Below are 223,828 nucleotides of genomic sequence, written 5' to 3' on the forward strand. Positions count from 1 at the left end.
CGCGGTCGGCGAGGCCGAGGAGGGTTCCGAGGGTGGACAGCGACTTCTGCAGGTCGTTGATCCAGATGTTGCGGCCGTTGACGACACCGGCGACCAGGCGCTTGCCGTGCAGCCCGCCGACGGCCGCGAGGGCGTCCAGGTTGGCGGCCGCGACGTCGGTGAAGTCGAGCGCGAGTCCCTCGACCGGGGCCTGCGCCAGGATCGGCAGTGCGTCCCCGAGCCGGTCGAAGTAGGAGGCCACGAGCAGCTTGGGCCGGTCGGTGAGAGCACCGAGGTCGCGGTAGGCGCGCTCGGCGGCGTTCAGCTCGGCCGGGGTGCGGTCCTGCACGAGGCCGGGTTCATCGAGTTGCACCCACTCTGCGCCGGCCGCGCGCAGGTCGGCGAGCACTTCCGCGTAGACGGGCAGCAGCCGGTCCAGGAGGGTCAGCGGCTCGAAGTCGGCGGGTACGCCCGGGGCGGGCTTGGCCAGCAGAAGATACGTCACGGGGCCGACCAGCACGGGCCGGGCGGTGAGTCCCTGGGCGAGAGCTTCCTTCAGCTCGCCGACCTGCTTGCCGGAGTCGGCCGTGAAGACGGTGTCGGGACCCAGCTCGGGGACCAGGTAGTGGTAGTTGGTGTCGAACCACTTGGTCATCTCCAGCGGAGCGACATCTTGGGTACCGCGCGCCATCGCGAAGTAGCCGTCCGTCGCGTCGGCCTCGACCGCGGCGCGATGCCGCTCGGGGATCGCGCCGACCATGACGGTGGTGTCGAGGACGTGGTCGTAGTACGAGAAGTCACCGGTGGGCACCTCGTGGACGCCGGCGTCGGCGAGCCGCTGCCGGTTGTTCCGGCGGAGTTCGGCGGCGGTGGCGTGGAGGGCGTCGGCGGTGACGCGGCCCTTCCAGTAGCCTTCGATCGCCTTCTTCAGTTCCCGGTTCGGGCCCTGGCGGGGGTAGCCGTACACGGTGGCCCGTGCTGCCGCGGCTGCGGACTTCGCTGTCACGGAGATCTCCTTCGCGAGATGAATCCCTGAGATCCCGGAGACGGGACGAGAGCGCGAAGGGTGTGACGGACCGGACGGACCCGACCCCGCGCGGCACTGGCGCGGTCGTTCCGTCTGGTGTGTTCGCCGACCCGCCCTCGAGGTCACCGGGATGTCCGCGCACGGATCGGTCCGCGCGCGGGCAGTTGGCAGGTCTTCGGACTCGCGGGCACGTTCTCCTGCCGGAGGACACCTACTGGCCGTCGCTTCCCAGGTCCGGTACGTCGGACCCAGTGCGTGTGACGGCGGTCGTTCCCGCTCACCGCTGCGGGGCAGTCCCGGATTCCCACCGGGTTCCCTCTTGCGACTCCCCGCCTGGCGGGCGGGGCGAACCAGCTGCTGCCGTCAGCTTACGGGGTGGCCCCGCGAAGGGAAGAGCGCCGTCCACCATGCGGGAGGCGGCGCGAGGCGTGCGGAGGGTGGCGACGGCGAGGGGCGGTGAGCGCCGCACTCGCGCTCACCGCACCTTCCCGTCGTGCCGCAGGGACCCTCACCCCTGTGGCGCCGCGGGCCCCTCGGCCCACGTCGTACCAGGCCCTCAGCCCTGGTCGTAGGTGTGGAACCCCCGGCCGGTCTTGCGGCCCAGCAGTCCCGCCTCCACCATCCGCTGGAGCAGCGGAGGCGGAGCGTAGAGGGGTTCGCGGAACTCGTCGTAGAGGGACTCGGCGATGGACGCCACGGTGTCCAGACCGATGAGGTCGGCCAGTTTCAGTGGGCCCATCGGGTGGGCGCAGCCCAGTTCCATGCCCGCGTCGATGTCGGCGGCGGTGGCGAAGCCGGACTCCGCCATCCGCACGGCCGAGAGCAGGTAGGGGACGAGCAGCGCGTTCACGACGAAGCCGGCCCGGTCCTTCGAGCGGACGACCGTCTTGCCGAGCGTGCGGGCCGCGAAGTCCTCCACCAGGGCGGTCGTCCCGGCCGACGTGTGCAGCGAGGTGACCACCTCGACCAGGGGCAGGACGGGAGCGGGGTTGAAGAAGTGCAGGCCGACGACCCGGTCCGCCCGGGAGGTGGCCATACCGAGCCGCATGACGGGCAGGGATGAGGTGTTGGTGGCGAGGACGGCTGCGGGGTCTTCGACGATCTTGTCCAGGGCGGCGAAGACCTCGGTCTTGACGTCCGGGTTCTCGACGACGGCCTCGACGACGAGCTGCCGGTCGGCGAGATCCTCCAGGTTACCGGTGAAGACGAGCCGGGCACGGGCGTCGTCGGCGGCCTCGCGGCTCAGCTTGGAGCGTCGTACGGCACGGTCCAGGGAGGCGGCGATCCGGTCCCGTGCCGCGCGGGCTGCGACCGCGTCCACCTCGCAGACCACGGTGTCCAGCCCCGCTCGCGCGCAGACCTCGGCGATCCCCGCGCCCATCTGGCCGCCACCGACCACGCCGACGCGCGTGACGCTCGCGCTCACGCCTGCACCTCCGTGCGGCGCACGAGGTGGCGGGTGTAGGCGCCTGGGGTGAAGAACAGCGGCAACTCGTGTCGCAACGCCGTCTGCTCGAAGAGCGCGCGCACGTCTTCGACGGACGTGTACGGGTACTCGGCGCCGAGCGCCGTGATCTCGTCGTCGAGGATCTGTTCCACGGTCTCGCGGTCGACGACCCGGTGCCGCAGCCACTGCCAGATCTGCACCCGGGCGATCTCGGCGGTGGCCGCGTCCTCCATCAGCCCGTCGAGGGCGACCGCGCCCTGCCCGCGCAGCCAGGCTGCGTAGTAGCGCAGCGCGACGGCGATGTTGGTGCGCACGCCGTCCATGGTGGGCGGGCCGCTGATCCGGCGCACGGACAGCAGGTCGGCCGGGGTCACCTCGACCTCGTCGCGGGTGCGGTCGAGCTGGTGGGGCCGCGCCCCCAGGACACCGTCGAACACCTCGCGGCAGACGGGGACGAGTGCCGGATGCGCGACCCAGGAGCCGTCGAAGCCGTCCTCGGCCTCGCGCTCCTTGTCCAGGCGCACCTTGGCGAGCGCCGCCTCGTTCGCGGAGGCGTCCTTGACGGGGACCTGAGCGGCCATGCCGCCGATGGCGTGGGCGCCGCGCCGGTGGCAGGTGCGGACGAGAAGCTCGGTGTACGCCCGCATGAAGGGGGCTGTCATCGTCACCTTGGCGCGGTCGGGCAGGAGGAAGTCGGTGCGGTGGCCGAAGGTCTTGATGACGCTGAACAGATAGTCCCACCGGCCCGCGTTCAGTCCCGCGCTGTGCTCGCGGAGTTCGTGGAGGATCTCCTCCATCTCGAACGCGGCGGTGATCGTCTCGATGAGCACGGTGGCGCGGATCGTGCCGCGCGGGATGTCGAGCAGGTCCTGGGCGAGGAGGAAGACGTCGTTCCACAGCCGGGCCTCGTACCTGTTCTCCAGCTTCGGCAGGTAGAAGTACGGGCCGTGTCCGGCGTCGATCTGCCGCTGGGCGCAGTGGAAGAAGTACAGCCCGAAGTCGACGAGCGCGGCGGGGACCGGGCGGCCCTCGTACTCCAGGTGTTCCTCGTCCAGGTGCCAGCCGCGCGGCCGGACCATGATGGTGGCGAGCCGGTCGCCGAGCCGGTACTCCTTGCCCTCGGGCGTGGTGAAGTCGAGCCGGCGTTCGACGGCGTCCAGGAGGGTGAGCTGCCCGCCGACGACGTTGTCCCACAGCGGTGCGGTGGCGTCCTCGAAGTCCGCCATCCAGACCTGGGCGCCGGAGTTGAGCGCGTTGACGGCCATACGGCGCTCCGGAGGCCCGGTGATCTCCACCCGCCGGTCGGTCAGGCCGGGCGCGGGCGACGCGACCTGCCAGCCGTCGTCCGCCCTGACCGCGGCGGTGACCATCGGGAAGTCGAGGGGCGAGCCCGACGCCAGTCGCAGCGCCTGCCGGCGGCGTTCCTTCATCAGGTCCCGCCGACGCGGCGCGAACGCCTCGACGAGCCTGCCGACGAAGTCCAGGGCGGCGGGGGTGAGGATCTCGTCGTGCCGGTGGCCGGGCGCGGCGAGGACACGGAGCTGCTGGGTGGGTGCGGTGACGGTCATTGGGCTCTCCTGAGAGGTGGGGCGGAGGGGGACGGGGACGGTTCGTCCCCCTCCGCCGGCGGGGCCGGCCGGACGCGTGGTGTCCGGCTCGGTGGCCTAGTGGAACTGCTCTTCCTCCGTGGACCCGGCCAACGCGGTCGTGGAGGAGGCCGGGTTGACGGCGGTGGAGACAAGATCGAAGTAGCCGGTGCCGACCTCGCGCTGGTGCTTGACGGCGGTGAAGCCCTGGGCCTGCGCGGCGAACTCCTTCTCCTGGAGATCCACGTAGGCTGTCATGCCGTGCTCGGCGTAACCACGCGCCAGGTCGAACATGCCGTGGTTGAGGGAGTGGAAGCCGGCCAGGGTGATGAACTGGAACTTGTAGCCCATGGCTCCGAGTTCACGCTGGAACTTGGCGATCTGGTCGTCGTCCAGCGCAGCCTTCCAGTTGAAGGACGGCGAGCAGTTGTACGCGAGCATCTGGTCCGGGTACCGCGCGTGGATCGCCTCGGCGAACTCGCGTGCCTGCGCGAGGTCCGGGGTGCCGGTCTCCACCCAGATCAGGTCGGCGTACGGGGCGTAGGCCAGACCGCGGGCGATGACCGGGGCCATCCCGTTCCGCACTCGGTAGAAGCCCTCCGCCGTGCGCTCGCCGGTGACGAACTCGGCGTCGCGCTCGTCGACGTCACTGGTGAGGAGATTGGCGGCGAGGGCGTCGGTGCGGGCGATGACGACGGTCGGTGTGTCGGCGATGTCGGCGGCCAGGCGGGCCGCGTTGAGGGTGCGGATGTGCTGCGAGGTCGGCACCAGAACCTTGCCGCCGAGGTGGCCGCACTTCTTCTCGGAGGCGAGCTGGTCCTCGTAGTGGATGCCGGCCGCGCCCGCCGCGATCATCGCCTTGGTCAGCTCGAAGGCGTTCAGCGGGCCACCGAACCCGGCCTCCGCGTCGGCCACGATCGGCGCGAGCCAGTCCGTGGTGTCCCCGGCGTCCTCGGCGGTGGCGATCTGGTCGGCGCGCAGCAGCGCGTTGTTGATGCGGCGCACCACCTGCGGCACCGAGTTGGCGGGGTAGAGGCTCTGGTCGGGGTAGGTGTGCCCGGCCTGGTTGGCGTCGGCGGCGACCTGCCAGCCGGACAGGTAGATCGCCTGGAGCCCGGCCTTCACCTGCTGCACCGCCTGGCCGCCGGTCAGAGCGCCGAGCGCGTGGACGTAGTCGAGCTCGTGCAGCTGCCGCCACAGCCGCTCGGCACCGCGTCGGGCCAGGGTGGCCTCCTCGCGGACGCTGCCGGACAGCCGGACCACGTCCTCCGCGCTGTAGGTGCGCTCGATGCCCTGCCAGCGCGGGTCGGTGGCCCAACGCCGTGCCAGTTCCTCGGCCGCCTGCGTGCTCGTCCTCGCGTCCGCCATGACTGTCTCCGTCTCCTTGGTCTGTACTGGTTGCCAATCCCGCCCCGTCCGGATGAACAGAGTTGGCACTGCGTGTCGTCTACTGGGATGCGGCCCGTCGGCACCTGGGAGGTGGAGCTGAGCAATGTCGCCGGTGCAGGTCGCCGCCACTACCGGGGTCTCCGACGTCAGGGCAGAAATCGTGCCCCGGTTCCGGGTTGTACCTGCCCGGTCCGGCGGGCCGCACTACGACTCTGGCACTGGCACTGAGTGCCATCAAGTTGGGACGCCTGCCAATCTTTGCGAATCTTCTCGCCGGTTTTTGCCAACCTTGCGAAGACCCGGAGAGCGGACCTCTCCCTTACGCTGACCGCAACGGAGTCCCAGCTGCCAGAGGAGCGGTTCGGTGAGCAAGACGTACGCGGGAGCGCGGCTGCGACGACTGCGCGAGGAACGCCGGATGAGCCAGGCGGACCTCGCCCGCGTACTCGCCATCTCCCCGAGCTACCTCAACCAGATGGAACACGACTCCCGTCCCCTCACCGTGCCCGTCCTGCTGCGGCTGACCGAGGCGTTCGGCGTGGACCCGGGCTTCTTCTCCGAGCGGGACACCACGCGCCTGCTGGCCGACCTCCGTGAGGCGCTCGCCGGCGAGATCGCCGAGTCCCGGGTGTCCGCGGCCGACCTCGGTGACCTCGCCGCCCGGCTGCCCGGCGTCGCGAAGGTCCTGCTCGACCTCGGACGCCGCAACCAGGAGCTGTCCGAGCGGCTGGCCGGGGCGGCGGACAGCCGGGGCCACGATCGGGGAACCGCCTCCACGCCCCACGAGGAGATCCGCGACTTCTTCTACCGCCGCCAGAACTACCTCCACGACACAGACCTCGCCGCCGAGCGCCTTGCCCAGGAGATCGGCGTCCGCCCCGGCGAGGTGATCGGGGCACTCACCGGGCGCCTCGCCGACGCCCATGGTGTCCATCTCGCCGCGGAGCCCGGCGAGCGGCTGCACCACTACGACCGGCGCAGCCGCGCCCTTCACCTGTCCCCGCGGCTGCGACCCGGCCAGCGTGCCTTCCGCATGGCCACGCAGCTCGCTCTGCTGGAGTACGACGAGAACCTGGACCGGCTGGCCGCGGAGGACTTCGAACCCGGTTCACCGGCCCACGCGCTGGCCCGCATCGGCGTCGCCAACTACTTCGCCGCCGCGCTCATCCTGCCGTACACCGCCTTCCACGCCGCGGCCGAGGAGTTCCGGTACGACATCGAGCGCCTCACCGACCGCTACGGCCTGGGCTACGAGACCGTCTGCCACCGTCTGAGTACCCTGCAGCGCCCCCGCCTGCGCGGCGTGCCCTTCTCCTTCGTCCGGGTCGACCGGGCCGGCAACATGTCCAAACGCCAGTCCGCAACCGGGTTCCACTTCAGCCGGGCCGGCGGCACCTGCCCGCTCTGGAACGTGTACGAGGCGTTCACCGCCCCCGGCCGTATCCACGTCCAGGTGGCCGAGATGCCGGACGGGCAGCGGTACTTGTGGACGGCCCGCGCGGTCACCCGGCACCGCGGCGGCTGGGGCGAGCCGGGCAAGACGTACGCCATCGGCCTGGGCTGCGAGATCCGCCACTCCCCTCGCCTCGTCTACTCCGACGGCCTCGACCTCGACAACGCCTCGGCCGCCACGCCCATCGGCATGGGCTGCCGGGTCTGCGAACGCCTCGACTGCCCCCAGCGCGCCGCGCCCCCGCTCGGCCGGGCCCTGCGGATCGACCAGGACAGCAGCACGTTCGTCCCGTACCCGGTCACCGGCTCCGACGCCCGGCCGGAGCGTGGGGCGGGCCCAGCGTAGGGGCGCGCCGCGGTCGGGAGCGACGGGGAGGGGCTTCCCGCCCGTCGACCGTCAGGCGACTCAGGGCTCTCCCAGGGGACGGTGCGGGTGGTGGCCTGCCGTCAGTTGCCGGTCACCGTGCCCAGGAAACGGATGTGGGGCCGGTCGCCGGGACCGGAGCGGGTGACCTCGGCGCGCACGCCGTACACGTCGGCGATCAAGGGCTCGGTCAGCGTGTCGCCCGGGTGGCCGGCGGCGACCACCAGGCCGTCCCGGAGTACGACGACCTGGTCGCAGTACATGGCTGCCAGGTTGAGGTCGTGCAGGGCGACGACGCTGGTGACGGGGAGCCCGGCGATCAGGTCCATCAGGTCGAGCTGGTGCTGGATGTCGAGGTGGTTGGTGGGTTCGTCCAGGAGCAGCTCGCGCGATTCCTGGGCCAGGGCGCGGGCGATCTGCACGCGTTGGCGTTCGCCGCCGGAGAGCGTGTGCCAGGGCTGGTCCGCGCGGTCGGTGAGGCCGGTGCGCTCGAGGGCGGTGTGGACGGCTTCCTCGTCGGCCGTGGTGGCGGGGGTCCAGGCGCGTCGGTGCGGGATGCGGCCGAGGCGCACGACGTCGAGAACGGTCAGCTCGACGAGGGTGTCGGCGTGCTGTTCGACGACGGCCACGCGTCGGGCCACGGCGCGGCGGCCCCAGTCGCCGAGTGGATGCCCGTCGAGAGTCACGACTCCGGAGGTGGGGGCGAGGACGCCGGACAGCAGCCGCAGCAGTGTCGACTTCCCCGAGCCGTTGGGGCCGAGCAGCCCGGTCACGGAGCCGGGGCGGGGGGCGAGGCTCATGCCGTCGAGGATCAGCCGCCCGCCGAGGGTGCGGCTCACGCGGTCGGCGGCGAGGGTGGGCGGCTCGGCGGACGACGTCGCGTCGGGTGCCTGCCCGGAGCGGGGCGGCCGGGCGCCGTTGTCCCGCCGCTCGGTGCCGGTCGTCATCGCGTCCTCCTCGTGCGGTACAGGATCAGGACGAAGGCCGGAACGCCGACCAGCGAGGTCACCACGCCCACCGGCACCTCCTGGGGATCGAGGACGGTACGGGCCAGGGTGTCGGCCCAGACCAGGAACACCGCCCCGGCGAGCGCGGTGACCGGCAGCAGCCGGGCATGCCCCGGGCCGACGAGGGCGCGTGCGGCGTGCGGAAGCACCAGGCCGACGAAGCCGATCGCCCCCGCCGAGCTGACCAGCGCGGCGGTCAGCAGCGCGGTCACGCACAGCAGCACCAGCCGGGTCCGGGCGACCACGACCCCGAGTGACGCGGCGGCGTCCTGGCCGAAGGCAAACGCGTCCAGGGTGCGCGCGTATCCCAGACACACCACGAGGGCGAGCGCCAGGACGGCCGTGCACAGTCCCACCTCGGTCCAGCCGGCCCCGCTGAGAGAGCCGAGCAGCCAGAACAGCACGCCCCGGGTGGTCTCCGCGTCGGCCGTCGTCGTCACGACGAACGAGGTCAGGGCGGAGAACAACTGCATCGCGGCCACTCCGGAGAGCACCACGCGGTCCGTCGTCCCGCCGAGCGTATGGCTGAGGAGCAGCACCAGCGCGAACGAGCCCAGGGCGCCCACGAAGGCGCCACCGGAAACGGACAGGAGACCGCCGCCGGCGCCGAGCACGATGACGGCCACCGCGCCGGTCGACGCCCCGGAGGAGACGCCCAGGACGAAGGGGTCGGCGAGCGGATTGCGCAGCAGGGACTGCATCACCGCGCCGCACACGGCGAGTCCGGCGCCGCACACCGCGGCGAGCAGGGTGCGCGGCAGCCGCAGGTTCCAGACGATGCCCTCCCGGATCGGGGTCAGCTCCGTCGTGCCCCAGCCCAGGCGGGAGGCGACCACCGACCAGGCGTCGCCCACACCGATGTCCGCCGGGCCGATGGTGATGGCCACGGCGACGGAAGCGGCGAGCACTGCCGGCCCGCCGCCCAGGCCGGCCACGACGCGCAGCACCCGGACGGCGCCCCGCGTCGGGCGGACGGGGGAGGACCGCAGGGCGGTGGTCATCCGGCGAGTCCGTACGCCCGCAGCGCCGCGGCCACCTTCTCCACGCCCTCGACGGTGCGGATCGTCGGGTTCATGGCCTGCCCGCTGAGCAGCACGTACCGCTTCTCCTTCACCGCCTTCATGTTCTTCGTCACCGGGTTCGACTCAAGGAAAGCGATCTTCTTCGCGGCCGACTCGGCGGTCTGCGACTTGCGGGTGAGGTCGCCGATGACGAGCACGTCGGGGTCGCGGTCGGCGACCGTCTCCCAGTTGATCTGCGGCCATTCCTGTGTGCTGTCGTCGAAGACGTTCTTCGCGCCGAGCACGTTGCTGATGATGCCGGGCGCGCCGCAACAGCCCGCCATGTAGGGGGACTCCTGGTTCGCGAACCAGTACAGGACGGTGGTGCTCCCGGCCCGGATCCCGGACGTCGCCTTCGTCACCCGGCTCTTCAGCCGGTCGACCAACTGCTCGCCCCGTTCCTCCACCCCGAAGACCCGCGCCAGTTCCCGCACTTCGCGATAGACCGTTTCCATGTCCAGGGACTTCGTCCGTGAGCCGTCGCCGTCGCCGCTGTTGTCCTTGCCCTCGCAGTCGGCGGGCGACAGATACGTCGGCACGCCGAGTTCCTCGAACTTCTCGCGGGGAGCCACCCCGCCCTTGTCCAGGGTTGAGGTGAAGGAAGAGGCGACGAAGTCCGGTTCAGTGGCCAGGACCTTCTCGAACGACGGCTGGTTGTCGGCGAGCCGGGGCACCTCGGCGTTGGCCTTCTCCAGTCCCTTCATGACCGGGTCGGTCCAGGTGGCGGTTCCCGCCATACGGTCGGCCAGGCCGAGGGAGAGCAGGATCTCGGTGGTGCCCTGGTTCAGGGACACGGCCCGCTTCGGCGGAGCTGCGACCGTCACCTTCTGCCCGCAGTTGTCGAAGGTGACGGCTCCGGCACCGGAGCCGCCGGACTTCGCGGACGAGCCGGAGTCGGAACCGCACGCGGCGAGCAGCAGGGACCCGGTCAGGAGCAGGACGGAACAACGGGCGGGACGTGACACGTGCACGGTGGCGGCTTCCTAGGCGTGAGGACCCATACGCGGGGCCCGTGCGGACGATCGGTCGCCAGCAGGTCTTCGGACTCGGGATCACCCCGGCGGAACGCCTTCCCGGACCCGGCCGTGACCGTCGTCCAGTGGCTTGCTGCCCCGCCCGTCACCCTCACCGCTGCGCGTCAGTTCCGGACTCTCACCGGATTCCCCGACCCGTGCACGCGTACGACCACACTCACGAGTTCGACTGGCGTCCGGAAGCTACCACAGCCCCACTCACGTGGTCCGACATGCCCGGTGCGCCGGGATCGATGGGGCGTTTGCGCGATGTTGCGCCCGACGGGGTCTGACTCTTGAGATCTTTGACCACAGTGTCCAGTCACGGGCCGTCGACTGCCGTTGCGCGGCCGTATGACGCCCCGCTCGTGCTCGTCCTGTCGACCTTGATCTGCAGGCGGTGCAAGCCTCCGGCCGTGACGACCTGGCCGGAGGCCATTCCGGCGTGTCCGTGTTCCGCCCCTGCTTGCAAGTCCTGGACGCGCTCGGACCGGTAGGCACTTACGGCGCCGTGATTTCCGCACCCGGCCACTGCGGGCCGAACGCGCGGCGGCCTGCCCGGGAGGTCAAGTCCGCTGCCGTCGCAGCTTCTTCGCCCCGCCCGGGAACCGACTGCCTCTCCCGTCCGACTGCTGTGAGGAGGCAGGGAGGTGGCATGGAAGGGCTGGATGTCCGGATGTCGGGCGTCGTGTGCCGGCACGGCCGGGTCGAGGCCGTGCGCGACGTCGATCTCGACATCGTGCGCGGGCAGCGAGTGGCGCTCACCGGCACCAACGGGTCGGGCAAGACCACTCTTCTGCGCGCCGTTCTGGGGCTGCACCGGCATGTCGCGGGCCGGATCCTGGTGGGTGGCCGGGACACCGGGAGCGCCGCCGAGTGGGCGTGGCGGCGACGGGCGTGCGCGTGGATCCCGCAGAAACCGGCGACCGGCCGTTTTCCCTTGCTGGCAGGCGAGTTGCTGGCCAGCGGCGGTGCGCGTGCCGAGGCGGCGGGGGCGGCCGACAAGCTCGAGGTCGGGCATCTTGCCGACCGGCCGTTGCACACATTGTCCGGTGGTCAGCTTCAGCGCATGTACCTGGCGCGGGCGGTCGGCTGTGTGGCGGCCGGGGCGGGCGTCCTGCTCGCCGACGAGCCCACCGCCGCCCTCGACTTCTCCGGTCAGGAGGAGGCGGCCGACGTACTGCTCTCCCTGCCGGTGACCGTCGTGGTCGTCACCCACGACCGGGCTCTGGCCGAGCGCTGCGACCGGGTGCTGGAGATGGCCGCGGGACGTCTGCGGGAGGTCCGGTGAGCGCCCTGGCCGCGGCCGACGTCGGTCAGCTCCTGCAGCTCGTGCCCGTCCAACGGGCCGGTGTCGCCCTGCTGGTGGCAGCGGTCGGACTGCCGGTGATCGGTGTCGTCATCGTCGGCCTCGACATCATGCCGGTGCGGTTCGCGATGATGCACGTCGCACTCCTGGGCATCGCCGTCGCTCTGCTGACCGGGCTCGATCCCATGCTGTGCGCGCTGGTGGCCTGCGCCCTCGCCGGTGCCGGCGTCACTCCACTGGCCCGTACCCCGGACGGTCTGTCAGGTGCCATGGGCCTGCTGATGAGTCTGGCGATCGCCGCAGCCCTGCTCGTGCTGGCCGTCTCCGGTGTCAACGCGGCGGGCGCCTTCTCCCTGCTCTGGGGGTCCATCCTCTCGGTCGGTACCGCCGACCTGTGGCTGCTCGTCGTGCTGGCCGTCGTCGTACCGGCCCTCTTCTGGTGGCGTCGCAGAGACATCGCGCTCCTCCTCTACGACCGTGAACTCGCCCTGGCCGCGGGCGTGCGGGTCGACCGGCTCACCCTCGTGCTGCTGGTCCTGGTCGCGGTGTCCGTCGCCGGAGCCATCAAGCTCACCGGTGCTCTCCTCGTCGACGCGCTGACGCTTCTTCCGGCCCTCGCCGCCCGGCGGCTGGGCCGCTCCCTGCTGTCCATCACCGTGTGGGCGGTCGGCATCGGCGTGGTCGTGAACCTGACCGGGTTCCTGGTCGCACTCCGGTTCGACTGGCCGCCCGGTCCCGTCCTCGTCCTCACGGCCGGCGTGGTCGTCCTCGCCGTCCATCTCGTACCCGAACGGAGAATCAGCTCATGGCGCGCACCCGCGTCCGCATCACTCCCCTCCTCGCACTGAGTTGCAGCGCGGCCCTCCTGCTGACGGCCACCGGCTGCGGTGGGGAAAGCGACACGTCGTCCTCCTCGTCCGACGCGGACGCGGCGGGGAAGGGCACCGGCCCGGTCGTGGTCGCCACGACCAGTTGGGAAGGGGCATTCGCCAAGGCCGCCGGCGCCGAGGACGTCAAGGTCATCGTGCCGGAGTCGGTGCAGCACGCCCCCGACTACGACCCGAAACCCTCCGACCTCGCGGCCGTGGCGGACGCCGACTTCGTGCTGTACGCGCCCTTCGAGCCGTACGCCGAGAAGTTCAAGGAGGCCGCCGGAGGCGACGCCGAACTGGTCGAGGTCAATCTCGACAACGACGCGGACAAGGCCAAGGCCGAGGTGACCCGGCTGGGCAAGATCTTCGGTACCGCGGGCACCGCCGCCGAGTGGATCACCTCGTTCGACACCGAGTACGGCAAGCTGCAGAAGGACCTCAAGAGCGCCTGGCCGGACGGCAAGGCGCCCACCGTCGTCGCCCAGGTCTTCTCCGCCTGGTCGGCGAAGCTGGCCGGGGCCGAGGTGGTCGGCACGTACGGACCCGAGGCCGTGACGGCCGAGCAGTTGTCCGACCTGTCCAGGAAGAAGCCCCAACTGGTGCTCGACAACGTGCACATGACGGCCGGCACCGTGCTGCCCGACTCGGGCGCGCGCCAGGTGGGGATCGTCAACTACCCGGACAAGGGCATGGATCTGCTGACCGTCTACAAGAACGCGGCGACGACGCTTCAGGAGGCGATGAACGCCTCCTGAGCCGTCGCGCCGTACGTGGGAAGGGCCGCCCGGGGTGTCCCCCGGGCGGCCCTTGTCGTCCGGTGGGTCAGCCGGTCGAAGCCAAGGGCTGCTGCTGTCGCTCCGCCTCGGGCGTGCACCGTTCCCGCAGCACCGCCCGGTCCGGCTTGCCGGCCGGCGTCAAGGGCAGCTCACTGAGCACCAGCAGGCGCTCGGGGTGTTTGCGTCGTTCCAGACCTCGCGTGTCCAGGTGGGCGCACAGATCCTCCAGCGTGGGCGCCGCCTCGTCCCTGGGCACGACGCAGGCCGCGAGCCGCTCGCCCATCAGCAGGTCGGGCACGCCGACGCAGACCACGTCCCGTACCGCCGGGTGCGTGGCCAGTTCGACCTCGACCTCGGCGGGGCTGATGTTCGCACCGCCGCGGATCACCACGTCCTTCAGCCGGCCGACGACCCGGAGCGTGCCGTCGTCGTCGATGAGCCCGAGGTCCCCGGTGCGCACCCAGCCGTCCTCGGTGCGGTAGCGGGTGTCGAGGTCGGGGGCGGCGACGTAGCACAGCGGTGTCATCGGTCCCCGGGCGACGATCTCACCGACCGTGCCCCCGCCGACCTCCCGCAGCTCACGGGTGCCGGGTACGGCGATCCGTATGTCGGCGACCCGGGGGTCGGGTTGTCCCGCGGCGATGCCGGGCCGTCCGTCGCCGTCGGGGGAGCCGTGCGTCAGCCCGGTGTGGCAGTTGACGCCGTCGGCGGAGCCGTAGAGGTTGACGACCGGGCAGCCGAAGGCCAGGCGGGCCTCGGTCGCGGTGGCCTCGTCCAGTGGTGAGCCGCCGACGACCACGGCCGTCGGCGGAGTGAACGTCCGGTGCCCGCCCTCCGCGATCCGGTCGAGCATCATGCGGATCATGGTCGGTACGCCCAGGACATGGGTCGGTTCGTGTTCGGCGAGTGCCTCCAGGGCGGCCTCGGGGGTGAAGTGGTCGAGCAGGACCAGGGTTCCGCCGTGCCGGGCGAGGGTGACCGGGGTGCCGTTGCTGCCGAAGGCGGAGGCCAGCGGGACCAGGAAGAGGCAGCGGGGCGGGCGCCCGTCCGGGATGAGGGAGCCGAGGAAGTTGCCCCGGCCGCCGGCCAGGGCGTTGTGCGAGTAGGCCACCATCTTCGGCTCGGACTCCGACCCGGAGGACACGAGGATGCGGGCGGCGGTGTCGGGGTGGGGGCGGGCCGGTACGAACGTCTTCGGGTCGGTCCGCATCAAGGCCGACAGCGGGACGGCTCCCTCCGGTGCGGCACCCGCCGGCCCCGCGGCGACGACCGTCCGCAGGGCGGGCAGTTCATCCGTCAGCGCCAGCAGGTCGGCCGCATGGTGGTTGCCCCGGTGCTCGGCTGCCGCGATCACCGCGACCGCCTCCGATCTGCGCAGCAGTGAGGCCGCCTCGCGCCCGCCCCGTCCGACCGGGAAGGGCAGCGCGACCGCGCCCAGGGCGGCGAGCGCGAGGTCCGCGATGACGGCGTCGCGGCCGCCCGGCAGCTGGACGCCGACGACGTCACCGGCGTGTATGCCGAGGCCGGAGAGCCCGGCGGCCAGACATCGGGCCTTGCGGTCCAGAGCGGTGTAACAGAGTTTCCCCTTGCCGTCGAGGACCGCCGTACGGTGCGGGTCGGCGATCTGACGGGCGCGGTAGAGGCTGTAGAGGTCCAGGTCGGGGCAGGTCCCCTCCACGGCCCAGGTACGGCGCAGCGTGGCGGGCAGCAGGTCGTGCAGGGCGACGGTCATGCGAACCTCCAGGGGGCGGGAACGGCGGGGGAGCCGTGGGCGTCGCGGTTGATCGGGCCGGAGGAGAGCAGGTCGGCGAGGTCGGTGACGACCGGGACGGCGGCCGTGCCGTGCTTGTGCAGCCGCTCCAGCGCCCGGGCCGTGGACAGGTGACGCACGTCGTGCGGGTGCGCCGCGTGGTCGGGCAGGGCGATCCAGCCGTCGGCCGTGGGCACGGGCCGGCGGAATCCGGCCGGCCGACGCGGGCCGAGGCCCTGGGCCGCACGGGTCCGGGCCGGCGTGGTCAGTACGTCGGCCGCCCCCAGCAGGGACGAGTCCACCCGCACACCGGCTCCCGTGCGCCGGCGCAGCAGCAGCCCCGCGAGGACGGCCTCGGCCCCGAGGAGCCCTCCGAGTACGTCGAGCAGTGTCATCAGGGACGGCACGGGCGGTTCGTCGGCGGGCCGCACCGCCTCCCCCACTCCGGTGCGGGCCTGCACCATGAAGTCGGTGCCCACCGGCGCCCCGGGCAGCCGGTCGGCCCAGCCGCTGGTGTACGCGTAGACGAGCGCGGGGTTGCCGGCGGACAGGTCCTCGTGGTCCAGGCCGAGCGCGGCGGCCTTGCCCGGCGCCCAGTTGTGCAGGAACACATCGGCGTCCGCCGCCATCGCGCGCAGCCGCTCGCGGTCCGCGGCGGACTTGATGTCCACCTCGACGGCCTTCTTGCCCCGGTTGAGTGCCAGCCAGCGGGCCGAGACCCCCGAGCAGGTCGGCGGCATGCCGCGCAGCGGATCACCGCCCGGCGGCTCGATCCGCACCACTTCGGCGCCGAGCAGTCCCAGCAGGTGCGCGGTGAGCGGCGCCTGGATCCGGCGCCCGGCCTCCAGGACGGTCAGCCCGGCCAGCGGGGCGTCGACGGGCGGTGGTGCACCGGATCCGGAGTACGACGCCTCGTGCGCCGTCAGCTTCCAGGGCGGAGCCCCGTCGTACTCGGCGGCCCGTTCGGTGAGCGTGTGCAGGGCGCACACCTCGGCTCCGGAGGACCGGGCCGCTTCCCGGACGCGCTCCCAGCCGTGGCCGCCGGCCGAGGTGTGCAGCTCCTGCGGAAAGGGCGCGCAGGCCGTGGCGTACCGGAACTGGAAGGGCCGCCAGCCGTGCCGTACCGCGTCCGCCGGTGCGCCGAGGGTGCGCCAGAAAGCGGCCCACGCGCCCGGATCGAGCGTCTCCAGCTCGAAGACGACGCCGTCGGCGGAGGTGAACGGCGGACCGCCCGGTGCGGTCTCCGCGGCCTCGGCCTCCTCCGCCCCGGCCGCGGCGAGGTACTGCGAGACGGCGAGCAGCCCGGCCCGCTCGACGCTCACCTCGGTGCTCGTCACCCGTGAGCCGCGGGCCTGGGCGAGAAGCCCGGCCAGCAGGCCCTGCACGGTCAGAACACCGGCTGCGGTGGCGGCGTAGTCGGCGGCGAGCCCGCGAGGCGCCCCGTCCCGGCGGCCGTGCACGGCCATGATGCCCGTCGCCGCCTGTGTGGTCGCCTCGTCGACGGCCAGGTCGCCCCACGTCACGTGGGCGGTGATGCCGCCGCCCTCCGGGCCGACGAGTGTCATGCGTTCGCCGGAGCGTCCGGTCTCCTCCGCGCCGAGCAGCCGTAGGTGCTCCGTGACGAGTCCGTCCACCGGCCCTGCAGGGCCCGAGGCTTCCAGACGCAGTCCGTCGAGGGGCCGGGACGTCTGCGCGATGGCCGGTGTGGCTGGTGGTGCCATGCCTCTCCTTTCCTGACGCGCGGGAACCCGGGGGCGATCACCCCCGACCGGTTCCACGAACAGACAGTCGGACCGGCGAGAGCTGGAGTTCCCTGAAAGGTGGGGGAGACGTGCTGGACGAGACGCTCGGTGACCCGCAGTGCCCGCCGGAGGTGCGGGAGTTGAAGGACCGGGTGGCGGACTTCGTCCGCGCCCGGGTCCTGCCCTGCGAACGGGTCCTGGACAGCGGTGGCCCGGACGCGGCCCGGACGCTGCACCGGCTGCGCCGGGAGGCGAAGGAACAGGGCCTGTGGGCACTGCCCCTTCCGGTCGAACTGGGCGGTCAGGGGCTCGGACTGCGCTCGTACGCCCATGTCGCGGAGGCGGAGGGCGCCAGCGATCACGGACCGGCGGCCCTCGGCTCGGCTTCCCTGCTGGACGCGCTCATGCTGGCGCGACACGGCAGCCCGCACGTACGCGAGCGATACCTCGTGCCGCTGGTCGCGGGGGAGTTGCGGGCCGGTTATGCGATGACCGAGCAGGACGCCCCCGGCACCGACCCGTTCCTCACCGCCACCCGCGCCGCCGAGACCGAGGACGGCTGGCGGCTGACGGGAGGCAAGTGGTTCGTCAGCGGGGGCGACACCGCGGACCTCGTCACCGTCCTCGCGCGCACGGACGGGCGGCCCCCGGAGCGGGACGGCCTGTCCCTGCTGTTGGTCCCGACCGCCGCTCCCGGCTTCCGGGTGGTGCGCGAACTGCCCGTGCTCGGCGCCGCCGGGCAGGCGGAGATCGCACTCGACGGGGTCGCGGTGGACGCCGACCACCTGATCGGCGAACGCGGCAAGGCCCTCGCCGTCGCCGCCGAACGGCTCCAGCTCGGCCGGACCCTGCGCTGTCTGCGCTGGCTCGGCCAGGCCGGCCGTGCCTTCGATCTCATGCGGGAACGTGCCGTCACCCGCTCCCGCTCCCGTGGTCCGCTCGGTGACCTGCAACTCGTCCAGCGTCACGTCTTCGAGTCGCTGCTCGCCCTGCGGACGACCCGGCCGTTGGTCCACGAGGCCGTGTCCCGGCTGGACGCGGGACTCGACGCCCATGTGGAAGTGGGGCTGGCCAAGGTCGCCGCGGCCCGCACGCTCCAACAGGTGGCCGATGCGGCGATACAGGTCCACGGCGCGGCGGGACTCGGCCCGGACACCGCGCTCCCCGCGCTGTTCCGTACGGGGCGTGCGGCTCGCATCCTCGACGGCCCCGACGAACTGCACATCACCTCCGTGGCGCGGCGTGTGCTGCGTACGGAGCGGGCCTAGCCGGTGCCACCGGCCGCCCGGCCGGTGAGTTCCGCGAGGGCGTACGCCAGGAAGAAGTCGCCCCAGATCAGCTCGTGGCGGACGGCTGTTCCGGACTCCAGGTCGTAACAGCCGTCCAGGAGGCGCCCGTCGGCGGTCAGATATCGGTCGACCAGCACTTCGAGGACACCGACGGCCTGGTCCCGACGTCCCAGTCGCAGCAGAGCCAGCGCGGTGATGGCGGCGGCGGAGGTGTCGAGAGGACCACCGGGGTGAGCGGTGTCGGCGAGCGGCACGGGAGAGGCCGGCGTCAACGTGTCGGCGAGTGCGGCGAACGAGTCGCCGTCCGGCAGACAGGCGCCTTCGGCCAGGGCGAGCAGCAGCCACGCCGGACCACGGCTCCAGCCCGGTGACGGGTCGGCACAGGCGGTCCAGCCGGTCGCCTCGGCGTGCAGCCACGACCAGGAGGACGGTTGGCTCCCGAGGCACAGGTCGAGGTGCCGGCGCAGATGGGAGCGGGCGGCCTCCACGTCCACCGTGGCCAGCAACGGCACCATGCCGGGTACACCGTCCACACGGGCCATCAGCCGCGGCCCGCCGAACGCCGAACCCCACGGAACGAGACCCAGTTCCGGATCGAAGGCGTCCCGGCAGGCACGCGCGCCCTGGTTCCGGATCCGCTCCCCGTCGTCGGCGAGGACGGTGCCGTACCAGAGGATCAGCCCCCGGGTGGAGGTGTCCGCCCTGGCCCAGTCGGCCAGACGCGCCGTGCACGCCCGCGCGGCCTTTTGGTCCGAGGGATCGCCGGTGTGCCGGGCGCGCAGCCACAGCAGCCCCGCCCAGAAGCCGCCGGTCCAGGAGCCGCGCGCCGTCGTCCTCCACGCCCCGGTGCCCGGGTTCGCGTAGAGGGGGAACCGGTCGCCGACTTCGGCGCGGGTGACGGCGACCCTGGCGAGGACGGAGCCGAGCCCCGGAGCGGCCCAGCCGGGTGCCGAGCCCGGTTTCACGCGGCCCGCCCGCCGGTCCTCGGACGGGAAAGCGTCCCCGTCCGGGCGTGCCTTCATGACAGGACGTCCGACCGGCTTTCCCGCACGGACCACAGCAACGCCACCACACCGGCGCCCGCGAACTCGGCCGCCACGAGAAGCCACCCGCTTCCGTACCGGCCCGCCTCGGCCAGTGCTCCGAACAGCGGCGGACCGACCGCGAACCCGGCGAAGAAGCCTGCGGAGACCAGCGCGGAGTCCTGGCCCGCCCGGCCTGGCGCGGCGCGCTGCATGATCAGGACCATCGACACCGCGTTCGCCGCCACGGCGAAGACGCCGACGGCCAGGGCAGCCACCCACACCAGCGGGCGAGCCGATGACGAGCCTGCCAGCAGCAGGGCCGCCGCCAGCGCTCCGACGGCGAGCGCGCCCGGCAGCCAGACCGCCCGGTCGGGCCGCCCCGCCACCTTCGACCAGCCCAGCCGGCCCGCGATCCCGGAGACGCCGAGCACGGCCACCAGCGCCCCCGCCGCCGTGGGGCCGAGCCCCAGACGTTCGGTGCCGTACAGCGACAGGTAGGTGTTGACCGAGGCGATGCCGCAGCCGAGCAGCAGCGAGAACACCATCAGCCACGCGGTCATCCCGCGCGGTACCCAGATGGCCGGGGTGGACTTCGCGGGCGGGTCGGCGGGCAATGCGCGTGCCGCCCACACGGCGGCCACCGCCGCGGCGCCCGCCGCGGTCCAGACGGCGCCCCGCCATCCGGTGAGACCGGCCAGCGCCGCGAGCGGCAGTCCGGCCGCGAACGCCCCCAGCTGCACCCCCGACTGCTTCATGCCGGTCACCGAGCCGCGCCGGGCAGGTGGTACGGCGGCGAGGATCGCCTTGTTCGTGGCGGGGTTGGCCAGCGCCTGCGGCAGTCCGCCGAGCGCGACGGCGGCCAACAGGAACCCGGAGCCCGGAGCCGTTCCGATCAGCGCCAGCGCGACCGCGGCCACGGCAAGCAGGGCCACCAGGCAGCGCCGGGGCCCCACCCGGTCCACCACCCGGCCGCCGGCCGGGGAGAGCACGGCCGCCGTGGCGAACCCGACGGTGGTCGTCAGCCCGAGCACCGTCGGTGAGACGCCGAGGTCCGCCACGAGCCGCGGGCCGAGCGCCCCGAGCAGGAACAACTGCATCATCGAGAAGGCCATGGCACACGTCAGCAGCACGGTCAGAGCCCTTGTCGCTCCTTCCCCGGTCGCCGAACCCGCCCCGTTCCGCCCGGCCTGTTCTGTCCGTCCCGTCGTCACAGACGCACCTCCTTAGGGGAGGCAGTCGAGTGCAACTCTCCTTGGGTTCCCGCGGGTTGGCGTGACATGAATCACCGGGGACGGGTTGAGTCGCAGGTCCGGGAACTTCTCGTACTCGCTCAAGACGGAGCGCCGGAAATGCAAGGATGAGCCGCCATGGGTGCTGGGGGAGGTCTCCGCACGACACGGGCCGCGGTGTTCGCGGCCGTCTGCGTGCTGCTCGCCGCCCTGGGGCACGTCATGATGTCGGGCGCATCCGTGCCCTGGTGGGCCCTCGCCGTCGCGGTGGTCGCGTGCGGTGGGACGGCGTGGTGCCTGGCCGGCCGGGAACGCGGGCTCCTCCTCGTCTCCTCCGTCGTGGTGGCCGCTCAGTCGGCACTGCACGAGTGGTTCTCCTACGCGCAGGAACTGTCGACGTCGTCGATGTCCGCGGGCGGTACGGCTCACGGCACGCCGTCCACGCATCACATGGCCTCCACGGCGCACACCGGTCACGCCATGCACTTCATGACCCATGACGGATCCGCCGTGGAGCCGACGGGTGCCATGGACCCGGTGACGGGAATCGGCCACATCATGGGCGGCGAAATGTCCTCCCCGGGCATGCTCGCCGCCCACTTGCTGGCCGCGCTGCTGAGCGGCCTGTGGCTCGCGCACGGCGAACGCGCGGCCTTCCGTATCCTGCGGGCCGTCGCCGGATGGCTGGCCGCCCCGCTGCGGCTGCTTCTCGCCCTCCCGGCACCTCCGCGCCGCCCAGGCGTCGTCCTGCGCCGTGGCCGCACGGACCGCAGTCCATGCCGGCTGCTCCTGGTGTACGCGATCACTTCTCGGGGTCCGCCCGTGGGAACCGCTGTCCTCTGAGACAGCCGGTTCCCCGACACCGTCCCGGGCCTCTCACGCCCGAACGGCTTCGGGCACCAGGAGTGCGCCGCAGTACAGGCGTACTCCTGCCACCCCCTGCCCACACCGGATCCGCCGTGTGCCCCGAGCCGCCCGGTCCGGTCTCCGGATGTCCGCGTGCCGGTCCTCCGGATCCCCGAAAAGGACACCAGGTGATCAGTCCCGCTCTTCCTGCCGCATGCGACAGGACTCCGCACCCCACGAGAACACCTGAGGAACGCAAGTCGGCCGACGAGCTGATAACGGCCTGGGCGCTCACCGCCCGCGGTGGTGACCCGGAAGCCGTCGAGAAGTTCGTTCGCGCCCTCCAAAGAGACGTCCGGCACTTCGTCGGGTATCTCGGCGCAGACCCCCAGGCCGCCGACGACCTGGCTCAGGACACCTTCCTGCGGGCCCTGGGCAGCCTGCACCGTTTCGAGGGCCGCTCCTCCGCCCGCGTCTGGCTGCTGTCCATCGCCCGACGCGCGGTGATCGACAGTTACCGGCACGCGTCCGCCCGGCCGCGTCTCGCCGACACCGACGACTGGCAGGCCGCCGCCGAACACGCCCAGGAGCGCGGTCTGCCCGGCTTCGACGACGGCATCGCTCTCGCCGAACTGCTGGATGCGCTGCCCGCCGAACGCCGTGAGGCGTTCGTCCTCACCCAACTCCTCGGCCTTCCCTACGCGGAGGCGGCCGAGTTCAGCGGCTGCCCGATCGGTACGGTCCGCTCCCGGGTCGCCCGGGCCCGTGCCGCGCTGACGCAGTTACTGCACGAGGCGGAACGAGCCGACCCGGTGGGGGCTCCGGACTGACCGGGTGTCCTGAGCGGCTCGGGCCGACCGCCGGGAGCCTCGCAACCGGGCCGTGCGGGACTCGCTCCGGGCCGCGGTCCGGTCGGGTGGGTATCCCTGGTGTCAGCGGTTCGTCCGCCGGGTGCCAGGATGGGGCGCCATGTCCGCCGGTGGGTTTCTGCGTGTGCTGCGGGCCGCGGTGTTCGCGGCCGTCTGCGTGGTGCTCGCCGCCCTCGGCCACGTGCTGATGTCGGGGGAGGGGCTGCCCTGGTGGGTGCTCCTCTCCGGCACCTTCGCGGTCGGTGCCGTCGGCTGGGCCTTCGGGGCCCACGAGCGCCGCCGCCGTACGGTGGCCGGCCTGACGGTCGTCGTCCAGACCTGCCTGCACATCGCCTTCACGCTCGCGCAGTCCGGCAACCGGCCGGTTATGGCGACGGCCCCGGGGGACGCGCAGTCCCTTCGGCAATGGGCCGACCGCTTTCTCTGCGGTGCGGCCCCCACGCCCGAGCGGGTTGCCCGGGCCTATGACATCGCTGTGGCGGCGGGGCTGCACCCCACGGATCACCTGGCCCCTCACGGCGCCCACAGCATGGCGTCGACGGGCCACGACATGACGCACCTGGCCGGCTCGTCCTCCTGGGGCATGTTGGCCGCCCACGTGCTGGCCGCCGTCCTGTGCGGACTCTGGTTGGCCCAGGGTGAAACCGCGGTCTTCAAGATGCTCCGCGCCTGCGCGGACCGCGCGTTCGTACCGCTGCGGCTGGTACTGGCCGTGCTCTGCCCACCCTCCTCCACCCGGCCCTCCTTCCGGCCGGCTCCGCGGCCGAGGCGGCGCCTGCGGCAGCTCCTGCTCGTCCAAGCCCTCACCACCCGGGGGCCTCCCGGGGAGACCGCTGTCGTCTGACAGCCGGATCACCGCCACCGCCTTCCACACGGCGGCGGTCTCCCGTCCGCGCTTCCCCGCGGCCGGATCTCCCCAACACCCGTGCGACCGCCGACGGCACCTGTGCCGTGCCCGGCCCGTCCGCGCGGGACTGAAGGAAGGACCACAGGACCATGACCCCTGCCCTGCCCACCGTGACCGACGAGACGGTCACCGCCTGGGCGCTCGCCGCCGCCGACGGCGACAGCGAAGCGGTCGACCGTTTCGTCCGGGCACTGCAACGCGACGTACGCCGCTACGTGACGTACCTCGCCGACGACGCGCAGGCGGCGGACGACCTGACCCAGGACACGTTCCTGCGCGCCCTGACGGCACTGCCCCGGTTCGAGGGGCGTTCCTCGGCGCGGACCTGGCTGCTGTCGATCGCCCGCCGGACCGTCATCGACAGCCTGCGCCACGCCGCCTGCCGTCCCCGTACGGCCTGGACCGACGACTGGCAGGCCGCGGCCGAACGCGCCCAGCCGACGGGACTCCCGGGCTTCGACGAGGGCGTCGCCCTCATGGAGCTGGTCGACTCCCTGCCAGGCGACCGCCGTGAGGCGTTCGTGCTGACCCAGCTCCTCGGACTGCCGTACGCCGGAGAAGAAGCTGGCCAGGCTGGACGGCGTCACCGCGAGCGTGAACCTGGCCACCGGGCGGGCCCGCGTGCACCATCCGCCCGAGGTGCTCCCGGAGCAGCTCGTCGCCGCCGTCGAGCAGGCCGGATACACCGCCGCGCTGCCCGAACCGCCCGAAGCGCGGCGCCGAGAGGACGGCGACGACGAGGATACGGAGACGGAGCAGGAACGCCACCGGCTGACGGTCACCGTCCTGCTCGCCGTCCCCGTGCTCGTTCTGTCGATGGTGCCCGCCTGGCAGTTCCGCAACTGGCAATGGCTGTGCTTCGTACTCGCCGCGCCCGTCGTGGTCTGGGGTGCCTGGCCCTTCCACCAGCGGGCGGCGCGGGCACTGCGGCACTCCACCTCGACCATGGACACCCTGGTGTCGCTGGGCGTCGTGGCCTCCTTCGCCTGGTCCTCCTACGCCCTGTTCCGCGGCGGCGCCGGCGACCCGGACATGCGGATGCCCTTCAGCCTGGTGCCGACGGCATCGGACGGCGTCGCCCACATCTACCTGGAGGCCGCCGTCGGCGTCCCCCTGTTCGTCCTGGCGGGCCGGTACCTGGAAGCGAGGGCCCGGCGCGGTACCGGAGCGGCCCTGCGCTCACTGGCGCAGCTGGCCGCCAAGGAGGTCGCCGTACGTGACGACACGGGCGAGCGCCTCATCGCCAGAGAGGACCTCCGGGTCGGCCAGATCTTCGTCGTACGGCCCGGAGAACGCGTAGCCACCGACGGCACCGTCGTCGAAGGCAGTTCGGCCGTCGACCTCTCCCTGGTCACCGGGGAGAGCGAACCGGCCGAGGTCGCTCCCGGCACGGCCGTGATCGGCGGCTCCCTGAACGTCGGCGGCCTGCTGGCGGTGCGGGCCACCGCGGTCGGCGCCGACACCCGACTGGCCCGCATCACCCACCTGGTCACCGAGGCGCAGGCAGGCAAGGCGCGGGCACAGCGCCTCGCCGACAAGGTCGCCGGAGTCTTCGTACCGGTCGTGCTCACCCTGGCCGCCACCGTCCTCGGCTTCTGGCTCGGCGCGGGCGCCGACCCGCAGGCCGCGATCACCGCCTCCGTGGCCGTCCTGGTCGTCGCCTGCCCCTGCGCCCTCGGCCTCGCCACCCCGACCGCTCTGATGGCCGCCACCGGCCGTGGCGCCCAACTGGGCGTCCTGGTCAGCGGCCCACAGGCCCTGGAAGGGCTGCAGCACATCGACGCCGTGGTCCTCGACAAGACCGGCACCCTGACCTCCGGGCACATGAGCGTCGCCCGGGTCACGGCCGCACCCGGCGGCATCGGCGAGGAACAGGCGATCAGGCTCGCGGGCGCGGTCGAACAGGGCTCCGAGCACCCGCTGGGCCAGGCCGTCACGGCCTACGCCCGACGCGCCACACTGGGCGGGACGCTGCCGGACGTGACCGGCTTCGCGGCACTGCCGGGACGCGGCGTGCGCGGGAACGTCGAAGGACTACTCGTGGAGGTACTGGCCCCGGACGACGAGCTGCCCGCACCCCTGGACGACGCACTGTCCGCAGCCGAGACGGCCGCCCACACGCCCGTCGTGGTCCGCGTCGACGGTGTGACCGAGGCGCTCGTCGAGGTCGGAGACGTACTGCGGCCGGGCAGCTACCGGGCGGTGGACCGGCTGCGGCGTCTGGGTGTACGGCCGGTGCTGGCCACCGGAGACCGTGAGGCACCCGCCCGCGCCGTCGCCACCGCCCTGCGCATCGACGACGTACACGCCCGCCGCACCCCCGAGGACAAGGCCCGGCTCGTCCGCGAACTACGGGAAGACGGCTACCGGGTCGCGGTCGTCGGCGACGGAGTCAACGACGCCGCCGCCCTGGCCGGGGCCGACCTCGGCATCGCCATGGGCACCGGCACCGACGTGGCGATCGGTGCCGCCGACGTCACCCTGGTCCGCGGAGACATCGACGCCCTCGCGGACGCCGTCCGCCTCTCCCGCAGCACGCTGGCCACGATCCGCGTCAACCTGCTGTGGGCCTTCGGGTACAACGTCGTGACGGTGCCCCTGGCCATGGTCGGCCTGCTCAACCCGATGCCGGCCGCCGCCGCGATGTCCGTCAGCTCACTCCTCGTGGTCGGCAACAGCCTGCGGCTGCGCGCCTGGCGGCCGTCACCGGCCCGCAGCCGTCCGTCCGCGTCGCCTGCCCGTGGGAGGAGCCTTCGATGACACCCTCCGTCTGGATGCCCACCCGGCGACGACTCGCGGACACCGCCCTGGCCGCTCTGGCACCGGTATGCGCCTGTGTGCTGGCCCTGGGCGGTCTCGCAGTCTGGACCGCCCTGGGCAACGCCGGCACCCCCGCACGCATCGGTGTCACCGACGCGCGGCTCTTCCTCCCGTCGCGGGGAGTGCCGGAGACAGCAGCATTCTTCAAGATCATTAACGCCGGTGGCGCCCAGGACCGGCTGGTGGGGGTGACTTCGTCCGACGTCACCGAGGGCATCTCCCTCAGCAGCCACCGGATGACCGCCGGCGGCGCCGCGTACCGCTGGCCCACGGAGTCACTGTCCATCCCCGCCGGGGGCGCCCTCGACATGTCTCCGCACGGCAGCGATGTGACTGTCCCGGCCGCGGCACGCTGGGCGGAGGGCGACCTGGTGCCCTTCACCCTTCACTTCGAGCACAGCGGGCGAATGGAGGTCCTGGCGGTGGTCGTCCGGCCCGGGTCCTGATGACGCCGCCGCGCGGCGGAGCACGGTGGGGCGTACGGCGCTCCGCCACGCGCTGTCAGTCGGTGACCGCATAGGCCACCTCGTACCCGGCTTCGGTGATGGCCGCGCGGACCAGGGCGTCGCGGGCCTGGCGCATCGTCAGGTAAGTCAGCATCTGGTCAGCATGAGTCCGCACGCATTCCGGGACAGGGGTTCGGGTCGGTGGCTGGTCGGCCATGGTGCGACAGTCCGGATCGGACGGAAGCGCAGGCGAGGAGCCTTCTTACCCGAGTGGGGTCGATGTTCTCCTGAATCTCGAGTGCGACGAGTGCCGGTGTACAGTGAAGGACGCCCCTGACCTGCAGAAAGCTGGCGGGGAGCCGTCTTCTAGGAGTCCAAAGTGCTGCGTACTCTGTTCAAGTCCAAGATCCACCGTGCCACCGTCACCCAGGCCGACCTGCACTACGTCGGCTCCGTGACCATCGACGCCGACCTGCTGGACGCTGCCGACCTGTTGCCCGGTGAGCTCGTGCACATCGTGGACATCACCAACGGCGCCCGGCTGGAGACGTACGTCATCGAGGGCGAGCGGGGGTCCGGAGTCGTCGGGATCAACGGGGCCGCCGCTCATCTCGTCCACCCCGGCGACCTGGTGATCATCATCAGCTATGCACAGGTCACCGACGCCGAGGCGCGGTCGCTGCGGCCCCGGGTCGTGCATGTGGACGGCGACAACCGTATCGTCGCCCTGGGCGGCGACCCGTCCGAGCCGGTGCCGGGCTCGGACCAGGAACGCAGCCCGCAGGCCGTGTCGGCCTGACGTACTGACCTGCTGATCCGTGGGGACGAGGAGCGTGGCCGTGAGCGACATCGAGATCCGTGACGACCGGACGGCAGGCCGGCTGGAGGCGATCGGTGCCGGCGAGGTCGTCGGTCGTATCGAGTACTTCGTGCTGGACACCCCCGAGCGTGCCCTCGTCCCCGTGCACACCATCGTCGAGCCCGCCCACGAGGGCAAGGGCATCGCGGGCTCGCTGGCGCGTGAGCTGTACGCCGTCGCGCGGCGCGAGGGCGTCGTCGTCGCCCCGCTGTGCCCGTACGTCGTCAAGTGGGCCGAGCGTCATCCGGACGAGGCGCCCGCGGCCGGTCCCGAGCTGCTGCGTGCGGCGAAGGAGTGGCTCGTGGCGCATCCCGAGCGGTTCTGACGACGAAGAGACGACGAAGAGACGACGAAGAGGGAAGGGGCGCGCGTGCTCGCGCTGTTGCACACCTCGCCCGTCCACGTCCCGGTCTTCGACGCCCTGCGCGACGAGGCGCACCCCGGTCTGGAGTTGCGGCACCACGTCGACGCCGGGCTGCTGGAGCGGGCGCGGCTCGAGGGGCCGGAGGCGGTGACGGACCAGGTCCGGGAGGTGTTGCGACAGGCCGTCGCCGACGGGGCGCGGGCCGTGCTGTGCACCTGCTCGACCATCGGCGGTGTCGCCGAGGCGGCCTCCGACGGGGTCGGGGTGCCGGTGTTGCGGGTCGACCGGCCGATGGCCGCCGCCGCGGTGGCCGCCGGACCGCGCGTCGTCGTCCTCGCCGCCCTGGAGAGCACGCTCGCGCCGACGGCGGCACTGATCGGCGAGGAGGCCCGGCGCGCCGGACGCCCCGTGGAGGTACGGACCCGCCTCGTCGACGGAGCCTGGCCGCGGTTCGAGGCCGGCGACACGGAGGGCTATCTGCGGCTGGTGGCCGCCGCGGCACGTGCCGTCAGTGATGCCGACGCGATCGTTCTCGCCCAGGCCTCCATGGCGCCGGCCCGGGAGCTGGCCGACGGCCCCGTCCCCGTGCTGGCCAGCCCCGCGCCGGGACTGGCCGCCGGGGCGGACGCAGCGCGCCTCGGGTAGCGGCTCGGTCGGCGGGCGGGTGTCGTTGCGCCGCCCGGCGGGTGCCGTTCGTCCTCCCGGCTGGTGTCCCGCCAGGCCCGGCGTGTGCCGCTCGTTCCGAGGGCTCCGCTCGCTCCGCTCGCTCCGGCGGCTCCGGCGGCTCCGGCGGCTCCGGGGGCTCCGGGGACTACGAGAGTTCCGGAGGCTCGGTGGCCCCGGCGGCTGCGAGGGCTCCGACGGCTCGGTGGCTGTGACGGCTCGGCGGCTCCGGCGGGGCCACCCGGTCCCCGCGCCTTCCTCACCCACCCGGACCCCGCAGTTCATGCTCGGGGGTGACTGGAGACGCGGCCGTCGGGTAGGCGGGGGACAAGTCCAGAGCCGATGTCGACCGACTGGCCGGAGGACACCGCCATGACGAACCCGTATCCGGATCCCGTACCGCCCGGGCCCACCCCGGGACCCACCCCCGGCCCGGACCCGGAGCCCCCTCAGCCGCACCCGGACCCGGTCCCGCCGCCGGCGCCGCCTCCCGGTCCGGGCCCCACACCGCCACCTCCGCCCCCGGGCCCCGGTCCGGAACCCACACCGCAGCCACCGGGCCCCGGCCCGATCCCGGCACCACCCCCGCACCCGGGTCCTCCCGAGCCCTCCCCGTCGCCGATCCCGCCGGGGCCGGAGCCGGTACCCAACCCGGAACCGGGGCCGCCGCTCACCTGAGCTACGCGGTGACCTCCGACCGGTCCCCGCCCCACAGCGTGTGGAACGCCCCGTCCCGGTCGGTCCGCCGGTACGTGTGCGCCCCGAAGAAGTCCCGCTGCCCCTGCGTCAGCGCGGCCGGCAGCCGCTCGGCGCGCAGGGCGTCGTAGTAGGCGAGGGCCGCGGCGAAGCCGGGCGTCGGTACGCCCTGCCGGGTCGCGGCGACCAGGACCTCGCGCCAGTCGTCCTGGGCGTCGGCGATCTCCTGCGCGAACGTCTCGTCCGACAGCAGACTCGGCAGATCGGCCCGGGCGTCGTACGCGGCACGAATGCGGTCGAGGAAGGCGGCGCGGATGATGCAGCCGCCGCGCCAGATCGAGGAGACCGCACCCAGGTCGATGTCCCAGCCGTACTCCTCGCTGCCCGCCGCGATCTCGTGGAAGCCCTGCGTGTACGAGACGATCTTCGACGCGTACAGCGCCTGCTCCACCCGGTCGGCGAAGGCGCCCGCATCCGCCTCGCCCAGCGGTGACGCCTTGGGCCCCGCCAGCCCGCGCGAGGCGTCCCGCAGCGCCGCGTGTCCGGACAGGGAACGGGCGAAGACGGCCTCCGCGATGCCGGACACCGGCACGCCCAGGTCCAGCGCGATCTGCACCGTCCAGCGGCCCGTGCCCTTCTGTTCCGCCTGGTCGACCACCACGTCCACGAACGGCTTGTCCGTCGCCCCGTCCACGTGCGACAGCACCTCCGCCGTGATCTCGATCAGGTACGAGTCCAGGCGGCCGGTGTTCCAGGTGCGGAAGATGTCCGCGATCTGCGCGGGGGAGTACCCGGCGACATCGCGCAGCAGCTGGTACGCCTCGCCGATCAGCTGCATGTCGGCGTACTCGATGCCGTTGTGCACCATCTTCACGAAATGACCGGCGCCGTCGGGGCCGACATGGGTCACACACGGTGCGCCGTCCGCCGCCTTCGCGGCGATCTTCTCCAGCATCGGGCCGAGCGAGTCGTACGACTCCTTCGAGCCGCCCGGCATGATGCTCGGGCCGTGCAAAGCGCCCTCCTCGCCGCCGGAGATGCCGGTACCCACGAAGTGGATGCCCTGCTCGCGCAGTTCGCGCTCCCGGCGTCGGGTGTCCGCGAAGTGGGCGTTGCCCCCGTCGATGATCATGTCGCCGGGCTCCAGCAGCGGGGCGAACTCCTGGATCACCGCGTCGGTGGGGTCACCGGCCTTGACCATGATCACCAGTCGCCGCGGCCGTTCCAGCGCCGCCACGAACTCCTTGGCGGTCTCGGTCGCGACGAAGTCGCCCTCGCTCCCGAACTCCTCCACCAGCGCGTGCGTTCGCGACGCGGTCCGGTTGTGCACCGCGACCGTGTAGCCGTTCCGGGCGAAGTTGCGGGCGAGGTTGCGGCCCATGACCGCGAGACCCGTGACGCCGATCTGCGCTGCAGTGCTCATTGGGTTGGCTCCTAGTGACCTTGGTGTCGGTGGTGCCCTGTGCCGGTGAGTGCCGGTGCTGCTGCCCGCCAGTATTGCCGCTCGACCATCGTGACGTGCTGGTACGCCGGTCGCATGTCCTGACCCGGCGCACCCCCATACGCACGGAAGGGGCTCGGCGCCTCAGCGTGCGGTCGCGGGCTTCCGGCCAACGGGCGGACGGTATGCGCCACTTGGGGTGACCAACCGACCGATAGCCGTCTTGTCATGGCCTGTTCGCAGCGCTTACTTTTGCCCCTCCTGACGCAATGTCGAGGGGGATTTCATGGCCGTACGCGGCCGGCACCGCCGGTATCAGCCGAACAGGATCAACCGCGCCTCACTCACCGTCACCGCGGGGGGCGCCGGACTGGCCCTCCCGCTCGTCGGCACCGGCACCGCCCAGGCGGCCGACGTGGAGACCTGGGACAAGGTCGCCGCCTGCGAGTCCACGAACGACTGGGACATCAACACCGGCAACGGCTACTACGGCGGGTTGCAGTTCACCCGGTCGACCTGGGAGGCGTTCGGCGGCACCGAGTACGCGCCGCGTGCGGACCTGGCCACCAAGGACCAGCAGATCGCCGTCGCGGAGAAGGTGCTCGACGAGCAGGGTCCGGGCGCCTGGCCCGTGTGTTCCGAACGGGCCGGACTGACCCGGGGCGGCGCCGCCCCCGACGTACATCCGGCAGGGGGCGCGGAGAAGACGGCTGGGGGGAAGACCCGGAAGTCCGCCGACAAGCCGTCCGCGAAGTCCGACAGGTCGACCGCGAAGTCCGGCAGGGCGTCCGGCTCGGTGCAGGACGTCCAGCCCCAGACCACGCCGCAGTCCCGGGCCGGGCAGGCCCGGATGTACACGGTGGTCACCGGTGACACCCTGTCCGGCATCGCCGACAGCCAGCAGGTGCGGGGCGGCTGGCAGGGGCTGTACGACGCCAACCGCACCCGGATCGGAGCGGACCCCGACCTGATCCTGCCGGGCCAGCGGCTGTCACTGCGCGGCGAGACCGCCGACGCGAGCCCCCGCGCCGGGACGAAGCAGTCCGGGAAGGCCAGGACGGCGACGCCGAAGAAGCCGTCTCCGGACCGCGACAGGAGCAAGGCCAAGACCGACGACGCCGGCAAGGACGACAAGGCCACGACCGGCAAGACCAAGTCCGGCAAGGCCACGACCGGCAAGACCAAGGCCGACAAGACCACCAAGACCGCCAAGACGCAGAAGGCCACGACAGGCCAGGCCGTCACCGCCCCCGTCGACGCCCCCACCGGCACGCCGTACCACCAGGCGGGCTCCTCCTGGTCGAAGGGCTACCACACCGGCGTCGACTTCCCCGTCCCCACCGGCACCTCGGTCAAGTCGGTCGCGGCGGGCCGGGTCGTCAGCGCCGGCTGGGGCGACTCGTACGGGTACGAGGTGGTGGTCCGGCACGACGACGGCCGCTACTCCCAGTACGCGCACCTCTCGGCGATCTCCGTGAAGGACGGCCAGTCGGTGAGCGCCGGACAGCGCATCGGCCGCTCGGGTTCCACCGGAAACAGTACGGGCCCGCATCTGCACTTCGAGGTGCGGACGGGGCCCGGTTTCGGCTCGGACGTCGACCCGCTGGCGTATCTGCGGGCCGGCGGGGTCAGGATCTGATCCGCACCCGGTGCCGGTCGAGCAGGGGCGGTGCGGCGAACGGGCCGCCGAAGAGCGGATCGTAGGGCAGCGTGGCGCAGGGGAGCGCCCCCGTCACGCACCCCACCGGTGTACAGGCCTCGTACCTCTCGTCGACCCCGTCCTCGGCGGGTACGGTGCCCAGGGCAGCAGGGGGCGAGCCGACCGGTGAGACGGACGGCGAGGCGGACGCCGGGGACGGCACGAAGACCTTGCCGGACGGCTGGGGCGTCCGCGGCTCGACCGCCTCGGCGGACTCCCGTGCGATCCGCTCCGTCGTCAGCAGGATCAGCCCGCCCGCGGCCACCACGCCGCAGCCCAGGGCGAGGACGGTGCCGGTCGTGCCGTAGCGGAAGGATTCGCCGAACATCGTGATGCCGACCACGGCGGCCACCACCGGGTTCACCACCGTCAGCGTGGCCAGCGGGGCGGCGAGACCGGCGCCCCGGTAGGAGGCCTGGGACAGCAGCATGCCGGCCGTGGCCAGTACGCCGATCACGGCGAGGGAGGGCACGTCGGCGGCCGACACACCGCCGGCCCAGTCGACCGCGACCGTCTTCGTGAACACCGAGGACATGCCGAAGGCGATGCCGGAGGCGGTCGCCAGCAGGATGCTGCGCACCGCCGGGTGCCGGTGCGCGGCCCGGCCGGCGATCATCAGCGCCACGACCACACCACCCGTGACGGCGGCCGCCCCGACCCGCTGCGCCGTGTCCAGCGACTGCGCGTCGGACGCGCCGACCAGGGACAGCAGACCCGCGAGACCGACCGTCGCCATCAGCGCGCCCCGCCAGGCCGTCGCACCGGCCCTGCGGCCCACGAACAGCGCCGCCATGGGCAGCGCGAACACGATGGTCAGCGCGCCCAGCGGCTGCACCAGGCTCAGCGGGCCGAGGGCGAGGGCCACGACGTGCAGCAGGCCACCGAGACCGTTGAGCCCGACCGCCGCCCACCAGCCCGGCCGGCGCAGCGGAGCGTACTGAGCACCCGGGGAGGACGCCGCCACCTGTTCCTGCACGATCGCCCCGCCGGCGTACGCCACGGCGGAGACGAGCGAGAGGAGCACGGACAACGCGAGGGCGCTCATCGGCTGCTCCTCTGCGTGAGGCGGGGGCCCTCGGGCCGACGCGGCGAACGGTCGTCTTCCATGAAGAACACGATGCCGTCCCGGGGGCTTCCCGTCGTCGTCCCTGAGCACTCATTGGGTCCTACTACCGATGGAGTACGACGGCGGCGCCGTCCTCCCCAGGGTGGGCTACTTCGGTACTCGACCCCCGACCCGCGGCCCCTAGGGGACTTGATACTACTGCTCTCCGTGGACCTCGACCGTGCCCTCGCCGCCCTCCGCCCGCTCGGCGGCTTCTTCGTCCTGCACGCGTCGCAGCCCCCGCCCCGACCGCTGCCCACCCTCGCACACGTGCACGCCGCCGGACACCGGGACGCGGGGCACGAGGCCGGGGCACCGGATGTTCACGAGGACCCCCTCGCCTTCCGCGTCCGGAAGGTCGGCGCCGCCCTCCGCACCCCCGAGACCCGTGTCGCCGCCTCCGTGGCCCACCAGGGACTCGCGGCCCGCCTCTGGTCGGTGACGCTCGGCTGCGCCGTCCTGTACGGCCGCGTCCCCGACCTCGCACCGCGCCTGCTGCACTGGGACCCCGACGCCGGTGCTCCCGACGACCTGTGGCTCACCGAGGTGCATCCCCTGCCCGCGGACGCGCCCACGATCGCCGACGTCGTGCTCCGCGCCCATCTCACCCCGCTGACGGCGACGCTCCACGCCCGGCACCGCGTCGCAACCGGGCTGCTGTGGGGCAACGCGGCCTCCGCGCTGGCCGGTGCCGGCCGGCAACTGGAGGGCTGGGCCCACGGACACGGTCGTACGGACACCGCCGCCCGTGCGCGATCCCTCACCGCGGAGCTGCTCGACCACCCCCTCCTCGCCGGAACCGGCACGGTCACAACACCCGCGCCCGCACCCGGATCCGCAACCGGCACCGCCTTCCGCCGCCGCAGCTGCTGCCTGTACTACCGGGCGCCCGGCGCGGGCGTCTGCGGCGACTGCTGCTTCACCCGGCCGCCTCGGTCTCCGCGCACCCCGTGGACTCCTCCCTCTCCGCGCCCCCCGCGCTCTTCCCCGGGCGCCCCGTCTAGGTGACCATGAAAGGACCAGCCGCCGAGCACGGGAGGTTCCGGGTGCGTGTGGGACTGCTGACCCGCGAGTACCCGCCGGACGTGTACGGCGGCGCGGGCGTCCACGTCGAGTTCCTCGCCCGGGAACTCGCCCGCCTCGTCGACCTCGACGTGCACTGCTGGGGCGAGGGCCGCGCGGACGGCGTACTGCGCCACCGCCCCTGGCCCGCGCTCGACGGCGCCAACGACGCGCTGCGCACCCTCTCCGTCGACCTCGCCATGACCGCCGCCCTCGAAGGCCGCGAACTGGTCCACTCGCACACCTGGTACGCCAATCTCGGCGGCCACCTCGCCAAGCTGCTCCACGGCATCCCGCACGTCGTGACCGCCCACTCCCTGGAGCCGCTGCGCCCCTGGAAGGCCGAGCAGCTCGGCGGCGGCTACGCCCTCTCCGGCTGGGCCGAGCGAACCGCCGTCGAGGCCGCCGACGCGGTGATCGCCGTGTCCGGCGCGATGCGGGAGGACATCCTCACCTGCTACCCGGCGCTGGACGCCGCCAGGGTGCACGTCGTGCACAACGGCATCGACACCACGCTCTACCGCCCCGACCCCGGCACCGACGCCCTCGACCGCATCGGCCTGGACCGCTCCCGGCCGTACGTCCTGTTCGTCGGCCGCATCACCCGCCAGAAGGGCGTGCCCCACCTGCTGCGCGCGGTGCGGGACATCGACCCGGCCGCGCAGGTCGTGCTGTGCGCCGGCGCCCCGGACACCCCCGAGATCGACCAGGAGTTCCGCGACCTCTTCGCCGAGCTGAGCCGCGTCCGCGCGGGCGTGCACTGGATCCCGAGCATGCTGCCGCGCCCGGAGGTGATCCAGTTGCTGACCCACGCCGCCGTCTTCGTCTGCCCCTCCGTGTACGAGCCCCTCGGCATCGTCAACCTGGAGGCGATGGCCTGCGGTACGCCCGTCGTCGCCTCCCGGGTCGGCGGCATCCCGGAGGTCGTGGCGGACGGCGAAACGGGGGTACTCGTCCCCAGGAACGCCAGCGGGACCGACCACGGGGTCCACGGCGGCCACGAGGATCACGAGGACCGCGATTTCGAGGCGGGCCTCACCCGGGCGCTGGACGCGGTCCTCGGCGACCCGGAGGCCGCCCGGCGGATGGGCGAGGCGGGCCGGGAGCGCGCGATGGACGAGTTCGGGTGGGACGCGGTGGCCCGCCGTACGGTCCGGCTCTACGAGGAGATCCTCAAACAGGCTTAGACCGTCCCGCCCAGGGGCGGCCGAGGGTGAACGAGGGTGAGGGGAGCGGCCATGCGTCGTGGAGGTCCTTCGGTGCTCGGCATCGTGCTGGCGGGCGGAGAGGGCAAGCGCCTGATGCCCCTGACCGCGGACCGCGCCAAACCCGCGGTCACGTTCGGCGGCACCTACCGGCTCGTCGATTTCGTACTGTCCAACCTGGTCAACGGCGACATCCTGCGGATCTGCGTCCTCACCCAGTACAAGTCGCACTCGTTGGACCGGCACATCACCACCACCTGGCGGATGTCCAGCCTGCTCGGCAACTACGTCACCCCCGTCCCCGCCCAGCAGCGGCTCGGTCCCCGCTGGTACCTCGGCAGCGCCGACGCGATCCTGCAGTCCCTGAACCTGGTGCACGACGAGCAGCCCGAGTACGTCGCGGTGTTCGGCGCCGACCACGTGTACCGCATGGACCCGCGCCAGATGCTCACCCAGCACATCGAGTCCGGCGCGGGCGTGACCGTGGCCGGGATACGCGTGCCGCGCGCCGAGTCGTCGTCGTTCGGTGTGATCACCCCGGGGTCCGACGGCCAGACCGTCAGCGGGTTCCTGGAGAAGCCCGCCGACCCGCCAGGACTGGCCGACGACCCCGGGTGCGTCTTCGCCTCGATGGGCAACTACCTCTTCACCACCAAGTCCCTCGTGGAGGCCCTGCACCGGGACGCCGAGGACCGGAACTCGGTGCACGACATGGGCGGCTCGATCCTGCCCCAGCTCACCGACCGGGGCGAGGCCGCGCTGTACGACTTCAGCGCCAACCACGTGCCGGGGGAGACCAGCCGGGACCAGGGCTACTGGCGGGACGTCGGCACCCTCGACGCCTACTACGACGCCCACATGGACCTCATCGCAGAGCGCCCCGCGTTCAACCTGTACAACCGGGACTGGCCCGTCTACACCCACTCCACCCAGCTGTCCCCGGCCCGTTTCAACGCCGGCGGCATGGCCAGTGAGTCGATCATCAGCGCGGGCTGCCTGATCCGCGGGCAGGTCACGCGGTCCGTGCTCTCGCCGGGGGTGGTGGTGGACCCGGGCGCGGTCGTCCAGGGCTCGGTGCTGCACGACAACGTGCACATCGGCCGGGGCGCGGTCGTGCGCGGGGCGGTGCTGGACAAGAACGTCGACGTGCCGCCGGGCGCGACGATCGGCGTCAACCCGGAGCGGGACGCCGAGTTGTACACCGTCTCCAAGGGCGGCGTGATCGCGCTGGGCAAGGGGCAGCGGGTGCCGTGACGGACGGGTGGCGGTCCCGGGACGCGCGGTGCGCCCGGGGCCGTTGTCATGTCCCTGGACGCCAAGCGGAATCCGTGTTGTCATGCCTCTGCACCGCTGCGTTACATCGATGTATGACATCGATGTCCTGAGCAACCAGAGCCACCACCCGTTCTCGAGGAGAGGGTCAGTGCGCACCAAACGACTCAGAGACCGACTGGCATTACTGCTCGCCGCCGCACTCGGCGTCGCCGGACTCGCCGCCGTGCCGAACGCGAGCGCGGCCGACGACGACGGCGCGGAGATCCACGGCCTGAAGGGCGAGTACTACACCCAGTCCGCCCCCGGCGCCTTCGACTTCCACGAACTGAAGGCCACCGGCTTCGATCCGCAGCTCGACTTCAACACCCTGGAGCCGCGGCTGAACTTCGCCACCGGACAGTCCGACGACGTCAGCGTCCGCTGGACCGGCAAGCTGGTGCCGGAGAAGACCGGCGCCCACACCTTCTCGATCATCGGCGACAACGGCTTCCGCCTCTGGATCGACGGCCGGCTCGCCATCGACCACTGGGTCGACGACTGGGACCGCGAACAGACCGCCCAGCCCATCGAGCTGACGGCCGGCCAGTCCTACGACATCAAGCTCGAGTACTTCGAGCACTACGGGGGCTCCAACCTCCACCTGCGCTGGACCGAGCCGGGCGGCAGCAAGGAGCCCGTCCCGCAGTCGGCGTTCCGCCTGCCCGACGGCTTCGACTACGACGGCGCGACGGCGACCACCGTGGAGGCCACCGGCCGCACCCTCAGGCTGGACTTCGCGAACCCGCTCGCCGCGGCCCCCGCCGGCCTCACCGACCACCTCGAAGCGGTGATCGGCGGCGCCGAATGGCCGCTGGGCGAGGCCACGGTCGACCCCGCCGACCCCACCGCCCTCCTCGTCGCCCTCGACGAACCCGTCGTCGGCAACAAGAACGGCGACGCCCCCGGCACCGCCGACGTCCGCTACGACGGTGAAGGCGGCCTCACCGACGCCGAGGGCAACGTTGTCAACCCCTTCTGGAGCAGCGGCGGCAACAAGTCCACCTACGAGCTCAGCACCCCGTGGGCCGACGAGGTGGGCCCGGACAACGCCCTCCCGGAGTACCCGCGCCCGCAGTTGACGCGCGACGACTGGCAGAACCTCAACGGTCGCTGGCAGTTCGCCGCCGCCGAGGCCGGCGAGCAGCCGCCGGTCGGCAAGAACCTGAAGGAGCGCATCCTCGTCCCGTACCCGGTGGAGTCCCAGCTCTCCGGCATCCAGCGGCACGAGGACCGCATGTGGTACCGCCGCACCTTCACCGTGCCCCGCGACTGGCACATCGGCTCCGGACAGCGCCTCAAGCTCAACTTCGGCGCCGTCGACTGGCAGTCCGAGGTGTACGTCAACGGCACCAAGGTCGCCGAACACAAGGGCGGTTACGACAGGTTCAGCGCCGACATCACCGACGCGCTGAAGCCGGGCCGCACCCAGGAGCTGATCGTCGGCGTCTACGACCCGACCGACGCGGCGAACGGTGAGAACCCGCCGATCGGCAAGCAGCGCCTGGACCCGAGCGGCATCTGGTACACGCCCAGCTCCGGCATCTGGCAGACCGTCTGGATGGAGCCGGTCGCCCGGGACCACGTCGACTCCCTCAAGCTGACCCCGGACGTCGATGCGAGCGCGCTGACCGTCGAGCCGAAGGGCGTGCGCGACGGCGTACGGATCAGCGCGACGGCCTACGCCGGTGACCGCAAGGTCGCCTCGGTGAGCGGACGCACCGGGCAGCCGCTGACCCTGAGGATCCACAACCCGCGCCTGTGGTCGCCCGACGACCCCTTCCTGTACGACCTCAGGGTCACCGTCGGACACGACCGCGTCGAGAGCTACTTCGGGATGCGTTCCATCGCCGTCGAGAAGGTCGACGGCGTGCCGCGCACGGTCCTCAACGGCGAACCGGTCTTCCTGATGGCCACCCTCGACCAGGGCTTCTGGCCGGACGGTCTGCACACCGCGCCCACCGACGAGGCCCTCGCCCACGACCTGAAGCTGCACAAGCAGCTCGGCTTCAACTCCGTGCGCAAGCACATCAAGGTCGAGCCCGACCGCTGGTTCTACTGGGCCGACAGGCTGGGCCTGCTGGTGTGGCAGGACATGCCCGCGATGACCGCCGGGAAGAACCCGAGCGCCGCCGCCCGCGCCGAGTACGAGCGGGAGATGAAGGAGATGATCGACGAGCACATCAGCAGCCCGTCGATCATCATGTGGGTCACCTTCAACGAGGGCTGGGGCCAGTACGACATCAAGCGCGTCGCCGAACAGGCCCAGGCCTGGGACCCGACCCGCCTCGTCAACAACCAGTCGGGCCTGAACCTCGGGGCCGACGGCGGCGCCGGCGACATCATGGACGAGCACGGCTACCCGAGCCCCGCCCTGCCGCCCGCCCCGGACGGCGAACGCGCCCTGGTCACGGGCGAGTACGGCGGGCTCGGCCTCGCGGTGCCCGGACACGCCTGGTCCGTGCAGCAGTCGTACGTCGACGTCGACCCCCAGACGTACACGGACGACTACCTCACCAAGCTCGACGAGGTGCGCGCGCTGGTCTGCCGGGGCAGCAACGGCGCCGTCTACACCCAGATCTCGGACGTCGAGGGCGAGCTGAACGGCCTGACGACCTACGACCGCAAGGTCCTCAAGCCGGACGTCGAGCGGGTGAAGGCCGCCCACGAGGCCCTGATCCGCGACGCGTCCCTGCCCACCCCGGCGGGGTGCCCGGCCGCCTGAGCACCCGGGTGACGCGGCGGTCCTGCTCCATCCGGTCGTAAGGACCCACGGTCGGCCCGCAGCCGTCCGGGTGGGGCAGCCCGGCGCCGTCGGCGCCGCCGCCGCCGACATCACCACAGGTGCCCCATGAGTCCCGCCCCTTTCGCAGGGGCGGGACTTTAATCTGCTGTTAACTGTCCGTAGCTTGATCGTACTTGACCGTAATCGTCGGAGGGCGATTGACTGCTTGTCCACCCGTCGTCCTTGCGAGGCAAGCCGTTGACTTCCGATCCGCTCGCTCCCCTCGACCTGGCGTTCTGGAACATCGAGTCCGCCGAGCACCCCATGCACCTCGCCGCGCTCGGGGTCTTCTCGGCGCGCTCGCCCACCGCGGGCGCCCACGCCGCTGACCTGCTGGCGGCCCGTGCCCCCGCGGTGCCGGGACTGCGGATGCGGATCCGCGACGTCTGGCAGCCACCGTTCGACCTGCGGCGGCCGTTCGCGTTCGGCGGCGCGACCCGCGAGCCCGATCCCCACTTCGACCCGCTCGACCACGTCCGGCTGCACGCCCCGACGACGGACTTCCACGCCCGCGCGGGCCGGCTCATGGAACGCCCGCTGGAGCGCGGCCGGCCGCCGTGGGAGGCGCACGTGCTGCCGGGCGCCGAGGGCGACTCCTTCGCCGTGCTGTTCAAGTTCCACCACGCGCTGGCCGACGGCCTGCGGGCGCTGACCCTCGCCGCGGGCGTCCTCGACCCGATGGACCTGCCCGCACCCCGGCCCCGCCCCGAGGTGCCGCGGCGCGGGCTCGTCCCGGACGTGCGCGGACTGCCGGCCAGGCTGCGCGGAGCCCTGTCCGACGCGGGCCGGGCCCTCGACATCGGCGCCGCCGCGGCCCTGTCCACCCTCGACGTACGCTCCTCCGCCGCGCTCACCGCCGCGTCCTCCGGTACCCGCCGCACCGCGGGCGTGGCCGTCGACCTCGACGACGTCCACCGCGTGCGCAAGTCGGTCGGCGGCACCGTCAACGACGTCCTGATCGCGGTCGTCGCCGGCGCCCTGCGCCACTGGCTGGACGAGCGCGGCGACGGCAGCGAGGGCGTCGCACCCCGCGCGCTGATCCCCGTCTCCAAGCGCCGACCGCGCACCGCCCACCCACAGGGCAACCGGCTCTCCGGCTACCTGATACGGCTTCCGGTCGGCGACCCCGACCCGCTCTCCCGCCTCGGCACGGTCCGCGCCGCCATGGACCGCAACAAGGACGCCGGGCCCGGCCGCGGCGCCGGTGCCGTCGCCCTGCTCGCCGACCACGTGCCGGCCCTCGGCCACCGGCTCGGCGGTCCGCTGGTCGGTCAGGCCGCCCGGCTCTGGTTCGACATCCTGGTCACCAGCGTGCCCCTGCCCAGCCTCGGCCTGCGGCTCGGCGGCCACCCGCTCACCGAGGTCTACCCGCTGGCGCCGCTGGCCCGCGGCCACTCCCTGGCGGTGGCCGTCTCGACCTACCGCGGGCAGGTCCACTACGGCCTGGTCGCCGACGCGGAGGCGGTGCCGGACCTCGACCGGTTCGCCCAGGCCCTGTCCGAGGAGGTGGAGACATTGCTCACCGCCTGCGGTCCCTGACCCCGTCGGGTTTGGCGACCCGGCCCGCCGCTGAAGTAAAATCCGCTGTTCGAAAGCGGTCGCGTCCCGGAGCGCCGCGCGGGTGAATTAGGGAACGGCAGCGGCGATGACGGTGACACAGGACGGCTCGGCGACCACGGACGAGGTGACCGCCTCCGCGTTCGGCCCCGGCATCGACCCGGAGCGGCTCGCGGTCTGCCTCGGCGTGCTCGAGGAGCTCGACGAGCTGGACGTCGACCACCCCGACGCGATCGCGGTCCGCCGGGCCACCTCGCACATCTACCGCATGGTCAAGCAGCGCCGCCGCCAGGAGCGCCGGGCCGCCAAGACCGCCCACGACAAGGCGGTCACCGAGGCCACCGCCACCGGGTCCGCCGAGCGCATCGACGACGAGACCGAGGGCATCCTGCCCTCCTCCCGCACGGAGGAGGGCACGATCGCGGGGATACTCCAGCGCCCCCGCTCCTGCTACGTCTGCAAGCAGCGGTACGTCGAGGTCGACTACTTCTACCACCAGCTCTGCCAGGACTGCGCCGCCGAGAACCGGGCCCGCCGCGACGCCCGCGCCGACCTCACCGGCAAGCGGGCGCTGCTGACCGGCGGCCGGGCCAAGATCGGCATGTACATCGCGCTCAGGCTGCTGCGCGACGGCGCCCACACCACGATCACCACTCGCTTCCCCAAGGACGCCATCCGCCGCTTCAAGGCCATGGACGACTCCGCCGAGTGGATCCACCGCCTGGAGGTCGTCGGCATCGACCTGCGCGACCCGGCCCAGGCCGTGGCCCTCGCCGACCAGGTCACCGAGCAGGGCCCGCTGGACATCCTGATCAACAACGCCACCCAGACCGTACGCCGACTGCCCTCCGCGTACGCCGCGCTCGTCGAGGGCGAGAGCGCCCCGCTGCCGGCCGGCGAACTGCCCGCCCACCACGTCATCGGCGCCTTCAACTCCGGCGCGGTCGACGGCCTCGCCGCGCTGCCCGTCGGCACCTCGGGGCTCGACGCGCAGAAGGTGGCGGACCTCGCCCTGGTCGCCGGCAACGCCAGTGTGGTCCGCCACCGCGAGGGCACCGCGATCGATGCGGGCGGCCTGGTCCCCGACGTCGTCGACACCAACACCTGGGTCCAGACCATCGAGCAGATCTCCCCGGTCGAGCTGCTCGAGACCCAGCTGTGCAACTACACCTCGCCCTTCATCCTCATCAGCAAGCTGCGCCCGGCGATGGCTCAGGCCGCGCGCCGGGCCGCCTCGGGGCGGGCCTACGTCGTCAACGTCTCGGCGATGGAGGGCGTGTTCGCCCGCGGCTACAAGGGCGCGGGCCACCCGAACACCAACGCGGCCAAGGCCGCGATGAACATGGTGACGCGGACCAGTGCCCAGGAGATGTTCGACACCGACCGCATCCTGATGACCTCCGTCGACACCGGCTGGATCACCGACGAGCGTCCCCACTACGACAAGCTGCGCCTGGCCGAGGCCGGCTTCCACGCCCCGCTCGACCTGGTCGACGGCGCCGCCCGCGTCTACGACCCGGTCGTGCGCGGCGAGGCGGGCGAGGACCTGTACGGCGTCTTCCTCAAGGACTACGCGCCCGGCAAGTGGTGACGGGGACACCGGGCGGGCGGCGGTAGTCACGAGGCACGCACGACCGGCGCACCGGGGCCCACCGCGCCCGGAGCGTCTCAGTCGACGGCGCCCAGCCGTGAGTTACGCGCCGCCGTCAGCTCCAGTACCGTGCGCCAGTCCTCCAGGACCCCCGCGTCGAAGTCCGTCGTGCGGGCCTCGTCGTACGCCTGTCGCAGGCTGAGCAGGTCGTTGTCGAAGGCCCGTGCCTCCGGGTCGGCGTGGTGGCGCACCAGGTGGGCGACGCGCGCGCCGAGCAGGGGCCGCACCACCGCGCCGGTGCGGCCCGCCGGGTCGCCGGGCCACAGGAGCCGGCCCACGGGCGAGACGAGTCCGGCCACCTGGAGCTCCTTGTCGGCCGGGCGGCGCCGGCGCAGCAGCGCCGCGGTCCGCAGCGCGTGCCCGTGCGGATCGACGGGCCCGTCGCCGCGCCCCGCGGCCGGTCCCGCGTTCGGCCGCGCGCCCCGGCAGGCGTACAGCAGGTCCATCAGCTCCTCGACGCTGCGCAGTTCCATGCCTCGGTCCTCCCACGAGACAGCCGTTGTGACGGGCAGCAGACCATGGCCGGCTTGCGTCGCGGCCAACGGCAACTTAACTGCGCAACCCATTGCCGCCGTTATTCGAAGGTGTGCTCGAACGTGTGGGCCGAACGGGTGGTCGGCCGCGATGCGAAACCCGGCATACCTGCGCAGACTGGGATTAATTGTGCACGGAGTGAAGGGCAATGGTTACCCCATGTTTTGAGCCCCATAGAGCGCACCCCCGCTCATTTGGTTAATCTGGAGCGGACGGACGACAGCACAGGGCACTACCCGCACCCAAGGTCCGTCATGGGACAAGCCGGTTCACAACGGCCTGCTCTCGCACGAGTTGCCGGCGCCACCGCGTCCGAACTGCATTCGACTCACACCCGAGCGGGCGCCGGGTGCCGGACAGGAGACTGGCCGACAGGCCCCGAGGGTGACCCGACACATAAGGAGTGCGCGGTGACACCGGAGACGACGACGAACCCCGAACAACGGCCCAGGGAACGCGCCGAGCGTACGCGGCGCCGACCCGGAGAGATCGGCAGCCTCGACGTGTGGGCCCGGTCCGCTCCCATCCGCCTCGCGGGCTACGAGGACGACCTCGCCGAGCCCCACATCCTGCCCAGCGTGGACTGACCCGCCGGGCCGCCCCCTCCCGTCCGCCGGACGCATGGGCGTGCGAGACTCACGCCCATGCTGATCAGGGAAGCGACGGCCGACGACTGGCCGCAGATCTGGCCCTTCTGGCACCGCATCGTCGCCGCCGGCGAGACCTACGCCTGGGACCCGGACACCTCCGAGGAAGACGCGCGGGCCCTGTGGATGAACCCCGCCAAGCGGGTCTACGTCGTCCAGGACGACACCGGGGCCGTCGTCGCCTCCGCGTACGTCACCCCCAACTACGGTGGTCCCGCCGCCGGTATCGCCAACGCCGGCTTCATGGTCGACCCGGAGCGGGCGGGCCGCGGCACCGGCCGGGCGCTCGCCGAGCACGTGCTGGCCGCCGCCAGGGCCGACGGATACCGGGGCATGGTCTTCAACGCCGTCGTCGAGACCAACCCGGCGGTGAAGCTCTGGACCTCCCTCGGCTTCACCGTCCTGGGCACCGTGCCCGACGCCTACGAGCACCCGCGGCACGGGCGGGTGGGCCTGCACATCATGTACCGCGCGCTTTAGGGGTGTTGCTCACGCCGGCGGAGGCGCCGTCCGCCGCCACGGGCGCAGCGCCTCGATCCGCTCCGCCAGCTCCAGCAGCGCCGCCTCCGACCCCGGGCGCCCGACGAGTTGTACGGCACTGGGGGCGCCCGAGGGCAGCGTGCCGAACGGCACCGCCATCGCGGGCCAGCCGGTGAGGTTCCACGGCGGGGTGAAGGGCGAGTACGCCGAGTTGGCCGCCACGTTGCGCAGCCAGCCGCGCTCGTGCCAGGGCCCCGCCTCGGGGGAGCGGCGGGCCAGCGCCGGGGTGAGCAGGACGTCGTACTCCGTGAAGAACGGCTCCAGGCGCCGGCGCAGCCGCTCCCGGCCCGTGCCGGCGGCCACCGTGCGCACGAACGGCCGCCCGAGGGCCGCGTGCACCCGGGTGCGCCTGGCCAGCCGCCGCCGGTCCAGGTCCCGTGCGTCCACGTGCGTACCGGCCGTCCAGTGGGTCAGGGCGGTCAGGCTCAGCGACGCCGGGTAGGGCGGGTCGGCCCGCCGCACCTGGTGCCCCGCCTTCATCAGCACCCCGGCCGCCTCGCGGACGGCGTTCGCGTAGGGGCGGGACACGGGGACACCGGCCAGGGGACTGCGCAGGGAGACGGCGACGCGGAGCGCGCCGAGGCTGCGCCGACGCCGCGGCACCCCGGCAGCGAGAACGGCCGTGCGGCCGCCCGCGAGGCCGCCGGCGAGATCGGCGGTGCGGTCGCCCGGGAGGCCGCCCGTGCGACCGCCAGTAGGTCCGCCGGAGAGGACGCCGGTGCGGTCGCCCGTGTGATCGGTCGTGCGGCCGCCCGCGAGGCCGCCCGGGAGTTCGGTGGTGCGGTCGCCCGCGAGGCCGCCGGCGAGATCGGCGGTGCGGTCGCCCGGGAGGCCGCCCGTGCGACCGCCAGTAGGTCCGCCGGAGAGGACGCCGGCGCGGTCGCCCGTGTGATCGGTCGTACGGTCGCCCGCGAGGCCGCCCGGGAGTTCGGTGGTGCGGTCGCCGGGGAGGCCGCCCGTGCGACCGCCAGTAGGTCCGCCGGAGAGGACGCCGGTGCGGTCGTCCGTGAGGTTCGCCGTGCGGTCGCCCGGGAGGCCGCCGGCGCGACCGCCCGTGGGGTCGCCCGCCAGGACCGCGAGCATCAGGCGGGCGTCGGCGACCGTCGTGGCCAGGGGGCCGTTCTCCGACATGCCGAACCAGTCGCCCTCGCCGATGCCCGCCGGGACCACGCCGTGGCCCGGCTTGACGGTGACCACACCGCAGTTGGCCGCCGGTATGCGCAGCGAGCCCATGCCGTCGTTGCCCAGCGCGATCGGCACCAGGCCGGCGGCGACCGCGGCGGCGCTGCCCCCCGACGAACCGCCCGCCGTCCGGGCCGGGTCCCACGGATTGCGGGCGGTGCCGTGCACGCCCTCGGTGGTGCCGAACACGCACAGCTCGGGCACGTTCGTCAGCCCCACCACCACCGCGCCGGCCGCCCGCAGCCGGGCCACGGTGACGTGGTCCGCGTCGGCGGGCGTGTCCGGCGTCGCGTCGGAGCCGCACCGGACGGACTCGCCGCGCACCGCGAGATTGTCCTTGACCGCCACCGGCACGCCCGCCAGTGGCAGTTCGGCCAGATCACCCCGGGCGCCCACCTCGTCGGCCTCGGCGAGCGCCGCCTCGGCCCGCACCGTCCGGAAGGCGCCGACGCGGCCGTCGAGCCGCTCTATCAGGGCGAGATGCTCTGCCACCACCTCGCGGGGCGTGGCCCGCTTCTCGCGTACGGCGGCGGCGATCTCGGTGGCGGTCCGGCCGGCCCAGTCGGTCACGGAGAACTCCTCGGGATGCGCGAGACGGGATTACTGGCGAGTACGTAGGGGGAACTGTGCCTGCCCGGACGCCCCCGCGTCGAGATGCCGGCCGAGGCCGTCCCCCGGTCCCGTGTCGTACGGGGGACCCGCACGCGAGACGTGCGCCGCGCGGCCGGCTCACCCCCGGCGCGCCGGCCCCGTGCTGTCCCGTTCGATCAGCCGCGGCACCGGCACCCGCACCGTGCGGGCCGGGCCGCCGTCCAGCAGGGCGGTCAGTTCCGTCGCCGCCGTGCGGCCGAACTCCACGCTGTCCCGGGACAGGGCCGACAGCCACGGCTTGACCATGCGGCACAGCGCCGAGTCCTCCCAGGCCACCACGGACACGTCCGCCGGTACGGAGAAGCCCAGTTCGGACGCGGCGGCGACCCCGGCGACGGCCATCACGTCGTTGTCGTAGATCAGCGCGGTCGGCGGAGCGGGAGCCTCCAGGACCCGCCGGGTGACGGCGGCACCCTCCGCGTCGGAGTAGTCGGTGGTCACCGACTCCACCTCGGCCAGGCCCCGCCGCGCCGCCTCGGCGCGCAGCGCGCGGATCCGGCGCTCGGTGTGCGCGAGGCCCGGCAGTCCGGCGATGTGCGCGATCCGCCGGTGGCCGAGCGCGTGCAGCCCGTCCACCAGCGCGGCCATGGCGCCCGCGTCGTCCGCCCACACCGTCGACAGCCCCGGGTGCCGTTCGTCCGGCGCGCCGCCGATCACCACGGCGGGCAGGCCGAGTTCGTCGAGCAGGTCCGGGCGGGGGTCGTCGGTGCGCGGGTCGACCACCAGGACGCCGTCCACGCGGTGCTCGGCCCACCAGCGCCGGTACACCGCGCACTCGTCGTCGGTGTCCCGGGCCACCTGGAACAGCAGTCCGAGATGACGCCGCGCCAGCACCTCCTGGATGCCCGAGACCAGTTGCAGGAAGAAGGAGTCCACGCCGAGCGTGTGCGCGGGCCGGGCCAGCACGAAGCCGACCGTCGCCGCGCCCTCCCCGGACAGGGCGCGGGCCGCCGTACTGGGCCGCCAGCCGAGCTGCTCGGCGACCCGGCGCACCCGGTCCCGGGTGATCTCCGAGACCCCCGGCCGGTCGTTCAGCGCGAAGGAGACCGCGCTCTCGGAGACCCCGGCCCGCCGCGCGATGTCCTTCATCGTCGGCCGGCGTGTGGCGGGCCGCTTGGCCGGCATGCACGCTCCTTTCTGCAGAACGGCTAAAGCGCTTGAGTGGAAAGATCCTAAAGCGCATTAGCCGTCCATGGCAAGTGCCCTTCAATGCCGCTCTGACCTGGACTAATGCCGCGAGAATCGCATTAGTTCCAGTGAATCCATTGACTAACCCCGGATACGCCGTGCATGGTCGCTGGCATCCAGTCGCCGACGTCCTTCAGGGAGACGTGTCACCGTGCCCACCTCGCGCAGAACATTCGCCGTCGCCGCCGTCGCCGCCCTCGTCCTGCCGCTCAGCGCCTGCGGCTCCGGTGGCGGCGACGGCGGCTCGACCGACGCCTCGGGCAAGGTCGAGGGCGACATCACCTTCCAGACCTGGAACCTGCGGGCCAACTTCAAGCCGTACTTCGAGGACCTGATCGCCGAGTTCGAGAAGAAGTACCCCGGCACCCACGTCAAGTGGGTCGACCAGCCCGGTGAGGGCTACGCCGACAAGATCAGCGCCGACGCCGCCGGCGGCACGCTGCCCGACGTCGTCAACGTCTCCCCGGACCTGGTCGCCCCGCTGGCCAAGGCCGGTCTCGCCCTCGACCTGGACAAGGCCGCCGGCCAGTACGAGAAGGAGTACCTGGAGGGCGCCTGGGCCAGTCACCAGGTGCCGGGCACGGACGGGACGTACGCCTTCCCCTGGTACCTCAACACCGGCCCGCTGTTCTACAACAAGAGCCTCTTCGAGAAGGCCGGGCTCGACCCGGACGCGCCGCCGAAGACGTACGACGAACTCTTCGACGCGGGCCTGCGGATCGCGGAGAAGACCGACGGCGAGGTCGCCACGCTCGCCAACGTGCCCACCATCGAGGACTTCGGCCGCTACGGCGTGCCGCTCATGAACAAGGAGGGCACCGCCTTCGCGTTCAACGACGCCAAGGGGGTCGAACTGCTCACCCGCTACAAGGAGTTGTACGACGCCAAGGCCCTGGACTCGCAGGCGCTCACGGCCACCCCCGAGTCCTCCGGGAAGAAGTTCCTCACCGGGGCCGTCGCCATGAACCCCGGCAGCGCGCTCGACCTCGCCAACTTCAAGAAGCAGGCGCCCAACCTCTACAAGAACATCGGCATCACCGACCAGATCACCAGCACCGGCCACGTGAACATGTACGTGATGGGCCTGATGGTGAACTCGCAGAGCGAGCGCAAGCCCGCCGCGGTCGCCTTCGCGCACTTCGTCACGGACGCGGCGCACCAGATGTCGTTCGCCAGGCAGGTCGCCATCTTCCCGAGCACCGCCGGTTCGCTCGACGACCCGTACTTCACCAAGGAGGACGGGACGGACGAGACCCGCGTCCGGATCGCCGCCGCCGCATCGCTGAAGACCGCCGTCAACTACACGCCGGTGCTGTTCAGCGAGCAGATGAAGACCGAGCTGCGCAACGAGGTCGCCAAGGCGCTCCAGGGCAAGCAGAGCCCGAAGGAAGCTCTTGACAACGCTGTCAAGGCCTGCGACCGCCTTCTCCAGCAGCAGGGCTGAACGACATGGCGAGTCCCACCGTCTCCCCGAACCGGCCCGTCGCCACAGGCGCCAAGGGTGCTGAAGGCGCCAAGCGTGTCACCCGGCGCGTGCGGCGCCAACTGCCCGCCAGCCCCTGGCTGTTCGCCGCGCCCGGCCTGCTGGTCACCGGCGCGTTCATCCTGTATCCGTTCGTCTCCACGCTCGTCAACTCCTTCACCGACCGCCGCACCCTGGTCCCGGGCGAGTTCGTGGGCCTCGCCAACTTCCGCGAGCTGCTCCACGACGACATGTTCTGGACCGGCCTGCGCAACAGCACCCTCTACGTCCTCGGGGTCGTCCCCGCGCTCGTCCTGCTGCCGCTGCTGCTCGCGCTGCTGGTGCAGAAGAACATCCCCGGGATCACCTTCTTCCGCTCCGCCTTCTACACCCCGGTCGTCGCCTCGATCGTCGTCGTCGGGCTGATCTGGGTGTGGCTGCTGGACGAGCGCGGACTGGTCAACTCCCTGCTGGAGACGGTCGACGCCAGTCCGGTCGGCTTCCTCAGCGACCAATGGCTGATCCTGCTCAGCGCCATGGCCGTCACGGTCTGGAAGGGCCTCGGCTACTACATGATCATCTATCTCGCGGCGCTCGCCAACGTGCCCCGCGAACTGCACGAGGCCGCCGCCGTGGACGGCGCGGGCGCGATCCGCCGCTTCCTCACCGTCACCGTGCCCGCCGTCCGCTCCACCATGGTCCTGGTCGCGGCCCTCTCCTCGGTCGCCGCGTTCAAGGTGTTCTCCGAGGTGTACCTGATGGCGGGCCCCAGCGGCGGCCCGGCCGGCGAGGACACCACCCTCGTCATGCTCGTCCAGCGCACCGGCACCGGCCTGACCGGCCGCGTCGGCTACGCCTCCGCCATCTCCGTCGTCGTCTTCGTCGTCACCGTCGCCCTGATGCTGCTCGTCCTGCGGGCCGACCGGAAGGAGGAGTCATGAGCATCGCCGAGAAGGCACGCCCCACCGGGAAGCCGCCCGCCACCGCCCACCGGGAACGCCGGACCGGGGTCAGGGACGAACACGGCCGCCGGGTGCGCCCATGGGAACTCGTCCTGCGCTACCTGCTCCTGCTGGGCGTCCTCGCCCTCACCATCGGCCCGTTCCTGTGGCAGCTGTCGACGTCCCTCAAGGGTCCCACGGAGGACATCTTCAGCTCCCCGCCGAAGTTCCTGCCGAGCGACCCCACCGTGCACAACTACGAGCGGGTCGCCGAGACCATCCCCGTCTGGGACTACGCCCTGAACTCGCTGAAGGTCGCCACCGCCAACGTCGTGACCAACTGCGTCGGTTCCGCACTCGCCGGCTACGCCCTGGCCCGCCTGCGCTACCGCGGCCGGCGCGTCACCACCCTGGTCTTCATCCTGGCGATGCTCGTGCCCGTGGAGGGCATCATCATCGCCCAGTTCACCACGATGCGGGAGCTCGGCCTCAACAACACCCTGGTCGGCGTGCTGCTGCCGGGCTGCGTCAGCGCCCTGAACGTCCTGCTCATGCGCAACGCCTTCCTCAACCTCCCCTACGAGATCGAGGAGGCCGCCTACGTCGACGGCGCCAACGTCTGGCAGCGGTTCTGGCGCATCGCACTGCCGTCGGTGAAGGGCACCCTCGCCGTCGTCGCGATCTTCGCCTTCATGGGCGCCTGGGACGACTTCCTGTGGCCGCTGATCGTGCTCAGCGACCCGTCCAAGTTCACCCTGACCATCGGCCTCAACTACCTGCACGGCACCTTCGCCAACGACGAACGCCTCGTCGCCGCCGGCACGATCATCGCCGTGGCGCCGCTGATCGTCCTCTTCGCCTGCCTCCAGCGGTACTTCTTCCGCGGGGTCGGCGAGGGCGCCGTCAAGGGCTGACCCGTACCGAGGACCGGTCCCCGTAATCCCCCCTCAAGGACACCGCATGTCTCCTGCCGTGCGCTTCGGCGTCAACTACACCCCCAGCGAGGGGTGGTTCCACCACTGGCTCGACTTCGACCTCGACTCCGTCCGCGCCGACCTCGACTCCGTCGCCGCGCTGGACGTGGACCACATCCGCGTCTTCCCGCTGTGGCCCTACTTCCAGCCCAACCGCTCCCTGATCCGTGAACGCGCGGTCGAGCACCTGGTCGAGCTGGTCGACGCGGCCGGCGAACGCGGCCTCGACGTCAACGTGGACGGACTCCAGGGCCACCTGAGCAGCTTCGACTTCCTGCCGGCCTGGACCCGCACCTGGCACCGGCGCAACCTCTTCACCGACCCCGAGGTCATCGACGGCCAGGCCACCTACCTGCGCACCCTGGCCGCCGCCCTGGCCGGCCGCGCCCACTTCCTCGGCATGACCCTCGGCAACGAGGTCAACCAGTTCTCCGCCGGCCCCCACCCCGACCCGGACCGGGCGACCAGCGCCGAGATCGACGCCTGGCTGGAGCGGATGCTGGCCGCCTGCGAGGAGGGCGCCCCCGGCCGGATGCACCTGCACGCCGAGTACGACGCCACCTGGTACCAGGACGACCAGCCCTTCACCCCGGCCCAGGCCGCCCGGCAGGGCGCCGTGACGGCCGTGCACTCCTGGGTCTTCAACGGCACCGCCCAGCGCCACGGCCGCACCTCCGTGCCCAGCGAGCACCACGCGGCCTACCTGATCGAGCTGAGCAAGGCCTGGGCCGACGACCCGCACCGCCCGGTCTGGCTCCAGGAGGTCGGCGCCCCCGCACCCCTCGTCCCCGCCGAGCACGCCGCCGCCTTCACCGAAGCGACCATCGAGAACGCCCTGGACTGCCCCGGCCTGTGGGGCGTCACCTGGTGGTGCTCCCACGACGTGTCCCGGTCGCTGGCCGACTTCCCCGAGCTCGAGTACGGGCTCGGCCTGCTGACCAACGACCGCCGCCCCAAGGACACGGCACAGGTACTGGCCCGCGCGGCCCGTTCGGTACGCGAGGGCGCACACCCCGCCCCCGCCCCGCGCACCACCGCGCTCGCCGTCCCCGCAGACCCGGCCGCGCGCTCGGCCTGCGCCCCCGGCGGTGCCGTCTTCGACGCCCTCTTCCGGCTGGTCGCCGACGGCGCCCGCCCCACCACCGTCCTCGACACCCGCGCCGACGACACCGAGCACCTCGCGGCGCGCGGCATCACCGAGGTCGTCACTCCCGACCAGGTACTCCCGACCCCGCACGGACCCCACGTCCGCCAAGGAGGCACCCGCTCGTGACACCCACCCGACGCACCGTCCTGCTCGCCGGAGCCGGGGCCGCCCTGTGGCCCGTCCTGCCCGCGACCGCAACCGCGACCGCCGCACCGCAGGGCGCCGCGAAGGCCGGTACGGCACTCCAGCCGTACGCCGCGTACTGGTTCCCCGACTCGCTGCCCTCCGGCACCCCGGGCGCCGGCATCACCTGGCGCAGCCTCAAGGCCTGGCGCGCGGCCGACGACCCCGACCTGGCCTTCAACGCGGCCTCCGTGCCGCTGGCCGACCGCTTCACCCCGACGCCCGTGAACACCACGGCCCGCGCCGGCCAGGCCCGTGTCCAGTCCCTGGTCTCCTTCGGACCCACCGCGAGCAACCCCTCCCAGGGCTCCGCCACCGCCGACTACTACGCCCTCACCCACTGGGCCTACGTCGACGAACTCGTCTTCTGGGGCGGCTCGTCCGGCGAAGGCCTGATCCTCGCCCCGAACGCGCCGGTCGTCGACGCCGCCCACCGCCACGGCGTGCCCGTCCTCGGCAACGTCTTCCTGCCGCCCGCCGCCTACGGCGGACAGCTGCGCTGGACCCGCGACCTGGTGCAGAAGGACGCCGCCGGACGCCACCCGCTCGCCGCGCAACTCGTCGCGGTCGCCGAGGCGTACGGCTTCGACGGCTGGTTCGTGAACGCCGAGACCGGGGGAGGGGACACCGCGCTCGGCACCGACATGCTGGGCTTCATGAGGGAGCTCAAGACCCTCGCCGCGGCCAAGGGGCAGCGGGTGACCTGGTACGACTCCATGACCGTGGACGGGGCGGTCAGCTGGCAGGGCGCGCTCAACGACCGGAACCGGGCGTTCTTCGAGGCCGCCGACGACATGTTCGTCGACTTCCGCTGGACCGCCGCCCGGCTCGCCTCCTCCGGGGAGAACGCCGAGGCCCTGGGCCGCAGCCGGTACGACCTGTGGGCCGGCGTGGACGTGGAGGCCAACGGCTGGAACACGTCCGAGGACTGGGACGCCATCGTCCCTGCGGACCGGGCACACGTCACGTCGATCGGTCTCTACCGTCCCGAGTGGACCCGCAACCACCTTCCCGCGGACCGGCGCACCCCCGGCGACTTCCACGCCGCCGACGACCGGTTCTGGACGGGGGCCTCGCTCGATCCGTCCCGGCCGGACGGCACGGGGGACGGGGACGTCTGGCGGGCGCCCGCCGTCTCGGTCGCCGACCGGTCGACCGTCACGTCGCTGCCGTTCGCGAGCACGTTCAACACCGGGCACGGACTGCGGTGGTACCAGGAGGGCGCCGTGATCTCGGACGCGGCCTGGAACCACCTCGGCCTCCAGGACCGGCTGCCGTCGCGGCGCTGGGTGGTGCGGACGGACGGCGCGCGCCCGGCGGTCTCCTTCGACTTCGCGGACGCGTGGCGGGGCGGCAGCAGTGTGCTGGTCGACGGTGAACTCGACGAGCCGACGACCCTGGACCTGTACGCGACCCGACTGCCGTTGGGTGCGGACACGGTGGTCGAGCTGACGCACCGCACGGACGCGGGCGCGGTGCACGTCGAGCTCGCCGTCGCCACCGCCGAAGCCGGTGAACCGGGCTCGGCACCGCCGTACCAGTGGCTGCCGGTAACGGCTGCGCGGGCTGTGAAGTCGGTCAACGGCTGGCAGACGGCCACCGTGCCGCTCACGGGACTGACCGGCACCCTGCACACGCTCGGCGTGCGGCTCACCGCGACCGAAGGCCCCGTCCGCTGGCGGATCGGCGGCCTCGCCGTCCGCACCGGAGCGGCGCCGGTGCCCGCCGCGCCCACCGCCCTGCGGATCACCGGCGCCACCGACGGCGACCTGCGGTTCGCCTGGAACCACGCCCACGGTGCCGACGTACGCCACCACGTCCTCCACCGCGTCCTGCCCGACGGCACCCGCCGCTTCCTCGGCGGCACCTGCCAGCACGCCTGGTTCGCCGGCGGTCTGCGCCCCGAACCGGGCGAGCGCGCCGCACGGTTCGAACTGCGCGCCGTGGGGGAGCTGTACACCACGTCCGCTCCCGCAACCGTGACCCACCCCTGGTAGACCCCCGCCTCACCACCCGCCCCACCAACCCCGGAGCACCCGCATGCATGACGACCGCAACCTGGTCGAAGCCCGCCTCAGGCGCGTCCTCGACGAGCGCGTCCGCCCCGCCCTCTATCCCGAGTCCGTGCCCCTGGACGTGGCCGTCTGGAACGCGCCCGGCGAGCCCGTCCCGGTCGAGGAGGGGCTCGCGGCCGAAGCCGAACCCATCGAGGTCGGCGCCCGCTGGGGCGCCCCCTGGGGCACCAGCTGGTTCCGCGTCACCGGCCGCGTGCCCGAGGAGTGGGCCGGGAAGACCGTCGAGGCGATCCTCGACCTCGGCTTCGACGAGAACATGCCCGGCTTCCAGTGCGAGGGCCTGGTCTACCGGCCCGACGGCACCCCCGTGAAGGGCCTCAACCCGCGCAACCAGTGGGTCCGGATCGGCGCCCCCGTCGAGGGCGGCGAGGAGGTCCGCCTGCACGTCGAGGCCGCCTCCAACCCCGTCATCCTCGACTACCACCCCTTCGTCCCCACGCAGCTCGGCGACAGGGAGACGGCGGGCAGCGAGCCGCAGTACACGCTCACCCGCATGGACCTCGCCGTCCTCGACGAGACGGTGTGGCAGCTGGTGATCGACCTGGAGGTGCTCGGCGAGCTGATGGCCGAGCTGCCGGTCGAGTCGCCGCGCCGCTGGGACATCCTGCGCGCGGTGGACAAGGCGCTGGACGCCATCGACCTCCAGGACGTGGGCGGCACGGCGGAAGCGGCCCGTTCCCGCCTCACCGGCGTGCTCTCCACGCCGGCCGTCCCCTCCGCGCACCGCATCAGCGCCGTCGGCCACGCGCACATCGACTCGGCGTGGCTGTGGCCGCTGCGCGAGACGGTGCGCAAGGTGGCCCGCACCACCTCCAACATGACCGCCCTCCTGGAGGACGAGCCCGACTTCGTCTTCGCCATGTCACAGGCCCAGCAGTGGGCGTGGGTGCGCGACCACCGGCCCGAGGTGTGGGCGCGGGTCAAGAAGGCCGTGGCCGACGGCCGGTTCGTGCCGACCGGCGGCATGTGGGTGGAGTCGGACACCAACATGCCCGGCTCGGAGGCGATGGCCCGGCAGTTCGTGCACGGCAAGCGGTTCTTCCTCGACGAGTTCGGCGTCGAGAACGACGAGGCGTGGCTTCCGGACACCTTCGGCTTCGCGGCCGGCCTGCCGCAGATCATCAAGGCGGCCGGCGCCAAGTACCTGCTGACGCAGAAGATCTCCTGGTCGCAGACGAACAAGTTCCCGCACCACACCTTCCGCTGGGAGGGCATCGACGGCACCCGGATCTTCACGCACTTCCCGCCCGTCGACACCTACAACTGCTCCCTGAAGGGCAGCGAGATCGCGCACGCGGCCCGCAACTTCAAGGACAAGGGCGTCGCGCGGCACTCCCTCGCCCCGACCGGCTGGGGCGACGGGGGCGGCGGCACCACCCGCGAGATGATCGCCAAGGCGGCCCGGCTGCGCGACCTCGAGGGCTCGGCGACGGTCGAGTGGGAGACGCCGCAGGCCTTCTTCGAGAAGGCCGAGGCCGAGAACCCGCAGCCGCCCGTCTGGGTCGGCGAGCTCTACCTCGAACTGCACCGCGCCACCCTCACCAGCCAGGCCAAGACCAAGCAGGGCAACCGCCGCAGCGAGCACCTGCTGCGGGAGGCCGAGCTGTGGGCGGCCACGGCGGCCGTGCGCGCCGGGTTCCCCTACCCCTACGACGACCTGGACCGCATCTGGAAGACGGTCCTGCTGCACCAGTTCCACGACATCCTGCCCGGCTCCTCCATCGCCTGGGTGCACCGCGAGGCACGCGCGACCTACGACCGCGTCGCCGAGGAACTGAACCGGATCATCGACGCGGCCCAGCGGGCCCTGGCCGGCGAGGGCGACACCCCGCTGGTCTTCAACGCCGCCCCGCACACCCGGGCCGGCGTCCCGGCCGGTGCCGCCGCGCCCGCCGCCACCGAGGGCCGTACCGACGTCACCGCCCGCCCCGGCGGGGGACACGTCCTGGACAACGGCCTGCTGCGCGTCGAGATCGACGAGCGGGGGCTGGTGGTGTCGGCGTACGACATCGCCGCCGACCGCGAGACGATCGCCCCGGGCACGGCGGGGAACCTGCTCCAGCTCCACCCCGACTTCCCGAACATGTGGGACGCCTGGGACGTCGACGAGTTCTACCGCAACACGGTCACCGACCTCACCGACGCCGACGAGGTCGCCCCCGGCGACGACGGCGCCTCGGTGCGGATCGTCCGCTCCTTCGGCTCCTCCCGCGTCACCCAGGTGCTGACACTCGCCCCCGGCGAGCGGCGCCTCGCGGTGGACACCGAGGTCGACTGGCACGAGACGGAGAAGTTCCTCAAGCTCGCCTTCCCGCTCGACGTGCACGCGGAGCGGTACGCCTCGGAGACCCAGTTCGGACACTTCCACCGGCCGACCCACACCAACACCAGCTGGGAGGCCGCCAAGTTCGAGGCCTGCAACCACCGCTTCGTCCACCTGGAGGAGCCCGGCTGGGGCGTCGCGGTCGTCAACGACTCGACGTACGGCCACGACGTGACCCGCACCGTCCGCACCGACGGCGATGCCGGTACGACGACCACCGTCCGGGTCTCCCTGCTGCGCGCCCCGCGCTTCCCGGACCCGGAGACCGACCAGGGCGTGCACCGGTTCCGGCACGCCCTGGTGCCCGGCGCGGGCATCGGCGACGCGGTGCGCGAGGGCTGGCGGATCAACCAGCCCGAGCGGCGCGTGACGGGCGCCGGTGAGGTCGCGCCGCTGGTCTCCGCCGACCAGGAGGCGGTCGTGATCACCGCCGTCAAGCTCGCCGACGACGGCAGCGGCGACGTCGTGGTCCGCTTCCACGAGGCCCACGGCGGGCGGGCGAAGGCCACCCTGACGGCCGGCTTCCCGGTCGCGGGCGTGGCGGTCACCGACCTGCTGGAGCGCCCGCTCGCCGAGGAGGAGCCCGCGGTCGAGGCCGACGGCGACCGGATCGCCGTACGACTGCGTCCGTTCCAGCTGATGACCCTGCGGCTGAGGCGCGCGTAGCGCCCGGCGTGGGCCCGGTCCACCCGGTGCGGGTCGGGCCGGGCCCACGCCCGTCCTACGACCGCTCCGGCACCCTGGCCAGCCGCGTCGGCGGCAGATACTCCCGTACGTACGTCCGCTCCCAGCACGCGCCCGTCTCCCGCAGCTCGGACCACGTCGTGTACCGGTACCGGAACAGCCGGGCGCGGACGAAGCGCGGCGGCGCGTCGGGGGGGAACGGGGAGCGGCGCAGCAGCTTCAGCGTGGTGCGGTCGTTCTCCAGCAGCCGTTCCACCAGGGTGCCGAACCACGACCCGGCGTACGCGGGCGACAGTGCGGCGAACCACATCAGCCAGTCCAGCCGCAGGTGGTACGGCGCGAACTGGCGGGGCCAGCGCCGCGGGTCGCCGGGCTTGCCCTTGAACTCGTACTCGAGCCACTGGGAGTCCTCGCGGGCCACCTCGTCGGCGGTGCCCTCGATCACCACCTCGTAACGGATCCGGCTGACGCTGCCGAAGGCGCCGTAGGTGTTGACCAGGTGCAGCGGGTCGAAGGAGCGGTTCATCACCTGGCGGCGGGAGATCATGTTGAGCACCGGCCGGTGGCTCAGGAACACGAGCAGTGCCGCCACCGCGAGGACCACGACCTCGTACCAGAGCGGCGCGGCGGGCACGGACGGCGGATCGGCCGGGAACCGGACCGCCGACAGGGCCAGCACGATGGTGATCCAGTTCAGCCAGGAGAAGTTGCCGGAGAGCACCAGCCACAGCTGGGTGACGATCATCAGCGACGCGGCGGCCGTCGCGACGGGCTGCGGGGTGAACAGCAGGAAGGGCACCAGGAGCTGGGTGACGTGGTTCGCGGCCACCTCCACGCGGTGCAGCGGCCGGGGGAGGTGGTGGAAGAACCAGCTCAGCGGTCCCGGCATCGGCTGGGTCTCGTGATGGTGGTCCAGGCAGGTCAGCTTCCGCCAGCACTCGTCGCCGCGCATCTTGATCAGCCCCGCCCCGAACTCGACGCGGAACAGCAGCCAGCGCAGCAGGAACAGCACGACGATCGGCGGCGCGACCTCGTCGTTGCCGAGGAACACGGCGACGAAGCCGGTCTCCAGCAGCAGCGACTCCCAGCCGAAGGAGTACCAGGTCTGCCCCACGTTGACGATCGACAGGTACAGCACCCACGGCACCAGCCACAGCAGCATCGCAGCCCACAGCGGCAGCAGCGAGTCCAGGCCGGCCACCAGCGCCGCCGACACCGCGCAGCCCGCCCACGCCACGCCCGCGAAGAGACGGTCCGAGTACCGTAGCTGGAACAGGCTCGGCGCCCGCTTGAACGGCACCCGCTCGACGAAGCGGGGCACCGGCAGCAGCCCGCGTTCGCCGAGCAGCGCACGGAACTGCAGGGCCGCCGTCAGGAACGCGATGAGGTACACGACGGCCAGGGCACGCTGGAAGACCAACCGGCTCAGCCAGTAGTCGGGTGCGGTGAACCACTCCACGGCCGCGCTCCTCTCGTACGATCACGCTCTGTGTACCCCGGTCGGCCGGAGGTTTCCCGGAGACCCGGGCGGCGGACCAGGAGTCGATTAATCGGACAAACCCTGGCAAGGTGGGGCCCATGGTTGATCGGGGAGCGAGTGCCCCGTCACTCCCGGACGACTGGCCCGCCCACCCGGACCCGATCCTGGCGCTCAACCGCATGGGCAGCTTCGACTGGGACCTGGACACGGGACTGTTCCACATGGACGCCCAGGCCCACGAGCTGTTCGACCTGCGCCCCGAGGAGTACGACGGGCGCCCGGAGTCGCTGTCGCTGCGCGTCCCCACCGCGGAGAGCCGCCGCATGGACGCCATCGTCGCCCAGGCCATGAAGGACGGCAGCGAGAACTACGGCACCTACTTCCGTATGCGCCGCCGCGACGGCACCCTGCGCTGGACCCACACCCAGGGCTACATCCGGCGCGACGAGACCGGCCGCCCCCGCCGGATCATCGGCATCCTGCGCGACGCCACCCAGGAGGTCGGTGACCTGGAGGCCCGCCGCGAGCAGGCCGCGCAGGACGAGGCCCGCCGCCGGCTCACCAACGTCGTCCAGCTCGCCACCGCGGCTCTCGCGCACGCCCGCACGGTGGACGACGTCATCGACGTCCTGCGCGACACCCACGGCCTCACCCGCCTGGGCGCCACCAGCCTCGTGATGGGCCTGGTGGAGGCCGGCCGCATCCGGCTGGTCGCCGACGGCCCCGACAACAGCTTCGTCCCCGGCACCAAGGTGACCGGGATCGACGAGCCGTACCCGATGAGCGAGGCCGTGCGGACCCTCAGCCCCCGCTTCATCGAGTCGCCGGAGGACTTCGCGGAGCGCTACCCCCTCCTGTGGCGCAGCATCACCCACCTCAACATCACCGCGGCGGCCTACCTGCCGCTGATCGCCCAGGCCCGCCCGATCGGCGCGATCGGGCTGCTCTACAGCGACCGGCAGGGCTTCTCCCCGGAGGACCGCAACGTGCTCGTCGCGCTCGGCAGCGGCATCGCGCAGAGCCTGCAGCGGGCCATGCTGTACGAGCAGGAGATGGACCTCGCCGCGGGCCTGCAGCAGGCGATGCTGCCGCGCACCATCCCCAGCGTGCCCGGCTGCGACGTCGCGGTCCGCTACCGCGCGGCCACCATCGGGGGCGGCCTCGGCCGCGACATCGGCGGCGACTGGTACGACCTGATCCCGCTGCCCGGCGGGCGGGTCGGCGCCGTCATCGGCGACGTCCAGGGACACGACACGCACGCCGCCGCCGTCATGGGTCAGCTGCGCATCGTGCTGCGCGCCTACGCCGCCGAGGGCCACCCCCCGGCCACCGTGATGGCGCGGGCCTCCGTCTTCCTCCACGAGCTCGACACCGACCGCTTCGCGACCTGCCTGTACGCGGAGGCCGACCTGTCCACCGGAGTGGTCCAGGTGGTCCGCGCCGGACACATCGACCCGCTGCTGCGGCGCGGCGACGGCACCTGCCGCCGGGTCCCCGTCGAGGGCGGGCTGCCGCTCGGCCTGTCCGCCGAGTTCGGACGCCTCGTCTACCCGGTCTCCACCGTCGAGCTGGACCCCGGCAACACCCTGCTGCTGTGCACCGACGGTCTGGTCGAGCAGCCCGGCGCCGACCTCGACGAGGGCATGGAGCTCCTCACCTCGCTGGTCACCTACGGACCGCGCGACGTACGGGACCTCGCCGACCGGCTCATCGACGTCGCCGAGGAGCGCCGCGGCGACGACGACGTGGCGCTGCTCCTGCTGCGTCGCCACCGGCTGGACGCCCCCCGGACCTTCGGCCGGATCCAGCAGCACGTGTCCCCGGGCGACCCCGAGGCCCTCACGGAGGCCCGGCACATGGTCCGCGCCGCGGTCCGGTCCTGGGGCGCCAAGGGCCAGAGCGACGAGATCGAACTGGTCGCCGACGAACTGATCACCAACGCCCTCATGCACACCGAGGGCTCCGCCGTCGTCACGCTGCGGCTGCTCACCGGCACCGACCGGCGGCTGCGGGTCGAGGTCGAGGACTCCTCCAGCGCCCTGCCGCGCCGCCGCGAGGCCGGGGACGACGGTGTCTCCGGACGGGGGCTCCTGCTGGTCGAGACGCTCGCCGACGAGTGGGGTGTGGAGGCGCGGGGCGGCGGCAAGTGCGTGTGGTCCGAGTTCGTGGTGTCCCGCCGGGAGGGCTGAACGGTGGCAGTCTTGACGTATGCCCGAACTGCCCGAGGTCGAGGCGCTCAGGGACTTCCTGACCGAGCACCTCACCGGCCGTGAGATCGTCCGCGTGCTCCCGGTGGCGATCAGTGTCCTGAAGACGTACGACCCTCCGCTCGCCGCGCTGGAGGGCCACCAGGTGGCCGCCGTGCACCGCCACGGCAAGTTCCTCGACGTCGAGACCGCCGGCGGCCCGCATCTGGTGACGCACCTGGCCCGCGCGGGCTGGCTGCACTGGAAGGACAGCCTCCCCGACGGCCTGCCCCGTCCCGGCAAGGGTCCCCTCGCCCTGCGCGTCGCCCTGGAGACCGGCGCCGGATTCGACCTGACGGAGGCGGGGACGCAGAAGCGGCTCGCCGTGTACGTCGTGGCCGACCCGCGGGAGGTGCCGGGCGTGGCCCGGCTCGGCCCCGACCCGCTCGCCGACGACTTCGACGAGGCGCGCCTCGCCGGTCTCCTCGACGGCGAGCGACGGCAGCTCAAGGGCGCCCTCAGGGACCAGAGCCTGATCGCGGGGGTGGGGAACGCGTACAGCGACGAGATCCTGCACGCGGCGCGGATGTCCCCCTTCAAACTGGCCGCGTCGCTCACCGACGAGGAGACCGCCCGGCTCTACGCGGCCCTGCGCGGCACGCTCACCGAGGCGGTCGAGCGCTCCCGGGGCATCGCGGCCGGCCGGCTGAAGGCCGAGAAGAAGAGCGGGCTGCGGGTGCACGGACGCACCGGCGAGCCCTGTCCGGTGTGCGGGGACACCATCCGCGAGGTCTCGTTCAGCGACTCCGCGCTCCAGTACTGCCCCACCTGCCAGACCGGCGGGAAGCCGCTGGCGGACCGGAGGCTGTCCCGGCTGCTGAAATAGCGGCAGCCCCAGGGCCGACCGAGGCCGGCGCGGGGTCATCCGGTGGGCAGCGTCACCAGATGCTCGCCCTGCGCGGTCCGTACCTCGTAGCGGGCGATCTGTCCGGGGTGCAGGGCGGCCCCGCCGCGCAGGGTGTGCGGCCGGGTGTCGTGCCCCGGGTCGTTCCAGCTGGTGACCGTCTGCTCGGTGCCGTCCCGGCCGACGGCTACCAGCCGGCAGGCGCGCGGGCCCGTCCCGTCCTTGACCTTGAGCTCGACATCGGTGCCCCAGGCCGCGTCCTCGGCCGTGACCTGCGCCCACACCCCGGAGTGCGCGTCGGTCGCGGTGACCCGGGCCACCGGTTCGGGCCCGCTCGCGTAGAGCACGGCGCCGGGCCCGGCCACGGCGCACACCACCGCGGCGGCCACGGCGTACAGCAGCCGCCTGCGGCCGGCCCGGTGGCGCGAGGCCACCTCGGACAGCAGACGGTCCAGCAGTCGTGGTCCGGGCCTGGTCATGGGGTGGACGAGACGCGGTGTCGCCCGTCGGTACAGCATCAACTGACGGGTCGCGGGACCGAATTCGGTCATCTGCGCCGTGCACCGGGGGCAGTCCATGAGGTGGTCCTCGAAGCGGAACGCTTCCGCCTCGTCCAGCACGCCGAGCGCGTAGGCGCCGACGTCACGATGCCTCTCCAGGGACCTCATGCCGAATCCTCGTACCGTTGGGTGCGGGTGGGGTTACTCCTTGCTCCCACCGGTACGCGCCCGACAGCCGAATCACTCAAGCCACGGACAGAATCGCCACCAAGGGGTTCGGAGCGGAGGGGCCCGTGGATTGGTCCGTCCTCGAAGAAGTTCGGCCACCCGGAAGCGCGGGCGCCTGGACGCCTAGAAGAGGTGGATCGCGAGGTGGCCGAGCGGGAGCCCCAACTGCCAGGCCGGCGTCCACACCTTGGGCCCCTCGTCCTCCCCGGTCACCGGCGCCCCGCCGGGCACCGCGTTCAGGTCCGGGGCGAGCAGCTCGGTCTCCCGCAGCCAGCGCCAGGCGGCCCGGGCCAGCTCCAGGTCCGGCGCGTACCGGCCGGCGGCGACCGCGTCGGCCGTGACCTCGGCCAGGCGCTCGCGGACCCACTCCTGCCACGGCTGGTCGTAGGCCGTGAGCGACAGCCAGGTCTCCAGGTGGGTGATGACCCGGATACCGCTCAGCTCGTTCTCGGTGTCGGACAGGAAGACGGTCAGCGCCAGGGCGTCGCGCCCGGCGCGGAACTCGAAGGACGTCGGCGGCATCAGGTCGCCGGTCCGCAGCAGCTCGTCGGCGATGTACTCGGCGTAGAACCACGCCATGGGGACGGTCGGTTCGCCCCCGTCGGCGCCGTCCGTGCTCTCGTGACCTCTGTGCAGCATCCCTTCCTGCCTTCCTCCGGTGCGTGCGTGTCGCCCGACCCGGGTCATGGGCCCCCGTCCGGAACACGGATGAGGACAGCCGATTACTCAACCGGGGTCCACTGCAAGGCGCTTTACGGAGGCTTGACCAAAGGGACGGTTTCACCGCAGGTCGGCGGCGTATCCCGGTAGCACCCTGCGCAGGGCGCGCAGCGCGTAGTACGCGCGGGACTTCACGGTACCGGGCGGGATGCCCAGGGCTGCCGCCGCTTCCGCCACACTCGCCCCCTGGAAGTACACCAGCACCAGGACTTCACGGTGCTCCGGAGTGAGTGTCTTCACAGCCTCGCGCACGTCCAGGGCGGCGGCGGCCCGTTCGGCGTGGTCGGCGCAGACGCGGGCGTTCTCCAGCACGGCGTCGCCGACCTCCGCGGGCCGCGCCTGCCGGGCCCGGCGCGCGTCGATGGCGAGGCGCCGGGCCACGGTGAGCAGCCAGGGCCGCACCGAGTCGAAGTCGTCGGCGCGCAGGGCCTCGGGGTGCTGCCAGGCGCGGACCAAGGTCTCCTGCACGAGGTCCTCGGCGCGTTGCCGGTCCCCGTCGCTGAGCCGCAGCAGCAGCGCGAAGAGCGGCCGGCCGTGCTCGCGCTGCAGTGCGGCGAGCTCGTGCTCGGCGGTCGTCCCGTTCGTCCTGTTCGTCAGGGTGATTCCGGCCGTCATGGCCGTATGGCATCGCAGGGTGCCCTCCGGGGACAGGGCGCGCGCACAGGTGTGCGACGGACGGTCGATCGCGTCGACGAACGGTTCGACGAACGGTCGGCGCGGCCCGTTCGCCCACGCCGGACGGGCTAATGGGCGTGTCGGAGCCGCCCGTGACGACGGAAGCCTCTTTATCTGTTTGTAGGTAAATGTGACTTTCCTTGAACGTTCCTTGGTGTGCGCGACCCCAGCGGAGTGAACGGATGATCACACGCAGTCGGCAGGTGGCCCTGGTCCTGACCGCCCTTCTCACCGCCGGAGCGGCCTGCCGGGCCGGCGGCCACGAACCGCCGAACCGCCCCGCCCCGGCCCCGTCCGCCGCGGAGGCCGGCGCCTTCACGCTGGTCGCCTCCGGCGACGTACTGCCGCACGACTCGATCATCGAACGGGCGCGCTTCGACGCCGGCGGCACCGGCCACGACTTCCGCCCCATGCTCGCCGACGCCCAACCGGTCGTCGCGCCCGCGGACCTCGCCCTGTGCCACATGGAGACCGTGTACGGCGCGGCCGGCGACTACAGCGGCTATCCCTTCTTCAAGTCCCCGCCCGAGGTGGCCGACGCCCTGGCCGACACCGGCTACGACGGCTGCTCCACCGCCTCCAACCACAGCGTCGACGACGGCGCCGACGGCATCCGCCGCACCCTGGACGCCCTCGACCGCGCCGGCGTACGGCATGCCGGAACCGCGCGTGCCGAGGCCGAGGCGCACACCGCGACGCTCATGCACGCCGGCCGGGCGAAGGTGGCCCACCTCGCCTACACCCTCCACACCAACGGCCACCCCCTGCCCGACGGGCAGCCCTGGGCGGTCGGCCTGATCGACGAGGAACGGATCCTGGCGGAGTCCCGGGCCGCCCGCCGGGCCGGCGCGGACGTCGTCGTGGTGTCCCTGCACTGGGGTACCGAATGGCAGGACGAGCCCGACGCGACCCAGTTGGCCCTCGCGAGCAGCCTGACCGCCGCCCGCACCGGCGACCGCCCCGACATCGACCTGATCCTCGGCACCCACGCCCACGTCCCGCAGGCGTACGAGAAGGTCAACGGCACCTGGGTGGTCTACGGGATGGGTGACCAGATCGCGGGCGAGATGACCAACGGCCGGGGCGCCCCCGATCAGCGCGGCAACCAGTCGACCATCGGCCGCTTCACCTTCGCCCCGCCCGCCCGGCCCGGCGAACGGTGGCGGGTGACCAGGGCCGAGTTCGTCCCGTACCTGTTCGACGTCGACGCCGGACGGGTGGTGAACCTCAACCGGGCGGTGGAGAAGGGCGCCGAGGTGCAGGGGGTGCGCGACCGCATCCGTGACGTCGTGCTCAGCCGGGGCGCGGCCGGGGACGGGCTGGTGATGGGGAAGTAGGCACGTGGGTGAGCGGGTCAGGTGACGTCCACGTGGTCGAGGGCGTGCAGCATGGCCCCGAGCACCCGCAGGCAGGTCGCGACGTCGGTGTCCGTGAGGTCCCCGCCGACCTCCCGCAGCAGCGCGTGCTCCCGGTCGAGGACGTCGGTGATCGCGGCCCGGCCCTCGTCCGTGAGCCGGATCAGGGACGAGCGCCGGTGCGCCGGGTTCGGGACGCTCTCCACCAGGTCCTGGGCCGCGGCGTCGTTGACCATGCGCTGCACGAACTGACGGCTGATCGCCTGGGCCCGGCCCATCTGCGGCACGGTCATCGGACCGTGGCGGTGCAGCAGGGTCAGCACGGCACGGACGCCCACGGAGAGACCGTCGACGGCCAGTCCCTGCTCGACGCTGCGCTGCGCGCGCCGGTAGAGGGGGCCGACCAGGTCGTACACCTCGGTGAGGCGGTGGGCGAGCGCGTCCGGGGGGAGTGGCGCGGTGGTGTCGTTCACGTCCCCATCATGACACCTTGGTTGCCAAATTCCGGTCAAGATGACACCTTGGTTGTCATGACTGCTGCTTCGGATCTGCGTTACTTCACCTCCTCGGACGGGGAGCTCGCCTATCGCGACGCCGGGGACGGGGACCTCGTGGTGCTGCTCCACTCCGGATTCGTCGACCACCGCCTGTACGACGCCCAGATTCCGGCCCTGGCCGCCCACCACCGCGTGATCGCTCCTGACGTACGCGGTCACGGCTTCTCGGCCAACGCCACCAGACCGTTCCGCTGGGCGGACGACCTGGCCGAGCTGCTGCGGCACCTCGACGCCGGTCCGGCCGTGCTCGTCGGTCTTTCCATGGGCGGCGGGATCGCCACCGACACCGCCGTGGAACACCCGGAACTCGTCCGTGCGGTGGTTGCCTGTGGCGCTGCCACCAGCGACTTCGAGTACACCGATCCCTGGTATCGGGAGATCCGGGCGGAGTACGCCCGTACCCTGGCGACCGGTGACCTCGAGGGCTGGCTGGCCGCGTTCCTGCGCGTGGTGCCCGGCCCGGACCGGGCGGCGGACGACATAGACCCGGGCATCCCGCGCCGCCTGAGCGAAATGGCCCTGCACACGATGTCCAAGCACAGCCCCGGCGAACCCAACCTGCACACGCCGATGACCGACACGTGGTCCCGGGTTCCGAAGATCGACGTGCCGGTCCTCGCCGTCAACGGCTCGTTCGAACCGGACGACCTGACCGGCGCTGCCGAACGACTGGTCCGCAGCGTTCGCGACGGCCGGTCCGTGACCGTCGACGGAGCCGGCCACTACACGAACCTGGAGAAGCCGGAGGAGTTCAACGGGATCCTGCTCGACTTCCTGCGCACCCTCTAACGGCGCGCCAGCTCCGACTTCCGGTACGAGTACCCGAAGTAGATCACCAGCCCGACGGCGAACCACACGGCGAACCGGGCCCAGGTCTGCCACTGCAGGAAGGTGATCAGCCAGATCGAGAAGACGATCCCCAGCGCCGGCACGAACGGCATGAACGGCGTGCGGAAGGTGCGCGGCAGGTCCGGCTGCCGGTAGCGCAGCACGATCACCGCCGCGCACACCACCACGAACGCCAGCAGGATGCCGATGTTGGTCAGCTCGGCCGCCTCGCCGATCGGCAGGAACCCGGCGATCAGCGCCGACGCGACACCGACGATCCAGGTCACCCGGGTCGGCACACGCCGCGTCGGGTGGGTCTTGGCGAACCACTTGGGCAGCAGCCCGTCGCGGGACATGGAGAACCACACGCGGGTGACGCCCAGCATGAAGGTGAACATCACCGTGAGGATGCCGATGATGGCGCCCACCGCGATCACATCGGCCAGGCCGCTCAGTCCCACCGACTTGAACGCCGTCGAGAAGCCGCTCTCCGGGTCGATCTCCGTGTAGTGCTGCATGCCGGTCAGCACCAGGCAGGCCGCCACGTACAGCACCATCGAGATGATCAGCGAGTAGATGATCGCCTTGGGCATGTGCCGCTGGGCGTCCTTGGACTCCTCGGCCGCCGTCGACATGGCGTCGTAGCCGAAGACCGCGAAGAACACCGTGGCCGCGCCGGTGAACGCCCCGCTGACCCCGAACGGGAAGAACGGGTTGTAGTTCGCGGTGTTGATGTGGAAGACGCCGACCGCGATCACCAGCAGCACCACCAGCACCTTCAGCACGACCACGACCATCTCGAAGCGCGCCGCGTTCTTGATGCCGAGCGTGAGCAGATACGCGATCAACAGGCACAGCAGCGCGGCGAACAGGTCGATCCGGTGGCCGTCGCCGGTGCCGGGCGCGCCCAGCATCCAGTTCGGCAGGTCGGCGCCCATCTCACCGATCAGGAAGCTGAAGTAGCCGGAGATGCCGATCGCGACCACCGCCACGATCGCCGTGTACTCCAGGAGCAGGTCCCAGCCGATGAACCAGCCCGCCAGCTCACCGAGGACCACGTACCCGTAGGTGTAGGCCGAGCCCGCCTTCGGGATCAGCCCGGCGAACTCGGCGTACGACAGCGCGGCCGCCGCGCTCGCCACACCGGCGATGAGGAAGGAGATGAGGACCGCCGGGCCCGCCGTGCCGTTGGCGACCGTGCCGGCCAGGGTGAAGATGCCGGCGCCGATGATGCCGCCCACGCCGATCGCGGTCAGCTGCCACAGCCCCAGCGAGCGCTCCAGGCCCCCGCCCTCGCCGCTCTCCGTCTCCTCGATGTGCTCGATGGGTTTGCGGCGGAGAACGCCCTCACCCATGCGGAACCCGGCCATGCGCCTCACCTCTTTGTGAACGGCAAACGGCTGACGGTGGATCATGATGACGCACACACGCCCGCGACGGAAGCCACGACGCACACACCACGGCCAGGAGGTTTACGGCACCACGGTCACCGGCCAGCGCCCCGCCTTCACCAGCCGGACCGCGACGGAGCCGACGAACCGGTGACCGGCCTGCTCGGAGGCCCCCACCACCACCGCGTCCGCCTTCAGCTGGTCGGCCGTCCTCACCAGGCCGGTGTACGGGTCGCCACGGAACGTGTGGAACTCCCAGCGGACGTCGAAGATCCCCTTGACCCGTTCGGTCGCCTCCCGGATATGGGCCACCAGGTCCTCGGCGATCTCCTCGGTCGTCCCCGCCACCGGCGCCCCGAGCGCCGCACCCGCCGCCAGCACCGGCTGCACGTACACCACGGCGAGCAGCGCGCCCTGCCGCCGGGCCAGACCGCCGGCGTAGGCCGCGGCACGGAGCGAGGAGTCGGAGCCGTCCACGCCGACGACGATGACCTTGGGTCCGTCCGTGCCCCGTTCGAACTGATGGGAGTGCTGTTCCGTCACGCGGCGAGGCTATCGGAGTCGTCCCCGGTCCTGGGCCGGGCGGGTGGTTCCGTGCCGCCGCACCGGTGTTGCTCAGGTGCGCCGGACCGTCACCGGGCGACTGATGAGTCATGCAGAAGGATCAGTTGCTCACACGACGCCGCGCCCTGCTCGCCGGTGCCGCGGCCGTGGGAGCCGCCGGCGCCGCCGGTGCGCTCGCCGTGGGCCTGGGGGACGGTCCGCCGGCCCGGCCGCTCGCCCCCGCCCCGGGCCCCCCGGCACACCGCCCGCTCAAGCCCTCCGCCTACCGCCTCCAGCCCCTGACCGGATACGGCTCGCTCCGGGCCGCGCCCCACCGCCCGCCGGTGCGCAGTGAGCCGATCCTGCGCATCTCGGGCCGGGGCCGCGCCATGCTGCTCACCTTCGACGACGGCCCCGACCCCCGCTACACCCCGGACATCCTGGACACCCTGGCGAAGTACGACGTGCGCGCGACGTTCTTCGTGTGCGGGGAGATGGCCGACCACAACCGGGACCTGCTGTCCCGGATGGCCGACGAGGGACATGTCGTCGGCAACCACACCTGGTCCCACCCCCTGCTGACCCGCCTCACCCGGCGCCGCATCCGGTCCGAGATGGAGCGCACGAGCGAGGTCGTCGAGCAGGCCTACGGCGAGCCGCCGCGCTGGTTCCGGGCGCCGTACGGGGCGTGGAACCGCGCCGCCTTCCAGCTCGGCGCCGAACTCGGCATGGAACCGCTCGCCTGGACCGTGGACACCCTCGACTGGACCACCCCCGGCACCCGCACCATCGTCGACCGGGTCGAGGACGGCGCCGCCCCCGGCGTCGTGGTGCTCTCGCACGACGCCGGGGGCGACCGCTCGCAGAGCGTCCGCGCCCTGCGCCGCTATCTGCCCGGGCTGCTGGACTCCGGCTACCACCTCACCGTCCCGCGGCGGCGGCACCCCTGACGGCGCCACGCCCGCCCGGCCGGGGCACGCTCAGCGGACCTCGGTCAGGCGGGCGAAGGCGACGACGTTCCCCGCGTAGCCGTTCTGCTGGGTGAAACCGCCGCCGCAGGTGATGACCCGCAGTTCGGGGCTGCCCTTGGAGGCGTAGACCCGGTCGCCGGGGAAATCGTCCTTCGCGAAGACCTCGACGCCGTAGATCTCGAACACCGCCGTCCTTCCGTCCTGGCGGTGCACCTCCACCGTGTTTCCCTTCTTCAGGGCCCCGAGTCCGTAGAAGACCGCGGGTCCCTCGTCGTTGTCGACGTGGCCGACCACGACCGCGGTGCCCTTCTCGCCGGGGGAGACCGCGCCGGTGAACCAGCCGGCCAGGTTCGGGTCCTCCGGCGGCGGCGCGGCGACCCAGCCGTCCGCGTCCAGACCCACCGGAATGACCGGCGCGTCGACCTGGATGGCGGGGATGGAGACCTGGTCGGGCACCCCGTACGGCAGGGGAGCGAGGCTCGCGACGGCGCTGTCGCCACCGGTCACCTCCCGGGTGTCCGCGGCCGCGGCCGACGCCGGCTGCGGCGGGCCCGCGTCGAACTCCCCCGAACCGTTGCGAATGAGCGCCAGCCCGGTCAGCAGAACCAGCGCTATCACGCCCCAGGGAGCGCGCTTCCTCGGTCGCTCCTCTTCCTCGGCCGCCTCGGACGCGTACATTCGCCATCCCCTCTGGCCGTCGTCGTGCCATCCGCGCATACGGGAACGCTAAGCGCCGCGCGCGCGACCGGCGACGGGGCAGTGGCGAACGGGTGGCGCTCGCGTCCTTCCGTGAGCCATCCGGGACGGGTCCGAGGCGACTTTTCTGACGGTCCGTGACCTGCGGTGATATCCGCTCGCGCGGTTCCGGGGCGAGAGGGCCCTCACCAGGACGGACCATTCCCGAAGTGCGCCCCGTCGCAGGGCAACTGAGGGTCTTTCCGGGAGGCGTTTTCTCGCCGATCGACCGGGGACGGGTCCCGGGACGCCTTCCGCGGAGGCTCACATGCGCAACACTCGTGCCCTGGCGGCCGCCGGCGCCGCCGTCGCTGTCCTCGGACTGGCCGCCCCCACGGCCACCGCCGGCGGCGACCACCACCAGCAGCCGCGCAACATCGTCGCCCTGCCCAGCGTGATCGCCCGCGGCGGTCAGCTGACCGTCACGGTCGACGGCTGCCCGCAGGGCGGCACGATGGCCTCGCGTGCGTTCCGGACGGCCCACCTGACCCCGGTCAGGGGTGCCAACGCGACGTCCAGGGGCACCGCCACCATCAGGCAGGACGCTCGTCCCGGGTCGTACGACATCACGGTCGACTGCTCCGGCAGACGGCTGACCCGTCCGGCGGCCTTCACCGTCATCGGTGGTGTCCGCGGCGGTCTCGGCGGCAGCAACTCCACCGGGGCCACCCCGGCCGACGTCGCGATCGGCGGCGGGATGGTGGCCACGGCCGTCGCCGGCGGCGGTCTGTTCTGGATGCGGCGCCGGGCCGAGCGCCGATTCTGACCGTCCCTGTCTCCCGCGGTTCGAATCCCGCCTCGCGGGGCGGGCCTTCGGAACCTCGCCCCGGACCGCACCGGATCCGGGGCGAAGCCGTGTGTGAACGGGGCGGGGAGTCAGGCGCCTCCCTCGCCGGAGCGGCGGCGCGAGAAGGCCGAGCCGGAGCCGCCCACGGCCGCCCCGGCCGGTCCGCAGGCGGAGAGACAGGCGGAGAGACAGGCGGCGAGAGGGACGGCGGCCGGCAGTGCGGCCGGAGCGACGGGCATCGCGCGCATGGTCGGTCCTCCGGATCTCCGGGGCGCGGCGTCGGTTCCGTTCCGCTCGCGCCAGGAATGCACCTCGATGCCCGTAACGCTAGGAAGCCGGGCGGGTCGGCGCGAGCGCAGTCGCGCGAACGGGGCAACGGAGTGCGCCGCTCGGGGGACGGCGGCGGCGTGTCGACGCCTCCCGGCGGGCCCTTTGGGAAGGCCGCGCCGGGAGCGGACCCGTACGGACGCGTCAGCCCTCGACGCCCGGGAAGAGGTTCAGGAACGGCTCCGTCGACGCCGCGACGCCGCGGCTGAACGGCGCGTCGAAGTCCCAGATCAGGAAGAGCAGGAAGGCGATCAGCGCCGAGAACAGCCCGGCGAGGACCAGTTCCCGGGTCGTACGGCGGATCTGCAGGGCGAAGATCATCCCGATCGTGATGACGGCCCCGGCCACCAGCCCGAACCACACCACCCCCGGCATGGTCGCCCCCGTGGACTCCGACCGGGCGATGCGGGCCTGGTCGGCCGCGGTCACCTGGTCGACGAGCGGCTGGTACGCCTGCGCCTCGAAGTCCGTCCTCGGCTCGTAGTCGGTGACGTCCGCGCGGACGCGGTCGAGGAGCTCGGTGCCGCGTTCGGTGACGCGGCCGTGGTCGGCCATGGTCTTCCACTCGGTGGTGACGACGTGTCCGACATAGGCGTTGACATCGTCCCGGATGCGGTCACGGACGTCGGGCGGATAGACGCGGACGCGTTCCGAGATCTCGTGCAGCGCGACGGCCTCCGTCTGCACGTGCTCCTGGGCGGCGCTGCGCGCCTCCCAGACACCGGCGATGGCCAGGCCCAGGACGATGGCGTACACCACGCCGATCCACATCGTCATGTACTCGATGACGTCAGGGGTCTCGGTGGTGTCCTCGTCGTCGGACGCCCTGCGGTGCCGTACGAGGGTGATGACGACCACCACGGCACAGGCGGCCAGCATCGCGAGGGTGAGAACAAGCCATTCCGGCAAGGGAGGCCTCCAGAGGGATCAGCGCGCACGGAGCGCGGCGACGGCGACCACCGCGGGCACCGTGATGAGCAGGACGAAGACGAGCGGCGACGTGGCACCGCGTGAGGACCGCTGCTGCGGCCGGGCGGCGCGGTAGCGCGGGTAGTGCACCGGGCTGAGCGACGGCCGGGGCGTGGGAGTGGCGGACGGTCCGGGCGCGGGGGCCGCGGGACGCACCGGCGCCGGGGTCGGGGCGGGGGGCGGTGCCGGCTTCGGTGTGAGAGTCGGCGTGGGGGTCGGAAGGGGGCGGGCCGGTGCCGGCTGCGGAGGCGGCGGGGGTGGCGGCTCGGGTCGCGGGGTGGGTGGCGCCGGCGGGGGAGGCTTCGGTGCCGGGGGTGGCGGGGGAGTGGGCTTGGGCGGGGGTTTCGGCGTAGGCGTCGGCGTGGGGGTGGGCGTCGGCGTGGGCTCGGGGCAGGGCGGGAAGGTGGGCCAGGAGGCGCTCCCGGCGACCGCCCTCGCATCGGTGCCGTCCGCTCCGGACGACACGTACGCACAGGCGTCGGCCCGCGCCGGGCCGATCGGCACGCCGACGAGGGCGAACACCAGCGTCAGCAGCGCCAACACCCGTGCGGCCAGGGCGGATCGGGCAGGTTGGGGTCCATGCACGTCGCTGATCATGGAGCCTGGCGCGCCGGGCCATGGCGGAGTGCCGGACGATTGCCCCGAAGGAGGGACGCGGGCCGGTCCGCGGTTTGACCGGCGGACCTCCGCACGCACCCGGTTTCGTACCTGTGTGCGAGGAGTCCCGGGGGGGCCGGGAGGCGACCGGAGGCCGGACCGGAAAGAAGCCGGGAAGAAACCGGAAAAGAAAACCTGCCGCCGGTTGAACACAACCCGCTCCCCGGTGCGTACCCAGTGTCGTGCGGCGGCGCAACAGGGCGCCCCAACAGCTTGGCGACGATCGGGGATTGACGATGAAGACCTCCTGGCGGAGCGCCTCACTCGCGGCGAGCGCTGCGGCGTTGCTGGCGCTGACGACGGGGTGCGGCCAGGACGGCGGCCCCGCCGCGGGCAGCCAGAACGTGGGCGCCACGGCCGCGCCCGGAGACGTCGGCGACCTCGGCACCGGGGCGGGCGCGGGAATCGGCGCCGGCGCGAACGGCACCCAGGCGTCGGCGAGTGCGCCGGAGCCCGCGGGCAAGCTGTCCGTCTCCACGAACGCCGAGATCGGCGAGCTGGTGACCGACGGGAAGGGCCGCACCCTCTACCGCTTCGACGCCGACACCGCCAAACCGCCCAAGACGACGTGCGAGAACGACTGCGCCACCGCCTGGCCGCCCGTGGCCGCGGACGACGCGCTCGCCGGCGAGGGCATCGACAAGGCACTGCTCGGCGAGGTCACCCGCGCCGACGGCACCAAGCAGCTGACCATCGGCGGCTGGCCGGCGTACCGCTACGCCAAGGACACCGCCGCCGGGGACGTCAAGGGCCAGGGCGTCGGCGGCAAGTGGTACGCGCTCGCCGCGGACGGCAAGAAGGCCGAGGCCGAGGACGCGGCCGGCCTGTCCACCCGCAACGATCCGGAACTCGGCGAGATCGTCGTCGACAGGAACGGCATGACCGTGTACCGCTTCCTCAAGGACGAGGCCTGGCCGGAGCCCGTGTCGGCGTGCACCGGCGCCTGCCTGGAGAAGTGGCCGGTCGTGGCCCCCGTCGAGGCCGACGACACCAAGGGCGTCGAGAAGAAGGGCCTGATGAGCTTCACCCGGCCCGACGGCGCCGCCCAGCAGACCATCGACTGCTGGCCGATCTACACCTTCGCCGGAGACAAGAAGGCCGGCGACACCAACGGTCAGGGCGTCGGCGGCACCTGGTACGCCGTCGCACCCGACGGAAAGCCGGTCGGCGCGCCGAAGAAGTAGCGCCCTCCCGCCCGCCGCTCCTCGGCGCGCGCGACCAGCGGGCCGTCCCCTCCGTACCCGTACGGAGGGGACGGCCCCGTTCGCGCGCTTTGGCGTGCCTTGACGCGCCTTGCCACGTGGCACGTGCCGCAGGCAGTGACCGGGAACGGACGGTCAATTTCCGTTTGGGCTCGCCCCTTTGGCGGGCGATCAGTAGCCTCAGCTCGAACACCGGATCGCCTATGCCCCTGGAGAGCCAGATGGAGCGCCCCGCCTGGGCCCCCCGCAGCATCGACATCTCGGTGCCCAGCGTGTCCCGGATCTACGACTTCTACCTGGGCGGTTCGCACAACTTCGAGGTCGACCGGGAAGCGGCCCGCAGGGCCATGGAGTTCATGCCGGGACTCCCCAAGATCATGCAGGCGAACCGGGCGTTCATGCGCCGTGCCGTGCGCTTCGCGGCCGCCGAGGGCATCGACCAGTTCCTGGACATCGGTTCCGGCATCCCCACCTTCGGCAACGTCCACGAGGTGGCCGGACGCAGCCGTCCTGGCGCCCGCGTGGTGTACGTCGACCACGACCCGGTGGCGGTCGCGCACAGCCAGGCCGTCCTGGAGGGCCACGACGACGCGGACGTCGTGGCGGCGGACCTCCTCAAGCCGCAGGAAATCCTCGCCAGTGGGCAGGTGGAGCGGCTGATCGACCTGAATCGGCCGGTCGCCCTGCTGTTGGTTGCCATACTGCACTTCGTGGAAGACGCGGACGACCCCTACGCGGCGGTGGCCGAGCTGAGCGACGCGCTCGCGCCCGGCAGCCTGCTGGTGCTCACGCACGCCTCCTACGAGGGGGTCCCGCTGCCCGCCGAGCGGGCCGGGGGCGCGGTGGACGTGTACAAGGACATCCGCAATCCGCTGATCATGCGCTCGCGCGACGAGATCGCGCGGTTCTTCGAGGGGTACGACATGGTGGAACCCGGACTGGTTCCGATGCCGCGCTGGCGGCCCGAGGGTTCTGTGGAGGACGAGGACCCGTACGCGTTCTCCGGGTTCGCCGGCGTGGGACGTACGGCGTGAGCGCGGAGCCGGACGGGCCGGAGGACAGACTGCGCCGGTTCGCGACGATCTGGAGCCGCGCGGTCTTCCCCGTGACCTCGACGTCGGCGACCCGGCCCGAGTTCGAGGAGCGACTGCTGCCGCTGGCCCGCCGGCTGAGCGAGGTGCTGCGCGCCCGGAGCTTCGACGCCGAGCAGGCCAGGGCGGCCGGCGCCGCGCTCGTCGACGCGCACTGCACCGACCCCGAGGCGCTCGCGCGGACGCTGGACTGCGTCGACGCCTACCTCGTGCTCTACTGCGGCGAGGACGGCGACCCCGAGCACCTGCGGGCGCGTTCGGCACGGCTCCAGCACGCCGTGGCGGCCGGGTACGCCGGGGCGCTGCGCGAGCGCACCCTGGCGGAGCAGGAGGCCATCGCGCAGGCCGCCCTGAAGGCGCAGGGCGTGGTGGCGGAGGCCCTGCACGCCAGCGAGGCCCGGTTCCGCGCGGTCTTCGAGGGCGCCGCCATAGGCATCGGCATCGCCGACCTGGACGGCAACGTCCTCCAGGTCAACGGCGCGCTGATGCGCATGTTCGGCATCGCCGACCCGACCCTGCGCGGCCGCAGGGTCAGGGAGTGGTCGCACCCCGACGACGCGCCCCACGTCTGGCGGCTCTACGACGAGCTGGTGCGCGGCGAGCGCGAGCACTACCACGTGGAGAAGGCCTTCTACCGCCCCGACGGCACGGTCCTGTGGACCAACCTGACCGTCTCCCTGTTGCGCGACGCCGACGGCACTCCGCAGTACCAGCTCGCGCTGATGGAGGACACCACCGAGCGCCGGCTGCTCAATCTGCGACTGCGCTACGAGGCCACGCACGACGCGCTCACCGGTCTGCCCAACCGCAGCTTCTTCTTCGAACGCCTGGAGAAGGCCCTCAACGCGGGCCCGGGGCAGCGCTTCGGCCTGTGCTACCTCGACCTCGACGGCTTCAAGACCGTCAACGACAGCCTCGGCCACGCGGCCGGCGACCGGCTGCTCGTCGAGGTCGCGGACCGGCTGCAGGCCTGTGCCACCGCGCCCGGCGAGATGGTCGCCCGGCTCGGCGGCGACGAGTTCGTCGCGCTGACCACCGGCCCCGACACCCCGCACGAGGTCGACGAGCTCGCCGGGCGCATCATGAACGCGCTGCACGCCCCGATCAGCGTCGACGGCCGCGAACTGACCGTGCGCGGCAGCATCGGCATCGTCGAGGGCCCGGCGGGCGAGCGCAGCCCGGCGGAGGTGCTGCGCAGCGCCGACATCACGATGTACCGGGCCAAGTCGGCGGGCGGCAACCGCTTCGAGCTCGCCGACCCGGAGGCCGACGCCCGCGTCATCACCCGGCACGGTCTGACGACCGCGCTGCCGGCGGCCCTGGAACGCGGCGAGTTCTTCATCGAGTACCAGCCGCTCGTCCACCTCGGCGACGGCAGCGTGCGCGGCGCCGAGGCCCTGGTGCGCTGGCTGCACCCGCAGCACGGCGTGCTCGGCCCGGACCGCTTCATCCCGCTCGCCGAGCACACGGGGCTGATCGTGCCGCTGGGCCGCTGGGTCCTCGAGCAGTCCGTGCGGCAGGCCCACGCCTGGCGGGAGCGGTACGGCGAGACGACCGCCGCGGGGCCGCTGCGCATCAACGTGAACCTCTCGCCCTGCCAGCTCACCCACCCCGGCCTGGTCCAGGACACGGTCGACATCCTGGAGCGCACGGGCGTCGCGCCCGACGCGCTGTGCCTGGAGGTCACCGAGTCGGCCCTCATCGGCGCCGACGACGACCTGCTCAAGCCGCTGCGCCGGCTGGCCGAGATGGGCGTCGACATCGCCCTGGACGACTTCGGCACCGGCTACTCCAACCTCGCCAACCTGCGCCGGCTGCCGGTGAGCGTCCTCAAACTGGACCGCTCCTTCACCCAGAGCATGCAGCAGTTCCCGGCGGACCCGGTCGACCTCAAGATCGTCGAGGGCATCGTCGCCCTGGCCCACAGCCTGGACCTCGCGGTCACCGTCGAGGGGGTGGAAACCGGCGCCCAGGCCGAGCAACTCCGCATACTGGGCTGCGACACGGCCCAGGGCTGGTACTACGCCCGCCCGGGCCCCCCGGAGCGGCTGCACGAGTTGGCACTGGTGGACGCCGCGGGCTGAGCGGGGCCACCGGTCCGCGCACGCCCCGTCAGGGGCAGCTCGACTCACGCTCCGTCAGGTGCAGCTCGACTCACGCCCCGCCACGAGCGGCCTCGGCGACCTCCGTCGCCGCGCGGACGAGGGCCGCGGTCGCCGTGGAACGGGAGTGCTGGGGCCAGGCGAGGGAGAGGACGACGGGCGGGGCGTCCAGGACCTGGCGGTAGGCGACGCCCGGGCGCGGGTAGCGGTCGGTCACCGACGCGGGCAGCAGGGTCACGACCTTGCCGAGCGAGACGGCCGTGAGCACCTGGGCCAGGTCGCCGTGGCCGCGCCGGGCCTTGTCGATGTGCCGCTCCATGCCTGCGGCGTCCAGGCCGAGGTCGGCCAGCTCCAGCCGGTCGCGGGAGGCGAGCGGATGGTCCGCGGCGAGGACGGCGATGGAGAACCTGCTCGGGCAGGCGGCCGGCCTGCGCGACACGGGTGAGTTCCGCATGGCGTACGCCACGGACCGTGTCCTGCGGACCTGCGCCACCGCCGACATCGCCGCCACGACCGCCCGCCTGCTGCTCGACGATTCCTGGACCGGCCGCGCCGACGTGCCCCTCGTCGGCCCCGACGCGCTGACCCCCGCAGGCATGGCGGGGGTCCTGTCCGAGGTGCTGGGCCGCCCGGTACGGGTGCGGGAGACCACCCCGGAGGAGTACAAGGCGTCCGCCCTGCGGTGCGGGGCGAGCGAGGCGGGCGCCCGGAGTCTGGCCGACATGGCCTCGGCGAGGGACACCCAGGGCTTCTACGGCGAGGGAGAGCCCAGCACCCCGGACGCCGCGCCCACGAGCTTCCGCCGCTGGTGCGAGGAGGTCCTCAGGCCCGCCGCGCTCACCTGATCGCAGGGCCCCGTCACCGCTCCAGCAGCATCCGCTGCAGCTCCCGTGCGGCCCGCGGCGGGGCCACGTCGCTGCGGTGGGCGAGGGCGATGGTGCGGTGCAGGCCCGGGCGGGCCAAGGGGGTCACCCGCAGTCCGCGGCCGGAGCGCGCCGCCACCATCCGCGGCACCACGGCCATCCCCAGCCCCGCCCGCACGAACCCCAGCACCGCGTCCATCTCCCCGCCCTCCACGGCGAAGTCCGGCTCGAACCCGGCGGAGCGGCACGCCGCGACCGTCAGCTCCCGCAGGTCGTACCCGTGCCGGAACATCACCAGCCGCTCGCCCTCCAGGTCGGAGATCCGCACCGCACGCCGCCCGCCGCCCGGCCGGGGCGACTCCGGGGACGACACCACCACCAGGTCCTCCCGCAGCAGCTCCACCGTGGTCAGCGCCGGTGACGCGGTGGGCAGCGGCAGCACCACCAGCGCCAGATCGAGGGCGCCCCGCGCCAGCTCCCGCACCAGGTCGTGCGAGCCGCCCTCCTCGATCATCAGCCGGATGCCGGGATAGCGGTCGTGGAAGGCGCGCAGCACGTCCGGCAGCAGTCCGGTGCACAGGCTCGGGGTGGCGCCCAGCCGCACCCGTCCGCGCCGCAGCTGCACCAGCTCCAGCACCTCGTGCCGGGCGGTGTCCGCGTCGGCCAGGATGCGCCGGGCCAGCGGCAGCAGCGCCTCCCCGGCGTCCGTGAGCGTGATGTTGCCCCGCGCGCGCAGGAACAGGTCGGCGCCCAGCTCCCGCTCCAGCGCCTTGATCTGCTGGGACAGCGACGGCTGGGCGACGTGGACGGTCTCGGCGGCCCGGGTGAAGTGCCGGGTCTCGGCCACCGCCACGAAGTACTGGAGCTGCTGCAACTGCATCCTGCAAGCATACGTTCCCGATAGAAAGAGCCTATGGAAACGAGGCGCACCATGTCTTGGACCGATGGGCCTCTTCCCCCGTAGCGTCCTGTGACATGGCTCTGGCAACGCGGACGGACCGACGGCCGTCCATGGCGCGCACCGTGTGGGACTCGACCGTCGGCAAGAAGACAGTGATGGCGGTCAGTGGTCTCGTCATGCTGCTCTACCTGGTCGCCCACATGATCGGGAACCTGAAGATCTTCTTCGGGACGAGCGAGTTCAACGAGTACGCCCACTGGCTGCGCACGGTCGGCGAACCGTTCATGCACTACGAGTGGACGCTGTGGCTGATCCGCGTCGTGCTGGTCGTCGCCGTCGTCGCCCACGCCACGTCCGCGTACCAGCTCAGCCGCCGCGACATCAAGGCGCGGCCCGACAAGTACGTGCACAAGAGGAAGCGGGCCAGTTACGCGACCCGCACCATGCGCTGGGGCGGGATCATCCTCGGCCTGTTCATCGTCTGGCACATCCTGGACCTGACCACCGGCACCGTGCACAGCGGCGGCTTCGAGACGGGCAAGCCCTACCAGAACGTCGTGGACACCTTCTCCACCTGGTACGGCAACGTCATCTACATCGTCGCGATGCTCGCCCTGGGCCTGCACATCCGGCACGGCTTCTGGAGCGCCGCCCAGACCCTCGGCGCCGGCAGCCGTACCCGCGACCGCGCCCTGAAGACCGTCGCGAACGTCCTCGCGCTGCTGCTCACGGTCGGCTTCGTCGCCGTCCCCGTGGGCGTGATGACCGGAGTGGTGAGCTGACATGACAACCTACGCCGACTACACGACCGGTGAGCCGGTCGCCGACACCAAGGCCCCCGCCGGTCCGGTCAACGAGCGCTGGGACACGCGCCGTTTCGAGGCGAAGCTGGTCAACCCCGCCAACCGGCGCAAGCAGACCGTCATCGTCGTCGGCACCGGCCTCGCGGGCGGCTCGGCCGGCGCGACCCTCGCCGAACAGGGCTACCGCGTCGTCCAGTTCTGCTACCAGGACTCCCCGCGCCGCGCCCACTCCATCGCCGCGCAGGGCGGCATCAACGCGGCGAAGAACTACCGCAACGACGGCGACTCGATCCACCGGCTGTTCTACGACACCGTCAAGGGCGGCGACTTCCGCTCCCGCGAGTCCAACGTGCACCGGCTCGCCCAGATCTCCGTCGAGATCATCGACCAGTGCGTGGCCCAGGGCGTGCCCTTCGCCCGCGAGTACGGCGGCCTCCTCGACACCCGGTCCTTCGGCGGCGTCCAGGTCTCCCGTACGTTCTACGCCCGCGGCCAGACGGGCCAGCAGCTGCTGCTCGGCGCCTACCAGGCGCTCAGCAGGCAGATCGCGGCCGGCAACATCGAGATGCACCCGCGCACCGAGATGCTCGACCTGATCGTCGTGGACGGGCGGGCGCGCGGCATCGTCGCCCGCGACCTGATCACCGGGAAGATCGACACGTACTTCGCGGACGCGGTGGTCCTGGCGAGCGGTGGCTACGGCAACGTCTTCTACCTCTCCACCAACGCCATGAACTCCAACGCGACCGCCGTCTGGCGGGCGCACCGGCGCGGTGCCTACTTCGCCAACCCCTGCTTCACGCAGATCCACCCGACCTGCATCCCGCGCACCGGCGACCACCAGTCCAAGCTGACGCTGATGAGCGAGTCGCTGCGCAACGACGGCCGGATCTGGGTGCCCAAGGCCAAGGGCGACGACCGCCCGGCGAACAAGATCCCCGAGGACGAGCGCGACTACTACCTGGAGCGCATCTACCCGTCCTTCGGCAACCTGGTCCCGCGTGACATCGCCTCCCGCGCCGCGAAGAACGTCTGCGACGAGGGCAGGGGAGTGGGCCCCGGCGGCCAGGGCGTCTACCTCGACTTCGCCGACGCCATCAAGCGCATGGGCCGCAAGGCGGTCGAGGCCAAGTACGGCAACCTCTTCGACATGTACCACCGGATCACCGACGAGGACCCCTACCAGGTACCGATGCGGATCTACCCCGCCGTGCACTACACGATGGGCGGACTGTGGGTCGACTACGACCTCCAGACCACCGTCCCCGGCCTGTTCGCCGTCGGCGAGGCCAACTTCTCCGACCACGGCGCCAACCGCCTCGGCGCCTCCGCGCTGATGCAGGGCCTGGCCGACGGCTACTTCGTCCTGCCGGCCACCATCAACGACTACCTCGCCCGCAACCCGCACAAGGACGAGGTCGACGACGCGCACCCGGCGGTGCAGGAGGTGCTGGCCGAGACCGAGGACCGGCTGGGCCTGCTCCTCTCCGTCGACGGCGACCGCACCCCGGACTCCTTCCACCGCGAGCTCGGGGAGCTGATGTGGGAGTTCTGCGGCATGGCCCGCACCGACTCCGGCCTGCGCAAGGCCCTGGAGCGCATCCCGCAGATCCGCGAGGAGTTCTGGCGGCGCATCAAGGTCCCCGGCACCGGCGAGGAGTTCAACCAGTCGCTGGAGAAGGCCAACCGCATCGTCGACTACCTGGAACTCGCCGAGCTGATGTGCCTCGACGCGCTGCACCGCGCCGAGTCCTGCGGCGGCCACTTCCGCGAGGAGTCCCAGACCCCCGACGGCGAGGCGGCCCGCAAGGACGACGAGTTCGGCTACGCGGCGGCCTGGGAGTTCACCGGCACCGGCGAGGCGCCCACCCTGCACAAGGAAGACCTGGTCTTCGAGTACGTCCACCCCACTCAGCGGAGCTACGCATGAAGCTCACCCTGCGCGTCTGGCGGCAGAAGAACGCCGACGCCGAAGGCGCCATGTCCACGTACGAGGTGGACGGAATCTCCCGCGACATGTCCTTCCTGGAGATGCTCGACACCCTCAACGAGGAGCTCATCCTCAAGGGCGAGGACCCGGTCGCCTTCGACCACGACTGCCGCGAGGGCATCTGCGGCGCCTGCTCGCTGGTCATCAACGGCGACGCCCACGGCCCCGAGCGCACCACCACCTGCCAGCTGCACATGCGGTCCTTCCAGGACGGCGACACCATCGACATCGAGCCGTGGCGGGCGTCCGCGTTCCCGGTCGTGAAGGACCTGGTCGTCGACCGCTCGGCCTTCGACCGGATCATCCAGGCCGGCGGCTACATCACCGCGCCGACCGGTGCGGCGCCGGAAGCCCATGCCACGCCGGTGCCGAAGCCGGACGCCGACTTCGCCTTCGAGCACGCGGAGTGCATCGGCTGCGGGGCCTGTGTCGCGGCCTGTCCGAACGGCGCGGCGATGCTGTTCACGTCCGCGAAGGTCAACCACCTCAACGTCCTGCCGCAGGGCGCGCCCGAGCGGGAGACCCGCGTGCTGGACATGGTCGCGCAGATGGACGACGAGGGCTTCGGCGGCTGCACCCTCACCGGCGAGTGCGCGACGGCGTGCCCGAAGGGCATCCCGCTCGTCTCCATCACCAGCATGAACAAGGAATGGCTGCGGGCCACGCGCAAGGTGGCGAAGAAGTAGCCCCGACGACGTTCGCCGAAAGGTGCGGACGGACGGGGCCGGGAGAGGTGCTCCTCCCGGCCCCGTTTCGCTTGCGCGGAAGCGTCGTTCGGGAGACCGGCATTCAGCAAGCGCACATCCCCTCTCCCGGCACTGGTCATGTGCAGTACAGCCGGCCTCGGAAGAACTGTGGCGGAGTCGTCCCCACGACCACCGTTCTCACCACCAGGAGAGCACCCATGACCGGCGTACTGACCGCAGACCGTCCCCCGAAGCCCGCCGCACCCCACCGCTACACCGTGACCCTCGCCCGTGACGAGGAGGACGTGCGGGCCGCGCAGCGGCTGCGGCACGACGTCTTCGCCGGGGAGATGGGCGCCCTGCTGGCGAGCCCGCAGCCCGGGTACGACGTCGACCCCTTCGACGCGTACTGCGACCACCTGCTCGTGCGCGAGGAGACGACCGGGCAGGTCGTCGGAACCTACCGGCTGCTGCCGCCGGAACGCGCGGCCGTCGCCGGACGGCTGTACGCGGAGGGCGAGTTCGACCTCGCCGCGCTGGACGCGATCCGCCCCGGACTGGTCGAGGTCGGCCGCTCCTGCGTGCACCCCGACCACCGGGACGGTGCCGTCATCGGGCTCATCTGGGCCGGGATAGCCCGCTACATGACCGACCGGGGCCACGAGTGGCTGGCGGGCTGCTGCTCGCTCCCGCTCGCCGACGGCGGCGCCCTCGCCGCCGGTGCCTGGGACCGGGTGCGGGCCAAGCACCTGGCCCCGGAGGAGTACCGGGTGCGGCCGCTGCTCCCGTGGATCCCGCGCGCCGCGGCGCCCGCCGCCCGCACCGAGCTGCCGGCCCTGCTGCGCGGCTACCTCCGGCTCGGCGCCTGGGTCTGCGGGGAGCCCGCCCACGACGTGGACTTCGGCGTCGCCGACCTGTACGTGCTGCTGCCGATGAGCCGGGTCGACCCGCGCTATCTGCGGCACTTCCTCTCGCTCGTCCCGGCCTGATGAGCGCCTGGCTGCCCACCGCGCCCTGCACCCCCGGGGCGTGCGTGGAACGCTCCCGGGACGCGGCGGCCCTGCCGCGTGCCGTGCTGCGGCTCACGGCGGTGGCCGTGCTGCTGCTCGTCGGGATCGCGCTCGCGCTGACGCCGCTCGGCGGGAGGATCCCCGACGCCCTGGTGCGGCGCTGGTGCCGGTGGACCGTCCGGGCGGCCGGCGTCCGGGTCCGGGTGGCGGGGGCCGCCGCGCCGGCCGGCGGTCTGCTCCTCGTCGCCCCTCACGTCTCCTGGCTCGACATCCCGCTGCTCGCCGCCGTGCGCCCCGCCCGGATGCTGGCCAAGAGCGAGATACGGCGGTGGCCGGTGGCGGGCCCGCTGGCCGCGCGCGCAGGGGTGCTGTTCATCGAACGGGACCGGCTGCGGGCCCTGCCCGACACGGTCGCCACGCTCGCGCGCGCCCTGCGCGAGGGCGCGGCGGTCGCCGCCTTCCCCGAGGGCAGCACCTGGTGCGGACGGGCCAGGGGCAGCTTCCGCCGAGCCGTCTTCCAGGCCGCCCTGGACGCCGGGGTGCCGGTCCAGCCGGTCCGCATCCGGTACCGGACCGCGGAGCGGGCGGTGAGCACGGCGCCCGCGTTCGTCGGCGAGGACACTCTGCTGGCCTCCTTGTGGCGGGTGGCCTCCGCTCGCGGTCTGACCGCCGAGGTCGAGGTGTGCCCCGCCGTCCCGCCCGGCCGCCACCGCGACCGCCGCGCGCTGGCCGAGGCCGCCCAGCCGGACGGTCCCGGAGGGCCGGCGGTCCGGCACGGTCACCAGGAGAAAGCACCTTCGAAAAGTATGTGCGCTTTGTGACTGGTGTGTCGTTTTCGTACGCCTGATGCGGAAATCCGGAAGGCAGGCACTCGAAGGCACTCCGGAAGGAGGGTGATGCCAGATGATCACCCGTGAAGAGATCGCCAACGTCCTGGACCAGCCGGTCTACGACGGTGACGGCAACAAGATCGGCGACGCCAAGCACGTCTTCTTCGACGACCTGACCGGGCGTCCCGAGTGGGTGAGCGTCAAGACGGGCATGTTCGGCTCCAACGAGTCCTTCGTCCCCATCCGCGACGCCGCGATGGTGCGGGACCACCTCGAGGTCCCTTACCGCAAGGACCAGGTCAAGGGCGCGCCCAATGTCGACGTCGACGCGGGCGGCCATCTGTCGGAGAGCGAGGAGCACCGGCTCTACGACTACTACGGCATCAACTGGGACAGCGTGCTGTCCGAGGCCGAGCGGACCGACGACGGCCGCTGGGCCGCGGGCCCCGGCACCAGGCCCGGCACCGGCAGGCGCATGGGTACGGGCATGGGCACGGGCATGGGCACCGGCACGGGCGGGGGCGCGGCAGGGGCGGCCGGCGCGGCAGGAGCGGCGGGCATCGCCGGTACGGCCGGTGCGGCCGGTACGGCGGGCGGCACGGCAGGCCGCCGGGACACCTCCGACCGGACGGGCCTGCGCGGCGACGACGCCATGACCCGCTCCGAGGAGCAGATGCACGTCGGCGTCGAACGGCACGAGTCCGGCCGGGCCAGGCTGCGCAAGTACGTGGTCACGGAAGAGGTCGAGCAGACCGTTCCGGTGACCCACGAGGAAGTGCGGGTGGAACGCGAACCGATCACGGACGCCAACCGCGGCGAGGCGCTCTCCGGCCCGGAGATCAGCGAGGCCGAGCACGAGATCACGCTGCACGCGGAACGCACCGTCGTGGAGACCGAGGCGGTGCCGGTGGAACGCGTCCGGATGACCACGGAGGAGCACACGGAGAACGAGACGGTGCGCGGGCAGGTCCGCAAGGAGCGGATCGAGGCCGTGACCGAGGAGGTCACCGAGGACGACGACGCGCGGCGGGGCCGCACGTAGCCGCCACCGGCCGTCACCGCGAGGACGTGCGCCGGTGAAGCGACTTCACCGGTGCGTCCCGCCGTCCGTCTTCCGGCTGTCCGTCCCGCCGTCCATCGCCCGGGCCAGATACGGGGCGGTGGCACTCGTGTCCGCCCGCGCCACCACGGCCGGCGGTCCCGCCGCGACGATCCGGCCGCCCGCGTCGCCGCCGCCCGGACCCAGGTCGATCACGTGGTCGACCCCCGCCACCACGCTCATGTCGTGCTCGACGACGACCACCGTGTGCCCGGCGTCGACCAGACCGTGCAACTGGCGCATCAGCACCTCGACATCGGCCGGGTGCAGACCGGTCGTCGGCTCGTCGAGGAGGTACAGCGTGTGGCCACGGCGCCCCCGCTGCAACTCGCTCGCCAGCTTGATGCGCTGCGCCTCCCCGCCGGACAGCTCGGTGGCCGGCTGGCCGAGCCGCAGATAGCCCAGCCCGACGTCGAGCAGCGCGGCCAGGCTGCGCGCCACGGGCTCGGTGTCCGCGAAGAACTCCGCCGCGTCCTCCACCGTCAGTGCCAGCACCTCGGCGATGTTCCGCCCCCGGTACGCCACTTCGAGCGTCCCGGGGTTGTACCGCGCCCCGCCGCAGTCCGGGCACGGCGCGTACGTACTCGGCAGGAACAGCAGCTCGACGCTGACGAACCCCTCGCCCTGGCAGGTCTCACAGCGCCCCCCGGACACGTTGAAGGAGAAGCGGCCGACGCCGTAACCCCTCTCCCGTGCCTGGTCGGTGGCCGCGAAGACCTTGCGCACGACGTCGAACAGGCCCGTGTAGGTGGCCAGGTTGGAACGCGGGGTGCGTCCGATCGGCCGTTGGTCGACGGAGACCAGCCGGCCGACCCCGGGCAAGTCCTCGGTGATCTCACCGATGAGCGTCGACTTCCCGGAGCCGGAGACGCCGGTGACCGCCGTGAGGACGCCCAGCGGGAACTCGGCGGTCACCCCGCGCAGGTTGTGCCGGGTGACCGGGCCGACCGTCACGGTGCCTCGCGGGCTGCGCACCCCGCGGAGGGGGGCGGGGGAGCGGTCGAAGAGGTGGCGGGCGGTCGCGGACTCCCCGACGTCGGCCAGCCCCGCGACCGGACCGCTGTACAGCACCCGCCCGCCGTGCTCGCCCGCCCGCGGACCGACGTCCACGATCCAGTCGGCGCCGCGCATCACGCCCAGGTGGTGCTCCACCACGAACACCGAGTTGCCGGCCCGCTTCAGCCGCTCCAGCACCGTCAGCAGCGCCTCGGTGTCCGCCGGGTGCAGTCCCGCCGACGGCTCGTCCAGGACGTAGACGACCCCGAACAGCCCGGAACGCAGCTGCGTCGCCAGCCGCAGCCGCTGCAGCTCGCCCGCCGACAGGGTGGGCGTCGCCCGGTCGAGGCTCAGATAGCCGAGGCCCAGTTCGACGACGGGCGCGATGCGGGAGGTGAGGTCCCCGGTGAGCACCCGGGCCGTCTCCCCGTCCGTCGGCAGCGCTTCGGCGAGCTCCGTGAGGGGCAGCGCGGCCAGCTCCGCGATGGTGCGGCCGCCGACGGTCACCGCCAGGGCCTCCGGCCGCAGCCTGCCGCCGCCGCACAGGGGGCAGGGGGCACTGGTGAGGAAGCGTTCGGCCTTCGCCCGCAGCGTGGCGCTCTTCGAGTCCGAGAACGTCTTCATCACATACCGTCGGGCGCTCATGTACGTGCCCTGGTACGGACGCTGGATGCGGCCCGCCTCCCGCACGGGGTGGACCGTGACCACCGGCTGCTCGTCCGTGAAGAGGATCCACTCCCGCTCCTCGGCGGGCAGCTCGCGCCAGGGCCGGTCCACGTCGTAGCCCAGCGCGTCCAGCACGTCCCGCAGGTTCTTGCCCTGCCAGGCGCCGGGCCACGCGGCGATCGCGCCGTCCCGGATCGACAGCGAGGGGTCGGGGACCAGCAACTCCTCGGTCGTACGGTGCACCCGGCCGAGCCCGTGGCACTCGGGGCACGCCCCGGCCGTCGTGTTGGGCGAGAAGGCGTCGGAGTCGAGCCGCGGCGCGCCCGGCGGGTGGTCGCCGGCCCGGGAGAACAGCATGCGCAGCGAGTTGGACAGGTTGGTGACCGTGCCCACCGAGGACCGGGACGTCGGCGCCGCGCGGCGTTGTTGCAGCGACACGGCGGGCGGCAGCCCGGTGATCTCGCCCACCTTCGGGGCACCGACCTGGTGGATCAGCCGGCGGGCGTACGGCGCGACCGACTCGAAGTAGCGCCGCTGCGCCTCCGCGTACACCGTCCCGAAGGCGAGTGACGACTTTCCCGACCCCGACACGCCGGTGAACACGGCCACCACGTCCCGGGGGATGTCCACGTCCACGCCCTTGAGGTTGTGCTCGCGGGCGTCGCGCACCCGGACGTACGGGTCGTGGGGGCTGTGCATCGCGGGGAACTCCGTACGGTCTGCGGCCACGGCCGGTGGGACAAACCCCGCGATTCTACGCCGGGGTGGCGGACGCCCCCGCGCCGACGACGCGGGCGAGCCGCCGGTAGGAGTCCAGCAGCGCCTCGCGGTCGTACGTGCTGGTGGTGACCAGGACCTCCTGTGCGCCGGTCTCCTTGAGCAGCGACTCCAGCTCGTCGGCGACCTGTTCCTCGGTGCCGGCGAGGTGGCCGGCGAGACCGGCCTCGTAGAGGTCGCGTTCCTTGGCGGTCGTCGTCCGGGCCTCGACCTCCTCGGCCGGGGGCAGGGGAGGGAAGGAACCGCGGGTGCGGGCGTGGGCCATGGACCAGGCCTCCGGGACCAGGAGCCGCCGGGCCGCCTCGGGGGTGCCGGCCACGGCGATCGTGCCGGAGACGACGACATACGGCTCCGGGCTCCACTCGGAGGGGCGGAACCCGGCGCGGTAGCGGTCGATGCCGCGGCGCATGCGGTCGCGGTCGCGCAGGTCGCCGATGACCATCGGCAGGCCCGCACGGGCCGCGACGGCCGCGCCCTCGCCCATGGCCAGCACGAAGGGCGGGACGGTCAGCCCCTCCGCGGGGCGGGCGTGCACGCCGGTCGGGGAGGAGCCCCGGAACCAGCCGAGCAGCTCGTCCAGTTGGGCGTCGAAGTCCTCGGCGTCGTCCTTGTCCCGGCCCAGCGCCCTGCGGACGCCGTCGGTGAAGCCCACCGAGCGGCCGAGCCCCATGTCGATCCGCCCGGGGAAGAGCGACTCCAGCACACCGAACTGCTCGGCGACGACCAGCGGCCGGTGGTTGGGCAGCATCACGCCGCCGGTGCCGACCCGGATGCGGCGCGTGGCCCCGGCCACGGCGGCGGCCAGCACGGTCGGCGCCGAGCCGGCCACCCCGGGCACACCGTGGTGCTCCGAGACCCAGAACCGGTGGTAGCCGAGCCGCTCCGCCTCCCGCGCCAGCTCCACGGTGTCGCGCAACGCCTGCGCACCGGAATGGCCCTCGCGGATGCGGGAGCGGTCGAGGACGGAGAACCGGGTGTTCGCGATCAGGGAGCTCACACGGGGTTCAACGCCTGCGCGGCGCCATGATTCCCGCGGGCGCCCGGCGTGCGCCTAGGCCCTGTCGTCACATTCCCGCCTGCCCGGCGGCGTCTGGCACGCACGCTCGCCGCGTTGCCGAACCGCCCACGTGGCTCCGCCACGAGGGCGCTCCGGCGCCTTGCGATCGCACGCACCAGACGCCGCCGGGCCCGCCCGCCGGGCGGACGACGGGAATGTGACGACGGGGCCTAGGGTGGGACGGGTGACCGACAGCAGCAGGCCCCCGCTGGCCGTGTTCGACCTGGACAACACCCTCGCCGACACCGCGCACCGGCAGCGGTTCCTGGAGCGCCGGCCGCGGGACTGGGACGCCTTCTTCGCCGCCGCGCCGCACGACCCGCCGCTCGCGGAGGGCATCGCGCTGGTGCGGGCGAGCGCCGGGGAGTGCGAGATCGTCTACCTGACCGGACGACCGGAGCGCTGCCGGCGGGACACGCTCGACTGGCTGGCCGCGCACGGCCTGCCCGAGGGCCCCGTGCACATGCGGGGCAACGCCGACCGTCGGCCCGCCCGGCGCACCAAGCTGGAGATTCTGGGCCGGCTCGCCCGTACCCGCGAGGTGCGGGTCCTCGTGGACGACGACGAGCTGGTGTGCGACGACGCCGAACGGGCCGGATTCACGGTCGTCCGCGCGCGCTGGGCGGCCCGGTCGGCCGAGCTGCGGATCGCGCAGGAGCGCGAGGGGCGCACCTGACCTTCCGGTGGGCGGTCAGGCCGAGTCCTCCAGGCGGAAGCCGACCTTCAGACCGACCTGCCAGTGGGCGACCTGCCCCTCCTCGATCTGGCCGCGCACCTGGGTCACCTCGAACCAGTCGAGCTTGCGCAGGGTCTGCGAGGCGCGGGTGATGCCGTTGCGGATGGCCTGGTCGACGCCGTCGGGCGAGGTGCCGACGATCTCGGTGACCCGGTAGGTGTGGTTCGACATGCGGGTGCTCCCTTCCGCGGTGCGGAGGTGTGTCGTCCGTCACTCCACCGTGCCCCAAGCCGCGGCGGAGCGCGAGGCGTCGGGGGCCCGGCGGGGGCCGACCCTTGACCTTCGCATTGGTACATACCAAAATCCCAGACACCCGTTCGAGCCTCGGGCTCGTCCCCCACGTCGGGTCTCCCTTCGCGTGCGCAGGACATCCGTGTCCGCCTCCGCTCCCTGTTCGTCAGACAGAAGGACCCCTCGTGAGACGTCGCCTCCTCGCCCTGGTCTGTGTATCCGCCTCCCTCCTCAGCGGCTGCGGCCTGATGTCGCAGGACGCCGGGAGCGAGCGGAGCACCGTCACCCTGTGGCTGATGAAGGACAGTGCCTCGCAGGACTTCCTGGAGCGGTTCACCGAGGAGTTCGAGCGCGAACACCCCGGCTTCGACCTCGACATCCGCATCCAGGAGTGGACCGGCATCGGCGACAAGGTGCAGGCCGCGCTGAAGGCCGACGGCACGGACGGACCCGACGTCGTCGAGGTCGGCAACACCCAGGTCCCGCAGTACGCGGAGGGCGGCCGGCTGATGGACCTGACGCTGGAGTCGATGCGCGACTGGGGCATCCGCGAGTGGCTGCCGGGCCTCGCCGAACCGGGCCAGTGGATGTCCCAGCAGTTCGGCATCCCCTGGTACGCCGCCAACCGCGTGGTCATCTACCGCAAGGACCTGTTCGAGAAGGCCGGCATCACCGAGCCGCCGCGCACCCGCGAGGAGTGGCTCACCGCCACCGAGCAGCTCGACTCGGGCGGTGACCAGGGCATCTACCTGGCCGGGCAGGACTGGTACACGCTGTCCGGCTTCATCTGGGACGAGGGCGGCGAACTGGCCGGACAGGAGGGCGGCGTCTGGACCGGCGCCCTGGACTCCGAGGCCGCCCTGCGCGGCATGGACTTCTACCGCGAACTGCAGGCCCTGGGCGACGGTCCGGTGGACGCCGACGAGGAACACCCGCCGCAGGCCGGGGTGTTCGCCGGGGGCAACGTCGCCCAGATCGTCGCGGTGCCGGGACTCGCCCAGTCCATCGTGCGCGAGAACCCCGAACTCAAGGGGAAGATCGGCTTCTTCCCCGTGCCCGGCAAGACCGCCGACCAGCCCGGCGCGGTCTTCACCGGCGGCTCCGACCTCGTCGTCCCCCGGAACACCGACACCCGGGACGGCGCCCTCGCCGTGGTCGACGCCCTCGCGGGCGAAAAGTGGAACACCGAACTGGCCCGCACCATGAACTACGTCCCCAACAAGACGTCGCTCGCCAAGGCGGTCGCGGACGAGGAGGGGGTCGCGGCCATGGCGGCCGGCGCCGCGCAGGGCCGGGCGACCCCCGGTACGCCCCGGTGGGGCGCGGTCGAGGCGGACAACCCGATCAAGGAGTACATGACGAAGGTGCTCACCGGGGGCGACGCGAAGACGGAGGCCCGCAGGGCCTCCGCCCGCATCACCGAGCTGCTGGACCTCAACGCACGCTGACGCGCCGCCGCCGGTCGCCGCCGCTCACCGCACCACGTTCACCGCACCACGCTCAGCGAGAGCGCGAACCGGTCCTCGCCGTCCGTCCACCAGTGGGCCAGTTCCAGGCCGGCCGCGGCCAGTTCCGACCGCACGCCCTCCTGCCGGAACTTCGCCGACACCTCGGTGCGCAGCTCCTCCCCGTCGGCGAAGTCCACGGCCAGGTCGAGTGCCTGGACCTTGACCGTCTGCGCGGTGCGCGAACGCAGCCGCATCTCGATCCACTGCCGTTCGGCGTTCCACAGCGCCACGTGCTCGAAGGCGTCGGGCGTGAAGTCGGCCTCCAGTTCGCGGTTGATCACGGACAGCACGTTCCTGTTGAAGGCGGCCGTCACCCCGGCCGCGTCGTCGTACGCCCGGACCAGCACCCGCTCGTCCTTGACCAGGTCCGTCCCCAGCAGCAGGGCGTCACCGGGCGAGAGCAGCGCCCGTACGGCGGACAGGAACGCGGCGCGCTCGTCCGGCAGCAGGTTGCCGATCGTGCCGCCGAGGAACGCCACCAGCCGGGGGCCCGGCGTCTCGGGCAGTGCGAGCCCGCCCGTGAAGTCGGCGATCAGCGCGTGCACCTGGAGGTCCGGCCGTTCGGCGACCAGCGCCCGACCGGCCAGGGTGAGGGCGCTCTCGCTGACGTCGACCGGCACATAGGCGCGCAGATCCGTCAGCGCGTCGAGCAGGAACCGCGTCTTCTCCGAGGAGCCGGAGCCCAGCTCGACCAGGGTGCGGGCGCCGGTCGCCGCGGCGATGTCGCCGGCCCGGTCGACGAGGATCTCCCGCTCGGCCCGGGTCGGGTAGTACTCGGGCAGGGCGGTGATCTCCTCGAACAGCTCGCTGCCCCGCGCGTCGTAGAACCACTTGGGCGGCAGCCACTTGGGCGTGCTCGACAGGCCCGCCAGGACGTCGGCGCGCAGGGCGGCGTCCGTGGCGTCCTCGGGCAGCGTGCGGGTGAGGCGGAACGGGCTCACGTGCGGGGCTCCTTCGGGGAGACGGGGGCGGCTGCGGTCGCCGGTGCGGGGGCGCTGTCGCCCGGGTCCTTGAGCGGGGTGAGCAGCACGTCCGTGCCGCTCGCCGAGAGCAGGGTGCGGTCGGGGACCTCCTGCCAGTGCGGGTCGTCGTCGTAGGGCTCCGAGGCGACGACCGTGCCCCCGCCGGGGCGGGTCAGGTACCACAGGGTGTCGCCCCAGGTGGTGGCGGTGACGGTGGCGCCGTCGGTGAGCAGCAGGTTGAGCCGGGAGGCGGGGGCCGCCGCGGCGACCTCCAGCACCGTCTCCGCGAGCGCCCGGCCCCCGTCGTCCCCGGCGCGCAGCCGGGCCAGGACCAGCGCCCACACGAGCGCCGAGTCGTTGCGGGCCTCCAGCGACAGCAGGTCCTCGGGCGGCAGCGTCCCCGCCACCCGGGCCAGCGAGCCGGGCCAGCCGCCCACGGCACCGTTGTGGCTGAACAGCCAGGTGCCCGCCGCGAACGGCGCCGCGGCGGCCTCCGCGTCCGCGCCCGACAGCGTCGCGTCCCGCACGGCGGCGAGCAGCGCGCCGGTCCGCACCACCCGGGCCAGGTCGGCGAAGGACTGGTCCGCCCAGATCGGCCCGGCCCGGCGGTACCGGGCCGGCACCGGGTCGCCCCCGGCGTACCAGCCGACGCCGAACCCGTCGGCGTTGACCGTGCCGTACCGCTGGTGCCGGGGGGCCCAGGACTGGCGGTACAGGGCGTGCGGCGGCTCCACGAGGACGTGGCCGAGCGGCCGCGTCGGCCCCACGTAGGCGAGGTGGCGGCACATCAGGAGCCCTCCGCCGACCGGGCCGTGCGGAACCCGGAGAAGATCTGCCGCCGGATCGGATAGTCCCAGTTGCGGAACGTGCCCCGGCAGGCCACCGCGTCCACGGCGAACGAACCACCGCGCAGCACCTTGTGGTCGGGGCCGAAGAACACCTCCGAGTACTCCCTGTACGGGAACGCCCGGAAGCCCGGGTACGGGGCGAAGTCGCTCGACGTCCACTCCCAGACATCGCCGATCAACTGCCGTACCCCGAGCGGCGACTCACCGGCCGGGTAGCTGCCGGCGGGCGCCGGGCGCAGATGCCGCTGGCCGAGGTTGGCGTGCTCGGGACCGGGGTCGGCGTCGCCCCACGGATAACGGGTCGAGCGGTCGCCGGCCGGGTCGTGGCGGGCGGCCTTCTCCCACTCGGCCTCGGTGGGCAGCCGCCGCCCGGCCCAGCGGGCGTACGCGTCGGCCTCGTACCAGCACACGTGCACCACCGGCTCGTCCGCCGGGACCGCCTCGGTGACCCCGAAGCGGCGGCGCAGCCACTGCCCGCCGTCCCGGCGCCAGAACAGCGGGGCGGTGACGGAGTGCCGGCGGATGTGGTCCCAGCCCTGCGGAGCCCACCAGCGCGGGTCGTCGTAGCCGCCGTCGTCGATGAACGCCCGGTACGCGCCGTTGGTCACCGGCGTGGTGTCGATGAAGAAGGGCGCCACCTCGCGCCGGTGCGCGGGGCGTTCGTTGTCCAGGGCCCACGGCTCGGTCGAGGTGCCCATCGTGAACGGGCCGCCGGGCACCAGGACCTCCGCCGGGCCGGTGAACAGCGGCACGGGCTCCGGGTCCGGGGCGGTCAGGGCCTGCGGGCCCTTGCGGAGCTGGTGGGTGATCAGCATGGTCTCGTCGTGCTGCTGCTCGTGCTGGGCGATCATCCCGAAGGCGAAGCCCGCCTCCGTCAGCCGCGTCCCGTGGAACGCGGTGCTCTCCAGCACGTCCAGCGCCCGTCCGCGCACGTCGGCCGCGTACCGGCGGGCCTCGTCGGGCGCCAGCAGCGGCAGCTTCGGGCGGTCGGCGCGGGGATGCTCGAAGGCGTCGTAGAGGCTGTCGATCTCGGGGCGTATCGCCTCCTGCCCGGCGACGGCGCGCAGCAGCCACTGCTCCTCCTGGTTGCCGATGTGCGCCAGGTCCCAGACGAGCGGCGACATCAGCGGCGACACCTGCGCGGTCAGGTCGGGGCCCTCCACGCAGCTGGTCAGCAGCGTGGTGCGGTCGCGGGCCGTGACGAGGGTGGTCAGGGCGCGCTCGCGCAGGGCGTCGGCGTCGACGGGAACCTCGGTGGTGGCGGCGGGGTCGGTCATGAGTGGGTCTCCCTCCCGTACGGGCCACGGCTCGCGCCGCCGCGCAGGTCCAGCAGATCGTCGGCGGGGCAGCGGCCCCGCAGGACAAAGCGCTCCACGAACGCCGCGACGGCGTCCGTCACCGCGGCGGTGGCACCGAGCCGGGGCAGGGCGGCGAGCGCCGCCGTGAAGCACGTGACGGCCGCCTCGCGCAGCTCCGGATCGGTGAGGGCGTCGCGGGCCGCGTCCCGGTACAGCGGGTTGTGCGGAGCCGGCCGGCCGAGGGTGCGCTCGGCGAGGGGCTTCACGGCCCGGTAGGCGGTCTCGGTGGCCTCCGGGTCGTCGAACAGCGCCGCCGTCACGGCGAGCGGCACCATCCAGCCGTCGTCCCCGGGCTGCGCGTCGATCATGCGCAGCTCCAGGTGGCCGCGCGGCCTGACCGGCGGGAACAGCGTGGTCAGGTGGTAGTCGAGATCCTCCCGGGTCGGTGGTCTCGGCGCCCGGTTCCTGGTCCAGTCCCGGAAGGTCAGGCCCTCCGGTACGTCCCAGGGCGCGCCGTCGTCCCGGCGTACGCACATCACCGGGGCGTCCAGGACGTGCCGGGTCCAGGTGCCGCGCGGGTCGGCGTCCAGCGGGGGGCCACCCGCCCGGCCGGTGCCGATGCCGGTCCAGCGCAGCTGCCGCGTGGACCGCCAGCCGGTGGGCCGGCCGCAGGCCAGCGGGGAGTTGGCGAACGCGGCCAGCAGGACCGCGCCCAGCTGGTGGGCCAGCCACCAGCGGCGTACGTGACCGAGCGGGCCGGGCTCCTCGTACCCGGCGTCCAGGCACACCTGCACGGAGGCGGAGGTGCACATCATGAAGCGGCCGGCGGGGCCGGTCCGGTCGAGGCAGGCCTCCATGGCGTCGTAGCGCGGCTGTCGCAGGAAGCGGCGCGGTGCGTGCCAGGGGTCGTGGCCGAGGCCGACGAGGGCGAGTCCGTCCTCGCGCAGGACCGCGCGGACGGCGTCCAGGTCGGCGGCGACCGTGCCGATGCACTCCATCAGGGAGGTGGCGGGGAGCGAGCTCAGCTCCAGCTGGCCGCCGGGCTCGACGGTCAGCGGCGACGTCAGGGGCACGGTCCGCAGAGCGGAGTAGAGCGCTTCGAGCCGTTCGGGTGACACGGGGAGCCGCGGCGCGCGCAGCTCGTGGACGAGCCATTCCACCTCGACGCCGAGACGCCTGGGCGGGCCGGTCTTGAAGCAGATGCCGTGGACCAGCGCCTCGACCTCGGCTTCGGTGACAGTGGTGCGTGGCCGGGTACAGCCACTTACCGCATCGGACATGTCGGGATCCTCCTGAGATTCCATCCATGCCGCCGACCCTTGTGCGGTGGGCCGGGTCGGCACACTCGTCCCACCCAAGACCCTCGTGCCGCTCCGCACAAGGGTGCATATCGGGGCATCTCAGCTCGGTAATCTCCGCGACCCGTCCGTTTCCGGGGGCTTTCCCCGGCGTTCGCCGGTCGGGAAACTCCGTTGCACCGCCTCACCAGCATCACCCAGGATTCCTGCATGAGCACGACGGGGGAGACCGCGCGGTGCGCGGTCATGGCGTCCACGGGGGTGGCGCCATGAGCGCGCGCCTGCGGGGCATCGCACAGCAGACCGAGCAGATCGTGGCGGCGGGGTCCTACCGCACGACCGACGGACGAGAGGTGCCGATCGGGGCGGCGGCCGAGGCGGCGCGCGAGGGTACGCGGATGTACGGACCGGAGCCCGTGGAGGTGCCCCCGCTCACCCCGGTGCGGACGGTCCTCGAGGTCACCGGCGAGAGCAGCCTGGAGGCCGCCCACCGCCTCGGCGGCGACGTCGCCGTGCTGAACTTCGCCTCCGCCCGCAACCCCGGCGGCGGCTATCTCAACGGCGCCCAGGCCCAGGAGGAGGCGCTGTGCCGGGCCTCCGCGCTGTACACCTGCCTGCTGCGGGCCCGCGAGTTCTACGACCACCACCGCGCCCACCGCGACCCGTTCTACACGGACCGCGTCATCCACTCGCCCGCCGTGCCCGTCTTCCGCGACGACCGCGGACGGCTGCTGGACGAGCCGTACACCGCCGGCTTCCTCACGTCCCCCGCGCCGAACGCGGGCGTGGTGCTGCGCACGGCCCCGGAGCGCGCCGCCGAACTGCCCGCAGCCCTGACCGCACGCGCCGAGCGGGTGCTGGAGACGGCGGCGGCCCAGGGGTACCGGCGGCTGGTGCTGGGCGCCTGGGGCTGCGGGGTGTTCCGCAATGACCCCGGCGAGGTCGCGGGCGCGTTCCGGACCCTGCTCGGACCCGGCGGACGGTTCGCGTCGGCCTTCGAGCGGGTGACGTTCGGCATCCTGGACCGCACGCCGGGCGGCACGGTCCGGGCGGCGTTCGAACGCGCCTTCCCCGAGGGCGGCCGGTGGCCGGCGGGCACCGGGTCACGACCCGGAGGCCGTCGGCTCCGGTCGTAGCGCTCCCGCAGCCGCTGCCGTCACCAGCTGCGCGCCGCCTCCCGCAGCCGGTCGCGGACCCGGGTGACGTCCGGGTTGGTGTCGGCGCCGGGGCGCTGTGCGAGGAACAGCGTGTTGAGCGGGGGCTCCTCCGGTTCCCGCAGCAGGACGAGCCGACCGGAGTCGAGGTACTCCTGGCACAGCGAACGGGGCAGCACGCTGTAACCGGCGCCCGAGTTGACCGCCGACAGCACGGCGTACAGGTTCGGCACCGTGACCGCGGCGCGGGCGGCGAGCTGCTTGCCGAAGACGGTCCGCCAGTAGCGCCGCACGATCGGCAGATCCTCCGCGTAGGTGACCAGCGGGACGTCCCGGAGCGCGGCGCACGGGTCGTCGTCGGTGTCGGGGTGGCCGGCGACGTGCCGGGCCCAGGAGGGCGCCGCGACCAGCGCGTACTCCTCGTCGGCCAGCGGAACCGAGGGCAGGGCGCGCCCGCGCGGGCGGCGCGTGGCGATCACCAGGTCGTGCCGGCCGGCCCGCATCTCCTCCAGCAGCGGCTCGGTCAGCCCCTGCACGACGCGCAGCTGGACGCCGTCGGCGACGAGCGGCGCGAGCGCGGGCAGCACCCGCACGCACAGCAGCTCCGAGGGGCCGGCCAGGTGGACCGGCGCGGCGCGTCCGGCCAGGGCGCCGCCGCGCCCCTCCAGCGAGGCCAGCGCGTCCAGCGGTCCGGCGATCTCGGCGGCCAGTTCATGGGCGAGCGGGGTGGGCTCCACACCCCGGGCCAACCGGGTGAACAGCGGACGGCCGGTCTGCTGCTCCAGGGTGCGGATCTGGGCCGTCACGGTGGGCTGGGACAGCCCCAGCAGCGGGGCCGCCGCCGTGAACGAGCCGGAGCGGTGGACGGCCAGGAAGGTGCGCAGCAGGTTCAGGTCGGCGTGCGCCGGAAGCCGCCCGCCCTCGCTGCGCGCCTCGCCCGCGACGGGGAACCGGTTCTCCATGCCTCCCAGCGTAACGACGTCGGCCATCGGCACTCCGATGGCAGTGATCGGCCACCCTATTGGTCGCCCGATGGCAAGCCGTCCTACCGTCGAGGACGTCGCCGAGTGGCAGCGGCCACCCCGAGCGGCAACCATGCAGCCAGGAGCATCGAGAGGACCCGAGCCCCTCATGACCATGCAGAACGCCATCAACTGGCCGGAGAAGTACCTGCCCGGCACCGGCGACAACTTCGTCTCCAACGAGGTGATCGTCCAGGGCCCGACCGCCGCCGAGGTGTGGCGCCACCTCGTCGACACCTCCACCTGGGAGTCGTACTACGACAACGTCGCCGACATCTCCTTCCCGAACGACGACGGCCCCGAACTGCGCCAGGACACCGCCTTCGGCTTCGGCACCTTCGGCTTCCCGCCCCTCGCGGCGCACGTCGTCGAGTTCCAGGCCCCCGCCGAGGGCGTGCCCGGCCGGCTGTCCTGGACGGCGAAGCAGGACGGCACGCCCGAGGAGCGGCTCGACGTACTGCACGCCTGGCTGGTGGAGGACCTGCCGAGCGGCCGGGTCCGGATCCTCACCCAGGAGACGCAGATCGGCCGACCTGCCGCCGAACTGGCGCGGCAGACGCCGAACCCGATGCTCAACGGTCACCAGGCCTGGCTGGACGGACTGGTCCGCGCCGCCCGCGGCCGGGTGGCAGGCTGATCACCGGGCCGTCCGGCCGACCGTGTGCACCGGAGACCGAACGAGCCACGACAGACACCGAACGAGCCACGACCGAAGGAGTCCGCATGTCCAAGCCGCCGCTGCCGCCCGAGGCGGTCGAACTGCTGCGCCGCCCCAACCCGTGCGTCATGGCCACCCTCCGCTCGGACGGCGCCCCCGTCTCCACACCCACCTGGTACCTGTGGGAGGACGACGGTCGTGTGCTGATCAACCTCGACGAGGGCCGGGTACGCCTGGGGCACCTGCGCCGCGACCCGCGCGTGACCCTCACCGTGCTCGCGGACGACGACTGGTACACGCACGTCACGCTCATCGGCCGGGTCGTCGAGACCGGCGACGACGAGGGGCTCACCGGCATCGACCGTCTCTCCCGGCAGTACACGGGCAAGCCCTACCCCGACCGGGTGCGCGCCCGGGTCAACGCCTGGATCGAGGTCGAGCGCTGGCACGGCTGGGGCACGATGAAGGACAGCGACCAGGCGTCCACCTGACCCCGGCGGTGTCCGGCCGGGCTACTGGCCCACCCTGCCGTCGACGCACTCGCGCAACAGGTCGGCGTGCCCGCAGTGCCGGGCGTACTCCTCGATCCTGTGCACCATCAGCTCGCGGACCGAGGTGTTGTCCTTGCCCAGACGCTCGCCCAGGTCCGGGTGCGCGGCCAGCGCGGCGTCGGTCTCCGCCTGCTCGCGCTCCAGCGCGCGGTACGCGGCGTCGGCCTCGGCCTGTTCGGCGACCGCCCCGTCGAAGTCCCCGTCCTTCTCGCCGTACAGCTTCGGCAGCGGGTCACCGTCGGTGATCCAGTTGCGCCAGTCGCGTTCCACCTCGGCGAGGTGCCGGATCAGGCCGAGCAGCGACATCGTCGACGGCGGAACGGACCGGCGGGCCAACTGCTCCGCGTCGAGACCCTCGCACTTCATCCGCAAAGTCATGCGGTAGCCCGTCAGGAAGTCCTGCAGCGTGGCGAGTTCGCCGTCCGGGCCGGCCCCCTCGCGGGGGTCGTCCTCCGGGTCGACCCACATGTCGGCGTACGTGGTCGCCCGGCTCCAGCGTGCGGGTTGGTCACTCATGGGTTCCCTGTTCGTCCGTGCGGGACCGGGCCCGTCGCCGCCCCCGCGTCGATGTGACTGTCTAGTCCCTGCGCCCGGTCGTGGCCACCGTGACGCCGAGACCGATCATGGCCAGGCCGCCCACCCCGCCGACCGCGGACAGCCGGCGCGGTGAGCGCGCGAACCAGTCGCGCGCGGTGGCCGCGAGCAGCCCCCACACGCTGTCGCAGGCCACCGCGATGATGTTGAAGACCAACCCGAGCAGCAGCATCTGAGCGGCGACCCCGCCCTGGTCCCGGTCGACGAACTGCGGCAGCACGGCCGCGAAGAACACGATGGTCTTGGGGTTGGTCACACCGACGGCGAACCCCTCCCAGAACGTACGCCGGCCCTCGGCGTGCGCCTGCGCGTCACCGGCGAACGCGGTGCGCAGCGAGCCGCGTTCGCGCCACGCCCTGACCCCGAGGTGGACGAGGTAGGCGGCGCCCGCCAGCTTGAGGACGGTGAAGACGACGACCGAGCGCTCCACCACCGAGCCGACCCCCAGGGCGACGGCGACGACGAGGACGTACGCCCCGAGCGTGTTCCCCACGACCGTGGTCAGCGCGGCGCGACGGCCATGGGCCAGGGCCCGCCCGACCACGAACAGCACGCTGGGGCCGGGGATCACGACGAGGAGGAACGACAGCGCCGCGAAGGCGAGAAGACGGTCGGCGGACACCATGGCGTCATGCAAGCACGGGCCGGGCGGCGCCTTCCACGGGATTTCCGGGTGTCGACACCCCGGAGGGCCTCGTCTATGATCCACGGCGCGGCATCGCGTGTCGGTCACCGTCCGGGTGAGGCATGGAGGCGCCGCGGAGATGCCCGCGGAGGCATTGACCCGTGTCCGTCGAGTTCAACCACACCATCGTTCTCTCCCGCGACCGGGAGAAGTCCGCCCACTTCCTCGCCCACGTCCTGGGGCTGGAGGTCGGCGAGCCGGCCGGAATGTTCCTGCCCGTGACGACCGCCAACGGCGTCACCCTCGATTTCGCCACCGTCGACCTCGACATCCCCGTGCAGCACTACGCGTTCCTCGTCTCGGAGGACGAGTTCGACGCGATCCTCGCCCGGCTCGTCGAGGGCGGTACTCCGATCCAGGCCGACCCGCACGGCAGGCACCCACGCCGGATCAACCGCAACGACGGCGGTCGGGGCGTGTACTTCAGCGACCCGTCCGGGCACGGCATGGAGGCCTTCACGCGCCCCTACGGCAGCGACCCCGCCTCGCCGCTGAACGGCGTCACGGAGGACGTCCCCGGGGCGCGCTGACCCGCCTGGCCGGGCGGGGCCTACCGGGTCAGCAGCTTCCGCAGCGCCCCGGCGACCTCGTCCGGTGCCTCCTCCGCCATGAAGTGCCCGCAGTCGACGGTGTCGTGCCGCAGGTCCGGCGCCCAGGCCCGCCACAGCGCGGCGGCGTCGTAGCCGAGGGCCGCACCCCAGTCCTGCTGGAGGACGGTCACCGGCATCCGCAGCCGGTTGCCGCTGTCGCGGTCGGCCCGGTCGTGGACGACGTCGATGCCGGCCGAGGCCCGGTAGTCGGCCACGATGGACGGCACCGCCTCGCGGGACGCCTCGAGATAGGCGGCGCGGACATCGGCGGGCAGGGCTTCGGGCGCCCGGGTCCAGATGTCCAGGAAGTGGCCGAAGAACGCGTCCGGCGCGGCGCCGATCAGCTGCTCCGGCAGCCCCGGCGGCTGTGCCATCAGGTACAGGTGGAAGCCCACGGCCGCCGTGGTGCCGTGCAGGACGTCCCACATGTCCAGGGTCGGCAGCACGTCCAGCGCGGCCAGGTGCGTCACCGCGTCCGGGTGGTCGAGCCCGGCCCGGACCGCGACGAGGGCGCCCCGGTCGTGCCCGGCCAGCGCGAACCGCTCGTGCCCGAGCGCCCGGGCGAGGGCGACGACGTCGGCGGCCATCGTCCGCTTGGCGTACGCGGTGCCGTCGGCGTCGGCCGGCTTGTCGCTGGCGCCGTAGCCGCGCAGGTCGGGGCAGATGACGGTGTGGTCGGCCGCTAGGTCGGCGGCGACGTGCCGCCACATCAGGTGGGTCTGCGGGAAGCCGTGCAGCAGCACGACCGGGCTGCCGGAGCCGCCGACGGCCACGTGCAGGGCGACGCCGTCGGCGACGGTGACGCGGTCGTGGGCGAAGCCGGGGATGGTCGGTGTCATCGGGTTCGGTACCTCTCTGGTTCTGGTTCCGGTTCGGCCTGGTGCCGCTCCGAGCCGGGCCTGACTGCTGCTCCGAGCCTGCCCGGCGTGAATCAGCAACCGATCAGCACGCGTACCGTGGTGATCCGGCGAGCGGTGCTGATCGGAGCTGACGGAAGATGGACGCGGTCACGTTCGGTGTGCTCGGACCGGTCACGGCCGAGCGCGACGGCGACGTGCTCGCCCTGAAGGGCCCCCGGCACCGCGCGGTCCTGGCCCGGCTGGTCCTGGCCCGGCGGCGGGTCGTCCCCGTCGCCCGCCTGGTCGAGGACCTGTGGGACACACCGCCGCCCCGGGCCGTGGGAGCGGTGCGCACCTTCGTCGGCGATCTGCGCCGCGCGCTGGAACCCGACCGCCCGCCGCGCGCCCCGGCCCGGCTGCTCGTCACCGAGGGCCCCGGGTACGCCCTGCGCGCGCTGCCGGACGCCGTGGACGCGTGGCGTTTCGAGACGGCCGTCGCGCAGGCCGACCGGCTGCCCGCCGCGCAGGCCCCGGCCCTGCTGACGGAGGCGCTGGGGGAGTGGCGGGGATCCGCGTACGCCGAGTTCGGCCAGGAGGAGTGGGCCCGCGGTGAACGCTCGCGCCTCACGGAGCTGCGCCTGCGCGCGGTCGAACGCCGGGCGGAACTCCTCGTCGACCTCGGCCGGGCCGCGGAGGCGGTCCCCGACCTGGACGCCCACCTGGCCGAGCACCCCTGGCGCGAGGAGGCCTGGCGACTGCTGGCCCTCGCCCTGTACCGCACCGGACGCCAGGCGGACGCCCTCGCGGTGCTGCGCCGGGCCCGCGCCCTGCTGGCCGGGCACCTGGGCGTCGACCCGGGGCCCGGACTGCGCCGCCTGGAGGCCGGCATCCTCGCCCAGGACCCGGTCCTGGACCCGCCCGCCGAACCGGCGGAGACGGCGGCCCGGCTGTGGGCCCGGGCGACCGAGGCGTACGACCGCACGGTCGCCGCCGGTGCCCACGCCCGTCTGCAGTCGACCGTCGGCCTGCTGGCCGACCTTGCGGTCACCGGCGGCGGTGGTCTGGAGGCGGCCCGGGAGCAGCGGACGGCGGCGGTCGCGGCGGCCGAGGAGACGGGGGACGCGGAGCTGACGGCCCGGGTGATCGGCGCCTACGACGTCCCCGCGATCTGGACCCGCAGCGACGACCCCGCACTGGCCCGGCGGATCGTCGCAGCCGCCGAACGCACGCTCGCCGTCCTCCCGGACGACCCCGCCGCCGACGCCGCCCGCTGCCGTCTGCTCGCCACCGTCGCCGTGGAGTCCCGGGGCGTACGGTCGCCGCGCGGGCCGCGGGCGGCGGACGAGGCCGAGCGGATCGCCCGGCGTCTGGACGACCCCGCCCTGCTGGCGTTCGCCCTCAACGGAGCCTTCATGCAGTCCTGCACCACCGCCGGACTCGCCCCCCGCCGCGACGCGATCGGAGCCGAACTCGTCGCCCTCGCCGCCCGGCACGACCTGGTCAACCACGCGGTGCTCGGCCACCTCATCCGCCTCCAGGCGCGCTCGGCCCTCGCCGACCTCGCCGTCGCCGACGAGCACGCCACCGCCGCGGACCGACTGGCCGAACGCCACGAACGGCCGCTGGTGCCCGTCTTCACCGACTGGTACCGCGCCCTGCGCCACGCCGTCACCGGCAGCCCGTACGAACGGACCGAGGCCGCCTACCGGTCCGCCGCCGCGCGGCTCGACGGCGCGGGCATGCCGGGACTGGAACGCGGCCTGCTGCCCCTGGCCCTGCTCGGCCTGCGCCTGGCCCGCGGACGGCCGGCCCGGGTCGACCCGCGTGCGGACTGGGGCCCCTACCGGCCCTGGGCCGCACCGTTCGCCCTGCTGGCCGCGGGCCACGACACCGAGGCCCGGACCGCACTGCGGGCCCTGACGGAACCCCCACCCGACCTCCTGTACGAGGCCCTGTGCTGCGCCGAGGCCGCGCTCGCGCTGGACCTCGGCGACCGCCCGGCGCTGGAGCGGACGTACGCACGCCTGCTGCCCGCGTCCGGGGAACTCGCGGGCGCGGGCAGTGGGTTGCTCACCTTCGGGCCGGTCGACGACTGGCTCGCGGCGATCCGGCGGGCCCTCGGTCCGTGAAGCGCACCCCGCCGGGGCGTCTTCGCCGGCCGGCCCGTCAGGACAGCGGGATCGGCGTGAACATCGGGGGCTCCTCGTCCGGAGTGAGGGCGGTGGGGCCGTAGACCCAGTCGGTGAAGCCGTAGTCGTACACGTCCCGCTCGCGCAGGATCTCGTTGCGCCTCAGCCGCTGTTCGCCGTCCAGGTGCCACAGTGCGCCCCAGGCGCGCGCGGTCGTCTGCACCCGGCGGCAGTGTTCGACGCGGACCGCCTCGTAGGCGGCGAGCACGGCGTCCCAGTCCGGTCCGTCGGCCGTGGAGTGGCGGGCCGTGTGCCGGGCGAGCACCCAGCCGTCCTCGATCGCCATGACCGCGCCCTGCGCCATGTACTGCAGCGGAGGGTGGGCGGCGTCGCCGAGGAGGGCGATCCGGCCGTGCACCCAGGTGTCGACCGGGTCCCGGTCGAGCATCTGCCACCAGCGGTCCCGCCACATCAGCGGGATGCCCTTGCGGACCGTGTCGCAGGTCGCCTCGAACGCCGCGTCGAGCTCGTCGGGCGTTCCCCAGTCGTCCTGCCCGGCCAGCGCCTTCGGGGACTCGAACACGGCGACCTGGTTGAACATGTCGCCGCCGCGCAGCGCGTACTGCACGAAGTGGCAGCGCGGGCCGACGTGCAGGGTGACGTCCTTCTCCGCGATGCCGTTGGCCCGCACCTGGTCGATGGGGACCGCCGCGCGGTAGGCGACGTAGTCGGAGCTGACCACGTTGTCGCCGACCAGTTGGCGGCGGGCCACCGAGCGCAGCCCGTCGGCGGCGACGACGAGCCGAGCCTCCTCGACGCCCCCGTCCGCCAGACGGACCCGGGCACCGCCGTCGGTGTGCTCGTAGCCGACGACCGTGCGGTCGGTGAGCAGCTCGACGCCGGCGGCTCGGCAGGCGTGCAGGAAGATGCCGTGCAGGTCGCTGCGGTGGATGACCATGTAGGGGAAGCCGTAGTGCCGCTCCAGGTCCCGCAGGTCGAGGCGGGTCAGCTCACGGGCGTCGAGGGCGTCGCGCATCACCATGCTCTCCGGGAGCACGCCCAGGCTCTTCGCCTCGTCCAACAGGCCGTACTCGTCCAGGATGCGGGTGCAGTTGGGCGCGATCTGGATGCCGGCGCCGACCTCGCCGAACTCCTCGGCCCGCTCCAGGACGCGTACCCGCAGTCCCTCACGGGACAGGGCGAACGCGGTACTGAGGCCGCCGATGCCGCCGCCGACGACGAGGACGTCGGGGCCGGGCGGGGTGGGGGGTTGTGCAGGGTTCATCGTGTCTTCCTCGAGTCGAGTGGGGCCGGGCTCGGCGGTGGGCCCAGGCCCTGTCGTCACATTCCCGCCTGCCCGGCGGCGATGTGACGACAGGGCCTAGAGCCAGGGTCCGAGGGCCGGTGCCGGGCGGCCGTCGCCGGTGGTGGGGGAGCCGGGCCGGCCGGTGAGGTACGCCGTCAGCTCGTGCAGTGCTCCGGCGACCTCCACCGCCTCGCCCGTGCCGGGCAGTTCCCACCGGGCGTCGGCGTCCGTCGCCGTCAGGACCAGGGCCGGGCCGCGGCCGGCGGCGCGCCTGCCCACGACGTCCGCGCAGAGCGCGGCGAGGAAACCGGCCGGCAGGTCGGCGAAGGACACACCCGTGCCCAGGTCGACGGCGTGGACGCAGACCTCGCGGGACCGCATCCAGGGCAGTTCGGTCGCGGGCACGGTACGGCCCTGGGCGGTGACGACCGGTGCCTGCCACTGGTCCGCGCCGAGCGCGGCCATGGCCGCTTCGAGGCGCCGCGCCGAGTCGCGCAGCCAGGCCGTCAGCTCGGCGGCGGGCAGCACCGCGCCCTTCTCGATCCCCGCGGCACGCTCCTGTGGGGAGGCGTACATGGGGGTGGGCTCGCCGGTGGCGGCCCAGTGGACCAGGTTGCCGAGGGCGTCGGCGTTGGCCGCGACGTGTGCGACGACGTGCTTCCGGGTCCAGCCGGGCAGGGCGCTGGGCGCACCGAGCACGGCCTCGTCGGCGTCGGCCGCCCCGGCCAGCAGGCGGGTGCCGAGCCGGACCCACTCCCGGGCCTCTTCGAACGTACGGGACATCAGGCCGACTTCTCCTCGACGACCCGGTTCTCCAGGCGGCCGAGGCCCTCGATCTCCGCGACGACCGTCTCGCCGCCCCGCAGGTAGCGCTCCGGCCTGCGGGCGTGCCCGACACCGCCCGGCGTGCCGGTGGCGATGATGTCGCCCGGGTTCAGACGCACGATCGTCGAGACGTACTCCACCAGGTGCACCGGGTCGAAGAGCAGGTCGGCCGTGGAGTCGGACTGCATGACCTCGCCGTCCACGGTGAGGCGCACGTCGAGGGCGGGACGGACGCCGCCGGGCAGCTCGTCCGGGGTGACCAGGTACGGACCGACCGGCGTGCTGGAGTCCCACGTCTTGCCCTGGAGCCACTCGCGGGTGCGGAACTGCCAGTCACGGCAGGTGATGTCGTTCAGCACGGTGAAGCCGGCGATGGCCCGCTCGGCCTCGGCACCGGCGGCCCGGCGCACCGGGGCACCGACGACCACGGCGAGTTCGACCTCCCAGTCGAACTTCCCGGTCTCCTCGGGACGGGCGATGTCGTCCCGCGCGCCGATCAGCGAGTCCGCGAACTTCGCGAAGAGGGTGGGGTGCTCGGGCAGGTCCCGGCCCATCTCCTGGATGTGGTTGCGGTAGTTGAGGCCGACGCACACCACCTTGGACGGCCGCGGCACGACGGGTGCGAAGTCGGCGCCCTCGACGGCGTACGTCGTCCCGGCCGCCGCGGCGGCCCGCCCGGCCCAGTCGTCCTGGGCCAGCAGGGTGCCGACGTCGGGGACGCCGAGGTCGACCAGGACGTCGCCGTCCAGCTTCACGGCGCGGGTGGCGCCGTCGACACGGAGGGTGGCGAGCTTCATCGGGTGGTTCCTTCCACATGGGTGCGGTCGAGCCGGAGGGCCTCGAAGACGGGGGAGTCGCTGAACCGGAACAGGTCCAGGGCGCCGGAGTCGGAGTCGGTGGACCCGGCCTCGGAGCGCACGGAGAACGGCTGCCAGGACGGGACGACGAACAGGTCGCCGCGGGTCACCGACCACGAGACGTCGCCGACGGTGACGGTGCCGGAGCCGTCGAAGACCTGGTAGACCGACGAACCGGTCTCGCGCACCGGCGCCGTCTGCGCGCCCCGCGCGACGCGGTGCATCTCGGCGCGCACGGTGGGCAGCACATCGGCACCGGTCGCCGGGTCGCTGAACCGGACGGCGGCGTGGCCGGGCTCGACGGTGCCGCCGAAGCCCTCGGCCTCCAGGGCGAGCTGGTCGGCCAGCGCCCGGTCGGTGTGCTCCCAGCGGTAGGCGAGCAGCGGGGAGCCGGGACCGGTCGCCCCGGCGGAGACCGGTCGCAGGCCAGGGTGGCCCCACAGCCGCTCGGCGCGCGAGCGGTCCGGCGTGATGCGCTCGGCGTCACTGATCTCGTCGCGGCCGAACTCGAAGAACTGCGCCTCGGTGACGTACTGGAACGGGATGTCCAGCCCGTCGATCCAGGCCATCGGCTCGGCGGTGGCGTTGTGGTGGGCGTGCCAGTTCCAGCCGGCCTGCGGGAGGAAGTCGCCGCGCCGCATGGCGACCGGGTCGCCACCCACGACCGTCCACACGCCCTCGCCCTCGACGACGAAACGGAACGCGTGCTGGGTGTGCCGGTGCTCGGGGGCGTCCTCGCCCGGCATCAGGTACTGGATGGCCGCCCACAGCGTCGGCGTGGCGAACGGCCGTCCGCCGAGCGACGGGTTGGCCAGCGCGATGGCCCGGCGCTCGCCGCCGCGGCCCACCGGCACGATGTCGCCGGCCTGCGCGGCCAGCGCGCGCAGCCGCTCCCAGCGCCAGAGGTGGGGGACGGCGCGCGAGCGCGGACGGGCGGGCATGAGGTCGCCGATCTCGGTCCACAGCGGAACGAGCAGCTCCTGCTCGAAGCCCCGGTACAGCTCCTCGAGCGCCGGGGTGACCTCGGGCTGGTCCGCCGCGGAAACGGCCTGGAGCCGGACGGGGGAGGAGCCCGTGGCGGTGTCTGGAGAGACGGTTTCGGAAGCGAGGGAGGAAGTCACGGGCACAGCCTGCTCCCGAGTCCGCAGCGAGGACATGTAGATTCTGGAGAGCAGAATCGCCTCCCACGAGGTCGCTCGGGGGTGGAGTCTGCGAAGAGAGGAGTTGCCGTGGACAAGCCGCTCAAGAACCCGCCGGCCTACGCCATCGCCAGCGTCGACCACGCCCTGCGCGCCGCCACGATGCTCCAGCTGGAGGGCGCGCTGACCGTCTCGGAGATCGCCGAGCGCCTCGGTGTGGCCCGCTCGACCGCGCACCGCCTGCTGGCGATGCTGGTCTACCGGGACTTCGCCGTGCGCGACGACCACCGCGTCTACCACGCCGGCCCCGTCCTCGAGCTGGCCGCGCACTCCCGCTCCCAGGTCTCCCTGCTGCGCGCCGCGGCCCTGCCCCACCTCCACCGGGTCGTCGACCTGCTGAACGAGACGGCCAACCTGACCATCCGCACCCGCGACACCGCCCGCTTCATCGCCAGTGTCGAGTGCACCCAGGCGCTGCGGGTCGGCTCCCGGGAGGGCATGGTCTTCCCCGCCCACCGCACCACGGCCGGGCTGCTCCTCCTCGCCCGGCTCACCGACGAGGAGCTGGACGACGTCTACGCCCCCGAGCGCTACCGCGACCGGCCCGCCGACCGCCCGTACCTCGCCGCGCTCCGGCCCGAGCTGGAGCGCGTCGGCCGCAGCGGCTTCGCCGTGAACCAGGAACGCTCCGAGCGGGGACTGGTCGCGGTGGGCGTCCCGGTGTGCGACGAGGACGGTACGGCCGTGGCGGGCCTGTCGGTGTCGATGCCGAGCGTGCGCTACGACCCGCGCGGCCTCCGTTCCCTGGTCGCGACGCTCAACGCGGCGGCGCGGGCGCTGGAGGCGGACCTGGCGACGAGGCGCTGATCCGCCCGGACCCGCCGGGAGCGCGGGCGCGCTGCCCTCGGTGTGGCGGTTTCGCCGACGCGCGCCGGGTACCCGGGAAGCGGTTTACCGGCCCGGGTGCGGGCTACGCGGCCTGCACGCGGACCGTACCGACAGCCTGGGAGGCGTGACCATGACACGGCGCATCCGAGACGTGATGTCACCGGCGGCGGTGGCCGTCGAGCCCATGACCACGGTGGCGCGGGCGGCCCGGCTGATGCGCGAGGAGGACGTCGGCGACGTCCTGGTGACCTACGACTGCGATCTGTTCGGTGTGCTCACCGACCGCGACATCGTGCTCCGCGGCGTCGCCGAGGGGCGCGACCCCGACGACACCACGGTCGGCTCCGTGTGCACGCCCCCGCCCGTCGTCACCCTGGAACCGGACGACACCACCGACCACGCCGCCGAGCTGATGCGACGCCACGCCGTGCGCCGGCTCCCGGTCGTCGAGCACGGCGGTGTCCCGATCGGCGTGGTCAGCCTCGGCGACCTCGTGGCCTGCGACGACCCGCACTCCGCCCTGGCGGACATCAGCAGGGCCGCCCCCGACCACTGACGGAGGGACCGGCATGAGCGACCGACGCCCCCGATGGGCCGCGGAACCCGCCCCTCGCGGGCGGTCCGGCGCGTTCGGTCGCCGTTTCCCCCGCACCGGCACCGAGCCGACGACCGCACAGAGCCCGCTGCGCCTGCGCCGGCTGCTGTCGGCCGTCTTCGTGCCCTTGTTCGTCGCGGGGGCCGCCTTCTTCGGCGTGTGGGCCGCGGACGCCGGCCCCGGGGACAGTCCCGGGCGCGGCAGCCTGGTGGTCCTCGCCGTCGTGTGCGCGGCGTTCGCCCTGATGGCCGCGGCCGACCTGCTGGTCGTCAGCCGCCGGCTGCGGCGCGAACGGGGCACCGACGCCGCGGGCAGCGGCGTTGCACGCTGACCCGACAGACCCGAGAGGGGACGGAGGAAGCGACATGGCTCCCCTGGCACGAACATCCGAGGCCGGCACCCGGGAGGACCGCCGCGCCCCTGCCCGGACCGCGCGGCTGCGCACCCGGATCCCCGAACCCGACGAGGAACCCGACCTGCTCGGCCAGTACCTCGCCCAGATCGGGGCCACCCCGCTGCTCACCGCGGAGGAAGAAGTACGGCTGGCGCAGCGCATGGAGGCGGGCGTACGGGCCATGGAGGAGCTGGAGGCGGCCGACACCGGCGAGCCCGCCCCGACGCCCGCGCGGCGCCGCGCACTCGAGGAGACCGTCCACGACGGCCAGGCGGCCAAGGACCACATGGTGCGGGCCAACCTGCGGCTCGTGGTGTCGATGGCCAAGCGCCACGCCCACCGCGGGCTGCCCCTCCTGGACGTCATCCAGGAGGGCAACCTCGGACTGATCCGGGCCGTGGAGAAGTTCGACCACACCAAGGGCTTCAAGTTCTCCACGTACGCCACCTGGTGGATCCGCCAGGCCATCGAACGGGGCCTGGCGACCCACGCGCGGACCGTACGGCTGCCGGTGCACGTCGTGGAGCAGTTGCAGAAGCTCGCCAAGGTCGAGCGGGGGCTGCGCGCGAGCCTCGACCGCGAGCCGACCGCCGAGGAGGTGGCCGCCGAGAGCGGCATCGACCGGGACAAGGTCGTCTGGCTGCGCCGCGTCGGACGGGACGCGGTCAGCCTGGACACGCCGGTGGACGACACCGGCGAGACCGTCGTCGGCGACCTCATCGCCGACACCGAGGTGCTGCAGGCCCCCGAGGTGGCCGAGTTCCAGGCGCTCGCCGCGGAACTGCGCGAGGCCGTCGGCACCCTCGCACCCCGCGAGGCCCTGATCCTCAGCCTGCGCTACGGCCTGCACGACGGCCGCACCCGCACCCTGCACCAGGTGGCCCAGCACGTGGGTCTGACCCGCGAGCGCGTCCGCCAGCTGGAGAAGGAGTCGCTCGCCCACCTCCGCGCCCCCGAGACCCGCGACCGCCTGCTGGACTGGGCGAGCTGACCTCAGCCGCCCCCCATCCGCAACCGCGCCCCCTGCCGCAGCAGTTCCCGCTGGACCAACCGGTACGGCAGGCCGCGCGGCCCGCGCCCGTGCCGGACGGTCAGCGCCGCGCACACGCCCGCCGCCTGGCCGGTCGCCATGGCGATGGGCATGACCCGGTACGACGAGTGCGCCACGTGCGTCCCGGAGATGCAGCGCCCGGCCACCAGCAGCCGTTCGGTGTCCCGGGGCACCAGACAGCGCAGCGGGATGTCGTAGAAGCTGCCCCGCGGAACCCGTTTCAGGACGGTGCCGGAACCGCGCGGATTGTGGATGTCGACCGGATAGGCACCGTGCGCGACGACATCCGGGAAGGTGCGCGCGGCCAGGATGTCGTGGCCGGTCAGCTGGTAGTCGCCGAGGACGCGCCGGCTCTCCCGCACGCCGATGTGCGTGCCGCTCTGCACCACGTACGACTCCTCGAACCCGGGCACGCGGGTGCGCAGGAAACGGTCGATCTGGGCCAGCTGGCGCCGGGCGGTGTACTCGGCGCGGGTGAGGTCCCACACGCTGGTGCCGAGCACGCGGTTGACCCGGGTGCTGTTGACGGCGACCTCCCGCGGATGCGGGGTGGCGAAGAAGAGGATGTCCTCGCGCGGCAGCCGCAGCTCGCCGTCCGCCCGCGCCTCCTCGATCAGGTCCCACAGGCCGTGCACGCCCCGCCACTGGTCGGGATGGGCCCGCACGTAGTCGGCGAAGTCCGGCCGCGCGAAGTCCGCGACGCGGAACATCAGCGTCATGGGCTGCACCAGCCCGTCCTCGGGCCGGCCGATCTCGTACGGCGCCCCGCAGGCCGTCGCGACGTCACCGTCGCCCGTGCCGTCGACGACCACCCCGGCGTCGATCACCACCGGCCCCGACTTGGTCTCGAACACCACCCGCCAGCCGGAGCCGTCGTCGAGGGGCAGCGCGCCGGAGGCGAAGGCGTGGAAGAGCATCCGCACCCCCGACTCGTCCATCATCTCCAGCAGGGAGGACTTGAAGAGCTCCGGGTCGAACGGCACCGTGTACCCCGTCTTCGGGGAGGGCGGCAGGCAGCCGCCGCGCCCCATGAGGCGGTCGAGGAGCTGCCACAGCACGCCCGCGACCACCGGTTCACCCTCGCCGTGGTCGGTGGGCAGCAGCCGCGAGGTGTCCCCGGACTCGGTGAAGGCGGCCTGCTTGTGCTCGTTGTGGAACGACATCAGCGGCATCACCAGCGCGACGGTCGCGTTGCCGCCGAGGAACCCGTACCGCTCCACCAGGACGACGTCGGCCCCGGCGTCGGCCGCGCCGACCGCGGCGGCGAACCCCGAGGGACCGCCGCCCACCACCAGGACGTCGCACCGGCCCCCGTGCCGGGCGGGCCGCGGCGGCAGGGTGACCGTGCGGGGCTCGCGGGGCTCTTCCAGGATCGGCATCGCTCTCCTCTTCGGTCAGGCGTGCCCAGGGGTCAGGCGTGCAACGGGCGCGGCTCGGCGGCGTACGTCTCGTGCGCCGCCGCGCGGGTCCGCGGACCGGCGTCGATCTTGTCGAGCAGACACCCGCAGCGCGCGCAGGTCTCCCCGGCCGCCGCGGACAGCTCCCGCATCCGGGACCGCAGGTCCTCCCGGCGCTGCGGGTACTCGTCCCACATCCGGTCCACCTCCGCCAGCAGCAGCCCGGCCTGCTCCCGCGCCACGCCCACCAGCGCCGGGGCGCCCAGCCGGCGCGCGAAGTCGAAGACCTTGCCGGAGTAGGGCAGCGGCAGCACCGGTACTCCCGTGAGCGCCGCGAAGATCACGAAGTGCAGCCGCATGCCGACGGCCACGTCCAGATGGCGCATGAACCCGAGGACCTGCCCCGGGCTGTACTCGCCGTGCAGGATCCGGCCCTTGTCCGGCGCGGTCATGTGGGAGAGCACGGCGTGCGCGTGCCGTACGTCGTGCCGCTCCATCGGCAGGAACACCACGTGCGCGTCCAGCCGCCGGACCAGGAAGTCCGCGACGTCGGCGAGCAGCGCGTGGTAGTCGCCCTCGTCCAGCTTCTCGGCGGCCCGGCCCGGCTCGCGCACCGACATCCCCACCAGCCGGGCGCCGGAGGGGATGCCCTCGTCGCGCATCATGGCCTCGGTGAAGGGTTCGGGGGCCAGCAGCAGGGCCGGGTCGGCGGTGACCGTGACCTCGCGTTCCAGACCGACCTCCTCCAGTACCAGCCGGGACTCCTCGTCCCGGACCACGACGTCGTCCATGTCGGCCAGGACCGTGCGCACCGCGTCCCGGTCCTCGGCGTCCGTCAGCGGCCCGGCGCCGACGGCGTACGCGAAGGTCGGCACGCCACGGGTCTGCGCCGCGCGCACCAGCCGCAGATAGCGCCGGGCCTCGCCGTTGTAGAGGATGCCGCCGCCGCCCAGCACCAGCAGATCCAGACCGGGCAGCACGTCGAGGACGTGGTTGCGGCTGACGCCCTCCCAGGGCACCACCTCGTCGGCCTCGCCGTGATGGATGCGGGTGTGCTCCGCGTTGCGGCTCAGGACGACGAGGTGCGCGTCGGGCCGCTGGGCGCGCAGACAGCTCAGGACGCAGGTCAGGATGGCCTCGTCGCCGGTGTTGAAGCCGCCGTACGAGCCGAGCACGCCGATGCGCGGGCCCGGCCGGGCGGGGTGCGGAGGTGAGGGGGCAGTGGTCATCCGGGGGCTCCCGTCACGTCGGAGTCGGCCGGTCCGCCGGCCTCGGCGCGCAGGCCGCGCACGATGCCGGGTTGCCTGCGCCGCCCGGCGGAAACACCCTGGCGCACGTCTATGGAGCCCGGTTGTGGGGCCGGTCACGGGGCCGGTGCGGGCCGGCCGCGGGAGACGACGCGCGTGCCCCGGTCGTCGACGACGCGGACCTGCAGCGAACCGCAGGCGCACCGGGTCCACACCGTGCCGCCCGCGCCGGTGGCGTGCGTGGACACGACCTGGAAGGGCTCGGCAGCGTCGGGCCAGCCGCAGTGCGGGCAGACGAGACCGGTCGTGCTGGGCATGAAGACTCCTCGGGCGTCGGGGTGCTGTGCGTGGTTGTCGTGCGTGTTTGTCGTGCGGGGGGATTGATCGACCGTCACGACACTGACAGGGTGCGGCCCGATGTCCGTTCACGTCCAGGTTGACTTTACGGACCTCGGCGTGAAGCGTGGACTTCATGATTGACCTGCGCAGGCTGCACGTCCTCAGGGCCGTCTCCCACTACGGCACGGTCACCGCGGCGGCACACGCCCTCCACTTCACCCCGTCCGCCGCCTCGCAGCAGATCCGGCAGCTCGCCCGCGAGCTGGGCGTCGACCTGCTGGAACCGCAGGGCCGCGGGGTACGGCTCACGCCCGCCGCCGAGAGCCTGCTCGGGCACGCCGACGCCATCCAGGCCCGCTGGGAAGAGGCCGAACTCGATCTGCGCGCGGGGGAGGGCGTGCCCGCCGGGCCGCTGCGGGTGACGGGGTTCTCGACGGCCGTCTCCGTGCTGCTCGCCCCCATGGCCGCGCGGCTGCGCGAGCGGCATCCGCGGCTGTCCTTGCGGATCCGGGAGACGGGCGTCGCGGAGAACTTCGACCTGCTCTTCGAGGGGGAGAGCGATCTGGCGGTGGTGGAGGCGACGCCGCGCAACCCGCCGGCGGCCGACGCGCGCTTCGACCAGCGCCCGCTGCTGGACGACCCGTTCGACCTGGTCGTCCCGGAGGACCACCCCCTGGCCGGCCGGGACGGGGCCGACCTCGCCGACGCGGCGCACGAGCCGTGGATCGCCCCCGTACCGGAGACCCCCTGCCGCACGCACGTGATGTCGGCGTGCGGAGCCGCCGGCTTCACCCCCGACGTGGTCCACCACGCGCTGGACTGGAACGTCACCGCCCACCTGGTCGCCCACGGGCTCGGCGTCGCGCTGATCCCCCGGCTCGCCCGGGTGCCTCCCGAGCTGCCGGTCGTCCGGGTGTCCTGCGCGGGCCGGCCGCACCGCAAGCTGCTGACCTGCACACGTCGCGGCGGTCACCGGCGTCCGGCGGTCGCGGCCGCGCTGGAGGAACTGCGCTCACTGGCCGCGACGGCGGTGTCCTGACAGACGGCGGTGGCCCGACGCACGCACGTCGGGACCGGAGCTCACGCGAGCCCCGGTCCCGTACGAAAGGTGGCGCCGGTCAGGCGGCGACGGCCTCGTCGGCGTGGCCGTGCAGCCGGGTGACGACCTCGGTCAGCTGGGCCGCGACCTCGGCGTCGTCCGCCGGGTGGGTCTCGGCGAAGCGGGTCACCGAACCGGGGATGGACAGCTTGATGTCCTCGATCACCTTGCCGCCGGCGATGCCCACGGCCTTGCGCGTGTCGTCCTGCGCCCACACGCCGCCGTACTGGCCGAAGGCGGTGCCGACGACGGCGGCGGGCTTGCCGGAGAGGGCACCGGCGCCGTACGGACGGGACAGCCAGTCGATGGCGTTCTTCAGGACGGCCGGGATGGTGCCGTTGTACTCGGGCGAGAAGTACAGGAACGCGTCGGCGGCCTGGGCGGCCTCCCGCAGCTTCACGGCGGCGGCCGGGACGCTGCCCTCGACGTCGATGTCCTCGTTGTAGAAGGGGATGTCTGCCAGCCCCTCGAACAGCTGCACCTCGGCGCCCTCCGGCGCGAACTTGGCGGCCGCCTCGGCGAGCTGGCGGTTGTGCGAACCGGCGCGAAGGCTGCCGACGAGGGCAAGAATGCGGACAGACATGACTACTCCCACTGCTGGAACGGGCGCCGCTGAAACACGGCCGTAACGATCCGGACCGAGGTCCGTTTAATTTCTAACACCTCAAACGGACCGCGGTCCAGTTTTCTTCCCGGTGCTTTACGCTGGCTTCATGTCCGCCGCCCTGCCGCCCTTCCCGAAGCCCCAGGAGACCCCCGGCCCGCCCGAGTTGCTGCGACTCGGTACGAGGACCGAGGAGGACGAGCCCTGCCTGCGCGCCGACGCCGCGCGCAACCGCGCCCGACTGCTGGAGGCCGCCGCGCGGCTGGTCGCCGAGCACGGCGCGGCCGGCGTCACGATGGAGGCGGTGGCCGCGGCGGCCTCGGTGGGCAAGGGCACGGTCTTCCGCCGCTTCGGCGACCGCACCGGCCTGCTCATGGCCCTCCTCGACCACTCCGAGAAGAAGTTCCAGGCCGCCCTCCTCGGCGGCCCGCCGCCCCTGGGGCCGGGAGCGCCGCCCGTCGAGCGGCTGCGCGCCTTCGGCTGCGCGGCGCTGCGCCGCAGCATCGACGAACTGGACCTGCAACTGGCCGCCGAGCCGAGCGCGGAACGCCGCTACACCTCCGCCCCGCGCCGCTTCCTGCGCGGCCACGTCGCCCTGCTGCTGCGACAGGCGGTCCCGGACGCGGACGGCGAGCTCCTCTCCCACACGCTGATGGCGTACCTCGACGCCGCCCTGATCCACCACCTCACCGAACAGTGCGGAGTGTCCCCGGCGCGCCTGGAGGCGGGCTGGCTGGACCTGGTCGCGCGGGTGACCCGCACCTAGCGTCCGGTCCGGTCCGTTCCGACGACGTTCCCCCGCCCGCCGCCCCGCATCAGGCTTCTGCCAAGATGCCGTACGTCATGGTGCAGATACCGAATACGCCCGAGCCCGCGTCCACCTCCGCACCGCGCTCCGTCCCCACGAGCGCCGATGTGGCCCGACTGGCCGGCGTCTCGCGCGCGACCGTTTCCTACGTCCTCAACAACACCAGCGCCGTCCGGATCAGCGAACCCACCCGCCGCCGCGTCCACGAAGCCGCCCGGGAGCTCGGATACGTCCCGCACGCCGCGGCCCGCTCCCTGCGCGCCGGGCACAGCCGCACCGTCCTGATGCCCGCGCCGTCCTTCCCGGCCGGCCCGCTCTACAGCCGCTTCCTCAGCGAACTCCAGGCCGCCCTGGGCCGCCTCGACTACACCGTCGTGCAGTACGGCACGGTGGGCCTGCACGGCGACGACGCCGCCCGCGCCTGGGCCGAGCTGCGCCCCGTCGCCGTCCTGGTGCCCGGCTTCGACCTCGGCCCGCAGGGCGTCGAGGTCCTCAAACGCTCCGGTGCCCGGGCGGTCGTCACCCTCGGCCCCGCGGCCGTCGACGGTGCGCACGCCCTGCTCATGGACCACGAGGCCGTCGGACACAGCGCCGCCCGCCACCTCCACGACCGCGGACGCCGCAGGATCGGCGTCGTCGTCCCCGCGGAGGAGGGCCTCGAGCTCTTCTCGGCACCACGCCTCGAAGGCGCCCGCCGCGCCGTGCACGGCACCGACGCCACCGTCACACCGCTGCCCCTCGCCTACGAGGAGCGGGACGCCGCCCGGCTCGCCGCCCGCTGGAAGTCCCTCGGTCTCGACGCGGTGTACGCGTACAACGACGAGTACGCGATGCTGCTGATGCGGGCCCTCCAGGACGAGGGCCTCGCCATTCCCGGGGACGCGGCCGTGATCGGCGCCGACGACCTGATGCTGGGCCGCCTGCTGAGGCCCCGGCTGAGCACGGTCCACCTGGAGCTGCCCTCCGGGCGCGACCTGGCCGCCCTCGTCGACCGCGCGGTCCACGACCCGGGCGCCGCGCCCGAGCGGCACAAGGTGCTGGGCGCGACGGTGGTGCACCGCGAGTCGAGCTGACCGGGCTCCTACCGGCCGTTCTGCCCGGCCTGGCCACCCGCCTGCGCCTGCTGCTCGGCGACCGCCTTGCGGACCTCGTCCATGTCCAGCTTCCGGGCCTGCCCGATGACGTCGGTCAGGGCCTCCTCGGGCAGCGCGCCCGGCTGGGAGAACACCGCCACCTGGTCCCGCACGATCATCAACGTCGGAATCGACTGGATACCGAAGGCCTGCGCCAGCTCGGGCTGCGCCTCCGTGTCCACCTTGCCGAACACCAGGTCGGGATTGGCCTCGGCCGCCTTCTCGTAGACCGGGGCGAACTGCCGGCAGGGGCCGCACCACGCCGCCCAGAAGTCGATCAGGACGAACTCGTTGTCCGTGACCGTCTGGTCGAAGTTCTCCTTGGTGAGCTCCACGGTGCTGCTCATGGCGTGATCCCTCTTCCTGGGTTCGGGGGCGAAGCCGTCGGCACAACACGGCCGACCTGGTGGGTATTCCGCGCACGTACCCATGTGGCCACGCCGCACACCACCCACCAGACTGGCCCCATGACGCAATCGGATTCCATCGCGTACGACGTCGTGGTGATCGGCGCGGGCCCCGTGGGGGAGAACGTCGCCGACCGCACCCGCGCGGCCGGGCTGTCCACGGCGATCGTGGAGAGCGAACTGGTCGGCGGCGAATGCTCCTACTGGGCGTGCATGCCCAGCAAGGCCCTGCTGCGCCCGGTCCTCGCCCGCGCGGACGCCCGTCGCCTGCCCGGTGTCCGCCGGCTGGTGCAGGACCCCCTCGATGCCGAGGCCGTCCTCGCCCGCCGCGACGAGTACACCTCCCACTGGAAGGACGACGGCCAGGTCCAGTGGGTGGAGGGCATCGGGGCCGACCTGTACCGCGGTCAGGGGCGGCTCGCCGGGCCGCGCACGGTGGAGGTGACCGCGCCCGACGGCACCCGCCGCGTCCTGACCGCCCGGCACGCCGTCGCCGTCTGCACCGGCAGCGCCGCCGCCCTGCCCGGCCTGCCCGGGCTCGCCGAGGTGCGTCCCTGGACCAGCCGCGAGGCCACCAGCGCCGAGAGCGTGCCCGGGCGGCTGCTCGTGGTCGGCGGCGGGGTGGTCGCCGTCGAGATGGCCACGGCCTGGCAGGCCCTCGGCTCCCGGGTGACGCTCCTGGTGCGCGGCAACGCCGGACTGCTGGCCCGCATGGAGCCGTTCGCCGGTGAGCTGGTCGCGGAGGCGCTCACCGAGGCCGGCGTCGACATCCGCACCGGAACGTCCGTCGAGTCCGTGACCCGCAAGGGCGGCACCGTCGTCGCCGTCACCGACACCGGCGACCGCTTCGAGGCCGACGAGATCCTCTTCGCCACCGGCCGCGCCCCCCGCACCGGCGACATCGGCCTGGAGACCGTCGGACTGGAACCGGGCTCCTGGCTCCCGGTCGACGACAGCCTCCGGGTGGACGGCCACGACTGGCTCTACGCCGTCGGCGACGTCAACCACCGTGCCCTGCTCACCCACCAGGGCAAGTACCAGGCACGCATCGCGGGCGCCGCCATCGCCGCCCGAGCCTCCGGGGTGCCGGTCCTGGAGTCCGGCCCCTGGGGCGCGCACGCCGCGACCGCCGACCACGAGGCCGTCCCGCAGGTGGTGTTCACCGACCCCGAGGCGGCCTCCGTCGGCCTGTCGCTGGCCGAGGCCGAACAGGCCGGGCACCGCGTCCGCGCCGTCGACGTCGACCTCGCGACGGTGGCCGGCGCGAGTCTGTACGGCGACGGCTACAAGGGCCGCGCGCGCATGGTCGTCGACCTGGAGGAGGAAATCGTCCGCGGCGTCACCTTCGTCGGCCCCGGCGTCGGCGAGATGCTCCACTCCGCGACCGTCGCCGTCGCCGGCCGGGTCCCCCTCAGCCGCCTGTGGCACGCGGTCCCGTCGTACCCCACCATCAGCGAGGCATGGCTCCGCCTACTGGAGGCCTACCGGGACAACTGACGTAGCCGCGGGCAGTCGTGCCGCTGGGGCGGCACGGGTGGGCGCGGCGGCACCCCGCAACGCCGGGCTGCGCACCCACCCACCCCGGTAGCCCGGCGGTGCGTCAGACCGCCGGGCCCGGCAGCCCGAACCCCAGCGCCCCCGCCGCCCGCTCCACCGTAGGCTGCCCCCAGAACTCGGCCACCGCCCTGTTCGAAGCCAACGACCGCAACTCCGCCCGGTCCAGATACAACGTGCCGTCAAGATGATCCGTCTCGTGCTGCACGATCCGAGCCGGCCACCCCGAGAACACCTCGTCCACCACCCGCCCCTGCTCGTCCCACGCCCGCAACCGCACCTCCGCATGGCGCGCCACCACTGCCTGCCACCCCGGCACGCTCAGGCACCCCTCGAAGAACGCGGCCCGGGCGGGCCCGACGGGCTCGTACGACGGATCGACCAGCACCCGGAACGGCTGCGGCACCCGCCCGCGCGCCACCCGCACCTCGTCCGGCACCAGCGCCGGATCCTCGATCACCGCGATCCGGAGCCCCACCCCGACCTGCGGCGCGGCGAGGCCGACCCCCGGCGCCGCGCGCATGGTGACCCGCAGCGCCTCGACGAACCGCGCCAGCAGCGCCGGCGCCAACTGCCCGTCGAAGGGTTCGGCCGGCCGCCGCAGCACCGGATCACCGGCTGAGACGATCGGCAACGGGCCGTCGGCGGCGAGCAGTTCCTCGACCCGCTCGGCAAGGTCCGCGTGCTCACTCGGAGTTCCCATCGCGCCAGCATGCCACGGCACATGACGGCCACCGGCACCGCACATGTGACGCACGACACAAAATCGCCCGGGAACCCGGCGCCCTCCGGCTCCGACCACTGGGACCACCCGTTCCCCACGACGTCCCCGGAGCGCTCACCGATGACCACCACCTCCCCGACCCCCACCGACGAGCCCCCAGGACCCGCCGCCCCGCCACCCACCCCCGCGAAACGGTCCGCCCTGCGCCCCCTCGTCCTGCGCCTGCACTTCTACGCCGGACTGTTCGTGGCCCCGTTCCTGCTGATCGCGGCGACCACCGGCCTGCTCTACGCCGCCTCGTTCCAGGCCGAGAAGATCGTCTACGCGCACGAGCTGACCGTCCCCGCCGTCGGCGACCGGAAGCTGCCGATCTCCGAGCAGGTCGCCGCCGCCCGCGAGGCCCACCCCGAGGGCTCGGTCTCGGCCGTACGCCCCTCACCCGAGGCCGACGCCACCACCAGGGTGCTGCTGTCCGGAGTCGAGGGAGTCGACCCGGACCACACGCTCGCGGTGTTCGTCGACCCGTACACCGCGAAGGTGCGGGGCTCTCTCGAACAGTACGGCTCGACCGGCGCTCTGCCGCTGCGCACCTGGATCGACGAATTCCACCGGGACCTGCACCTGGGCGAAACCGGGCGCCTGTACAGCGAGTTCGCCGCCAGCTGGCTGTGGGTGATCGCGGGCGGTGGCCTGGTGCTGTGGTTCTCGCGCCGACGGGCCCGGCGCAAGCTGCGCGGCACCAGCGGCCGCCGCCGCACCCTGGGCCTGCACGGCACGGTCGGCGCCTGGGCCGCGGCCGGGTTCGTCTTCCTCTCGGCGACCGGCCTGACCTGGTCGACGTACGCCGGGGCGAACATCGAGGACCTGCGGGTCGCGCTCGACCAGACCACGCCGTCGGTGTCCGCTGCGGTCGCCGGGGGAGGCGAGCACGCGGGCCACGGCGCGGCGGCGGGCGCCGGCGGGGACGCCGCACACGGGGTCGGCCTCGACAAGGTCCTGGCCGCCGCGCGCTCCAAGGGCCTCGGCGACCCCGTGGAGATCGTCCCGCCGGCCGACGCGTCCTCCGGCTACGTCGTCAAGCAGGTGCAGCGCAGCTGGCCCGAGAAGCAGGACTCGGTCGCCGTGGACCCGGCGACGGGCGAGGTCACCGAGGTGCTCCGCTTCGCCGACTACCCGGTGCTCGCCAAGCTCAGCCGCTGGGGCATCGACCTGCACACCGGCAGCCTGTTCGGCCTGGCCAACCAGATCGCCCTGATGCTGCTGGCACTCGCCCTGATCCTGCTGATCGTCTGGGGCTACCGCATGTGGTGGCAGCGCGGCCGGGGCTCCGCCTTCGGCCGCCCGATCCCGCGCGGCGCCTGGCAGCAGATTCCACCCCAGCTCTTCGTCCCGCTGCTGGCCGCCGTCGCCGTCCTCGGCTACTTCGTGCCGCTGCTGGGCATCCCGCTGGTCGCGTTCGTGGCCGTCGACGTCGTGCTCGGGGAGATCGCCCACCGGCGGGGGAGGCGGACGTACTGATGCGGTGGGGGTGAGAGATCACCTCCCTCACCCCCACCGTGTGGCGCCCGGCTCAGACCTCGGCGGCCCCGGCGAACTCGCCCGCCAGGGCGGAGGCGATCCGCAGCTGCGCGTCGGCCTCCGCCTGCCGCCCCTGCCGCTCCAGGGTGCGGCCCAGCATCAGCCGCGCGTAGTGCTCCACCGGATCACGCTCGACGATCACGCGCAGCTCGGCCTCCGCTCGCCGCAGTTGCGCCGAGTGGTAGTAGGCACGCGCCAGCAGCAGCCGCGGCCCGGTCTGCTCGGGCACCTCGCCGACCAGCCCGCTCAGGACACGCGCCGCGGCGGCGTAGTCCTTGGCGTCGAAGAACATCTGCGCGCGCTCCCAGCGCTCCGCCGGCGTTCCGTGGTCGTAGTACGTCGTTTCCACTCGTGACCTCCTTCGACCCACTGCAACCACGCCACATGGTGGAACATTCCGAGGTGTGACGGGCGGGAGACGGTCTGACGCGAAGGGCCGTCCGGGTCTAGGTTGGCCCCCATGAGCAACCTTGATCGCGAGGCGGTTCCCGCCCTGTGCGGCGGCCGCGGCTTCGTGGTGGCGGAGCCCGTACGCGAACTCCTCAGCCCCCGCCACGTCAAGCTCGGTGAGTCCACCGAGGTCCGCCGACTGCTGCCCAACCTGGGCCGGCGCATGGTCGGCGCCTGGTGTTTCGTCGACCACTACGGCCCCGACGACATCGCCGACGAGCCCGGCATGCAGGTGCCGCCGCATCCGCACATGGGTCTGCAGACGGTCAGCTGGCTGCACGAGGGCGAGGTGCTGCACCGCGACTCCACCGGCAGCCTGCAGACGATCCGCCCACGCCAGCTCGGCCTGATGACCTCCGGCCGTGCGATCAGCCACTCCGAGGAGAGCCCCCGCTCGCACGCCCGCTACCTGCACGGCGCGCAGCTGTGGGTCGCCCTCCCGGACGCCCACCGCCACACCGACCCGCACTTCGAGTTCCACGCCGAGCTGCCCCTCGTCACCGCCCCCGGCCTGACCGCCACCCTGCTCCTCGGCACCCTCGACGGCACCACCTCGCCGGGCACGACGTACACCCCCCTCGTCGGCGCCGACCTGACCCTCGCGCAGGGCACGGACGTACGCCTGCCGCTGGAGCCGGACTTCGAGTACGCCGTCCTGTCCATGTCCGGCGAGGCCCACGTCGACGGCGTGCCGCTGCTCCCCGGCTCGATGCTCTACCTCGGCTGCGGCCGCGCCGAACTGCCGCTGCGCGCCGCGTCCGACGCGAGCCTGATGCTGCTGGGCGGCGAGCCGTTCGAGGAGGAGCTGATCATGTTCTGGAACTGGATCGGGCGCTCCCAGGACGAGATCGAACAGGCCCGGCGGGACTGGATGGAGGGGTCGCGATTCGGTGAGGTGCAGGGGTACGACGGGGCTCCACTGCCCGCTCCCAAGTTGCCGGCGGTGCCCCTGAAGCCTCGGGGACGGGTCCGCTGACCGGTGGTCCGCCCGTCCATTAAGGTCTGTTTCGGATAATCCACCTCGGATCGATGTGCCCTACGCTGGCGGGTATGACCGCCATGACTCCCACGCGTACCGAACCGGACCTGTCGTTCCTCCTCGACCACACCAGTCACGTGCTGCGGAGCAAGATGTCCGCCGCCCTCGCCGAGATCGGCCTGACCGCCCGCATGCACTGCGTGCTCGTTCACGCCCTGGAGGAGGAGCGCACCCAGATCCAGCTTGCCGAGATCGGGGACATGGACAAGACGACCATGGTGGTGACGGTGGACGCCCTGGAGAAGGCGGGCCTGGCCGAGCGGCGCCCCTCCAGTACGGACCGGCGGGCCCGGATCATCGCGGTCACCGAAGAGGGTGCCCGCGTCGCGGAGCGGAGCCAGGAGATCGTCGACCGCGTCCATCGCGAGGCCCTGGCCGCGCTTCCCCGCGCGGACCGGGAGGTGCTTCTGAGGGCACTGAAACACCTGGTGGAGGGGGCTCTGGCGACACCGGTCGAGGCCCCGCGCACCGCCCGCCGGGCCCGCCAGTCGAAGTAGGCCCGGAGGCGGGGCGGGAGGCAGCCCCAAACTAAGACCGAAAAAAATAGTCTGCAACAAAACCATCTGCTACGGTCTCTCCTGTCGCCCAACTGACAGGAGAGACCGCATGCTTGCCACATCCGCCTCCGCGTCCCCGCTCACGTCCCCCACCCCGCGCTCACGCCGCCTCGCCCTCGGAGTCATCGCCACCGGGATGCTGATGATCATCCTCGACGGCTCCATCGTGACCGTGGCCATGCCGGCCATCCAGAACGACCTCGGGTTCACCCCCGTCGGGCTCAGCTGGGTCGTCAACGCCTACCTCATCGCGTTCGGCAGCCTGCTCCTGCTGGCCGGCCGGCTCGGCGACCTGATCGGCCGCAGGCGCATGTTCCTGGCCGGCACCGCCGTCTTCACCGCCGCCTCGCTGCTGGCCGGAGCGGCCATCTCGCCCGCCGTGCTGATCGCCGCCCGCTTCCTCCAGGGAATCGGCAGCGCGATGGCGTCGGCCGTCAGCCTGGGCATCCTCGTGACGCTGTTCACCGAGCCGGGGGAGCGCGCCAGGGCCATCGCCGTCTTCAGCTTCACCGGCGCGGCGGGCGCGTCCATCGGACAGGTCCTGGGCGGCGTGCTCACCGACGCGCTCAACTGGCACTGGATCTTCCTCATCAACCTGCCGATCGGCATCACCGCACTCGTGATCGCCGTACGTGTCCTGCCCCGTGACGCCGGTGTCGGCCTCAAGGCGGGCGCGGACGCCCTCGGGGCGGTTCTGGTGACCGCGGGTCTCATGCTCGGCATCTACACCGTCGTCAAGGTCGAGGAGTACGGCTGGAACTCGGGCCGCAGCCTCGGCTTCGGCGCTCTCGCCGCGGTGCTGCTCGCCGCGTTCGTCGTACGGCAGGCCACCGCGAGGAACCCGCTGATGCCGCTGCGGATCTTCCGCTCGCGCAGCGTCCTGGCCGCCAACCTGGTGCAGATCCTGATGGTCGCCGCGCTCTTCTCCTTCCAGATCCTCGTCGCCCTGTACCTCCAGAAGGTGCTCGGATACGGCGCCGCCGAGACCGGCCTCGCGATGCTCCCGGCGGCAGCCGTCATCGGTGCCGTCTCCCTGGGAGTCTCCGCCCGCCTCAATGCCCGCTTCGGTGAGCGCAACGTCCTGCTGGCGGGCATCGTGCTCCTCGTCGGCGTCCTCGGCCTCCTCACCCGCCTTCCCGTGCACGCGAGTTATGCCGTCGACCTCCTCCCGGTCATGCTGCTCGCCGCGGGCTTCGGCCTCGCGCTGCCGGCGCTGACCACGCTCGGCATGTCCGGCGCGAACGAGAAGGACGCCGGTCTCGCGTCCGGGCTGTTCAACACCACCCAGCAGATCGGCATGGCGCTGGGCGTAGCGGTCCTGTCCACCCTGGCCGCCTCCCGCACCGGGACCCTCGTGGCCGAGGGCAGGTCGGCGGGCGAGGCACTGACCGGCGGCTACCGGCTCGCCTTCGCCGTGGGCGCGGGGCTCCTGGTCGTCGCCTTCGCCGTCGCCTTCACGATGCTGCGCCGCCCCGAGCGGCCGGGCGTCCGCGAGCCGGCCGCCGACGCGCCGGCACTCACCCACAGCACGGCTGTCTGACCCGCCCTCTCCGACCCTCCGCACCGCACCCACCGAAAGGCCGATCCCATGCACGAGAACACCACCGCCGGGACCACCACGGGCACCACCGCGAACGACGGCCCGGCCCCTCGGGCGCTCACCGACCAGGAGGCCTCCCAGCTGCTGCGGCAGCAGCAGTTCGGCGTACTCGCGAGCGTCAGGAGCACCGGCCACCCGCACCTGACGACCGTCCTCTACGACTGGGACGCCGAGGAGCGTGTACTGCGCGTCTCCTCCACCGCCGACCGCCTCAAGGTCCGCCAACTGCGCCGCGACCCGCACACCTCGCTGCACGTCAGCGGCCCGGACGTCTGGTCGTTCGCCGTGGCGGAGGGCGAGGCGGAGATAGTCGATCCGGCCGACGGGGCGCCCCCGGAGGAGCAGCCGCTGCCCGACCGGCGTGTGGTGATCCGGATCCGGGTCTCCCGCCTGTACGGAACCGCCCTGGACTTCCCCGCCCAGGACTGAGGGGTCGGCCCGAGGCGCTCCGCGACGGCTCGGCGTGCCGTCGCGCATGCCCGCCGCGGTGGCGGGTACGACCCCTCCCGTACGGGGCGTCGCGGAAGCGGCCGACGAGCGAGGAGTGTCGCAAGTGATTCGAAAGCTGCAGGCGGTCGCGTTGGACTGCGCCGATCCGGTACGGCTCGCGGAGTTCTACGCGGAACTGCTCGGCGGGCGGGTGGTCATGGATCCGGACGACGCCGACTGGGTCGAGGTGCACGGGTTCGAGGGAACGCCGCTGGCCTGCCAGCGAGTGGACGGCTACCTGGCGCCCGAATGGCCCGGCCAGGAGCGCCCGCAGCAGCTCCACCTGGATTTCGACGTGGACGACCTCGACGGCGAGGAGAAGCGGGCACTCGCCCTCGGAGCGACCGTGCTGGAGCGGACGGACCAGCTCCACCCGGAGGCCAACTGGCGGGTGTACGCGGATCCGGCCGGCCACCCCTTCTGTCTCTGCCTCCACTGAGCAGGAGGGGCCCCGGGACGTCTGCGAACCGCCCCGTCGCCGGTTTCGATGATCAAGGCCCGCCGGATCACCGTGGCGACTACGCTGGCGAAGGCGGTTCATGGGTCTGGGGGGCGTTGGATGGAACCCGCGGTCATCGGCACACGCCTGGCGTCGAGCGTGGTCGCTCCGCTGGTGAAGAAGCTGCTCGTGAGGGACGGTCCAGGAGCCGGACTCGTCGACAGGCCCGTGCGGCTGTCGGCGCTGGTCTCCTTTCGGGGGGAGAAACGGACCCTGAACGACCAGGACGTGGGCGTGCTCGCCGCTCGCCTGGTCCGGGAGGCGCTGGAGTCGCCGGGAGAGGTGCCCTTCCCGCCGGACGAGGAGACGGCGGTCGTGGACGCGCTGGCGGCCACGCTGCTCGCGCTGGGTGAGCTCGACATGGACGACGTGCAGGCGGTACGGCTCGGCCACCGGGAACTGGCCCGCGAGCTTCACCGCCGGGCCCCCGCCCGCAACCTGTCCGCCGATGCCTCCCTGTTCCTGGATTCCCTGACCCAGTGGGCCTGCCTTCACGTCATCGACTTCTTCACCAAGCGCTCGACCTTCGTGGCCCGCAGCCTGGTGGAGCAGAGCCGTGACCATGCCGAACTCATCGCCAAAATGGATGAGTTGATTACCCGGAATCCGCGGCCGGACACACGTGACGCCGCCTTCGAGCGACGCTTCCTCAGCCACGTCACGAAGAAGCACGGCCGGTTGCAGATCTACGGCATCGACCTGGTCAACTCGCCGGGCAAGTGGCCGCTGGACGTGGCGTACCTGCGCCTGGAGGCCACGTCACCCGTCGACGCGTACGAGAACTTCCTGCGCCGACGCGACCGGTTCCGGCACGGGCGCCGGCCCGCCGACGAGGCCCTCGTCGACCACGACCGTATCCTCCTGCGAGGTGAGGCGGGATCCGGCAAAACCACGCTGATCCAGTGGCTGGCCGTCTCCGCCGCACGCCAGGACCCCGACGACGGCACAGCGTATCTGGCGGGCCTGATCCCCTTCGTCCTCCCCCTGCGCAGCCTGACCCGGCACGGTGGCCACCTTCCCGCGCCCAAGGACTTCCTTGCGGCCGTGGGCGCACCCCTCGCCGGGGAGGAGCCCTCCGGCTGGCAGTCGCGCGTCCTCACGGCCGGGCGGGGTCTCCTCCTGATCGACGGTCTCGACGAGGTCCCCGAGAGCGAGCGGGAACACACACGCACCTGGCTCGGCGACCTGGTCGAGGCCTACCCGGGCAACCGCTGGCTCGTCACGTCCCGCCCGTCCGCGGTGGCCGAGGAATGGCTCGCGGACGAGGACTTCGCCGAACTGCGCCTGTCACCGATGCGTTCCGCCGACGTCCAGTCCTTCGTCGAACGCTGGCACACGGCCGCCCGCACGGGCGTGTCCGAGGAGGACGAGGCGCTCGCCTCGTACGAGGCCCAGCTCCTGCACGCCATCCGGGGCAAACCCGACCTTCGGCGACTGGCCACCAACCCGCTGATGTGCGGCCTGATCTGTGCCCTGCACCGAGACCGGCACGGCTTCCTGCCGATCGGCCGCAAGGAGTTGTACCAGGCCGCGCTCACCATGCTCCTCACCCGCCGCGACCGTGAGCGTGGCGTGACGGGTCCCGAGTTGAGGGAGGAGCCGCAGCTCCAACTCCTCCAGCGGCTCGCGTACTGGCTGATCAAGGACGGCCGCACGGAGATGAGCCGCGACCGCGCGTGCACCGAGATCGGCAGGGCACTGCCTGCCCTGCCCGAGATGGCGGCCCTGGGTGCACCCGAGACCGTCCTCGCCCACCTGCTGAATCGCAGCGGCCTGCTGCGCGCTCCGGCCCCGGAGACGATCGACTTCTGCCACCGCACCTTCCAGGACTTCCTGGGGGCACGTGCCCTCCTGGACGAGGGCACGTTCGGGATGGTCCGCAAGCACGCCGCCGACGACCAGTGGGAGGACGTCATCCGCATGGCCGTGGCCCAGGGACGCCCCCGGGAACGGGCGGACATCCTGCGCGAGCTGCTGGGTGGTGGGTCGGCCCGCGCCGTGGTGCTGGCCGCGTCCTGCCTCGAACAGGCCACGGAACTCGACCCGGTCGTACGGGCCGAACTCGAACGCGACTTGTCCGCCCTCGTGCCGCCACGTACACCCGAGGCGGTGAGCGAGCTCTCCTCGGTGGGGCCGCTCGCCCTGGACCTGCTGCCGGGACCGGACGACCTGTCCGGTGCGTGGCCCGGCGCGGAGGGCGACGAGTACGCCCAGCTGTGCGTCAGAACGGCGGCTCTCATCGGAACCGACGCCGCCATCCCCTACCTGGCCCGCTTCGCAAGACACCCGTCGGAGCGAGTGCGGGGCCAACTTGCCCTCTTCTGGCACCGGTTCGCCATTGAGACCTACGGGGTAGAGGTCATCAGCCACATTCCGTACGACGACCTCTACCTCATCGCCCACTCCGTGGCGGAACTCCGTGCCCTGCGGGAACTGGGCGGCCGCCCCTGGATCAGGCTGGTCGGCGACTTCACCGCAGCGAGTCTCCTCGCCTGTCTGGACCCCGGCCGACTCACCCGCCTCGATCTGCGCGGCACCGTCGACGACATGTCGGTGCTGGGCCGGTTCCCCCTCCTGGAGGTCGTCTCGATCTCCGAGTGTCCGCGGGGTGTCCCACTGGCGAGTCTGAGGGAATTGCCCGAGCTGCGTCACCTGCGACTGTCGGCGCGGCACGCGTTCCACGCCGCCCAGTCGGGTCTGTGCCTGCCGCGTGTGCGAAGTCTGCACCTTCACGACACGGAATCCGAAGCGGTGCTCGAGCCGCTCCCGCAGGCGTTCCCCTCGGTCGAGGCCCTCTACCTGTTCACCGGCCCGTGGCCCGGCCACCGCTTGGACTCCGCTCGCCTCCGATCCCTCTTCCCCCACGCGACGATCGACATCGACGAGTAGGTCACCGTCCCCGTGCCCGCCGTCGAGCCCGACCGTCGCGGGAATGTCGGCTCCGGTCCCGGCAACGCCGGGCCGAGACGGCCGTGTCGTTGTGGCTCCGGGGCTCCGCGCGGGTCAGACCCCGGCCGGCTGCAGCGGCAGGTCCAGGCGGCCCGCCAGCTCGTCGACGCCGATACCGAAGGTTTCGCGCACCTCGACGCCCTGCGGGGTGATGTCGAAGACGGCGAGGTCGGTGTAGACGCGGTCGACGCAGCCGAGGCCGGTGAGTGGGTAGCCGCACTCGGGCACCAGCTTGGGCGTGCCGGTCTTGGTGAACAGCGTCATCATGACGAAGACCTTCTTGGCGCCGATCGCCAGGTCCATCGCTCCGCCGACGGCGGGGATGGCGTCCGGTGCGCCGGTGTGCCAGTTGGCGAGATCACCCGCCGCGGAGACCTGGAAGGCGCCCAGGACGCAGATGTCCAGGTGGCCGCCGCGCATCATGGCGAAGGAGTCGGCGTGGTGGAAGTACGCCGCTCCGGGCAGCTCGGTCACGGGGATCTTGCCGGCGTTGGTGAGATCGGGGTCGATCTCGTCGCCCTGGGCGGCGGGGCCCATGTGGAGCATGCCGTTCTCGGTGTGCAGCACCACACCGGAGTCGGCGGGCAGATGGTCGGCGACGAGCGTCGGCTGCCCGATGCCGAGGTTGACGTAGGAGCCCTGGGGGATGTCCCGGGCTATGAGGGCGGCGATGTCGTGCTTGCCCAGCGGGCCGCGCCCGGTCTTCACGGCCTGGCCGTCGGTGTTCATGCGCTTGCCTCCTGGACCACGCGGTCGACATAGATGCTCGGCGTGATCACGGTCTCGGGATCGAGTACGCCGGTGTCGACGATCTCGCGGACCTGCGCGATCACGGTGGTCGCGGCGGTGGCCATGACCGGTCCGAAGTTGCGGGCGGTCTTGCGGTAGACGAGGTTGCCCATGCGGTCGGCCCGGTGGGCGCCGATCAGCGCGACATCGCCCTTGATCGGGTACTCCAGCACGTGGGTACGGCCGTCGATGACCCGGGTCTCCTTGCCCTCGGCCAGCAGGGTCCCGACACCGGTGGGGCAGTAGAAGGCTCCGATACCGGCTCCGGCCGCCCGCATCCGCTCGGCGAGGTTGCCCTGCGGTACGACTTCCAGCTCGATCCTCCCCGCCCGGTACAGCTCGTCGAAGACATAGGAGTCGGCCTGCCGGGGGAAGGAGCAGACGACCTTGCGGACCCGCCCCTTCGCCAGCAGCGCGGCCAGTCCCGTGTCGCCGTTGCCGGCGTTGTTGGACACGACGGTCAGGTCGCCGGCGCCCTGGCGGATGAGCGCGTCGATCAGATCGACCGGCATGCCGGCCATGCCGAAGCCGCCCACGAGAACGGTCGACCCGTCCTCGATCCCGGCAACCGCCTCGTCGGCGTCGGCGCACAGCAGCACGGTCATCGCTTCTCTCCCGTCACGTTCTCCAGGACCACGGCGAGTGCCTGGCCGACTCCGATGCAGATCGCGGCGACGCCCCACCGCTCGCCGGACTCGCGCAGCCGGTGGGCCAGCGTGCCCAGCAGCCGGCCGCCGGAGGCGCCCAGCGGGTGGCCGAGCGCGATGGCGCCGCCCTTGGTGTTGACGATGGCCGGGTCGATCTTCCAGGCGTCGACACAGGCCAGCGACTGCACGGCGAACGCCTCGTTGAGCTCGACGGCACAGACGTCGGACCAGGTGATGCCCGCGCTCTTCAGGGCCCGGTTCGCCGCCTCCACGGGCGCGAACCCGAAGTCCTGCGGGTCCAGCGCGAACACCCCGCGTCCCGCGACACGGGCCAGCGGATCCGTGCCGATGCGCGCCGCGGCGGCCCCCGAGCCCAGCAGCACGGCCGAGGCGCCGTCGCTCAGCGGCGAGGCGTTGCCCGCGGTGATCACACCGTCGGGGCGGAACGACGGCTTGAGCCCGGCGAGCTTGTCCACCGTCGACCCGGGCCTGATGCCCTCGTCCCGGGCGAGGGTGTTGCCCTTGGCGTCCGTCTCGACCGGCACCACCAGGTCGTCGTAGAAGCCGTCCGTCCAGGCGGCGTCGGCGAGCAGGTGGGAACGGACGGCGAACTCGTCCTGCCGCTCCCGCGGGACGGAGAACCGGTCGGCGAGCTGCTCGTTGGCCTCGCCCAGGGAGACCGTCCACTCCTTCGGCATCCGTGCGTTGACGAGCCGCCACCCCAGCGTGGTGGAGACGGCGGTCATGTCCCCGGCGGGGAAGGCCCGCTCGGGCTTCGGCAGCACCCACGGAGCCCTGCTCATCGACTCCACGCCACCGGTCAGGACGACATCCGCGTCGCCCGCCTCGACGGCGCGGGAGGCGATGATCGCCGCGTCCAGGGAGGACCCGCACAGCCGGTTGACGGTCGTCGCGGGCACCGAGGTGGGCAGGCCGGCCAGGAGGACGGCCATCCGGCCGACGTTGCGGTTGTCCTCGCCGGCGCCGTTGGCGTTCCCCCAGACGACGTCGCCGATCTCACCCGGGTCGAGCCCCGGCACCTTGGCCAGAACCCCCTTCACGGCGAGCGCCGCGAGGTCGTCCGGCCGGACGCCGGCGAGGGCGCCGGAGAACCGTCCGAAGGGTGTTCGTGCCGCTGCGTACACGTAGCTGTCGGTCATGTTCCTCACGGTAGGGGCGGCTGCTCATCACGTCCAAGACCTAGTCTCTTCCGATTGATAAGGCGGCTTTATAGAATGGGGCCCATGGAGCTCCGCCAGGTCCGCTACTTCCTCGCGCTCGCGGAAGAGTGTCATTTCGGGCGCGCCGCGGCCCGCCTGCACGTCGCCCAGCCCGCCCTGTCCCAGCAGATCAAGCACCTTGAGCGCGAGCTGGGGATCACCCTGTTCCACCGCTCCACCCGGCACGTCGAGCTCACCGAGGCCGGGCGGCAGCTGACCGGCTACGCCCGTACGCTGCTCGCCGAGGCCGAACGCGCGCGCGTCCACATGACCGAGCTCGCCACCGGCCGGGCGGGTCACGTCTCCGTCGGCTTCATCGGCACCGCCACCTACGACGTGCTTCCCCGCGTCGCCCGCACCGTGCGGGCCCGGCTGCCCCACATCACCCTGGAGTTGCGCGGCGAGCTGCTCTCCCCGCAGCTGGTGGACGGCCTGCTCAGTGGCGCCTACGACCTGGCGGTCCTCCGCTCCGGCACCCCCACCGAGGGGGTGAGCACCACGCCGCTGCGCACCGAGCCCCTGGTGGCCGTGGTGCCGGCCCACCACCCGCTGGCCGGCCGCCGGCGGATCCCGCTGGACTCGCTGGCGGGCGAGCCCTTCGTCATCCACCCCGCGGGGCCACGGTCCGCCATGCACGACCGGGTCCTGTCCGCCTGCGAACGGGCCGGCTTCCAGCCCCCGTCCCTGGTCGAGGTCGGCGAGACCGCCACCCTCGTCGTCCTCGTGGCCGCCGGTCACGGCGTGGCCCTCGTGCCCGAGTCGGTGCAGAGCCTGCGACTCGACGGCGTGACGTACGTACCGCTCGCCGGGACGGAGACCATCGACCTCGTCCTCGGCCGCCGGACCCACCGCAACTCACCCGCCGAGCAGCAGGTCGCCGCGGTCATCGAGGAGTGCGTCCACGCTCGCACACCCACCTGACACGGGGCCGGACGTCGGTGCTCCTGCCGATGGGCCTGCCGCTGCTGATACCCGCGGGCCGCGCCGGTCAGCCGGTGCCGGCGTCTCGCGCGGTCGAAGTACAGGCGCAGGGGGACCGGCACCAGGAGCGCCGACACGAACAGCGTCAGGCAGCCGCGCTGCGGCCGTCGTTGTCTCCGTCCCTCCTCATACCGAGGGCCGCGGATGCCGCGCATCGTCCGAGTGTGGCAGCCCCGGCTCGCGGGGGACAGGGGGCTGCCGGGCGACCCGGCGGGAGTCTCCGTACCGGGTGGCCATCGCCGCTGCGCGCTCGTGCAGGGCGGCGCGCAACGACTGCGGGGCCAGGGCCTCGGCATCCGTACCGAGCTGCCACAGCGCCCATTCGGCGTGCCGGGAATCCTGGAACGTCACCTCCAGCCGCAGCCGGCCGTCCGCGTCGGGTTCCTCCGCACGGACGGCCAGCGCGGTGTCCAGGAGTTCCTCCCGTCGCGCCGGATCCACCCGTACCAGCACGGTGATGTGGTCGCCGCCGGACAGGAACTGCGCGGAGCGTTCCCGCCAGATCCGGTCCAGATCGACCCGGTCGGGTCGCTGCGCCGTTTCGGGGAGTTCCTCGGCCGCCAGCACCCGCGACAGCCGGTAGGTGCGGTCCGCGCCCGATCGCGTGGCGAGCAAGTAGCCCCGGTCGCGTACGGTGACCAGGCCGATCGGGTCCACCATGCGCCACCGGGGTGCCTGACCGGTGGCCGCGTAGTGGATGCGCAGCTTGTGCCCGGCGAGCACCGCGCGCCGGACCTCGACCATCGCGGCGGTGTCGGGTGTCTCCTCGGTGACCAGCCGGCGTGCGAGCAGGTCGGTCTCCGGGTCGACGAGGAATCGCTCGGCCGCGTCGCTCGCGGAGGCCCGGTGGCTCTCGGGCAGCGCGTCGACCACCTTCCGCATGGCCGAGGCCAGCGCCGAGCCGAGGCCGAACACCTGCTCGCCGCGCCCCGATCCGGCGGTCAGAACGGCGAGGGCCTCGTCGTGGTTGAGTCCCGTGAGCTCGGTGCGGAAACCGGGCGACAGTACGAAACCGCCGTGCCGACCGCGTTCGGCGTAGACCGGGACGCCGGCCGCGGACAGTGCCTCGATGTCGCGCAGCACCGTGCGGGTGGAGACCTCCAGCTCGCGGGCGAGCGTGGTCGCCGTCAGCCGACCGTGCCGGCGCAGCAGCAGCACCAGTGACACCAGCCGGTCGGCACGCATGCGCGAACTCTAACGACATACATGACCGAGGGTGTCGTGATTCGTTGGGAGGCTCGGTGACGCGACGTCGAAGCCGGCGGCTACCGAGCCGGTCGACGGACGTACACCCGTACATGCGAATGGAGCTGAAGTGGCAGTGGAACGAACGGCGGTCAACCCGGTGACCTGGTCGGTGGACATGGGGTTCAACCAGGGCGAGGTCGTCTCCGGGCACACCCGGACCCTGTACGTCTCGGGGCAGACCGCGACGAGCGGCGACGGCAAGCCCCTGCACGACGGTGACATGGCGGCGCAGTTGGCGCTGAGCACCGACAACCTGGAGGCCGTGCTCGGCGAGGCCGGCATGTCCCTCGCGAATCTCGTCCGGCTCGACGTCTACACGACCGACGTCGATCTGCTGCTCCGGCACTACGGCGTGCTGGCGGCGCGGTTGGGCACCGCCGGCGTGGCGCCGACCTCCACGATGCTCGGGGTGACCCGGCTGGCGATCCCCGGCCAGATGGTCGAGCTAGAGGGGACCGCCGTCGCCTGAGGGGCCTCGCCGCCCGCCGCGACGGGTCTCTCCGCGTAGTGATCACACGGCCGGGTCATCCCTCCGCGAGGCGGGCGGGGAAGCCGCCCGTGGCCACCGGGCCCCAGCGGCGGGGGGTGACCCGGACGATGGACTTGCCCTGCTTCACCATGGCGGCCCGGTACTCGTCCCAGTCGGGGTGCTCGCCGGAGATGTTCCGGAAGTACTCCACCAGCGGTTCGACGGAGTCCGGGGCGTCGATCACTTCGGCGTCCCCGTCGATCTGCACCCAGGGCCCGTTCCACTCGTCCGACAGCACGACGACACTCACCGCGGCGTCGCGGCGCGCGTTGCGGGTCTTCGCCCGCTCGGGGTACGTGGACATCACCAGGCGCCCGGCGTCGTCCACCCCGCAGGTCAGCGGCGACGCCTGCGGGGAGCCGTCGGAGCGTCGGGTGATCAGCAGGGCCCGGTGACGGGGACGCACGAACTCCAGCAGGCCGTCCAGGTCAACGCGCGTGTTGGTGGCGATCGTACGACTCATCGAGGTATCAGCCTTTCGTGGTGGTGACGGCTTTCGCAGGGTCTCACAGGCAGTCGGTTCCGGTTCGCCGTCGAGGAGGCGAGAGTTCTGGCCCGGGGGGTGACACGGACGGCGCCTGGCGGGTGTGGGCGGCGGCGGTCCCGCAGTGGGAGCCCTACCGAGGACCATGTGGCCCCGTTCGGCCTGCTCGGGACCCGCTGCTCGGACCGGTCGTCACACCGGAGCGCGGCCGACAGCTGCTGCTGGAGGGCCTGCACCCCGCAGAGCCGGCGGAGCGGTTCGGCACGGGGCCGCTGGAACCGGTGGCCGGCGAGTCCGAGGTGGGGGAACTGCAGCTGTCGGGGCAGCGGGAGCGGCGCGGACCCTTGGCCCGGATCGGCGCCCGGGACGGCTGGAGCTTCGCCTTCGACGCGCCCCGCTGCGGTGGTTCGGCCCCGCCCGGCAGACCGACGCCGGTACCGGACTGCCGCAGGGCACCCGCGCGCTCACGGTCTGGTGGAAGCCGGACCTGTTCCGTTTCGCCTGCGCGGAGGACGGTGAGCCGCGGTACGCCTTCACGGTTCACGGTGCCGAGCGCCACCGCACGGGCACGGTGCCCGGCGAGCCGACCCCCGACCACCTGTCCCCGGACCCCGCCGGGCCCTGCGCCGACCGCTCGCGCTCGGGCGAACGCCGTGCCCTGGACGCCATGGCGGTGACCTTCGGCGTCTCGCTGCCCAGGTTCGCCCTCAGCCGGGGCGGACTGCCCACGCTCCCGACCCGGCCGTGGGCCGTGGGCGCCCACTGAGGAGGGTCATTTCGCCTTGCACGCGGCCTCGTCGACGAGGAATCCGACCCCGATGCCGAGCAGCCAGGTGTCCTTCGCCAGCGCCGTGCCCTCCTGCGTCGGGCGCAGACTGCCCTCCTCGCGCATGCCGGGGGTGCGCAGGTACAGGCCCACCAGCCCGGCCGAGAACGCGGTCAGGCCGAGTCCCGCCACCGCCGTCGGCACCACCGGCAGCAGGAGCGCGGCGCCGAGCGCCATCTCACCGGCCGAGAGCAGCCGGACGAAGGTGGTGGGCTGCAGCTTGCCGAGGAACGGATAGGCGTTCTTCGCCATGCCGTGCACCTGGGCGGCCGCCTGTTCGTCGGCTCCGCGCTTCACCAGGCCGGAGTTGAGGAAGAAGGCCCCGGTGGCCAGTCGTGGTGCCACGTCCCTGGGTTTGATGGGCAGACGCATGGGAGCTCCTCGCGGCGGTTCATGCAGACGCGTCCGAGCCTAGGGCGCGCCCCGGGGCCCCGCAGCGTGGGAGACGGGGGATTGCGCCGTTCGGAAGCCGCACCGGACGGCGAGCGAGGCTGCGCCGGCACCGGGCGGTTCCTAGCATGAGGTCATGAACGGCACAGTTCCCGACGTGATGCGGGCGGCGTACATCGACTCCGTCGGCCCGGCCGGCGTCATCCGTCACGGGGACCTGCCGGTGCCTCCCGTGGGGCCCACGGACGTGCTCGTCCGGGTCGAGGCCGTGGCCGTCAACCCCGTGGACACCTTCGTCCGGTCCGGGGCGTACGCCACACCGCTGCCGTTCCCCTTCGTCGTCGGCCGTGACCTGGTGGGCGAGGTCGCCCTGGCCGGAACGGGCGCGGCGGGCTTCGCTCCCGGGCAGCGGGTCTGGTGCAACAGCCTGGGCCACGCGGGCCGTCAGGGATCCTGCGCGCAGTACGCGACGGTCGCCGCCGAACGGCTCTACGCGGCGCCGCCCGACATCGCCGGGGAGCATCTCGTGGCGGCCGCCCATCCGGCGGCGTCGGCCTGGCTGGCGCTGTTCCGGCACGGGCGGCTGAGGCCGGGGGAGACCGTGTACATCGGTGGCGGCGCCGGAAACGTGGGCGGCGCCGCGGTCGCCCTGGCCGCGCGGGCCGGGGCACGGGTGGTCGCCACGGCGCGGGCCGAGGACGCGGCGGCGGTCCGGTACCTGGGTGCCGCCGAGGTCCTGGACCACCACTCGCCCGATCTCGTCGAGCAGGCGCGCCGGGCCGCACCCGACGGCTACGACGTGCACCTGGACACCTCCGGGCGCGGGGCGCTCGCCGACGCCGTGGACCTGCTGGCGCACGGCGGCCGTCTGGTCGCGATGGTCGGCCTCGGCAAGGGCGCCGCCGAACTGCCCGTGGGACGGCTGTACACCAGGGACGCGAGCATCGTGGGCTTCGCCATCAGCAACGCCACCACCGCCGACCTCGCCGCCGCCGCGGAGGGTGTCGTACGCCTCCTGAGGGACTCGCCGTGGCGCCCGCGCGTCGCCGATCGGCTGCCGCTGTCGATGACGGGGGAGGCTCACCGCAGGCTGGAGGCCGGTGAGGTGCGGGGGCGCCTCGTCCTCACGGTCGCGGCTGCGGACGGACGGTGAGCAGCTGCTGCGCGTGCCCGACGGGTCCGTCGACGTCGTGCAGCACGGTGCTGGTGATGCCCTGGCCGGTGGGGCCGAAGACGACGGTCGTGTCCAGGCCGGTCCAGCCTCCGCGCGGCGCGCGGTGCAGGTGCAGGGTCAGGTCGACGTTCGGGAACATCCACTCCGCCGGCGACTGACGCACCGCTATGCCGTTCGCCGTGTCGACGAGGGCGACGTAGGACGCCAGCGGGCTCGCGGCCTCCCCGGCGACCAGGTCGAGGCCGGTGGAGACCCAGGCGGTGGTGCGTCCCGGCCGGGGCGGGGCGAGGGGGCGTACGTCCAGGGAGGCGATGTATCCGCCGGGCCACTCGGCGGCCATGGGCCACGGCGCGAGCGTCTCCGGCGCGGTGAGCCGGTCCGCCTCGCCACCGGCGACGGCGCCGGTGTCCCCGTCGGCGAGCAGCCAGGCCCTGGCGCGCACGACCGCCCGGTCGGCGATCAGCACGGTCGCCTCGACCAGCTCGATGGTGCGGCCGGGCCGGACCGTCTCCACCCGTATCTCGCACTCGTCCAGAGCCGGCCGGCCCAGGATGTCGAAGCTGATCCGGCTCAGGGACATGCCGACGCCGGTACGTCCGGCCAGGTGCTGGTCGAGGGCGTGGACGATCAGGCCCCCGAGCGGACTGAAGTGCTGCTCGTCCTCGCTCCACGCCCCGCCGGCGTGCAGGGTGGGCTTGTAGCGGTGCTCGTCGATGCGCTCGTAGTAGCTGTCGGGGGTCGCTGTGCTGGTGTTCAACGGGGGTGCTCCTGGAACGACGGCGGTGACGCGGCGGCCGGGGCGGTACCGGGGCCGCGGCCAGGATAGTGAGGTGGGAAGGACGCGCCGTGGCCGGAGTCGGGCCTTCTATACGCTGATCACGTGGCGACAGCGAACCAGCGCGGACAGCACGCGCACGATCAGGCGACCGGATCCAGGCCCGAGGCGAGCGACCTGCAGGCCCTCGCCACACAGCTGCGGCGGATGAACGGCGAGATCAACCGTCTCGTGCAGGAATTCGCCGGCACCCACGGCCTGCACGCCACCGACGTGCAGGCGCTCGCGGCGATCCTGGACGCGCGGGAGCCCATGACACCGGGGCGGCTGCGCGAACACCTGGGGCTGACCTCCGGCGCGGTGACGGCGTGCGTGGACCGGCTGGAGCGCGCGGGGCACGTGCGCCGGGTCCGGGAGAGCGCCGACCGCCGGGTCGTCCATCTGCGCTACGTGCCCGACGCCCAGGTGGCGGCCCGGACGTACTTCCGTCCCCTGGCCGAGGCCGCGGCCGCCACCCGCTCGCGCTTCGACGACGGCGAACTGGCGGTCGTGGTCCGCTTCCTGACGGCGATGAACGAGGAACTGAGCCTCGTGCGGTCGGACGACCGCTGACGTCCTGACGGGTCCGTGACGCACGACGTCGCACGGCACGCCCCCTATCAATAACTCAATCATTGAGATTGTTTATCATCGAGACACTTTCCCGCCGCCGGAGACCTGGAGCCCTGAAGACCGATGTCCATTCCCTCCCGACGAGCCCGCTGGCTCGTCCCCGTCGTCCTGTTGCTGGTCTGGCTCGGCATCGGCGGAGCGCTCGGCCCGTACGCCGGAAAGCTCGGCGAGGTCGCCACCAACGACCAGGCCGCCTTCCTGCCCCGCAGCGCCGAGTCCACCCGGGTCATCGACGCGCAGGAGGCCTTCCAGGAGGACGAGACCCTCCCGGTGGTCGTCGTGTGGACCGCGGACGGAGGCGGCGCCGTCACCGAGCACCGGGCCGCGGCCACCCGGTCGGTCGCGGCCCTCGAGGGCGGACCCGGAGTCGTCGGCCCCCCGACGCCCGCCCTGCCCTCGCGCGACGGCGAGGCCCTCCAGGCCGTCGTCCAGCTCAGGCCCGACCTCGGCGAGCAACTGCCCGACGTCCTGGAACGGATCGGCGACGCCGTGGACCAAGTGCCCGGGACGCGGGCGCAACTGGCCGGTCCGGCCGCCTCCCAGGCCGACCTCTCCGACGCCTTCGCGGGCATCGACGGCCTGCTGCTCGGCGTCGCGCTCGTCACCGTGCTGGTGATCCTGCTGCTCGTCTACCGCAGCGTCCTGCTGCCCCTGGTCATCATCCTCGGCGCCGTCTTCGCGCTGGGCCTCGCCTGCGCGATCGTCTACGCGCTCGCCGACCGCGGCGTCGTACGCGTCGACGGGCAGGTCCAGGGCATCCTCTCCATCCTGGTCATCGGAGCCGCCACCGACTACGCGCTCCTGCTCACCGCCCGCTTCCGCGAGGAACTGGCCCGGCACCCGGACCGCTTCAGCGCCGTGCGCGCCGCCCTGCGCGAGTCCTGGGGAGCCGTCGTCGCCAGCGCGGCGACCGTCGCCATGGGCCTGCTGGCGCTGCTGCTCAGCGACCTGACCAACAACCGGGCGCTCGGACCGGTCGGGGCCATCGGCATCGTCTGCGCCGTGCTGAGCACCCTCACCTTCCTGCCCGCCGTGCTGGTCCTGCTCGGCCGGGCCGCCTACTGGCCGGCCAAACCCGCCCCGGCCGGCGACCTCGAAGCGGGGCACCGGCTGTGGCGGCGCGTCGCCGACCTGGTGGACCGGGCGCCGCGCCGCGTCTGGGCGGTCTCCCTCGCCGCGCTGCTCGCCTGCGCCGCCTTCTCGCCCACCCTGTCCTCCAAGGGCGTGCCGCTGGACGAGATCTTCGTGAACGACGCCCCGTCCGTCGCCGCCCAGCAGACCCTGGCGCGGCACTTCCCGGGCGGCTCCGGCCAGCCCGCCGTGATCATCGCCGACGCCGACCGGCTGGACCCGGTCCTGACGGCCGCCCGCGACACCAGCGGCGTTGCCTCCGCCGTCGCGCTGACCGACTCCGGCCGCCCCGGCGGCGGTGACCCTAAGGTGGTGGACGGACGGGTACGGATCGACGCCACGCTGCAGGCACCGGCGGACAGCGACGCCGCCAAGAGCACGGTGGCCCGGCTGAGGTCCGCCGTCCACGCGGTCCCCGACGCGGACGCCCTCGTCGGCGGGTACACCGCCCAGCAGTACGACACCCAGCGCACCGCGGCGGACGACCGCACGCTCATCGTGCCCGTGGTGCTCGCCATCATCCTGGTCATCCTGATCTTCCTGCTGCGCAGCCTGCTGATGCCCGTGCTGCTCGTGGCGACGGTGGCGCTGAACTTCCTGGCCACCCTCGGGGTGTCGGCCCTCGTCTTCACCCACGTGTTCGGCTTCAGCGGCACCGACGCCTCCGTCCCGCTGTACGGGTTCGTGTTCCTGGTCGCCCTCGGCGTCGACTACAACATCTTCCTCATGTCCCGGGTACGGGAGGAATCGCTGCACCACGGTGTACGGCAGGGCATCCTGCGGGGGCTGACCGCCACCGGTGGCGTGATCACCTCCGCCGGTGTCGTCCTCGCCGCCACCTTCGCCGCCCTCGGCGTGATCCCGCTGGCCTTCCTGCTGCAGATCGCCTTCATCGTGGCCTTCGGCGTCCTGCTGGACACCCTGGTGGTGCGCTCCCTGCTGGTCCCGGCGCTCGCCCGGGACATCGGCGCCGTCGCGTGGTGGCCCGGCCGCCTCGGCCGCCGGACACCGGTTGCGGCGGGCGGTACCGCCGGCTCCCGCCCCACCGACGCGGGCTGACGTGCCGTCGTGCGCTCCGCCGCCCGGGGGAGTGCGGGGGAGTGCACGACGACACCGTCACCGGCCCGGCGTGTCCGCGCCGGGCCGCACCGTGCCGAGACAGCGCCGCACGCTGATCTCGATGACGACCCGCGCCGGGTTCGCCCGGGGCTGCCGGTAGCGGGCCGCGTACCGGGCCTCCGCGTCCCGGACCGCCTCGGCGTCGTCCCGTACGGTCGCGACGCCCTCCAGGGTGGACCAGCGCCTGCCGTCCACCTGGCTCACGGCGACGACGGGACGCCCGGCCCGCTCGACGTTGCGCACCTTCGCGGTACTCCGGCTCGTGATGACCCGGGCCGTGCGGGTGGCGTGGTCGTACGTCACCCCGACCGGGACCAGGTGCGGGGTGCCGTCGGCGCGCGGCGTCGACAGGAAGCACACCCGGCGCTCCTGCCAGAACTGCACGAACTCCGCGTCCGCGTCGTCCCGTACCTCAGTGTTCATCGGATCTCCTTGCGTGCGCTGCGGGTGCCCCGTCCGGAACATCATGACCGCCCTGTGTGCCACCGCCGTGCGCCGCCCTCCGGCAGCGCCGCAAGAGCGATGCGAGCCACGACGAGTTCGACGGAAAACGGCGTAAGCATCCGGCCAGTGGGTGACGCCGGACCGCCGACGGGGAAAACCGTGACCCGAAGGTCTGCGCACACCGCCGACGGGACGGAGTACAGCGATGGCCACCACGCCGGGCGAGACCCGAGCGACCACGACGGCACCCCACAGCATCCGACTGCCCGGCATCGTCCTCGGAGTCGGGCTCGGCGGCTTCGTCGACGGCATCCTGCTCCACCAGCTCCTCCAGTGGCATCACATGCTCACCAGCACCAACCAGGACCGCATCGGCGTGAAGTACTACAACCCGGACACCGTCTCCGGGCTGGAGATGAACACCGTATGGGACGGCATCTTCCACGCGGTGTGCTGGGTCGCCGTCCTGCTCGGCCTCGCTCTGCTGTACTCCCGGGTCACGCGCAACCGGCGGGCGGTGTGGACCTCACGGGTGCTGTGGGGCTGGATCCTGGCCGGGTGGGGTCTGTTCAACCTGGTCGAAGGCGTCCTCGACCACCATGTCCTGGGCATTCACCATGTCTACGCCGGCCCCGACCAGGCATGGTGGGACGCCGGTTTCCTCCTCCTCGGCGCCCTGTTCCTGGCCGGTGGACACCTGCTCCAGCGCGCCGGGCAGCCCTTCGACCCCGACGCCCCCCACGGTGCGAGCCGGGGCGCCGGCCGGGCCGGAGACCACGCCTGATGGACGGCGCCGACCATGGCACCCACGACGGCACCCACCCCCTGCACCACGACAGCCCCGGCACCGGCGCCGGTGTGCTGGAGGCCGCGCCGACCGCGCTGCTGCTGACCCTCCTGCTCGCCACGGCCGGGGGTTACCTGCTCGCCGTACGCCGGGCCCGTCGCCGCAACCCCGTGCAGGGCTGGAGCGGTCGGCGGTCGGCGTCGTTCCTCGGCGGGCTGGCCGTACTGGCACTCGCCCTGCTGCCGCCCCTGGGACCGGCCGCGCACACCGACTTCCGGGGACACATGGCCCAGCACATGCTCATCGGCATGTACGCCCCCCTCGGGCTGGTCCTGGCCGCGCCGGTCACGCTGGCGCTCCGCACCCTGCCACCGGTCCACGCCCGCCGCCTGACCGCACTGCTGCACAGTCGCCCCGCGCGGCTGCTCACCCACCCCGCCGTGGCGCTCGTGCTGAGCACCGGCACCCTGGGGCTGCTGTACTTCACCCCGCTATACGACGCGGCGATGGGCCACCCCGCGGGGCACTGGCTGATGAACGCCCACTTCCTGGTCTCCGGGCTCCTCTTCGCCCACGCCGTAGCCGGCCCCGATCCGGCCCCCGCGCGGCCCGGGGTACCCGCCCGGCTGGTGTATCTCGGCGTCGCCGTCGCCGCTCACGCCCTGATCGCCCAGGCGATGTACGGCGGGTTCTTCGTCCACGTCCACGCGCCCGTCGACCGGGTCCGGCAGGGCGCGGAGATCATGTACTACGCCGGGGACGTCGCCGAGCTGCTGCTCGCCGCGGCGCTGGTGGCCACCTGGCGCCCCGAGCGCCGTGTCCGGCCGACCGCCCGGAAGCAGACGCAGATGCCGGCGCCGGGCGTGCCGGGCGGGACTCGGGTCGCCGAAGAGCCGGTCCTCCAGGCACGTCATGGCGAACAGAAGCAGCCCCAGTCCGGGCAGCAGTACGACGGCAACGGTGACCACGCCGCAGATCCCCCCTCCGCTGTGGACGACTTCCCTGCGGGTGCCCGGGCCGGCGCCGGTGATGGGCCGTCGCCGCGTGAAGATGACGCAACCGTCGGGCATAAGGGATGCAACGGTCGGATGTAAGGGGTGAGCGTCGAACACAAGGGCTGAGTGGGCGTTCGATGGGTGGTCATGTTCGTTCCGTCCGTGGGTAGGGGGTGCCGACGGCAGGGACACACGACCGCCCAGGAACGGAGCACTCGAGCCGATGACGCACACAGCCCCGCCCACCGGACCGGCCACGGACGCGCAGTCGGCGGCCTCGTGGTCGGACTGGGCCGGCGACCACACCGCGGCACTGATCGGGATACCGCTGCGCATCGCGCTCATCGTCGTCGTCCTGCTGGTGGTGCGCGCGGTGGCCAAGCGGGCCATCACCCGGGTCGTCCAGCGCGTGCTGGAGCCGTCGGCCGGCGAGAACGAGGGCGGCAGGCCGCGACGGTCGGTCCGCGGGGCCGCCGTACTGCACCGCGACCGGTCCCGGGCGCGGCAGCGCCGCGAGCAGCGGGCCCGGACGATCGGCTCGGTGCTCAGCAGCGCCGTGACCATCGTGCTGTTCATGGTCGGCGTGGCGATGGTGCTCGACCAGGTGGGCATCGCCCTGGGTCCGCTGCTCGCCAGCGCGGGCGTCGTCGGCCTGGCGATCGGCTTCGGCGCGCAGAGCCTGGTCGCCGACTATCTGTCCGGGCTGCTGATCATGATCGAGGACCAGTACGGTGTCGGCGACTCGGTCGACCTCGGCGAGGCCGTGGGCGAGGTGGAACACGTGGGCCTGCGGCTGACGCACGTACGCGACCTCAACGGCGGTCTGTGGCACATCCGCAACGGCGAGATCCTGCGGGTCCGCAACGACAGCCAGGAATGGGCGCGCGCGGTCCTGGATGTCGCCGTGACCTACGACGCGAACCTCGACACGGTCTACCGGGTACTGGAGGAGGCCGGCCGCACGCTGCGCGAGGACCCCGACTACGCGGACCTCCTGCTCGAGGACGTCTCGGTGTGGGGCGTGCAGTCGCTGGACACCGACGGGGTCACCGTGCGTCTCGCGGTCAGGACCGTGCCGCTCCAGCAGTGGGGCGTCACCCGTGAGCTGCGGCGCCGGGTCAAGGACGCCCTGGACGAGGCGGGCATCGACATCCCCTTCGCGCGGACCGTGTGGATGCGCGGCGACACCCGGGAGCCCGGCTCCGCCGACGCCCTGCGCTGAACCCGGGGCGCAGCCGAAGTTGCCGTATCGGCAAACATGTTCGCCCGCGCGGTGCCGGCGGGTGCAGCCTGCACACAGGCGGGGCCGCGGTCGTCGCGCGCCCTGCCCGACAGACGAGCCCGTCCGTTCCTCAGGAGGCACCATGACCGACACTCCGGTACCGGCTCCCGCCGCGGAGTTCTGGGAGTCCCGCTACCGCGACACCGGCCGTGTCTGGAGCGGCCGCCCCAACGAGCTGCTGGTCCGCGAGGCGAGCGACCTCGCCCCCGGCACCGCGCTGGACCTGGGCTGCGGCGAGGGCGCGGACGCCGTGTGGCTCGCCTCGCGCGGCTGGCGGGTCACCGGCGTGGACATCTCCGGCACCGCGCTCGAACGCGCCGCCGGGCACGCCGCCGAGGCCGGGGTCGGCGACCGCGTCGCCTGGGAACGCCACGAGCTGGGCCGGTCGTTCCCCGAGGGCTCCTTCGACCTGGTGAGCGCCCACTACCTGCAGTCCCCGGTCGCGCTGGACCAGCAGGCGGTGCTGCGCGGCGCCGCACACGCCGTCGCGGACGGGGGCACCCTGCTGGTCGTCATGCACGCCGGCTGGCCGTCGTGGCAGACCGAACCGCCGTTCGACCACGTCTTCCCCACCCTGGACGGGGTCCTGGCCGAACTCGCCCTGCCCGACGGCGAGTGGGCCGTCGAGACCATGGAGACCGTCCGCAGGCCGAGCGCCTCACCCGAGGGTGCCGAGGGATACCGCGAGGACCACGTGTGGCGGCTGCGGCGGGTCTCCCCGGGGCGCACCGAGGCGTGATGTGTCCGATTTGTTGAGAAAACTATGACCTGAGTTTTTTGAGAAGAGATGCATGTTTTGTGACTTCCCGGACACTCCTGGTGACGAGGCCGGCGTGAAGGCCTATGGCTACCAGAGGAGATGGTGAAATGCCCGCCAAGGACAAGGCACTCGAGGAAGTCACCCGCAGCGAGATCATCGACGTCGAAGCCGTACTCGACCCCGCCGAGCAGGACGGGGTCTTCCGGGACAGCCGCGAGTGCGCCGGCCTCGCGCTCCACTCCGGTGGCGGCCATCTGCTGCTCTCGCCCCCCACCCCGCGCCCGAAGAAGGGCTGACGGAGCGACGGGAGCAGGGAAATGGAGCAGTCGAGCACGTCAGTCCTTCTTCAGGGAACGGTGCTGGACCTCGCTTCGGACGTGGTCTCCGCTCTTCGGAGCGGAGACCATGCGCGAGCGGGGGGCACCTTGACGGCGGGCGGTGCGGGCGCGGGCATCGCATGCGCCGCGGTACGCGTTCTGGGCGCCGACACGCTGCTGCCCACCGTCCTCCTGCGGCATCCGCCCGACCCCGCACAACTGGCCGCCTTCAAGGAGGCGGTGGCGGCCCACCCGCCGCGCGACGACGCGGCCCCCACCGTCGTGTGGAGCCACTGGGCCATGGCCCGTGGCCTGCGCCGGCTCGAACAACCCCTGGGCGACCCGCTCGCCGACGACGGCGCCGCGGAACCCGACGCCTGCTGGCTCGACGACGCCGGCTGGCAACACCTGACCCACCAGCTCGCCGTACTCGCCCCGCTCGCCCTGCCCGGCGAGGAGTGCGCGGTGTCCCGTGCGGCCCGCCGCCGCCCGGTGGACGTCGCCCGGGGCTTCGTACGGGCGGTACGCCGCCGCGACTGGCGGCAGGCGGCCGGAGCCGGGCGCTGGCTCACCCTCCTGGACGGGGTGCCCGACACCCTCGGCCTCGAGGCGGGGCTCGACTTCGTGCGGCTCATGGGCGGCGACGACCCGCGGGTCGCCCTCCAACTGGAGGCGGCGCGGCTGATGCAGGCCGGAGTGCTCCTGTGACGGCGCGGCAGGTCGAGGAGGCCGCACTGGCCTGGGTCTTGGCCCACCGCGACGGCTTCGCGCTCGGCGACGACGCGCTGGCCGCCGACGGTCAGGTGAACCGCACCTGGAAACCACTGGGCGAACTGGCCCGGGTCTGCGCGACCGTGTCCACGTGCACCCCACCGTCGGACCCGCTCCACACCCTCGTGGCCGACCTGCTGGACTTCGCCTGGCGGCAGACCTGCCGCGGCGAGCTCTTCCCGCTGATGCAGTCGCTGGAGCCCTTCGCCACCTACCCGCTGGAGGTGTACGCGGCCTTCGCCTCGGCCGGTTACCGCCACCCCGGCTACGAGGCGTCCGCCGCCGTGGTGTCCCGGACCCGCGGCTGGCGCCTGACCGAGCAGTACCCCACCCGGCGGCTCGGAGTCCTCGAGGCCGAGCGGCGCAGCGGACTGAACCCGCACGGACCGGTGCCGCCGGTGCTGGGCCGCACCTGGCTGGGCGGCCTGCCGGAGCCGTGGACCTTCGAACGCGCGGCCGGTTACGCGCTGACCCACGTCGTCTTCCACCTCACCGACTGGGGAACCGCCCCCGAAGGGGTGCCGCCGGACCTGACGGAGTATCTGCTGCACTGGCTGCCGTCCTGGCTGGACACCTGCGTGGAGGCCCGGATGTGGGACCTGAGCTGTGAGCTGCTGGCGGTGGCGGCGAGCCTGCCGGACCTGCCGGAGCCGGCCGTCCTCGAGGACGCCTGGCACCGTGTCGCGGCGGCCCAGCACCCGTCGGGCGCGATACCGGAGGAGGGCGCCGCCGCCCAGCGAGCCGCCGCCGGGCCCGCCCCACGGCCCACGCCCCGGTCCGCCCCCGGGCAGGACCCCTACGCGTTCACGGACTGTTACCACTCCACCCTCATGGCGGCGTTCGCGGCGGCCCTGACCACGGCGCGGCTCGGGGTGGCGGAGCACGTCGGACAAGGAGCGTCGCGATGACCGACACCCGCCTGATCCACCGCGTCGGCGTCCAGGCCCTGGAGTGGCTGTGGGCCCACCGGGACGGATTCCGGCTGGAGGAGGACGTGGACCCCGAGATCGGGTTCCTGGAACGCTTCAAGCCGATCGGCGAACTCGCCCTCGTCTGCAAGGTGCTCTTCCGGGAGGGCGTCGCCGGGTCCCGGCAGGCACAGCTGGCCCGCCAACTGCTCGACCACGCCTGGCGGGACACCCTGGACGGCGGTCGCATGCTGGTGCGCGGGCAGCGCATCGAGCCGTTCTCGCCCGTGCCGTTCGAGGTGTACCTGCCCTTCAAGGAGCTGGGCCACAGCCAGCCCGAGCTGGAGTGCGCCACGGCCCTCAACCACCGGCTGGACAGCTGGGTGCGGTCCGCGGTGTCACCGACCCGGCGCCTGGGGCTGTCCGCCTTCCAGCGCCGCTTCGGCCTGACGGCCCGGCCGCCCGAGGCCGAACCGGCCGCCACCACCTGGCTGGCCGGCACCCCCGAGCCGTGGACGGTCGAGGGCCACACCGCCTACGACATCACGCACACCGTCTTCCACCTCACCGACTGGGGGGAGAACACCGACGGCCTGCCGCCGCCCGTCGCCGACTACCTCGCCACCTGGCTGCCGGTCTGGATCGACGACTGGCTGGACCTGGAACGCTGGGACCTGCTCGGCGAACTCCTCGTCGTCGACGCCTGCCTGCCCCGGCCCACCCTGGACGAGGCCGCCTGGCAGGGCTTCGCCGCCGCGCAGCAGCCCGACGGCGCCATGCCCGCCGTACGGACGATGCCCGAGGGCGACTCCGACACGGTCTTCGACATGGTCTACCACCCGACGCTGGTCGCCGCCTTCGCCTCCGTGCTGGCCACCTCACGCGCCCTCAGCGCGATGGCGCGTCCCACGTCATGAGAGGCCGCCCCACACCCTGGCCGGGCGGCGACCCCTCCGACGACGACGGCGCCGCGCCGGTACCCGAGACGGCCGAGGAGACGGCCGCTCTGCGCGAGCGGCTGGCCGCCGCCGTCGACGCCTGCGACGCCCCGGACGTCGTCTTCGCCGTCTCCCGGCACGGCCGGCGCACCCTGCACAGCGGCGGCACCGCCCCGCCCCCCGACGTCCCCCGCGAGGACCTGCGCTACGAGATCGGGTCGGCCTCCAAGGCGTTCGCCGGGCTGCTGCTGGCCCGGCTGATCCGGCGCGGGGTGCTCACCGGGGGCGAACCGGCCGCCGCCTGCCTGGACCCGGGGCGGCGGGTCGGCCCGGCTCCCGCGACGCTCGCCCACCTCATCACCCACACGTCGGGCCTGCCCGCCCTGCCGGCCGACTTCTTCGGCCGCGCCCTGCCCGCCTGGCGCACCAACCCGTACGCCCGCTACCCGGCCGAGCGGCTGACCGACGCCTTCCTGCGCCACGGAACAAGGCACCGCCCCGGAACCCGCTGGCACTACTCCAACTACGGCGTCTCCCTGCTCGGACACGCCGTCGCCGCCGCCACCGGCACCGCGTGGGAGGACCTGCTCACCGGGCAGGTCCTGCGCCCGCTCGGCCTGAGGGGTACGGCCCTGCACGCGGAGGACCCCAAGACCGACGCCACCGGGCACCGCAAGGACGGCCGCACCCCCGTGCCGGCCTTCGACGCGGGCGGCTTCCAGGCGGCCGGGGCCGTCCGGTCCACCCCGCACGACCTGCTCGCCTTCCTCGAGGCCCACCTCGACCCGGCCGGCTCACCGGCAGCCGGCGCGCTGCGGGCGGTGCGGGTGCCGGTGCTGCGGCGCGGGGCGGGGCACCGGCACGTGCACACGGTGGCGTGGTTCCGGCACCCCGCCGACGGCGGGCCGCTGTACTTCCACAGCGGCGCCACCCTGGGCCAGCAGGCGTTCCTGGGCTTCAGACCCGACACCGGCACGGCCCTGGCCGCGGTGTGCACCCGGCGGTTCCGCGCCCGCGACCCGTTCGTCGCCACCGCCTACGCGTTCCTCGCCACGGGATAGCGGGAACCGCGGCCCGTCAGACCCGCTGCCAGAGGGCCGGGGTGCTCTCGGGCGACCCCGCACCCTGCGCCTGGTGGCTCTGCAGGCACCGGTAGCGCAGGCCCGCGTGGGTCACCGTGGCCCCGGCCTCGTAGACCCGGCCCGCGGCCCACGCGTCCGCCGCCGCGTTGTCCTGCGGTGCGGGCGTCGACGCCGAGGACGTGGTCCTCAGGGTGAGGCCGAAGTCGCTGAGCAGCGGGTTGATCGGCTGGAAGAACGTGGTCCCGCCGCTCGTGCAGTCACCGGAGCCGCCGGACGTGGTGCCCTGGGCCTGGGTGCCCGCGACGAAGGGGCCGCCGGAGTCGCCGGGTTCCGCGCACACCGTGGTCTCGGTGAGCCCGTCGACGGTGCCCTCCGCGTAGCTGACGCTGGTGTCGTGCTGCCGGACGGTGCCGCAGTGCCATCCGGTGGTGGAGCCGGAACGGCAGACCGACGCGCCCACGAGGGCCTCGACCGAGCCGGTCATCTGCACCCGCTGGCCGTCCTGTGCCTTGACGTCCGGCGTGGCCGTCCAGTTGGCGTTGACGCCCACCCAGGCCATGTCCTTGCCGGGGAAGGTCGACGCCTGGACCGTGCCCTGGGCGGCCTGGTCGAACCCGGTCGTCGTGGCGCCGGGCCCGCCGCAGTGCCCGGCCGTGGCGAAGCCCTGCTGGGTGCCCTTGGTGACGGAGAAGCCGACGGAGCAGCGGGCCCGGCCGTCGATGTAGTAGGCGTCGCCGCCGACGAGGTCCTCCAGCAGCCGCGGCCGGTTCGCCGACACCTGGACGTGCACGTCCTGGGCCGCGACGCCCGCGGTCTCGGCGAAGGTCCTGGCGGCCGACTCGCCGGTGGCCCGGACCACGACCCGGTTCGCCGGTACGTCCACGTACCAGACCGGTGTGTCCGCGGTCTCCATGCGGTCGGCGGCGGCGTCCAGCCGGTCCTTGATCTCGTCGAGCTGGTCCAGACTCTTCTGGACGACGGCGGCCCGCGCGCCCTCCGCCTCGATCGCGGCGGTGTCCGCGGCGCTGGTGGTGGCGACGGTCAGTTCGGCCGCGGTCGCGCCGCTCAGCCAGGCCCCGCCGAAGTGGTCGCCCAGCGCGTTGCGCAGCCGGCCCGCGCGGGTGCCCGCGTCGGCCTCGTTGACCAGACGGTCCGCCGCCTGGTCCGGCGTGAGCCCCAAGTCCCGTTCCATGGCACGCAGTACCTGTGCCGACGGTGTGTCGGCGCCGAGCGTCCGGGGAGCGGTGGGGAGCGGCGCCGACGCGGCCGTGGCGGCCGACGGGAACGCGGTCAGGACCAGCGCGCCGAGCGCGGTCAGGGCTGCGCGACGGCTGCGCGCGGCATGTCTGCCGACCATGCGATGTGCCTCCTTCGAGGGCTGTGCGAGACAGCGGGGATCAGTGAGGGACCGTGGTTCACGCTGCGACTGCGGCGAGGTCATAGGTCTTGCCGCAAAGATCCGCGGCAATGTCGGGCCCGGACGTCTTACGCGGTACGGGGGACGCCGTGGGTGCCAAGTGCAGTACGCGGAGGAGGGCCGTACGCCGGGCCCGGCTCAAACGGGCTGCAGCCCCGGCGCGCCGGCCTCGGTGACGAAGGACGCGGCGGTGGTCACGGGGGCGCCCGGGGTGGTGACGGCGGAGACGGTCCTGAAGTCGAGGCGGGCCGCCCGACGGTCCAGTGCGACCCGGACGTAGCCGCGCCTGCCGTCGTAGAACTTCATGTGCGGGTTGGCCCGCAGGTACAGGTCCCGGTTGGCGGGCTGCTCCGCGCCGTCCCGGCCGCTGGACACCGAGGTGCAGGTGACCTCCGTGCCGACGGTGGCGGACGCCGGGTCGTCGAAGTCCTCCTTGATGTCGAGGGCGTAGCCCACGTGCACGTCGCCGGTGAGGACCAGCCAGTTGTCGACCCCGGCCGACCTCGCTCCGGTGACGACCCGGTCGCGTGAGGCGCGGTAGCCGTCCCAGGCGTCCATCGAGAGCGGAGCGTCGGCGGTCGTGTCGAACTTGCGCTGGGAGAAGCAGACCTGTTGGGGCATGACGTTCCACAGTGCGGCCGAGCTCCGCCAGCCGTCGATCAGCCACTGTTCCTGCGCGGCCCCGGTGATGGTGCGCGCCGGGTCGTCCGACTCGGGCCCGGGGGCGTGCGGCCGGTCGTCGTAGGCCTGGTCCGAGCGGTACTGGCGGGTGTCGAGGATGTCGAACTGGGCGAGCGTGCCCCAGTGCAGCCGACGGTAGAGCTGCGCGTCGGGTCCCTGGGGCAGCTGGGCGGCGCGCAGCGGCTGGTTCTCCCAGTAGGCGCGGTAGGCGGCGGCCCGGCGCAGCAGGAACTCCTCGGGCGGGATGGCGTTCTCCGGGATGCCGCCGGCGTAGTTGTTCTCGGTCTCGTGGTCGTCCCAGGTGACGACGAACGGGTGCGCGGCGTGCGCGGCCCGCAGGTCCTCGTCGCTCTTGTAGAGCGCGTAGCGCAGCCGGTAGTCCGCGAGCGTCATCGTCTCGCGGTTGAAGACGTCCGGCAGGGTGACGTCGGTGTAACGGCGCTCCCCGCCCGCCGGGTTCACCGCGTACTCGTACAGATAGTCGCCGAGGTGGAAGACCACGTCGACGTCGTCCTGCGCGAGGTGGCGGTGCACGGTGTAGTAGCCGTCCTGGTAGGCCTGGCAGGCGACGGCCGCCAGGCGCAGCGCCGACGTGGCGCTGCCCGCGGCCGGCGCGGTGCGGGTGCGGCCCGTCGGGCTGAGCCAGACACCGGTCCGGAAGCGGTAGTGGTACACGGTGCCCGGCATCAGACCCTTGACGTCGACGTGCACGCTGTGGGCGTACTCGGCGTGGGCCTCGACGCTGCCCCGGAACAGGACGGTCGCGAAGTACTCGTCGAGGGCCACCTCCCACTCCACCGTCACCCGCTCCGTGCCCATCCCGCCGTCCTCCAGGAACGGTTCGGGCGCCAGCCGGGTCCACAGCAGCACCGAGTCCGGCAGGGGATCGCCGGAGGCGACGCCGAGCGTGAACGGGTCCTTGCTGATCCGGGCGGCGTCGCGCAGGGGGGCGGCGACCGCGCCGCGGGCCGGCAGATTGGTGGTGAAGGCGAGCGCGGCGGCGGCCGCCGTGACGGTGAGGAACCGCCGGCGGCGAAGATGCCGGAGGGCGGCGCCCATCACGGCGTCGTGCGGGGAGAAGGCGTGCTCGGCCAGTGCGCTGCGACGGCCCGTGGGCGCCATCGGGTGTCCTCTCGTACTGTCAGCGGTGCGCGGACGCCGCATGCTAGGCAGACAAAACGCCAAAAACAGGAATGGCGTGCGGGAGTGATCACACAGGAGGCGGTACGCGCGTGTGTGTGCGCCGTCCGCCCGGGGCACCCGGTGGGGGCCCGGGGCGGGTACGCGGTGGAGGAAGGTGGCGGGCGGAGCAGATGGCCAGGACACGGCGCTACGACGTGGCGGCCTCCGGCCGCTGGTGGGACCAGGAGGACAACCGCTGGCTGCCGGCCGGCGAGGTGCACGCGTGGGAGCAGGGGAGGAACGAGACCGTGTGCGGACTGTCCCTGCACCGGTCGCAGCTGACCCGGTTCCCCGCGGTGACCTGGACCGATGCGCTGCCCGAGGCCGGCGGCGCGGCCGACGCCGTCCGCCGGGTCTGCCCCCGCTGCGCCGCGGCCGGCCGCCGAGGTGCCGGTGCGAGACCGGGACGGCGGCACGTCGACCCGCGGCCGTAGGGGCCGGACGACGGTACGGTCCGGCCCCGGATTCTTGGCGACCAGTGCCTAAGACGGCAGCGGGGCGCGGCTGACGCGGATCTTGGACTGGCCGTGCGGCCGCTTCTCCCAGTCCTCCATGAACCGCGCGTGCAGGTTGTGCTGGGCGGCCAGCGTGAGCAGGGTGTCGGTGCGGTAGTAGAAGTCCTCGCGGAGCACCTGGTGTTCGGTGCCCTCGGTGCGGTCGAAGGTGAAGTCGAAGAACCCGGTGTCGGTCAGGACGCGGCCGACGTGCGCCAGGCACTCGTCGATGACGTGCAGCGGCGAGTGCGAGAAGACGCTGTGCGCGTGGATGACGTCGAAGTGGTCGTCGGGCAGGAACTCCAGCCTGAGGTCCCCGGTGATGGTCAGGTGGGGCAGCTTGGCCTGGAGCCCGCGCTCGGTCAGGGTCTTCTTGGCGGCGATCAGGATGTCCGGCGAGATGTCGATGCCGTAGTAGTGGCCCGTGTCGAGGTGGTCGATGAAGCGCCAGCCGCCGCGCAGGTTGCCGCAGCCGATGTCGAGCATGCGGTGCTCGGGCCGCAGCCCGTGCTCGATCAGGTAGTCGAACTGCATCTGTCCGAGCGCCAGCCAGCGGTCGTGGGTCCGGCTGCCCACCGCGGCCTCCGGGTTGCGGCGGGTGTCGGAGGCCATCACCGCCCGGTAGTAGCCGACGTGGTCGGGGTGCTTGAGCCGCAGCCACGCGTCCCGGCCGGCCCGGCGGACATAGGGGCCGACGCGCTCGGGGTGGCGCAGTGCGTATCCGACCTTGTGCGTGAGCGCGGCGCGGTTGCTGCGCAGTTTCTTCGGGGACCTGGCGTCCTTGGGCATGAGCGGGTCGACCTCCGTGCGAGGGGTGGGAACGGTGAGGAGGGTGCCGTCGAGGGTGTCAGACCCGGCGGCGCAGCAACAGGACCGTCGTGACGGTGAGGGCCGGGCCGCCGAGGAGAGCCGTGTCGATCCCCTGGAGCGTCCAGCAGTCGCCGGCGGGGCCGGCCTCGTAGAAGCGGGCGACGTAGCCGTGCTGGGACATGCACTCCTTCAGCTCGCGCCCGGACGGGTGGGGGCAGTTCAGGACGTCCTCCCGGCGACCGGACGCGGTGACGAGCCCGCAGTGTCTTGCAGAACGGGCGCCACTGGCTGTGGTGCTGCGGATCGACGTACACCACCGGCACCCTGGCCTTGCGGGCCTTGTGCGCGATGAACTGCCCCAGCTGGGCGAAGGCCCGTGTCGGGGGTGACGGCGGTGGCGACGACGACCTCTCCGGCCGTCGGGAGTTCGTCTCCGATCCGCAGCACACCCATCGGATCCGAACGGCCGGACCCGTCACCGGACGGGTAGGCTCACCACGCGTGACGACGACTCCGCCGGTGACCTTCGACGACGTCCGCTCCGCCGCCGCCCGCATCAAGGGCGTCGCGCACCGCACCCCGGTGCTGCGCTCGCGCACCCTCGACGCCCGCGTGGGCGCCGAGGTGTTCCTGAAGTGCGAGAACTTCCAGCGGGTCGGCGCCTTCAAGTTCCGCGGCGCCTACAACGCGGCCTCCCGCCTCACGCCCGAGCAGCTGGCCCGGGGCATCGCGGCCTACTCCTCCGGCAACCACGCCCAGGCCGTCGCCCTCGCCGCCCGGGAACTCGGCACCACCGCGGTGATCGTCATGCCCGAGGACGCACCGCCCGCCAAGCGGGAGGCCACCGCCGGCTACGGCGCCGAGATCGTCACCTACGACCGCTACACCGGCGACCGCGTCGCCGTCGCCGAGGCCCTGGCCGCCGAACGGGGACTGACCGTCGTCCCGCCCTACGAGCATCCGCACGTCATCGCCGGCCAGGGCACCGCCGCCCTCGAGCTCGTCGAGGAGACGGGGGAGCTGGGCGCGCTCGTCGCACCGGTCGGCGGCGGCGGTCTGATCGCCGGGAGCGCCACCGCCGCCAAGGGCCTGTACGCCGGCACCGCGGTGATCGGCGTCGAACCGGAGGCCGGCGACGACACCAAGCGCTCCCTGGAGGCGGGCCGGCGCGTCACCGTCCCGGTCCCGCACACCATCGCCGACGGCCAGGCCCTGCCCACCCCGGGCGAGCTGACCTTCTCCCTCAACCGGCGGCTGCTCGACGCCGTCGTGCTGGTGTCCGACGACGAGATCCGGGAGGCGATGCGGTTCGCGTTCGAGCGCCTGAAGATCGTCCTCGAACCGAGCGGGGCCACGCCCCTGGCCGCCCTCCTCACCGGCCGCGCCGGCCCGCTGCCCCGCCGGGTCGGCGTGATCCTCTCCGGCGGCAACGTGGACGCCGCCCGCTTCGCCGAGCTCTGCGGCACACCCCGCTGACCCGGGGGTTCCCCGGATGGCGGCGCCGAGTTGACAGGCGGACGATGGAGTGGTGGGGACAGGGAAAGGAGGAGCGTCATGTTCGAGGCCAAGACGCTCGACAAGCCGGACGAGCGGCGGGACTTCCCCCGCGGGCATCTCGAGGCCGTGCACATGGAGGGACTCGACTTCGCCGTCGCCACCTTCGAACCGGGCTGGCGCTGGTCGGAGTCGGTGGCGCCCATCGCGGGCACCGAGAGCTGCATGATCCACCACAACTGCTACGTCGTGCAGGGACGCATGTGCGTGCACATGGCGGACGACGACACCGAGAGCGAAGTGGGCCCCGGGGACGTCTTCGTCTGCTCGCCCGGCCACGACGCCTGGGTCGTGGGCGACGAACAGTGCGTGGTGTACGACTTCGCCGGAGTCATGGCCAAGGAGTACGCCAAGGCCGATTAGCGCGACACCCGGCGCCTCGCCCCGGCGGCGACCGGCGGGCAACGCGGGAGGGGGCGACCGCCGTGACGGTCACCCCCTCGCACCACAGGCCGGTCATGCGGCCAGGGCCACCGCCCCCACCGCCGGGGTACGCAGCACCCGCCGGGCCGTTCCCAGGCTCGTCCCCAGCGTCACCGCCGCCGACACCGACGCCATCGCGAGCCAGACGCCGAGGAACTGGTCCGGCAGCACCGCGTCGGTCCGCACGACCGTGAACGGCACGACCCCGGCCAGCGCGGCCACCGTCCCGAAGAACACCCCCGTGACCGTCAGGATCAGACCCTCGACGCCGACCACGCCGAGCACCTGCCGGGGCGTCGCCCCCGCGAGCCGCTGCTGACCGAACTCACGGGCGCGGTACGTCGTCGCCGCGTACAGCGAGTTGACCAGCATCACGCAGACGAACACCGCGATGATGCCGACCACCGTCAGGTTGAGCGTCTCCAGGTTCTTGGCGTCGACCGACTTGACCAGACCGGAGGCCTTCACGGCGTCGCTCTCCACCGCCTGCATGGTGACCGTCGCCGTCGACACCGCCGTGAACAGGATCAGCGACATCAGGACACCGGCGAGGTGAGCGGCCCGCTCGCGCAGGTTGCGCACGGCCAGCCAGCCGCTCGCGCCGCTCAGCGGCAACCGGTCGAGCACGCCCTTGAGCAGCCGCGGCGACAGCAGCGCGAAACCGACCGACAGCAGGATCGCCCCGTAGGCCGGCGGCGCCATCAGCGCCTCGTCCGTCGCGGAGAACAGGAAGGTGGCGCAGGCCCCCGCGGCCCCGGTGGCCAGGGCGGCACGGGCCAGGAAGCGCTTGGCTCCCGCCCGCTCCCGGCTGCCGCGCGTCACCCGCCGCACCGCCAGGAACGCGGCACCCGCCGACGCGATCAGCGTGATGGCGACGCCGCTCATCAGCGCGATGGGCCCGAAGGAGTAGTCGACGGACCGCGCCACCTGGCCGGTGTCCTGGAACATCTCCAGCAGCGCCAGGCCGCCGAGCATCGCCGGACCGATCGCCAGCACCGTGCCCACCAGGGCCACCGCCACCGCCTCGCCCACGACCATGCGCTTGATCTGCGCCGGGGTCGCCCCCGAGCAGCGCAGCAGCTCCAGCTCACGGGTGCGCTGACGCACGTTGACCGTCAGCGTCGAGGCCACCGCGAAGAACACCAGCAGCGTTCCGTAGCCTCCGACCACCCCCGCCGCCGTGCCCAGCGTGTTCGAGCTGACCGGGTCCACCCCGTCCTGCCCGGCCGTGTCGTGCATCGAGTTGAACGTCATGGTGATCGCCGCGCCCAGGAAGGCGGACAGCAGCGTCGCGAGGAACCGTCCGGGACGTCGCCGGATCGACCGCAGAGCCAGTTCGAACATCGCTCACACCCCCACCGTCATGTCGTCGCCCAGGTGCGCGAGCCGCTCCGCGACCGCGTCCGGGGTCGGGGCGTCCATCCGCCCCGCCAGCCGTCCGTCGGCGAGGAAGAGGACCGAGTCGGCGTACGAGGCGGCGACCGGGTCGTGCGTCACCATCACCACGGTCCGCCCGTGCACCCGCACCGCCTCCTGCAACAGCAGCATCACCTGTCGCGCACTGCGGGTGTCCAGCGCACCCGTCGGCTCGTCCGCGAAGATCACCCGGGGCTCGGTGACCAGGGCACGGGCGATCGCCACCCGCTGCCGCTGGCCGCCGGAGAGCTGGTCGGGGCGGTGGCCGAGCCGGTCCCCGAGACCGACCGAGGTCAGGATCTCCCGAGCCCGCTTCCGGTCGACGCGCCGCCCGGCGAGCTTGAGCGGCAGCACCGTGTTCTGCGCGACCGTCAGCGTCTCCAGCAGGTTGTACTGCTGGAACACGAACCCGACCCGGCCGCGCCGGAACCTGGTCAGCTCCGCCTCGTCGCCCCCGGTCAGCTCCGTGCCGTCCACGCACACGATGCCGCTGTCCGGCCGGTCCAGCCCCGCCGCGCACTGCAGCAGCGTGGACTTGCCCGACCCCGACGGCCCCATCACCGCGGTGAACGTGCCGCGGCCCAGACTGAGGGTCACCCCGTCCAGCGCGGTCACGGCGTTCTCGGCGGTGCCGTAGGACCGGGTCACCTTGACGAGGCGGAGCGCCTCGGAGGCGGGGCCCGGTTCGTGGTTGCGTGCGCCGGTGCGAAACATCGTCATCACCCTCCGTGCGGCACCGCCCTGTGCTGTGCCTCGTCCATGACGCTACGGAAGCGGCGGCCCGGCCACACTGGGCGCAGAACCCGTATCGGGGGGTGTACTCAGTGACACCCCGGACCGGGATGCGTCACCATGATCGCCATGACCGACGGAATAACGTGGCTCGCCGAACCCAAGTGCGTCGACTTCAGCGGCCACAGTGTGCTGATGTCCCGCGACGTGACTCCGGGAGAACTGGTGTCCCGCATCGCCGCGAGCGCCTTCGACACCCCGTACGCCCCGTACACGCCGCGCCCCGTCGGCGAGCTGACCGGCCGCCAGGTCAACGAGCTGCTGGACGACCTCTGCGGTGATGTCCGGGACGGGCTCGCCCTGCGCCACGGGCGGGACGGCGACTGGTCGTTCGCGGTCTGCCACGGCGGCTGGATGGGCGAGCTGGTGGGCCGGGCGGCGGTCTCACGCGGGGGAGTGCACCTCTTCCACCTCGAGTACGAGGAGGAGAACGGCAAACCGGTGCCGCCGTATTTCGCGTACTACCACGACGACCGGTTCAGGTGCGGCTTCAATCTGCACCTGGACCACTCCTGGGGCTACGACGGCGTCGACGGGGATCCCGAGTGGGTACGGCGGATCGAGCCGCTGCTGTCCGCCGCCGGACTGCCCGACGAGAACGCCGACCCGGAGCTCGTGCACCGCACCGCACTCGACGTCCTCGGGCAGGTCTTCGGCCTCTCCCTGCCCCGGCAGCGCATCGTGGAGGGCACCCTCGACGCGGTGGTGCTGGAAGAGGCCGACTGACGGACTTGCTCACCCGCCCACCAGCACCACCTCGAGGGTGCGCGGACCGTGCACCCCCTCGACCCGGTCCAGCTCGATGTCGCTGGTCGCCGACGGACCGGAGATCCATGTCAACGGGCGGGCCGGGTCGAGGCGTTCGAGGGCCTGCGGGACGGAGGCGACGACCTGGTCGGGCACCCGGACGACGCAGATGTGGTGGTCGGGGACGAGGGTGATGCGGCGGCGCCCCTGGTCGGGGGAGCCGTCCAGGACGATCGTGCCGGTCTCGGCGACGGCGACGGCGCAGCCCGTGACCACGCTCTCCACCTGGTCGAGCTCGTGCGGGGTGCTCTGAGCACGGTCCTGCACGAGGGCCGCGTCGACCCCTTCGAGCCAGTCGGCCGGCAGCCCCGGCGGCACCACCACGCTCCGTGTGCCGTGTGCCGCCAGGAGCCGCGCGAGGAGACCGGGCAGCTCGCCCTCCGTGCAGCGATGCACGATCGCCCGGTAGTCCGCCAGGTTCTCGGCGAGCAGCTCCACCGTCTCCGCGACGCTCCGCCGCCCGTGCTCACGCAGGTAGTCCCGCGCGATCGGCGCCTCGTCGGCCGGCACGTCCGCGAGGGCGCGCCGCACCCGGCCCAGGATGCGTTCCCTGCTGCTCACTTGACCCCGTCCTTCCCACCGTGCGTGCGCTGCCACCAGTCCCGGAACGGCTCCGCCGGCACCGTGGGAAGGTCCCGGCTGCCGCTCCACGCCCGGCCGGGACCGGGAAGCGTGCGCGGATGGAAGCGCCGGGTGCGCGACGCCAGCCGCTGCCCCGTGCGCAGCGCCCCCGGGTGCGTGAACGCCCACTGTGCCGCCCGCATCGCCGCCCGCTCGGCGGCGTGCCCCTTGGCCGGCTTCAGGACCACCTTGTTGCCCTGCCGGACGGCCGGGCCGCCCTGGACCACCCGCTCCCGCAGGTGCACCAGCACCTCGGGGATGTCGATGGCGACCGGGCACACCTCGTAGCAGGCACCGCACAGCGAGGAGGCGTAGGGCAGGGAGGCGTCGATCTCGCTGCCCGTGCCCCGCAGTTGAGGGCTGAGGATCGCGCCGATCGGGCCCGGGTACACCGAGCCGTAGGCGTGGCCGCCCGCCCGCTCGTACACCGGGCAGACGTTCAGGCAGGCCGAGCAGCGGATGCAGCGCAGGGCCTGGCGGCCGACCTCGTCGGCGAGGGTGTCGGTGCGGCCGTTGTCGAGCAGGACCAGGTGGAAGGTGCGCGGCCCGTCCTCGTCGGTGGTGCCGGTCCACATGGACGTGTACGGGTTCATGCGCTCGGCCGTCGAGGAGCGGGGGAGGGTCTGCAGGAAGACCTCCAGGTCCTGCCAGGTCGGCACGATCTTCTCGATGCCGACGACCGAGATCAGCGTCTCGGGCAGGGTCAGGCACATCCGGCCGTTGCCCTCGGACTCCACGACCACGAGCGTGCCGGTCTCGGCGACCATGAAGTTGGCGCCGGAGATGCCGACCTTGGCCCGCAGGAACTTCTCCCGCAGGTGGAGCCGGGCCGCCTCGGCGAGTTCGGCGGGCGTGTCGGTGAGGTCGGCGGGCGCCGGACGGCCCCACTCGCTCATCTCGGAGCGGAAGATGTCCCGGATCTCGCCCCGGTTGCGGTGGATCGCCGGCACCAGGATGTGCGAGGGCCGGTCCTTGCCCAACTGCACGATCAGCTCGGCGAGATCGGTCTCGTAGGCGTGGATGCCCTCGGCCTCCAGCGCCTCGTTGAGCCCGATCTCCTGGGTGGCCATCGACTTGACCTTGACGACCTCGTGCTTCTCCGTGTCACTGCCGCCGGCCTCCTTGACCAGCCGGGCGACGATCGCGTTGGCCTCGTCGGCGTCGGCGGCCCAGTGCACGGTCCCGCCGGCCGCGGTGACCGCCTCCTCCACCTGGACCAGGTAGCGGTCGAGGTGGCGCAGCGTGTGGTCCTTGATCCGCTTCCCGGCCTCGCGCAGCGCCGCCCAGTCGTCCAGTTCCGCGACCGCACGGGCCCGCTTGTCCCGGATGGTGTGCGTGGCGTGGCGCAGATTGCCGCGCAGGGTCGGGTTGCGCACCGCCGTACGCGCGGCCTCGGGGAAGGCCGGCATCCCCACGAACGTGCCGCTCATACGGTCACCGCCTCCTCCGTGCTCGCCAGGATCTCCGCGATGTGCACCGGCCGCATGCCCGTCCGCAGCCGTGCCATCGTCCCGCCGATGTGCATCAGACAGGAGTTGTCGGCCGCGCACAGCACGTCCGCGCCGGTCGACTCGGCGTTGCGCACCTTGTCCGTGCCCATCGCCGCCGAGACGTCGGAGTTCTTCACGGCGAACGTGCCGCCGAAGCCGCAGCACTCCTCCGCGCCCGGCAACTCGACCAGCTCCAGCCCCTTCACCGCCTCCAGCAGCCGCCGGGGCCGGTCGCCGAGCCCCAGACTCCGCAGCCCGTGACAGGTGGGGTGGTACGTCACCGTGTGCGGGTAGTACGCCCCCACGTCCGTCACCCCCAGCACGTCCACGAGGAACTCGGTCAGCTCGTACGTCTTCGGCACCACCGGCGCCAGCGTGGCCGCGAGGGAGTCCCCGCGGCCCTCGGCGCGGGCCCGCTCGCCCATGCGGGGATACAGCTCCCGCACCATCGCACCGCACGAACCCGACGGCGTCACGATCGCGTCGTAGTCCTTGAACACGTCGGAGAAGTGCCGGGCCAGCGGCTCCGCCTCGTGCCGGTACCCGGTGTTGTAGTGCGCCTGCCCGCAGCACGTCTGGGCCATCGGGAAGTCGGTCTCGACGCCCAGTCGGCTGAGCAGCTTCACCACGGCACGGCCGGTGTCCGGATAGAGCGTGTCGTTGACGCAGGTCAGGAACAGGGCGACACGCATCGCGGCTCCTTGGGGTTGATCATCGGATGAACGCAGGGTAATCGGGGGAACGGGGGTCGGGGGAGACCCCGTTCACCGGTCGGCGAGTCGGGCCTCGGCCGCCCGCCAGCGGTCCGTGCCGCCGCGCGGCTCGTACCGGGTCAACGACTGGGTACGGACCAGCAGTCGGCGCATGTCGGCGAGGTCCCCGACCGTGCCGTGGGCGCGGGCCTGCACGAGGACGTTGCCCAGCGCGGCGGCCTCCGTCGGCCCCGCCACCACCGGCAGCCCGCAGGCGTCGGCGGTCAGTTGGCACAGCAGCGCGTTGCGCGTGCCGCCGCCGACCACGTGCACGACGTCGACCGGGTGCCCGGCGAGTCGCTGGGCGTCCTCGACGGCCCTGCGGTGGGCCAGCGCCAGCGAGTCGAGGATGCAGCGGGTCACCTCGGCGGGCGTCCGCGGCACCGGCTGCCCCGAGGCGCGGCACGCCTCGGCGATCCGCTCCGGCATCCGGCCCGGCGCCAGGAACGCGGGATCACCCGCGTCCACCACCGACCGCAGCGCCGGCACCCGGGCCGCCGCCAGCAGCAGCCCGCCCAGATCCGGGTCGCCCCAGGCCCGTACGCACTCCTGGAGCAGCCAGAGCCCCATGATGTTGCGCAGGTACCGGACCGTGCCGTCCAGCCCCAGTTCGTTGGTGAAGTTGGCGGCGCGGCTCTCCTCCGTCAGCACCGGAGCGCCCAGCTCCAGACCGGCCAGCGACCACGTCCCCGTGCAGATGTACGCGAACCGCTCACCCACGGCCGGGACGGCGGCCACCGCGGACGCCGTGTCGTGCGAACCGACCGCCGTCACCGGCACGGGGCCCTCCAGCCCCGTCTCCTCCAGCACCTGGGGCCGCAGCACCCCTGCCGGGTCACCGGGCCGGCGCAGCGGCGCGAACAGGCCGAGGTCGAGGCCGAGCCGGTCCGCGACGTCGTGCGCCCAGTCGCCGGTGCGGGGGTCGATCAGCTGGGTGGTGGAGGCGTTGGTCAGCTCCGTGCCCTGCTCGCCGGTCAGCCAGTGGGTCAGCAGGTCCGGGATCAGCAACAGCCGCCGCGCCTGCGCGAACTGGGCCGTGCCACGGGCCGCGACCAGCTGGTACAGGGTGTTGAAGGGCGCGTACTGCAACCCCGTCGCCGCGTACAGCTCGTCGGCGGGCAGCGTGGCCCACACCTTCTCCGCGACGCCCTCGGTGCGGGCGTCGCGGTAGTGCACGGGGTTGCCGAGCAGCGCCCCGTCGTCGTCCAGCAGGCCGTAGTCGACGGCCCAGCTGTCGATGCCGACCGAGTCCACCGGGCCGGCCGCCCGCAGCCCGTCCAGGACACCGGCGTACAGCGCCAGGACGTCCCAGCGCAGCCCCTCGGGCGTACGGACGGGCCGGTTGGGGAAGCGGTGGGCCTCGGTCAGCTCCAGGCTGTCGGGGCCCGCGCGGCCGACCATGACGCGTCCGCTGGACGCGCCGAGGTCGACCGCGGCGTACGACTTCACGGCGTCGCTCACGGTCACGGCGCCGCTCATCGCAGGAAGGCGGCGGCGACGCCCGCGTCGACCGGGACGTGCAGGCCGGTGGTGTGAGTCAGGTCGCCGCCGGTCAGCGCGAACACGGCGTTCGCGACGTGCTCCGGGAGGACCTCCCGCTTGAGCAGCGTCCGCTGCGCGTAGAACTCGCCCAGCTTCTCCTCCGGCACCCCGTACACGGCCGCCCGCTTCGCGCCCCAGCCGCCCGCGAAGATGCCCGAACCCCGCACCACACCGTCCGGGTTGACGCCGTTGACGCGGATGCCGTGCTCGCCGAGCTCGGCGGCGAGCAGCCGGACCTGGTGCGCCTGGTCGGCCTTGGTGGCGGAGTAGGCGATGTTGTTGGGGCCGGCGAAGACGGCGTTCTTCGAGGCGATGTAGACGATGTCGCCGCCCAGCTCCTGCGCGGTCATCACCCGGGCCGCCTCGCGCGAGACGAGGAAGGAGCCGCGGGCCATGATGCCGTGCTGGAGGTCCCAGTCCTTGGCGGAGGTCTCCAGCAGCGGCTTGGAGATGGAGATGCCCGCGTTGTTGACCACCAGGTCGACCCCTCCGAAGGCGAGGACCGCGGCCCTGAAGGCCTCGGCGATCTGCTCCTCGGAGGTCACGTCGACGGTCACGGCGACGGCCTTGTCCGCCCCGCCCAGCTCCTCGGCCACCTGCGCCGCGTTCTCCGCGTTCAGGTCGGCCACCACGACGCACGCGCCCTCGGCGACCAGCCGCTCGGCGATGGCCTTCCCGATCCCGCTGCCCGCGCCGGTGACGAGCGCGACACGCGTGGCCAGCGGCTTGGGCTTCGGCATCCGCTGGAGCTTGGCCTCCTCCAGCGCCCAGTACTCGATGCGGAACTTCTCCGACTCCTCGATCGGCGCGTACGTCGACACCGCCTCCGCCCCGCGCATCACGTTGATGGCGTTGACGTAGAACTCGCCGGCCACCCGGGCGGTCTGCTTGTCCTTGCCGAAGCTGAACATGCCCACGCCGGGCACCAGCACGATCGCCGGGTCGGCGCCGCGCATCGCGGGGGAACCGGGCTCGGCGTGCCGCTCGTAGTAGGCGGCGTACTCCTCGCGGTACGCGGCGTGCAGCTCCTTCAGCCGGGCGACCGTCTCGTCCAGCGGCGCGGTCGGCGGCAGGTCCAGGACCAGGGGCCGGACCTTGGTGCGCAGGAAGTGGTCGGGGCAGGAGGTGCCGAGCGCGGCGAGCCGCGGGTGCTCGGCACGGGCGAGGAAGTCCAGCACCACGTCGCTGTCGGTGAAGTGCCCGACCTGCGCCCGGTCCTGGGAGGCGAGGCCACGGACGTACGGCGCCAGCGCGGCCGCCCGCTGCCGCCGCTCGGCCTCCGGCAGCGCCGCGTACCCGTCGATCACCGCGCCGAACGGCTCCGGCCTGCCGCGCTCGGCGAGGAAGGCCTCCGCGGTGCGGATGATGTGCAGCGAGTTGCGCTCGCACTCCTCGGAGGTGTCGCCCCACGCGGTGATGCCGTGCCCGCCGAGCACACACCCGATCGCCTGCGGGTTGGCCTCCTTCACCGCCGCGATGTCCAGCCCCAGCTGGAAACCGGGCCGCCGCCACGGCACCCACACCACGGTGTCGCCGAAGCACTCGGCGGTCAGCTTCTCGCCGTCGGCCGCGCAGGCCAGCGCGATCCCGGAGTCGGGGTGGAGGTGGTCCACGTGCGCGGCCTCGACGAGCCCGTGCATCGCCGTGTCGATCGAGGGCGCGGCGCCGCCCTTGCCGTGCAGGCAGTAGTCGAACGCGGTGACCATCTCGTCCTCGCGCTCGACGCCCGGGTAGACGTCCTTGAGCGCCCGCATCCGGTCCAGCCGCAGCACGGCCAGCCCCGCCTCGGTGAGCGTCCCGAGATCTCCGCCGGACCCCTTGACCCACATCAGCTCCACATCACCCCCGGTGACGGGATCGGTCTCGGTGCCCTTGGCGGAGGCGTTGCCGCCGGCGTAGTTGGTGTTACGGGGATCGGCGCCTAGCCGGTGGGAACGGGCGAGGAGGGCGGAGGCTTCGGGGTGAGATGTCATGTCAGTCCCTTTTTGATCGAGGGGGATGGAGTGCGCCCCTCCAGGGGCGCGGGGCTGTATCGATGTGCGGCTCCGCCGCGTGGGCGCGACCAGCCACAACCGGCCCGCAGCCCGCGAACAACAGAACCCGGCAGACGCCTACGCCCCCCACCCGGCCTGCTCGCCGCCAACCCGCTCGGCAACGACCTTCTCCGCCCACCCGCAGGCGCGATACGCCTTCATGGGCTCGGGGTCCAACCCCGACTCCTCCCGCACCTCACGAAGCAGCGGACGCACGTCCGTGTTGTACGCGTCCATCAACACGGCGTTCGCCTCGAGAACGTCCCCCGCCGCCTGCGCGGCGGCCAGCGCCTCCGCGTCCACGAGCAGCGCCTTCGCCGTAGCCTCCTGCACGTTCATCACCGACCGGATGATGGCCGGAATCTTCGCCTCGATGTTGTGGCACTGGTCGAGCATGAACGCCACGTCGGAGGTGAACCCGCCCCCGCGCACCACCTCGTACATGATCCGGAACAGCTGGAACGGATCAGCCGCCCCCACCATCAGGTCGTCGTCCGCGTAGAACCGCGAGTTGAAGTCGAACCCGCCGAGCTTCCCCTCGCGCAGCAGCGTCGCCACGATGAACTCGATGTTGGTGCCCGGCGCGTGGTGGCCCGTGTCGACCACGACCTGCGCCTTCTCGCCCAGCTTCAGACAGTGGGCGTACGCCGTGCCCCAGTCCGGCACGTCCGTTGTGTAGAAGGCCGGCTCGAAGAACTTGTACTCCAGCAGCATCCGCTGCCCCTCGCCGAGCCGCTCGTACACCTCGGCCAGCCCTTCGGCCAGCCGGTCCTGCCGGGACCGTACGTCGTCCTGCCCCGGGTAGTTCGTCCCGTCGGCGAACCACAGCTTCAGGTCCCGCGACCCGGTGGCGTCCATGATGTCGACGCACTCCAGCAGGTGGTCGACGGCCTTCCTGCGCACCGCCGCGTCGGGGTGGCAGATGCTGCCCAGCTTGTAGTCGTCGTCCTGGAAGGTGTTGGAGTTGATCGCGCCGATGCGCACACCCCGCTCCTCGGCGTGCTTGGCCAGCGCGGCGTAGTCCTCGACCTTGTCCCACGGGATGTGCAGGGCGACGGTGGGGGCCACGCCGGTGAACTCGTGGACCTTGGCCGCGTCGTCCAGTTTCTCGAAGGGGTCGCGCGGCACACCGGCTTGGGCGAACACCTTGAACCGGGTGCCGGAGTTCCCGTACGCCCACGACGGCGTCTCGACGGCCTGGGTCTTGAGCGCGGCCTTCACCGCGGCGAGCTCGGTCACTTCGGCGCTCCTGTGACATCGGGTCGTGACCAGCCTGGAGCACGACCATGTGTGAAACGATTCAGAACGCGAAGTTATGAGCCACCCGAAGGGGTGTCAAGCCTTCTGTTCAACCCGGTTCTCCGTGACTCGGTCGTGACCTTCGGTTATCGAAAGTTTTTCGACCCAGAACCATTGACGTGACATGCTCCACTTGCCTAGCGTCCCGGGCAACCTAGTTGAAACCTTTCACGACGCCCTGAGGGCCGTCCCGCGCGGCGTCGTCGAGGAGCCCCCAATGACCCACCCGTCCGACACGGGTACGGCCCCGGTTCTGGCGCTCAAGGACGTGTCCAAGTCCTTCGGCGCGGTCCGTGCGCTACGGGACGTCTCCCTGGAGCTGTTCCCCGGCGAGGTGCACGCCCTCGCGGGAGAGAACGGTGCCGGAAAGTCGACCCTCATCAAGACGCTCGCCGGAGTGCACCGGCCGGACGCCGGCCAGGTGCTGCTCGACGGCGCGCCGGTCGTCTTCCACGGCCCCGGCGACGCCCGCGACGCCGGCATCGCCGTGATCTACCAGGAGCCGACCCTCTTCCCCGACCTGTCGATCGCCGAGAACATCTTCATGGGCCGCCGGCCGCGGCGGAGCCTCGGTCGCATCGACCACAAGGCGACGCACGCCGCCACCGCCGATCTGATGCGGCGCCTCGGCGTCGAGCTCGACCCCGACCGCCCCGCGCGCGGCCTGTCCATCGCGGACCAGCAGATCGTGGAGATCGCCAAGGCCCTCTCCTTCGACGCCCGCGTACTGATCATGGACGAGCCCACCGCCGCCCTCACCGGCAGCGAGGTGGCCCGGCTCTTCGGCGTCGTGCGCACCCTGCGCGAGCAGGGCGCGGCCGTGCTCTTCATCTCCCACCGGCTGGAGGAGATCTTCCAGATCTGCGCGCGCGTCACCACCCTGCGCGACGGCGCCTGGATCGCCAGCGAGCCGCTGGAAGGCATGAGCGAGGACGACCTGGTGCGGCGCATGGTCGGCCGCGACCTCGACGAGCTCTACCCCAAGCAGGACGTCCAGCCCGGCGAGGTCGCGCTCAGCGTGCGCCGGCTGACCCGCGAGGGCGTCTTCACCGACGTCTCCTTCGAGGTGCGGCGCGGCGAGATCGTCGGCCTCGCCGGACTGGTCGGCGCCGGACGCACCGAGGTGGCCCGCGCCGTGTTCGGCGTGGACCGCTGGGACGCCGGCGAGGTGGAGGTCGACGGGAAGCGCCTGATCAACGGAGCCCCGTCCACCGCGATGGCCGCCGGACTCGCCCTGGTCCCGGAGGACCGGCGCGCCCAGGGCCTGGTGATGGACATGTCCATCGAGCGCAACATCGGCCTCACCGGCCTGCGTACGACCGTGAAGGCCGGCCTGATGGACCGGGGCGCCGAACGCAGCCGCTCCCTCGACTGGGCGGTCAAGCTCCAGGTGAAGTACGCCCGCATCGCCGACACCGTCGCCACCCTCTCCGGCGGCAACCAGCAGAAGGTCGTCCTCGCCAAGTGGCTGGCCACCGGCCCCAAGGTGCTGATCGTCGACGAGCCGACCCGCGGCATCGACGTCGGTACCAAGGCCGAGGTGCACCGGCTGCTGAGCCAACTCGCCGCCGACGGCGTGGCCGTCCTGATGATCTCCTCCGACCTGCCCGAGGTGCTCGGCATGGCCGACCGCGTCCTGGTGATGCACGAGGGACGTCTGACCGCCGAGATACCCCGCACCGACGCCACCGAGGAGACCGTGATGGCCGCAGCCACGGGGAGGGCCGCCGCATGACGGTCACCGCACCCGACCAGGCCCCCGTGGCCGACGTGCCGAAGGCCGGCGCCACCCGGCTGGTGGACCGCATCTTCAAGATGCGCGAACTGGCCATCCTGCTCGTCTTCCTGGTGATGATCGCCATCACCCAGGCCGGCAACAGCGAGTTCCTGTCCGAGCAGGGCATCAAGGACCTGCTGCTCAACGCGACCATCCTGGTCCTGGTCGCCACCGGCCAGTCCCTGGTCGTCATCACCCGCAACGTCGACCTCTCGGTCGGCTCCACCCTCGGCATCAGCGCCTTCGCCGCCGGAACCTACCTCCAGGGCGGCGGCAACCCCGTCGTGGCGGTGCTCCTGGCCGTGCTGATGGGCGTCGGCTTCGGCCTGCTCAACGGTCTGCTGGTCAGCCTCGGCCAGGTGCCCGCGCTGGTCGTCACCCTCGGCACCCTGTACATCATCCGCGGCATCGACTCCATCTGGGTCGGCTCCCGCCAGATCACCGCGGCCGACCTGCCCGGCGGCTTCGTCGACTTCGGCTCCGGCGGCATCTCCGCGGTGCCGTATCTGGCCCTGATCGCCCTCGCGGTGCTGGTCGCCACGGCGTACTACCTCAAGCACTTCGGCAGCGGACGCGAGCTGTACGCGCTCGGCTCCAACCCCGAGGCCGCCCGGCTGGCCGGTATCCCCGTCCGCAAGCGGATCCTCGTCGCCTACACCTTCTGCGGCGCCCTCGCCGGCCTCGCGGGCGCCCTGTACCTGGCCCGGTTCGGCAACGTCGACTCCGGCACCGGCAACGGCTACGAACTGACCGTCGTCAGCGCCGTGGTGGTCGGCGGCGTCGTCTTCACCGGCGGCTCCGGCAGCGTCTACGGCGCGGCACTCGGCGCGCTGCTGCTGACCTCGATCAACAGCGTGCTGCCCGCCCTCGGCGTCAGCTCCGTGTGGGTGCTGGCCATCAACGGCATCCTGCTCATCCTCGCCATCGCCGTCGACCGGATCGTCGCGCTGCGCGTGGCCAACGCACTGAAGAAGAGGAACGCCCGCCATGGCTGACAGTTCCCTCCTGCGCGCCGTCCGCTGGGACACCGTCGTGGGCGCGCTCCTCGTCGTCGTCCTGCTGCTCTCCTTCGGCTTCGTCGACGGGTTCGGCAACGCCCTCAACCTGTCCTTCCTGATCGGCAACACCCTGCCGATCGCGCTCATCGCCCTGCCGATGACCCTGCTGGTCGTCTCCGGCGAGATCGACCTGTCGGTCGCCTCCACCGCCGGCCTGTCCGGCGCGGTGATGGGCGCGCTGTGGAACCAGGGGATGACCATCGAGGTGATCATCCCGATCTGCCTGCTGCTCGGCGTCGTGTGCGGCCTGATCAACGGCCTCCTGGTCACCCGGCTCGGACTGCCCTCGCTCGCCGTCACCATCGGCACCATGGCCGCCTACCGGGGCATCGCGCAGATCGTGCTCGGCTCCGACGCGGTGACCGACTTCCCCTCGCAGTACCTGGACTTCGCGGCCGGACGCATCGGCGACACCTTCGTCCCGTACGCCTTCCTGCCGTTCCTCGTGCTGCTGGCCATCGCCGTGGTCGCCCTGCACGCCATGCCGTTCGGCCGGTCGCTGTTCGCCATCGGGGCCAGCGAGGAGGCCGCGCGCTTCGCCGGCATCCGGGTCAAGCGGCAGAAGTTGATCCTGTTCACGCTGACCGGCCTGATGTCCTCCCTCACCGGCATCTTCTGGGCCCTGCACTACGCCAGCGCCCGCTACGACAACGCCACCGGCCTCGAACTCTCCGTCGTCGCCGCCGTGCTCCTCGGCGGCATCGACTTCGACGGCGGCAAAGGCACGCTGGGCGGCGCCGTCGCCGGAGTGTTCCTGCTCGGGGCCCTGCAGAACGTGATGAGCCTCCAGGACGTCTCCGCCCAGTCGCAGATCGTCGTCACCGGCGTCCTGCTCGTCCTCTCCGTGCTGGGCCCCCGGGTCGCACGGCAGATCTCCGTCGCGAGGGCCGGACGCAGGGCGGCATCGGCGCCCCTGTCCAAGGCGCCCGCGCCCACCCCGTAACCCTGTCACCGGCTCCGTCCCTCCTCATAAGGAACCCACCATGCGCAAGTCGTCCATCCGCCGCACCTGCGCGGCCCTGGCCGCCGTCACCTCCCTCGCCCTGGCCGCCACCGCCTGCGGCGGCACCACGAAGGAGGACGTCAAGAACGAGGGCGGCGCGGCCGCCGCGGCGGGCAAGGCCGACCCGAACGCCGAGACGAAGAAGGGGCTGACCGTCGGCTTCCTGCCCAAGCAGGTCAACAACCCCTACTTCACGGTCGCCGACAAGGGCGGCGAGAAGGCCCTCAAGGAGCTGGGCTCCAGCTACAAGGAGGTCGGCACCTCCAGCGGCACCGACACCGCCGGCCAGGTCTCCTACGTCAACACGCTCACCCAGCAGCAGGTCGACGCCATCGCCGTCTCCGCGCAGGACCCGGGCGCGCTGTGCACCGCGCTCAAGCAGGCCATGAAGAACGACATCAAGGTCGTCACCTACGACTCGGACACCAACCCCGAGTGCCGCAACGCCTTCATCTCCCAGGCGTCCGCCGACGACCTCGGCCGCACCCAGGTGCAGCTGCTCGCCGAGCAGATCGGCAACAAGGGCGAGATCGCGATCCTCTCCGCCGCGCAGACCGCGACGAACCAGAACGCCTGGATCGAGATCATGAAGGACGAGCTCAAGGACCCGAAGTACAAGGACATCAAGCTCGTCAAGGTCGCCTACGGCGACGACGACGCCCAGAAGTCCTTCCAGCAGACCCAGGGCCTGCTCCAGGAGCACCCGAACCTGAAGGGGATCATCTCCCCGACCACCGTCGGCATCAAGGCCGCCGCCCAGTACCTGTCCGGCTCCAAGTACAAGGGCAAGGTCAAGCTGACCGGCCTCGGCACCCCCAACGACATGCGCAAGTACGTCAAGAACGGCACCGTCGAGGCGTTCGAGCTCTGGGACCCGGCCAAGCTCGGCGAGCTGGCCGCGCGCACCGCCGTCGCCCTGTCCTCCGGGCAGATCACCGGCAAGGAGGGCGAGACCTTCAAGGCCGGCGCGATGGGCGAGTACACCATCGGCAAGGACGGCGTGATCAACCTCGGCAAGCCGACCGTGTTCAAGGCGGACAACATCGACCAGTTCAACTTCTAGTCTCGACGTCTCGACGTCTCGACGTCTCGACGTCTCGACGTCTCGACGTCTCGACGTCTCGTCACTTCTGGTCACGACTTCTCGTACGGGAGCGGTACTTCATGCAGCGCGTCTGTTTCCTGCTCAAGGTTCGCCAGGACCGCATCGCGGAGTACCGCGAACGTCACGCCGCCGTGTGGCCGGAGATGTGCGAGGCACTCTCCGCCACCGGCTGGCACAACTACTCGCTCTTCCTGCGCGACGACGGCCTGCTCGTCGGCTACCTGGAGACCGAGGACTTCGCCGCCGCCCAGGCCGGGATGGAGGCCACCGAGGTGAACGCCCGGTGGCAGGCGGAGATGGGTCCTCTCTTCGAATCCCTCGACGGGGCCCGCCCCGACGAGGCGATGAAGCCGCTCACCGAGGTGTTCCACCTCGCCTGAAGGGGGTCTTCCCGGGGCGGCGCGGGTACTGTGTGAGGGCCCCACGGCCGCCCCCCATACCCAGCTCGACCTCGGAGGTCCCTGCCCGATGGCCCATTCCGTGGGTATCAAGGACGTCGCCCGCGCCGCCGGAGTATCCGTGGGCACGGTCTCCAACGTCATCAACCGGCCCGACACCGTCGCGACCGAGACCCGCGCCCGGGTGCTGTCCGCGATCGACCGGCTCGGTTACGTCCGCAGCGAGTCCGCGCGCCAACTGCGCGCGGGCCGCAGCCGGATCATGGGGCTGCTCGTCCTCGACATGGGCAACCCCTTCTTCGTCGACGTCGCGCGCGGCGCCGAGCGGGCCGCGCGCGACGCCGGGCTCGGCGTCATGGTCTGCAACAGCGCCCAGAACCCGGGGGAGGAGGCCGAGTACCTCTCGCTCTTCGCCGAGCAGCGGGTCCGGGGCGTCCTGCTCACCCCCGCCGACGCCACCGGCCGCAACATCGAGGGCTTCCGGCGCCACAACATCCCCTTCGTGCTGGTCGACCGGGTCGCCGAGGGCACCACCGAGTGCTCGGTCTCCGTCGACGACGTCGCGGGCGGTGCGCTGGCGGTGCGCCATCTCGTGGACGCCGGGCACCGCTCCATCGCCTACGTCAGCGGGCCGCCCGGCCTCCACCAGGTGCGCGACCGCCGCACCGGCGCCCTGCAGGCGCTCGCCGAGGCCGGGATCGGTCCCGAGGCCCTGCGTGAACTGCCCACCGAACGCCTCGACGTCGCCGCGGGCCGGGACGCCGGCGCCCGCCTGCTCGGCCTCGCCGACCGGCCCACCGCCGTCTTCTGCGCCAACGACCTGCTCGCCCTCGGCGTCCTCCAGGCCCTGTACGCGGCCGGGGTCCGCGTCCCCGACGACCTCGCGATCGTGGGCTACGACGACATCGAGTTCGCCGCCGCCGCGGCCGTCCCGCTCACCTCGGTGCGCCAGCCCGCCGTCACGATGGGCGCGATGGCCGCCGAGCTGCTGCTGGAGGAGACGGAGTCGCAGGGCGCGGACCGGGCCCACGCACACCGGCGGGTCGTGCTCCAGCCCGAACTGGTGGTGCGACGCTCCAGCCTCGCCGCCCGCTGACCCGTCGTTCAGCACGATTTCGTGATCCCGGGGGTCGGTGACCGCAGAACCATGTGCTGAACTGGGACACGGCCGAAAGATCCATCCGTCCCGGGAGCCCCGTTGAGTCACAGCTACCGCCAGCCCGGCGTCGTCCTCACCGACCGCCGCTTCACCGTGCCCCTCGACCACGCGAACCCCTCCGGCGAGACGATCGAGCTGTACGCCCGCGAGGCCGTCGCGAGCGAGAAGGCGCACCAGGACCTGCCGTGGCTGGTCTACCTCCAGGGCGGCCCCGGCTTCGGGGCGAACCGTTTCATCGGTCGTCCCGCCTGGCTCGGCCGCGCCCTGAAGGACTACCGCGTGCTGCTCCTGGACCAGCGCGGCACCGGCGCCTCCACCCCCGCCAACCGGCAGACGCTCCCGCTGCGCGGCGGCCCGGCCGAACAGGCCGACTACCTCACCCACTTCCGCGCCGACTCCATCGTCCGCGACTGCGAGGCGATCCGCCCCCGGGTCACCGGCGGCGCCCCCTGGACGGTCCTCGGCCAGAGCTTCGGCGGCTTCTGCACCGTCGCCTACCTCTCGCTGGCCCCCGAGGGCCTGGAGACCGCCCTGATCACCGGCGGCCTGCCCTCCCTCGACGCCCACGCCGACGACGTCTACCGGGCCGCCTACCCCCGCATCGAGCGCAAGGTCGCCGCGCACTACGCCCGCTACCCGCAGGACGTCGAACGCGCCCGCCGCATCGCCGACCACCTGCTCACCCACGACGTGGTCCTGCCGAACGGCTACCGCCTCACCGTCGAGGCGTTCCAGTCCCTCGGCATCGTGCTCGGCGGCAGCGAGGGCAGCCACCGCCTGCACTTCCTCCTGGAGGACGCCTTCGTCCGCACCCCCGCAGGACACGAACTGTCCGACGCGTTCCGGGAAGAGGCGCAGAACCTCCTGTCGTACGCCGGCCACCCGCTCTACGCCCTCGTCCACGAGGCCATCTACGGCCAGGACGCGCGCCCCACCGACTGGTCGGCCGAGCGGGTCCGCGCCGAGTTCCCGCAGTTCGACGCGGCCAAGGCCCTCGCGGGCGACGAACGACTGCTGTTCACCGGCGAGTCCGTCCACCCCTGGATGTTCGACTGCGACCCGGCACTGCGCCCGCTGCGCGAGACCGCCGAACTGCTCGCCTCCCGCACCGACTGGACCCCGCTCTACGACCCGGCCCGCCTCGCCGCCAACGAGGTGCCGGTCGCCGCGGCCGTCTACCACGACGACATGTACGTCGACACCGCCCACGCCCTCGCCACCGCCCGCGCGATCCGCGGGCTGCGCACCTGGGTCACCGACGAGTTCGAGCACGACGGCGTACGGGCAGGCGGCCCCCGCGTCCTGGACCGGCTGCTCGCCCTCGCCCGCGACGAGGCCTGAACGGCGAGGCGCCGATTCCGCGCGGGGAGCCGGGTGACACGGGTTAATGTGCGGGCATGACGGAGCCGACGATCACACAACTGGAGCCCATGCCCGGCGACTGGCGGCGCGCCCTCGCCGTCGTCGCCCACCCCGACGACCTGGAGTACGGCTGCTCGGCGGCGATCGCGGCCTGGACCGACGAGGGCCGCGAGGTCGCCTATGTGCTCGCGACGCGGGGCGAGGCGGGCATCGACACGCTGCCGCCCGCCGAGTGCGGCCCGCTGCGGGAGCGCGAGCAGCGGGCCAGCGCCGCCGTCGTCGGGGTGAGTGAGGTGGAGTTCCTGGACCACCGGGACGGTGTCGTCGAGTACGGCACCGCGCTGCGCCGCGACATCGCCGCCGCGATCCGCCGGCACCGGCCCGAGCTGGTCATCACCCTCAACCACCGGGACACCTGGGGCGGCGTCGCCTGGAACACCCCGGACCACGTCGCCGTCGGCCGCGCCACGCTCGACGCGGCGGGCGACGCCGGCAACCGGTGGATCTTCCCGGAGCTGACCGAGCAGGGCCTCGAGCCCTGGAACGGCGTGCGCTGGGTCGCGGTCGCCGGTTCCTCCTCGCCCACCCACGCCGTGGACGCCACGCCGGGGCTGGAGCGTGCGGTGCGCTCCCTGCTCGAACACCGGGCGTACATCGAGGCGCTGACCGACGAGGACCCGGAGACGTATGTGCGCGGGTTCCTCACCGGGTTCGCCGAGGAGTCGGGCAGGCGGTTCGGCGGGAAGCCGGCGGTGACCTTCGAGGTCTTCGGCAGGTAACGGATTTTTTTGGGTCCGGTGGCGGTCCGTATGCTTCACGTCATGCGAGAACACACGTCCGACCAGGCAGAACTGCGCGGCGACTGCGAGCGGTGCTTCGGCCTGTGCTGCGTCGCGCTGCCGTTCGCCCGCTCGGCGGACTTCGCGATCGACAAGGACGCCGGGAAGCCCTGCCCGAACCTGCGGGGCGACCACCGCTGCGGAATTCACGCGAAGCTGCGGCCGAGCGGCTTCACCGGCTGCACGGTCTACGACTGCTTCGGAGCCGGACAGAAGGTCTCGCAGCTCACCTTCGGCGGCCAGGACTGGCGCATCGGCCCGCCGGAGCGGACCCGCCGCATGTTCGACGTGTTCCCGGTGGTCCGCCAGCTGCACGAGCTGCTCTGGTACCTGACCCAGGCCCTGACGCTGCCCGCGGCCCGCCCGGTCCACGGAGACCTGCGCCGCATCCTGACCGACACCGAGCGCCTCACCCGGGGGACCCCCGAGGAACTGGCCGCGCTGGACGTGGCCGCGCACCGGCAGCGGGTCAACGTGCTGCTGCTGAGGACCAGCGAGCTGGTGCGGGCCGGCACCCGCGGCAGGAAGAAGAACCGCCGCAACGCCGACCTCATGGGCGCCCGGCTGCGGGGCGCCGACCTCAGCGGCGCCGATCTGCGCGGGGCCTACCTCATCGCCGCCGACCTCACCGGCGCCAACCTGCGCGGCGCCGACCTGATCGGCGCGGACCTGCGCGACGCCGACCTGACGGACGCCGACCTGACCGGCGCCTTCTTCCTGACCCAGCCCCAGCTCACCGCGGCCCGGGGCAGCGCCGGCACCGTGCTGCCGGCGTCACTCACCCGTCCGGTGCACTGGACAGCGGGGCTCTGAGGCGGAGTCCTCGGGGAGGGGCGCGCGGTCCGGCGTCGCCGGGGCCCGGTGCTCCAGCCGCAGCCGCAGACCCTCCGGCATCAGCGTGAGCCGTTCGGTCACCCGCAGCCGGTAGTCCGGCTCGGCCCGCAGCTCGTAGCGGCGCAGCAGCAGTCCGAGGACCAGCGTGGCCTCGTGCAGCGCGAACTGCCGCCCGATGCACGCCCGCGCACCCGTCCCGAACGGCTTGAAGGTGTGCGGGGCCCGCGACCGTACGGCCTTGGCGTCGAAGCGGTCCGGGTCGAACCGCTCGGCGTCGGGCCCCCACACCTCCGGGTCGCGGTGCAGCATCCCGATGAGGACCAGCGCCCAGGCCCCGCGCCGCATCGGATGCGTGCCGCCGAGCACCGTGTCCTCGCGGGCCTCCCGCGCGAAGGCGGGCGCGGTCGGCCACAGCCGCAGCGACTCGTCCAGCACGCGGCGCACGTACCGCAGTTTGGCCACCTGCTCGTAGCCGGGCGCCTCGGTGTCGCCCCAGACGCGGTCCACCTCGGCACGGGCCCGGGCCGCGACGTCGGGGTGCTGAGCCAGGTAGTGCAGGGCGAAGGAGAGCGCGCCCGAGGTGGTCTCGTGCCCGGCCACCAGGAAGGTGATGACCTGCCGGCGGACGTTCTCCGGCGACAGCCGCTCACCGGTCTCGGGATGGGCCGTGTCCAGCATCCGGTCGAGCAGATCGCCCGTGCCGCCCGGACCGCCCGCGTCGCGGCGGTCGCGGACCAGGTCGTCGACCGTGCGGTTGAGGTAGGCGATGTCGGCGGCGTTGCGGCGGCCCGCGTCGCGCAGCAGCCACCGGGCCAGCGGGGCCGGCACGGTGTTGAGGCGCTGCGCGTGGCTGAGGGTGCCCACCATCGCGGTGACGAACGGATGCGGGCGGGAGCGCTCGAAGGAACCGAAGTCATGCCCGAACCCGGTGCGCGCGATGGTCTCCAGCGTCAGCTTGGTCATGTCGCCGGGCACGTCCACCGTACGTCCCGCCGCCCGGGCCCGGTCCCACGCATCCGTGAGCCGCGCCGCCACGTCCAGCATCATCACGTGGTAGCCCGCCATGGCCTCGCGGCTGAATCCGGGCGCCAGCACGTCGTGCGCCAGCTGCCAGTTCGGCTCGTGGTTGTACGCCGTGAACAGCCCGTCCCCGGCGACCGGCCGCAGGTTGGCCACGCCGAGGCCCACGTGCTTGGCGAACCGCGTCTCGTCCGCCAGGTCGGCGGCGAGTGCCGCGCCCCAGACGAACACGAACTCCTTGCCGAAGGCCCGCCGCCGGAAGATCGGCCCCAGCTTGCGGGCGTACCGCAGCGAGTCCTGCATCGGGGTGCGCCGGCCGGCCCCGATCACGTCACCGAGCAGGGGGAGGCGGTAGGGCGGGCGCGGGATGCGGTCCAGTTCGGGCCAGCCGAGCTCGGCGCTGCGGAACCCCTTGGGCAGTGCGTCCCGGACCGGTCCGTTCTTCGTCTCCGCCATGACGCGATCTCCCTTGACGCAGCGGCGTGTTGCCCGTGCAGAGGCAAGCGTGTTGTACATGGATTCAATAACGTGGCTCAGTCTCGTCCCGTTGTTGAACCCGCGTCAAGTAAGGTGCGGGCATGGCCGCGAACCAGGGCGGGCGCACGCGCCGTCGGCTCAGCACCGAGGAGCGTCGGGAGCAACTGCTCTCGGTGGGCGCGCGGCTGTTCTCGGAGAGTCCCTACGACGACGTGTGGATCGAGCGGGTCGCCGAGATCGCCGGGGTCTCCCGTGGGCTGCTGTACCACTACTTCCCGGGCAAACGGGACTTCTTCGCTGCGGTCGTCGAGCGCGAGAGCGACCGCATGCTGCGGATGACGGCGGCCGTGCCCGGCGTGCCGGTCCGCGAGCAGCTCACCGCCGGCCTGGACGCGTATTTGGAGTACGTACAGGCCCACGCGCACGGCTACCGGGCCTTCCATCGCGCCGACGCTACCGGCGACCAGGCCGTGCGGCGGGTCTACCGGCAGGCGCTCGCCGCGCAGGAACGGCAGATCCTCGCCGCCCTGGCCGCCGACCCGGAGTTCGGTCCGGCCTTCGAGGAGCGGACCGACGTGCGGCTGGCGGTGCGTGGCTGGCTGGCCTTCACCACCGCGGTGTGCCTGGAGTGGCTGCGGGATCCGGAGCCGACCCGGGAGCAGGTGCGCGACCTGTGTGCGCGGGCCCTGTTGGGTGCGATCGCGTCACCCTGAAGGGTCTGTTGTGAGGGTCCTGGTTGGCGCACACCCCGATCTCCGATAGGTTAGGCAAGCCTTACCTAAGGAACTGCACCCCATGAAGTGATGACGGAGGTTGGGGATGGGTGACCACCACACCTGGACGGCCGCGCCCGCCGCGGCGGAGCAGGCCCGCTCCGTGCTCGCCGCCGCCTGGTCCTGCGCGGTGACCGCGGAGGGCGGCCGCGAGGAGTTCGTCGGCGCGCACACCGTGGCCGACGACGGCCGGGTACTCCTGCACGTGCCCGAGGACAGCGCCCTGGTCGCGGCGGCCCTCTGTGCGCCCCGCGGGGAGCCGTCCGCCGTGCTCGAGTTCGCCGACGTCGCGCCCGTCCCGGTGCGGGGGCGGATCAGGGCCCGGCTCTGGCTCGCGGGCTGGTTCGCCCTGGAGGACGGCCACTTGGCCTTCCGGCCCACACGGGTGGTGCTCCGTCGGCCCTCCGGCGCCGTGGTGGTGGACGTCGACGAGTTCACCGCCGCCGCACCCGACCCGTTGGCCACGGCGGAGGCGCGGTTGCTGACCCATCTCTCCGACTGCCACGGCGACGCGGTGGAGCGGCTCACCCGGCTCGTCGACGCCGACAGCCTGCACGGCGCGGTCCGGGTGCGGCCGCTCGCCGTCGACCGGCACGGACTGACGCTGCGCATCGAACGCGCCCGCGCCCACGGCGACGTACGACTGCCGTTCCACGCACCCGCCGACGACGTCGCACAGCTCACCGAGCGCATGCACGTGCTGCTGGCGCAGGCGAGCGCGGCGTCGTGCCCCCGGGCCCTGCAGCGGCAGCGCACGGAGGGCGACGGGTGAGGCGAACGGCGCCCCCACCGCCCGCGGTTCGCCGGTGCCTCGGCCGCGTCTACCAGTCCCCGTCCTCCACCGGTGCGCCCGGCGCGTCCCCCAGCGGCTTCACCTGCTGAGGTGCGGGCGCCTGCCACGGCTCGTGATCGTCGCCGATCCAGTCCCCGACCGGCTTGACGTCCTGGAGCGGCCCGGTGGGCGCGAGGTCGTGGGCGTCCTGGTCGTAGTAGTCGTACCAGGGCAGACCGGCCCGCGTGTACGCGGCGCGGTCCACCGGGGACGGCGGCGGCTCCTCGCCCGTGATGCGCCGCCACTCGGGAGGCGTCACCAGGTGCACGAAGACCCGGCCCTCGGGCCGCTCGGCCCAGTCCGACGGCGGCCGTTCGTCGCGGTAGACCTCCTGCCGCATGGAACCTCCGACGCCGAGCCCCATCGCCGGAGCCGACCGGGGCCGGGCCGCACCGGGGGGCGCCGGAGCGGCACCCGGCGCGGGCGGCGCGGACATCGGCATCGCGGCACCGAAGGCGCCGCCCGACCGGGCCGCCGCGCGGCGCGCGAACTCCGCCCGCCGCCGCTCCTCCTCCCGCCAGCGGGCCAGCTCCCGGTCGCCCAGCCGGAAGGACTGCAACTGCACCCCGCCCCAGACCTCCTCGCCGGTGACCTGGCCTTCGACGGTCGCCCCCAGCCCCAGCGGCACCGCCACGAACTGGCGTACCGTCCCGGTCCCGGAGTTGATGCCGTCCAGCCAGGGCTGGCGGGGGAGGACCACGTAGTTCTGCGGGTCGCGGGAGAGCCGGTCGCTCCACGGCCTGCCCGAGACCGCGCACACCTTGCCCACCCCGACCTGGAGCGCCGCCGGCTCCGTCGTGCCCGCGAAACTCAGCCACATGGCCTCACGCAGGTACACCGGCAGCATCACGCCGCCACGCGCCCGCCACGCCTCGGGCACGCTGTCGGCGTGGTCGGCGACCCGGCGGACCGGGAACTCGCCGAGCCCCGGCGGCAGCGGATGGGTGCCCGTCTCGGGCAGCCGCAGGGTGCGGATGAAGCGCACCGCCGCACCGCCCGGCATTCGCAGTGTGTTCCCGTCGATCCGCACGCCGGTGTCGGTCATCCGTACGCCCCCTCAGGTCGTCGCTCACCCTTCCTCAAGGGGAACGACGCGCGGCGGCGGTCCGGTTCCGCTCCCGGCGCCGCGACCGCACCCGGTCCCGCAGACCGGTCAGCCGCGGCATGCGTTCGCGCTGCTCGCGCGTGTGATGGTCCAGCTCCTCCAGGAGCCGGCGCGAACGGTGCTCGGTGTCCATCTCGTCGATGATGCGGTTGACCTCGGTCAGCACCGCACCCTGCAGCTGCCAGTGCAGGGGGTGGCGCCGGACCTCCTCCAGCAGCAGCTGCGCCAGCTTGTCCCGGGTGACCGCGGCCTGCCGCAGCTGGGCGGAGAGGCGTTCCTCGGCGGACTCGGCGTCGTCGCTGGCGCTGGTGGTGACCAGCACCGCGAAGCTGACCACGGCGTCGGCGATCTCGGACAGGAGCTGCTCGATGGCGGCGCCCGTCGCGGGCGGGAACAGGGGCTCCGGTTCGCGTTCCTTCGCGAGGTCGGTGAAGGTGCGGGCGAGGACCCGCAGCACCACCGTGCAGATCTCCAGGGTGTCCAGACCGGTGCGCAGCACCACCCGGTGCAGCAGCCCCTCGCGGACGCGGGGATTGAGCCGCAGGCTGTCCTCCGCCTGCCGGAGGTCCTCGTCCACCTCGGCGATGTCGTGGTCGAGGCGGCGGGCCTCGTGCAGCCGCGCCGCCGCCTCGTGGAACGGCGTGTTCCGGGCGGCCTCCTCACCCATGCGCAGCATCAGCTGCCGCACCCGTCGGGCCAGCCCCTCGATCGACTCGCCCGCCTGCTCCACCCACACCGGCGGGGCGAAGATCAGGTTGAAGACCAGTCCGACGATCGCCCCGATCAGGGTCTCCACCACCCGGGCCCACGCCAGGGTCCCGTGCGAGGTCACCCCGAGCACCAGCATCGCGCTGATCGCCACCTCGGCCACGAACTCGTGCGCCCGCACCAGGTGTCCCACGCCCAGCGCGGCCACGATCACCAGGGCCAGACTCCACCAGCTGAGTCCCACCACCGCACTGAAGACGATGGCGACCAGGACACCGGCCACCACCGCGTTCACCCGGCGGAAGCTCATCTTGAGCGTGGCGTACAGGGTGACCTGGACGACCAGCAGCGCGGTCAGGGGTGCGGTGAGCGGCGCCGCCGACTTGTCGGGGCTCAGCCGCACCGCGATGACATAGGCGATCGAGGCCGCGGCGGCCGACCGCAGCGCCTGGACGACCAGGGGGTCCCTGAGCCACTTCACCCGCCGCAGCGCGGACGCCACCGTCTCACGTACATCCCGCATCCTCGGGCTGTTCCCTTCGCCGGGCGCCTCGAACGTATCCGGACAGGACCGTAACCGGACAAAGGGGGACGGGGCGGTTCTCACGCGCCGTACGGCGCCGCACATCCGTGATCGTCAGGCGGCCACCTTGGTGAGGAAGGCGGACAGGTTGCCCAGGGTCCGGGCGATCTGCTCCTCCAGGGTGAGACTCTCCTCGAAGCGGGCGACGCTCTCCGAGGCCTTCCTGCCTCGCAGGTACAGGGAACAGGCGAGGTCGGTGCACATGTACAGGCCGACCGAGTTGCCCTCGCGGCCGGCCGGACCCGCCTTGCGCGCGGTCATCAGCGACACGCCGCCCCGCGGATGGGTCGTCAGGCACAGCGCGCACATGCTGCGCTGGAAGAAGCCCCGCTGGGCCGGCTGGAAACGCAGGGCCACACCGGTGAGGCGCCCGCCCTGGTCGGTGACGAGATAGCTGCGGTCGGGGGCGCCCGGATCCCGCCAGCCCAGGAAGTCGAGATCGTCCCAGGGGCGCTCGCCGAGGTCGCGGGGCACGGCCAGCCGCTTGGCCTCGCCCTTCGAGCAGTTGATGAACGAGGTGCGGATGTCCTGCTCGGTGAGGGCTCTCACGGGTGTCTCCCATGGGGGTGTGAAACGAATGAGTGTGAAGAATCCTAGGGCTCCTAGGTTTCCGCCTAGCGTAGATAGGCGCGGCGGGCGGACGCCAGTGGATTTCGCCGCGGGACCGGGCGTGGACCCGCCGCGGGGTTTCGCCGCTCACTCAGGAGGTACCCGATGTCGTTCACACGCCCAGAGGACCGCCGCCGTGGAAAGGGAGCGCGCCGTGACCGATCACCGCCTCGAAGGACCGGGCGAGAACGGAGCCCCCGTTCCGCGGGACCTTCCGGACCAGCAGGCCGGCACCGGCGACGACCCGTGGGAGACCGACGCGGACGCCGACGCCGACGCCGACGCCGGCGCCGAGACCGACACCGACGACGTCCCCGACACGGACGAGGCGGGGACGGGCCGGCAGGGCGCGCCGCACTCCGGCGCCGTACACCCCGAGCACCCGGTGCCCGACGAGTCCTCCGGCTGACGGGCGGACGACTCGTCGGGTCCGTCTCGTCGGGTACGGGCGCTCAGCCGACCTTGCGCCCCCGCAGGGGCTCCGTGTCCGCGCCCGCGCCCTGCTGCAGGCCCAGCAGGAACTCCTCCAGCACCTCCGTGGCCGTGTGCACCGGATGCCAGCCCAGCTCGGCCCGGGCCCGCGTGCAGTCCATCAGCGGCAGCCGCAGCACCGCGTCGAACAGGTGCGGGGAGGCGGGCAGCAGCCGCAGCCCCCACGCTGCGGCGATGGCCGAGCGGGCCGCCGTACGGGGCAGCCGCACCGGACGCGCGCCGAACATCTCGCCCAGCAGCCCCGCGTCGACCGGCGGCTCCGCCGCGAGGTTGAAGGGGCCCCGGGCGTCCTCGGAGCGCACCGCCAGCCGGTAGGCGTTCGCCGCGTCGTCGGTGTGCAACGCCTGTACCCGCAGCCCGGGAATGTCCGGCAGGAAGGGCAGGAGGTCCGGACGCGCGGCCGGACCCGGCAGGAAACGGCCGCCGAAGATGCGGCGCTGCTCGCTGGCCGACTCCCGCTTGAAGAGGAAGGCCGGCCGCATCCGGACCACCCGGATCCCCGGATGGTCCCGCTCGAAGGTGTCCAGGGCGCGTTCCAGATAGGCCTTCTCCCGGCAGTACGCGGCGTCCGGCCAGCCGTGCGTCGGCCACGACTCGTCCACCGCGTGGTCCTTCGGCCCCGGCGAGTACGCGCCGACCGACGAGGCGTGCACCAGCGCCGGCACCCCCGCCGCAGCCACCGCCTCGAACACCCGGATGGAGCCGAGCACGTTGGTGCGCCAGGTCCTCGCCGGGTCGTGCGTCGGCTGGAAGGCCCAGGCCAGATGCACCACGGCGTCCGCGCCGGCGAAGTGTCCGGTCAGGTCGGCCTGATCCGAGGCGAGGTCGACGGCGGCCCACTCCGTCTTCGCCGGGGACCACTCGGGAATCCGCCGGGCCAGTCCCAGGACGGACCCCACCTCCGGGTCCTCGGAGAGAAGCCGCACCACACTGGTGCCCACATTGCCCGTGGCGCCCGTGACCACGACCCTGCTGCCCGTTCCGCTGCTCACCCTGTGCTCCTCTCGGCCGCTGTCACCCGTACGGAGGTCACCGGGTACCCCGCCCCGCCGAGGAGGCACACGGGGAGACGGACAGGCGGGGGCCAGACCGGGAGGCGGACAAGAGGCGGACAAGGAGAAGCCCCGACCGCGACGGGGGAATCACGATCGGGGCGGTACGAGGTGGATACGGACGGCGGTCGCCTCTCGGCGAAGGGCTCCACAGGGCTTCAGCCGAACGATCGTCCCTGTGGGCGATAGGTGAGGCCCGGGGACACTGTCCCGTCCGTACCCACGCCCTCTTCAACGGGGACGGCCCGCCCGGTGTTCCCCCGTCTGTCGTGATGTGGGGTGATCCGCGTCACCGCGTCCGGGGCTCCGGAACGATCTCGGCCCACAGGTTCTCGGCCTGCAGCAGCAGCGTGCCGAGGACCGCGGTCCGCGCGGCCCCCTGCCCGGCGTGCTCGCGCAGCCCGTCCTGCAACCGCCGGTGCAGTTCCTCCATCGTCGCCTCCGTCGCCTCCTCCCGACCGTCCCCGACGGCCTCGCCCAGCAGCCGGCCGGCCTCCGCGTGGCAGGCGTCCCCGATCAGCTGGAGCAGCCGCGCGTACAGGTCCAGCACCGGGCCCTCGGGCGGGGCCGGCGTCCGGTGCTCGTCGGCCGCCACCGCCAGCGTCCGGGTCAGCGCCGTGACGGTGTCGGTGACGCGACCGAACCGCTGGTCCTCGTCCTCGGGCGGGACGGCGGTCGGCGCGCGGTGCAGCCGGCGCAGCGGCCCGGAGGTCAGGCGCAGGCTCTCCCGGCTCCAGGACCGGGCCGAGTACAGCGCGTCCAGCCGCCGTCGCAGCCGCGCGGCGTCGTTCGACCAGGCGGCCGCGGTCTGCGCGTCCCACTCGGTCTCCCGCAGGTCCGCGGCGACGGAGTGCAGGACGTCGCCCGCCTCCCGGGCCAGCGCCGCCAGGTTCTCGCGTACGTCCCGCAGATGGATCGGCGGCAGCACGAAGGCGTTGACCGCCACGCCGATGACCGCGCCGAGCGCCGCCTGACCCACCCGGTGACCCACCGCGGAGGCCGAGACGGCCGTGCCGGAGGCCAGGACGAACACGGCGGTGGTGGCCGCGTAGATGCCCTGCCGGCCGAAGCGGGACCAGTTCGCGATCAGCATCAGCACGGGCAGGCACAGCACCAGTGCCCCCGTGTTGTCCTCCGTGATCGCCTGCGCCGCCGACGCCGCCAGGGCTCCCGCGCAGATCGCCGCGAACTGCTGCCCGGCCTGCTGCACCGAGCTGTAGACGGTGGCCTGGACCAGGACGAGCGCCACCCAGGGCGCCATCAGCGCCATCGGATCGTCCAGCCAGACGCCTGCCACGGCCCAGGCGATCAGGGCCGCTCCCGCGGCCTTCAGCGACTGCACGACCAGGTCGCGTTCCCGTCCCGGCCCCTGCCAGGCGGCCCGGACGGCCCGCCCGACGGCACACGCCTCCCACCACACCGCGGCCACCGGCCGCCGCCCCCGAAGCGCCTCCCTGACGGAACGTGTCACAGCGGTCATACGGCGCCGGATGCCCGGCCGACCGGCCGACACGCCCCGACGGGACGTACGACACGACCACTCATGCGAACGGGCTCCGCCGCAGGGAGGCCAGCAGGTCGGCCGGGTCGGCGTAGACCGCGTCCGCGCCCGCCTCCTCCAGGTCGGCACGGGGCAGGCCGCCGCAGAGTACGGCCACGCACCGCACCCCGGCCCTGCTGCCCGCGAGCATGTCCCAGACGGTGTCACCGACGAAGACCGCCCGCTCGGGCGGCACCCCGGCCAGCTCCAGGGCGTGCTCCACCGGCTCGGGCGCCGGCTTGCCCGCGTCGACGTCGTCGGCGCTCGCGGTGGCGGCGATCGCGTCGTCCGCGTCGATCGCCCGCCGCAGCGCCTCCAGCTCCGGGCCGCCCGCCGAGGTGGCGAGGACCACCTGCCAGCCGTCGCCGGCCAGGCGGCGCAGCAGGTTCCCGGCGTCCGGCAGCGCGGGCAGCCGGTCGAAGTACTGCCCGTACAGCGCCTTGTGCGCGGCGCTCAGCTCCGCGTCCCGGTCCTTGTCCCGGTCCTCGCCCAGCAGATGTCCGACGAGGTCGGTGGAGGCGAGGCCGACGGCCCGGTGGACCGCGTGCATCGGCACCCGGTGACCCGCCTGCCGGAACGCCTCCCACCACGTGACGACGTGCAGGTGATTGGTGTCGACGAGAGTCCCGTCGACGTCGAACACGGCCGCCCGGTCCATGCACTGTTCCCTTCCTGTCCGTTCCTGTCCGTGCTGCGCCCGGCGGGTACCACGTCAGCGCCCCGCCACTCCGGCCGGCGTGCGCCCCTGCCCGGTCCAGCCCAGCAGCGCGTCCAGCGACCACGTGGTGACCACCCGCTCCGCGGGCACCCCGCACTCCTCGGCCCGCGCGCACCCGTGGATCTGCCAGTCCAGCTGCCCGGGCGCGTGCGCGTCGGTGTCGACCGAGAACAGCACGCCCGCCTCCACCGCCCGGCGCAGCAGCCGTCGCGGCGGGTCGAGCCGCTCCGGCCGGCTGTTGATCTCCACGGCCGTGCCGGACTCCGCGCAGGCGGCGAACACCGCGTCCGCGTCGAACTCCGACTCCGGCCGTCCCCGCCCGGTCAGCAACCGCCCCGTGCAGTGCCCGAGGATGTCCGCGTGCGGATCGCGTACGGCGGTCACCATGCGGCGCGTCATCGAGCGGGCGTCCATCCGCAGCTTGGAGTGCACGGACACCACCACGACGTCCAGCCGCTCCAGCAGCTCCGGTTCCTGGTCCAGTGAGCCGTCCTCGAGGATGTCGCACTCGATGCCGGTCAGCAGCCGGAACGGCGCCCAGGTCTCATTGAGCTCCGCCACCACGTCCAGCTGTTCGCGCAGCCGCGCGGGGGAGAGACCGCGTGCCACCGTCAGCCGCGGCGAGTGGTCGGTCAGCGCCGCCCACTCGTGCCCCAGCGCCGCCGCGGCCCGGCCCATCTCCTCGATGGGGCTGCCGCCGTCCGACCAGTCGGAGTGCAGGTGGCAGTCGCCGCGCAGCCGCTTCCGCAGCTCCTCACCGCCCCGGGCGAGCGGGGTGTCCGCCTCGCCCTCCAGCTTCTCCAGGTAGCCGGGCACCTGGCCGGCCAGCGCCTCGCGCGCCGCCTGCGCCGTCTTCGGCCCGACGCCCTTCAGCGACTCCAGCGAGCCGGCCGCCCCGGCCCGCTCGCGCAGCTCCTCGGCGCTCAGCCCGCCCAGCACCCGGGCGGCGGTACGGAAGGCACGGACGCGGTACGTCGGCGCCTGCGACCGCTCCAGCAGGAAGGCGATCCGCTCCAGCGCCTCGACGGGGTCCATGGCCATCTCCTCCCTCGGACCTCCAGGGTTCCCCAGCGCTCCAAAGACCGCACGACGGGCCGGGCGGTTTGTCCCCGACCCACCCGGGTACTGCGACGCCCCTGGTGTCCCGTCACCGACGCCCCGGCCCGGACGCCCGGTCGACCCGCTCCGCGCCCCCGAGGAGGCCCGTCATGCCCAGCCCTGCCGCACCCGACGCCAAGGTGGCCGTGATCACCGGTTCCGACTCCGGCATCGGCCGCGCCACGGCCGTACGCCTGGCCGAGGCGGGCATGGACATCGGCGTCACCTGGCACACCGACGAGAAGGGCGCCGAGCGCACCGCCGAGGAGGTCCGTGCCCTGGGACGCCGGGCCGAGACCGCCCGGGTGGACCTGACTCGGCTGCCGGAGGCCGCGGAGACGGTGGACGAGCTGTGCGAACGGCTCGGCCGGATCGACGTCCTGGTCAACAACGCGGGTACGGGCACCGCCACGCCCTTCCTCGACCTGGGCCTCGACGACCTGCGGCACGTCCTGGACGTCGACCTGGCCGGCCCCTTCCTGTGCGGGCAGAAGGCCGCCCGGCGCATGATCCGGCAGGGCGGCGGCGGCCGGATCGTCAACGTGACCTCCGTGCACGAGCACCAGCCGCGGGTGGGCGCCGCCCCGTACTGCGCGGCCAAGGGCGGACTCGGCCTGCTCACACAGGTCATGGCGATCGAGCTCGCCGAGCACGGCATCACCGTGAACGCGGTGGCCCCCGGCGAGATCGCCACGCCCATGACCGGCCAGGAGGACACCGACCCGCACGGCGAGCACCGCCCCGGCGTCCCCCTCGGCCGGCCCGGCGACGCCCGCGAGGTCGCCGCGGTGATCGCCTTCCTCGCCGGGCCCGACGCCTCGTACGTCACCGGCGCGTCCTGGAGCGTGGACGGCGGCATGCTCCGGATGGGTCCGATGGCCGGGTCGCATCTGACCGGCGACGACTGGCGGCGTCCCTGAGACCCCGCGCCCGCACCCGTTCGCGGCCCGGCCGACCACTACCGCGGGTTGCGGCCTACCCTCGATGCATGACCGAAATCGCGACCCCGCACATCGGCAGTCCGCGGATCCTCGTGCTCCGGGTGCAACCGGGCACGCCGCCGTTCCGGATCGTGGAAATCGACGGCCAGGTCGTCGGCGAGGCCAGGGCCATCACCGACGTACTGGAAGCCGCCGCGGCCTTCGGCATCACGGTTCACGACCTGGACGACCCGGACGTGGTCCGCTGGGTCGGCGGCGACAAGTTCACCTGGACGGTGCACTAGGCCGAGGCCCGGGGCCCGTCCGGCGCCGCCCCCGCGGGTCCGGGCCCGAAGCCGGATGCCGTCGGCCGGGCCGGTGTGCCGTCCGCCGACCCGCCGCTGCCGATGTGCGGGCACCCTCATGTCCGGGGCCGCCGTGCGTGCACCGCGCGGCTCAGCCGTCGGCCCAGGAGCACGTAACCGATCAACGCGCCCGTGGTGTTGAGGATGACGTCGTCGATGTCGAAGGCCCGCCCGGTGACCAGGGCGCCCTGCGCGAACTCCACCAGCAGCATGACGACCGCCGTCAGCAGCAGTACGCGCAGCAGCCCGCGCGTGCGCGGGGCGACGACCGGCACCAGTACGCCGAACGGGACGCCCAGCAGGACGTTGCCGCCGATCTGCTTGACCGCGTCCCGCAGCGCGGGCTGGTCCAGGTAGGCCCGCAGCGAACGGCCGGGATGCAGATTGGTGTGGGTCAGCGCCTCCGACGCGGGGGACGGATGCAGGGTCAGCCGTGCCAGCACCACCGCGAACGCCACCATGAACACGAACGCGCACAGCGTCGCGAGCAGGCGCAGGGGCAGGGGGAGCGGGCGCCTTTCGTGAGGGGCGGCCTCGGCCTTGGCGGCGCGGGGGCGCAGTAGGGAGCGCGGTCCTGAGACGGCACGAGCCATGAGGTCCTCCAGTCGTCAACGTCCCTGTCCGTAGGCCACCCGCACCTGCTCGAAGCCGAGTGAGCGCAGCAGGCCCTGCAGCATCGCCGTGGTGTTGCTCTCGGCGCGCGCCCTGAGTTCGCTGTCCTTCGCCGCGTCGCCGATGTGCCGTGCCGCGAGCTTCTGCACGGCCTGCTCGCCGTTCGGGTTGTCCGAGAACAGATCACCGAGACGGTCGAGGAGCCCGCGCTGCTTGGACACGGCGTAGGAGCGCTCGGGGTCGAGGGCCGGCTCGCCGAGCGCGGCGTGCGGCAGCCGCAGGGTCGCCGAGGTGCGGTCGTCGTTCACCGTCACGTCGTCCTCGCCCACCTTCCCGAGGTCGACGAAGGCGTCGACGGTGCCCGCACCCACGTACAGGGTGCGGGTGCCGCGGATCGCGTCGGGCAGGAGCTTGGCGTCCTTCTCCAGGTCCACGACGACCTGGAAGTTCCCGGACGCGGCCTCGTAACGGCTGATGTCCTGGATGGACTTCAGCAGCGCGGGGCCCGAACGGTCCTGGGTCTCGGTGCCGAACAGGTCCTTCAGACCCGGTACGACACTCAGCCGGAGCCCCGCGAACAGCACGACGAGCACCAGCACGATCGCGCTCACCACCTTCGCCCAGCCGGGCAGGCGCCGGGGGAGGTTCCTGACGGGAGTCGTCATGGCGACGGCCCTCCTTCCTACTGTCCGCATGCCCGCCATCTGCCGTACCAGGCAGGGATGTTGGCGGCGGACGAGTCGCACGGAGGTGAGGAGGGGCGCACGCGCGACGCCCGTCGGCGCGACGGACCGTCAGGGCGTCGCCCTCAGCGGCCGGTCGCCCGACGGGCGGGACGACCACACCGCCTCGCCGCGGGTGAGCCCCGGCAGCCGCAGCTCGGCCTCCCGCACCCGCCGGGCCGGCAGCTCGCCGGTGATCAGCCAGGCGCGGTCGTCGCCCGTCGTACCGGTGAAGTCCGCGCCCAGCGAGGCGAGCCGGGCCGTCACCGGGGCCAGGGTGTCCGGCGGGATCTCCACCTCGAAGGCGTGGTACGGCTCGTACAGCAGGGTCCCCGCCCGCCGCAGCGCCCTGCGCAGCACGATCGGGGTCAGCCCGCGGAAGTCGGCGGCCGTGCTGACCGGCGAGCTGAAGCCGGAGCGGGTCAGGGTGACCCGGTAGTCCGTGACCGCGGCGCCGGTCAGGCCGGTCCGCAGCGTGGCGTGGACCGTCTCCTCGACGGCCTGGTGGAAGGCGCGGGGGAGCGCGCCGAGTTCCGTCTCGTAGGTGAACACGCCGCCCGAACCGCGCGGCCCCGGCTCGACGCGCAGCCCGATCGTCGCCCAGTACCGGGTGTTGTCGAGCCACGGCATCTCGTCCGCGGCCTCACCGGTGCCCGCCGGGCGCTCCAGGAACCGGACGCGCCCGGGCGCGAACTCCGTCTCGATGCCGAACTCCCCGGCCAGCGTCGCCGCGAGCACCTCCATCTGGACCTCGCCGTACAGCAGCAGGGCGGTGGCGCCGGACGCCTCCGGGCGGGCGTGCAGCAGGGGGTCCTGGTCGGCCAGCGCCAGCAGGGCCGACCGCAGCGCCGCCGCCTGCTCGGGACGGCGTGCCCGGACCAGGGTCTGCAGGGTCGGCGGCGCGAACTGCGGGGCGCGGTCGGTGAGGCCGCCGAGCCGGTCGCCGACGCGCAGGCCGCCCGGCACGGTGACGGCGGCGATGTTCCCGGCGGTGAGCCTCTCGGCCCCGCCGACCACATCGAGGCGGGTCACCCGGCCGGAGACCTCGGAGGTCCGCCCGTCCGACTCGCGCCGCAGGAACGTCAGCCGTCGGCGCGGGCGCACCTCGCCCTCGTACAGCCGCAGATACGCCGTCCGCTCACCGTCGGGACCGGGGCGTACGGCGAACACCGTGCCGCGCGGTGCCCCGGTGCCGGACGCCGCCGGCGAGGCGGCCGGGACCAGCCGCACCAGGTCCCGGGCCAGCTCCGCCACGCCCTGGCCGCCGATCGCCGAGCCGAAGTACAGCGGGTGGAAGGAGCCGTCGGCGGTGCGGGCGGCGAGCGCGGCGGCGAGGTCCCCGGCGGTCGGCTCGGGGCCGTCCACCAGCGCCGCAAGGACCGCCGGGTCGACCTCCGCGAGCGCCTCGGCGGTCCGCGCGTCCAGGGGGCGGCGCGCGACCCGCGCCCGCGGTGTGCCGGCGCCGGTCGCCTCCGTCAGCGGTGCGACGTGGGGCGTCAGCCGGCGCCGGATGTCGGCGAGCAGGTCCTCGGTGCGCGCGCCGACCCGGTCGATCTTGTTGACGAACACCAGCGTGGGCAGCCGCAGCCGCCGCAGGGTGCGCATCAGCACGCGGGTCCGTGCCTGTACGCCCTCCACGGCGGACAGCAGCAGCACCGCGCCGTCCAGGACCTCCAGGGCGCGCTCGACCTCGGCGACGAAGTCGGAGTGCCCCGGGGTGTCGATCAGGTTGACCTGGGTGTCGCCGACGGTGAACGCGGCGACGGCGGAGCGGACGGTGATGCCGCGGCGGCGTTCGATCTCGCCGTCGTCCGTACGGGTGTCACCGGCGTCGACGCTGCCGAGCCGGTCGATCGCGCCGTGGTCGAACAGCAGCCGTTCGGTGAGACTGGTCTTACCGGCGTCGACGTGGGCCAGGATGCCGATGTTCAGGGTGGTCGGGATGTGCATGCGGAGTCGAGTCCTCGGGAACCGTGGGCCGGAAGGGGCGCTGGGTGATTCCGAGGAGTCGGCGCATGCGAGGGATCCTGACCTGAGGAAACACGGACGGCGCCATCATGGCGCCCACCCCCGGGCCCGCCGCAAGCGGATTTCCGTAAGCTGGGAGCCCGGACGGGCAGGATCACGCGAGGAGCGGTCCGTGCGAGACATCGCCGTGTTCAGCGGTAGTGCCCACGCCGAGCTGGCCGATGAGGTCTGCGCCCATCTGGGCGTACCCCTCAGCCCCACCCGGGTCAGCCGGTTCGCCAACGACTGCCTGGAGGTGCAGCTGCGGGCCAACTGCCGGGAACGGGACGTCTTCCTGATCCAGCCGCTGGTCAAGCCGGTCCAGGAGCACCTGGTCGAGCTGCTGCTGATGTGCGACGCGGCCCGCGGGGCGTCCGCCGCCCGCATCACCGTCGTCCTGCCCCACTACTCCTACGCCCGCTCCGACAAGAAGGACGCGCCCCGCATCTCCCTGGGCGGGCGCCTGGTGGCGGACCTGCTCGGGGCGGCGGGCGCGAGCCGCGTCCTCGCCATGACCCTGCACTCGCCCCAGGTGCACGGCTTCTTCCCGGTCCCGGTCGACCACCTCCACGCCCTGCGCGAACTGGCCGCGCACTTCCGGCAGTACGACCTGTCCCGGACCACGGTCGTCTCACCGGACCTCGGCAACGCCAAGGAGGCCGCCGCGTTCGCCCGGATGCTCGGCGCCGGGGTCGCGGCCGGCGCCAAGCAGCGGTACCCCGACGACCGGGTCAGCATCAGCTCGGTCATCGGGGATGTCGCCGGGCGCGACGTCATCGTGCTCGACGACGAGATCGCCAAGGGCAGCACCGTCCTCGAACTCCTGGACCGGCTGCGGGAGGCGGGGCCGCGCACGATCCGGGTCGCCTGTACGCACGGGCTGTTCGCGGCCGGTGCGCTCGGGCGGCTCAGCGCGCAGCCGGACGTGCTGGAGATCGTGTGCACCAACACCGTGCCGGTGCCCGCCGACGACCACACGGAGAAGCTGCGGATCCTCTCCATCGCCCCCGCGCTCGCCGAGGCCGTGCGCCGCATCCACAACGGCGAGTCGGTCAGCGCCCTGTTCGACGCCCCGCCGGCCGGGTGACGCCGAGCGCCTCCCTCAGCTTGTTCTGCATGTACCGTCCCCGCCCCATGACACGGACGGTAGATAAAGAACAAGCTCAGTCGACCACCAGCACGAGCTTGCCCGTGGTCCGGCCCCGCTCGCCGAGTGCGTGCGCCTCGGCCGCGTCGGCCAACGGGAACGTGCGCTCGATCGTGGCCCGCAGCCCGCCCGACTCGACCAGGCCGGCGATCTCCCGCATGCCGCTCTGATCGGCGTCGACGAGCATCCGCACCGCCCGCACGCCGAGCCGCTCGGCCTCCTCGTGGAACTCGCCCGACCCCACCGGCAGGATCGACACCACCACCCCGCCGGGACGCAGCACGCGCAGTGAACGCAGGGACGTGTCACCGCCGATCGTGTCCAGGACGACGTCGACGTCCTTCACCACCTCGGTGAAGTCCGTCTCCCGGTAGTCCACCGTCTCGTCCGCCCCGAGGGAGCGCAGGAACGCGTGCTTGCCGGCGCTGGCGGTGCCGATCACGTACGCGCCCCGGGCCTTGGCGATCTGCACCGCCACGTGGCCCACGCCGCCGGCCGCCGCGTGGATCAGCACCCGCTGACCCTGCCGCACGTCCGCCCGCTCCACGAGGGCCTGCCAGGCGGTCAGCGAGACCAGGGGGAGGGCCCCGGCCTGGACGTGGTCGATCCCGGCGGGCTTGTGCGTGAAGGCACGGGCCGGGGCGGTGACGTACTCGGCGTGGGAGCCGTGCCCGAAGGGGTAGGACAGCATGCCGAAGACCTCGTCGCCCGGACGGAACGCGGCGACGCCGATCCCCACCGCCTCCACCACGCCCGAGACGTCCCAGCCCAGCACGAAGGGCGGCGCACCGAGGAAGCCGCCGTTCTCCCGGTGCTTCCAGTCGGTCGGGTTCACTCCGGCGGCACGCACTCGCACCAGCACCTCGTTCGGGCGCGGCTTCGGGCGCTCCAGCCGTACTTCCTTCAGGACCTCGGGACCGCCGAGGGTGTCCTGGCTGATGGCTCGCATGGTCTCCACATCGCTCATGGTCACTCAGCCTGCCCCGCACCGCCTGTCCGGGAAATGGCACGATGGCCAATCTCCGCTAGGATCGTGCCATGCGGCAGACAAGGCATCCGGAACGGGTCGTGGTGCTCGCCCTCGACGGCGTCTACCCCTTCGAGCTGGGCATCCCCAGCCGCATCCTCGGCGCCGCCGACGGCCGGTACGAGGTGCTCACCTGCACCGTGGACGGACGCCCGGTGCGCACCCAGGCGGACTTCACCGTCACCCCGGAGCACGGACCGGAGGTCCTGGCCACGGCCGACACGGTCGTCATCGCCGCCGTCTCGCCCTCCCGCGTCACCGCGGAGCCGTCCCCCGAGGTCATCGCCGCCCTCGCGCGCGTCCGTCCCGACGCCCGCCTCGTCTCCATCTGCACCGGCGCCTTCGTGCTGGCCGCCGCCGGGCTCCTCGACGGCCGCCGGGCGACCACCCACTGGCAGCTCGCCGACCTGTTCCGGCGGATGTTCCCGCACATCCCCCTCGACCCGGACGTGCTCTTCGTCGCGGACGGCCGCATCCTCACCTCGGCGGGCGCCGCCTCCGGTGTCGACGTCTGCCTCCACCTCGTCCGCGAGGACCACGGCACGGAACTGGCCAACAAGGTCGCCCGTCGCTGCGTGGTGCCGCCCTTCCGCGACGGAGGGCAGGCCCAGTACATCGAGCAGCCCGTGCCCGAGCAGGGCGCCGCGAGCACGGCCGCCACCCGGGCCTGGGCCCTGGACCACCTCGGCGAGACCCTGACCCTGGCCGACCTCGCCGCGCACGCCCGGATGAGCCTGCGCACCTTCGCCCGCCGCTTCCACGACGAGGTGGGCCTGAGCCCGGGCCGCTGGCTCATCCAGCAGCGCGTCGCCCGGGCCCGGCACCTGCTGGAGTCCACGGACCTGCCCGTCGACGGCATCGCGGGCCGCGTCGGTTTCGCCACGGGCGCTTCACTCCGTCAGCATCTGCACACGTCGATCGGCGTCTCACCCCAGGCCTACCGTCGTACGTTCCAGTCGACGCGCTGAGCCGAGGGCCCGGCCGCGCGAGGCGACGCGCGACGGACGGAGGCCGCCGGCCGAGTGAATCCGCCGGGCCGGGATATCCGCAAGGCAGAGGGCGGCGGGGCACGACGGCCGCGCGGCCCGGGATCCTTCGGAGGAGACATGGCACTGGTCAACACGGGCGTCGTGGTGCTCGACTGCGCCGAGCCGGAGAAGCTCGCCGAGTTCTACAAGGGGCTGCTGGGCGCGGAGGAGACCGACGCGACCGCCAACCGGATCGAGATCCAGGCGCCCGCCGGTTTCCGCATGGCGTTCCGACGGGACGTCAACGCGACCCCGCCGAGCTGGCCCCGCCCCGAGAACTCCCTCCAGGCCCACCTGGACTTCGTGGTCGAGGACCTGGACGAGGCCGAGCGCGGGATCGTGGGGCTGGGCGGGCGCCCGGTGGAGGCGAAGGACCCGGCGGGCCCGCACGAGGAGCGCGGCTTCTCCGACCCGGCGGGGCACCCCTTCACCGTGCGCCGCAGCGTCACGCCGACGGCACCCAAGCAGGGTTAGGGCCTCTCTGCCCCTGAGGCCTGCCGGGTGCCGTGGGCGAAAGGGGGGCGGGCTCCGGGCCCGTCAGTCCCGGCCGGTCCGGTCGCCGGCCGGCCAGACGCCGGTCGAGCGCTGGATGGCCTTCGCGCCCGTCCGGTCCACGGCGCTGCGCACCGCGGCGAAGATGGCGCCCTGGATCGCGGCCGCCAACAGGATCTCGCCCCAGCGGCGGTCCGGGTCCAGTGCGTCGGGCGCGTCGTCCTCGTGCCGGATCACTTTCCACGTCTTCTGGAAGAGCATCCCGGCGACCGTGCCGCCCACCCAGCCCAGCGCGAAACCGACGGGCTTGTAGACGAGGGGGAGCTTCTGCTTCTTCTTCCTGGCCACGTGAATCTCCTTGCGTTCGCCTTGCGTTCGGTGGGTGGGTCGGGGGCCGAGCCCACGCGGGTCACGGCCTGCCGCGCACCGGAACCTCCTCGTCCGCACGGACCGGCCCGGGCGGTGTCCCGTCCCCGAACGGCCGGCCGCCCAGCTCCTGCCGGTGATGGGGGGTGAGCCAGCCGGACAGGTCCGGGCCCGAAGGCACGATGGCGGTCGGATTGATGCCGGTGTGCACCTGGTAGTAGTGCCGTTTGATGTGGTCGAAGTCGACGGTGTCGCCGAAGCCGGGCGTCTGGAACAGGTCCCGGACGTACGCCCACAGCACCGGGTTCTCCGTCAGCTTCCAGCGGTTGCACTTGAAGTGGCCGTGGTAGACGGCGTCGAAGCGGACCAGCGTCGTGAACAGCCGGATGTCGGCCTCGGTGATCGTGTCGCCCACCAGATAACGCTGCCGTTCCAGCCGTGGGGTGAGCTGGTCCAGGCGCCGGAAGACGCCCGCGCACGCCGCCTCGTACTCCTCCTGCCCGGTCGCGAAACCCGCCCGGTACACGCCGTTGTTGACGTCCTCGTAGACGTCCGCCATCACCTCGTCGATCTCGTCGCGCAGGGCGTCGGGATACAGGTCGGGTGCGCCCGGCCGGTGCAGGGCCGTCCACTCCGTCGCGAGGTCCAGGGTGATCCGCTGGTAGTCGTTGGTGACCAGCTTCCCGCTGGGCACGTCCACGATCGCCGGCACACTCACCCCGCCCGGATAGCCGGTCTCCCGCCTGTCGTAGGCCTCGCTCAGATAGCGGATGCCGAGGACCGGGTCGCGGCCGTCCGGGTCCAGGGTGAAGCGCCAGCTGCGGTCGTCCTGGATCGGATCGGCGACCGCGAGGGACAGGGTGTCCTCCAGGCCGAGCAGCCGCCGCGAGACCACGGCCCGGCTCGCCCACGGACAGGCGCGGCTCACCACCAGCCGGTAGCGGCCGGGCGTCACCGGCCAGCCGTCCCGGCCGTCCGCGGTGATCCGGTCCGCGAAGTGGCTCCTGGACCGCTTGAACGCCTTCCTGCCGTAGCCGCTGTTTCCGGGCGTCCCGTCGTCACCGCGCATGCGCCTGCCTCCCGGTCGGTGGTGTCCCCTGGTGGACGCGTTCCCCGTTTTCGGCCGTCGGCACGGGTGGGCCACCCACTGGGCGGACCCACCGGGCGGGTGTGATCCGCGCGGCCCGGGGCAGTCGGCCCCTCGTGAGTGCGCCAGCCGTGGAAGGAAAGCCGGACCGCCCGGGCGACCGGAAGAGCGACCGAAGGACGCGCGTCACCGTGCTGGTCGCCCTGGCGGCCAACCTGGTGATCGCGGCCGCCAAGGCCGCTGGGGGTTTCGTCGCGGGCTCGCCCGCGCTGCTCTCGGAGGCGGCGCACTCGGTGGCCGACAGCATGAACGAGGTCTTCCTCCTGGCCGCACTGCGCCGCAGCCGCCGCCCCGCCGACCGCAGGCACCCCTTCGGCTACGGCAAGGAACGGTTCTTCTGGTCGCTCCTGGCAGCCGTCGGCATCTTCGTCATGGGCGGCTGCTTCTCCTTCTTCCAGGGCGTGGAGGCCCTGCGCACGGGTGCCGAGGAGGAGCTCGGCGGCTATGTGGCCGGACTGATCGTGCTAGGTGTCGCCCTGCTCGCCGAGGGCGGCTCGCTGCTGCGGGCCCTGCACCAGGTGCGGGCCCAGGGCGGGGTCGCCACCGGCCTGCGCGACCCGGCCCTGCGCACGGTCGTCGCCGAGGACGGCACCGCGGTGCTCGGCGTGACGCTCGCCATGGCCGGCATGATCGCGCACATGGTCACCGGGCAGGTGGTGTGGGAGGCCTGCGCCTCCCTGGCGATCGGCGCGCTGCTCGTGTACGTCGCCTACCGGCTGGGCCGCGAGGCCCGCGACCAGCTGATCGGCGAGGCCGCCGCTCCGGAGGCCGCCGACCGCATCCGGTCGCTGCTGCGCGCGCAGCCGGAGATCGACACCGTCGAGGCGCTGTACACGATGAAGACGGGCCTCGACTCCACCCTGGTGGCCGCCCGCGTCGACCTGGTGCCGGGCCTGGACAGCGAGCGCGTGGAGGAGGTCGCCGTGCGGATCAAGAGGTCGATCGCGCACACCGTTCCCGAGGCGCGGCAGATCTTCCTCGACGTCACCGACCGGCAGGCGCGCGAGACAGCGGAAAGCCCCGCCGCGACGGGGGAACGCGGCGGGGCCTGACCGGCGTGTGCCCGGTGGGCGCCGGTCCATGCACGCGGATCCGGGGAAACCCCGCCCGACCGGTTCCGCACGTGCGGTTCTGCCCGTCCGGTTCAGTTCCCGTCGGCCGGTTCCAGGACGAACACCGGGATCTCCCGGTCCGTCTTCTTCTGGTAGTCGGCGTACTGCGGAAACGCCGCGACGGCCCGCTCCCACCACTCGGCCTTCTCCGCGCCGGTGACCTCACGGGCCGTCATGTCCTGCTTCACCGGCCCGTCCTGGAGCTCCACGCGCGGATCGCCCTTGACGTTGTGGTACCAGACCGGGTGCTGGGGCGCCCCGCCCAGGGAGGCGACCGCGGCGTACCGCCCGTCGTGCTCGACGCGCATCAGCGGCGTCTTGCGGATCTTGCCGCTCCGGGCGCCCCGGGTGGTCAGCACGATCACGGGCAGCCCCGTGTCCATCAGGGTCGTTCCCTTGGTGCCGCCGGAGCTCTCGTAGAGCTCCACCTGCTCGCGCACCCACTGCGTCGGGCTGGGTTCGTACTCGCCCTCAAGAGGCATGGCATCCGTCCCATCGTCGCGTCGTACGGCTGACTGGCACCGTGGTGCAACACCGACCGGTGCGAGATCCATCCCTACCCCATCCCGCCCCCGAACCCCGGGCGCGGCACGAACGCCTCGCGCGTACGCTCCTCCTGGTACTGATGATCCCGAAGGCAGGAGCAGCAACGATGCAGTACGTGAAGCTCGGTTCGACGGGCCTGGACGTGTCGCGGATCTGTCTGGGGTGCATGACCTACGGCGTTCCCGACCGCGGCACGCACGAGTGGACCCTCGACGAGGAGGCCTCGCGTCCGCTGATCCGGCAGGCGCTGGAGGCCGGCATCACCTTCTTCGACACGGCCAACGTCTACTCCGACGGCACCAGCGAGGAGATCGTCGGCAGGGCGCTGGCCGACTTCGCCCGCCGGGACGACATCGTGCTCGCGACCAAGGTGCACGGCCGGATGCGGCCCGGACCCAACGGCGGCGGACTGTCCCGCAAGGCGATCATGACCGAGATCGACCACAGCCTCAGGCGCCTGGGCACCGACTACGTCGACCTCTACCAGATCCACCGCTTCGACCCGCACACCCCGGTCGAGGAGACGATGGAGGCCCTGCACGACCTGGTGAAGGCGGGCAAGGTCCGCTACATCGGGGCCAGTTCGATGTACGCCTGGCAGTTCTCCAAGATGCAGTACACCGCCGAGCGGCACGGCTGGACCCGCTTCGTCTCCATGCAGAACCACTACAACCTCGTCTACCGCGAGGAGGAGCGCGAGATGCTGCCCCTCTGCGCGGACCAGGGCGCCGGCGTGCTGCCCTGGAGCCCGCTCGCCCGTGGCCGCCTCACCCGGGACTGGGACACCGCCACCGAGCGCAGCGCCACCGACAACTTCGGCAGCACCCTCTACCAGGAGGGAGACCGCACGGTCGTCGAGGCCGTCACCCGCATCGCCGGCGACCGCGGCGTGTCCCGCGCCCAGGTGGCCCTCGCCTGGCTGCTGCACCAGGACACGGTGACGGCGCCGATCATCGGCGCGTCGAAGCCGCGGCACATCGAGGACGCCGTGGCCGCGGTCGAACTGACGCTCAGTGACAAGGAGATCGAGGAGCTGGAGCGCCCCTACACGCCGCACCCGATCGCCGGTCACTGATCCACGGCCCCGGGGCTGTCCCGGGGCCGTCCCAGTGCCGTCCCGGGGTTCAGGGGCCGGTGCCCGCGTCCAGGACGGTGACGGACACCGACGAGGCGTTGCCGCCCACCGGGACCTCACCGGCCGTCCACGTCACCTCGAGGGGCTCGCGTTCGTCCGGCGGCGTGACGAGCAGCGCCGCCGGAGTGGCCGTACGGGCACCGCTGATCTGCGGGCTGGAGAACGACAGCCCGGCCCAGGCGCTCCCGCCCGGCGTCAGGGTGACCGTCTGCGGGGACGCGGGCGCGCGGTCGGGGTCCGGGCCGAGCTGCCTGCCGGACGCGTCCACGAAGGCGGCGCCCGGATAGCCGTAGAGGGTGCAGGTGCGGTCGGAGGTGTTGGTCAGCACGACGGGGAAGTTGCGCTGCCCGGCGCCCGGGTCGACGCGGCCGACGGCGGCGCGCAGCTGCGAGGTGTGGCAGCGGCCGTCGGTGCGGGCGGAGGCGGACGCCGATCCGGCGGTGTCGCTGGGGGCGGCGCCGACGGCGGGCGCGGTGGTGGTGCCGCCGTCCGCACCGGCCGGGGGCGAGGCCTCGGCGGCCCTGGTGGCCGCGGTGGGCTCCGGCGTGCTCGACGTGCTCGACGTGCCGCTCTCGTTGCCGCAGGCGGTCAGCAGGCCGAGTACCGCGACCGCGCTCGCGAGCAGGGCCGTCCGGCACACCGGCTGGGACGTGTTCGCCATCGCTTCTCCACACTCCCGACGGGTTCCGCGCACGGACCGCCGCGCCGGCGGCACCGTACGCCCTGTCCTTCCGAGTGTCCCGCCGCGCGGGCCGGGAAACGAAGGGCTCACTCCTCGTCGATCAGCCCCAGCTCCGCCCAGATCGTCTTGCCCTCGGTCGTGTGCCGGCTGCCCCAGCGCTGGGTGAGCTGGGCCACCAGCAGCAGACCGCGGCCGCCCTCGTCCCAGGTCTTGGCCCGGCGCAGATGCGGTGCCGTGTGGTTGGTGTCGGAGACCTCGCAGATCAGCGTGGTCGCGTCGTGGATCAGCCGCAGCCGTATGGGCGGCGCGCCGTACCGGATGGCGTTGGTGACCAGCTCGCTCACCACCAGCTCGGCGGTGAAGGACGCCTCCAGCAGACCCCAGGCGGAGAGCTGCTCGAGAACCTGCTTGCGGACGGGGGCGACCAGCGACGGGTCGGCGGGGATGTCCCAGGTGGCGACCTGACCCGCGGGCAGCCCCCGGGTACGGGCGAGCAGCAGGGCCACGTCGTCGGCGGAGCCGCCCGACGGGAGCAGCGCGTGCAGTACCCGGTCGCAGGCCGCGTCCAGCGAGTCGGCGGGGGCCGCCAGCGCCTCGCACAGCAGCGCCTGACCGGCGTCGGCGTCCCGCTCCCGGCTCTCGACCAGCCCGTCGGTGTAGAGGGCCAGCACGCTGCCCTCGCGCAGCTCCAGCTCGGCCGACTCGAACGGCAGCCCACCCACGCCCAACGGCGGACCCGAGGGCAGCTCGACCTGCCGGGGCGGGCCGCCCGGCGGGACCAGGACGGGCGCCGGATGCCCGGCCCGGGCCATGGAGCAGCGCCGCGAGACCGGGTCGTACACCGCGTACAGACAGGTGGCGCCGACCTCGCCCGCGCCGTCGTCGCCGTACTCCTCGGACAGCCGCACGACCAGGTCGTCGAGGTGGGTGAGCAGCTCGTCGGGCGCCAGGTCGATGTCGGCGAGGGTGCGGACCGCGGTGCGCAGCCGGCCCATGGTGGCCGACGCCTGGATGCCGTGCCCGACGACGTCCCCGACGACCATGGCGACCCGCATCCCGGACAGCGGAATGACGTCGAACCAGTCGCCGCCGACCCCGGAGCGGGTGGCCGGCAGGTAGCGGGAGGCGGCCTCCACTGCGGCGGTGGGCGGCAGCCACCGGGGGAGCAGGCTGCGTTGCAGGGTCAGCGTCGTCTCGCGCTCGCGGGAGTAGCGGCGGGCGTTGTCGATGCAGACGGCGGCGCGGGCGGAGACCTCCTCGGCCAGCAGCACGTCGTCGTGCGTGTACGGATACGGGCGCCGGAACCGGGTGAACACCGCGACGCCGAGCGTCGTGCCACGGGCCTGCAGGGGCACGGACATCGTGGAGTGGATGCCGTACTCCGCCACCCGCCGAAGGCGGACGGCGTCCCAGTCCAGCCATTGTTCGAGGTCGCCGAAGGCCGCCGCGGCCACGATCGCCTGCCCCGACACCAGGCACTCGGCCTGGGGCGAGCCGGCCGGGTAGACGTGCAGCTGCCCCGGTTCGGCCACCGCCTCCGGAGAGCCCGGGGTGACCGACTGGTGGGCCGTCCGGCGCAGACCGACCGGCGGGGTCGGGGCGGCGGCGGGTTCGGCGCCGTGATCCTGCGGGTCCAGCAGGTCGACGCTCACGAAGTCGGCGAGTGCCGGGACGCACACGTCCGCCAGCTCCTGCGCGGTGCGGGTGACGTCGAGGGTGGTGCCGATGCGGATGCTGGCGTCGTTGACGAGGTACAGGCGCTCGCGGGCGAGGTGCTGCTCGCTGAAGTCGTGCGCGGTCACGCAGGTGCCCCGCACCACCCCTTCGGCGTCGGTGAGCGGGGCGACGCGGGCCAGCCACGGGTGGGCGCGGGTCTCGCCCGCGGCCCTGAGGTGCGTGTGCATGTCGCACGGCATTCCGGTGGCGAGGACCTCCCGCATGTGCCGCTCGAGTTCCACGTTCTGCGGCCGGCCGGAGAGGTCCGTGGGCCGCAGGCCGCGCACGAGGTCCGCCGGGAGCCCCATGAGCCGCGCCATCGCGTCGTTGACGCCCCGCAGCCGGAGCTGGTCGTCGAAGATCATCGTGGCGCAGGGGGACTGGGTCAGGGCCGATCTGACCAGAGGGTCGGCCGGCTGGTCGGGGCCGCGGTCCAGCGGCGTGACGGCGAGCCATGTGCCGGGGCCGCCGTCCGTGGACGCCCTGCGGTGCGCGAGCACCCAGACGGACACGGTGTGCCCGTCGCGGTGCCGCAGCGCCAGAGTGCCGCTCCAGCGCTCGTCGCCGGGCCCCGGAGGCGTACCGACGGCGCCGTCGGCCAACAGCTCGGTGGCGGGGCGCCCCACGACGTCGGCGGCCGGGTGTCCCAGCAGGAGACGGGCGCCCTCGTTCCACTCCCGCAGGGTGCCGGAGGCGTCGACGACGACACGGGCGGTGGCGGCATCGTCGAACGGGTTGACCGGACTCATCGTCGCCACTCCATCGCGCACACCCACGGTGAACAGCACGTCACCTGAATCCCAGCCTAGTGCGTCCGGGCTCCGTGCGGACCCGAACCACAGGGCCCGCGGAGACCGGACGACACAGGGGTCACCGAGCCGACGTGCCGCACGGGGTGGAAAAGGCTTTCCGTGCCCTTGACGGGCGCACGTGGCGCGATGTCAGAATCTGTTTGCTCACGATCAGTTGTGAGTATTTCTGGGCCCTATTGAGTCGATGAGGGAGACCCGCCATGACGGTCACGCGCAGATCGGTTCTGATCGCCTCCGCCGCGACGCCGGCGGCCGGGGCGGTGCTCGGCTCCCCGGCGGCCCGGGCCGCGGACGTGACCGGAGGCGGCGCGGGCCGCGCCGTCGTCCCCCTGCGCGACGGCTGGCGCTTCCTGCTGGCCGACCCCGACGGGGCCGCCGAGGACACGACCGGCGCCGCCGACCCCGCCTACGACGACTCGGCGTGGCGCGAGGTCGCCGTCCCGCACGACTGGAGCATCGAGCAGACGCCCACCACCGAGCACGGCACCACCAGTGGCACCGGATTCCTGCCGGGCGGTCTCGGCTGGTACCGCCTGGCCTTCACCCTGCCGCCCGCCCTCGCCGGCCGGCGGATATCGGTCGAGTTCGACGGCGTCTACATGGACGCCCGTGTCCACTGCAACGGCAGGGAGGCCGGGCGCCACCCCTACGGCTACACGGGCTTCGCCCTCGACCTCACCGACCTGGTGCACACCGACGGCCGCACCGAGAACGTCCTCGCGGTACAGGTGCGCAACCGGCTGCCCAGCAGCCGCTGGTACTCCGGCAGCGGCATCTACCGTGAGGTCCGCCTCGTCGTCACCGAACCGGTGCACGTGCGGCGCTGGGGCACCCGCGTCACCACCCCGCGGGTGAGCGAGGAGCGCGCCGTCGTCCGGGTGGCGACGTCCGTCGTGAACGCGTCGGGCACCGCGCGGGAGGTCGAGGTCCGGTCGACGGTCAAGGACGCCGACGGACGCACCGTCGCCCGAGCGGCGTCCACGGCCGACGTCACCGCCGAGGCGAGCGAGACCCACGAACTCACCGTCGACCACCCCAGGTTGTGGGACTTCGCGGCCCCGCACCGCTACACCCTGCACACCGAACTTCGGGTCGGCGGACGCACCGTCGACACCTACCGCACCCCGTTCGGCATCCGCACCTTCCACGTCGACCCGGAGGAGGGCTTCCACCTCAACGGCAGGTACGCCAAGATCAAGGGCGTCGACCTGCACCACGACCTGGGCGCGCTCGGCGCCGCCGTGAGCGTCGACGCGATCCGCCGCCAGATGACCATCATGAAGTCGATGGGTGTCAACGCCTTCCGCACCTCCCACAACCCGCCCGCGCCCGAGATGATCGAGGTCTGCGAGGAACTGGGCATCATCATGCTGGTGGAGGCCTTCGACTGCTGGCGCACCGGCAAGAACCCCTACGACTACGGCCGGTTCTTCGACGAGTGGTGCGAGCGGGACGCCACCGAGATGGTGCTCGCCGCCCGCAACTCGCCCGCCGTGGTGATGTGGTCGATCGGCAACGAGGTCCCCGACTCCACCTCCACCGCCGGGCTCGCCATGGCCGACCGGATCATCGACGCTATCCGGGCGGCCGACGGCACCCGACCGCTGGTCATCGGCTCCGACAAGTACCGCCGGATGCCCGCCAAGGGCTCGGCGGCCGATCTGATGCTGGCCAAGCTGGACGGACTCGGGCTCAACTACAACACCGCCAAGTCCGTGGACGACCTGCACGCGGCCTATCCGCACCTGTTCCTCTTCGAGTCCGAGTCCTCGTCCGAGACCTCCACGCGCGGCACCTACCAGGAGCCGGAGCACCTCAACACCGGCGAGAACCACACCCCGGGCAAGCGCGCCACCTCGTCCTACGACAACAACCTCGCGTCCTGGACGATGAGCGGCGAGTACGGCCACAAGAAGGACCGGGACCGGAAGTGGTTCGCCGGCCAGTTCCTGTGGTCCGGCATCGACTACCTCGGGGAACCCACGCCGTACGACGTCTTCCCGGTGAAGGCCTCCTTCTTCGGGGCGGTCGACACCGCGGGCTTCCCGAAGGACATGTACCACCTGTTCAGGAGCCAGTGGACGGACGAGCCGATGGTCCACCTCCTGCCGGACACCTGGAACCACCGCGAGGGCGACACCGTCGACGTGTGGGCGTACGCGAACGTCGGCACCGTCGAGCTGTACCTGAACGGGCGGTCCCTCGGCACCCGCACGTTCGACACCAAGAAGACCGTCGACGGCCGTACGTACCTGGAGACCACCGAGGCCACCGGCGACGACAAGACCTTCACCGACGGTCCGTACCCCGGCAGTTACACCAGCCCGAACGGCAGCGCGGGCAAGCTCCACCTGGCCTGGACGGTGCCCTTCGAGCCGGGCGAGCTGAAGGCCGTCGCCCGGCGGGACGGCAGAGTCGTCGCCACCGACGTCCTGCGCACCGCCCGTGCGCCGCACGCCGTGCGCCTCACCGCGGACCGGGAGAGCGTCGCGGCGGACGGCCGCTCCCTCGTCTTCGTCACCGCCGAGGTGGTCGACCGGCACGGCGTGGTGGTGCCCGGCGCCGAGCACCTCATCTCCTTCGAGGTGGCCGGCGGCTCCCTTGCCGGGCTGGACAACGGGCGCCAGGAGAGCGCCGAGCGCTACCAGGCCAGTACCCGCACCGCCTTCCACGGCAGGGCCCTGGCCATCGTCCGGTCGGGCACCCGGCCCGGGGCGCTACGGGTCACGGCCCGCGCGGAGGGCCTGCGTACGGGCACGACGGCCGTACGGACCTGGCGGGCGAAGGACCCCGCGACCACACCCGCCCCCGGATTCCGTGCCGGTCATCCGGCGCCCGTGGAGCGCCCGCACGCGGACGCCAGTTACTCCGGCCGCCCCGACACCCTCCCCGGTGCCATGCTCGACGGCGACCCCGCCACCGGCTGGTCCAACGGCTTCCACAAGGCGGCCACCGCCCTGCTGCCCGCCTTCGAGGGCGCCCGCGCCGAGGACTGGGTCTCGGTGGACCACGGCCGTGCGCGCACCTACGACCGGATCGAGGCGTCCTTCACCGTGGACGCCGCGCACAGCCTGCCCGCGACGGTCGAGGTGGCCGTCTGGGACGGCCGCGACTGGCGGGCGGCCGAGGGAACACGGACCGACTGGGCCACCGCGTCCGACGCCCCCACCGTCATCACCTTCGACGCGGTACGCGGCTCCCGCGTCCGCCTCACGATGACCAGCCGACACCCCGGCGAGGTGGCGGGAGCGATCCGCGTCAGCCGTCTGGAGACTCCGACGGCCTGACCGCCCCGTATCGGGTCCGGACGGGAGAACCAGTCCCGTCCGGACCGTTGACGGGGTGTCATGTCTGCCACAAGCATGGCCTGCGACCCCCCTTGGGAGCGCTCCCATGGATGGGGTCCCTGCCCGATGACGTGAGCGACACCCCGCACCTCCCTTGAGGAGCCCAGACGTGAAAAGACGCAGAACCGCACTCGCCGTCTCCCTGGCGGCCCTGCTGGCGACGGCCGTCACCGTGCTGCCCGCCGCCCCGGCCGGGGCCGAGGAGACCGAACAGGTCCGGAACGGCACCTTCGACAACGGCACCGAATCCTGGTGGACCAGCAGCAACGTCACCGCCGGCGTCTCCGACGGGCGGCTGTGCGCCGACGCCCCCGGTGGCACCGCCAACCGCTGGGACGCGGCCGTCGGCCAGAACGGCGTCACCCTGGTCGCGGGGGAGTCGTACCGGTTCTCCTTCTCCGCGACCGGCACACCGGCCGACCACGTGGTCCGGGCGATCGTGGGTCTGTCGGTGTCCCCGTACGACACCTACTACGAGGTCAGCCCGCAGCTGAGCGTCTCGGGCAACACCTACTCCTACACCTTCACCTCACCCGTCGACACCACCCAGGGCCAGGTCGGCTTCCAGCTCGGCGGCACGCCCGACGCCTGGCGGTTCTGCGTGGACGACGTGTCGCTGCTGGGCGGGGTGGCGCCCGAGCCGCACGTGCCCGACACGGGGCCGCGCGTGCGGGTCAACCAGGTCGGCTACCTGCCGTCCGGTCCGAAGAACGCCACCCTCGTCACCGAAGCGACCTCGCGCCTGCCCTGGCAGCTGAAGGACGACGACGGCCGGACCGTCGAGCGTGGCTGGAGCGTGCCCCGCGGCGTCGACGCCTCCTCCGGGCAGAACGTCCACTCGATCGACTTCGGCGGCCACAGGGAGCGCGGCGAGGGCTACACCCTGGTCGCCGACGGGGAGGCCAGCCGGCCCTTCGACATCGGCACGGCCGCCTACGAGCGGCTGCGCACCGACTCCGCGAAGTACTACTACACGCAGCGCAGCGGCACCCCCATCAGCGGCGAGCTGCGCCCGGGATACGCCCGCCCCGCCGGACACGTGGGCGTCGCGCCCAACCAGGGCGACACCCAGGTGCCCTGTCAGCCCGGCGTGTGCGACTACACCCTCGACGTCTCCGGCGGCTGGTACGACGCCGGAGACCACGGCAAGTACGTCGTCAACGGCGGCATCTCCACCTGGGAGCTGCTGAGCACCTACGAGCGCTCGCTGCACGCCCGCACCGGCGAGCCGTCAAAGCTCGGCGACGGCACCCTCGCCATCCCGGAGAGCGGCAACGAGGTGCCGGACATCCTGGACGAGGTCCGCTGGGAGCTGGACTTCCTGCTGAAGATGCAGGTGCCGGACGGACAGCCACTGGCCGGCATGGCCCACCACAAGATCCACGACGAGGCGTGGACCGGGCTGCCGCTGCTGCCCAGCGACGACCCGCAGAAGCGCGAACTGCACCCGCCGACCACCGCGGCCACCCTCAACCTCGCCGCGACCGCCGCACAGGCGGCCCGCCTCTACCGCCCCTACGACCGCGAGTTCGCCGCCAAGGCGCTCGACGCGGCCCGCGAGGCCTGGAAGGCGGCCCTCGCCCACCCGGACGTGCTGGCCGACGAGAGCGACGGCATCGGCGGCGGGGCCTACCCCGACACCGAGGTGGCGGACGAGTTCTACTGGGCGGCGGCCGAGCTGTACCTGACGACGGGGGAGCGGGACTTCAAGGAGTACGTGCTGAACTCCCCGGTCCACACCGCCGACATCTTCGGCCCGCTCGGCCTCGACTGGGCACGCACCGCGGCGGCCGCCCGGCTGGACCTCGCGACCGTGCCGAACCGGCTCCCCGGCCGGGACCAGGTGCGCCGCTCCGTCGTCCAGGGCGCCGACCGTTACCTGGCCACGCTGAAGGCGCATCCGTACGGTCTGCCGTACGCCCCCGACGGCAACGTCTACGACTGGGGCTCCAGCGCCCAGATCCTCAACAACGCCGTCGTGCTGGCCACCGCCTACGACATCACCGGCGGCTCGAAGTACCGTGACGGCGCCGTCCAGAGCATGGACTACATCCTGGGCCGCAACGCGCTGAACATGTCGTACGTCACCGGCTACGGCGAGGCCAACGCCCACAACCAGCACAGCCGCTGGTACGCCCACCAGCTCGACCCCGCCCTGCCGGCCCCGCCCGACGGCACCCTGTCCGGCGGTCCGAACTCGAACATCCAGGACCCCTACGCACAGACCAAACTCCAGGGCTGTGTCGCCCAGTTCTGCTTCATCGACGACATCCAGTCCTGGTCGACCAACGAGCACACCATCAACTGGAACGCCGCGCTGGCCCGGATGGCCTCCTTCGTGGCGGACCAGGGCTGACCGGCACGGCTGCCTCCCCGCCTCCTGCGGTACCGGCGTGACACTGCTCTGACCTGCGGCTATTTACGGAGCAGTACCCGCGCGGTACCGTGGGAGCCATGCCAGCTCTGAACGTGGAGTTCAGCGACCGCGAGCTCGAGGACCTGCGGCAGATCGCCAAGGAACGCGGTACGTCGATGAAGGCGCTCGTGCGGGAGGCCGCCGCCGCCGACATAGCCCGGCACCGGGCGCTGCAGGAGGGGGCGGAGGCCTTCCGCCGGTTCTTCTCGGCCCACGCCGACGAATTCGCCGCCGCGTTCCCCGACGACGAACCACCGCCCGTCCGGGGCGAGGGGCGGGCCGCCTGACCCATGGCACCGGCCCTGCACATCGACGTGCCCTGGCTGCTCCAGCGTCATGAGGAAGTACTGCCGGAGCAGCCCACGATCAACGACTTCTCCGCACTGGTCGCCGCCGTCGCCCGGCACCGCGTCGACCCGCCCCGCCTCGGGGTGGACTCCGACCCGGCCTGGCGGGCCGCCGCCCTGCTGCACACCCTCGCCGTGCTCAAGCCGCTGCCCTCGGCCAACGCCCGCTTCGCCTGCGCGACCGCCGTCGCCTACATGTTCGCCAGCGGCGTCGGCATCGACCCGCCCTACGGCGCGCTGGTCGACCTCGCGCGTGACCTGATGTCCGGCAAGGCCCATGTCTACGGGGCCGCCGACCGGCTGCGTTCCTGGCAGATCTGAGGAGAAATCCGTTGCCGGACACAGGTGTTGCCGTGGATTTCTGACCTTTTTTCAACGCGGGCCGAGGTTGCCCGGTCGCCTTGTTGACCATGAGTGGTTTGTGCGAGAGTGATGCACCCGTGCGGGGGGTAAAGGCCGGGTCTCGCACGCGACTTGATGAACCAGGTCCGATTTCGCCGTGGCGAATTCACGCTCCCCACACCGGACCGAAAAGGTGTACACCAATCGGCGGCTCCTTTTCGGCGCTCGGAACTTCTGAGTCACCTGCGCGTGGGAAGGAACCACCTCAGTGCCCACCCCCCACCCCCCTCGGCCCGCGTACCCGCCCTCCGGCGGGGACCCCGCGGAGTCCGACGAGTCCCTGGCCGCCCGGCTGCGGGACGGTCCGGAGAGCGAGGCCGCTCGGGCCGCCGCGCTGCTGATGGCGCGCCACTGGCAGCCCGCCCATGACTACGCGACCCTCGCCCTCGCCACGTCGGCCCAGGTCACGGCCATGGTCACCGCGGCCGCCTGGCACCGGGTCCTGGGCCGTCTCGCCCAGGGCGAACCGGCCACGGCCCTGCGCCCGCGGCTGCTGGTGGCCGTACGGGACACCATCCGGCAGTGGTCCGCCGACGAGGGCGTGTCCGGTGTTCTGCCGGACCTGCTCAAACCCGCCGGCGGACGCGGTATGCGTGCGGCGAAGTCCCTGACTCCGGAAAACCGCACGCTGGCCGCGCGGGCATTCGCGTCCCTCCCCGGACCGGCCCGTTGTTTGCTGTGGCACACGGAAGTGGAAGGGGAGTCCATAACCGTCCCGGCCGGACTGCTCGGCATGGATACCGACACCGCGTCGGCCACACTCGGACAGGCCCGGGAGAAATTCCGCGAGGGTTGTCTGCACGCGCATCGGCAACTCGCGCCGACGCGGGACTGCCGCTTCCAGAGCCGGCTCCTCGACGTCCCGATCCGCCGGGGCGGTGCGCTGTTGCCGGATGTCCGCAAGCATCTGGCGGACTGCCGTCACTGTCGGCACGCCGCCGAACAACTCAGTCATTTCGAACGCGGGTTGGGCACGCTGATCGCCGAAGCGGTGCTCGGCTGGGGCGCCCGGCGCTACCTGGACTCCCGTCCGGGACGCGCGCGGCCGGGCACCCTGGCCAGGGACGCCGCGGCCCGGCACCGCGGCGGCCGCCCCGGACTGCCGGCCCGGATCTCCGTGCGCGGTCGCCGCGTCAGGGGCCGGCCGCGCTCCGTGCGGTCCGTGCTCGGACAGTTCGGCGCCGCCTCGGCGGGCGTGCTGGCGATCGTGCTCGTGGTGAGCGTGTGGTCGTACGACGGCGGCGGAGCCGACCCGGCCGCCTCCACCAGCGCCGTCGGCGAGGAGGGCACGGCATCCGCGACCAGCCGCCCCAAGCCGCCCGGCGCGGCGGGACTGCCGACGGCGGCGGACCGGGCCCGGCTGCGCAACGTCGCCGCGGACCTCTGCCTCGACGTCCGGGGCGAGCCGAAGGCCGGGACGGGGACCCGGCTGGCGGCGTGCTCCGCGGCGTGGACCCAGCAGTGGACCTACGAGGAGGACGGGCTGCTGCGCAGCGTCGCCGACCCGGGGCTGTGTCTGGACTCGCAGGCGGACGCCGGAGTCGTCATTCTCGGTACCTGCGCCGACGAGGGCACCGAGCGGGGCGACGACGTGCGCTACGACCTCACCGTGCAGGGGGAGTTGCTGCCACGCCGGGACAGGCAGCTCGCCCTCGCCGCCACCACCGGTGCCCCGGACGCCGACATCGTCGTCAAGGTGCGCGACGGCTCCGACAGCAGGCTCTGGCGCATCGACCCCGTACCGACCGCGGAGGGCACCCTGTCCGACACCGACGCCCCGGACGCCCGGCCCGTGGAACTGCCGGGCGACTGAACGAGGCGGGCGGCGTCCGGTGCGCGCCGGACGCCGCCCGCCCGGCGACGTCGAGGACGTTCCCCCGATTCTCCGGTTCCCCGTGCTCCCCGACTCGGCCAGGAGCCGGCTACACCGGGTCCTCGACGAGGTCGGCGGGACCGGGCGTGGCCGGGGAGGCGTGTCCGGACAGGGCCAGGGTGAGGTCGAGTTCGGCGAGCAGGCAGCGGATCACGTGCTCGACGCCCGCCTGCCCGTCCAGGCCCAGACCGTAGACGTAGGGGCGGCCGAGGAGCACCGCCCGCGCGCCGAGCGCGAGCGCCTTGAAGACGTCGTCGCCGGTGCGGACGCCGCTGTCGAACAGCACGGTGAGCCGGTCGCCGACGGCCTCCACGACACGCGGCAGGGCGTCGGCCGCCGCGACCGAACCGGCCACCTGGCGGCCGCCGTGGTTGGAGACCACCACGCCGTCCATCCCGGCGTCCGCGGCGAGCCGGGCGTCGTCCGGGTGCAGGATGCCCTTGAGGACGATCGGACCGTCCCAGTTCTCCCGCAGGAACGCCAGATCCGGCCAGGACTTGGCGGGATCGGAGAACATGCCGACGAAATGCATCACCGCCGCGTTCGGATCCTCGTGCACCGGCTTCGCCAGCCCGGCCCGGAACGCCGGGTCGGAGAAGTAGTTGGCGGTGCCCACCCCGTGCAGGAACGGCAGATACGCCTGGTCGAGATCGCGCGGGCGCCAGGAGAGCAGGGGCGTGTCCAGCGTGACGAACAGCGCGCTGTACCCGGCCGCCTTCGCCCGGCCCAGGAAACTGCGGGCCACCTCCCGGTCCCTGGGCCAGTACAGCTGGAACCAGCGCTCCGCGTCGCCCATCGCCTCGGCGACCTGCTCCAGGGGCGTACTGGACGCCGAGGACAGGACGAAGGGGACGCCCTGCGCGGCGGCGGCCCGGGCGGCGGCGGGCTCCGCGTCCGGATGCATGATCGACAGAACGCCGACCGGCGCCAGCGCCAGCGGGGCCGGCAGCGGGCGCCCCAGCACCTCGACCGAGAGATCGCGGTCGTGGACGTCCCGCAGCATGCGCGGCACGATCCGGCGCCGGTCGAGAGCCGCCCGGTTGGCGCGCGCGGTACTGCCGTCCCCCGCACTGCCCGCGACGTATCCGACGGGGCCGGGACCGAGCCGCCGCTCGGTGAGCTCCTCCAGCCGGGTCAGGTCGGTCGGCAGCCGGGGCACGGCACCCGTCATCCCGTTGAGATAGATCTCGTACTGGAAGTCCGCCCAGTGCTTCGCCATCCCCAGGTCCCGCCTCTCGTCGTCGAGTTCGCGCCGTCAGCACCCTACTCGCGGGTACGTCGCGATCGGCAGCCGAGGGGCGGGCATGTTTCAGAGGTGTTTCAGGCCGATTGGAGAACGTGCGGATCACGCCAATCGGCCAGTTCGTGTCGCAAGAATCGATCAAGAACCCTCCCGTTCCGGACTTGGAACGTTCGAATTCTGTGACTTCACGCCACTGATTCAATACGCAAGGTTACCGAAATTCACGGGGTCGAGATGAGTTTCGGCGATGGACTCGGCAGACTCGCGCTCGCCGTTCCGGCACCGACCGAGCCGGGCCGGCGTCACCCTCATCCCGAGCGGAAGGATGCACACAATGCGGAACACCGCGCGCTGGGCAGCGACTCTGGGCCTGACGGCCACCGCCGTCTGCGGGCCCCTCGCCGGGGCCTCCCTCGCCTCCCCGGCCACCGCCCCCGCGTCGCTCCACGCCCCCTCGGCCCTCGTGCTGACCGTGGGGCACGGAGAGAGCGCTGCCACTGCCGCACCCCTGCGCGCCGTCACCCTGACCTGTGCGCCGACGGCCTCCGGAACCCACCCTGCCGCCGACCTGGCCTGCGCCGAACTGCGCGGCGCAGGCGGCGACTTCGACGCCCTGACGGCGGACGAGGGCGTGATGTGCACCCGGGAGTACGCGCCCGTCGTCATCACCGTCGACGGGGTCTGGCAGGGCCGTCGCCTCTCCTACGAGCACACCTTCGCCAACGAGTGCGTGAGGAACGCCGCGAGCGCGAGCGTCTTCACGTTCTGAGGGACCGGGACCGCCCGGCCTGCGCGGCGTGACCGGCGGCTCGCCACTGGGGAGTGCGAGTCGCCGCCGCAAGGGCCCCGCGGTCCCGCACCGGGAGCGGCGGACGGAGTGGGGCCGTCCGCCGCTCCTCGGGATCAGGGGGCAACGGGGCAAGTGGACCGGGGCGATCAGGCCTTCGCCGACGGTCCGTCGCCGTCACCGTCACCGGCGCCGGACGACCGGGCGCGGTGGCTGGTGTCGCACCAGGGATAGCGGCGGCTGCGGCGGCAGGTGCACAGCGCGACCCGGAAGCGGTCGGAGGACACCGTCGTCCCGTCCTCCAGCTCCACCTCCACCGGGCCCTCCACCAGGATCGGCCCCCGCCGCTGGACCTTGATCCGGCGGGGCGAGCGCCGGTCGGACGGACGCGCGGGGTCAAATCCGGGACCATCGGACCCGGGGTCACACGGGGACTTCGGCACGGACGACCACCAACTCCTCCTCGTTCTCGGCCAGGGACAGCAGCCCGCGTTGCCGCAGCCAGCGTTCCCGGCCGCGCACCACGGGCCCGAACGCGATCCGCTGCCGTCGGATCACGGCCGCCTTGAGACCGGCCCCCCGCAGCAGCCCGACGGTCGACCCGGGGTCGCTGAGCGCCGACTGCACGAGCAGCAGTACGCCGCCGGGGCGCAGCAGACCGGGCACCTCCCTGCAGATCCGGTCCAGGACCAGCCGGCCGTCCTGGCCCGCGTCCCAGGCCCGTGCCGCTCCACGCGGCCGGCGGCCACCCACCGGCGCGGGAACGTACGGCGGATTGGCCAGGACGAGGTCGAACGACTCACCGCGTACGGGTGTGAAGAGGTTGCCGCGCCGGACCCGGATCGGCAGCCCGGTCCGGGCGGCGTTCAGCCGGGCGGCACACACCGCACGCCACGACACGTCCACCGCGGTCACCCGCGCGCCCCGCCGTGCCGCCGCCAGGGCGAGAGCACCCGTGCCGGTCCCCACGTCGAGTACGGCCGAGCCCGGGGGCAGCGACTCGTCGGACAGCGCCCCGGCCAGCAGGGCGGTGTCCTCCTGGGGGGCGTAGACGCCCGGCAGCACCGTGAAACGCACGGAACCCGCGTACCCCGGCCGTCACGAAGTATGGGAGCTTGCGGCAGGCTCGCGGGGCGGACCGGGCGGCGGCGGCAGCGGTGTGCGCAGCGAGGAGCGGCCGGCCCGCCAGTCGGTGAGCAGCCGGACGCCGAAGCGGTCCTCGACGTGCCCGGTGGCGTCGATCCCGAAGGCGACGTCCGCCGCGAGCTGCGGCTCCTGCTCGAGCAGCCCGTCGATCACCTCGTGCCGCACGATCTGCTCGTGCACCGCGTCGGCCTCGACGTGCTCGTCGTAGAAGTGCTCGGCGGCGGGCCCGGCGCCGGTGCGGCGCATCGCCTCGGCGAGCCGCCGGGAGCCGGGCGACGAGGTGATCTCGACCGCCGCGAAATGTCCCACCAGGGCGCCGCGCAGGGACCGGTGCAGGCCGAACAGGGACATCATGTTCACCGTGGCCAGGCACTCGGCCGAGGCCGCGTCCAGATGGCGGCCGTACGTCGTGTCCAGCCCCAGGTCCGTCATCAGGTCGGCGAAGAGGCGGGCGTGCACCCGGTCGGGACGGCCGCCGCCGTACTCGTCGAACTCCACCGCGGCCATCGCGGCCTTGGCGCGTCCCCACAGCCGCGGCAGCACCCAGGCGTGCGGGTCGGCCTCCTTCAGGTGGTACAGGGAGCGCTGGGCCGCGTACTCCCGCAGGTGCCACAACTCGCCCTCGTCCCGCAGGAAGTGGCTGACCCCCTGACCGTCGACGGGTTCGACGAGGAGCGCGGCGACCGCGTCCTCCACGCTGTCGTGGACCCGGGTGCCGGCGCGCAGGGCGGCGAGGAATCGGTGCTCCAGCGCGGCCCGGGTGCGCAGCAGGCCGGGGTCCCACTCGAGGCCGGGGGAGACCCCGGCGAAGCCCCGGTAGTGCAGTTCGTAGCACTGGTACAGGGCGAGCTGGAGATCGTCGCCGTACGCCTGCGCGGCGGCGACGGCCTCCGGGCCGGGCAGTGGGCCCGTCCCGAGCAGATACGCGCCGACGGCCGCGGAGAGCGGGCCCCGGGCCGTCGGCAGCTGCGGTCCTTCGCGGTCGTACTCCATGGCGTGGCGAGTACCCGGACACCGCCGTGGCACCCCCGCTCGGGCGCGGACCGCGTCACTCGCCCTCGGCGTCCTGCTGGGCCCCGGTGTTCGGTGAGGTGGCGTCGCCCGCCTCGCCCCGGTGCGGGCCCTCGTCGGCCTCCGCGTCGCGGGGCCTGGACTCCTTGATCTCGTTCAGGACCTCCTCGAGGGCGGTCTCGGGCTGCTTGTCGGTGCGATCGCCGTTCCGGGACACGGATGTCTCCTTCCTCTCGTACGTCCGTCGGGTGCTCTCGGGCCCGCGCCGGGCCTGTTCACGTGGTCAGCGGGACCTGGCCGCGACGCGCAGGGGAACCGGGGCGGGGGTGGTGGCCTCGTCGTTGTCGCGGGTGATCTCCGCCCACCAGGACGGGCCGTCCTCGATGTGGCGCAGCAGGATTCCCTCGCGTATCGCCCATGGGCAGAGCGCGACCGATTCCAGCCCGGTCAGCTTCATCGCCGTGTGCCCGACCACGGCCCCGGCCAGGCTCTGCGCCGCACGCGGGGCGGAGATCCCGGGCAGCCGGGCCCGCTCGGCGGCGGACAGGGCGGCCAGCCGGGCGACCGCGTCCCCGAGGTCGGAGCAGCGCATCTGCCGCTCCACGAACGGCCCGTGCCGGCCCGGTGACGCCCCGCACAGTCGGCCGAGCTGCTGGAAGGTCCGCGAGGTGGCCACCGCGGTGCGCGGCCCCTCCCAGCGGATCCGCGCCGCGACGTCCCGCAGCTGGTGGCGGACCTTGCGACGCAGCGCCCGTACCTGCTCGGGCGGCGGCGCGTCCTCGCCGCCGCCGAGGAACTCGTGGGTCAGCCGGGCCGCCCCCAGCGGCAGCGAGGCCACGAAGTCGGGCAGCCGGCCGCGGCCGAAGGCGACCTCCAGCGAGCCGCCGCCTATGTCGAGCAGGGCGAGCGGACCCGACCGCCAGCCCATCCAGCGCCGCGCTCCGAGGAACGTCAGCTCGGCCTCCACCTCGCCCGGCAGGGTGCACAGGGCGACTCCGGTGCGGGAGCGGACGGCGCCCAGCACCTCCCGGCGGTTCGGCGCGGCACGCACCACGGCGGTCGCGAAGGCCAGCGGGCCGGCCGCGCCCCACCGGGTCGCGGTCCGGCGCGCGTCCTCGACCGCGTCCACGAGCCGCTCCACGGCCTCCTCGGGGATCGGATCACCCGGCTTGACCTGATCCGACAGGCGCAGCCGCCACTTCGCGGTGTGGACCGGCAACGGCACCCCGCCCTCCGCGTCCGCCACCATGAGCCGGACCGTCTTCGACCCCACATCCACCACGCTGATACGCATGAAGGCCCAGGTACCCATTTCCGGCCGGTCCAAGGGCGCCCCCGGCGAGTACGGCCGGAAACAGCGCGGTCCGGTCAGGCCAGCTGCCGCCGCACCAGCTCGTGCAGCCGGCCGCCCGTGTCCGCGAGCAACTGCGCGGGCGGGCCCTGCTGGGCGACCTTGCCGTCCTCCATCACGATCACGCGGTCGGCGTCCAGCACCGTGGACAGGCGGTGCGCGATCACGATCCGGGTGGCGTTGAGCGCCTTGGTCGACTCGATCACCGTGCGCTGCGTCTCGTTGTCCAGGGCACTGGTCGCCTCGTCGAAGAAGAGGATGCGCGGCCGGCGGATCAGCGCCTGCGCGATCATCAGCCGCTGCCGCTGACCCCCGGAGACCGCCCCGCTGCCCGAGACGATGGTGTGCAGGCCCATCGGCATCCGCCTGATGTCCTCCGCGAGCCCCGCCATCTCGGCCGCCGCCATCGCCTCCTCGGGCGTGTACGGCTCGGTGCCGCAGATGACGTCCAGGATCGATCCGGTGAACGGCTGCGCGTGCTGGAGCACCACCCCGCACTGCCGGCGCACCGCCGACTGGTCGAGGGCGGCCAGGTCCTGGCCGTCGTACAGGACACTGCCCGACAGCGGGCGGTCGAAGCCGATCAGCAGTCTCAGCAGGGTCGACTTGCCGCAGCCGCTGGGTCCGACGACCGCCACGAACTCGCCCGGTCGTACGTCGAAGGAGACGTCGTCCAGGACCAGCGGCCCGTCGTCGGTGTACCGGAACGACAGCCGCCGCGCCTCGATCGCCCCGGACAGCGGCCCCGGCCGTGTGCTCGCCGTGCGCACCTCGGGCGTGGCGTCCAGCACCGGCCTGATCTCCTCGAAGAGCGGCAGCGCGGCCACCGCCGACACGAACGCGCCGGTCAGCTGGGTGACCGAGGTCAGCAGCATCGTCACCGAGGCGTTGAAGGTCAGGAAGTCGGACGCCGACATGGAACCGCGCGCCGGACCGGCCAGCAGCATGAACATCAGCAGCGTGCACAGCGGCAGGTACACCGCGCCCAGCACCGCGTTCAGGTTCTTGACGCGCCCCGCCCGCTGCTGGAGCTCACGGCTGCGCGCGAACTGTCCCGCCCAGGCGGCGTACGCGTAGTTCTCGGCCGCAGCGACCCGTAGCTTGGGCAGCCCGCGCAGGGTCTGGAAGGCCTGGTTGTTCAGCTTGTTGGTGAGCTGCACCAGCCGCCGCTGCCAGCGCACCTGCCACAGCCCGAGCCCCAGGAACACGGCGGCGACGACCACCAGCATGCCGATCGCCGCGAGCGCCATCGGCACGCTGTACCAGAGCAGCAGCCCCAGGTTCATCGCCCCGACGGTCACCGACTGGGCCACCGTCGGGCCGACCCCCGCCAGCAGTCTGCGGATCGCGCTGATGCCCATGGCCGCGCTCGCCAGCTCGCCGGTGGAGCGCTCGGTGAAGAACTTCGTCGGCAGCCGCAGCAGCCGGTCCCACACCGCCGGCTGGAGGGTCGCCTCGATCCGCCCCTCCAGACGCAGGATGGTGAGGTTCTGCAAGAGCATGAAGGCCGCCGCGACGACACTGCTCAGCATCACCGCGAGACACACCTGCGCGATCAGCCCGGTCTGCGCCTTCGGCACGAACTCGCCGAGCACCTTGCCGGTCGCGACCGGCACCAGCGCGCCGAGCGCCACCGTCACCAGTCCGGCGAGCAGCAGACCGGTCAGGTCCCCGCGGGTGCCCTGGAGGCAGAACCGCAGCAGCCGCAGCGGACTGAGCCGGCGCTCGGGCAGCGGCCGGTAGAACATCACCGCACGCGGTTCGAACTCCTCGGCGTTCGCCTTCTCGACCGGCGTCTCGCGGCCGGTCGCCGGATGCACGGCCACATAGCCGCCGCGCCGCCACAGCAGAGCGACCGGCGCCCCCGACAGGGCCCGGTGCCCGACCAGCGGTCCGACGTCGTCCCGCCACCAGCGGCCGTCCAGCCGCACGGTCCGGGTGCGCACGCGCGAGGCGATCGCCACCCGCTCCACCGGGTCGAGCCGGTCGCTCCCGGTGCCGTTCTGCGCGGGCTCGGCGAGCGGGATCCCGGCGGCGCGGGCGACCAGCTTGCAGGCCGCGTAGGTGGCGTCGGCGTCGGCGGCCGTGGTGCGCTGCGCCGACCGCTTGCCGATGGAGGCCAGCAGCGTCCGGTCGGCCTGCGCGCGCACCGCCTCACCGGCCCTGATGCCGGCCGCCGTACGGGTCTCGTGGGTGCGCTCCAGCTGCTCGATCCAGCGGTCCAGCGTGGTCAGCAGCCGGTACTGCTGGTCGACCATGCTCTGCCACAGCGCCGGGTCCATCAGCAGGTCGGAGGCGGCCTCCTCGCCGTAGAGGGCGCCGTACTGCACGCTGCCGGGCGGGACCTGCATCCAGAACACGTCGTCGTCGGTGGGTGCCGCGGCGCGTTCCCGGGCGATCGGCGCCTGGAAGAGGACGGTCAGGCTGCGGCCGACGCCGAGCGCGAGGGCGTACTCCAGCGGGCTCGTCGTCGGCGGCACGTACTGCGGGTTGCCGTACTCGTCGTACGACCAGGTCTGGGTGTTCGCCGGCTGGTACAGCTCGCGCAGTCCGATGCGGTGCACCACGCAGTCCCGCAGCGGGCGCGCGACGAGCGTGTGCTGCGGTCCGGAGACCGGTCCGAGCAGCACCGAGCCCGCCTCCAGGCGGCCCAGGTGGTGCCAGTGCCCCTGCTGCTCGGCGTCCACCGCGAACAGGTCCACCGCGCCGGACGCCACCAGCCACAGCACCTGCGGACCCTCCAGGTCCAGGCGGCTGAACCCGGTGCAGTCCACGCGGGTGCCCAGGGACCCGAGCGCGCCGAGGACGAGATCGCCCTGTCCTTCCTGGCCTTCCTGCACGGACGTCATCTCATCGCTCCCTGACCAGCGCCGCGTAGGCGCCACCGTGCGCGACCAACTCCTCGTGCCGCCCCCGCTCCACGACCGTGCCGTGCTGCAGTACGACGATCTCGTCGCTGTCCCGCACGGTGCTCAGCCGGTGCGCGATCACCACGCAGGCGCAGCCGCGCCGGCGCAGGTTGTCCATGACCACCAGCTCGGTCTCCGCGTCCAGCGCGCTGGTGACCTCGTCGAGGACGAGGATGCTGGGCCGGCGCACCAGGGCCCGCGCGATCTCCAGGCGCTGGCGCTGCCCGCCGGAGAAGTTCCGGCCGTCCTGCTCGACCCGGCTGTGGATGCCGCCCGGGCGGCGCATCACGACGTCGTACAGCGCGGCGTCCCGCAGCGCGTCCACCACGGCGTCGTCCGGGACCGACGGGTCCCACAGCGCCACGTTGTCGCGGACGGTGCCCTCGAAGAGGAACACGTCCTGGTCGACGAAGGAGACGGAGGAAGCCAGCGCCCCGCGCGGAATGTCCTCGAGCCGCTGCCCGTCGATGCGGATCACCCCGTCCCACGGGGCGTACAGGCCCGAGATCAGCCGGGACACCGTGGACTTGCCGCTGCCCGAGCCGCCGACCAGGGCCACCTGCTGTCCCGGTCCGACGGTCAGGTCGAAGCCGGTGAGCAGGGGCTTGTCGAGCGGGTTGTAGCCGAAGGAGACGTTCTGCAGCTCGACATGCCCGTGCAGGCGGCGCGTGGAGTCGATGCCGCCCGGGCGGTCGTAGAGCGGGTCCGTCCGGAAGTTCTCCACGTCCTTCAGGCGGGCCACGTCGGCCGCGAAGTCCTGGATGCGGCCCGCGACGCCGTTCAGCCGGGTCAGCGGGGCGGTGAAGCGGACCACCAGCGCCTGGAAGGCGACCAGCAGGCCCACCGAGATGTGGCCCTCGACCGCGCGCATGCCGCCGATCCACAGGATCAGCCCGCTGTTGAGCGTCGCGAGCGTCGGCGCGACCACGCCCAGCCAGGCGCTCGGCACCCCGAGTCGCTGCTGCTCCTCCAGGGTGGTGGCGTGCTGTCCCGCCCACTTGCGGAAGTAGCCGTCCTCACCGCCGGTCGCCTTCATCGTCTCGATGAGCTGGAGGCCGGTGTACGCGGTGTTGGTCAGCCGCGCCGTGTCCGCCCGCAGCTTCGCCGTACGGGTCGCCCGCAACCGGATCACGATGCGCATCGCGAGGATGTTGAGCAGCGCGACACCGATCCCGACGAAGGTCAGCTGGGGGTCGTACGTGTAGAGCAGCACCGCGTACAGGACGACGACGATCGCGTCCACGCCCGCCGCCGCGAGGTCGCGGGCCAGCGTTTCGGCGACGGCGTCGTTGGACTGGAGGCGCTGCACCAGGTCGGCGGGGCTGCGCTGGGAGAAGAACGTCACCGGCAGCCGCAGCAGATGGCGCAGGAAGCGGGCGCTGGAGAGGGTGGACGAGATGATGCGGCCGTGCAGCAGGTTCGCCTGCTGGAGCCAGGTCAGCACGATCGTGAGCAGTACACAGGCGCCCATCGACGCGAACAGCACGCCGAGCAGCGAGGTCTGCCCTCCGATCAGGAACATGTCGATGTAGGTGCGGCTGAGCGCGGGCACCGCCGCGCCGACCGCCACCAGCAGCAGGCTCGCCAGCACGGCCGCCGGCAGGGTGCCCGCGGTGCCGCGCAGCCGGGCCGGCATCGCCCCGAGCACGCCGGGCCTGCGGCCGCCCCGGGCGAAGTCCTCGCCGGGCTCCATGGTCAGCACGACCCCGGTGAAGGACCCGTCGAAGTCCTCCAGGGACACGAAGCGGCGGCCCTTGCCGGGGTCGTTGACGAACACCCCGCGCCGGCCGAAGCGGCGCCCCATGCCGTCGTAGACGACGTAGTGGTTGAACTCCCAGAACAGGATGGCCGGCGCCGTGACCTCGGCGAGGGCGGCCAGGTCCATCTGCATGCCCTTGGCGGTGAAGCCGTAACTGCGCGCCGCCTTCAGCAGGTTGCTGGCGCGCGAACCGTCCCGGGAGACGCCGCAGGCGATGCGCAGCTCCTCCAGCGGGACGTGCCGGCCGTAGTGGCCGAGCACCATCGCGAGGGAGGCGGCGCCGCACTCGACGGCCTCCATCTGGAGCACGGTGGGGGTGCGGACGGTCTTCGCCCGGCCGGCCCCGGGCACCTTGCGCTTCGGCGGGGCGGCGCGGCGTCTGCCCCGGGTCTCCTGCGCGGTGCTCACGGCAGCAGCCAATCGACGGGGCGCTGGTCGGCCAGTCGGATGGAGCCCGTGGCCATGGTCATGGAGGTCAGTTCGAACGGCGGTCCGTCCGCCGACGACCACGCGTAGCCGCTCTTCGTGGACTTCGAGGTGTCCAGCTCGACCGTCACGGCCACCGGCCTGCCCTCCTTGGTGAACTGCTCGCCGAGCTGGCTGTCGCCGAGGAACGCGGCGATCGACTGCGCCGACTGGGCCGAGCGGTCCACCGACTTCACCTCCCCGTGCAGGACGCCGTACTGCTGGGCCGGCACCGACTGGACGGTCAGGTCGACGGAGGCGTGCGCGGGGATGGCGGCGGCGTTCTCGGCGGGGACGTAGACGGTGGCGTAGAGCGGGTCGCCGGCGTGGGCGACCTTCTCGACGGCGGCGACGTTCGCGCCGGTCTGGATGATCTGGCCGACGGTGGCGGCCAGCGCGCTGACCCGGCCGGCGTCGACCGTGCGGACCACGGTCTCGCCCTCGGCGGTACGGACCTTCAGCACGGGGGAGTCGGCGGGCAGCCGCTCGCCCTGGCGTGCGAGGACGGCGGTGACCTGGCCCGAGACCGGGCTCTGGAGGAGGTAGCTGCCCTGCCCGTGGGTGAGGATGGCGGGCGCGCCGACCGTGGAGGTCACCGAGCCGCTCACCGCCCACACGGACGCGGCGGCCATGGCGACCACGGTCACGGACAGCACCAGCCAGCCCTGCGGGCGGGCGAAGCGCACCGGAAGGTCCAGCTCCTCCGGTGACTGGAGTTTGGTGAGGGCCTGTTGGCGGAACTGCACGTCGGACGTATCCCAGAGTGTCCCGGCGAAGCCGGTGAAGAAGGAGCGAGGAGAAGGCCGAAGAAGGGGCCGAAGATGGGGCCGAAGAAAAGGCCGAAGAGCCCCGGAGCCGGGGTGGCTCCGGGACTCGGCGGCACAACGGGCGCGATCAGAGACCGGCGACCAGGCTGGTGACCGGGGCCGTGTTCAGGCCGGTGACACCCTCGACGGTGCCGACGGCCGTGTTGAGCAGACCCGAGACCGGGGCGATGCCGTCCACCAGGCCGGTGACGGTGCCGACGGCGTTCACGTTCAGACCGCCGGAGACGTTGTCGAGCTCGGCGTCGGAGATCTCGACGGTCTCAACCTGGGGGGTGGAGTTCATGATGGAACTTCCCTTCGTATAGCCATTTCACAAGGGGGGAGCGGCCCCCTC

Annotated in this window: 205 protein-coding genes, 4 pseudogenes and 2 riboswitches (1 of these 211 running past the window's edge); of the genes and pseudogenes, 111 read left to right on the plus strand and 98 right to left on the minus strand. The window is 72.9% G+C overall.

What is annotated here, in order from left to right; translation table 11 throughout:
• The 4 genes from metE to aceA all read right to left on the minus strand — a co-directional run.
• Positions 1–985, minus strand: the beginning of a protein-coding gene (gene metE, locus ACIGO6_RS06165; protein ID WP_399872023.1) for a 5-methyltetrahydropteroyltriglutamate--homocysteine S-methyltransferase. 1,334 nt of this gene lie to the left of the window's left edge; 985 of the gene's 2,319 nt are visible here — the first part of the coding sequence; its start codon is at positions 983–985; its stop codon lies beyond the left edge, outside the window.
• 190 nt (positions 986–1,175) lie between these two features.
• Positions 1,176–1,327, minus strand: a riboswitch (cobalamin riboswitch).
• A gap of 235 nt (positions 1,328–1,562) precedes the next feature.
• Positions 1,563–2,432: a 3-hydroxybutyryl-CoA dehydrogenase gene (locus ACIGO6_RS06170; protein ID WP_399872026.1), complete on the minus strand. Its 870-nt coding sequence runs from the start codon at positions 2,430–2,432 to the stop codon at positions 1,563–1,565.
• Positions 2,429–4,021 carry a malate synthase A gene (aceB, locus tag ACIGO6_RS06175; RefSeq protein WP_399872029.1) on the minus strand — a complete coding sequence of 531 codons (1,593 nt, stop codon included), beginning with the start codon at positions 4,019–4,021 and terminating at the stop codon, positions 2,429–2,431. Before aceB ends, ACIGO6_RS06170 begins: the two co-directional genes overlap by 4 nt.
• Positions 4,022–4,117: 96 nt before the next feature.
• A complete protein-coding gene (gene aceA, locus ACIGO6_RS06180; protein ID WP_399872031.1) occupies positions 4,118–5,407 on the minus strand; it encodes an isocitrate lyase in 1,290 nt (429 codons plus the stop codon).
• A gap of 385 nt (positions 5,408–5,792) precedes the next feature.
• On the opposite strand from aceA, the gene ACIGO6_RS06185 reads away from it, so the two are divergent.
• Entirely contained in the window at positions 5,793–7,226 is a 1,434-nt protein-coding gene (locus ACIGO6_RS06185) for a short-chain fatty acyl-CoA regulator family protein (RefSeq protein WP_399872033.1), read from the plus strand.
• A 101-nt stretch (positions 7,227–7,327) separates the two neighbouring features.
• Here the strand turns inward: ACIGO6_RS06185 and ACIGO6_RS06190 are convergent, their stop codons facing one another.
• The 3 genes from ACIGO6_RS06190 to ACIGO6_RS06200 form a co-directional block, all read right to left on the minus strand.
• The gene (locus ACIGO6_RS06190; protein WP_399873573.1) at positions 7,328–8,044 is read right to left on the minus strand and encodes an ABC transporter ATP-binding protein; all 717 of its coding nucleotides are present in this window, start codon (positions 8,042–8,044) and stop codon (positions 7,328–7,330) included.
• 143 nt (positions 8,045–8,187) lie between these two features.
• Positions 8,188–9,252: a FecCD family ABC transporter permease gene (locus tag ACIGO6_RS06195; protein ID WP_399872036.1), complete on the minus strand. Its 1,065-nt coding sequence runs from the start codon at positions 9,250–9,252 to the stop codon at positions 8,188–8,190.
• The gene (locus ACIGO6_RS06200) at positions 9,249–10,283 is read right to left on the minus strand and encodes an ABC transporter substrate-binding protein (RefSeq protein ID WP_399872038.1); all 1,035 of its coding nucleotides are present in this window, start codon (positions 10,281–10,283) and stop codon (positions 9,249–9,251) included. Before ACIGO6_RS06200 ends, ACIGO6_RS06195 begins: the two co-directional genes overlap by 4 nt.
• A 42-nt stretch (positions 10,284–10,325) precedes the next feature.
• Positions 10,326–10,522, minus strand: a riboswitch (cobalamin riboswitch).
• Positions 10,523–10,980: 458 nt separating this feature from the next.
• Here ACIGO6_RS06200 and ACIGO6_RS06205 point away from each other — a divergent pair.
• The 3 genes from ACIGO6_RS06205 to ACIGO6_RS06215 are packed head-to-tail and all read left to right on the plus strand — an operon-like array spanning position 10,981 to position 13,261.
• Positions 10,981–11,616: an ATP-binding cassette domain-containing protein gene (locus tag ACIGO6_RS06205; RefSeq protein ID WP_399872041.1), complete on the plus strand. Its 636-nt coding sequence runs from the start codon at positions 10,981–10,983 to the stop codon at positions 11,614–11,616.
• The gene (locus ACIGO6_RS06210; RefSeq protein WP_399872044.1) at positions 11,613–12,482 is read left to right on the plus strand and encodes a metal ABC transporter permease; all 870 of its coding nucleotides are present in this window, start codon (positions 11,613–11,615) and stop codon (positions 12,480–12,482) included. Before ACIGO6_RS06205 ends, ACIGO6_RS06210 begins: the two co-directional genes overlap by 4 nt.
• Entirely contained in the window at positions 12,440–13,261 is an 822-nt protein-coding gene (locus ACIGO6_RS06215; RefSeq protein WP_399872047.1) for a metal ABC transporter solute-binding protein, Zn/Mn family, read from the plus strand. The genes ACIGO6_RS06210 and ACIGO6_RS06215 overlap by 43 nt, the downstream gene beginning before the upstream one ends.
• Positions 13,262–13,328: 67 nt before the next feature.
• On the opposite strand, the gene ACIGO6_RS06220 is transcribed toward ACIGO6_RS06215, so the two are convergent.
• Together ACIGO6_RS06220 and ACIGO6_RS06225 are read right to left on the minus strand one after the other, a co-directional pair.
• Entirely contained in the window at positions 13,329–15,014 is a 1,686-nt protein-coding gene (locus ACIGO6_RS06220) for a class I adenylate-forming enzyme family protein (RefSeq protein WP_399872048.1), read from the minus strand.
• Positions 15,011–16,753 carry a CoA transferase gene (locus tag ACIGO6_RS06225; protein WP_399872051.1) on the minus strand — a complete coding sequence of 581 codons (1,743 nt, stop codon included), beginning with the start codon at positions 16,751–16,753 and terminating at the stop codon, positions 15,011–15,013. The genes ACIGO6_RS06220 and ACIGO6_RS06225 overlap by 4 nt, the downstream gene beginning before the upstream one ends.
• Positions 16,754–16,863: 110 nt before the next feature.
• On the opposite strand from ACIGO6_RS06225, the gene ACIGO6_RS06230 reads away from it, so the two are divergent.
• Positions 16,864–18,042, plus strand: coding sequence for an acyl-CoA dehydrogenase family protein (locus tag ACIGO6_RS06230; protein ID WP_399872052.1), 1,179 nt, complete (start codon positions 16,864–16,866; stop codon positions 18,040–18,042).
• Here the strand turns inward: ACIGO6_RS06230 and ACIGO6_RS06235 are convergent.
• Both ACIGO6_RS06235 and ACIGO6_RS06240 read right to left on the minus strand, forming a co-directional pair.
• A complete protein-coding gene (locus ACIGO6_RS06235; RefSeq protein ID WP_399872055.1) occupies positions 18,039–19,085 on the minus strand; it encodes a sugar ABC transporter permease in 1,047 nt (348 codons plus the stop codon). The genes ACIGO6_RS06230 and ACIGO6_RS06235 overlap by 4 nt on opposite strands.
• Positions 19,082–20,200 carry an MFS transporter gene (locus tag ACIGO6_RS06240; protein ID WP_399873576.1) on the minus strand — a complete coding sequence of 373 codons (1,119 nt, stop codon included), beginning with the start codon at positions 20,198–20,200 and terminating at the stop codon, positions 19,082–19,084. Before ACIGO6_RS06240 ends, ACIGO6_RS06235 begins: the two co-directional genes overlap by 4 nt.
• Before the next feature lie 255 nt (positions 20,201–20,455).
• Between ACIGO6_RS06240 and ACIGO6_RS06245 the strand changes: the two genes are divergently transcribed.
• The 9 genes and pseudogenes from ACIGO6_RS06245 (at position 20,456) to ACIGO6_RS06285 (ending at position 28,073) form a co-directional block, all read left to right on the plus strand.
• Positions 20,456–21,160: a hypothetical protein gene (locus ACIGO6_RS06245; RefSeq protein ID WP_399872058.1), complete on the plus strand. Its 705-nt coding sequence runs from the start codon at positions 20,456–20,458 to the stop codon at positions 21,158–21,160.
• 191 nt (positions 21,161–21,351) lie between these two features.
• Complete coding sequence (locus ACIGO6_RS06250; RefSeq protein ID WP_399872061.1) at positions 21,352–21,993, plus strand: sigma-70 family RNA polymerase sigma factor; 642 nt, start codon at positions 21,352–21,354, stop codon at positions 21,991–21,993.
• Between the two features lie 139 nt (positions 21,994–22,132).
• Complete coding sequence (locus ACIGO6_RS06255) at positions 22,133–22,876, plus strand: hypothetical protein (RefSeq protein WP_399872064.1); 744 nt, start codon at positions 22,133–22,135, stop codon at positions 22,874–22,876.
• Positions 22,877–23,028: 152 nt separating this feature from the next.
• Positions 23,029–23,520, plus strand: a pseudogene (locus ACIGO6_RS06260) (sigma-70 family RNA polymerase sigma factor); the annotation flags it as partial.
• 13 nt (positions 23,521–23,533) lie between these two features.
• Positions 23,534–25,699, plus strand: coding sequence for a heavy metal translocating P-type ATPase (locus ACIGO6_RS06265; RefSeq protein WP_399872066.1), 2,166 nt, complete (start codon positions 23,534–23,536; stop codon positions 25,697–25,699).
• Positions 25,696–26,205, plus strand: coding sequence for a copper chaperone PCu(A)C (locus ACIGO6_RS06270; RefSeq protein ID WP_399872068.1), 510 nt, complete (start codon positions 25,696–25,698; stop codon positions 26,203–26,205). The genes ACIGO6_RS06265 and ACIGO6_RS06270 overlap by 4 nt, the downstream gene beginning before the upstream one ends.
• A 379-nt stretch (positions 26,206–26,584) precedes the next feature.
• Entirely contained in the window at positions 26,585–27,004 is a 420-nt protein-coding gene (gene panD / locus ACIGO6_RS06275) for an aspartate 1-decarboxylase (protein ID WP_399872070.1), read from the plus strand.
• A 40-nt stretch (positions 27,005–27,044) separates the two neighbouring features.
• The gene (locus tag ACIGO6_RS06280; RefSeq protein ID WP_399872073.1) at positions 27,045–27,389 is read left to right on the plus strand and encodes a GNAT family N-acetyltransferase; all 345 of its coding nucleotides are present in this window, start codon (positions 27,045–27,047) and stop codon (positions 27,387–27,389) included.
• 45 nt (positions 27,390–27,434) lie between these two features.
• Positions 27,435–28,073 (plus strand): aspartate/glutamate racemase family protein, encoded by a 639-nt coding sequence (locus ACIGO6_RS06285; protein WP_399872076.1) that lies wholly within the window; start codon positions 27,435–27,437, stop codon positions 28,071–28,073.
• 697 nt (positions 28,074–28,770) lie between these two features.
• On the opposite strand, the gene gndA is transcribed toward ACIGO6_RS06285, so the two are convergent.
• Positions 28,771–30,210, minus strand: coding sequence for an NADP-dependent phosphogluconate dehydrogenase (gene gndA / locus ACIGO6_RS06290; protein ID WP_399872078.1), 1,440 nt, complete (start codon positions 30,208–30,210; stop codon positions 28,771–28,773).
• Between the two features lie 304 nt (positions 30,211–30,514).
• Here gndA and ACIGO6_RS06295 point away from each other — a divergent pair, with 304 nt between their 5' ends.
• Entirely contained in the window at positions 30,515–31,867 is a 1,353-nt protein-coding gene (locus ACIGO6_RS06295; RefSeq protein WP_399872080.1) for a transglycosylase family protein, read from the plus strand.
• On the opposite strand, the gene ACIGO6_RS06300 is transcribed toward ACIGO6_RS06295, so the two are convergent.
• A complete protein-coding gene (locus tag ACIGO6_RS06300; protein WP_399872082.1) occupies positions 31,857–32,972 on the minus strand; it encodes a DMT family transporter in 1,116 nt (371 codons plus the stop codon). The two genes, ACIGO6_RS06295 and ACIGO6_RS06300, sit on opposite strands and share 11 nt — an antisense overlap.
• Positions 32,973–33,200: 228 nt before the next feature.
• On the opposite strand from ACIGO6_RS06300, the gene ACIGO6_RS06305 reads away from it, so the two are divergent.
• From ACIGO6_RS06305 to ACIGO6_RS06330, 6 genes are all read left to right on the plus strand, one after another.
• Positions 33,201–34,040: a (2Fe-2S)-binding protein gene (locus ACIGO6_RS06305; RefSeq protein ID WP_399872084.1), complete on the plus strand. Its 840-nt coding sequence runs from the start codon at positions 33,201–33,203 to the stop codon at positions 34,038–34,040.
• Positions 34,041–34,078: 38 nt separating this feature from the next.
• Positions 34,079–35,281, plus strand: coding sequence for a glycogen synthase (gene glgA / locus ACIGO6_RS06310; protein WP_399873579.1), 1,203 nt, complete (start codon positions 34,079–34,081; stop codon positions 35,279–35,281).
• A gap of 51 nt (positions 35,282–35,332) precedes the next feature.
• Positions 35,333–36,553, plus strand: a complete 1,221-nt coding sequence (gene glgC, locus ACIGO6_RS06315) for a glucose-1-phosphate adenylyltransferase (RefSeq protein WP_399872087.1) — start codon at positions 35,333–35,335, stop codon at positions 36,551–36,553.
• A 169-nt stretch (positions 36,554–36,722) separates the two neighbouring features.
• Positions 36,723–39,335, plus strand: a complete 2,613-nt coding sequence (locus ACIGO6_RS06320; protein ID WP_399872088.1) for a PA14 domain-containing protein — start codon at positions 36,723–36,725, stop codon at positions 39,333–39,335.
• Positions 39,336–39,593: 258 nt separating this feature from the next.
• Entirely contained in the window at positions 39,594–40,934 is a 1,341-nt protein-coding gene (locus ACIGO6_RS06325) for a wax ester/triacylglycerol synthase family O-acyltransferase (RefSeq protein ID WP_399872091.1), read from the plus strand.
• A 106-nt stretch (positions 40,935–41,040) separates the two neighbouring features.
• Positions 41,041–42,543 carry an SDR family NAD(P)-dependent oxidoreductase gene (locus tag ACIGO6_RS06330; RefSeq protein WP_399872094.1) on the plus strand — a complete coding sequence of 501 codons (1,503 nt, stop codon included), beginning with the start codon at positions 41,041–41,043 and terminating at the stop codon, positions 42,541–42,543.
• 77 nt (positions 42,544–42,620) lie between these two features.
• On the opposite strand, the gene ACIGO6_RS06335 is transcribed toward ACIGO6_RS06330, so the two are convergent.
• On the minus strand, positions 42,621–43,076 hold the full coding sequence (locus ACIGO6_RS06335) for a hypothetical protein (protein ID WP_399872096.1): 456 nt from the start codon (positions 43,074–43,076) through the stop codon (positions 42,621–42,623).
• Positions 43,077–43,547: 471 nt separating this feature from the next.
• Between ACIGO6_RS06335 and ACIGO6_RS06340 the strand changes: the two genes are divergently transcribed.
• Both ACIGO6_RS06340 and ACIGO6_RS06345 read left to right on the plus strand, forming a co-directional pair.
• Positions 43,548–43,724, plus strand: a complete 177-nt coding sequence (locus tag ACIGO6_RS06340; protein WP_399872099.1) for a hypothetical protein — start codon at positions 43,548–43,550, stop codon at positions 43,722–43,724.
• A 57-nt stretch (positions 43,725–43,781) separates the two neighbouring features.
• Complete coding sequence (locus ACIGO6_RS06345) at positions 43,782–44,264, plus strand: GNAT family N-acetyltransferase (RefSeq protein WP_399872102.1); 483 nt, start codon at positions 43,782–43,784, stop codon at positions 44,262–44,264.
• A 9-nt stretch (positions 44,265–44,273) separates the two neighbouring features.
• Here the strand turns inward: ACIGO6_RS06345 and ACIGO6_RS06350 are convergent, their stop codons facing one another.
• Both ACIGO6_RS06350 and ACIGO6_RS06355 read right to left on the minus strand, forming a co-directional pair.
• Positions 44,274–46,076 (minus strand): amidase, encoded by a 1,803-nt coding sequence (locus ACIGO6_RS06350; RefSeq protein ID WP_399872103.1) that lies wholly within the window; start codon positions 46,074–46,076, stop codon positions 44,274–44,276.
• Positions 46,077–46,235: 159 nt separating this feature from the next.
• The gene (locus tag ACIGO6_RS06355) at positions 46,236–47,282 is read right to left on the minus strand and encodes a LacI family DNA-binding transcriptional regulator (RefSeq protein WP_399872105.1); all 1,047 of its coding nucleotides are present in this window, start codon (positions 47,280–47,282) and stop codon (positions 46,236–46,238) included.
• A gap of 214 nt (positions 47,283–47,496) precedes the next feature.
• Here ACIGO6_RS06355 and ACIGO6_RS06360 point away from each other — a divergent pair, with 214 nt between their 5' ends.
• The 6 genes from ACIGO6_RS06360 to ACIGO6_RS06385 are packed head-to-tail and all read left to right on the plus strand — an operon-like array spanning position 47,497 to position 57,116.
• Positions 47,497–48,789, plus strand: coding sequence for an ABC transporter substrate-binding protein (locus ACIGO6_RS06360; RefSeq protein ID WP_399872107.1), 1,293 nt, complete (start codon positions 47,497–47,499; stop codon positions 48,787–48,789).
• A 5-nt stretch (positions 48,790–48,794) separates the two neighbouring features.
• Positions 48,795–49,748 (plus strand): carbohydrate ABC transporter permease, encoded by a 954-nt coding sequence (locus ACIGO6_RS06365; protein ID WP_399872110.1) that lies wholly within the window; start codon positions 48,795–48,797, stop codon positions 49,746–49,748.
• On the plus strand, positions 49,745–50,662 hold the full coding sequence (locus ACIGO6_RS06370) for a carbohydrate ABC transporter permease (RefSeq protein ID WP_399872113.1): 918 nt from the start codon (positions 49,745–49,747) through the stop codon (positions 50,660–50,662). The genes ACIGO6_RS06365 and ACIGO6_RS06370 overlap by 4 nt, the downstream gene beginning before the upstream one ends.
• Positions 50,663–50,708: 46 nt before the next feature.
• Positions 50,709–51,995, plus strand: coding sequence for a glycosyl hydrolase (locus ACIGO6_RS06375; protein ID WP_399872115.1), 1,287 nt, complete (start codon positions 50,709–50,711; stop codon positions 51,993–51,995).
• Positions 51,992–54,049, plus strand: a complete 2,058-nt coding sequence (locus tag ACIGO6_RS06380) for an endo-beta-N-acetylglucosaminidase (RefSeq protein ID WP_399872117.1) — start codon at positions 51,992–51,994, stop codon at positions 54,047–54,049. The genes ACIGO6_RS06375 and ACIGO6_RS06380 overlap by 4 nt, the downstream gene beginning before the upstream one ends.
• 43 nt (positions 54,050–54,092) lie before the next feature.
• Complete coding sequence (locus ACIGO6_RS06385) at positions 54,093–57,116, plus strand: alpha-mannosidase (protein WP_399872118.1); 3,024 nt, start codon at positions 54,093–54,095, stop codon at positions 57,114–57,116.
• A 55-nt stretch (positions 57,117–57,171) separates the two neighbouring features.
• Here the strand turns inward: ACIGO6_RS06385 and ACIGO6_RS06390 are convergent, their stop codons facing one another.
• On the minus strand, positions 57,172–58,593 hold the full coding sequence (locus tag ACIGO6_RS06390) for a lipase maturation factor family protein (RefSeq protein WP_399872120.1): 1,422 nt from the start codon (positions 58,591–58,593) through the stop codon (positions 57,172–57,174).
• Positions 58,594–58,712: 119 nt separating this feature from the next.
• Between ACIGO6_RS06390 and ACIGO6_RS06395 the strand changes: the two genes are divergently transcribed.
• Complete coding sequence (locus tag ACIGO6_RS06395) at positions 58,713–60,803, plus strand: SpoIIE family protein phosphatase (RefSeq protein ID WP_399872123.1); 2,091 nt, start codon at positions 58,713–58,715, stop codon at positions 60,801–60,803.
• 19 nt (positions 60,804–60,822) lie between these two features.
• Positions 60,823–61,686, plus strand: coding sequence for an Fpg/Nei family DNA glycosylase (locus tag ACIGO6_RS06400; RefSeq protein ID WP_399872125.1), 864 nt, complete (start codon positions 60,823–60,825; stop codon positions 61,684–61,686).
• Between the two features lie 35 nt (positions 61,687–61,721).
• Here the strand turns inward: ACIGO6_RS06400 and ACIGO6_RS06405 are convergent, their stop codons facing one another.
• From ACIGO6_RS06405 to ACIGO6_RS06415, 3 genes are all read right to left on the minus strand, one after another.
• Entirely contained in the window at positions 61,722–62,372 is a 651-nt protein-coding gene (locus tag ACIGO6_RS06405) for an anti-sigma factor family protein (RefSeq protein ID WP_399872126.1), read from the minus strand.
• A 183-nt stretch (positions 62,373–62,555) separates the two neighbouring features.
• Entirely contained in the window at positions 62,556–63,071 is a 516-nt protein-coding gene (locus ACIGO6_RS06410; protein WP_399872129.1) for a hypothetical protein, read from the minus strand.
• 141 nt (positions 63,072–63,212) lie between these two features.
• A complete protein-coding gene (locus tag ACIGO6_RS06415; RefSeq protein ID WP_399872132.1) occupies positions 63,213–63,767 on the minus strand; it encodes a sigma-70 family RNA polymerase sigma factor in 555 nt (184 codons plus the stop codon).
• Between the two features lie 242 nt (positions 63,768–64,009).
• On the opposite strand from ACIGO6_RS06415, the gene ACIGO6_RS06420 reads away from it, so the two are divergent.
• Positions 64,010–65,164 (plus strand): CapA family protein, encoded by a 1,155-nt coding sequence (locus tag ACIGO6_RS06420; protein ID WP_399872135.1) that lies wholly within the window; start codon positions 64,010–64,012, stop codon positions 65,162–65,164.
• A gap of 17 nt (positions 65,165–65,181) precedes the next feature.
• Here ACIGO6_RS06420 and ACIGO6_RS06425 read toward each other — a convergent pair whose 3' ends face one another.
• Positions 65,182–65,655, minus strand: a complete 474-nt coding sequence (locus ACIGO6_RS06425; RefSeq protein WP_399872137.1) for a MarR family winged helix-turn-helix transcriptional regulator — start codon at positions 65,653–65,655, stop codon at positions 65,182–65,184.
• 57 nt (positions 65,656–65,712) lie between these two features.
• On the opposite strand from ACIGO6_RS06425, the gene ACIGO6_RS06430 reads away from it, so the two are divergent.
• Positions 65,713–66,528 carry an alpha/beta fold hydrolase gene (locus ACIGO6_RS06430; protein ID WP_399872140.1) on the plus strand — a complete coding sequence of 272 codons (816 nt, stop codon included), beginning with the start codon at positions 65,713–65,715 and terminating at the stop codon, positions 66,526–66,528.
• Here the strand turns inward: ACIGO6_RS06430 and ACIGO6_RS06435 are convergent.
• Together ACIGO6_RS06435 and ACIGO6_RS06440 are read right to left on the minus strand one after the other, a co-directional pair.
• Positions 66,525–67,937 (minus strand): amino acid permease, encoded by a 1,413-nt coding sequence (locus ACIGO6_RS06435; RefSeq protein WP_399872142.1) that lies wholly within the window; start codon positions 67,935–67,937, stop codon positions 66,525–66,527. The genes ACIGO6_RS06430 and ACIGO6_RS06435 overlap by 4 nt on opposite strands.
• 102 nt (positions 67,938–68,039) lie before the next feature.
• Entirely contained in the window at positions 68,040–68,501 is a 462-nt protein-coding gene (locus tag ACIGO6_RS06440) for a universal stress protein (protein WP_399872145.1), read from the minus strand.
• 110 nt (positions 68,502–68,611) lie between these two features.
• Between ACIGO6_RS06440 and ACIGO6_RS06445 the strand changes: the two genes are divergently transcribed.
• Positions 68,612–69,451 (plus strand): polysaccharide deacetylase family protein, encoded by an 840-nt coding sequence (locus tag ACIGO6_RS06445; RefSeq protein ID WP_399872147.1) that lies wholly within the window; start codon positions 68,612–68,614, stop codon positions 69,449–69,451.
• Positions 69,452–69,481: 30 nt separating this feature from the next.
• Here ACIGO6_RS06445 and ACIGO6_RS06450 read toward each other — a convergent pair whose 3' ends face one another.
• Positions 69,482–70,150, minus strand: a complete 669-nt coding sequence (locus ACIGO6_RS06450; protein WP_399872150.1) for a class F sortase — start codon at positions 70,148–70,150, stop codon at positions 69,482–69,484.
• Between the two features lie 325 nt (positions 70,151–70,475).
• Between ACIGO6_RS06450 and ACIGO6_RS06455 the strand changes: the two genes are divergently transcribed.
• On the plus strand, positions 70,476–70,973 hold the full coding sequence (locus tag ACIGO6_RS06455) for a hypothetical protein (RefSeq protein ID WP_399872153.1): 498 nt from the start codon (positions 70,476–70,478) through the stop codon (positions 70,971–70,973).
• Positions 70,974–71,083: 110 nt separating this feature from the next.
• Here ACIGO6_RS06455 and ACIGO6_RS06460 read toward each other — a convergent pair whose 3' ends face one another.
• The 3 genes from ACIGO6_RS06460 to ACIGO6_RS06470 all read right to left on the minus strand — a co-directional run bounded on the left by ACIGO6_RS06460 (position 71,084) and on the right by ACIGO6_RS06470 (position 72,446).
• Positions 71,084–71,233: a hypothetical protein gene (locus ACIGO6_RS06460; protein ID WP_399872155.1), complete on the minus strand. Its 150-nt coding sequence runs from the start codon at positions 71,231–71,233 to the stop codon at positions 71,084–71,086.
• Between the two features lie 232 nt (positions 71,234–71,465).
• Positions 71,466–72,230, minus strand: a complete 765-nt coding sequence (locus ACIGO6_RS06465) for a DUF4239 domain-containing protein (protein ID WP_399872157.1) — start codon at positions 72,228–72,230, stop codon at positions 71,466–71,468.
• Positions 72,231–72,248: 18 nt separating this feature from the next.
• The gene (locus ACIGO6_RS06470) at positions 72,249–72,446 is read right to left on the minus strand and encodes a hypothetical protein (RefSeq protein WP_399872160.1); all 198 of its coding nucleotides are present in this window, start codon (positions 72,444–72,446) and stop codon (positions 72,249–72,251) included.
• A gap of 737 nt (positions 72,447–73,183) precedes the next feature.
• Between ACIGO6_RS06470 and ACIGO6_RS06475 the strand changes: the two genes are divergently transcribed.
• The 3 genes from ACIGO6_RS06475 (at position 73,184) to rmdA (ending at position 77,324) form a co-directional block, all read left to right on the plus strand.
• Positions 73,184–74,131: an SCO0930 family lipoprotein gene (locus ACIGO6_RS06475; RefSeq protein ID WP_399873582.1), complete on the plus strand. Its 948-nt coding sequence runs from the start codon at positions 73,184–73,186 to the stop codon at positions 74,129–74,131.
• A 239-nt stretch (positions 74,132–74,370) separates the two neighbouring features.
• Positions 74,371–75,183 (plus strand): SAM-dependent methyltransferase, encoded by an 813-nt coding sequence (locus ACIGO6_RS06480; RefSeq protein WP_399872163.1) that lies wholly within the window; start codon positions 74,371–74,373, stop codon positions 75,181–75,183.
• Positions 75,180–77,324, plus strand: coding sequence for a cyclic Di-GMP phosphodiesterase RmdA (gene rmdA / locus ACIGO6_RS06485; RefSeq protein WP_399872165.1), 2,145 nt, complete (start codon positions 75,180–75,182; stop codon positions 77,322–77,324). Before ACIGO6_RS06480 ends, rmdA begins: the two co-directional genes overlap by 4 nt.
• Positions 77,325–77,394: 70 nt before the next feature.
• On the opposite strand, the pseudogene ACIGO6_RS06490 reads toward rmdA, so the two are convergent.
• Positions 77,395–77,742 (minus strand): annotated as a pseudogene (locus tag ACIGO6_RS06490) (LysR family transcriptional regulator); the annotation flags it as partial.
• On the opposite strand from ACIGO6_RS06490, the pseudogene ACIGO6_RS06495 reads away from it, so the two are divergent.
• Positions 77,741–78,187 (plus strand): annotated as a pseudogene (locus ACIGO6_RS06495) (NmrA family transcriptional regulator); the annotation flags it as partial. The pseudogenes ACIGO6_RS06490 and ACIGO6_RS06495 sit on opposite strands and share 2 nt — an antisense overlap.
• 13 nt (positions 78,188–78,200) lie before the next feature.
• Here ACIGO6_RS06495 and ACIGO6_RS06500 read toward each other — a convergent pair.
• Positions 78,201–79,085, minus strand: a complete 885-nt coding sequence (locus tag ACIGO6_RS06500; protein WP_399872168.1) for a LysR family transcriptional regulator — start codon at positions 79,083–79,085, stop codon at positions 78,201–78,203.
• Between the two features lie 131 nt (positions 79,086–79,216).
• On the opposite strand from ACIGO6_RS06500, the gene ACIGO6_RS06505 reads away from it, so the two are divergent.
• The 6 genes from ACIGO6_RS06505 to ACIGO6_RS06530 all read left to right on the plus strand — a co-directional run bounded on the left by ACIGO6_RS06505 (position 79,217) and on the right by ACIGO6_RS06530 (position 85,467).
• Positions 79,217–79,888 (plus strand): succinate dehydrogenase, encoded by a 672-nt coding sequence (locus tag ACIGO6_RS06505; RefSeq protein ID WP_399873585.1) that lies wholly within the window; start codon positions 79,217–79,219, stop codon positions 79,886–79,888.
• 1 nt (position 79,889) lies between these two features.
• Positions 79,890–81,839, plus strand: coding sequence for a fumarate reductase/succinate dehydrogenase flavoprotein subunit (locus tag ACIGO6_RS06510; protein WP_399872170.1), 1,950 nt, complete (start codon positions 79,890–79,892; stop codon positions 81,837–81,839).
• Positions 81,836–82,585, plus strand: coding sequence for a succinate dehydrogenase/fumarate reductase iron-sulfur subunit (locus tag ACIGO6_RS06515; RefSeq protein ID WP_399872172.1), 750 nt, complete (start codon positions 81,836–81,838; stop codon positions 82,583–82,585). Before ACIGO6_RS06510 ends, ACIGO6_RS06515 begins: the two co-directional genes overlap by 4 nt.
• A 218-nt stretch (positions 82,586–82,803) precedes the next feature.
• Complete coding sequence (locus ACIGO6_RS06520; protein ID WP_399872174.1) at positions 82,804–83,574, plus strand: GNAT family N-acetyltransferase; 771 nt, start codon at positions 82,804–82,806, stop codon at positions 83,572–83,574.
• Entirely contained in the window at positions 83,574–84,416 is an 843-nt protein-coding gene (locus tag ACIGO6_RS06525) for a lysophospholipid acyltransferase family protein (RefSeq protein ID WP_399872176.1), read from the plus strand. The genes ACIGO6_RS06520 and ACIGO6_RS06525 overlap by 1 nt, the downstream gene beginning before the upstream one ends.
• Positions 84,417–84,498: 82 nt before the next feature.
• Positions 84,499–85,467 (plus strand): DUF2382 domain-containing protein, encoded by a 969-nt coding sequence (locus ACIGO6_RS06530; protein WP_399872179.1) that lies wholly within the window; start codon positions 84,499–84,501, stop codon positions 85,465–85,467.
• 45 nt (positions 85,468–85,512) lie between these two features.
• Here the strand turns inward: ACIGO6_RS06530 and ACIGO6_RS06535 are convergent, their stop codons facing one another.
• Together ACIGO6_RS06535 and ACIGO6_RS06540 are read right to left on the minus strand one after the other, a co-directional pair.
• Entirely contained in the window at positions 85,513–87,885 is a 2,373-nt protein-coding gene (locus tag ACIGO6_RS06535; protein WP_399872181.1) for an ATP-binding cassette domain-containing protein, read from the minus strand.
• A gap of 55 nt (positions 87,886–87,940) precedes the next feature.
• Complete coding sequence (locus ACIGO6_RS06540) at positions 87,941–88,960, minus strand: LLM class flavin-dependent oxidoreductase (RefSeq protein WP_399872183.1); 1,020 nt, start codon at positions 88,958–88,960, stop codon at positions 87,941–87,943.
• 244 nt (positions 88,961–89,204) lie between these two features.
• On the opposite strand from ACIGO6_RS06540, the gene ACIGO6_RS06545 reads away from it, so the two are divergent.
• Positions 89,205–89,696: a hypothetical protein gene (locus tag ACIGO6_RS06545; RefSeq protein ID WP_399872184.1), complete on the plus strand. Its 492-nt coding sequence runs from the start codon at positions 89,205–89,207 to the stop codon at positions 89,694–89,696.
• 15 nt (positions 89,697–89,711) lie between these two features.
• On the opposite strand, the gene ACIGO6_RS06550 is transcribed toward ACIGO6_RS06545, so the two are convergent.
• Positions 89,712–89,927 carry a dodecin gene (locus tag ACIGO6_RS06550; protein ID WP_399872188.1) on the minus strand — a complete coding sequence of 72 codons (216 nt, stop codon included), beginning with the start codon at positions 89,925–89,927 and terminating at the stop codon, positions 89,712–89,714.
• Positions 89,928–90,172: 245 nt separating this feature from the next.
• On the opposite strand from ACIGO6_RS06550, the gene ACIGO6_RS06555 reads away from it, so the two are divergent.
• Entirely contained in the window at positions 90,173–91,435 is a 1,263-nt protein-coding gene (locus ACIGO6_RS06555; RefSeq protein ID WP_399872191.1) for an extracellular solute-binding protein, read from the plus strand.
• 38 nt (positions 91,436–91,473) lie between these two features.
• Here ACIGO6_RS06555 and egtD read toward each other — a convergent pair whose 3' ends face one another.
• Genes egtD through egtA form a run of 4 tightly spaced genes read right to left on the minus strand, consistent with a single transcriptional unit; the run spans position 91,474 to position 95,883 of the window.
• Positions 91,474–92,436 carry an L-histidine N(alpha)-methyltransferase gene (egtD, locus tag ACIGO6_RS06560; RefSeq protein WP_399872193.1) on the minus strand — a complete coding sequence of 321 codons (963 nt, stop codon included), beginning with the start codon at positions 92,434–92,436 and terminating at the stop codon, positions 91,474–91,476.
• Entirely contained in the window at positions 92,433–93,245 is an 813-nt protein-coding gene (gene egtC / locus ACIGO6_RS06565; protein ID WP_399872195.1) for an ergothioneine biosynthesis protein EgtC, read from the minus strand. Before egtC ends, egtD begins: the two co-directional genes overlap by 4 nt.
• Positions 93,245–94,582 carry an ergothioneine biosynthesis protein EgtB gene (egtB, locus tag ACIGO6_RS06570; protein ID WP_399872197.1) on the minus strand — a complete coding sequence of 446 codons (1,338 nt, stop codon included), beginning with the start codon at positions 94,580–94,582 and terminating at the stop codon, positions 93,245–93,247. The genes egtC and egtB overlap by 1 nt, the downstream gene beginning before the upstream one ends.
• Positions 94,579–95,883 carry an ergothioneine biosynthesis glutamate--cysteine ligase EgtA gene (gene egtA / locus ACIGO6_RS06575; RefSeq protein WP_399872200.1) on the minus strand — a complete coding sequence of 435 codons (1,305 nt, stop codon included), beginning with the start codon at positions 95,881–95,883 and terminating at the stop codon, positions 94,579–94,581. Before egtA ends, egtB begins: the two co-directional genes overlap by 4 nt.
• A 287-nt stretch (positions 95,884–96,170) precedes the next feature.
• Here egtA and ACIGO6_RS06580 point away from each other — a divergent pair, with 287 nt between their 5' ends.
• Positions 96,171–97,037 carry a TIGR02452 family protein gene (locus ACIGO6_RS06580; RefSeq protein ID WP_399872203.1) on the plus strand — a complete coding sequence of 289 codons (867 nt, stop codon included), beginning with the start codon at positions 96,171–96,173 and terminating at the stop codon, positions 97,035–97,037.
• Positions 97,038–97,057: 20 nt separating this feature from the next.
• On the opposite strand, the gene ACIGO6_RS06585 is transcribed toward ACIGO6_RS06580, so the two are convergent.
• Positions 97,058–98,017 carry a LysR family transcriptional regulator gene (locus tag ACIGO6_RS06585; RefSeq protein WP_399872206.1) on the minus strand — a complete coding sequence of 320 codons (960 nt, stop codon included), beginning with the start codon at positions 98,015–98,017 and terminating at the stop codon, positions 97,058–97,060.
• Between the two features lie 169 nt (positions 98,018–98,186).
• Here ACIGO6_RS06585 and ACIGO6_RS06590 point away from each other — a divergent pair, with 169 nt between their 5' ends.
• Both ACIGO6_RS06590 and ACIGO6_RS06595 read left to right on the plus strand, forming a co-directional pair.
• On the plus strand, positions 98,187–98,714 hold the full coding sequence (locus ACIGO6_RS06590; RefSeq protein ID WP_399872209.1) for an SRPBCC domain-containing protein: 528 nt from the start codon (positions 98,187–98,189) through the stop codon (positions 98,712–98,714).
• Positions 98,715–98,800: 86 nt separating this feature from the next.
• The gene (locus tag ACIGO6_RS06595; protein WP_399872212.1) at positions 98,801–99,226 is read left to right on the plus strand and encodes a PPOX class F420-dependent oxidoreductase; all 426 of its coding nucleotides are present in this window, start codon (positions 98,801–98,803) and stop codon (positions 99,224–99,226) included.
• Between the two features lie 21 nt (positions 99,227–99,247).
• Here ACIGO6_RS06595 and ACIGO6_RS06600 read toward each other — a convergent pair whose 3' ends face one another.
• Positions 99,248–99,802, minus strand: coding sequence for a DinB family protein (locus ACIGO6_RS06600; RefSeq protein ID WP_399872215.1), 555 nt, complete (start codon positions 99,800–99,802; stop codon positions 99,248–99,250).
• Between the two features lie 61 nt (positions 99,803–99,863).
• Positions 99,864–100,505 (minus strand): LysE family translocator, encoded by a 642-nt coding sequence (locus ACIGO6_RS06605; protein WP_399872217.1) that lies wholly within the window; start codon positions 100,503–100,505, stop codon positions 99,864–99,866.
• Positions 100,506–100,666: 161 nt separating this feature from the next.
• Here ACIGO6_RS06605 and ACIGO6_RS06610 point away from each other — a divergent pair, with 161 nt between their 5' ends.
• On the plus strand, positions 100,667–101,095 hold the full coding sequence (locus tag ACIGO6_RS06610; RefSeq protein WP_399872219.1) for a VOC family protein: 429 nt from the start codon (positions 100,667–100,669) through the stop codon (positions 101,093–101,095).
• Between the two features lie 20 nt (positions 101,096–101,115).
• Here the strand turns inward: ACIGO6_RS06610 and ACIGO6_RS06615 are convergent, their stop codons facing one another.
• Positions 101,116–101,994, minus strand: coding sequence for an alpha/beta fold hydrolase (locus tag ACIGO6_RS06615; protein WP_399872221.1), 879 nt, complete (start codon positions 101,992–101,994; stop codon positions 101,116–101,118).
• A gap of 158 nt (positions 101,995–102,152) precedes the next feature.
• On the opposite strand from ACIGO6_RS06615, the gene ACIGO6_RS06620 reads away from it, so the two are divergent.
• Positions 102,153–104,123: a BTAD domain-containing putative transcriptional regulator gene (locus ACIGO6_RS06620; RefSeq protein ID WP_399872224.1), complete on the plus strand. Its 1,971-nt coding sequence runs from the start codon at positions 102,153–102,155 to the stop codon at positions 104,121–104,123.
• Positions 104,124–104,160: 37 nt separating this feature from the next.
• Here the strand turns inward: ACIGO6_RS06620 and ACIGO6_RS06625 are convergent, their stop codons facing one another.
• The 4 genes from ACIGO6_RS06625 to ACIGO6_RS06640 form a co-directional block, all read right to left on the minus strand.
• On the minus strand, positions 104,161–105,408 hold the full coding sequence (locus tag ACIGO6_RS06625; RefSeq protein WP_399872227.1) for an FAD-dependent oxidoreductase: 1,248 nt from the start codon (positions 105,406–105,408) through the stop codon (positions 104,161–104,163).
• Positions 105,409–105,504: 96 nt separating this feature from the next.
• Positions 105,505–106,212, minus strand: coding sequence for a maleylpyruvate isomerase family mycothiol-dependent enzyme (locus tag ACIGO6_RS06630; RefSeq protein ID WP_399872229.1), 708 nt, complete (start codon positions 106,210–106,212; stop codon positions 105,505–105,507).
• Complete coding sequence (locus tag ACIGO6_RS06635) at positions 106,212–107,051, minus strand: fumarylacetoacetate hydrolase family protein (RefSeq protein ID WP_399872230.1); 840 nt, start codon at positions 107,049–107,051, stop codon at positions 106,212–106,214. The genes ACIGO6_RS06630 and ACIGO6_RS06635 overlap by 1 nt, the downstream gene beginning before the upstream one ends.
• Positions 107,048–108,232: a cupin domain-containing protein gene (locus ACIGO6_RS06640; protein ID WP_399872232.1), complete on the minus strand. Its 1,185-nt coding sequence runs from the start codon at positions 108,230–108,232 to the stop codon at positions 107,048–107,050. The genes ACIGO6_RS06635 and ACIGO6_RS06640 overlap by 4 nt, the downstream gene beginning before the upstream one ends.
• A gap of 108 nt (positions 108,233–108,340) precedes the next feature.
• Here ACIGO6_RS06640 and ACIGO6_RS06645 point away from each other — a divergent pair, with 108 nt between their 5' ends.
• The 4 genes from ACIGO6_RS06645 (at position 108,341) to ACIGO6_RS06660 (ending at position 111,118) form a co-directional block, all read left to right on the plus strand.
• Positions 108,341–109,117, plus strand: coding sequence for an IclR family transcriptional regulator (locus ACIGO6_RS06645; RefSeq protein ID WP_399872234.1), 777 nt, complete (start codon positions 108,341–108,343; stop codon positions 109,115–109,117).
• A gap of 151 nt (positions 109,118–109,268) precedes the next feature.
• Positions 109,269–109,694 (plus strand): CBS domain-containing protein, encoded by a 426-nt coding sequence (locus ACIGO6_RS06650; RefSeq protein WP_399873587.1) that lies wholly within the window; start codon positions 109,269–109,271, stop codon positions 109,692–109,694.
• A 13-nt stretch (positions 109,695–109,707) separates the two neighbouring features.
• Positions 109,708–110,064, plus strand: coding sequence for a DUF6343 family protein (locus tag ACIGO6_RS06655; protein ID WP_399872236.1), 357 nt, complete (start codon positions 109,708–109,710; stop codon positions 110,062–110,064).
• A 34-nt stretch (positions 110,065–110,098) separates the two neighbouring features.
• Complete coding sequence (locus ACIGO6_RS06660) at positions 110,099–111,118, plus strand: RNA polymerase sigma factor RpoD/SigA (protein ID WP_399872238.1); 1,020 nt, start codon at positions 110,099–110,101, stop codon at positions 111,116–111,118.
• Positions 111,119–111,120: 2 nt separating this feature from the next.
• On the opposite strand, the gene ACIGO6_RS06665 is transcribed toward ACIGO6_RS06660, so the two are convergent.
• The 3 genes from ACIGO6_RS06665 to ACIGO6_RS06675 form a co-directional block, all read right to left on the minus strand.
• The gene (locus tag ACIGO6_RS06665) at positions 111,121–112,557 is read right to left on the minus strand and encodes an FAD-dependent oxidoreductase (protein ID WP_399872241.1); all 1,437 of its coding nucleotides are present in this window, start codon (positions 112,555–112,557) and stop codon (positions 111,121–111,123) included.
• Between the two features lie 32 nt (positions 112,558–112,589).
• Positions 112,590–113,804, minus strand: a complete 1,215-nt coding sequence (locus ACIGO6_RS06670) for a polysaccharide pyruvyl transferase family protein (protein ID WP_399872244.1) — start codon at positions 113,802–113,804, stop codon at positions 112,590–112,592.
• A 134-nt stretch (positions 113,805–113,938) separates the two neighbouring features.
• Positions 113,939–114,139, minus strand: a complete 201-nt coding sequence (locus ACIGO6_RS06675; protein WP_399872246.1) for a hypothetical protein — start codon at positions 114,137–114,139, stop codon at positions 113,939–113,941.
• Between the two features lie 155 nt (positions 114,140–114,294).
• Between ACIGO6_RS06675 and ACIGO6_RS06680 the strand changes: the two genes are divergently transcribed.
• Positions 114,295–115,200, plus strand: coding sequence for a LysR family transcriptional regulator (locus ACIGO6_RS06680; protein ID WP_399872248.1), 906 nt, complete (start codon positions 114,295–114,297; stop codon positions 115,198–115,200).
• A 79-nt stretch (positions 115,201–115,279) separates the two neighbouring features.
• Here the strand turns inward: ACIGO6_RS06680 and ACIGO6_RS06685 are convergent, their stop codons facing one another.
• Entirely contained in the window at positions 115,280–115,843 is a 564-nt protein-coding gene (locus ACIGO6_RS06685; protein ID WP_399872251.1) for an NAD(P)H-dependent oxidoreductase, read from the minus strand.
• Positions 115,844–115,973: 130 nt separating this feature from the next.
• On the opposite strand from ACIGO6_RS06685, the gene ACIGO6_RS06690 reads away from it, so the two are divergent.
• The gene (locus tag ACIGO6_RS06690; RefSeq protein WP_399872253.1) at positions 115,974–116,630 is read left to right on the plus strand and encodes a TetR/AcrR family transcriptional regulator; all 657 of its coding nucleotides are present in this window, start codon (positions 115,974–115,976) and stop codon (positions 116,628–116,630) included.
• A gap of 77 nt (positions 116,631–116,707) precedes the next feature.
• On the plus strand, positions 116,708–117,745 hold the full coding sequence (locus tag ACIGO6_RS06695; RefSeq protein WP_399872256.1) for a LacI family DNA-binding transcriptional regulator: 1,038 nt from the start codon (positions 116,708–116,710) through the stop codon (positions 117,743–117,745).
• Between the two features lie 8 nt (positions 117,746–117,753).
• Here ACIGO6_RS06695 and trxA read toward each other — a convergent pair whose 3' ends face one another.
• Positions 117,754–118,152: a thioredoxin gene (gene trxA / locus ACIGO6_RS06700; protein ID WP_399872259.1), complete on the minus strand. Its 399-nt coding sequence runs from the start codon at positions 118,150–118,152 to the stop codon at positions 117,754–117,756.
• 120 nt (positions 118,153–118,272) lie between these two features.
• Here trxA and ACIGO6_RS06705 point away from each other — a divergent pair, with 120 nt between their 5' ends.
• Complete coding sequence (locus tag ACIGO6_RS06705; protein WP_399872261.1) at positions 118,273–119,709, plus strand: dihydrolipoyl dehydrogenase family protein; 1,437 nt, start codon at positions 118,273–118,275, stop codon at positions 119,707–119,709.
• 103 nt (positions 119,710–119,812) lie between these two features.
• On the opposite strand, the gene ACIGO6_RS06710 is transcribed toward ACIGO6_RS06705, so the two are convergent.
• Positions 119,813–120,469, minus strand: coding sequence for a peptide deformylase (locus tag ACIGO6_RS06710; RefSeq protein WP_399872264.1), 657 nt, complete (start codon positions 120,467–120,469; stop codon positions 119,813–119,815).
• A 141-nt stretch (positions 120,470–120,610) separates the two neighbouring features.
• Between ACIGO6_RS06710 and ACIGO6_RS06715 the strand changes: the two genes are divergently transcribed.
• On the plus strand, positions 120,611–122,008 hold the full coding sequence (locus ACIGO6_RS06715) for a PepSY-associated TM helix domain-containing protein (RefSeq protein WP_399872266.1): 1,398 nt from the start codon (positions 120,611–120,613) through the stop codon (positions 122,006–122,008).
• Positions 122,009–122,060: 52 nt separating this feature from the next.
• Here ACIGO6_RS06715 and ACIGO6_RS06720 read toward each other — a convergent pair whose 3' ends face one another.
• A complete protein-coding gene (locus ACIGO6_RS06720) occupies positions 122,061–122,417 on the minus strand; it encodes a tetratricopeptide repeat protein (RefSeq protein WP_399872269.1) in 357 nt (118 codons plus the stop codon).
• 111 nt (positions 122,418–122,528) lie between these two features.
• On the opposite strand from ACIGO6_RS06720, the gene ACIGO6_RS06725 reads away from it, so the two are divergent.
• From ACIGO6_RS06725 to ACIGO6_RS06750, 6 genes are all read left to right on the plus strand, one after another.
• Complete coding sequence (locus ACIGO6_RS06725; protein ID WP_399872271.1) at positions 122,529–123,494, plus strand: pirin family protein; 966 nt, start codon at positions 122,529–122,531, stop codon at positions 123,492–123,494.
• A gap of 74 nt (positions 123,495–123,568) precedes the next feature.
• Positions 123,569–124,054 carry a MarR family winged helix-turn-helix transcriptional regulator gene (locus ACIGO6_RS06730; RefSeq protein WP_399872274.1) on the plus strand — a complete coding sequence of 162 codons (486 nt, stop codon included), beginning with the start codon at positions 123,569–123,571 and terminating at the stop codon, positions 124,052–124,054.
• A gap of 109 nt (positions 124,055–124,163) precedes the next feature.
• Positions 124,164–125,654: an MFS transporter gene (locus ACIGO6_RS06735; protein WP_399872277.1), complete on the plus strand. Its 1,491-nt coding sequence runs from the start codon at positions 124,164–124,166 to the stop codon at positions 125,652–125,654.
• A 48-nt stretch (positions 125,655–125,702) separates the two neighbouring features.
• Positions 125,703–126,143, plus strand: a complete 441-nt coding sequence (locus ACIGO6_RS06740; protein ID WP_399872279.1) for a pyridoxamine 5'-phosphate oxidase family protein — start codon at positions 125,703–125,705, stop codon at positions 126,141–126,143.
• Between the two features lie 124 nt (positions 126,144–126,267).
• Positions 126,268–126,642, plus strand: a complete 375-nt coding sequence (locus ACIGO6_RS06745; protein ID WP_399872281.1) for a VOC family protein — start codon at positions 126,268–126,270, stop codon at positions 126,640–126,642.
• Between the two features lie 120 nt (positions 126,643–126,762).
• A complete protein-coding gene (locus ACIGO6_RS06750; RefSeq protein WP_399872283.1) occupies positions 126,763–129,591 on the plus strand; it encodes an NACHT domain-containing protein in 2,829 nt (942 codons plus the stop codon).
• A 114-nt stretch (positions 129,592–129,705) separates the two neighbouring features.
• Here ACIGO6_RS06750 and ACIGO6_RS06755 read toward each other — a convergent pair whose 3' ends face one another.
• From ACIGO6_RS06755 to ACIGO6_RS06765, 3 genes are read right to left on the minus strand one after another with little or no spacing between them, the layout of a single operon-like run.
• Entirely contained in the window at positions 129,706–130,380 is a 675-nt protein-coding gene (locus ACIGO6_RS06755) for a 3-oxoacid CoA-transferase subunit B (RefSeq protein ID WP_399872286.1), read from the minus strand.
• Complete coding sequence (locus tag ACIGO6_RS06760) at positions 130,377–131,045, minus strand: 3-oxoacid CoA-transferase subunit A (RefSeq protein ID WP_399872288.1); 669 nt, start codon at positions 131,043–131,045, stop codon at positions 130,377–130,379. Before ACIGO6_RS06760 ends, ACIGO6_RS06755 begins: the two co-directional genes overlap by 4 nt.
• On the minus strand, positions 131,042–132,247 hold the full coding sequence (locus tag ACIGO6_RS06765; RefSeq protein WP_399872291.1) for a thiolase family protein: 1,206 nt from the start codon (positions 132,245–132,247) through the stop codon (positions 131,042–131,044). The genes ACIGO6_RS06760 and ACIGO6_RS06765 overlap by 4 nt, the downstream gene beginning before the upstream one ends.
• Before the next feature lie 84 nt (positions 132,248–132,331).
• On the opposite strand from ACIGO6_RS06765, the gene ACIGO6_RS06770 reads away from it, so the two are divergent.
• Positions 132,332–133,228: a LysR family transcriptional regulator gene (locus tag ACIGO6_RS06770; RefSeq protein WP_399872294.1), complete on the plus strand. Its 897-nt coding sequence runs from the start codon at positions 132,332–132,334 to the stop codon at positions 133,226–133,228.
• A 186-nt stretch (positions 133,229–133,414) separates the two neighbouring features.
• Here ACIGO6_RS06770 and ACIGO6_RS06775 read toward each other — a convergent pair whose 3' ends face one another.
• Positions 133,415–134,473: a helix-turn-helix transcriptional regulator gene (locus ACIGO6_RS06775; protein WP_399872296.1), complete on the minus strand. Its 1,059-nt coding sequence runs from the start codon at positions 134,471–134,473 to the stop codon at positions 133,415–133,417.
• Between the two features lie 136 nt (positions 134,474–134,609).
• On the opposite strand from ACIGO6_RS06775, the gene ACIGO6_RS06780 reads away from it, so the two are divergent.
• Entirely contained in the window at positions 134,610–135,005 is a 396-nt protein-coding gene (locus ACIGO6_RS06780; RefSeq protein ID WP_399873590.1) for a RidA family protein, read from the plus strand.
• A 55-nt stretch (positions 135,006–135,060) separates the two neighbouring features.
• Here the strand turns inward: ACIGO6_RS06780 and ACIGO6_RS06785 are convergent, their stop codons facing one another.
• Positions 135,061–135,528: a PPOX class F420-dependent oxidoreductase gene (locus ACIGO6_RS06785; RefSeq protein ID WP_399872298.1), complete on the minus strand. Its 468-nt coding sequence runs from the start codon at positions 135,526–135,528 to the stop codon at positions 135,061–135,063.
• A gap of 592 nt (positions 135,529–136,120) precedes the next feature.
• On the opposite strand from ACIGO6_RS06785, the gene ACIGO6_RS06790 reads away from it, so the two are divergent.
• Positions 136,121–136,315, plus strand: a complete 195-nt coding sequence (locus tag ACIGO6_RS06790) for a hypothetical protein (protein ID WP_399872300.1) — start codon at positions 136,121–136,123, stop codon at positions 136,313–136,315.
• Positions 136,316–136,321: 6 nt separating this feature from the next.
• Here ACIGO6_RS06790 and ACIGO6_RS06795 read toward each other — a convergent pair whose 3' ends face one another.
• Complete coding sequence (locus ACIGO6_RS06795; RefSeq protein WP_399872303.1) at positions 136,322–136,747, minus strand: hypothetical protein; 426 nt, start codon at positions 136,745–136,747, stop codon at positions 136,322–136,324.
• Between the two features lie 154 nt (positions 136,748–136,901).
• On the opposite strand from ACIGO6_RS06795, the gene ACIGO6_RS06800 reads away from it, so the two are divergent.
• Positions 136,902–137,918 carry an NADPH:quinone reductase gene (locus tag ACIGO6_RS06800; protein WP_399872305.1) on the plus strand — a complete coding sequence of 339 codons (1,017 nt, stop codon included), beginning with the start codon at positions 136,902–136,904 and terminating at the stop codon, positions 137,916–137,918.
• On the opposite strand, the gene ACIGO6_RS06805 is transcribed toward ACIGO6_RS06800, so the two are convergent.
• The gene (locus tag ACIGO6_RS06805; protein ID WP_399872308.1) at positions 137,890–138,696 is read right to left on the minus strand and encodes a thioesterase family protein; all 807 of its coding nucleotides are present in this window, start codon (positions 138,694–138,696) and stop codon (positions 137,890–137,892) included. The two genes, ACIGO6_RS06800 and ACIGO6_RS06805, sit on opposite strands and share 29 nt — an antisense overlap.
• Before the next feature lie 123 nt (positions 138,697–138,819).
• Here ACIGO6_RS06805 and ACIGO6_RS06810 point away from each other — a divergent pair, with 123 nt between their 5' ends.
• Both ACIGO6_RS06810 and ACIGO6_RS06815 read left to right on the plus strand, forming a co-directional pair.
• Positions 138,820–139,326, plus strand: a complete 507-nt coding sequence (locus tag ACIGO6_RS06810; RefSeq protein ID WP_399872311.1) for a MarR family winged helix-turn-helix transcriptional regulator — start codon at positions 138,820–138,822, stop codon at positions 139,324–139,326.
• A 123-nt stretch (positions 139,327–139,449) separates the two neighbouring features.
• Positions 139,450–141,576 carry an MMPL family transporter gene (locus ACIGO6_RS06815; RefSeq protein WP_399872313.1) on the plus strand — a complete coding sequence of 709 codons (2,127 nt, stop codon included), beginning with the start codon at positions 139,450–139,452 and terminating at the stop codon, positions 141,574–141,576.
• A 57-nt stretch (positions 141,577–141,633) separates the two neighbouring features.
• On the opposite strand, the gene ACIGO6_RS06820 is transcribed toward ACIGO6_RS06815, so the two are convergent.
• Entirely contained in the window at positions 141,634–142,059 is a 426-nt protein-coding gene (locus tag ACIGO6_RS06820) for a pyridoxamine 5'-phosphate oxidase family protein (protein ID WP_399872315.1), read from the minus strand.
• A 226-nt stretch (positions 142,060–142,285) separates the two neighbouring features.
• Here ACIGO6_RS06820 and ACIGO6_RS06825 point away from each other — a divergent pair, with 226 nt between their 5' ends.
• From ACIGO6_RS06825 to ACIGO6_RS06865, 9 genes and pseudogenes are all read left to right on the plus strand, one after another.
• Positions 142,286–142,864, plus strand: a complete 579-nt coding sequence (locus tag ACIGO6_RS06825; protein WP_399872318.1) for a DUF2243 domain-containing protein — start codon at positions 142,286–142,288, stop codon at positions 142,862–142,864.
• Positions 142,864–143,703 (plus strand): annotated as a pseudogene (locus ACIGO6_RS06830) (cytochrome c oxidase assembly protein); the annotation flags it as partial. The gene ACIGO6_RS06825 and the pseudogene ACIGO6_RS06830, both read left to right, overlap by 1 nt.
• Positions 143,704–144,085: 382 nt before the next feature.
• The gene (locus ACIGO6_RS06835) at positions 144,086–145,084 is read left to right on the plus strand and encodes a mechanosensitive ion channel family protein (protein WP_399872319.1); all 999 of its coding nucleotides are present in this window, start codon (positions 144,086–144,088) and stop codon (positions 145,082–145,084) included.
• 142 nt (positions 145,085–145,226) lie between these two features.
• Positions 145,227–145,883, plus strand: a complete 657-nt coding sequence (locus tag ACIGO6_RS06840; protein WP_399872322.1) for a class I SAM-dependent methyltransferase — start codon at positions 145,227–145,229, stop codon at positions 145,881–145,883.
• Positions 145,884–146,011: 128 nt separating this feature from the next.
• Positions 146,012–146,200, plus strand: a complete 189-nt coding sequence (locus ACIGO6_RS06845; RefSeq protein WP_399872325.1) for a hypothetical protein — start codon at positions 146,012–146,014, stop codon at positions 146,198–146,200.
• A 21-nt stretch (positions 146,201–146,221) separates the two neighbouring features.
• On the plus strand, positions 146,222–146,929 hold the full coding sequence (locus ACIGO6_RS06850) for a hypothetical protein (protein ID WP_399872328.1): 708 nt from the start codon (positions 146,222–146,224) through the stop codon (positions 146,927–146,929).
• A complete protein-coding gene (locus ACIGO6_RS06855; protein ID WP_399872330.1) occupies positions 146,926–147,900 on the plus strand; it encodes a DUF6895 family protein in 975 nt (324 codons plus the stop codon). The genes ACIGO6_RS06850 and ACIGO6_RS06855 overlap by 4 nt, the downstream gene beginning before the upstream one ends.
• On the plus strand, positions 147,897–148,817 hold the full coding sequence (locus tag ACIGO6_RS06860) for a DUF6895 family protein (protein ID WP_399872332.1): 921 nt from the start codon (positions 147,897–147,899) through the stop codon (positions 148,815–148,817). Before ACIGO6_RS06855 ends, ACIGO6_RS06860 begins: the two co-directional genes overlap by 4 nt.
• The gene (locus ACIGO6_RS06865; RefSeq protein WP_399872335.1) at positions 148,814–149,899 is read left to right on the plus strand and encodes a serine hydrolase domain-containing protein; all 1,086 of its coding nucleotides are present in this window, start codon (positions 148,814–148,816) and stop codon (positions 149,897–149,899) included. Before ACIGO6_RS06860 ends, ACIGO6_RS06865 begins: the two co-directional genes overlap by 4 nt.
• Before the next feature lie 16 nt (positions 149,900–149,915).
• On the opposite strand, the gene ACIGO6_RS06870 is transcribed toward ACIGO6_RS06865, so the two are convergent.
• The gene (locus ACIGO6_RS06870) at positions 149,916–151,277 is read right to left on the minus strand and encodes an alpha-lytic protease prodomain-containing protein (protein ID WP_399872337.1); all 1,362 of its coding nucleotides are present in this window, start codon (positions 151,275–151,277) and stop codon (positions 149,916–149,918) included.
• Between the two features lie 198 nt (positions 151,278–151,475).
• Positions 151,476–153,140, minus strand: a complete 1,665-nt coding sequence (locus tag ACIGO6_RS06875; RefSeq protein ID WP_399872338.1) for an alkaline phosphatase D family protein — start codon at positions 153,138–153,140, stop codon at positions 151,476–151,478.
• A 191-nt stretch (positions 153,141–153,331) separates the two neighbouring features.
• Here ACIGO6_RS06875 and ACIGO6_RS06880 point away from each other — a divergent pair, with 191 nt between their 5' ends.
• Positions 153,332–153,634 carry a hypothetical protein gene (locus ACIGO6_RS06880; RefSeq protein WP_399872341.1) on the plus strand — a complete coding sequence of 101 codons (303 nt, stop codon included), beginning with the start codon at positions 153,332–153,334 and terminating at the stop codon, positions 153,632–153,634.
• A gap of 48 nt (positions 153,635–153,682) precedes the next feature.
• On the opposite strand, the gene ACIGO6_RS06885 is transcribed toward ACIGO6_RS06880, so the two are convergent.
• Entirely contained in the window at positions 153,683–154,483 is an 801-nt protein-coding gene (locus ACIGO6_RS06885; protein WP_399872344.1) for a class I SAM-dependent DNA methyltransferase, read from the minus strand.
• A 58-nt stretch (positions 154,484–154,541) separates the two neighbouring features.
• Positions 154,542–154,685: a hypothetical protein gene (locus tag ACIGO6_RS06890; RefSeq protein ID WP_399872347.1), complete on the minus strand. Its 144-nt coding sequence runs from the start codon at positions 154,683–154,685 to the stop codon at positions 154,542–154,544.
• Positions 154,686–155,005: 320 nt separating this feature from the next.
• On the opposite strand from ACIGO6_RS06890, the gene ACIGO6_RS06895 reads away from it, so the two are divergent.
• Both ACIGO6_RS06895 and ACIGO6_RS06900 read left to right on the plus strand, forming a co-directional pair.
• Positions 155,006–155,980 (plus strand): pyridoxal-phosphate dependent enzyme, encoded by a 975-nt coding sequence (locus tag ACIGO6_RS06895; protein WP_399872349.1) that lies wholly within the window; start codon positions 155,006–155,008, stop codon positions 155,978–155,980.
• Positions 155,981–156,058: 78 nt separating this feature from the next.
• Positions 156,059–156,421, plus strand: a complete 363-nt coding sequence (locus ACIGO6_RS06900; RefSeq protein WP_399872352.1) for a cupin domain-containing protein — start codon at positions 156,059–156,061, stop codon at positions 156,419–156,421.
• Between the two features lie 93 nt (positions 156,422–156,514).
• Here the strand turns inward: ACIGO6_RS06900 and ACIGO6_RS06905 are convergent, their stop codons facing one another.
• Together ACIGO6_RS06905 and ACIGO6_RS06910 are read right to left on the minus strand one after the other, a co-directional pair.
• Positions 156,515–157,825, minus strand: a complete 1,311-nt coding sequence (locus ACIGO6_RS06905; RefSeq protein ID WP_399872355.1) for an FtsX-like permease family protein — start codon at positions 157,823–157,825, stop codon at positions 156,515–156,517.
• Between the two features lie 3 nt (positions 157,826–157,828).
• Entirely contained in the window at positions 157,829–158,611 is a 783-nt protein-coding gene (locus ACIGO6_RS06910; RefSeq protein WP_399873592.1) for an ABC transporter ATP-binding protein, read from the minus strand.
• 147 nt (positions 158,612–158,758) lie between these two features.
• Between ACIGO6_RS06910 and ACIGO6_RS06915 the strand changes: the two genes are divergently transcribed.
• On the plus strand, positions 158,759–159,415 hold the full coding sequence (locus tag ACIGO6_RS06915) for a hypothetical protein (protein WP_399872358.1): 657 nt from the start codon (positions 158,759–158,761) through the stop codon (positions 159,413–159,415).
• 9 nt (positions 159,416–159,424) lie between these two features.
• On the opposite strand, the gene ACIGO6_RS06920 is transcribed toward ACIGO6_RS06915, so the two are convergent.
• From ACIGO6_RS06920 to rhaI, 6 genes are all read right to left on the minus strand, one after another.
• Positions 159,425–160,057 (minus strand): lactate utilization protein C, encoded by a 633-nt coding sequence (locus ACIGO6_RS06920; RefSeq protein ID WP_399872361.1) that lies wholly within the window; start codon positions 160,055–160,057, stop codon positions 159,425–159,427.
• Positions 160,054–161,547, minus strand: coding sequence for a lactate utilization protein B (locus tag ACIGO6_RS06925; protein WP_399872364.1), 1,494 nt, complete (start codon positions 161,545–161,547; stop codon positions 160,054–160,056). The genes ACIGO6_RS06920 and ACIGO6_RS06925 overlap by 4 nt, the downstream gene beginning before the upstream one ends.
• On the minus strand, positions 161,544–162,299 hold the full coding sequence (locus tag ACIGO6_RS06930; protein WP_399872367.1) for a (Fe-S)-binding protein: 756 nt from the start codon (positions 162,297–162,299) through the stop codon (positions 161,544–161,546). Before ACIGO6_RS06930 ends, ACIGO6_RS06925 begins: the two co-directional genes overlap by 4 nt.
• A gap of 72 nt (positions 162,300–162,371) precedes the next feature.
• Positions 162,372–163,838 carry a rhamnulokinase family protein gene (locus ACIGO6_RS06935; RefSeq protein WP_399872369.1) on the minus strand — a complete coding sequence of 489 codons (1,467 nt, stop codon included), beginning with the start codon at positions 163,836–163,838 and terminating at the stop codon, positions 162,372–162,374.
• Complete coding sequence (locus ACIGO6_RS06940; protein WP_399872372.1) at positions 163,835–165,874, minus strand: bifunctional aldolase/short-chain dehydrogenase; 2,040 nt, start codon at positions 165,872–165,874, stop codon at positions 163,835–163,837. The genes ACIGO6_RS06935 and ACIGO6_RS06940 overlap by 4 nt, the downstream gene beginning before the upstream one ends.
• Before the next feature lie 138 nt (positions 165,875–166,012).
• Complete coding sequence (rhaI, locus tag ACIGO6_RS06945; RefSeq protein ID WP_399872374.1) at positions 166,013–167,173, minus strand: L-rhamnose isomerase; 1,161 nt, start codon at positions 167,171–167,173, stop codon at positions 166,013–166,015.
• Between the two features lie 277 nt (positions 167,174–167,450).
• Between rhaI and ACIGO6_RS06950 the strand changes: the two genes are divergently transcribed.
• The 9 genes from ACIGO6_RS06950 (at position 167,451) to ACIGO6_RS06990 (ending at position 176,747) form a co-directional block, all read left to right on the plus strand.
• A complete protein-coding gene (locus tag ACIGO6_RS06950; RefSeq protein WP_399872377.1) occupies positions 167,451–168,968 on the plus strand; it encodes a sugar ABC transporter ATP-binding protein in 1,518 nt (505 codons plus the stop codon).
• Entirely contained in the window at positions 168,965–170,005 is a 1,041-nt protein-coding gene (locus tag ACIGO6_RS06955; protein ID WP_399872379.1) for an ABC transporter permease, read from the plus strand. The genes ACIGO6_RS06950 and ACIGO6_RS06955 overlap by 4 nt, the downstream gene beginning before the upstream one ends.
• Positions 169,998–171,011 (plus strand): ABC transporter permease, encoded by a 1,014-nt coding sequence (locus tag ACIGO6_RS06960; protein WP_399872381.1) that lies wholly within the window; start codon positions 169,998–170,000, stop codon positions 171,009–171,011. The genes ACIGO6_RS06955 and ACIGO6_RS06960 overlap by 8 nt, the downstream gene beginning before the upstream one ends.
• A gap of 40 nt (positions 171,012–171,051) precedes the next feature.
• Complete coding sequence (gene rhaS, locus ACIGO6_RS06965; protein ID WP_399872383.1) at positions 171,052–172,134, plus strand: rhamnose ABC transporter substrate-binding protein; 1,083 nt, start codon at positions 171,052–171,054, stop codon at positions 172,132–172,134.
• Positions 172,135–172,235: 101 nt separating this feature from the next.
• A complete protein-coding gene (locus ACIGO6_RS06970; protein WP_030185674.1) occupies positions 172,236–172,556 on the plus strand; it encodes an L-rhamnose mutarotase in 321 nt (106 codons plus the stop codon).
• Positions 172,557–172,644: 88 nt separating this feature from the next.
• Positions 172,645–173,670, plus strand: coding sequence for a LacI family DNA-binding transcriptional regulator (locus ACIGO6_RS06975; RefSeq protein WP_399872386.1), 1,026 nt, complete (start codon positions 172,645–172,647; stop codon positions 173,668–173,670).
• Between the two features lie 102 nt (positions 173,671–173,772).
• Entirely contained in the window at positions 173,773–175,074 is a 1,302-nt protein-coding gene (locus ACIGO6_RS06980) for an alpha/beta fold hydrolase (protein ID WP_399872388.1), read from the plus strand.
• 56 nt (positions 175,075–175,130) lie between these two features.
• The gene (locus ACIGO6_RS06985; RefSeq protein WP_399872391.1) at positions 175,131–175,874 is read left to right on the plus strand and encodes a PIG-L deacetylase family protein; all 744 of its coding nucleotides are present in this window, start codon (positions 175,131–175,133) and stop codon (positions 175,872–175,874) included.
• A 42-nt stretch (positions 175,875–175,916) separates the two neighbouring features.
• Complete coding sequence (locus ACIGO6_RS06990) at positions 175,917–176,747, plus strand: pentapeptide repeat-containing protein (protein WP_399872394.1); 831 nt, start codon at positions 175,917–175,919, stop codon at positions 176,745–176,747.
• On the opposite strand, the gene ACIGO6_RS06995 is transcribed toward ACIGO6_RS06990, so the two are convergent.
• A complete protein-coding gene (locus ACIGO6_RS06995; protein WP_399872397.1) occupies positions 176,709–178,244 on the minus strand; it encodes a cytochrome P450 in 1,536 nt (511 codons plus the stop codon). The genes ACIGO6_RS06990 and ACIGO6_RS06995 overlap by 39 nt on opposite strands.
• A 122-nt stretch (positions 178,245–178,366) precedes the next feature.
• Here ACIGO6_RS06995 and ACIGO6_RS07000 point away from each other — a divergent pair, with 122 nt between their 5' ends.
• A complete protein-coding gene (locus ACIGO6_RS07000) occupies positions 178,367–178,978 on the plus strand; it encodes a TetR/AcrR family transcriptional regulator (RefSeq protein ID WP_399872400.1) in 612 nt (203 codons plus the stop codon).
• 106 nt (positions 178,979–179,084) lie between these two features.
• Positions 179,085–179,810, plus strand: coding sequence for a DUF2470 domain-containing protein (locus ACIGO6_RS07005; protein WP_399872402.1), 726 nt, complete (start codon positions 179,085–179,087; stop codon positions 179,808–179,810).
• A 49-nt stretch (positions 179,811–179,859) separates the two neighbouring features.
• Here ACIGO6_RS07005 and ACIGO6_RS07010 read toward each other — a convergent pair whose 3' ends face one another.
• The 3 genes from ACIGO6_RS07010 to ACIGO6_RS07020 all read right to left on the minus strand — a co-directional run bounded on the left by ACIGO6_RS07010 (position 179,860) and on the right by ACIGO6_RS07020 (position 182,815).
• Complete coding sequence (locus ACIGO6_RS07010; protein ID WP_399872404.1) at positions 179,860–180,915, minus strand: hypothetical protein; 1,056 nt, start codon at positions 180,913–180,915, stop codon at positions 179,860–179,862.
• Positions 180,916–180,949: 34 nt separating this feature from the next.
• The gene (locus tag ACIGO6_RS07015) at positions 180,950–182,206 is read right to left on the minus strand and encodes an aromatic acid exporter family protein (protein WP_399872406.1); all 1,257 of its coding nucleotides are present in this window, start codon (positions 182,204–182,206) and stop codon (positions 180,950–180,952) included.
• A gap of 114 nt (positions 182,207–182,320) precedes the next feature.
• Entirely contained in the window at positions 182,321–182,815 is a 495-nt protein-coding gene (locus tag ACIGO6_RS07020; RefSeq protein WP_399872408.1) for an FBP domain-containing protein, read from the minus strand.
• A gap of 214 nt (positions 182,816–183,029) precedes the next feature.
• Between ACIGO6_RS07020 and ACIGO6_RS07025 the strand changes: the two genes are divergently transcribed.
• Positions 183,030–183,284: a hypothetical protein gene (locus ACIGO6_RS07025; RefSeq protein ID WP_399872411.1), complete on the plus strand. Its 255-nt coding sequence runs from the start codon at positions 183,030–183,032 to the stop codon at positions 183,282–183,284.
• A gap of 43 nt (positions 183,285–183,327) precedes the next feature.
• Here the strand turns inward: ACIGO6_RS07025 and ACIGO6_RS07030 are convergent, their stop codons facing one another.
• From ACIGO6_RS07030 to ACIGO6_RS07045, 4 genes are all read right to left on the minus strand, one after another.
• The gene (locus tag ACIGO6_RS07030; protein ID WP_399872414.1) at positions 183,328–184,359 is read right to left on the minus strand and encodes an SDR family oxidoreductase; all 1,032 of its coding nucleotides are present in this window, start codon (positions 184,357–184,359) and stop codon (positions 183,328–183,330) included.
• Between the two features lie 349 nt (positions 184,360–184,708).
• Positions 184,709–185,899: an aromatic acid exporter family protein gene (locus ACIGO6_RS07035; RefSeq protein ID WP_399872417.1), complete on the minus strand. Its 1,191-nt coding sequence runs from the start codon at positions 185,897–185,899 to the stop codon at positions 184,709–184,711.
• A 61-nt stretch (positions 185,900–185,960) separates the two neighbouring features.
• Positions 185,961–186,617 (minus strand): HAD family hydrolase, encoded by a 657-nt coding sequence (locus ACIGO6_RS07040; RefSeq protein WP_399872420.1) that lies wholly within the window; start codon positions 186,615–186,617, stop codon positions 185,961–185,963.
• Between the two features lie 54 nt (positions 186,618–186,671).
• Positions 186,672–187,712 (minus strand): PHP domain-containing protein, encoded by a 1,041-nt coding sequence (locus tag ACIGO6_RS07045; protein WP_399872423.1) that lies wholly within the window; start codon positions 187,710–187,712, stop codon positions 186,672–186,674.
• A gap of 173 nt (positions 187,713–187,885) precedes the next feature.
• Here ACIGO6_RS07045 and ACIGO6_RS07050 point away from each other — a divergent pair, with 173 nt between their 5' ends.
• Positions 187,886–188,695 (plus strand): SDR family oxidoreductase, encoded by an 810-nt coding sequence (locus tag ACIGO6_RS07050; RefSeq protein WP_399872426.1) that lies wholly within the window; start codon positions 187,886–187,888, stop codon positions 188,693–188,695.
• A 68-nt stretch (positions 188,696–188,763) separates the two neighbouring features.
• The gene (locus ACIGO6_RS07055; protein WP_399872429.1) at positions 188,764–189,000 is read left to right on the plus strand and encodes a hypothetical protein; all 237 of its coding nucleotides are present in this window, start codon (positions 188,764–188,766) and stop codon (positions 188,998–189,000) included.
• A gap of 116 nt (positions 189,001–189,116) precedes the next feature.
• Here ACIGO6_RS07055 and ACIGO6_RS07060 read toward each other — a convergent pair whose 3' ends face one another.
• The 3 genes from ACIGO6_RS07060 to otr(A) all read right to left on the minus strand — a co-directional run bounded on the left by ACIGO6_RS07060 (position 189,117) and on the right by otr(A) (position 192,344).
• Positions 189,117–189,653 (minus strand): VanZ family protein, encoded by a 537-nt coding sequence (locus tag ACIGO6_RS07060; protein ID WP_399872431.1) that lies wholly within the window; start codon positions 189,651–189,653, stop codon positions 189,117–189,119.
• Positions 189,654–189,668: 15 nt separating this feature from the next.
• A complete protein-coding gene (locus tag ACIGO6_RS07065) occupies positions 189,669–190,337 on the minus strand; it encodes a DUF4230 domain-containing protein (protein ID WP_399872434.1) in 669 nt (222 codons plus the stop codon).
• Positions 190,338–190,466: 129 nt separating this feature from the next.
• A complete protein-coding gene (gene otr(A) / locus ACIGO6_RS07070) occupies positions 190,467–192,344 on the minus strand; it encodes a tetracycline resistance ribosomal protection protein Otr(A) (RefSeq protein ID WP_399872435.1) in 1,878 nt (625 codons plus the stop codon).
• Positions 192,345–192,534: 190 nt separating this feature from the next.
• Here otr(A) and ACIGO6_RS07075 point away from each other — a divergent pair, with 190 nt between their 5' ends.
• Positions 192,535–193,488, plus strand: coding sequence for a ribose-phosphate diphosphokinase (locus ACIGO6_RS07075; protein WP_399872437.1), 954 nt, complete (start codon positions 192,535–192,537; stop codon positions 193,486–193,488).
• A 76-nt stretch (positions 193,489–193,564) separates the two neighbouring features.
• Here ACIGO6_RS07075 and ACIGO6_RS07080 read toward each other — a convergent pair whose 3' ends face one another.
• The gene (locus tag ACIGO6_RS07080) at positions 193,565–194,515 is read right to left on the minus strand and encodes an NADP-dependent oxidoreductase (RefSeq protein ID WP_399872440.1); all 951 of its coding nucleotides are present in this window, start codon (positions 194,513–194,515) and stop codon (positions 193,565–193,567) included.
• Between the two features lie 71 nt (positions 194,516–194,586).
• On the opposite strand from ACIGO6_RS07080, the gene ACIGO6_RS07085 reads away from it, so the two are divergent.
• Both ACIGO6_RS07085 and ACIGO6_RS07090 read left to right on the plus strand, forming a co-directional pair.
• Positions 194,587–195,543: a GlxA family transcriptional regulator gene (locus tag ACIGO6_RS07085; protein WP_399872443.1), complete on the plus strand. Its 957-nt coding sequence runs from the start codon at positions 194,587–194,589 to the stop codon at positions 195,541–195,543.
• A gap of 138 nt (positions 195,544–195,681) precedes the next feature.
• Positions 195,682–196,077: a VOC family protein gene (locus tag ACIGO6_RS07090; RefSeq protein WP_399872445.1), complete on the plus strand. Its 396-nt coding sequence runs from the start codon at positions 195,682–195,684 to the stop codon at positions 196,075–196,077.
• A gap of 63 nt (positions 196,078–196,140) precedes the next feature.
• On the opposite strand, the gene ACIGO6_RS07095 is transcribed toward ACIGO6_RS07090, so the two are convergent.
• A complete protein-coding gene (locus ACIGO6_RS07095; RefSeq protein ID WP_399872447.1) occupies positions 196,141–196,443 on the minus strand; it encodes a DUF4235 domain-containing protein in 303 nt (100 codons plus the stop codon).
• Between the two features lie 61 nt (positions 196,444–196,504).
• A complete protein-coding gene (locus ACIGO6_RS07100) occupies positions 196,505–197,530 on the minus strand; it encodes a glutathione S-transferase family protein (protein WP_399872449.1) in 1,026 nt (341 codons plus the stop codon).
• A gap of 209 nt (positions 197,531–197,739) precedes the next feature.
• Between ACIGO6_RS07100 and ACIGO6_RS07105 the strand changes: the two genes are divergently transcribed.
• Complete coding sequence (locus ACIGO6_RS07105) at positions 197,740–198,660, plus strand: cation diffusion facilitator family transporter (protein ID WP_399873595.1); 921 nt, start codon at positions 197,740–197,742, stop codon at positions 198,658–198,660.
• A gap of 92 nt (positions 198,661–198,752) precedes the next feature.
• Here the strand turns inward: ACIGO6_RS07105 and ACIGO6_RS07110 are convergent, their stop codons facing one another.
• Positions 198,753–199,202 carry a nitroreductase family deazaflavin-dependent oxidoreductase gene (locus ACIGO6_RS07110; RefSeq protein ID WP_399872452.1) on the minus strand — a complete coding sequence of 150 codons (450 nt, stop codon included), beginning with the start codon at positions 199,200–199,202 and terminating at the stop codon, positions 198,753–198,755.
• 170 nt (positions 199,203–199,372) lie between these two features.
• Here ACIGO6_RS07110 and ACIGO6_RS07115 point away from each other — a divergent pair, with 170 nt between their 5' ends.
• A complete protein-coding gene (locus ACIGO6_RS07115; RefSeq protein ID WP_399872455.1) occupies positions 199,373–200,341 on the plus strand; it encodes an aldo/keto reductase in 969 nt (322 codons plus the stop codon).
• Between the two features lie 49 nt (positions 200,342–200,390).
• Here ACIGO6_RS07115 and ACIGO6_RS07120 read toward each other — a convergent pair whose 3' ends face one another.
• Together ACIGO6_RS07120 and ACIGO6_RS07125 are read right to left on the minus strand one after the other, a co-directional pair.
• The gene (locus ACIGO6_RS07120) at positions 200,391–201,062 is read right to left on the minus strand and encodes a DUF4232 domain-containing protein (protein WP_399872457.1); all 672 of its coding nucleotides are present in this window, start codon (positions 201,060–201,062) and stop codon (positions 200,391–200,393) included.
• 107 nt (positions 201,063–201,169) lie between these two features.
• Complete coding sequence (locus tag ACIGO6_RS07125; protein WP_399872459.1) at positions 201,170–203,548, minus strand: SpoIIE family protein phosphatase; 2,379 nt, start codon at positions 203,546–203,548, stop codon at positions 201,170–201,172.
• Positions 203,549–203,811: 263 nt separating this feature from the next.
• Here ACIGO6_RS07125 and ACIGO6_RS07130 point away from each other — a divergent pair, with 263 nt between their 5' ends.
• From ACIGO6_RS07130 to ACIGO6_RS07150, 5 genes are all read left to right on the plus strand, one after another.
• Positions 203,812–206,898 carry a glycoside hydrolase family 2 TIM barrel-domain containing protein gene (locus tag ACIGO6_RS07130; protein WP_399872461.1) on the plus strand — a complete coding sequence of 1,029 codons (3,087 nt, stop codon included), beginning with the start codon at positions 203,812–203,814 and terminating at the stop codon, positions 206,896–206,898.
• A gap of 169 nt (positions 206,899–207,067) precedes the next feature.
• On the plus strand, positions 207,068–209,314 hold the full coding sequence (locus ACIGO6_RS07135) for a glycoside hydrolase family 9 protein (protein WP_399872464.1): 2,247 nt from the start codon (positions 207,068–207,070) through the stop codon (positions 209,312–209,314).
• 98 nt (positions 209,315–209,412) lie between these two features.
• Positions 209,413–209,661 (plus strand): hypothetical protein, encoded by a 249-nt coding sequence (locus ACIGO6_RS07140; protein WP_030975726.1) that lies wholly within the window; start codon positions 209,413–209,415, stop codon positions 209,659–209,661.
• A 3-nt stretch (positions 209,662–209,664) separates the two neighbouring features.
• The gene (locus ACIGO6_RS07145; RefSeq protein WP_399872465.1) at positions 209,665–210,042 is read left to right on the plus strand and encodes a toxin Doc; all 378 of its coding nucleotides are present in this window, start codon (positions 209,665–209,667) and stop codon (positions 210,040–210,042) included.
• Between the two features lie 289 nt (positions 210,043–210,331).
• A complete protein-coding gene (locus tag ACIGO6_RS07150; protein WP_399872468.1) occupies positions 210,332–211,936 on the plus strand; it encodes an RICIN domain-containing protein in 1,605 nt (534 codons plus the stop codon).
• A gap of 109 nt (positions 211,937–212,045) precedes the next feature.
• On the opposite strand, the gene ACIGO6_RS07155 is transcribed toward ACIGO6_RS07150, so the two are convergent.
• Entirely contained in the window at positions 212,046–213,215 is a 1,170-nt protein-coding gene (locus tag ACIGO6_RS07155; protein WP_399872471.1) for a lactate 2-monooxygenase, read from the minus strand.
• Between the two features lie 358 nt (positions 213,216–213,573).
• Between ACIGO6_RS07155 and ACIGO6_RS07160 the strand changes: the two genes are divergently transcribed.
• On the plus strand, positions 213,574–214,008 hold the full coding sequence (locus tag ACIGO6_RS07160; RefSeq protein WP_399872474.1) for a protease inhibitor: 435 nt from the start codon (positions 213,574–213,576) through the stop codon (positions 214,006–214,008).
• Positions 214,009–214,175: 167 nt separating this feature from the next.
• Here ACIGO6_RS07160 and ACIGO6_RS07165 read toward each other — a convergent pair whose 3' ends face one another.
• The 9 genes from ACIGO6_RS07165 to ACIGO6_RS07205 form a co-directional block, all read right to left on the minus strand.
• Entirely contained in the window at positions 214,176–214,385 is a 210-nt protein-coding gene (locus ACIGO6_RS07165; RefSeq protein WP_399873597.1) for a CDGSH iron-sulfur domain-containing protein, read from the minus strand.
• A gap of 64 nt (positions 214,386–214,449) precedes the next feature.
• Positions 214,450–215,103 (minus strand): HemK2/MTQ2 family protein methyltransferase, encoded by a 654-nt coding sequence (locus ACIGO6_RS07170; protein WP_399872477.1) that lies wholly within the window; start codon positions 215,101–215,103, stop codon positions 214,450–214,452.
• A gap of 21 nt (positions 215,104–215,124) precedes the next feature.
• Complete coding sequence (locus ACIGO6_RS07175; RefSeq protein WP_399872479.1) at positions 215,125–216,165, minus strand: iron-containing redox enzyme family protein; 1,041 nt, start codon at positions 216,163–216,165, stop codon at positions 215,125–215,127.
• Between the two features lie 55 nt (positions 216,166–216,220).
• Positions 216,221–216,400, minus strand: coding sequence for a hypothetical protein (locus ACIGO6_RS07180; RefSeq protein ID WP_399872481.1), 180 nt, complete (start codon positions 216,398–216,400; stop codon positions 216,221–216,223).
• Between the two features lie 66 nt (positions 216,401–216,466).
• A complete protein-coding gene (locus tag ACIGO6_RS07185; protein ID WP_399872483.1) occupies positions 216,467–217,477 on the minus strand; it encodes a Ppx/GppA family phosphatase in 1,011 nt (336 codons plus the stop codon).
• Between the two features lie 74 nt (positions 217,478–217,551).
• Positions 217,552–220,383 (minus strand): NHLP bacteriocin export ABC transporter permease/ATPase subunit, encoded by a 2,832-nt coding sequence (locus ACIGO6_RS07190; protein WP_399872486.1) that lies wholly within the window; start codon positions 220,381–220,383, stop codon positions 217,552–217,554.
• Position 220,384: 1 nt separating this feature from the next.
• Positions 220,385–222,610, minus strand: a complete 2,226-nt coding sequence (locus tag ACIGO6_RS07195) for an NHLP family bacteriocin export ABC transporter peptidase/permease/ATPase subunit (protein WP_399872489.1) — start codon at positions 222,608–222,610, stop codon at positions 220,385–220,387.
• Entirely contained in the window at positions 222,607–223,413 is an 807-nt protein-coding gene (locus ACIGO6_RS07200; protein WP_399872492.1) for an HlyD family efflux transporter periplasmic adaptor subunit, read from the minus strand. The genes ACIGO6_RS07195 and ACIGO6_RS07200 overlap by 4 nt, the downstream gene beginning before the upstream one ends.
• A 148-nt stretch (positions 223,414–223,561) precedes the next feature.
• Complete coding sequence (locus ACIGO6_RS07205) at positions 223,562–223,777, minus strand: type A2 lantipeptide (RefSeq protein WP_399872494.1); 216 nt, start codon at positions 223,775–223,777, stop codon at positions 223,562–223,564.
• Between the last annotated feature and the right edge of the window lie 51 nt (positions 223,778–223,828).

Origin of the sequence: Streptomyces sp. NPDC053750 (assembly GCF_044544295.1) — a bacterium.
Taxonomy (GTDB): Bacteria; Actinomycetota; Actinomycetes; order Streptomycetales; family Streptomycetaceae; genus Streptomyces.

Excerpts from the sequence above, each read along its gene's own strand:
- ACIGO6_RS06270 (WP_399872068.1), top strand. The coding sequence starts at position 25,696 with ATGACACCCTCCGTCTGGATGCCCACCCGGCGACGACTCGCGGACACC.
- ACIGO6_RS06875 (WP_399872338.1), bottom strand. The coding sequence starts at position 153,140 with ATGGCGCCCACGGGCCGTCGCAGCGCACTGGCCGAGCACGCCTTCTCC.
- ACIGO6_RS07050 (WP_399872426.1), top strand. The coding sequence starts at position 187,886 with ATGCCCAGCCCTGCCGCACCCGACGCCAAGGTGGCCGTGATCACCGGT.
- ACIGO6_RS06445 (WP_399872147.1), top strand. The coding sequence starts at position 68,612 with ATGCAGAAGGATCAGTTGCTCACACGACGCCGCGCCCTGCTCGCCGGT.
- egtA (WP_399872200.1), bottom strand. The coding sequence starts at position 95,883 with ATGTCCGATGCGGTAAGTGGCTGTACCCGGCCACGCACCACTGTCACC.
- ACIGO6_RS06725 (WP_399872271.1), top strand. The coding sequence starts at position 122,529 with ATGAGCAACCTTGATCGCGAGGCGGTTCCCGCCCTGTGCGGCGGCCGC.
- ACIGO6_RS06375 (WP_399872115.1), top strand. The coding sequence starts at position 50,709 with ATGTCTCCTGCCGTGCGCTTCGGCGTCAACTACACCCCCAGCGAGGGG.
- ACIGO6_RS06905 (WP_399872355.1), bottom strand. The coding sequence starts at position 157,825 with ATGTTCGAACTGGCTCTGCGGTCGATCCGGCGACGTCCCGGACGGTTC.
- ACIGO6_RS06840 (WP_399872322.1), top strand. The coding sequence starts at position 145,227 with ATGACCGACACTCCGGTACCGGCTCCCGCCGCGGAGTTCTGGGAGTCC.
- ACIGO6_RS06300 (WP_399872082.1), bottom strand. The coding sequence starts at position 32,972 with ATGAGCGCCCTCGCGTTGTCCGTGCTCCTCTCGCTCGTCTCCGCCGTG.
- ACIGO6_RS06760 (WP_399872288.1), bottom strand. The coding sequence starts at position 131,045 with ATGACCGTGCTGCTGTGCGCCGACGCCGACGAGGCGGTTGCCGGGATC.
- ACIGO6_RS06695 (WP_399872256.1), top strand. The coding sequence starts at position 116,708 with ATGGTGCAGATACCGAATACGCCCGAGCCCGCGTCCACCTCCGCACCG.
- ACIGO6_RS07110 (WP_399872452.1), bottom strand. The coding sequence starts at position 199,202 with ATGCCTCTTGAGGGCGAGTACGAACCCAGCCCGACGCAGTGGGTGCGC.
- rhaS (WP_399872383.1), top strand. The coding sequence starts at position 171,052 with ATGCGCAAGTCGTCCATCCGCCGCACCTGCGCGGCCCTGGCCGCCGTC.
- egtC (WP_399872195.1), bottom strand. The coding sequence starts at position 93,245 with ATGTGCCGCCACCTCGCCTACGTGGGGCCGACGCGGCCGCTCGGCCAC.
- ACIGO6_RS06880 (WP_399872341.1), top strand. The coding sequence starts at position 153,332 with ATGGCCAGGACACGGCGCTACGACGTGGCGGCCTCCGGCCGCTGGTGG.
- ACIGO6_RS06750 (WP_399872283.1), top strand. The coding sequence starts at position 126,763 with ATGGAACCCGCGGTCATCGGCACACGCCTGGCGTCGAGCGTGGTCGCT.
- ACIGO6_RS06215 (WP_399872047.1), top strand. The coding sequence starts at position 12,440 with ATGGCGCGCACCCGCGTCCGCATCACTCCCCTCCTCGCACTGAGTTGC.
- ACIGO6_RS06815 (WP_399872313.1), top strand. The coding sequence starts at position 139,450 with ATGTCCATTCCCTCCCGACGAGCCCGCTGGCTCGTCCCCGTCGTCCTG.
- ACIGO6_RS06330 (WP_399872094.1), top strand. The coding sequence starts at position 41,041 with ATGACGGTGACACAGGACGGCTCGGCGACCACGGACGAGGTGACCGCC.
- ACIGO6_RS06975 (WP_399872386.1), top strand. The coding sequence starts at position 172,645 with ATGGCCCATTCCGTGGGTATCAAGGACGTCGCCCGCGCCGCCGGAGTA.
- ACIGO6_RS06865 (WP_399872335.1), top strand. The coding sequence starts at position 148,814 with ATGAGAGGCCGCCCCACACCCTGGCCGGGCGGCGACCCCTCCGACGAC.
- ACIGO6_RS06630 (WP_399872229.1), bottom strand. The coding sequence starts at position 106,212 with ATGTCCCGTACGTTCGAAGAGGCCCGGGAGTGGGTCCGGCTCGGCACC.
- ACIGO6_RS06685 (WP_399872251.1), bottom strand. The coding sequence starts at position 115,843 with ATGTCTGTCCGCATTCTTGCCCTCGTCGGCAGCCTTCGCGCCGGTTCG.
- ACIGO6_RS07120 (WP_399872457.1), bottom strand. The coding sequence starts at position 201,062 with ATGGCGAACACGTCCCAGCCGGTGTGCCGGACGGCCCTGCTCGCGAGC.
- ACIGO6_RS06950 (WP_399872377.1), top strand. The coding sequence starts at position 167,451 with ATGACCCACCCGTCCGACACGGGTACGGCCCCGGTTCTGGCGCTCAAG.
- ACIGO6_RS07040 (WP_399872420.1), bottom strand. The coding sequence starts at position 186,617 with ATGGACCGGGCGGCCGTGTTCGACGTCGACGGGACTCTCGTCGACACC.
- ACIGO6_RS06820 (WP_399872315.1), bottom strand. The coding sequence starts at position 142,059 with ATGAACACTGAGGTACGGGACGACGCGGACGCGGAGTTCGTGCAGTTC.
- ACIGO6_RS07035 (WP_399872417.1), bottom strand. The coding sequence starts at position 185,899 with ATGACCGCTGTGACACGTTCCGTCAGGGAGGCGCTTCGGGGGCGGCGG.
- ACIGO6_RS06205 (WP_399872041.1), top strand. The coding sequence starts at position 10,981 with ATGGAAGGGCTGGATGTCCGGATGTCGGGCGTCGTGTGCCGGCACGGC.
- ACIGO6_RS06410 (WP_399872129.1), bottom strand. The coding sequence starts at position 63,071 with ATGCTGCACAGAGGTCACGAGAGCACGGACGGCGCCGACGGGGGCGAA.
- ACIGO6_RS06680 (WP_399872248.1), top strand. The coding sequence starts at position 114,295 with ATGATTGACCTGCGCAGGCTGCACGTCCTCAGGGCCGTCTCCCACTAC.
- ACIGO6_RS06710 (WP_399872264.1), bottom strand. The coding sequence starts at position 120,469 with ATGGGAACTCCGAGTGAGCACGCGGACCTTGCCGAGCGGGTCGAGGAA.
- ACIGO6_RS06615 (WP_399872221.1), bottom strand. The coding sequence starts at position 101,994 with ATGACACCGACCATCCCCGGCTTCGCCCACGACCGCGTCACCGTCGCC.
- ACIGO6_RS06225 (WP_399872051.1), bottom strand. The coding sequence starts at position 16,753 with ATGGCACCACCAGCCACACCGGCCATCGCGCAGACGTCCCGGCCCCTC.
- ACIGO6_RS07155 (WP_399872471.1), bottom strand. The coding sequence starts at position 213,215 with ATGGCGAAGCACTGGGCGGACTTCCAGTACGAGATCTATCTCAACGGG.
- ACIGO6_RS07185 (WP_399872483.1), bottom strand. The coding sequence starts at position 217,477 with ATGCGTATCAGCGTGGTGGATGTGGGGTCGAAGACGGTCCGGCTCATG.
- ACIGO6_RS06245 (WP_399872058.1), top strand. The coding sequence starts at position 20,456 with ATGGGTGCTGGGGGAGGTCTCCGCACGACACGGGCCGCGGTGTTCGCG.
- ACIGO6_RS07080 (WP_399872440.1), bottom strand. The coding sequence starts at position 194,515 with ATGAGCGATGTGGAGACCATGCGAGCCATCAGCCAGGACACCCTCGGC.
- ACIGO6_RS07205 (WP_399872494.1), bottom strand. The coding sequence starts at position 223,777 with ATGAACTCCACCCCCCAGGTTGAGACCGTCGAGATCTCCGACGCCGAG.
- ACIGO6_RS07130 (WP_399872461.1), top strand. The coding sequence starts at position 203,812 with ATGACGGTCACGCGCAGATCGGTTCTGATCGCCTCCGCCGCGACGCCG.
- ACIGO6_RS06795 (WP_399872303.1), bottom strand. The coding sequence starts at position 136,747 with ATGCGTCTGCCCATCAAACCCAGGGACGTGGCACCACGACTGGCCACC.
- ACIGO6_RS06595 (WP_399872212.1), top strand. The coding sequence starts at position 98,801 with ATGTCCAAGCCGCCGCTGCCGCCCGAGGCGGTCGAACTGCTGCGCCGC.
- ACIGO6_RS06345 (WP_399872102.1), top strand. The coding sequence starts at position 43,782 with ATGCTGATCAGGGAAGCGACGGCCGACGACTGGCCGCAGATCTGGCCC.
- ACIGO6_RS06675 (WP_399872246.1), bottom strand. The coding sequence starts at position 114,139 with ATGCCCAGCACGACCGGTCTCGTCTGCCCGCACTGCGGCTGGCCCGAC.
- ACIGO6_RS06435 (WP_399872142.1), bottom strand. The coding sequence starts at position 67,937 with ATGGCCGGGTTCCGCATGGGTGAGGGCGTTCTCCGCCGCAAACCCATC.
- ACIGO6_RS06765 (WP_399872291.1), bottom strand. The coding sequence starts at position 132,247 with ATGACCGACAGCTACGTGTACGCAGCGGCACGAACACCCTTCGGACGG.
- ACIGO6_RS06995 (WP_399872397.1), bottom strand. The coding sequence starts at position 178,244 with ATGGCGGAGACGAAGAACGGACCGGTCCGGGACGCACTGCCCAAGGGG.
- ACIGO6_RS06670 (WP_399872244.1), bottom strand. The coding sequence starts at position 113,804 with ATGACCACTGCCCCCTCACCTCCGCACCCCGCCCGGCCGGGCCCGCGC.
- ACIGO6_RS06730 (WP_399872274.1), top strand. The coding sequence starts at position 123,569 with ATGACCGCCATGACTCCCACGCGTACCGAACCGGACCTGTCGTTCCTC.
- ACIGO6_RS06430 (WP_399872140.1), top strand. The coding sequence starts at position 65,713 with ATGACTGCTGCTTCGGATCTGCGTTACTTCACCTCCTCGGACGGGGAG.
- ACIGO6_RS07145 (WP_399872465.1), top strand. The coding sequence starts at position 209,665 with ATGGCACCGGCCCTGCACATCGACGTGCCCTGGCTGCTCCAGCGTCAT.
- ACIGO6_RS06940 (WP_399872372.1), bottom strand. The coding sequence starts at position 165,874 with ATGACATCTCACCCCGAAGCCTCCGCCCTCCTCGCCCGTTCCCACCGG.
- aceB (WP_399872029.1), bottom strand. The coding sequence starts at position 4,021 with ATGACCGTCACCGCACCCACCCAGCAGCTCCGTGTCCTCGCCGCGCCC.
- ACIGO6_RS06715 (WP_399872266.1), top strand. The coding sequence starts at position 120,611 with ATGACCACCACCTCCCCGACCCCCACCGACGAGCCCCCAGGACCCGCC.
- ACIGO6_RS06890 (WP_399872347.1), bottom strand. The coding sequence starts at position 154,685 with ATGTCCCAGCACGGCTACGTCGCCCGCTTCTACGAGGCCGGCCCCGCC.
- ACIGO6_RS06705 (WP_399872261.1), top strand. The coding sequence starts at position 118,273 with ATGACGCAATCGGATTCCATCGCGTACGACGTCGTGGTGATCGGCGCG.
- ACIGO6_RS06335 (WP_399872096.1), bottom strand. The coding sequence starts at position 43,076 with ATGGAACTGCGCAGCGTCGAGGAGCTGATGGACCTGCTGTACGCCTGC.
- ACIGO6_RS06400 (WP_399872125.1), top strand. The coding sequence starts at position 60,823 with ATGCCCGAACTGCCCGAGGTCGAGGCGCTCAGGGACTTCCTGACCGAG.
- ACIGO6_RS06580 (WP_399872203.1), top strand. The coding sequence starts at position 96,171 with ATGAGCGCGCGCCTGCGGGGCATCGCACAGCAGACCGAGCAGATCGTG.
- ACIGO6_RS06910 (WP_399873592.1), bottom strand. The coding sequence starts at position 158,611 with ATGTTTCGCACCGGCGCACGCAACCACGAACCGGGCCCCGCCTCCGAG.
- ACIGO6_RS07065 (WP_399872434.1), bottom strand. The coding sequence starts at position 190,337 with ATGACGACTCCCGTCAGGAACCTCCCCCGGCGCCTGCCCGGCTGGGCG.
- ACIGO6_RS06480 (WP_399872163.1), top strand. The coding sequence starts at position 74,371 with ATGGAGCGCCCCGCCTGGGCCCCCCGCAGCATCGACATCTCGGTGCCC.
- ACIGO6_RS06525 (WP_399872176.1), top strand. The coding sequence starts at position 83,574 with ATGAGCGCCTGGCTGCCCACCGCGCCCTGCACCCCCGGGGCGTGCGTG.
- ACIGO6_RS07085 (WP_399872443.1), top strand. The coding sequence starts at position 194,587 with ATGCGGCAGACAAGGCATCCGGAACGGGTCGTGGTGCTCGCCCTCGAC.
- ACIGO6_RS06870 (WP_399872337.1), bottom strand. The coding sequence starts at position 151,277 with ATGGTCGGCAGACATGCCGCGCGCAGCCGTCGCGCAGCCCTGACCGCG.
- ACIGO6_RS06520 (WP_399872174.1), top strand. The coding sequence starts at position 82,804 with ATGACCGGCGTACTGACCGCAGACCGTCCCCCGAAGCCCGCCGCACCC.
- ACIGO6_RS06365 (WP_399872110.1), top strand. The coding sequence starts at position 48,795 with ATGGCGAGTCCCACCGTCTCCCCGAACCGGCCCGTCGCCACAGGCGCC.
- ACIGO6_RS06530 (WP_399872179.1), top strand. The coding sequence starts at position 84,499 with ATGATCACCCGTGAAGAGATCGCCAACGTCCTGGACCAGCCGGTCTAC.
- ACIGO6_RS06835 (WP_399872319.1), top strand. The coding sequence starts at position 144,086 with ATGACGCACACAGCCCCGCCCACCGGACCGGCCACGGACGCGCAGTCG.
- ACIGO6_RS06405 (WP_399872126.1), bottom strand. The coding sequence starts at position 62,372 with ATGAGGTCCCTGGAGAGGCATCGTGACGTCGGCGCCTACGCGCTCGGC.
- ACIGO6_RS06370 (WP_399872113.1), top strand. The coding sequence starts at position 49,745 with ATGAGCATCGCCGAGAAGGCACGCCCCACCGGGAAGCCGCCCGCCACC.
- ACIGO6_RS07115 (WP_399872455.1), top strand. The coding sequence starts at position 199,373 with ATGCAGTACGTGAAGCTCGGTTCGACGGGCCTGGACGTGTCGCGGATC.
- ACIGO6_RS06255 (WP_399872064.1), top strand. The coding sequence starts at position 22,133 with ATGTCCGCCGGTGGGTTTCTGCGTGTGCTGCGGGCCGCGGTGTTCGCG.
- ACIGO6_RS06775 (WP_399872296.1), bottom strand. The coding sequence starts at position 134,473 with ATGCGTGCCGACCGGCTGGTGTCACTGGTGCTGCTGCTGCGCCGGCAC.
- ACIGO6_RS06515 (WP_399872172.1), top strand. The coding sequence starts at position 81,836 with ATGAAGCTCACCCTGCGCGTCTGGCGGCAGAAGAACGCCGACGCCGAA.
- ACIGO6_RS06420 (WP_399872135.1), top strand. The coding sequence starts at position 64,010 with ATGATCACACGCAGTCGGCAGGTGGCCCTGGTCCTGACCGCCCTTCTC.
- ACIGO6_RS07000 (WP_399872400.1), top strand. The coding sequence starts at position 178,367 with ATGGCCGCGAACCAGGGCGGGCGCACGCGCCGTCGGCTCAGCACCGAG.
- ACIGO6_RS06690 (WP_399872253.1), top strand. The coding sequence starts at position 115,974 with ATGTCCGCCGCCCTGCCGCCCTTCCCGAAGCCCCAGGAGACCCCCGGC.
- aceA (WP_399872031.1), bottom strand. The coding sequence starts at position 5,407 with ATGGCGGACGCGAGGACGAGCACGCAGGCGGCCGAGGAACTGGCACGG.
- ACIGO6_RS06585 (WP_399872206.1), bottom strand. The coding sequence starts at position 98,017 with ATGGAGAACCGGTTCCCCGTCGCGGGCGAGGCGCGCAGCGAGGGCGGG.
- ACIGO6_RS06825 (WP_399872318.1), top strand. The coding sequence starts at position 142,286 with ATGGCCACCACGCCGGGCGAGACCCGAGCGACCACGACGGCACCCCAC.
- ACIGO6_RS07125 (WP_399872459.1), bottom strand. The coding sequence starts at position 203,548 with ATGAGTCCGGTCAACCCGTTCGACGATGCCGCCACCGCCCGTGTCGTC.
- ACIGO6_RS06800 (WP_399872305.1), top strand. The coding sequence starts at position 136,902 with ATGAACGGCACAGTTCCCGACGTGATGCGGGCGGCGTACATCGACTCC.
- ACIGO6_RS06535 (WP_399872181.1), bottom strand. The coding sequence starts at position 87,885 with ATGCACAGCCCCCACGACCCGTACGTCCGGGTGCGCGACGCCCGCGAG.
- ACIGO6_RS07045 (WP_399872423.1), bottom strand. The coding sequence starts at position 187,712 with ATGGACCCCGTCGAGGCGCTGGAGCGGATCGCCTTCCTGCTGGAGCGG.
- ACIGO6_RS06460 (WP_399872155.1), bottom strand. The coding sequence starts at position 71,233 with ATGCCCGTCGCTCCGGCCGCACTGCCGGCCGCCGTCCCTCTCGCCGCC.
- ACIGO6_RS06845 (WP_399872325.1), top strand. The coding sequence starts at position 146,012 with ATGCCCGCCAAGGACAAGGCACTCGAGGAAGTCACCCGCAGCGAGATC.
- ACIGO6_RS06900 (WP_399872352.1), top strand. The coding sequence starts at position 156,059 with ATGTTCGAGGCCAAGACGCTCGACAAGCCGGACGAGCGGCGGGACTTC.
- ACIGO6_RS06395 (WP_399872123.1), top strand. The coding sequence starts at position 58,713 with ATGGTTGATCGGGGAGCGAGTGCCCCGTCACTCCCGGACGACTGGCCC.
- ACIGO6_RS06735 (WP_399872277.1), top strand. The coding sequence starts at position 124,164 with ATGCTTGCCACATCCGCCTCCGCGTCCCCGCTCACGTCCCCCACCCCG.
- ACIGO6_RS06455 (WP_399872153.1), top strand. The coding sequence starts at position 70,476 with ATGCGCAACACTCGTGCCCTGGCGGCCGCCGGCGCCGCCGTCGCTGTC.
- ACIGO6_RS06450 (WP_399872150.1), bottom strand. The coding sequence starts at position 70,150 with ATGTACGCGTCCGAGGCGGCCGAGGAAGAGGAGCGACCGAGGAAGCGC.
- egtB (WP_399872197.1), bottom strand. The coding sequence starts at position 94,582 with ATGACCGACCCCGCCGCCACCACCGAGGTTCCCGTCGACGCCGACGCC.
- ACIGO6_RS06505 (WP_399873585.1), top strand. The coding sequence starts at position 79,217 with ATGGCGCGCACCGTGTGGGACTCGACCGTCGGCAAGAAGACAGTGATG.
- ACIGO6_RS07005 (WP_399872402.1), top strand. The coding sequence starts at position 179,085 with ATGGGTGACCACCACACCTGGACGGCCGCGCCCGCCGCGGCGGAGCAG.
- ACIGO6_RS06885 (WP_399872344.1), bottom strand. The coding sequence starts at position 154,483 with ATGCCCAAGGACGCCAGGTCCCCGAAGAAACTGCGCAGCAACCGCGCC.
- ACIGO6_RS06385 (WP_399872118.1), top strand. The coding sequence starts at position 54,093 with ATGCATGACGACCGCAACCTGGTCGAAGCCCGCCTCAGGCGCGTCCTC.
- trxA (WP_399872259.1), bottom strand. The coding sequence starts at position 118,152 with ATGAGCAGCACCGTGGAGCTCACCAAGGAGAACTTCGACCAGACGGTC.
- ACIGO6_RS06415 (WP_399872132.1), bottom strand. The coding sequence starts at position 63,767 with ATGACGGCCGGAATCACCCTGACGAACAGGACGAACGGGACGACCGCC.
- ACIGO6_RS06625 (WP_399872227.1), bottom strand. The coding sequence starts at position 105,408 with ATGAACCCTGCACAACCCCCCACCCCGCCCGGCCCCGACGTCCTCGTC.
- ACIGO6_RS06650 (WP_399873587.1), top strand. The coding sequence starts at position 109,269 with ATGACACGGCGCATCCGAGACGTGATGTCACCGGCGGCGGTGGCCGTC.
- ACIGO6_RS06655 (WP_399872236.1), top strand. The coding sequence starts at position 109,708 with ATGAGCGACCGACGCCCCCGATGGGCCGCGGAACCCGCCCCTCGCGGG.
- ACIGO6_RS06665 (WP_399872241.1), bottom strand. The coding sequence starts at position 112,557 with ATGCCGATCCTGGAAGAGCCCCGCGAGCCCCGCACGGTCACCCTGCCG.
- ACIGO6_RS07100 (WP_399872449.1), bottom strand. The coding sequence starts at position 197,530 with ATGCGCGGTGACGACGGGACGCCCGGAAACAGCGGCTACGGCAGGAAG.
- ACIGO6_RS06785 (WP_399872298.1), bottom strand. The coding sequence starts at position 135,528 with ATGAGTCGTACGATCGCCACCAACACGCGCGTTGACCTGGACGGCCTG.
- ACIGO6_RS06860 (WP_399872332.1), top strand. The coding sequence starts at position 147,897 with ATGACCGACACCCGCCTGATCCACCGCGTCGGCGTCCAGGCCCTGGAG.
- ACIGO6_RS06500 (WP_399872168.1), bottom strand. The coding sequence starts at position 79,085 with ATGCAGTTGCAGCAGCTCCAGTACTTCGTGGCGGTGGCCGAGACCCGG.
- ACIGO6_RS06600 (WP_399872215.1), bottom strand. The coding sequence starts at position 99,802 with ATGAGTGACCAACCCGCACGCTGGAGCCGGGCGACCACGTACGCCGAC.
- ACIGO6_RS07090 (WP_399872445.1), top strand. The coding sequence starts at position 195,682 with ATGGCACTGGTCAACACGGGCGTCGTGGTGCTCGACTGCGCCGAGCCG.
- ACIGO6_RS06355 (WP_399872105.1), bottom strand. The coding sequence starts at position 47,282 with ATGCCGGCCAAGCGGCCCGCCACACGCCGGCCGACGATGAAGGACATC.
- ACIGO6_RS06190 (WP_399873573.1), bottom strand. The coding sequence starts at position 8,044 with ATGAGCCTCGCCCCCCGCCCCGGCTCCGTGACCGGGCTGCTCGGCCCC.
- ACIGO6_RS07015 (WP_399872406.1), bottom strand. The coding sequence starts at position 182,206 with ATGCGGGATGTACGTGAGACGGTGGCGTCCGCGCTGCGGCGGGTGAAG.
- gndA (WP_399872078.1), bottom strand. The coding sequence starts at position 30,210 with ATGAGCACTGCAGCGCAGATCGGCGTCACGGGTCTCGCGGTCATGGGC.
- ACIGO6_RS06955 (WP_399872379.1), top strand. The coding sequence starts at position 168,965 with ATGACGGTCACCGCACCCGACCAGGCCCCCGTGGCCGACGTGCCGAAG.
- ACIGO6_RS06960 (WP_399872381.1), top strand. The coding sequence starts at position 169,998 with ATGGCTGACAGTTCCCTCCTGCGCGCCGTCCGCTGGGACACCGTCGTG.
- ACIGO6_RS06935 (WP_399872369.1), bottom strand. The coding sequence starts at position 163,838 with ATGAGCGGCGCCGTGACCGTGAGCGACGCCGTGAAGTCGTACGCCGCG.
- ACIGO6_RS06660 (WP_399872238.1), top strand. The coding sequence starts at position 110,099 with ATGGCTCCCCTGGCACGAACATCCGAGGCCGGCACCCGGGAGGACCGC.
- ACIGO6_RS06915 (WP_399872358.1), top strand. The coding sequence starts at position 158,759 with ATGACCGACGGAATAACGTGGCTCGCCGAACCCAAGTGCGTCGACTTC.
- ACIGO6_RS07160 (WP_399872474.1), top strand. The coding sequence starts at position 213,574 with ATGCGGAACACCGCGCGCTGGGCAGCGACTCTGGGCCTGACGGCCACC.
- ACIGO6_RS06590 (WP_399872209.1), top strand. The coding sequence starts at position 98,187 with ATGACCATGCAGAACGCCATCAACTGGCCGGAGAAGTACCTGCCCGGC.
- ACIGO6_RS06755 (WP_399872286.1), bottom strand. The coding sequence starts at position 130,380 with ATGAACACCGACGGCCAGGCCGTGAAGACCGGGCGCGGCCCGCTGGGC.
- ACIGO6_RS06985 (WP_399872391.1), top strand. The coding sequence starts at position 175,131 with ATGACGGAGCCGACGATCACACAACTGGAGCCCATGCCCGGCGACTGG.
- ACIGO6_RS06295 (WP_399872080.1), top strand. The coding sequence starts at position 30,515 with ATGGCCGTACGCGGCCGGCACCGCCGGTATCAGCCGAACAGGATCAAC.
- ACIGO6_RS06770 (WP_399872294.1), top strand. The coding sequence starts at position 132,332 with ATGGAGCTCCGCCAGGTCCGCTACTTCCTCGCGCTCGCGGAAGAGTGT.
- ACIGO6_RS07060 (WP_399872431.1), bottom strand. The coding sequence starts at position 189,653 with ATGGCTCGTGCCGTCTCAGGACCGCGCTCCCTACTGCGCCCCCGCGCC.
- ACIGO6_RS06635 (WP_399872230.1), bottom strand. The coding sequence starts at position 107,051 with ATGAAGCTCGCCACCCTCCGTGTCGACGGCGCCACCCGCGCCGTGAAG.
- ACIGO6_RS07055 (WP_399872429.1), top strand. The coding sequence starts at position 188,764 with ATGACCGAAATCGCGACCCCGCACATCGGCAGTCCGCGGATCCTCGTG.
- ACIGO6_RS07190 (WP_399872486.1), bottom strand. The coding sequence starts at position 220,383 with ATGACGTCCGTGCAGGAAGGCCAGGAAGGACAGGGCGATCTCGTCCTC.
- ACIGO6_RS07140 (WP_030975726.1), top strand. The coding sequence starts at position 209,413 with ATGCCAGCTCTGAACGTGGAGTTCAGCGACCGCGAGCTCGAGGACCTG.
- ACIGO6_RS06475 (WP_399873582.1), top strand. The coding sequence starts at position 73,184 with ATGAAGACCTCCTGGCGGAGCGCCTCACTCGCGGCGAGCGCTGCGGCG.
- ACIGO6_RS06850 (WP_399872328.1), top strand. The coding sequence starts at position 146,222 with ATGGAGCAGTCGAGCACGTCAGTCCTTCTTCAGGGAACGGTGCTGGAC.
- ACIGO6_RS06925 (WP_399872364.1), bottom strand. The coding sequence starts at position 161,547 with ATGAGCGGCACGTTCGTGGGGATGCCGGCCTTCCCCGAGGCCGCGCGT.
- ACIGO6_RS06990 (WP_399872394.1), top strand. The coding sequence starts at position 175,917 with ATGCGAGAACACACGTCCGACCAGGCAGAACTGCGCGGCGACTGCGAG.
- ACIGO6_RS06510 (WP_399872170.1), top strand. The coding sequence starts at position 79,890 with ATGACAACCTACGCCGACTACACGACCGGTGAGCCGGTCGCCGACACC.
- ACIGO6_RS06220 (WP_399872048.1), bottom strand. The coding sequence starts at position 15,014 with ATGACCGTCGCCCTGCACGACCTGCTGCCCGCCACGCTGCGCCGTACC.
- ACIGO6_RS06930 (WP_399872367.1), bottom strand. The coding sequence starts at position 162,299 with ATGCGTGTCGCCCTGTTCCTGACCTGCGTCAACGACACGCTCTATCCG.
- ACIGO6_RS06240 (WP_399873576.1), bottom strand. The coding sequence starts at position 20,200 with ATGGCCTTCTCGATGATGCAGTTGTTCCTGCTCGGGGCGCTCGGCCCG.
- ACIGO6_RS06235 (WP_399872055.1), bottom strand. The coding sequence starts at position 19,085 with ATGAAGGCACGCCCGGACGGGGACGCTTTCCCGTCCGAGGACCGGCGG.
- ACIGO6_RS06605 (WP_399872217.1), bottom strand. The coding sequence starts at position 100,505 with ATGGTGTCCGCCGACCGTCTTCTCGCCTTCGCGGCGCTGTCGTTCCTC.
- ACIGO6_RS07175 (WP_399872479.1), bottom strand. The coding sequence starts at position 216,165 with ATGGAGTACGACCGCGAAGGACCGCAGCTGCCGACGGCCCGGGGCCCG.
- ACIGO6_RS06970 (WP_030185674.1), top strand. The coding sequence starts at position 172,236 with ATGCAGCGCGTCTGTTTCCTGCTCAAGGTTCGCCAGGACCGCATCGCG.
- glgC (WP_399872087.1), top strand. The coding sequence starts at position 35,333 with ATGCGTCGTGGAGGTCCTTCGGTGCTCGGCATCGTGCTGGCGGGCGGA.
- ACIGO6_RS07010 (WP_399872404.1), bottom strand. The coding sequence starts at position 180,915 with ATGACCGACACCGGCGTGCGGATCGACGGGAACACACTGCGAATGCCG.
- ACIGO6_RS06550 (WP_399872188.1), bottom strand. The coding sequence starts at position 89,927 with ATGTCGAACCACACCTACCGGGTCACCGAGATCGTCGGCACCTCGCCC.
- ACIGO6_RS06620 (WP_399872224.1), top strand. The coding sequence starts at position 102,153 with ATGGACGCGGTCACGTTCGGTGTGCTCGGACCGGTCACGGCCGAGCGC.
- ACIGO6_RS06195 (WP_399872036.1), bottom strand. The coding sequence starts at position 9,252 with ATGACCACCGCCCTGCGGTCCTCCCCCGTCCGCCCGACGCGGGGCGCC.
- ACIGO6_RS06740 (WP_399872279.1), top strand. The coding sequence starts at position 125,703 with ATGCACGAGAACACCACCGCCGGGACCACCACGGGCACCACCGCGAAC.